This is a genomic window from Aeromicrobium sp. WCS2018Hpa-31 (assembly GCF_031843905.1).
Classification (GTDB): domain Bacteria; phylum Actinomycetota; class Actinomycetes; order Propionibacteriales; family Nocardioidaceae; genus Aeromicrobium.
In genome coordinates this window covers 111,728-338,613 of sequence record NZ_JAVTJF010000001.1, presented here as the reverse complement: position 1 = coordinate 338,613, position 226,886 = coordinate 111,728, and the positions used below count along the sequence as shown (strand labels likewise).

The window sequence follows — 226,886 nt, the reverse complement described above, 5'->3', positions numbered from 1 at the left end:
GGGTCATGGTGACCACGCGGCTCACGCCGGCCGTGGCCATCATGTCGGCCACCAGCTTGCCGCCGATGGAGATGCGCGACGCGTCCTTCTTGTCCGACCGCGCGTAGGCGTAGTGCGGCACCACCACGGTGATCGAGGCCGCCGACGCGCCGCGCGCCGCGTCGACCATGAGCAGCAGCTCCATGAGGTGGTCCTGCGTCGGCGGCACCAGCGGCTGGACGATGTAGACGTCGCGCTGGCGGCAGTTGGCGTGCAGCTGCGACTGCAGGCAGTCGTTGCTGAAGCGCACGGTCTCCGACGGGGAGAGGGTGGTGCCGAGCTCGTTGCAGATGGCCTCGGCGAGGGAGCGGTGGGCGCTTCCGGAGAAGACCACGATGTCGCGCACACCGTGAGGCTAGCGGAGGCAGCGGCGACCCGGAACCGTCACCGGCGCCGACCCCGCCGACCAGCCCCTTCGACCGGTCTGGGGGCTCAGGCCCAGAGCTGGCCGTCGAGGGCGTCCTCGGCCTCGTCGAGCGTGCCCTCGTAGGCGCCGGTCGACAGGTACTTCCAGCCGCCGTCGCAGACGATGAAGACGATGTCGGCGCGCTCGCCGGCCTTCTGGCTCTTGGTCGCCTGGGCCAGTGCGGCGTGCAGGATCGCGCCGGTGGAGATGCCGGCGAAGATGCCTTCGGCCTCGAGGAGCTCGCGCACGCGGCGCACCGCGTCACGCGGGCCGACGCTGAACCGGGCGTCGATCAGCGACGCGTCGTAGAGCTCGGGCACGAAGCCCTCGTCGAGGTTGCGCAGTCCGTAGACGAGCTCGCCGTAGCGCGGCTCGGCGGCGACGATGCGCACGTCGGGCTTGGCCTCGCGGAAGAACCGCCCGGTGCCCATGAGCGTGCCGGTTGTGCCCAGCCCGGCCACGAAGTGGGTGACCTCGGGCAGGTCGGCGAGGATCTCCGGGCCCGTGCCTCGGTAGTGCGCCTCGGCGTTGGCGGGGTTGCCGTACTGGTAGAGCATCACCCAGTCCGGGTGCTCCTCGGAGATGCCCTTCGCGACGCGCACGGCCTCGTTGGAGCCGCCAGCGGCGGGCGACGGGATGATCTCGGCGCCCCACATGCGCAGCAGCTGGCGGCGCTCCTCGGAGGTGTTCTCGGGCATGACGCAGACCATCCGGTAGCCGCGCAGCTTGGCGACCATGGCCATGGAGATGCCCGTGTTGCCGCTGGTGGGCTCGAGGATCGTGCAGCCGGGCGTGAGTCGACCGTCGGCCTCGGCGGCCTCGATCATGGCCAGCGCCGCGCGGTCCTTGATGGACCCGGTCGGGTTCTGGTCCTCCAGCTTGGCCCAGAGGCGCACGTCGTCGCTCGGCGACAGCGCGGGCAGGCCGACGAGCGGGGTGCCCCCGACCGTCTGCGCCAGGCTCTCGAAACGGGTCACTGGGCCCTGGCGGGGGTGCCGGGGCCCCACGATCGGCTGGGGCGGCGATCAGGCACTGCGCCGCCGGCGACGGCGGGCAGGATGACGACCGTGTCGCCGTCGGAGAGCGCCGTCTCGAGGCCACCGGTGAACCGGATGTCCTCGTCGTTGACGTACACGTTCACGAAGCGCCGGACGGCCACGCCCTGGTCGCCCTCCTCGACGAGGCGGTCCTTGATGCCGGCGTGGGCCGACTCCAGGTTCTCGACGAGCTCGGCCACGGTGGCGCCCTTGCTCTCGACGGCGCGCTCGCCGTCGGTGTACGTGCGCAGGATGGTCGGGATGCGGACCTCGATGGCCATCGGTGCCGTCACTCTCTTCCGGTTCTCGGGGGATGTGTTCGGGGGTTCAGTCGTCGTAACGCTCGACGACGCGGACTTCTTCCTCCGTGACCTCGCCGTCGACGATGCGGTAGGAGCGGAAGTCGACCGCCGTCCCCTCGACGTCGGCGCCGTCACGGGTGGAGACGAGCACGTAGTGGGCGCCGGGCTCGGAGGCGAGGTTCACGTCGGTGCGTGACGGGTAGGCCTCGGTGGCGGTGTGCGAGTGGTAGATCACGACGGGCTCCTCGTCGCGGTCGTCCATGTCGCGGTAGAGGCGCAGCAGGTCGGTCGAGTCGAACTCGTAGAACGTGGGCGACATCGCCGCGTTCACCATGGGCACGAGCCGGGCGGGACGGTCGGAGTCGATCGGACCCGCCACGACCCCGCACGCCTCGTCGGGGTGGTCCCGGCGGGCGTGGGCGATGATCGCGTCGTGGGTCGCGCGGTCGATGGTGAGCACGGCCGCGAGTCTATCGACGCCTGCCGCGGGCGCAGGGCGACGCCTGAGCGCTGAGACGGACGTGCATCCACCCGGTACGATTTTGGTATGCCAAAGTCTCGCGCCCAGGGGGCTCTCGCCGTCGACGACGCCACCGAGCGGCTGCGCGCCCTGGTGGTCTCCGGCGAGATCGCTCCGGGCGAGCGTCTCGTGGAGCGTCACCTCGCCGATCGTCTCGGGCTGTCGCGAATCCCCGTGCGCGAGGCGTTGCAGACCCTGGTCGCCGAGGGCTTCGCCGTCGAGCGGCGCACCGGCGGAGTGGCCGTGCGCGAGCACAGGGCCGACGACGTCGCCGAGCTGCTCGAGATCGCGCACGCGCTCGACGCCGTGGCCTGCCGACGGATGCTGGTCGCGCGCACGGACGTCGCGGAGCTGCGCGAGGTGCTGGACCGCGGGGCACGGGCCCTGGCCGACGACCGGCACGACGACGCCGTCGAGATGAATGCCAGGTTCCACGACGTGCTGACGGACCTGGCACCGGCGCCGATGGTGCGCGAGACGACGCGTCCCCTCCGCCAGGTGCTGGGGTGGCTCCTGCGCAGGCACGCCGACCCCGGGCTCATCCACGCCCAGCACGTCTCGCTCGTCGACGCCCTGGAGTCCGGTGACGGCGCACGGCTGGAGCAGGCGCTCGGCGCCCATGCCCGCACGAGCCTCGAGGCCCTGGAGGGGACCCGATGACCTCGCTCGTACCGTCCCCGGTGCTCGCTCTCGCCCTCGCGACCGGGCTCGTGCTGGCGGCCTGCACCGCAGGCGACGCTCCCGAGCCCGAGCGGACGACGGCTGCCGACAGCCCGGGCCCGAGCGCGACCTCGACGCCGTCACCGACGCCGACGCCCACGACGCCGCCCACCCGGGCCGAGCAGGAACGCCTCGACGAACGGCTCCTCGATGCCGCTGCACGTGGTGACGCCCGCGAGACCGCGACGGCCCTGGCGCGCGGGGCACGGATCGAGGCCCGTGACGGGCGCGACCGCACGCCGCTGCTGCTCGCCGCCGCGGCGGACCACCTCGACGTCGCGCGCCTGCTCGTGCGCCTCGGCGCCGACCCGAACGCCGTGGACGACCGGTCCGACACGCCCTGGCTCGTCACCGGCGTCACCGGCAGCGTCCCGATGGGCCGCCTCCTGCTCGCCGCCGGGGCCGACCTGACGCTGCGCAACCGGTTCGGTGGCCTCTCCCCCATCCCCGCGAGCGAGCGCGGCCACCTGGAGTACGTGCGCTGGGTCGTGTCGACCGACGTCGACCTCGACCACGTCAACGACCTGGGGTGGACGGCACTGCTGGAGGCCGTGGTGCTCGGCGACGGCGGCCGACGGCACCGCGACCTGGTGCAGGCGCTGCTCGACGCCGGGGCGGACCCGACGATCACCGACCAGCAGGGGCGGACAGCGCTCCAGCTGGCCCGCCAGCGCGGGCACACGGCGATGGCCGCGGTGCTCGAGGGAGCCGACCGCTGACCCTCCGGGCGCCTACCCGGTGGGGCTCGAGGTGATGGGGCGCGAGGTGACGCGACGGGCGCGCAGCAGGAGCGCGAGCAGGACGAGCGCGGCCAGGACCGAGGCCGCCACGGCACCGAGCGACGCGAGGTAGGCGATGTCGGTGTCGAAGGCGATCCCCTGACGAACCCGTGGCACCGCGCTGGTCCGGATCCCGTACGACGTCGCGAGCTCCTGCAGCAGCCACAGACCGAGCGCGCTCAGCACGAGCGGGACGACGGCGAGCGCGAGGTCGGCGCCGCCGGGTCTGCGCGCGGGTCGGGCCCAGGCCCGGCTCAGCCAGACGAGGTAGCCGATGGCCAGCACCTGCGCGACGAGCGTCGCCAGGAACGGTTCGGGCGTGCGCCACGTGCTCGCCACGCCCCACACCACGGTGGCGACCGGGCACACCAGGAAGAGCGACAGCCCGAGGACCTGGTGCGCCCGGCCGTCCGTGGCACCGAGGCGGCGCGGCCCTTCCGGGTACACGGTCCCGGAACCGGTCACGTGAGGGCCCCGACGAGGGTCTCCTGGACGTAGCCGAGCCAGTCGTACACGTCGGACATCGCCTGGACCGCCGGGTCGTCGCTCTCGGCGACCAAGAGGGCGTCGTCGTCGGAGTCGATGCCGAGCCGCACGGCGATCGAGAGCCTGATGTCGGTGAGCGTCCGCAGCCAGGCCTGGACCTCGGCGTCGTCGAGCTCGACCTCGACGACGACCTCGGGGCCGTCGTCCTCGTCCAGCCCCATACCACCGGAGACGAGGGACGCGATGACTCGTTCGGCGTTCTCGACCTTGGCGCTCGTGAGGGACCGCTCGGTGAAGCGGCGGAACTCGGCGGAGTCCTCGGCGTCGTCGCCGTAGGCGTCGGGCAGGAGGCGGCGCAGCACCGGGTCCTCCGGCGGCAGGGAGGGACCGCCCATGCCCAGCTGCGCGGCGAGCGGGTCGGGGTCGGACTCCGGCGTGCCGTTGCGGTCACGGAGCAGCTCGACGACCTGACCGGCCAGGTTGGCCAGGACGTGCGCCTCCTCGGGCTCGAACGTCGCGACGACCCCGCCGCGTCGGCGGCGCTTGAACGGGCGCATCAGATCGTGTCCGACGTCTGCAGCGTGGCCCACAGGCCGTACTCGTGCATGGCCTGCACGTGGCGCTCCATCTGCTCACGGCTCCCGCTCGACACGACCGCGCGACCCTCGTGGTGCACGGCCAGCATCAGCTCGGTCGCCTTCTCGTCGGAGTAGCCGAAGTAGGCGCGGAACACGTAGGCCACGTACGACATGAGGTTCACGGGGTCGTTCCACACGATCGTGACCCACGGGTCCTCCAGCGCGAGGCGGAGGTCGGAGGCGGGCTCGTCGAGCTCGACCGGGGCCGGAGTGGTCACCTCTCCATTGTGACGCAGCGCCGCACGCGTGCGAAACCGGACGGACCTAGGCTGTGGCCGTGACCACGGCACTGCTGACCGACCACTACGAGCTGACGATGCTGCAGGCGGCCCTCGCCGACGGGACCGCGCACCGCAGGTCCGTCTTCGAGCTCTTCGCCCGGCGACTCCCCACCGGACGCCGCTACGGCGTGGTCGCCGGCACGGGTCGCCTGCTCGACGCCCTCGAGTCGTTCCGCTTCGACGCCGACGCGATCGCCTGGCTGCGGGAGCGTCGGGTCGTCGACGAGGCGACGTGCGACTGGCTGGCCGACTACCGCTTCACCGGTGACGTGTGGGGCTACGCCGAGGGCGACCTGTACTTCCCCGCCTCGCCCGTCCTCGTCGTGGAGGGCACCTTCGCCGAGGCCGTGGTCCTGGAGACGCTGTTCCTGTCGATCCTCAACCACGACTCGGCGATCGCGTCGGCCGCGGCACGCATGGTCGGCGCCGCGGGCGGTCGCCCGTGCATCGAGATGGGCTCGCGACGGACCCACGAGTGGTCGGCGGTCGCGGCGGCGCGTGCCGCCTACGTGGCGGGATTCGCCACCACGTCGAACCTGGAGGCGGGCCGGACGCACGGCATCCCCACGGCCGGCACGAGCGCGCACTCGTTCACCCTGCTCCACGACAGCGAGCGCGACGCGTTCACCGCGCAGGTGGAGTCGCTCGGCTCCGCGACCACCCTGCTGGTCGACACCTACGACATCGCCGAGGCGGTCCGCACCGGCGTCGAGGTGGCGGGACCGTCGCTCGGTGCCGTCCGGATCGACTCCGGCGACCTGCCCTCGCTCGCCCACCAGGTCCGCGAGCAGCTCGACTCGCTCGGGGCCACCGAGACGCGGATCGTGGTCACGAGCGACCTCGACGAGCACGCGATCGCCACCCTGGCGGCCGCCCCCGTCGACGGCTACGGCGTCGGCACGTCGCTGGTCACGGGGTCCGGCGCTCCCACGTCGGGGTTCGTCTACAAGCTCGTCGCGCGCGAGGACGACGCCGGGACGATGCAGCCGGTGGCCAAGAAGAGCGTCGACAAGGCCAGCGTCGGCGGACGCAAGTGGGCGCTGCGCAGGCTCTCGTCCTCCGGGACCGCCCAGGCCGAGGTCGTGGGCATCGGCACTCCCCCGGTCGACGACGGCGACGACCGCGCGCTCCTGGTGCCGTTCGTCGAGGGGGGTCGGCGCGTGCACCACGACACGCTGGACGACGCTCGTGCACGTCACGTGTCGGCGATCGCCGAGCTGCCCTCCGCGGCGCGCAAGCTCTCGCGGGGTGAGCCCGTGATCGAGACCGTCCTCGAGCACTGAGTCCTGGCGGCACCACGGGCCGTCGCACGACGACCGGGACCACCGCCCGACGCCGTGCTCCCCGCAGCTCGTCCCGCCTGCGACCTACCCTGGACCGAAGCCGAACCGAGGAGGACCCGTGCCCGACCAGACGACCGCACTCGTGGTGGTGGACGTGCAGAACGACTTCTGCGAGGGCGGGTCGCTCGCGGTGGCCGGCGGGGCCGACGTCGCGCGTCGGGTCGCCGACCTGGTGGCCGAGGGACGGTACGCGACGGTCGTCGCCACGCGCGACCACCACATCGATCCCGGGGCGCACTTCTCCGACACCCCGGACTTCGTGGACTCCTGGCCACGGCACTGCGTGGTCGGGACGTCCGGCGCAGAGCTGCACGCGCCACTGACGACCGACCTGTTCGACGCCGTCTTCCTCAAGGGCGAGTACGAGGCGGCCTACTCCGGCTTCGAGGGCGCCACGGAGGCGGGTGACTCCATGACCGCGTGGCTGCGCCAGCGCGGCATCACGACGCTCGACGTCGTGGGCATCGCGACCGACCACTGCGTGCGCGCGACCGCACTCGACGGCGTGCGCGAGGGCTTCACGGTGCACGTCGTCGAAGGGCTGACCGCGGCGGTGAGCCCGGCCGGCCTCCCGGCGCTGCGTCAGGAGCTGGCGGAGGCGGGCGTCCGCGTCACGGAGCGCTGACCGCGGAGGCGGTCGACGCGTTCTGCGGCTGGTCCGGGGCGGGCGGCAGCACGAACAGCAGCGCGCCCAGGGCGACCACCGGGATCGAGGCGAGGACGTCGCGACGGGTCAGTGTGTGCTTCATGGCGCCAGCCTGACCGGCACATCTGAACGCGCGGCGTCAGCGCGGTGAACGCGCGCCGCACACCCTCAGAGCAGCTCCTTCGCGAGCAGCTCGAGGGTCTCGTCACGCGCCGGCGAGGTGCGCGGGTCGGTGCCCAGGCGGGCCGACCCGACCGGGTGCAGCATGACCTCGTCGACGTCGAACCGGTCGGCCAGCTCGCGCACCTGCGCGGCGGCACCCGCCGGGTCGCCGACGACCGAGCGGGCGGACCCCGCGTCGACCATGGCCTGCTGCTGCGACGGCAGGTCCGTGGCGAGCGCGGTCTCGACCAGGTCGAGTGCCGTCAGGGGCTGGCCGGTGCGCAGCCGTGCCATGTTCTGCAGGTTCGGCAGGGCCTGGGCGTGGGCCTCGGCCTCGGTGGCGGCGACCGAGGCGTTGACCGTGAGGAAGGTGGTGGGCCGGTCCGCCAGGTCCGAGGGACGGAAGTTCGCGCGGTAGTGGGCGAGCGCCTCCTCCGTGCCGTGACCGGAGAAGTGGTGGGCGAACACGTAGGGCAGACCCTTCGCAGCCGCGAGCTGCGCCGAGTACATCGACGAGCCCAGCAGCCACAGGCGCGCCGTGGAGGCGGCGACGGGCGTGGCCTTGAGGATGTACTCACGCTGCGGGATCGGCACGCGGACACCGCGACCGTCCATCAGCGCGGTGACGTCGTCGAGGTACTGCGGGAAGTTCTCGACGTCGGTGTCGTCGCGCCCGGCGGCACCCCGCAGGGCCCACGACGTGACGGGGTCCGATCCCGGGGCGCGACCGATGCCCAGGTCGATGCGGCCCGGGTAGGCGGCCTCGAGCAGCGCGAACTGCTCGGCCACGGCCAGCGGCGCGTGGTTCGGCAGCATCACCCCGCCGGATCCGACCCGGATCCGGTCGGTGGCCGACGCGAGGATGCCGATCAGCACCGGAGGGCTGGTGGCGGCGACCGCGGCCATGTTGTGGTGCTCGGCCACCCAGTAGCGCTCGAACCCGAGCCGGTCGGCGGTCTGGGCGAGCTGCACGGAGGCCGCGACGGCGTCGGACGTCGTCTGGTCGGTGCGGACGGGGACGAGGTCGAGGACGGACAAGCGCATACGGGGGTCAACGCCGCACGGCGCCGAAGACTTCCCTCGCCGGCCGGGCACCCCCGAGACGGGGCCCGGACGGGTCCAGCACGACGGGCCTCAGACCACCTTCTTCAGCGTGCCGCTCGGGGTGAAGGTGGCGGTGCGCTTCCTGGTGGTACCCGCCGAGGTCTTCGTGCAGTAGCCGAAGCTGGTCCCGAGCCGGCTGTGCGGCTGACCCACCTTCCTGAGGACGCTCTCGACGGACGAGCCCGTCCTCAGCCGCGTGACGACCGCGTCGCTCGGGCGGGCCGCGCGGTCGCGGCAGCCGTCGTTGGCGACGCCCTCGGCGCGCTCCCACGTCTGCAGGTACGCCTCGGCGCCTCGGGCCATGTCGTCGACGATGGCCTGCCCGCCCTGCTTGCGCAGGTCCTCGATCCAGTCGGGGTACAGCCCGTAGTGGGCCACGCCGTCGGTGTTGATGTCGTACACGCGGGTGCCGCTCACGTTCTTGTCGATCGTCACCCCGCCCAGCCCCTTGAACGGGTAGGTGACCTTGTCGGGGACGTCGGCGCCACGCGGGTCGCCCTGGGCACCGAGACCGTTGGTGTCGGCGCCGAACCCGAACCCGAAGTAGTAGCGCGGGTCGGCCCAGGCGAGGTGCTGGCGCCACTTCTCGACGAAGCCGTCGCTGTCGCCGGCGTAGGGGGTGATGACACCACCGGCCCGGTAGATGCGGGGGTAGGCGTCGGGAGTCGACCACGAGTGGCTCGACAGGACGCCCGGGTAGTCGATCCGCTCCACCAGGTCGAGGGAGGACTTCCGTGCCGCGACGCTCATGTGGTCCGGGTCGAACAGCATCTTCTTCTCGGCCATCCGCAGGATCGTGTGGTCACCGAGCGACGTGAGGCCGCGCGCGTTGCAGTGCGGACCCGAGGCGTACAGCGGGAGCTTGACCGGGATGTAGAGCTTCGCGATCGCGCCGAACAGCGCGTCCTGCTCGGGCACCAGCGTGGGCGCCGTGAGCTGGCTGCGGTCCTCGACCCCCTCCTGGCCGTTCTCGCACGTCCTCATGTCCCAGAAGGACCCGGTCTCCAGGAAGTTGGCGCCGTTGATGAGCGGCGCGATGCCACCGGTGTCGCCGGCCACTCCGGACAGGGCGTTGTCGAACTTGTTGACCAGCTCCATCTGGCGGACACCGAGGTCGTGCACCTCGTCGAGCTGACGGTCGATCTCCGCCTTCGTGCACTGCGGCTGGTCGAGCTTGGTGGAGCAGCCGAACAGCACGCTGGTCTCGATGCCCATGACGACGGCGAGCTTGCCGTCGTTGATGACCTTCCGCGCCTCGAACGGGTCGGTGACGATCCGGTACCAGCCCTTGCCCGGGCCGCCGTGCTGGGCGTCGACGTACCGCTCCAGGTTGCGCATCTGCTTGGCCTGCAGACGGATGCTGTCCATGTCGTCGCAGGAGTTCCGCTTGAGCGGGTAGACGGTGCACAGCTGGTTGTTCTCGACCAGGAGGTTCACGAACAGGCGTTGCCCGCCGCGCCACGACCGCTCCATCCACTTGTAGTAGGTGCCCTCGTGGGTCAGGGAGTCCGGCGCCGGCCAGTCCTTGAACGTCGGCCAGCCGACGGGGTCGTGGAAGCCGACGGGCGTGCCGCCCTTGCTCATGAGGTTCTCCAGCAGGGCACCCGCACCGTTGGCCAGCTGGTGGTCGAGGCAGTCGACGAGCGCGGCCTTGACGCCGTACGGGCTCCACGGGCGACCGCAGTGCACCTGCCCACCGAGGAACTCGAAGGCCATGCCGTGGGTGTGTGCGTCGAGGTAGCCGCGCACCTCCTGGAAGGGCGAGGCACCGCGGTGCGGCTCCCCCTTCACGTTCGTGGTGATCTCCGGCCAGGCCGCGCAGCCGGTCGTGAGCCTGAGGGCGAACGGCGTCGAGGCCCGCTCGGTGAGCCGTCCACGGGCGTCGGCACCGAGCACCTTCGCACCACGCGCGAACGTGAAGCCCTTCGCGGTGCGCTCGACCGTCCAGGTGGTCCTCGCCGACGCGGTGGAGGTACGGCCCACCACGCCCAGCAGCCCGACCGAGAGGAAGCTCTCGTCCTTCGCGAACAGCAGGTAGCTGCCGAGGTCGGTGGCCTGGAAGTGGAACGGCTCCGCGTCGGCGACGCTCGTCGCCGAGGTGGTCCAGCCGGCGCCGGAGCGGCGGACCCACCGGCCGTCGGGGCCCTGCAGCGCGTAGCAGCCGCCCGCCATGGCGTAGCGGTCCGCGGGGACCGACGTCCTCTTCGCCGGTGCCATCCCGGGAAGCAACGTCGGGTCCTTCTCGGCCCGTTGCGCCTCCACGGCCGAACGACCGGCGGCGGCCTGCGTGGCGCTCGTGCGAGCGGCGGTCCCGGCGGAGTCCGGTGTCCGTGACACGGCGTTCTTCGTGGCGGGATCGTTGTGCACGTGGTCGTGGCCGTCGTTCCCTGCGCCGCCCTGGAGGACGGAGACCGCAGCGGCGTCGCCCCCATCGAGGACCGTGCCGTCGAGGGCGGAGTCGGCGGCGGCGGTCGTCGCGTCCCCGTGGAACTGCTCGGTCCAGGTGACGTAGGCGGGCAGCATCGCCGCGGTCAGCGTCATGGTCACGACCACGACCGCGATGCCCCAGCGGTGCCGACGCCTGCGTGTCATGCCGGGTCCAACGACGAACCTACCCATGAGTCACACCTCGATCCGGTACGACCGTACCGGTTCTTCGGTGGTGCGACCAGACCCCGCCGTATGCGCCGTCAGGCCACGTCGGCCGGCATCGACGACGGGAACGTGCCGAGCCGCTCGACCATGAAGCCGCCGGGATAGCTGCGGATCCGGTGCGACCGGCGCGGGTCGTAGGGCCGGCGACGCGGTGGCAGCAGGCGCACGGCCCTCCCCCGCAGGCGCAGGGACCGTCGAGCGAGACCCTGCACCCAGCGCGGGGGGTCGGGGTAGTCGAACGCGCGCCTCAGCGGCGCGTCCAGGAGCGCCACGGCGAAGACCCGCATGACGCGCCGCAGCGGCCGGGGGTAGAAGTCGGCGAAGAGCGCCAACGTCGAGTCGGCGACGGCCCGGGCCCCCGGGTCGAAGGCGAAGTGCCTGGACTCGTACTCGTCCATGTGCCGCTCGAAGCCGGCGAGGTCCTCGGGCATCCCGGTGATCCCCATGAGACGTCCCAACCGGCGGTAGTACTGCACGGCCGCGACCTTCTCGGTCTCGGTCAGGGGGCGCCAGCCGAACTCCTCGATCCAGCGCACAGGGGCGACGACGAACGTGCAGAGCACGTACAGCATGTCGTCGTTGGCGATGTCGTAGCTGCCGTGCATCTGGTTCATCCGACGGATCGCCGCACGTCCCTGCGGATTCTCCAGACCGTCCTCGAGCACCGTCTCGAGCACGATCACCGTGTCGTCGTGGCGCTTCTGGGTGCGCTCGGTGAACTCCTCCGTGGCGCCGAGGAGCCGGCCGATGCTGGGGACGGCGTACGTGCGGAACAGCGCGAAGCTGAGCGCCTGCTGGATGTCCCAGGGGAACTCGTGGTGTCCCGTGATGCGCGAGATGTCCTCGTAGTCGGTCGTCGGGTCGAGCGACTCGATGCGCTCGACCCAGTGGTCGCGGGGCAGCAGGCCTGGGATCCGCATCGCTCGATCTCCGTCCGGCGGTCGGGGTGGGTCGCGTCACTCTTGTTGGCGCGGCGCCAACAATGCCACCGCTCGGGCGCGCCGTCAACGCCCGAGCACTCCGGCGGCCCGCCGTGGCAGGCTTCGTCGGGTGACGACGACTCCCGAGGGACCACGCTGGCAACGGCTCGGCGCCGACCAGCGACGGTCGGAGATCCTCGCCGCGGCCACCACCGCCTTCGCGGCACGGCCCTACCCCGACGTGTCCCTGGCGGGCATCGCGCGCGACGCGGGCGTGGCGCGGGGACTCATCAACCACTACTTCGGCACCAAGCGCGACCTCTACCTCGAGGTGGTGCGCGAGGCCGCCACGGTGCCGTCGGTGGCCGTGGAGTCCCTGCCCCGGGGCACCGTGCACGAGCGGATCGACGCCGCGGTGACCTGGTACGTCGACTCCCTCGAGGCGGCCGGCACCACCTGGATCGCTGCGGCCGACGCCCACGGCCTGGGCCGCGACCCCGCCCTGGAGCAGATCCTCGACGAGGCGGAGGGGGCCACCGTCGACCGCGTGCTCGAGGCGGTCGGACTCACCCCGGGCGGCGCACCCCAGGAGCTCCTGCGGGCCCTCGTCCGCACCTACGGGAACCTGGCGCGCTCGGCTGCGCGCGAGTGGCTCCTCCAGGGCACGCTCGACCGCGCACAGGTGCACGTGCTGCTCCGCGCCACGCTGGTGACGATCGTCGACGAGGTCGTGCCCACCGTGCTCGACGCCTGAGCGGCCGCACGCTGTCGGAGGTAGGGGACGCACCGATCCCGGCTCTGATGAGGTGCGAGACCTACCTGGGGTCCGTCGGTTCGGTGCCCTACCTACCTCTGACGTGTCGATCCCGGCCCGACGCGGGCGCGCTCAGAGCACGTCGCGCAGGAACGCCGACGTGGCCTGCACCGCGTCGGCGGCCGACGGACTCACGCCCGGGAGGCTGATGAAGCCGTGCAGCGCCTCGGGGAACTCCTGGAGCACCACGTGCACACCCTGCTCCCCCAGCTGGGCCGCGTAGCGGCGACCGTTGTCGGCCAGCGGGTCGTGCCCGGCCACCAGCACCAGCGTCGACGGCAGCCCTGCGTGCGACGCGGCGCGGATGGGTGACGCGCGCCAGTCCAGCGTGCCGTACTGGTCGCCGAGGTAGCGCCGCACGAAGCCCCGCATGTTCGACGAGGTCAGCACGGGCGCGTCGGCGAACTCGTCCTCGCTCGGCCACCGGTCGTACGCCTCCACCCCGGGGTAGACCAGCACCTCGGCGCGCAGACGCGGCGCGCCGGCGTCCCGGGCCATCAGCGCGACCGTCGCCGCGAGGCCGCCACCGGCGCTGTCGCCCATCACGGCCACCCGCTCGGGATCGACGTCGAGCTCCTCGGCGTGCTCGACGACCCACTGCAGCGCCGCCCACGCGTCGTCGACGCCGGCGGGGAACGGGTGCTCCGGCGCCAGCCGGTAGTCGAACGACAGCACCACGGCACCCGTCCGTGCCGCCACGCGGCTCGCGAACCAGGCCGACTGCTCGGGGTTGCCCTGCACCCAGCCACCGCCGTGCAGGTTGAGCACCACCGGCGGTGCGGTCGTGGCGGCCGGACCCCCGACGAGCCGGTGCTGCAGGAAGCGGCGCGGACGGCCGTCGACGTCGACCAGGTGCTCGGTCGTGCGCACCGCGGGGTCGGCGGTGCCGAAGAGCCAGCGCCCGACGGGCGAGCGCTGGAGCCTCAGCCGCTGCTCACGCCGCTGCGCGAAGTCGTCGACCTCCTCGATCGGGGTCGACGACAGACGTTCGAGGACGCCGAACACGCGGGTCACCAGAGGCAGGGTCATGGGGCCACGCTACGGCGCGCTCAGCCCGACGCCCGGAGAGCCCAGCTGCGCAGGAGGTCGACGCGCTGCTGCAGCTGCTCGACGGTGGCCAGCGCGGCGGCCGGCCCGCCGGCCTGCGACCTCAGCTGGGCATGGGTGACGCCGTGGGGCTGCCCGGTGCGCCGGTGCCAGGCACCGACCAGGCCGTTCAGCTCGCGCCGGAGCTCGCTGCGCTTCTCGTGGGCGACGTCGGCGGCGGTGCGCGACGCCGCTGCCCGCGGGGCCGACGCGTGCTTGGACCGCTTCGCGCGCAGCAGCTCGGCGACCTGGTCGGCCTCCAGCAGACCGGGGATGCCGAGGAAGTCGAGGTCGTCGTCGTCGAGGGAGTCCGAGACGGCACCGGCGTACTCGCCGCCGTCGAAGAGCACGCGGTCGAAGTCGGCCTCGCTGCCGAGCGCCTGGTAGGTCCCCTGCTCCAGCTCGGCCGACGCCGACTCCCCTGCCTGGGCGCGGGCCAGCATCTCGGCCTCGGCGGCGAAGAGATCACCCTCGTCCTTGACCGGACGGCCGACCACGTGGTCGCGCTCGGCCTCGAGGTCGGCGGCCAGACCGAGCAGGCCGGCGACGCTCGGCAGGAAGATCGACGCCGTCTCGCCCCGGCGGCGTGCTCGCACGAAGCGTCCGACGGCCTGGGCGAAGTACAGGGGCGTGGCGACCGTGGTGGCGTACACGCCGACGGCCAGTCGGGGGATGTCGACACCCTCGCTGACCATGCGCACCGCGACCAGCCACGGCGACATCGACGCCGAGAACTCGGCGATCCGGGCGCTGGCGCCCGTCTCGTCCGAGAGCACCACGGTGGGGACCTCACCGGTGATGTCGGCCAGGAGCCTGGCGTACGCACGGGCCGAGTCCTGGTCCGTTGCGATCACGAGCCCACCGGCGTCGGCGATGTCGCGCCGGACCTCCATCAGCCGCCGGTGCGCGGCGCGCAGCACCGTGGGCATCCAGGAACCCTCCGGATCGAGGGCGGTGCGCAGGGCCTGGGCGGTCGCGTCCTTCGTGAGCGGCTCGCCCAGCCGTGCGGCGACCTCGTCGCCGGCGCGAGTGCGCCAGTGCATCTGCCCCGAGTAGGCCATGAACAGCACCGGCCGGACCACGCCGTCACGGAGCGCGCGACCGTACCCGTAGGCGTAGTCGGCCACGCTCTGCTTCGTGCCGTCGCGCTGCGGGGCGTAGGTGACGAACGGGATGGGGTTGTCGTCGGACCGGAACGGGGTCCCGGTGAGCGAGAGGCGCCGGGTGGCTCCCTCACAGGCCTCCTGCACCGCGTCGCCCCACGAGAGGGCGTCGGCGGCGTGGTGGACCTCGTCGAGGATGACGAGCGTCTTGCGGGCGTCGATGCGGACGCGGTGGCCGTTGGGGTTGACCGCGAGCCCGGCGTAGGTGACGCAGTACCCGTCGAACCCCGGCGGCATGGCACCGGCGAGCGCCGGCTCGAGGCGGATGCCGAGCCCCGACGCCGCCAGCGCCCACTGGGTCTTCAGGTGGTCGGTCGGGGTGACGACGACGATGCGCTCGACGACACCGCGGTGCATGAGGTCGGCCGCGATCGTGAGGGCGAACGTGGTCTTGCCGGCGCCCGGCGTGGCGACCGTGAGGAAGTCGCGCGGTTGCGTGCGCGTGTAGAGGTCGAACGCGTCACGCTGCCAGGCCCGGAGGCGCTGGCTAGGCATCGGAGCCGGAGTCGCCTTCGCCGCCGGGCTGCATGCCGTCCCAGATCTCCTTGCACTCCGGGCACACCGGGAAGCGCTGCGGGTCCCGGCTGGGGGTCCAGACCTTGCCGCACAGGGCGATGCAGGGGGTCCCCATGACCATGGCCTCGGTCAGCGTGTCCTTCGGGACGTAGTGGCTGAAGCGCTCGTGGTCACCGTCCTCGAGGCGCTCGTCGCCACGCTGGTCGGTGCGCTCGTCTTGGACCGTCTGGGTGCCGCTGCCGAAGAATCCCACGTCGCACATCGTAACGGCTCCGCCACGACGTCGAGGCCCCCCACGCGTCGGCGGTGGCCCCTGCGCCCGACCCCGCAGGTCAGTTGCTGGAGGGGTCCTCCGGGAACGTGGCCCAGAAGCGGACGTCGTCGTCCTGACGACGCAGCACCTCGCGCCAGAGCGTCTCGGGCACCGGCGAGAGCACGTCGTCGTCGCGCGCCTCGACCACGAGCCAGGAACCCTCGGCCGTCTCGTCCTCGACCTGGCCCGGCCCCCATCCCGCGTACCCGGCGAAGACCCGCAGCCCTCGCAGGCTGCCCTCCCGGGGCAACGGGCCGTCGAGGTCGACCAGACCGACCCGACCTGCCATGGGTCGCCACCCCTGCGGTGGCGTCGGCCCGACGTCGGCCACGGCTCGCACGCCGACCGCCAACGCCGAGTCAGTGGCCACGGGGCCACCCTCGAAGAGGCAGTCCGGAGCGTTCACGGCCCGCCCCCAGGCGGGTAGCACGTCCTCGACGTCGGCGTCGAGCGGATGGTTGAGGATCACGCCCAGCGCGCCGCCGTCGTCGTGGTCCAGCAGCAGCACGACGCTGCGCAGGAACGGACCCGACTCGATGGCCGGGGTGGCCACCAGCAGCTGACCGCGCAGCGACTCCATGCCTCTATGATGCCCGCATGCCTGCGCCGGAGGACGGAACTGGGCCCGCCGACGCCGACGGGTCGCCGCTGACGGCCGCCTCCGAGGCGCCCGGACCCGACGAGGAGTTCACGGTCGACGAGCTCGCGGCGCGCGCGAACATGACGGTCCGCAACGTGCGTGCCTACGCCGCTCGCGGGCTCATCGACCCGCCGCGCCTGGAGGGCCGCACCGGCTACTACCACCGCGGGCACCTGCAGCGCCTCCAGCTGGTGCGTGACCTGCTCGACCGCGGCTACACGCTGGCTGCCGTCGAGAAGGCGGTGCTCTCGAGCCCCGCGACGGCTACCGCCACCGCACTCGACCTGCTGCACCTGCTCGACGAGCCGTGGAGCGACGTCGAGCCCGAGCTCATGAGCCGCGACGCCCTCGCCGCACTGGCCCACGTCGACCGCGACGACGCACTCATCGACGCGCTCGTGGAGTTCGGCCTCGCCGCGTGGGTCGAGGACGACCACGAGTCGGTGCGCCTGATCCAGCCGGCCATCGTGCGCAACGGCGCCGCCGCCGTGGCCCTGGGGCTGCCGGCCAACGACATCATCGCGCTGTTCCCCCTGATGCAGAAGAACCTGCGCGCGATCGCCGACGCGTTCGTCTCGAACGCGGTCGCGGCGATCGCCCAGCCCTTCATCGACCACGGACTTCCGGCCGACGAGGCGCCGGAGGTGCTGGGCGCCATCGAGAAGCTGCTGCCGGTCGCCAGCCAGGTGACCTACGCGATGTTCCGCCACGCGCTGGCGGAGGCGATCGACGCGGAGATCGGCACCCAGCTCGACGAGGTCGGCCTGCGCGGCCGCGAGCGTCGCACCCGTCACTGACGTCGTCCACGACGGCGTCGGGCCGGGGGAATCACCCCGCCCGCGCTGGAGGGAGGGAACGCGCGGGCGAGGTGACGTGCGGGGGCCTGCTCAGGCCGCGAGGGCGTTGCGCAGGCGGGTGATGAAGGCGCTGGTGCGGTTCTCCGAGCCCCCGTGCAGCGGAGGCATCGACTCCACGCTGGGGTACTCGACCTGCTCACGGGCCCGCGAGACGAGGTGCTCGCCCTGGCCGACCAGGTCGGGGTGCCAGCTGGAGATGCCGGCCGAGACCGCGAGCAGCGCGCGCTCCTTGGCGAAGGCCTTGGCCAGCTCCGGCCGGTCACGGTGGGCGTCGAGCAGCGCACGCGCGCCGGGCATCTCGGCGGCGCAGGCCACCCAGGCCTCCACGGCCACGGTCGCCGGGGAGTCGCCCTCGAGGACCGTGCGGTCGAGCTCGCCGCTGAGGCGCTGGTACCAGGCCATCTGGACGTCGAAGAGCAGGGAGAGGTCGTCACCGAACGCGGCGCGCGCGTCGGGGACCGCGTCGAGCAGCTGGTCGGCGGTGTCGTGGCGCCGGCGATCGGCCAGGGCCAGGACCTCGCGGAGGGCGGACTTGCGACGGTTGTAGGCATCCCAGGTCATGGAGGTGCTCCTTTCGGGGGACCGTCGTGCGAGGGAACATACCCTCGGTACGTACTTTGAGTATGTTGTATCGGCGCAGGTCAGGCAATCCCAGCGGTTGTGAGGCTCACCACCCCCCGTGCGTAGGATGGAACGCATGAGCAGCCCCGCGAAGGTGCAGAAGAAGGTGCTCCGCGCCGCCCGGAGCACGACCCGCCGCACCGGCTACTCCTCGAGCACGAAGCGTGCGCTCCTCGACAACGCCACGCAGCTGTTCGCCGCCCACGGGTACGCCGGCACGTCGCTCGACGAGGTCGTCGCCGCGGCCCGCGTCACCAAGGGCGCTCTCTACCACCACTTCCCCAGCAAGCTCGCGCTCTTCGAGAGCGTCTTCGACCGGCTCCAGGAGTCGGCCACGCGCGCCATCGAGAAGCGCATCGACACCGTCGACGACCCGTGGGAGCGCGCCCAGATCGGGCTCGAGGGCTTCCTCGAGGTCTGCCGCGAGCCGCAGTTCCGCCGGATCTGCCTGCAGGAGGGCCCGGTCGCCCTGGGCCACGAGCGCTGGGTGGTCGCCGAGCGTGCCGCGTCGTTCGGCATCGTCAAGCGCACCGTCGACGCCCTCCTCGACGACCTCGGAGGCGCCGGCGAGCTGAGCGAGGCCTACGCCGCGATCTTCTTCGGCGCGATCCGGTCGAGCTCGGAGTACGTGGCCGACGCCGAGGACGCCGACCAGGCCGCGGCCGAGGTGCAGGCCTCCATCAGCGGGATCCTCGCGGGCATGCGGCTGCTGCCCTCGCTCGCCGACCCCCCGGCCTGACCAGCCCGAGGCTCCTCCCCCGGCCCGTCGACGGGCGCGGTGTCGGGCTCAGCCGACGTCGAGCGCGCCGTCGCCCTCGGGGACGAGCTCGATCCACGTCTTGCCGGGCGTGACCCGCACGGGCGTGCCGTCCTTCGCCTCGAAGGTGATCGTGGAGTCGTTGGACTTCTTCGTCCACGTGGTCTCGAGGGCACCGTCGGCCGTGAGCAGCACGGCGCGGCCCGAGCCCTTCATCTTCGTCTCGGGCACGGGGTTGCCGGCCGGGTCGGTGTAGCCGGCGTCGCCGACGTCGGCGAACATCACGACGAGCGTGTCGGCCTTGAACTCCTTGGCGGCGTGCCCGTTGGTGCGCACCCAGGTGTCACCGTCGCGCTTCCACTGCGTGGTCGAGAAGGGCGAGAAGCGCACCGACGCGGTGGAGGCGGGCGTGGGCTTCGGCGCTGCGGAGGCGGACGACTCGGGCGCGGCGGACTCCTCGGCTCCCTCGGACCCCTTCACCGGGGTCCAGGAGAGGTAGGGGCCGGGGATCGGGGCGACCTTGGCCGCCTTGTCGAGACGCTGCAGGTCGATCAGCCGGTTGTACGGCCGCACCTTGGCCGGGTCGCTGCTGAAGCCGGCAGCGCCCTCGTCCTCGGAGAAGACGGTGATGCCGGCCTTCTTGACCTTGCGGATCGTCCCGGAGGCACCACCGGAGGCCACGATCTGGCCGGCCACGGGAGCGGCGATGCCGATGTCGGTGGCGCGCATGGAGCGCACGTGCCCGACCTGGTCGGGCAGCTCGGAGTAGTAGAGGGCCGCGAGCCGCGTGAGTCCACCCTCCACGAGCTCCTCGACGACCAGGTCGGCCTTGTCCAGCGCCACCTGGGGTGCACCGTTGGCGGTGTTCTCGATCTTCACGACGAAGACCGGGTTGTCCGGCGGCCCGTCCGGCAGGGCCTCGCCGGTGACCGGCGAGACCTGGACGAGCTTCGCCCCGGCACCCTTGGAGGCCTCGGGCTCCGCCTTGGGCTCGGAGTCGGACGAGCAGGCGGCGAGCACGAGGCTCGCGGCGACGGCAGGGACCAGCACGGCGACACGACGCGACAGCATGCCGCCAGCATGCCGCACGCCGGACGCCCTCCGCGGGACCGGGGCCGCACGACGCGCAGGTGTCGGCGGTGACTGCCACGATGGACCGGTGTCCGACCCGTCGAGCGCCCCTCCCCCGGGGACCGATCCACTCAGCACGGTCGCGCCTGCCACGCGGGAGTGGTTCGAGGGCGCGTTCTCCGCCCCCACGCCGGCGCAGGCCGAGGCCTGGGCGGGCATCGCCGAGCGCAAGAACGTCCTCGTCGTGGCGCCCACGGGCTCGGGCAAGACCCTCGCGGCGTTCCTGTCCGCGATCGACCGGCTGCTGCACGAGCCGACGCCCGAGAAGGAGCGTCGGACCCGCGTCCTGTACATCTCGCCGCTCAAGGCGCTCGCGGTCGACGTCGAGCGCAACCTGCGCTCCCCCCTCGTCGGCATCACGCAGGTGGCGGCGCGCCGCGGCGACACGTTCTCCGACGTCCGCGTCGGCGTGCGCTCGGGCGACACGTCGGCACGTGACCGCCGCTCGCTGGTCACCAGTCCCCCCGACATCCTCATCACCACCCCCGAGTCGCTCTTCCTCATGCTCACGTCGGCGGCGCGCGAGACCCTGCGCGGCGTCGACACGGTGATCATCGACGAGATCCACGCCGTGGCGGGAACCAAGCGCGGCGCCCACCTGGCCCTGTCGCTGGAGCGGCTCGACGACCTGCTCGACGAGCCGGCCCGGCGGGTCGGGCTCAGCGCCACGGTCCGCCCGCACGACGAGGTCGCCCGGTTCCTCGGCGGGCGGGCGCCGGTGCACGTCGTGGCGCCACCGTCACCGTCGCGGCTCGAGCTCGACGTGGTGGTACCGCTCGACGACATGACCGAGCTGTCCCGTCCCCCGTCGACCGAGGCCGACGAGGTCGTGCGCGACGAGGGTTCCGGGGCACGCTCGATCAGCGACCCCCTGCAGGACGACAACGGCGGCAGCATCTGGCCGTTCATCGAGCACGACGTGGTCGAGCGCATCCTGTCGGTCCGCTCGACCATCGTGTTCTGCAACTCGCGTGGTCAGGCCGAGCGGCTCACCGCCCACCTCAACGAGCTGTGGTCCGACCGCGAGGCCAGGTCCGAGACCTCCGGCGGCAGCCGACTCCCGCCCGCCTCGGTCGGCGGGGTCAGCGGCACCACCTCGGGCCGCGGCAGCGTCGACTCCCGCGACCCCGACGACGTCGGCGCCCTGGCCCGCGCGCACCACGGCTCGGTCAGCAAGGAGCAGCGAGCGCTCATCGAGGACGACCTCAAGTCCGGTCGGCTGCGGTGCGTCGTGGCCACGTCGAGCCTCGAGCTGGGCATCGACATGGGCGCAGTCGACCTCGTCGTGCAGATGTCCACGCCGCCGTCGGTGGCCAGCGGGCTGCAGCGGGTCGGCCGCGCCGGCCACCAGGTGGGCGAGGTCTCCCGTGGCCTCGTCTACCCCACCACCCGGCACGACCTCGTGGGCGCGGCCGTCACGGCCGAGCGGATGCGCGAGGGTGCCATCGAACGGTTGTCGGTGCCCGCCAACCCGCTCGACGTGCTGGCCCAGCAGACCGTCGCCGCCTGCGCGCTCGAGCCGCTCGAGGTCGAGGCCTGGTTCGACGTCGTCCGTCGCTCGGCCCCGTTCGCCGCGCTACCCCGCTCGGCCTACGAGGCCACGCTCGACCTGCTCGCCGGTCGCTACCCCTCCGACCGCTTCGCCGAGCTCAGGCCTCGCGTCGTCTGGGACCGCGACGCCGGCACCATCACCGGCCGTCCCGGCGCCCAGCGCCTCGCCGTCACGAGCGGCGGGACCATCCCCGACCGCGGCCTGTTCGCCGTGGTGCTGGCCGACGGCATCGACGAGGGGCCGTCGAAGCGGGTCGGCGAGCTCGACGAGGAGATGGTCTACGAGTCACGCGTCGGCGACGTGTTCGCCCTCGGCGCCACGAGCTGGCGCATCCAGGAGATCACCCACGACCGGGTGATCGTGACCCCGGCGTTCGGGGAGCCGGCTCGGCTCCCCTTCTGGCGCGGCGACGCCGCCGGGAGGCCGGCCGAGCTGGGCGAGGCCATCGGCGCCTTCGTGCGTCGGGTCAGCGAGGGCACGGCTCCCGAGCACCTCGACGAGCGGGCCCGGTTCAACCTGATGGCCTTCCTCGACGAGCAGCGCGAGGCCATGCCCACGCTGCCCACCGACCGCACACTCGTGGTCGAGCGCTTCCACGACGAGCTCGGCGACTGGCGGGTGGTGCTCCACTCGCCGTACGGACGACGGGTGCACGCACCGTGGGCGCTCGTGGTCGCCGCGCGGGTGCTCGACCGCTACGGCGTCGACGGCTCGGTGGTCGCCACCGACGACGGGATCGTGGCGCGCATCCCCGACACCTCCTCCCCGTGGGCGCCCGACGACGACGCGTCCGGCCCCGGCGGGGGTTCCGGGCCGTGGGCGGAGAACGGCACCGGCGGTGCGGACGTCCCTGGAGCCGACCTCTTCGTCCTCGACGTCGACGACCTCGAGCGCGTGGTCACGGCCGAGGTGGGTGGTTCCGCGCTGTTCGCGTCGCGGTTCCGCGAGTGCGCGGCGCGCGCCCTGCTGCTGCCTCGACGCAACCCCGGCGCACGCGCCCCGCTCTGGCAGCAGCGCCAGCGCGCTGCCCAGCTGCTCGACGTCGCGCGTGAGCACCCGGACTTCCCGATCCTGCTCGAGACCGCCCGCGAGTGCCTGCAGGACGTCTACGACCTGCCTGCCCTGACCACGCTCGCCGAGCGGGTCGCGCAGCAGGAGGTGCGGATCGTGGAGGTCGAGACCTCGACCGCCTCCCCGTTCGCCCGCACGCTGCTGTTCGGCTACGTGGCCACGTTCCTGTACGAGGGCGACACACCCCTCGCGGAGCGGCGAGCAGCCGCGCTCTCGCTCGACCCCACGCTGCTGTCGGAGCTGCTGGGCCGCGCCGAGCTCCGCGAGCTGCTCGACCCCGAGGTGCTCGAGCGCACCGAGGCCGAGCTGCAGCGGCTCGCCGACGACCGCCGCCTCAAGGGCACCGAGGGTGCTGCCGACCTGCTGCGCCTGCTGGGGCCGCTCACCACGGCGGAGGTCGACGCCCGCCTGGTCGACGACGCGGTCCCCGCGCTCAAGGAGCTCCAGGACGCCCGGCGCGTGGTGGAGCTGCCGGTGGCGGGCGAGCCACGCTGGGTCGTGGTCGAGGACGCCGGCCGTCTGCGCGACGCGCTGGGCGTGGTGGTGCCGCTCGGCATCCCCGACGCGCTCCTGCAGCAGGTGGCCGACCCACTGGGTGACCTCGTCTCGCGGTACGCCCGCACCCACGGTCCGTTCACGGCCGAGGAGGTCGCCGCGCGCTTCGGGCTCGGCCGTGCCGTGGTGCTCGACGTCCTCACGCGGCTCACCCGCGACGACCGGCTGGTGGAGGGCGAGTTCCGTCCCGGCGCGTCGGGCACCGAGCACGTCGACGTCGAGGTGCTGCGTCGCCTGCGCAGCCGGTCGCTCGCCGCTGCCCGCCAGCAGATCGAGCCGGTCGAGCCCCGCACGTTCGCCCGCTTCCTCCCGTCGTGGCAGGAGGTCGGTGGGTCGCTGCGCGGGCTCGACGGCGTGCTCACCGTCGTCGACCAGCTCGCCGGCGTGCCGCTGCCCGCGTCGGCCTGGGAGTCGCTCGTGCTCCCCAGCCGGGTGCGCGACTACTCCCCCGCCCAGCTCGACGAGCTGCTCGGGGCGGGCGAGGTCGTGTGGACCGGCGCCGGCACGCTCGCAGGGAGCGACGGCTGGGTGCAGCTGCACCCTGCCGACCTCGTGCTCCCGGCCCGCCGTGACCCGGTCGAGCCCGACGCGCTCGGCCTGCGTCTGCTGGAGCTCCTCGACGACGGCGGCGCGTACCTCTTCCGCCAGCTCACGCAGGCGCTGGCCGCCGACGAGAAGCCCCCGGGTGACGACGCCGTCGTCGAGGCGCTGTGGCAGCTCGTCTGGTCCGGTCGGGTCGCGGGCGACTCCTACGCGCCGGTGCGTGCGCGCCTCGGCGGCCGCGGCGCGCACCGCTCAGGTGGCGGCTCCACCCCGCGGGCCCGGGTCAGGGCACGTCGCGGCATGGCGGCCTCGCCCCGGGCCGCACGCCTCGGCCCGCCGATCGCCTCGGGCCGATGGTTCGCGGTCGAGCGGCCGGGCGACGACCCCCAGCAGCAGGCGGCGCTGCAGGTCGCGCGCACCGAGGCGCTCGTGGCTCGGCACGGCGTGGTCACGCGCGGAGCCGTCGTGGCGGAGCAGACGCCCGGTGGGTTCGCCGGGGCCTACCGCGTGCTGCGCGAGCTGGAGCAGAACGGCTCGGTGCTGCGCGGCTACTACATCGACTCCCTCGGCGCGGCGCAGTTCGCGTCGGTGGCGACCGTCGACCGGATGCGCACGTTCGAGCGTCCCGACGACGAGCGTGCCGACGTCGACGCGGTGGTGCTGGCCGCCACCGACCCGGCCCAGCCGTTCGGGGCCGCCCTGCCGTGGCCTGCCATCGCCGACCCCGCCGACGACCTGAAGCACCGCCCCGCCCGCAAGGCCGGCGCGCTGGTCGCGCTGCACGACGGCCGTGCGGTGCTGTACGTCGAGCGCGGCGGGCGCTCGTGCCTCGCGTTCACCGACGACGCCGACGTGCTCGCCCTCGCCGCCCACGCCCTCGCGGCTCTCGGCCGGTCCGGCCGCATTCCCCGCCTCACCGTGGAGTCGGTCAACGGCCGCCCGTCCGGCTCCAGCCCCACCGGCGAGGCGCTGCTGGCCGCAGGCTTCGAGCGCCACCCCAAGGGCCTGCGACTCGACCTGCGCCGCGGCAGCGACACCGCCCGCCGGACGCCGCCGACCGGACGGTCCAGCCATGCCTGAAGGGGATACCGTCTGGCGCACCGCGCACCATCTGCGCGAGGTGCTGGAGGGTCGCGAGCTGGTGCGCTCCGACGTGCGGGTGCCGCAGTGGGCCACGCTCGACCTGTCGGGTCGCACGGTCGACGAGGTGCTGAGCCGTGGCAAGCACCTGCTGATCCGCGTGGGTGACGCGTCGATCCACTCGCACCTGAAGATGGAGGGCGCCTGGCACGTGCTGCGGCGGGGCAGCCGATGGCGGCGTCCGGCGCACACGGCCCGGATCGTGCTCGAGACCGAGCAGCACCAGGCCATCGGCTTCTCGCTCGGGCTGCTCGAGATCCTCCGGCGCGAGCACGACGACGACGCGCTCGCCTACCTCGGCCCCGACCTGCTCGGTCCCGACTGGGACCTCGCCGAGGCCACGCGGCGCGTGTCGGCCGATCCCGAGCGCCCGATCTTCGTGGCGCTGCTCGACCAGCGGAACCTGGCCGGCCTGGGCAACGAGTACGTCAACGAGCTGCTCTTCCTGTCCGGACTCCTGCCCACGCGACCGGTGGGCGAGGTCCCGGACGTCGCGCGGGTGATCGACCGCGGGCACCGGCTGCTCGACGTCAACAAGGCGCGGGTGGAGCGCACGTTCACCGGGAGCACCCGGCACGGCGAGGATCGCTGGGTCTACCGCCGCGAGCACGCCCGGTGCCGCCGGTGCGGCACGCCGCTGCACCACGGCGAGCTGGGCGACGAGCCCGGCCGTGAGCGGATCACGTTCTGGTGCCCGCACTGCCAGACGTGAACCGACCGGCCGCTTCCAGGAGGAGCAGGGGGGGGGAGGCGGCGGACCGCAGGACCAGCTGGTCGAGGCGCACGCGCCCACCCTCGTGGCGGTCGTCGTCAGGAGGCCTGGGCCGACTGCCGCGAGGTCTCGTCGAGCCTCGTCCAGACCATCGCCTCGTCGAGGTCGGTGCGACGGTTGTCCCAGGCGTCGAGGAACCAGTTCTGGCGCACGGTCCAGGGCTTCTCGCGACCCTGCTGCGGGAGCACGCCCGCAGCCCGCTGGACGTAGCCGGACTGCAGGTCGAGGGCCGGAGCGGTCTCCCCCTTCGCGCCCTGCGGGTCGGGCGTGCCCGCCGCGTAGCCGTGGCTGCGCATGTGCTCGACCAGCCGTGCGACGTACTGCCACGACAGGTCGGCGCGCAGGGTCCAGGAGGCGTTCGTGTAGCCGATGCACCAGGCGAGGTTCGGGACGCCGCTGATCATCAGACCCTTGTAGACGAACCGCTCGTTCGGGTCGACCTTCTCGCCGTCGACGTCGATCGCGACCTTGCCGAGCGCCACGACCTTGAGCCCGGTGGCGGTCACCACGACGTCGGCATCGAGGTGCTGCCCGGACGTGAGCCGGATGCCGGTCTCGTCGAACCCGTCGATGTGGTCGGTGACGATCGAGGCCTTGCCGCGCCGCAACGTGCGCCAGAGGTCGCCGTTCGGCACCACGCAGAGTCGCTGGTCCCACGGGTCGTAGCGCGGGGTCAGGTGCTTGGGGTCGAAGCCGTCGGGGGCGGACCGTCCGGCACGCGTGAGCAGGATCTTCTTGGCCGCGCTCGGGAAGCGGCGGCAGAACTCGTAGAAGCCGATGGCCACCGTGGCGTTCTTGACGCGGGTGACCCGGTGGGCCAGGCCTGCCGGCAGGACCTTCCGCAGCCCGGCCGAGACGGCGTCCTCACCGGGCAGGGACGTGATGTAGGTGGGCGAGCGCTGCAGCATCGTCACGTGCTCGGCCTCCTCGGCCATCGACGGCAGCAGCGTGATGGCCGTGGCGCCGGAGCCGATGACGACGACCTTCTTGCCCCGGTAGTCGAGGTCCTCGGGCCAGAACTGCGGATGCACGACGGTCCCGGCGAAGTCCTCGAGGCCGGGGAAGTCCGGGGTGTAGGCCTCGTCGTAGTCGTAGTAGCCGCTGCACATGAACAGGAACGAGCAGGTCTGCTCGACGAGCTCGCCGTCGACCTCGCTGGTGAGCGTCCACCGAGCGTCCGCGGACGACCAGCTGGCTGCGACGACGCGGTGGCCGTACCGGATTCGCTGCGCGATGCCGCGCTCGTCGGCGGTGCTGCGGATGTACTCGCGGATGTCGCCGCCGTCAGCGATGGACTTGCGGTCCGTCCACGGACGGAACGGGTAGCTCAGGGTGTACATGTCGGAGTCCGACCGCACTCCCGGGTAGCGGAACAGGTCCCACGTGCCACCCATGGCGTGGCGGGCCTCGAGGATCGTGAAGCTGCTGCCCGGGCTCATGGTGCTCAGGCGGTGGGCGGCGCCGATGCCGGACAGCCCCGCACCCACGATGACGACGTCGACGTGCTCCATGTCCACACCTCTCAGATACTGACGGTATCCGAAACCGTACGGCGAGCATGCCGCCGCGTCAAGGAGTCACGACGACGTCACCCGCCTCGCGACCATCGGTCGCCTACGATCGAGGCGTGAGCAACGTGCTGGAGACCGAACGCGACGAGGACCTCGACGCCCTCGAGGTCCGCGACCCCCGATGGATGATGCTGGTCGGCGGTGCCGTGGGCCTCGCGGCCGCGATCATCCTGACCATCGACAAGGTGAAGTTCCTGACCGCCGAGGCGGCCGGCGAGAGCACGGCGCTGAACTGCGACCTCAACGCCTTCGTCAGCTGCGGTGGCGTCATCAACACCGACCAGGCGTCGGCGTTCGGGTTTCCCAACCCGATCATCGGCATCGTCGGGTTCACGGTCGTGCTCACCCTCGGCGTGCTGCTCGCATCCGGGGTGCGACTGCCGGGCTGGGTCTGGGGCGGCCTGCAGGTCGGCGTCCTGTTCGGCATCGGGTTCGTCACGTGGCTGCAGTACCAGAGCATCTACGAGATCCAGAAGCTGTGCCCCTGGTGCATGGTCGTCTGGACGATGATGATCCCGCTGTTCGTGCTCGTCACCGCCCGCAACCTTCGCGCGTTCGCGCCCAGCTCGGCCGTGACCCGGTTCCTCAGCAACTGGACGCTGCTCGTGGTCGTGCTCTGGTACGTCGCCGTCATCGCGGCCATCTGGTTCCAGTTCGGCGAGAACCTCTGGGCCTGAGCCCCGCCGCCTGAGTCCCGGGCGACCTACCGTGCGGCGTCGCCGGCCAGCTCGTCGAGCACCTCGGCCAGGCGGACGTCGCGTCCACTGACGCCGCTGACGTCGTGGCTGCTGAGTCGCACCTCGACGCGGTCGTACACGTTGGTCCACTCGGGGTGGTGGTCCATCTCGTCGATGCGCGGTGCAGCAGCGGCCATGAAGGCGATCGCGGCCGCGAAGCCGTCGAAGGTGTAGGTGCGCGTCAGGCCCGACACGTCGCCGGACCAGCCGGGCAGGTGCTCGAGGGCCTGGGTCACGCGTGCGGGGTCGAACGGCTCGTCCATGCCCCGACCGTACGCGTCAGGCCGCGACGGCGCGAGCCCGTCGGGTGATCGCGTCCACCAGCACCTGCGGCTCGTGGTCGGGGATCCAGTGGCTGACCCCCTCCAGGACGACGAGCTCGTACGGCGCGTCCACGTGCTGGGGCGTGAGATCGACCCCCTTGCGGCCGAGGGCCACGTCGCCCGTGCTCCAGACCATGGTCGTGGGCACCCGCACCCTCCCCTGCACCGAGCTCATCGAGAACGGGAGGCCGCGGTAGTAGCCGAGGCCACCGGCGAGGGCACCGCCGTCGATCATCTCGGCCTGGAACCGCTCACGGAGCCCACGGTCCATGCCCGCGTGGGCGAGAGCGCGCTCCCGGACCCCCTTCGCCCGCGTGAGCACCAGCTCGGGCACGACCGGCAGCTGGAAGAAGCCCATGTACCAGGACTTCAGCAGCTGCGTGCTGCGCAGCATCGACGCCATGAAGGCGGCCGGGTGCGGGACCGAGACCGCCGTCCAGGACTGCAGGAGCTCGGGTCGGGAGGCAGCGACGTACCAGCCGATGGCCGAACCCCAGTCGTGGCCCACGAGGTGCACGGGCTTGCCGACGATCTCGAGGAGCGCGGCCACGTCGGCGGCGATGAGGTCACCGGCATAGGCCTTGCGGCCACGGGGACGGGCACCCGGGGAGTAGCCGCGCAGGTCGGGGGCGATGGTGCGGTACCCCTCCGCGTGCAGGAGCTCGCTCACCCGCTCCCACGAGGTCGCCTTCTGCGGGAACCCGTGCAGCAGCACCACCGGGTCTCCCCCGATCGGCCCGGTGTCGGTGACGTCGAACGTCAGACCGTCGTGGGAGTACGTGTGGATGCGTCGCGCAGGAGACATGCCGCGAGCATACCGACGGTACGCGTCAGCGCCAGTGCCTCGCGGTCCACGATCGTGGACGCCCAGCCTCCGCAGACCCCGACCACAGGTTCACCACAGGGTGGGCAGCCACCGTGGACGAGGTCCGTCACACCACCAGGAGGAGACCCATGAACAGCTCGACCGCAGCACGCATCGGCATCGCCGGGATCGTCGCCGGAGCCGGACTGGCCGCCGGCGGCATCACCGTCGCGTCCGCCGAGGACACCGCCGGGAGCACCGCGAGCTCCAGCGCCCACCCGGGCGGTCATCGCGGCGGACCCGGCGTCCTCGCCGAGACGCTCGCCGAGGAGCTCGACCTGGAGCAGTCCGACGTCGAGGACGCGCTCGCCGCCGTCCGCGAGGACCTGCGCCCCGACGCGCCCGCCGAGGGCGAGAAGCCGACCCCGCCCTCCGACGCGGAGCGAGCCGACCGCCAGGCCGCCCTCGCCAAGGCTCTCGCGAAGGAGCTCGACGTCTCCGAGGCGAAGGTCGAGTCCGCGCTCGCCGTCGCCGAGAAGAAGGCCGAGAGCAACCGCGAGGAGCGTCAGGCCGAGAGCCGCACCGCCCTCGTCGAGCGCCTCGACGCCGCCGTCGAGGACGGAACGCTCACCGAGGCCGACAAGACGTCGGTGCTCAAGGCGTACGACGCCGAGCTGCTGGGCGGTGGGCCGGGGCTGGGTGGGCCGGGTGGGCGTGGTGGGCCGAAGGCCGACGCCGCGTCCTGACGGTCCGGCCCGTCGCCGGCCCTCGCGCGATGGTCTTCCGAGTCGGGACGGTCACGCTGTGCGCGGCCTGGCATGGACGGGTGGGGAGCTGCCGGGATCCCTCCGCAGGGCGCCTTCGGCGCGAGGGGGTGGGGCCCACTCGATTCACGGTGCCTGATTCACGATCGACGAAGACCCCCACGACACGACGAAGACCCCCACCCGAGCGTGTCGGGTGGGGGTCTTCGTCGATCGTGGAGCTGCCGGGAATCGAACCCGGGTCCTTTGGCGCTGAGTCAGGTCTTCTCCGGGTGCAGTGCGTCATGTCGCTTTTCTCAGCCCTGGTGCTCGGACGAACACGTCACCAACAGGCTCAGTCACGAAAAAGTCCCGATCGCGTCACGTGACGCTACGCGATCAGCAAGTCCCCTAGATGAGACAGACGATCCGGGACGGGGACGCTCCCGGGTCTGCCCTTCACCAGTCGCTGTCAGGCAGCGAGGGCGAAGTCAGTGCGCTTGGAATCGGCACTTGTGGTTTGCGACGAACGTTAAAGAGATGACGTCGCGTTCTCTACCCGCTTCTCCTGAGTCGAACGACCAAAGTCGAAACCGATCAGCCCCTCTTGAGTTGTCAACCGACACCCACCTTCACAGGCACGGTGTCTCCATCACTGTACAACCGCGCGACGACACCGCGCATTCCTCGCGCCACCGAACCCCACCATCGGTGGATGCGCAACGTCAGCAGGACTCCTGCGGTTGCGCATCCACCGATGCGGGCGGTGCCGGGCCCTACGGCCGGATCGGCTCTAGCCGAAGACGGACTGCGCCCACTCCGGGTGGTCGATGAACGGGTTGCGGTTGCCCTGGTAGCGGGTGTCGATGAGGTCGTTGCGCCGCTGCTCCGCCGCCGACGGCGGGTCCTGCGCGTGCCACTGCAGCAGCACCGAGATCCGACCGAGGTAGGGCGTCGTGCCGTTGACCTGGTTGTTGGCCTCCAGGTCGGCGAACCCGTCACCACCCTCGTAGCGCACCGCCATGTACATGACCATGCGCGCCACGTCGCCCTTCACCGCGGCCGGCGGCTCGAACGAGTCACCGTCGGTCAGGCACGACGAGCAGCCGCTCACCGACGACCCGCCCGCGTCGAAGTCCTTGTTGCCGCGGGTGCCGTTCACCTGCACGTCCTCAGGACGCAGGTGGTGCAGGTCGGTGCCGGGGCCGGTCGACGTCCCGAAGTCCCCGTGCGACTGCGGCCAGACGTGCTCGCGGTTCCAGTCACCGACGTTGCCGCCGTTCGCGGACTTCGAGCGCGAGACCTGCGAGTAGAAGAGCTTCACGTTGCTGCTGTTGGCGGGGTCCTGGTCGGTGACCTTCAGGGCCTCCCAGACGACCGAGTACGAGATCCGCGTCTGCACCGAGATGATGTCGTGCAGCTCGTCCTTCAGCGCCGCGCCGCTGAGGCCCTGAGCACTGTCGTAGTAGCCGGGCTCCGGTGCGGCGTCGGCCGCCCGCGGCAGCACGGCGAGGACGAGCGTGATGATGATGGCCAGGCCGGCGTGTCGGGGCGTGCGTCGGCTCGTGGCCGCGCACCCCCGCCCGGCTCCCCCGAGTCGAGTCATGGGCACCACCCCACACCATCGGGTCGTCCGTGACCAGACCGGCGACCGGACGTTCACCTGATCGTCACGCTCGGCGGGCGGCTACACGGAGGTCGGGGCGCGGTCCGGGTCGGCCGAGCGTCCGTGCACCAGGGCAGCGGCGCAGCCCGCAGCCACCACGAGGAGCCCGACGCAGATCCACGTGCCGACGCGGAAGCCCGGCCCGAAGACGTCGGGCGAGGCGAAGTCCGGTCCCGCGATGCCCGCGAGCGGCGGGATCGCGGCCACCGCGAGGAGGCCTGCCGTCCGCGAGACCGCGTTGTTGATGCCCGAGGCGATGCCGGCCTGGTCGTCCGGTGCGGCAGCGAGCACCGCCGTGGTGAGCGGCGCCACCAGCAGGGTGAGGCCGAGCCCCATGAGCACCGCTCCGGGGAGCACGTCGAGCCAGAAGCTCGCGTCGGCACCGATGCGCAGGTACAGCAGCAGGCCCGCCGCCGACAGCAGCGGCCCCACGGTCATCGGGACACGGGGTCCGATGCGCTGGCCCAGGGCACCCGCCCGCGAGGAGAACAGCAGCATGAGCACGGTCAGGGGCAGCGTCGCGAGGCCCGCCTCGAGCGGGGAGTACCCGGCCACGTACTGCAGCTGCAGCACCAGCAGGAACATGGAGCCGCTGAGCGCGCCGTAGATGGCGAAGGTGCAGATGTTCGCCGCCGTGAACACGCGGTCGGCGAACAAGGACAGCGGCACCAGCGCGTGCGGAGCGCGCCACTGGTGCACCACGAAGGCGACCAGCAGGGCCAGGCCCGCGAGGCTCGGGACCCACTCCTGCTGGACCAGTCCGTAGGTCAGGAAGGCCAGGGTGCCGACCGTCAGCAGCGAGCCCTCGACGTCGAGTCGCTCCTGCGCACCCGTCGACTCCGGGACGTGCCGCCACGTGACCCAGACGACCGCAGCGGCCAGGGGCAGGTTGATCCAGAAGACCGATCGCCAGCCCACGGCGTCGACGAGCGTGCCGCCGACGAGCGGACCGAGCGCCGTCGTGACGCCGGCCAGGCCCGACCAGAGGCCGATGGCGCGGCCCCGGTCGTCGGGGTGGATCGATGCCGAGATGATCGCGAGGCTGCCCGGCGTCAGCAGGGCCCCGCCGACCCCCTGCAGCCCACGAGCCGCCACGAGCACCTCGATCGTCGGCGCGAGCGCGCAGGCCAAGGACGCCACGGCGAACCACACGACGCCGACGAGGAAGACCCGACGTCGGCCCCACCGGTCGCCGAGCGAGCCACCGACGAGGATGAGGGCGGCCAGCGTGAGCGTGTAGGCGTTGACCGTCCACTGCAGGCCCGCCACGCCCGCGTCGAGGTCCCCGTCGATGGCGGGCAGGGCCAGGTTGACGATGGATCCGTCGAGGAACGCCATGCCCGTGCCGAGGACCATCGCCGCGACGAGCCACCGTCCCGCGGCGGAGTCGAGCCTCACGCCGTGTAGCCGAACAGGTCGGCGCCGTTGTGCCAGAGCACACGACGCAACCAGTCCTCGCCGAGGTCGAGTCGCTGGAGCACCTCGACCTGGTGGGCGTAGGGGTACGGGATGTTCGGGAAGTCGGTGCCCAGCAGGATCCGGTCACCCAGGTCCGCGAGCCTGGGCGCGATGTCGACCGGTGGCGGGCCGTCCCAGAAGTCCACGAGCGCCATCGTCACGTCGAGGCGGACGTCGGGGTGGGCGTCGGCGAGGTCGAGGAACGCCGCGTACTCGGGCATGCCGAGGTGCGCCACGATGATCCGCAGGCCCGGGAAGCGCTCCAGCACCCGGGCCAGACCGTCGGGCCCGGTGTGGGTGCCCGGGGCGGGTCCGGAACCGGCGTGCAGCACCACGGGGGTGCCGCTCTCGGCGAGCGTGCCCCACACGGGGTCGAGGAGCGGGTCGTCGGCGGCGAAGTCGCCGACCTGCAGGTGAGCCTTGAAGACCTCGACCCCACCCTCGACGAGCCCCGGCACGTAGGACGCCGCCTCGACCTCGGGGTAGAAGGTGGCCGAGCGCAACGCCTCGGGCACACGGTCGGCGAAGCCCAGCGTCCACTCGTTCATGAAGGTCGCGACCCCGGGCCGGTGCGCGTACGACAGGGCGGAGAAGTGCTTGACGCCCATCGCGCGCAGCTGCTCGACGCGTTCCTCGTCGCTCCCCCGGTACGCGATCGGCCACGCACGACCGAGCATGGGGCCCGCGGCGTCGAAGTAGGCCCACACCTTGGCGAGCACCTTCGGGTGCATGAAGTGCACGTGCACGTCGAACAGGCCCGGCAGCCCGAGGTCGTCGGCCAACCCCGGGAGGTCGGCGTCGGACAGCGTCACTACCGGATGCCCTTGATCTTGCGTCCGATCTCGCGCTGGGCGTCGGCCTTGGCCTGCCGCTCGGCGATCGCGTGCCGCTTGTCGTACTGCTTCTTGCCTCGCGCCAGGGCGATCTCGACCTTCGCGCGGCCGTCGAGGAAGTACAGGGCGAGAGGCACGATCGTCAGGCCCTTGGCCTGGATGCGCTGCTCGATCTTGTCGATCTCCTGGCGGTTGAGCAGCATCTTGCGGCGACGCCGGGTCTCGTGGTTGGTCCACGTGCCCTGGCTGTACTCCGGGATGTGGACCTGGATCAGCCACGCCTCGCCGTTCGCGATCTCGCCGAAGCCGTCGACCAGGGACGCGCGACCGGCACGCAACGACTTCACCTCGGTCCCCGTGAGGACCAGTCCGGCCTCGTAGGTGTCCTCGATGTGGTAGTCGTGGCGCGCCTTCTTGTTCTGCGCGATGAGCTTGCGCCCGGTCTCCTTGGCCACCGACCCATCCTAGGGGGTCGGACCCGACGTCCTCGTCAGAGCCAGCTCATCGGGTTGGTCGTGCCGCCGTTCGCCAGCACCATGAAGTGCAGGTGGCACCCCGTGGAGTAGCCGGTGCTGCCGACGTAGCCGATGACCTCGCCACGCGAGACCTTCGCGCCGCTGCCGCGGGCGAACCGCGACATGTGGTTGTAGGTCGTCACGATGCTCTTGCCGCGCTTGACGCCGTTGGCGAGGATCACGCGGTTGCCGTACCCGGCGTTGTAGTACTGCTGGATGATCGTGCCGCTCGCGGCCGCGCGGATCGGCGTGCCGCAGCCGACGCCGAAGTCGGTGCCGTCGTGCAGCTTGTACACGCCCGTGATCGGGTGGCGACGCATGCCGTAGGGCGAGGTGACCGGCCCGCTCACGGGGTAGGAGAGCGCACCGCCCTTGTCGCCCCCGGAGACGCCTCCACTGGTGCCGCCGCCCTTGCCGCCCTTGTTGGCCTTCTCGAGCTCGCGCCGGGCGAGCTCCTCCAGCTGGGACTGCAGACGGTTGCGCTCGGCCTCGTACGCGGCCAGGAGCTTGGCGTCCTCGGCCCGTGCGGCCTTCGCGGCGGTGCTGGCACTCGCGCGGGCGTCGACGAGCTCGCCGACCTCGGCGGCCTGCGCCTCGGCGGCCGCCTCCAGCTCGGTCATCTTCTGCAGGTTGGCGGCGGCGGCCTTGCGGGCCACGGCCACCTGGTCGCGCAGCTCCTCGACCTTGTCGCGGTTGAGTCGCAGCATCACCTTGGCGGCCGCGAGCTTCTGCATGCGCGAGACCTGCGCGTCGCCCACGGAGGCGTTGAGGCTCATCCGGTCGGTGAACGTGGTGGGGCTCTCGCCGCCCAGCAGCTCGCCGAAGGCGCGCATGCCGCGGTCGCCGTCCTGCACGGTCTCCACGGTGAAGGCGGCGACGGACTCCTCGGACTTCTTGAGCCGCTTCTCGCCCTTCTTCAGGGCGGCGACGGCCTTGTCGAGCGCCGCCTCGCTGCGGTCGAGCTCGGCCTGCATCCGCGTGTCCTCGGCCTGCGAGACCGCCAGCTGACCGCGGGTCTCACCGAGCGTGGCGCGTGCCGAGGTCAGCTTCGACTGCGCCGCCTCGAGAGCGGCGGCGGCCTTGTTGTAGGCCGCGCTGGAGGAGTCGAGGGCCTTCTGGGCGCCGTCGATCTTGCCGCTGACGCCCTTCTTCTGCCGCTCGAGGTCGTCCTTCTTGTCGGCCAGGACGGGGTTCGTGAAGCCGACGACGATCAGGCTCGCCGCCAGGGCCGCGACCACTGCGCGGACGAGGTGGCGGCGGGGGGCATGACGACGGGCCGCGGGTCGAGGATCGCGGGACGTGGGCACAGACATGGGACCTCGGCGTTGGGGAAGGAATGGTGCGAGGCAGGCCGCCGGCCATCTCTCGATGAGGCGGATGGTGCGGTTGTTACTGGTGTGACTCTAAGCCATGGTGCTCAGACGTCAAGATACTTCCGCGTCATCACGAGGGTCGGGACCAGCGCGAGCAGCAGGGCCAGGACCGTCGTGTAGCCCATGACGGCGGCGGCCTCCTGCCATCGGATCCAGGTCGTCAGCTCGCCCAGCGTGGTGCGCAGGTAGCCGTAGACGACGAACCACATGAAGGCGGCCAGCCCGGCGGCCGCCAGGGCCGCCGACAGCACCGCGGCCAGCATCGACTCCAGCACGAACGGCAGCTGGATGTGCCAGCTGGACGCTCCGACCAGGCGCATGATGCCGATCTCGCGGCGTCGCGCATAGGCGGTCATGCGGATGGTGTTGGAGACCTGGAGGATGGCCGCGACGATGAGCAGGAGCGACGTGGCGAGGGCGGCCCAGCGCATCTTGTCGAGGATCTCGAACAGCGGCCCGAGCAGCTTCTTGAGCGACTGCACGTTGCCGACGCCGTCCATGCCCGAGACCTGGCTGACGAGGCCGTCGAACTCCTGCGGGTCGTTGAGCGTGACGAAGTAGGACTCCGGGAAGTCGGCCGGCTCGACCGTCTCGAGCTGGGCCTTGCCGCTGTCGGTCTGGCCGAGCAGCTCACGTGCCTTGTCGTAGTTCTCCTGCGGGGAGCGCACGTCGTAGGACTTGACCTCGGGGTTCGTGGAGAGCGCCTCCTGGACCGCCGCGGTCTGCTCGTCGGTGGCCGCCCCGCCCACGCACGTCGGCGCGGTGGAGTTGTCGGTGCACAGGTTGACCTGCACCTGCAGCTTGTCGCCGTAGAACTGCTCGGTGCGGTCGGCCTGGCTCTGCAGCAGCAGGCCGAGGGCGGCCAGCAGCAGCGAGACGGTCATGGTGACGATCAACGAGATCGTCATGGACGTGTTGCGGGACAGGCTCGCGCGGAGCTCGCTCATGATGGTGCGCACGGTGATCGCCTCAGGACTGGTAGCCGTAGATGCCGCGGGCCTCGTCGCGCACGACGCGCCCCTCGTCGAGCTCGATGACGCGCTTGCGCATCTGGTCGACGATCGAGGAGTCGTGGGTGGCCATGACGACAGTGGTGTCGGTGCGGTTGATGCGGTCGAGCAGCTTCATGATGCCGACGCTGGTGGTGGGGTCGAGGTTGCCGGTGGGCTCGTCGGCGATGAGGATCATCGGCCGGTTCACGAACGCCCGGGCGATGGCCACGCGCTGCTGCTCACCACCGGAGAGCTCGTCGGGCATGCGGTGCCCCTTGCCCTCCAGGCCGACCATCTCCAGGGTCTCGGGCACGAGCGTGTCGATCTCGGAGCGGTGCTTGCCGATGACCTGCAGCGCGAAGGCCACGTTCTCGTGGACCGTCTTGTTCGGCAGGAGGCGGAAGTCCTGGAACACGGTGCCGACCTGACGGCGCAGCTTGGGCACCTTCCAGCTGGAGAGCTTGTTGATCTCCTTGCCCGCCACGTGCACCCGGCCGGTGGTGGGCCGGGCCTCGCGGAGGACGAGCCGCAGGAAGGTGGACTTGCCCGACCCCGAGGACCCGACGAGGAAGACGAACTCCCCCTTCTCGATCTCCAGGTCGACGGCGTCCAGGGCAGGACGCTTCTGGCCCGGGTAGGTCTTGGTGACCTTGTCGAAGCGAATCACCCGTCGAGTCTAGGCAGGTCGATCCACGTCACCCTGCAGACTCGCCCGCCGTGGGTACGGTGAGCAGATGCCGCTCCGACTGCCTGACCCGCGCCGCCTGCCCGAGCTGGTCGACACGGCGACGTCGGCGCTGCCACGCGCACTCGGCCTGCTCGACGCGGCCGAGGACCTGGTGCGGCGGGCCCATCGCCTGGTCGACGACATCGACGCCACCCGGGCCGCGGCGGACGCCGTGGTGGTGCGGACCGCCGGCACGGTGGCCAGCGTGCAGCCGACACTGGACCGCGCCCAGGCCATGGTCGAGACGTTCGGGCCTGTGCTCGACGACCTCGCGCCGATCGCGAAGAACCTGATGCCCACGCTGCAGCGGATCTCCGAGACCACGTCGCCCGAGGAGATCGAGGCGCTGGTCGGGCTCATCGACCACCTGCCGATGCTCGTCGACAAGCTCGAGGCCGACATCGTGCCGATCCTCGAGGACATGCGGAACGTGGGGCCCGACATCCACGCCCTGCTGGACACCGCCACCGACCTGGCGGCGATGCTCGAGAAGGTGCCGGGGCTCAACCGTCGTCGCCGCGACGTCGACTAGGCAGGGCGCGCGGCGAGGACGGCCGAGGGTCCCGACGGGATCGCTCAGGCCGTGCGCTGGGACGCGCCCTGCGCGACGAAGGCGTCTACGGCGGCCGGCGACAGCACCTCGTCGATCACCATGGCGCCGGCACCGATGACGCCCCCGAGGCTGCCGACGGTGGTGGCGACGATGCGCAGGTGGTTGGTGGCGAGCGGGAGCGACCGCTCGTAGACGACCTCGCGGACGCCGGCGAGCAGGTACTCCCCCGCCTCCGACAGCTTGCCGCCGATGACGATCACCGACGGGTTGAGCAGGTTGACGCAGGTGGCCAGCACCTCGCCGAGGCTGCGGCCGGCGTCGCGCACGGCGTTGAGCGCCACGACGTCGCCGCGGTTGACCGCGTCGACGATGTCCTGGGACGTCTCGACGGACAGACCCTGCTCCCGCAGACGTGCCGCCACGGCGGGCCCGGCGGCCACGGCCTCGAGGCAGCCGGTGTTGCCGCAGCGGCAGTGAGCGTCGGCCGCGTCGGAGACCCGCACGTGCCCGAGGTCGCCCGCCGACCCGAGGGCGCCGCGCAGCAGCTGGCCGTCGGACACGATGCCCGCCCCGATGCCGGTGGCGACCTTGACGAGCAGCAGGTGCTCGCCGCGGTGGCCGCGCACGTGCTCGCCGAGCGCCATCAGGTTCACGTCGTTGTCCACGAGGACCGGACCGGAGAACGTGCGGCCGAGGTGTCCGGGGACGTCGAAGTCGTGCCAGCCGGGCATGATCGGCGGACTCACCGGTCGACCGACGGCGTGCTCGACCGGACCGGGCAGACCGATCCCCACGCCGGCGACGTCGGACACCGGGCGTCCGCGGTCGGCGAGCAGCTCGAGCCCGATCGAGGTGACCCGGTCCAGCACGACGGTGGGGCCGTCCGCGACGTCGCACGGAACCGTCCGCTCGACGAGGACCTCGCCGGCGAGGTCGAGCAGGGCGACGCTCGCGTGCGAGGCACCCAGGTCGACCGCCAGGACGACGCGCGCCTCGCCGTGGAAGCGGAACCGGGTGGGCGGCCGACCGCCGGTGGAGACGGTCTCGCCGGTCGGGCGCAGGAGCCCGACGGCCAGCATCGCGTCGACCCGCGCCGTGACGGGGGCCCGCCCCAGCGCCGACCGCTGGCTGAGCTCGGCTCGCGTCCAGGCCTGCCCGTCGCGCAGGTGCTGGAAGAGATCGCCGACGCCGACCAGCGTGGTCGGCAGCGACGACGACGTCATGACCATGAGTCTCCCACACCCCTTCTGTCGGTCCGGATCAGCAGATAAGTCGAACACAATCAGACTTTTGCTTGACGAGCAACAAAAGAGGTGACTAGGGTCACAGCCATGCCCACCCCCCAGGCACCGCCCCTGCTCGAGATGCGCGGGATCGTCAAGGAGTTCCCCGGAGTCCGGGCGCTCGACGGCGTCGACCTCGTCGTGCGCGCCGGTGAGGTGCACTGCCTCCTGGGCCAGAACGGTGCGGGCAAGTCGACGCTCATCAAGGTGCTCGCCGGGGCGCACGGCGTGGACGCCGGCACCATCACCTGGCGCGGCGAGGACGTGACGTTCGCGGGCCCGCAGGCCGCGCTCGACACCGGCATCGCCACCATCTACCAGGAGCTCGACCTCGTCGACGGCCTGAGCGTCGCCGACAACATCTTCCTCGGCCACGAGATGTCCCGCGGCGGCGTCACCCGCACCGTCGAGGCGAACCGGGCCGCCCGCGCCCTTCTCGAGCGCCTCGGCCACGCGGAGATCCGACCCGGTCGCGAGGTGGGCAGCCTCTCGGCGGCCGGCAAGCAGATCGTCTCCATGGCCCGTGCGCTCTCGCGCGACGCCCAGGTCATCGTCATGGACGAGCCGTCCGCCGTGCTCGACCCCGACGAGGTCGACGGCCTCTTCCGCGTCGTCGAGGACCTGCGCGCAGCCGGGACGGCCATCATCTACATCTCCCACCGCCTCGAGGAGATCCGGCGCATCGGCGACCGGCTCACCGTCCTCAAGGACGGGCGCACCGTGGCCGGTGACCTGTCGGCGAAGGACACGCCCACGTCCGAGCTCATCACCCTCATGACCGGCCGCGAGGTCTCCTCCGTCTTCCCCGAGCGCCCCGTCGTCACCGGCACCGAGCCGCTGCTGCGCGTCGAGGGGCTCACCCGCACGGGCGAGTTCGAGGACGTCAGCTTCGACGTGCGGCCCGGCGAGGTCGTCGGGATCGCCGGCCTGGTCGGCGCGGGTCGCAGCGAGATCCTCGAGACCGTCTTCGGTGCCCGACGCGCCCACCGCGGCACCGTGACCGTCGACGGCACCGACCTGCGGAACGGCTCCGTGCCGGCGGCGGTCCGCGCCGGCATCGGCCTGTGCCCCGAGGAGCGCAAGTCGCAGGGTCTGGTGCTCGACGACCTCGTCTACCGCAACGTCTCGCTCGCGAGCCTCGGTCGCTTCGCGCGGCTCGGCGTCAGCACCGAGGGCGAGGAGCTCGCCGCGGCCCACGCCGCCACGCGCTCGGTCGACGTCCGACCCGACGCCCCCACCCGTGTCGTGCGAACGCTGTCGGGTGGGAACCAGCAGAAGGTCGTCCTGGCGCGCTGGCTGCTGCGCGGCTGCAAGGTGCTGCTGCTCGACGAGCCCACCCGCGGCGTCGACGTCGGCGCGCGGGCCGAGATCTACGCGCTCGTGCGCACCCTCGCCGACGAGGGTGTCGCCGTCGTCGTGGTCTCGAGCGACCTCGACGAGGTGATCGGTCTGTCGCACCGCGTGCTCGTCGTGGCCGACGGCCGCGTCGTCCACCACTCCCCCGCCGACGCGATCGACGCGTCCGGCGTCCTCGAACGCATCCTCGCCGTGCACGAGCACGGTGCGGACCATCCGACCACGACCGACCAGAGAGGCGACGTCGCGTGACCGTCACCCCCGATCCCTCAGGCAGCACCGCCCACGACAGCGGCAAGGACCCGGCCCTCTCGGTCCCGGCCCCCTCCCGCCGGTCGATGTCCGCGGGCTCCGGCCTCGGCCGCAACCTCGGCCTCGTCGTCGCGCTCCTGCTGCTGTGCATCATCGGCGTCGCGACGTCGGGCGAGCGCTTCGCGAGCGTCGACAACATGCTCACCGTGCTGCGCGCCGCGTCCGTCATCGGCGTCGTCTCCATCGGGATGACGTTCGTCATCACCGGCGGCGGCATCGACCTCTCCGTGGGCGCGATCGTGGCGCTCTCCTCGGTGTGGGCCACCACCACCGGCACGCAGGCCATGGCCGACGACATCGGCTGGGTCGCGATGGTCTTCGCCGCCGTGGTGGTGGGTGCCGCCTGCGGCGCGGTCAACGGGCTGCTGGTCGCGTACGGCCGCATCGTGCCCTTCATCGCCACCCTGGCGATGCTCGCCGCGGCCCGGGGCCTCGCGGAGATCATCTCCGACCGCAAGACCCAGATCATCCGGAACCAGGGCTTCACCGACCTCTTCGGCTCCGAGCCGCTCGGCATCCCCTTCATCGTCGTGATCTTCGTCGTCGTGGCGGCAGGCGGCTGGTTCCTGCTGAACCGCACGACCTTCGGCCGACGGACCTTCGCGGTCGGCGGCAACCCCGAGGCAGCGCGCCTGGCCGGCATCAAGGTCCAGCGCCACACCGTGTACCTCTACGCCCTGCTCGGCACCACGTGCGGCATCGCCGCCGTGATGCTCATGTCGCGCACCACCACCGGCACGTCGACGCACGGCCAGCTCTACGAGCTCGACGCCATCGCCGCCGTCGTGATCGGCGGCACGCTGCTCAGCGGCGGCCGCGGGACCGTGACCGGGACGCTCTTCGGCGTCCTGATCTTCACCGTCCTCACCAATGTCTTCACGCTCAACAACCTGTCGATCTCGGCCCAGGCCGTCGCCAAGGGCGTGATCATCGTGATCGCTGTGCTCCTGCAGCAGCGGATCGCGAACCGCACCACCACATAACCCCCACCCAGGAGTGTCATGACCACGATCCGCCCCCGCCGCCGCACGGTCGCCGCCTTCGGCGCCCTCGCTGCCGCCACGCTCGTCCTCGGCGCCTGCACCAACAGCTCCGACGACTCCGGCTCCACCGGAGCCAGCAAGAGCAACACCGACAACGACAAGTCCGGTGACACCGTCACCATCGGCTTCTCCGCCCCTGCGGCCGACCACGGCTGGATGGGTGCGATCACGAGCTCGGCGAAGGCCCAGGCCGAGCAGTACGACGACGTCGACCTGAAGGTCGCCGAGGGCACGAACGAGGTCGGCCTGCAGATCTCGCAGGTGGAGACCTTCATCAACGACAAGGTCGACGCGATCGTGCTGCTGCCGTTCGACGGCGCCGCCATGACGCCGGTCGCGCTCAAGGCGATGGAGGCCGGCATCCCGGTCATCAACGTCGACCGCGAGTTCGACTCCCCCTTCGCCGCCCGCACCACGGTGCTCGGCGACAACTACGGCATGGGCGTCTCGGCCGGCACCTACGTGTGCGAGCAGGCCGCGGGCGACGAGGACAAGGTCGTCGCGGAGATCGCGGGCATCGACTCCCTGCCCCTGACGCAGGAGCGCTCGAAGGGCTTCTCCGACGCCCTGAAGAAGTGCGGTCTCGAGGTCGAGAACCGCGTCGCCGCCGAGTTCACGGTCGAGTCCGGCGAGCGCGTGGCCTCGAACCTGCTCCAGGCCGCTCCGAAGATCGACTACCTCTGGAACCACGACGACGACCAGGGTGTCGGCGTGCTCGCCGCGATCAAGAACGCCAACCGCGACGAGTTCGTCATGATCGGTGGCGCCGGCTCGGCCAACGTCATGCGCGACATCAAGTCCGACGACACGGTGCTCAAGGCGACGGTCATCTACCCGTCGACGCAGGCCGCCGACGGCATCAAGCTGGCGCGTCTGATCGCGCAGGGCAAGTCGATGTCCGACCTCGCCGAGGTGGAGGTGCCCCGCAAGGTGCAGCTGGCTGCTCCGGTCGTCACGAAGGACAACGTGGACGAGTACATGGACTCCGCCTTCGAGTCCTGAGCCCCACCACCCGGGCCCGCCCGCACCGACTCCATGCGGTGCGGGCGGGCCCCCTTCACGACGAGGACACACATGAGCGAGACGACGAACGGGCCCACGAACGAGCTGGGTGTCGCGATGGTGGGGTACGCCTTCATGGGCGCCGCGCACTCGCAGGCCTGGCGCACCGCACCGGCCTTCTTCGACCTCCCCCGACGACCCCGCCTGGCCGCGATCTGCGGACGTGACGCCGACGCCGCGGGCGCCGTGGCCGATCGGTTCGGCTGGGAGTCCGTGGAGACCGACTGGCGTCGGCTCCTGGAGCGCGACGACATCGATGTCATCGACATCTGCACGCCGGGCGACACTCACGCGGAGATCGCGATCGCCGCCCTCGAGGCCGGCAAGCACGTCCTGTGCGAGAAGCCGCTGGCCAACACCGTCGAGGAGGCCGAGGCGATGGCCGAGGCCGCAGCGGCCGCGTCGGCCCGGGGTGTGCGCGCCATGGTGGGCTTCACCTACCGCAGGGTCCCCGCGGTCTCGCTGGCGCAGCGCATCGTGGCGTCGGGACGCCTCGGCACCATCCGGCACGTGCGTGGCCAGTACCTCCAGGACTGGCTGGTCGACGAGGACGCCCCGATGAGCTGGCGTCTGGACAAGAGCAAGGCCGGGTCGGGCGCGCTGGGCGACATCGGCGCCCACGTCATCGACATGGCCCAGTTCGTGACCGGCAGCGCCATCACGACCGTCAGCGGCCTGATGGAGACCTTCGTGACGAGCCGTCCGGTCGCGGGCGAGCGCGCGACGCTCGGGGGCACCGGTGGTTCGGGCGAGCGGGCCGACGTGACCGTCGACGACGCCGCCGCGTTCACCGCCCGCTTCGACGACGGCGCCCTCGGCGTGTTCGAGGCGACCCGGTTCGCCACGGGTCGCAAGAACGCCCTGCGTCTGGAGGTCAACGGCTCGCTCGGGTCGATCGCCTTCGACTTCGAGGACATGAACGTCCTCGAGCTGCACGACGCGACGCTGCCCGCCGAGGAGGCCGGGTTCCGCCGCATCCTCGTCACCGAGGCCGACCACCCCTACGTCGCCGCCTGGTGGCCTCCGGGCCACGGACTCGGCTACGAGCACGGCTTCACCCACCAGGTCGTCGACCTGGTGCACCACATCGCCGAGGGCACCGACCCGACCCCGTCGTTCGCCGACGGGCTCACCGTGCAGCGGGTGCTCGCGGCCGTCGAGGCCAGCAGCGACGCCGCCGGCACCATCCAGAAGACGGGAGCATGACGATGGCACGACCGATCACGCTGTTCACCGGCCAGTGGGCCGACCTGCCCTTCGAGCAGGTGGCCGAGCTGGCCGCCGGCTGGGGCTACGACGGTCTGGAGATCGCCTGCTGGGGCGACCACCTCGACCCCTGGGCCGCCGTGGAGGACCCGGACTACATCGCGACGCGCAAGGAGATCCTCGACCGCCACGGTCTGCAGGTCTTCGCGATCTCCAACCACCTCAAGGGCCAGGCGGTCTGCGACGACCCGATCGACCAGCGCCACCAGGACATCGTCGGCTCACGCGTGTGGGGCGACGGAGACCCCGAGGGCGTCCGTCAGCGCGCCGCCGAGGAGATGAAGAACACCGCCCGCGCAGCCCGCATGCTCGGCGTCGACACGGTGGTCGGCTTCACCGGCTCGTCGATCTGGAAGTACGTGGCCATGTTCCCGCCGGCCACGCAGGCCATGGTCGACGCGGGCTACCAGGACTTCGCCGACCGCTGGAACCCCATCCTCGACGTGTTCGACGAGGAGGGCGTGCGCTTCGCCCACGAGGTGCACCCCAGCGAGATCGCCTACGACTACTGGACCACGCAGCGCGCGCTCGAGGCCGTCGGCCACCGGCCGGCGTTCGGGCTCAACTGGGACCCGTCGCACTTCGTGTGGCAGGACCTCGACCCGCTCGGCTTCCTGTGGGACTTCCGCGAGCGGATCTACCACGTGGACTGCAAGGACGCGAAGAAGCAGGTGGGCAACGGACGCAACGGCATCCTCGGCTCCCACCTGCCGTGGGCCGACCCGCGACGCGGCTGGGACTTCGTGTCCACCGGTCGCGGTGACGTGCCGTGGGAGGCGTGCTTCCGCATGCTGAACACCATCGGCTACGACGGTCCGGTGTCGGTGGAGTGGGAGGACGCCGGCATGGACCGTCTGCTCGGCGCACCGGAGGCGCTGGAGTACGTGCGCCGCAACCTGTTCGACGCGCCGGACGCGGCGTTCGACGCGGCGTTCAGCTCCGGCGACTGACCGCACGATCACCCGCCCACCGATCTCGGGGGACTCGACCCTGTCACCGCACGGTGGCAGGGTCGAGTCATGCCCGACCTCATCGGAAGCGACCCCGTCAAGAGCGACACCCTCAGGACCGACACCGTCAAGGACGACCTGCACCGCTACCTCCACGGGGCGCGCGACGCCCTGCGCTTCAAGATCGACGGGCTCGGCGAGCTCGACGCCCGCCGCAGCCTCACCCCCACCGGGCTCAGCCTGCTCGGTCTCGTGCACCACACGGCGGTCTGCGCCGCCGAGTACTTCGGCGTGGTCTTCGACCGGCCCTTCCCCGAGCCGACGCCCGACGTCGACGCCGACCCGCACGCCGACTTCGTGGTCCCGTCCGAGGTCTCGCTGGAGGACGCACTGGCCTACGTCGACCGTGCGTGGGCGCACGCCGACGCCACGATCGAGGCGGTCGCGCTCGACGCCGAGGGCACTGTGCCCTGGTGGACCGGTCCGCGAGCCCGGGTCACGCTGCACCAGGCCATGGTGCACATGATCGCCGAGGCCCACCGCCACGCCGGGCACGCCGACGTGCTGCGCGAGGGTCTCGACGGCACCGCGGGCCTGCGCCCGGACTCCACCAACCTGCCCGACGGCACGGACTGGCCCGAGCACGTGGCACGGGTCGACCGCGTGGCCCACGAGGCAGCGGCCCGTGCCGTCGGACCCACGGCCTGAGGCGTCGCTCAGGCCCAGGCGCCGAGCTTCTCGGGGTTGACCGTGATCCACACGTCGTGGATCACCTCGCGCACGTCGAAGGCGACCACACCGGCGACTTCGGACCCTCGTCGGACCAGGACACCGGTGCGGCCCTCGACACCGACCGGCTCGAAGGTGAGGTCGGCGTCCTTCGCCGCCAGGCCGAGCAGGAAGCGGGCCACGTGGTCGGGGCCGCGCACCACGTTGCGCGCGGCCCGCACGATGCCGCCTCCGTCCGACGCCAGCGAGACGTCGGGGTCGAGAAACGGCAGCAGCTGGGCGATGTCACCGGTGGCGCAGGCCGCGAGGAAGGACCGCACCACCGCGTCGTGGTCCCGCGCGGCGGCCTCGCGCCGACGTCGCTCGCGCAGGTCGGCACGAGCCGCCGAGGCCAGCTTGCGACAGGCCTGCGGTGAGCGGCCCACCACCGCCGCGACCTCGTCGAACGGCAGCCCGAAGACGTCGTGCAGCACGAACGAGACTCGCTCGGCCGGGGTCAACGACTCCAGCAGCACCATGACCGCCGACGTCACCTGGTCGTCCAGCGTCACCCGGTCGGCGGGGTCGCTCAGCGCATCGAGGTCGGGCAGCGGCTCGGGCAGCCACGGACCGACGTACCGCTCCCGACGAGCCCTCGCGGAGCCGAGCTGGTCCAGGCAGACACGGCTCACCACCGTGGTGAGCCACGCGCCCGGACGTCGGACGGCGGCGCGCTCGGCGTCGTCGAGCCGGTACCAGCGTGCATAGGCCTCCTGCACGGCGTCCTCGGCGTCCGCCCGCGTGCCCAGCAGTCGGAAGGCGGTGGCCAGGAGCCGCTCACGCTCCTCGAGCGCCGGACCCAGGGACGGTTCACTCATCAAGTCATCATCGCTGGTCATCGGACGGCGTCCGGAGTGATGCTCGACAGCCAGGTCTCGAAGCTGGTCGTGCCGTGGTCGGCGCCGTCGCGCGTGAGCAGCGAACCGTTGCGCATGCCACGACCGAGCGGACCGGGCAGCGGCAGGGCGAGGACGGGCCGGCGGTCACCGGCCCGTCGCGCGTACGCCCGCACCATGTCGACCATGCGGCGGACGTCGGGGCCGCCCAGGTCGGTGGCCCGTCCGACCGGCTCGCCGGCGGCGAGGGTGACGAGACGCTCGGCCACCTCGCGAGCCGCGACGGGCTCGCTGCGCATGACCGGGACGAGCACCAGGGGTCCGACGGTGACCTGCCCGTGCAGCTGCTGGGCGAACTCGTGGAACTGGGTCGCGCGCAGGATCGTCCAGCGCACGGCACCGGACTCGACGAGCTGCTCCTGGTGAACCTTGCCGACGTAGTAGCCGCCTGCGGCCCGGTCGCTGCCCACGATGCCGAGCATCACGTGGTGCGCCACGCCCGCGCGCTCCCCTGCTGCGAGGAGGTTCCGGGTCACGGCGTCGAAGAAGGCGCGCGACTCGTGTGCGTCCTGGGTGGCGGTCGAGGTCACGTCGACCACGGCGTCGACGCCGGCGAGCGCGGACTCGAGTCCGTCACCCGTGGTCAGGTCGACCCCCGTCGCGCGAGCCAGGACCACGACCTCGTGTCCCCGTTCGCGCGCGACGTCGACGACGTGCCTCCCGACCATGCCGGTTCCTCCGGCGACGGCGATCTTCATGGTGCCTTCCTTCCTGTCGGCCGCGCGGGCACGACCAAGGGTGCGGCGAGCACCACGGTGGCGCTCAGTGCGACGACCTGGCCGACGACGTCCCGGACGGTGAAGCCGTCCAGGTGCGCCAGGTGGTAGGTCAGGTGCGGGATCGAGAACACGAGCCACGCCACGCCGATCACGCGACCACCGTCGGCTCGGTGGCTCGCGGCGGCCACCACGCTCGCGACGGCCATGCCGACGTAGAGCGTGCCGACGTCGCGGACCAGGTGCTCGTTGTAGGGGCCGTCCACCGCGACCCACACCGAGCCGAGGCCTGGGAACGTGTCGTAGAAGGAGCGCGGCGCAGCGGCCGCCCACAGCCCGACGTAGAGCCCGATGACCGCGGTCACCAGCAGGATCGATCGTCGTGTCCTCGTGTTCACACCTCTACGACGACACAGCCCGCCCAGGTGTGAGGTCGGGCCCGACGTCCCCGCAGGCATAGGTATGCCTTACCTTTGTCGCGTGCTCCACCCCTCGACCCTGCAGCTCCGCGGCACCGGCATCGTGGCCGGCTACCGCCGCGCGACGGTCGTCCACGACGTCGACGTCGCGCTGCACGCGGGCCGGGTCACGGCGCTGATCGGACCGAACGGCTCGGGCAAGTCGACCCTGCTGCGGTCGCTGGCCCACCTGCACGAGCCGGAGTCCGGTCGGGTGGAGCTGGGCGACGGCACCGCCGTGGGTGACCTGGCCGGGCGCGACCTGGCCACGCGGCTCACCCTGCTCTCGCAGTCGCGGAGCGTGCCCGGCGGCGTGTCGGTCCGCGAGGTCGTGGAGTACGGCCGTCACCCGCACCGCGGCCGCTGGGGCGGTGGCGACCCCGACGGCGCCGTCGTCGTCGACCGCGTGATGGGGATGTGCGGCGTCACCGAGCTGGCCGACCGCCCCGTCGACACCCTGTCGGGCGGGCAGCTGCAGCGCGTCTGGCTGGCCAGCTGCCTGGCCCAGGACACGGCCGTGCTCCTGCTCGACGAGCCCACCACGTTCCTGGACCTGCGCTACCAGGTGGAGCTGCTCGACACGGTCCGCGACCTCGCCGACCACCACGACATCGCGATCGGCATCGTCCTGCACGACCTCGACCAGGCCGCCGCGATCGCCGACGACGTCGTTCTGCTCGTCGACGGCCGCGTGGACGCGGCCGGTCCTCCGGCCGACGTCCTCACCTCGGCGCGGCTGAGCGCCGCCTACGGCATCCAGGTCGACGTCCACGTCGACCCCTCCACCGGCCACGTCCGCACCCGCGCCGTGGCCCGTCACCACACCCGTCCGACCCCCCTTCAGGAGAACCCGTGACGCCCATCCGCCTGCCGCTCGTGGCAGCCACCGCCCTGCTCGCCACCGTGCTCGCCGCCTGCGGCACCACCGAGGACGCCTCCGACGGCTCCTCGGAGTCCAGCGGGGAGAAGATCACCCTCACCGACTCGCGCGGCAAGGAGATCACCCTCGACGGACCCGCCACCCGCGTGGCCGCCACGGAGTGGAACGCGGCCGAGTACCTCGTGTCGCTCGGCGTCCAGCCGGTCGGCGTGTCCGACGTCAAGGGCTTCGCCACCTGGGACAGCGCGGTGGAGCTCGGCGACGACGTGACCGACCTCGGCACGCGTGGCGAGCCGAGCCTGGACACGCTGGCCTCGCTCGACCTCGACGCGCTCGTCGTCACCGACACCCTCGCCGGCGACGCCGTGGAGCAGATCGAGAAGACCATCCCCGTGATCGTCCTGCCCGGCGGCAAGGCCGGCGAGCAGATCGACCAGATGTTCGCCAACCTCGACCTGGTGGCCAAGGCCACCGGCACCGAGGACGAGGCGAAGGACCTGAAGGCCGAGTTCGACGAGAAGCTGGCCGACACCAAGAAGGCCGTCGCCGACTCCGACGCCGCCGGCGCCACGGTGGCGTTCAGCGACGCCTACGACACCGGCGACGCCGTCTCCGTCCGGCCCTACACGGCCACGTCGCAGCTCGGCACGATCCTGGACGAGCTCGGCTTCGAGAACGCGTGGGACGCCATCGACGGCCTCGAGCCCGACCCTGCCTACGGTCTGGCCCAGACCGACGTGGAGGGCCTGACCAAGCTGCCCGACGACACGCAGTACTGGTACATCGCCAACGACGCCGAGACCGACCCGTACGCGGACACGCTGAAGGACAACACCGTCTGGACGTCGCTGCCGTTCGTGGAGAGCGGCGACGTGGTGCGGTTCCCCGACAAGATCTGGATGTTCGGTGGTCCGAAGTCGATGATCCAGTTCCTGGACGCCGTCGCGGACCAGGTCTCCTGAGCGACTGACGACCTGGACCCCGAGGCCACGACCGCATGACCCTCACGGCCGAGCGCCCCGACGTCGAGGAGCACACCTCCCCGACGCCGGTCGGCGCGCCCATGTCGGTGTGGCGGGTCGCGGTCGTGGCCCTCGGGCTGCTGATCGCCATCGCCGCGGTGTCGGCGGTGCACGTGGTGCAGGGCACCGCCGACGTCGGCGCACCTGAGCTGTGGGGCTGGCTCACCGGGACCGGGTCGGGACAGGCGACCGCGGTCGTCGTCGAGTCCCGCCTGCCGCGCCTGGCCGCGGGCGTGGTCGTGGGCCTGTCCCTCGGCGTGGCCGGCGCCGTGATGCAGTCGGTGGCGCGCAACATGCTGGCCTCCCCCGACACGCTCGCGGTGAACTCCGGAGCGTTCCTCGCCGTCACCGTCGGCGCGACGGTCGGCGTGCCGTCGGTGATCGCCGGTGACCTCGTGCTCGCGTTCGGCGGCGGCCTGCTCGCGGCTCTCGTCGTCTTCGCGCTGGCGGGCACCGAGTACGGCACCGTCCGGTTGGTGCTCGCGGGCACCGTGATCTCGCTGGGGTTCATGGCGATCTCGACGATGCTGATCATCCTCGACCCGCAGGGCGCCATCGGCCTGCAGGCGTGGCAGGCGGGGACGCTCAGCCAGAACGGCTTCGGCACGCTGCGCCTGATGGCCCCGCTCATGGTCGTGGTCGTGGTCGTGACGCTGCTGCACGCGCGACGCCTCGACCTGCTCACCCTCGGCGACGACGAGGCCCGGTCGCTGGGCGTGCCGGTGCGCCGGACCCAGCTGACGGTGATCGTCCTGGCCGTCCTGCTGTCGGCGGTCTCCGTGACCGTGGCCGGGCCCATCGGCTTCATCGGTCTCGTCGCCCCCGCCCTTGTCCGACTGGGCACGTCGCGGGTCAAGGGCCTGCACCGTCACCGTGCGCTCGTGCCGCTGTCGGGCCTGGCCGGCGTGGCGGTGGTGCTGCTCGCCGACGTGACCGTGCGGGCGGTCATGGGCTCCCAACGGGCGGTGCAGGTGCCGACCGGGGTGGCCACCACGATCCTCGGCGCGGTGGTGCTGGTCGGCTTCGCGATGCGACTGCGCGCATCACGGCTGGACGAGGCGGGCAACGCGCTCGACGTGCGCGGACTGGGGGTGCGTCGCCCCGGCCTGCTGATCGGCGTGCTGGTGGTCCTGCTGGCGGCCGTCGCGGGCGCGTCGATGCTGGTGGGCGACCGGATGTTCCTGGTCGGCGACCTGCTCAACTGGCTCGCCGGCCGCGGTGGCCCGATCACGTCGAGCGTCATGGACGCCCGGGCGCCGCGGATCGTCGCGGCCGTGCTCGCCGGGGTCGCCCTGGCCGTGTCAGGCGCACTGATCCAGGGCGTGACGCGCAACCCCCTCGCGGACCCGACCCTGCTCGGCGTGTCCGGAGGCGCGTCGGTCGGGGCCGTCGTCGTGGTCACCGCGGTGCCGACCGCGAGCTTCTGGGCGATCTCCGGGGCCAGCACGGCCGGGGCGCTGCTGGCCGCGACGCTCGTGTTCGGCCTCGCCGCGCGCAGCGGCTTCGCCACCGACCGGCTCGTGCTGCTGGGCGTGGGCGTGGCCTACGGCGCCACGGCCACCGTGACCGTGCTGATCGTGGCCACCGACCCGTTCAACGCGGCCAAGGCACTCACCTGGCTGTCGGGGTCGACCTACGGTCGCGCCTACGAGCACCTGACGCCGCTCGTGGTCGCGTGCCTCGTCCTGCTGCCGATCGCCTTCGCGGCGTCACGTCGTCTCGACCTGCTGTCGGTCGACGAGGACACACCGCGCGTGGTCGGCGTGGACCCCGCCCGTTCGCGCCTGCTGCTGCTCGGAAGCGGCACGCTGCTCACGGCGGCGGCGGTCTCGGTCATCGGCGTCGTGGGCTTCGTGGGGCTCGTGGCGCCGCACGCCGCACGCGCGCTGGTGGGGCGGCGTCACCGTCTCGTGATCCCGGTGGCTGCCTTGCTGGGTGCGATCGTGCTGAGCCTGTCGGACCTGCTCGGCCGCACGGTCGTGGCGCCGACACAGCTGTCGGCCAGCCTGCTGACCGCGGCCATCGGCACGCCGTACTTCCTGTACCTGCTGCACCGGTCACGGCGCACCTAGGACGTCAGGCGTTCGCCGTCTCCTGGTTCTTGCGCCAGCGGATGCCGGCCTCGATGAAGTCGTCGATCTCGCCGTCGAGCACCGACTGGGTGTTGCCGGTCTCGTGCTCGGTGCGCAGGTCCTTGACCATCTGGTACGGGTTCAGCACGTAGTTGCGCATCTGGTCGCCCCAGGAGGCCTGCACGTCGCCGCGCAGCTCGTCGAGGTGGGCACGCTCCTCGGCCTTCTTGAGCGCGAGCAGCTTGGCCTTGAGGATCACCATGGCGCTGGCCTTGTTCTGCAGCTGGCTCTTCTCGTTCTGGCAGCTGACCACCACGCCGGTGGGGATGTGGGTGAGGCGGACCGCCGAGTCGGTGGTGTTGACCGACTGGCCGCCGGGCCCGGACGAGCGGTACACGTCGACGCGGATCTCCTCGTCGGGGATGTCGATCTCGTCGGTCTGCTCCAGCACGGGCACGACCTCGATGGCCGCGAACGAGGTCTGGCGTCGGCCCTGGTTGTCGAAGGGCGAGATGCGCACGAGCCGGTGGGTGCCGGACTCGACCGACAGCGTGCCGTAGGCGTAGGGCGCCTTGATCGCGAAGGTCGTCGACTTGATGCCCGCCTCCTCCGCGTAGGAGGTGTCGTAGATCTGGACGGGGTAGTCGTGCCGCTCGGCCCAGCGCACGTACATGCGCTGGAGCATGAGGGCGAAGTCGGCGGCGTCGACGCCACCCGCGCCGGAGCGGATGGTCACCAGGGCCTCGCGCTCGTCGTACTCGCCCGACAGCAGCGTGCGGACCTCGAGCGACTCCACGAGGGCACGCAGGCGGGTCAGCTCGGTCTCGGCCTCGGCGAGGGAGTCGGCGTCACCCTCCTCCTGGGAGAGCTCGACCAGCACCTCGAGGTCGTCGAGACGGCTGCGCAGCTCGACGATGCGCTCCATCTGCGACTGCAGCACGGAGAGGCGACCGGTGACGCGCTGGGCGTTCGCCTGGTCGTCCCAGAGGTCGGGTGCGCCGACCTCCTCCTGCAGCTCGTCGATCTCGGTCTGCATCGCGTCGAGGTCGAGGACCTTCTCGATGGAGGTCAGGGTCGCACTGAGCTCCTTGATCTGCTCTGCGAAGTCGGTGGCCACCTGTCGAGGTTACCGGCCCTGTGGTGGGATCGAGACCATGGCGTGCCTGTTCTGCGCGATCGTCGCCGGTGACGAGCCGGCCCACGTGGTGCTCGAGGACGAGCACGTGCTGGGCTTCCTCGACGTGCGCCCCGTCTTCAAGGGCCACACGCTGCTCGTGCCGCGCACGCACGTGGACACGTTGCTCGAGCTCCCGGACGAGCTCACGGTGCCGCTGTTCTCCGCGGCCCGTCGCACTGCTGCGGCGATGACGTCGGCCCTGGGCGCGCAGGGCACGTTCGTGGCGATGAACAACGTGGTGTCGCAGAGCGTTCCCCACCTGCACGTGCACGTGGTCCCCCGCACCAAGGGCGACGGCCTGCGCGGCTTCTTCTGGCCCCGCACGAAGTACGAGGAAGGCGAGGCGGCGGCCTACGCCGAGCGGCTGCGTCAGGTTCTGGTCGCCTGAGCGTCACCCGGAGAGGGTTGCGCCATGCCGGTTCCTCGGGTTGGCATGGAGGGCATGAACACATCGGGGAACAGCACCAGACCGTCCGTCCTCCGCCGCCTCGCGGTGCTCCTGACCGGCACGATGCTCGGTCTCGGCGCCGTGGTCGGCCTCTCCACGTCGGCCTCGGCGGTGACGCAGGCCCAGGCCGAGTCGGCGTTCAGAGCGACCGGCATCACGTGGTCGTCGTCGGGCGGATGCACCGACCGGACCAACCCCACGTGCACGTCGTTCGACGGGCTGCGCCAGACCAGCGTGGACGGCGCCCGCACGTTGAAGTCCGCCAGTGGCTGTGCACTCAACATCACGGGTGGAACCGAGACCGGTCACGCGGGCGGCACCTACAGCCACGCGAACGGCTACAAGCTGGACTTCAGCCTCTCCAGCTGCCTGACGTCGTACGTGACGAACACGTTCACGTACGTCGGCACCCGCAGCGACGGAGCGCGGCTCTACCGGTCGGGATCCGGCAACGAGTACGCCCAGGAGGGCAGCCACTGGGACGTCACCTTCCACACCTGCGGCGGCTGCTGACCCGGAGCCGCCCACGACCTGCTCGAACGGAGACGGCGCCCCACCCGGTGAGGGTGGGGCGCCGTCGTGCTGCTGGCTGGGTCAGGACAGCTTCTTCTGGCGGTAGAAGTCGTACTGGTCCGAGCCGATGCCGTACGACAGCTTGCGGTAGGTGGTGCCGTAGGTGCCGCGCTGCTCGACGGCCCAGTACTGGGTCTTGGCCGAGTTGGCCCACTTCTCGAACAGGACCACGTGGCGCGAGGTGCTCGTGCCGTTGGGGTCGATGATCGTGTCGCCCTTCCTGAGGTTGTTCTTGCTGGTGAACCTCGTGCTGACGCTGGAGTCGGCCAGACCGACCGTGTTGAGGCCGGGCTTGCCGTACGCGTAGGCCATGCTCACGAAGCCGGAGCAGTCCTGGCGGTAGCCGTCCTTCCAGTTCGAGACCTGGCTGTACGGGACGGGCTTGCCGTTGTTGGCCGTCAGCCACCTCTTGGCGCGCGTGATGACCGTGGCGCCGCTGATCGTGGCCTGGGTCTGGACGGTGTCGTCGCTGACGGCGGTGACGTTGCTGCCGCTCGTCTCGCCCTGGGTCGGCGCGAGCGAGGCACCGGCGACCGACGTCCCGGCGAGCGGGGCGACGAGTGCGGCTCCGGCGACGGTGAGGGCGAGCTTCCTGCTGATGCGGTTCATGAATCCCCCCGAGGGATCTCGCCGGGCCTGTCCCGGCTCTCGTCGTCGACGCTACGAGCGGGTGCTGCGAATTCGCTGCGAAGGCCCTCGGGGTTCCGCGGTCGCTCAGTCGGCCTCGGGGTCGAACCCGGCGACGGCCACGCGGGTGGCGTCGGCGATGAGGTCGTCGTCGTACTCGGCGTCCTGCTCGGTCTTCGACGACATGATGACGAGCACGATCGGGTCGCCGTCGGCGCGGCGCAGCACGGCGATGTCGTTGCGGGTGCCGTAGGCGGCGGCCCCGGTCTTGTCGGCGACCTCCCAGTTGTCGGGGACGCCCGAGCGGATGAGGTCGTCGCCGGTGGTGTTGCGGACCATCAGGTCGGTGAGCATGGCGCGCGCGTAGCCGTTGTTCACGGCGTCGCCGTCGGCCGGGAGCAGCGTGAACGCGCGCAGGGTGGTGGCGAGCGCCTCGGGCGTGGTGGTGTCGCGGTCGTCGCCGGGGACGGCCTCGTTCAGCTCGGGCTCGATGCGCGACACGATCGTCGTCTCGTCGCCGATCTCGCGCAGCACGCCCTGCAGCTCCTCGGGTCCTCCGAGCAGGTCGAACAGCAGGTTGCCGGCGGTGTTGTCGCTGTACCGCACGGCGGCGTCGGCGAGCTCACGGACCGTCAGGTCGGTCTCACCCTCCTCGACGGCCTTCTCGAGCTCGGGCGAGTTCTCGACGAGGTCCTCCTCGCCCAGCTCGACCGTCTGGTCCAGCACGGAGCGCGGCTTCTCGTGCAGCAGTGCCCCGACGGCGAGCGCCTTGATGGTCGACGCGTACGCGAACCGCTCGTCGGCCCGGTGCTCGACGACCTGTCCGGTGCCGGTGTCGATGGCGTAGACGCCGAGGCGCGCGTCGTACTCCTCCTCCAGGTCGGCGAAGTCGGCCGAGAAGGTGGGCGATGCGGTGGCCGTCGGCTCCTCGCCGCCGTCCGGGGTGTCGTCCCCGCCGGTGCACCCGGCGAGCACGAGAGCGGCGGCGATCACGGGCAGCAGCAGACGACGCATGCCCCTATTCGACCAGATCGTCCCGAACGCCCCTCCGTGACCCACATCCGTTTCGGACAGTTGAGGGGCGGTCAGGCCGGCCGGTACGACCCGGAAGTGTCCAAGACGGGCCCGGGACGGACCACTGCTCTACGGCCGGCGCAGCTGCGACGACGCCTCCGCCGAGACGCGGGTGCGGTCGGGCCAGCCGGGCGGGGTGAAGGGCAGCTCGACGTCACGCTCGAGACGGACGCTCACCATGTCACCCCGGACCGCGACGTCGACACCGGCGACGTCCTCGCCCGCGAGATAGCCGGCCACCAGCTGTCGCGACGCGGCGGGATCGAGCTCGATCGTCCGGTCGGCGTAGAAGGCGCCCTCGTCGAGACCGTCGGCCGCGGCCAGCGCAGCCCCGTCGGTCAGGTGGGCTAGCTCCTGACGCTGCAGGTACGCCGACGAGGCGTTCACCACGACCACGAGGAGCAACCCGATCACCACCAGGAAGCCGATCGTCATGACCGTCACGCTCCCCCGCTCGCCGCGAACCACCCGGCGCGTCATCGGCCCTCCCGGAACGAGCCGAACGGCTCGGTGTGGTCGGAGTCGACGGCGATGCCGCCGATCCGCTCCCCCAGCGCCGACGGGGTGAGCGGCAGCGGCTGGACGGTGCGCACCGACACCCGCACCGAGGACCCGGGCTGCAGGCACGCGTCCGGCGTCGGGAGGCAGGTGACCACCACGTCGGCGTCGACCCGTTGATCGGAGAGCGCCACCGCTGCGGCCCTGCGCGCCCGTTCCGCGGCCGTGGCGGTGTCGGGCGCCTGCACGTAGGCACGCGCCGCGGCCTTGCTGGCCGACGAGACCCCGTAGGCGGCGCGCTGGGCGTCGAAGACCGCGATCATCGTGTACACGAACGGCACGAGCAGGAGCACCGTCAGCCAGACGAACTCCACCGGGGCCGAGCCGCGCTCGCACCTCACGGCTCCTCCTGCAGGAGCGCGCGGCCGCGGACGTCGAGGGAGACGCTCGGCCCGAGGACCCCCAGCGCCGGCACCTCGGCACGAACCCGCACGACGAGCGCCGGCGCGCCGTCCACCGACGTCTGCGATGCCGTCACCGACCTCGCGAACCGCTCGGACAGGCTGCCCGAGATCATCCGGCGAGTCCGCGCCACCGCCTCGCCGCTCGAGGCGCCGAGCGGGGCACCGGCTCGTGCGCCGTCGGACGCGGCGGCGGTCAGGGTGTTGCGCACGTGCAGCACGAGGCCCAGCTGCATGATGCCGAGCACGAGCGGGACGAGCACCACCACGACGAGCACGTAGTCGACGACGGCCGACCCGCGCTCCTGGTGTGCTCGACGCTCGCGGCGGCGGGTCAGACGCTCTTGCGGCGGAACTCCGGCTGGGCGATCGGCTTGTCGGCACCGTGCGACTTCTCGCTGCCGTCGTGCTCGGCGGTCTCGGCCGACGCGTGGTGCTTGTTGGCCTTCTTGTCGAGGGCCTCGCGCATCTTGGCCTTCAGGTCGTCGTTCGCCACGGTGCCTCCTTGGGTTCCGGCCACCGTACCCCCACGGGACCCCGAACGGTGGCAGCATGCGAGCGCTGACTCTCGCGAGAGACGTGATCCGCACCGGACCTCAGCGCACCGAGTCGAGCGCGTCCCTGAGCATCGAGCTCAGCTCCGGGCCGGCGATCGCCGCCAGGAGCGCGACGAGACCGGCGGACATGACCGTGATCATGACCCACCCGGGCACGTCACCCCGTTCGTCGTGCGGGGGGTGCTGCAGTCGTTCGAGGACTCTTCTGTTCAGTCGTGACATGACGCTCCTTCAGCTGGAGAGGCGGAGGCCGACGAGGCCCGGGTAGAAGGCGAAGACGACGGTGACCGGCAGCACGAGGAAGACGACGGGGACCATCATCAGGATCTCCTTGCGGCCGCCGGCCTCCATCAGGTCGCGACGGGCGGTCTCGCGCACGTCGGCAGCCTGGGCGTGCAGCACGTCGACGAGCGGGGTGCCGCGGTCGACCGCGACGGCGAGCCCCTCGGCGAACCGGGCGATGCTCGCGACGCCCGTCCGGGCCGCGAGGGCGTCGAACGCCGCGGGAACGGTCCGCCCGGTCCGTACGTCGGCCAGGACGGTGCCGAGCTCGTCGGCCAGACCACCCCGCAGGACCTGGAGCACCCGTTCCAGCCCGGCCACCGGACTCTCCCCCGCAGCGACCGCCAGGGCGAGGAGGTCGGCCACGACGGGGAACTCCTCGGCCAGCCGGACCTCATGACGCTTGACCTGCGACGAGAGATAGGTGTCCCGCCCGAGGACGCCTGCGACGAAGCCGGTGACGCACACGACCATCAGGACCAGGGGCGACCCGCCGTAGGTGGTCCACACGACCGTGGAGATCACCGACGCCACACCGAACCCGAGAGCACCCCAGACGAGCTGCTGGATGCGGAGCTCCTCGACGCCGTAGGGCGACCCGAGTCGGGTCAGTCGTCGTTCGACGCTCGAGGCTCCACCGGTCACCCGGCCGACCACGTCACCGACCGAGCGCAGGAGCGGCCCGTAGACGGCACCGACGGTGCTGGTCGAGCGGGCCGACGTCGGCAGGACGTCGCCGAGGTAGGGGTCGATCCGCATCATCGGGGTGGGGTGCCGGACGCGCCGCCAGGACGTGAGCACCAGGAGCAGACCGCTGGCGAGGACGGCACCGAGGACCGCTCCGACGACGGGGCTCACGCGAGGACCCGCCGCTCCTGCGGAAGCCGACCGATCCACAGCATCAGCCGGAAGGCGACCACGCACACGACCGCGCCCACGGTCAGGACCACGGCCCCGGTGGTGGTGGCGTACCTGGCGACCACGTCTGGCTGCAGGCTGAGCGCCGCGAGGACCACCCACGGAGCACCGACGGCCAGCCGTGCGGCGTTCACGGTCCAGGACTGGCGCGCCTCGAGCTCACCGCGGGTCCGGGCCTCCTCGCGCAGGAAACCGGAGAGGGCGCGAAGCATGCGCCCCAGGTCTCCTCCGCCGACGTCGCGCGCGAGTCGCAGCGCCTCGACCACGCGATCGCCGGTCGGGTCGGCGAGGCGCACCTTCAGGCGGTCGAGGGCCGCGTCGAACCGCCCGGTGGACTGGTAGTCGCGCCCGAACCGCACGAAGGGCTCCCGCAGTCCCTCCGGACCCCGCTCCCCCAGCTGCACCACGGCCTCGGGGAGCGAGAGTCCGGCGCGCACCGCGGAGGCGAGGTTGTCGACGGCGTCGGGCCACAGGTCGGCGTGCTCCCGTGCGCGCCGACGCGCACGCCCCCGCAACGTCGCGACGGGGAGCAGCGCCGCCAGCGCCCCGAAGACGAGACCGACGACCAGGACCCGCGACACGACGGTCATCACGAGACCGGCCACGAGGAAGGACCCGCCGCACAGCCCGAACAGGCCCGCCGGCGTCACCTCGGAGAGCCCGGCGGCGTCGAGCAGCTCGCGCAGCGAGCGGGTCGACCGACCCCGACGTCGCGGGTGCGGGTCAGCCAGCGCCCACAGCACGAGCACGAGGCCCAGCCCCAGGACCAGTCCGATCAGCGCGCCCATCCGGAGTCCTCCTCGGGCACCAGGACGTCGTCGAGATCGATGCCGACGCGTTCGAATGCGTCGCGCCGAGCCGGTCGGCCGTGGCCGCGCCTCAGCGTGCCTCCTTCGCGCTTGAAGACCGTCTCGGTCTCGATGAGACCGTTCTCGACCCTCCCGGTGACCGCTGCGACCTCCTGCACGGCTCGCCTGCCCGCGTGGTCGATGGAGGTGTGGACGACGAGGTCGACGGAGGTCGCGACGGTCGGCACCACGAAGTCGCTCGTGATGTTCGCTCCGGCGAGCAGCGGGAGCGTGCAGAGCTTGGTGAGCGCCTGGCGGGCCGAGCTCGCGTGCACGCTGGCCATCCCCGGGAGACCGGCATTGAGGGCGAGCAGCATGTCGAGACACTCGGCGGAGCGGACCTCGCCCACCACGATGCGACTCGGGCGCATGCGAAGCGCCTCCTTGACCAGCATCCGCAGGTCCACCTCGCCGGTCCCCTCGAGGCCGGCCTGGCGCGACTGGAGCGCGACCCAGTCGGGGTGGCGTCCGCACTGGAGCTCGAAGACCTCCTCGACCGTCAGCAGACGTTGCGACCCGGGGATCGCGGCTGCCAGGCAGTTCAGGAGGGTCGTCTTCCCCGCCTGCGTCCCCCCGGACACCACGACGTTCAACCCCGCCACGACGCTTGCTCGCAGGAACCGTGCGGCCGTGGCGTCGATGGTCCCGAGGGTCACGAGGTCGTCCAGCGAGTGGGCCCGCGCGACGAACTTGCGGATGTTGACCGCACTGAACCCGCGCGAGATGCCCTCCAGGACCACGTGCAGGCGGTGACCTCCGGGCAGCATCGCGTCGACGAACGGCTGCGACACGTCGAGCCTGCGGCCGGACGACGACAGCATCCGCTCGACCAGCTCGCGCACCTGCGCAGCCGTGAGGATCACCGACGTCAGCTCGTGCTTGCCGTCACGCGCGACGAACACCCGGTCCGGCTCGTTGATCCACACCTCCTCGACCGTCGGGTCGTCGAGGAACGGCTGCAGCGGCCCGAACCCGGCCACGTCGGCGACGATGCCGCCCACGATCCGGTCGGGTTCGTCGAGGGAGCGCACCGCACCCGTCAGTGACCGCTTCTCGTGCTCGGCCACCACGTCGATCGCGAGCTGACGCACCGCGTCGGCCTCGACCTGGGGATCGATGCGACGGCGGCGCACCTGCTCGCGGACCTCGTCCGCGAGCGTCGTCTGAACTGGATCCACCTCGACCCTTCCCCCGAAAAGCCCTGCAGTGCAGGAGAGTCTCCCAAAGAAGGCCCCATCCGTGAAGGCCCTCGTACGCAGGGTGTGGACGGACGTCCGGACTCGCGTCGGCAGGCGCCGGTCACGCACCCCGCTCCACGGGATCAGGTGCGATCCTGGTGCCTCGACGTCATCGGGGAATGAATGAGCACGGAGACCACCGGCCGGCTGGAGCCACCAGCCGCTTCGCCATGGGCCCCGGAGTGGTGGGAGCTGTTGCGTGAGCGACGCACCACGTGGGCCCAGCGGCACACGGCGCTGTTGAAGCGGCTGCTGATCGCCCGCCTTGCCCTGTTGGCGGTCGCGCTCGTGTGGCTGATCGTGGCGTGGCTGTTCGTCGACGCGGTCAAACCAGCCCTTCTGTCGGTCTGGTTCGGTGCCGTGTGGATCTGCGTGCTGTGGTTCCTGCTGCTGCGCACCAAGACCCTGACCTTCGCGGGCTACCTGCGCTTGTTCGTGCTGTGTGTCGCCTGGGCGATCGTCATCGGAGTCGTCCTGCGCAGCGCTGCGATCGCCGCATCACCGCTGGCCCAGGAGGGTGGCTTCGCCACTCGGACCGCTCTCGCCTCGGTCGGCGAGGAAGCGCTCAAGCTCTTTCCGCTCCTGGCGATCGCGCTCGCGGCACCGGGTCGCGTCCGGCGCTTCGCCGTCGCGGACTGGGCACTCCTGGGACTGGCCTCCGGTGCCGGATTCCTGGCCGCCGAGGAGATCCTGCGACGACTCAACGTCTACGCACCGCAGGTGAGCATCTTCGGCGAGCGCTACAACCTCGACGGCGCCGTCCAGTTCGGGCTCCTCGGGCTCGACGACTCCGGCGTCACCCGGCTCACCTGGTGGCCCGGCCACCACGTCGTGACCATGCTCGTCGCACTCTCCGTCGGCCTGGGCATCGCTCTCTGGCGCGCCTCCCGGGGCCGCGACCTGCTGTGGCGGGCCGCCGCCGGCACCGGTGCGGCCGTGCTCGTGACCGGAGTCTTCTGGTCAGCCGTGACCACGCACGCCTACTACAACCTCGGCACCGGGACGAGCCCGAACACCCTGCCCGCACCTCTACGCTGGTGGCACGCGGTGACCCCGGACGAGTTCGGTGCCACGTGGATGCTCGTCCTGGCCGTCCTCGTCATCCTCCTCGTGGACGGGACGCGGCTCCGCCGATGGGGCGGCTGGCAGGTTCCGGTGGAAGCCCCGGCGTGGGCCGCGCACCTCGACGCCCGGCTCGCCGACACAACGCCTCCCCAGGGCACCCGTCCCGTCCTCACCTGGGGCTGGGTGGGAGCAACCGATGCAGCGCGGTCGCTGCTGTTCGTGGTCGCCGACACCGTCCGCGGGATCGGACTCTTCCTTGCCACTGGAGCACGCCAGGAAGGTGAGCCGTGGTGGGCCGGCCCTCGCCGCGCCCAAGCCTCCGTCGTCATGAACCGCCAGTCCCGCGAGCTGACGCTCCACCTCGACGCCCCGCCCGCCCGACCATGGGTGCTGCGCGGCATCGCCGTCGCTGTGTGCGCCGTCCTGCTGTGGATGACGTTCACCGTCGCCCCCGACTGGGTGCGTCATCTCGACGGCACCTCCTGGGCGGAACGGATGGACGAATCGTGGCTCGCCCAGCTGTTCGACGGCCTGGACCGGTGGTGGAACGACCTCTCCGGCTTCGAGAAGACCCTTGGGATCGGCGCCATTGTCGTCCTATCCGGCGGGGCGCTCGCCATCGCCGGGGCAGGAGCCGGCAGCATCGTCCTTGGTTCTGCTGCCTGGGGCAGCGGTGCGTTCTCCGTTGCGGACAACGCCGACCACCTCTCTGACTTCGCCCGCGACCCCGTCGGCGCAGTCCGCGACTATTGGTCGAACGCGACACCAGGCTCTCTTGCGCTCGACGTGGGGGTCTTGGCCTTCACGGCATGGGCGCCGTCGAAACTCGCTGCACCGGTGCGAGGAACGATCGACGGCTTCGTGAAGGATCAACGAGACTGGGTATCGCGACGACTTCGCCGCGATCTCGATGAGCCCGAAGCACCCACCCCCGCCCGTGCACCCCGGAGAGACCCGGGGGCTTGGACCACGACCAACGAGCACATGTCGGAACGCTCAGCGAAATACCAGCAGCAGGTAACAGGGGCACCCCGAGGGTCGGTCTACAGGGTCGAGAACGTCGATTTCGACGGCTTCGAGGACGGAGTTCTGATCGAGGCCAAGGGGCCCGGCCTCAAGGGGTTCGTGAAGGAGGGATCTTTCCGGGAGTGGTTCCGTGGTGCTGACCGCTTCACGGACCAGGCGTTGAGACAGAAGCGCGTTGCGGGTGATACGCCGATTCGCTGGGATGTGGCCGAGCCGGAAGTGTTCGAGGCTCTACAGGACATGTTCTTCGAAGAAGGGATCGTCGGAATCACGGTCCGGCACGTTCCGGCATCATGAGGAGGGTTATGGAGAAGTCATACATCGGTTGCTACTGGGGCGACCGCCAAGAGTCGGCGACCGAGGCCGCGAGTCGTCTGCAAGCGACGCTCGACGGGATCCGCGATGTCAGCCCGGCGCTCACTGATTGGTTCGAGAAGGGCGACAGCGCACAGTCAAGAGCGCTCGTACCGACAGATGTTGAGGGTCTGACACGACTCGTCGAGCAGGGCGCCCATCGGACGGACTTCGGCGGCGAGGTCATGAACGACCTCGGCTTCCGGGTCGGTCTGTGGAATGGGCAGAGCGAGGAGAGCGCATCGAGCCTCACAACGACGGTCGGCCTGCACGCTGGCGATCCGGACCTCTCCAACCACGTCCTTCTCAGGCTTCCGGGTGGGCAGGGTTTCTCGGCGACCCTGATCGACCGCCTCGTTGAGATCTGGGAGCCCGACTGGGCCACATGGACCACCCGAAGCCTCCGACGCGCCCAGGGGCAGGCCTTCCGGGAGTCGGTCGGATGGATCACCTACTTCCGTAGCGCTGACCTCGCAGAACCACCCGCTGGAGTCGTGGCGCGACCTATGGCCGGAGGCACAACCATCACGTTCGACAAGCCGTTCGCCGACGTCACCCCCGAGGATGCTGTTCAGGTTCAGACCTGGCTGAACGCGCAGGGTGTGCTTCGGCCCCTGTGACACGCCCGCACCCTCCGGAAGTCTCGGGCGGACGTGGCATCGGGGCGACCAAGGCGTGCGGCCAGTAGTTCACCGAGCCCGGTCCGCCACACTGGCGGGGATGCTGTCATGAAGTTGCCCACGTGAGGACACACAGATGACGATCGAGTTCACCCGTACCGGCACACCACTCGCTGAGGTCCGCTTGACCAAGGTCGCCGGCTCTGCTCTGCCGACCGACTACCGGCGGTTCATGCTCACCCAGAACGGCGGGATCCTCAGTGAGAGCGCACACCTGCCCGACGACGACTCGGGAGCAAGCGTCCGCGCCTTCCTCAGCATCGACGCCGATGACGACAGCTACGACCTCGCCGACGCTCTGCGTACCTACGACGGCCGCTACCCCCAGGGCCTTCTCCCCATCGCTATCGACGCCTCCAGCAACCTGATTCTGCTGGACGTCGGCTACCAGCAATCGGGCTCGGTGTGGTTCTGGGACCACGAGGGCGAAGCCGACGAGGACGAACCCCCGCGCACCGACAACATCGTCAAGGTCGCCGACACCTTCACAGCCTTCCTCCGCGACCTCACCACAGGGTTCACCCCGGAGGAAGAGGCTCTCATCGCTGAGATGGTCGCCGGTGGCACGGCACGGAAGGGCCCGTACGTGCCGCCCGGCGGGTTCACCTTCGGCGGAAAGACATAGGCCAGGTCGAGCCTCCGCCTCACGCCGCACCGACAGTCCGCTTCGCGGGCGCCACGCTGGCGGGGTTCCTGTCATGAAGCTGCCGACGTGAGGACTCTGGCCAGTTCATCAGCTCTCGCACGGACTGATTCCCGAGGCGCGGTCAGTCCAAGCCATAGAAATGGAACTGTCCACGATCCACCTACTGCCCCGAAGTCCAAGAGGTCCTTCCAAGGACTAGCGGCGAAAGACCCGGGTCGCCTACTCTGTGTGGTGTCGGCCACGCGGAAATGGTCCCGAAGAACTAGGGACCATCGCCTCGTGACCTGACAGCATCTTCATGGGAGTGGGGAGAAGTGGTTTCATCATGACGATCACACATGTGGCCGAGCGCCCGTCGAGCGACGACGCGTTCTCGCGTCACGCCTGCGTGCTCGAGCTGGTCGTCGGCGCCGCGCTCATCCCGGCGCGCGACGGACTGACCCCCGTCCTCGAGCTCGTCGCCACCGCGGCCCGCGAGGACAGCCTCACCCCCGAGACCGCCTTCGACCTGGGCCAGCAGCTGCGCCTCGTCACCGGCGACGAGCCGACCGACGACGACCTCGAGGGCCACCTGCTGCTGCGCGCGCTGCTCTCGGAGCTCATCGAGTACGCGAGCCTCGTCGAGGGCGTGCACGTCGACGACCTCGAGCCGCTCGTCGACCACCTCATCGCCGTCGGCGACCTCGCCGAGGCGCGCCGCACCACGCACCTCGCCGAGATCGCGCGTGCTCGCGTGCGCGCCCTCGAGGCCCCCGTGGCCGCCGACCTCGGCGCCGCCTGAGAGCAGCACGGAACCACCAGCACCCTCCGCCCACACCCGGGGCCGGAGGGTGTTTCCGTCGCGGCACGCCGAGCGTTCGCCTCGCGGACCCGGCCACACCGCCGGTCCAGCGCTCACAGGAACGTCACAGCTGACTCACGGACAGCCCGGCCACACTGGAGACATGAACGCCTCCCTCACGCGCGCCGACGGCAGCCGGCTGCGGGTCCTCGTGGTCGACGACGAGCCCAACATCGCCGAGCTGCTCATGATGGCCCTGCGCTACGAGGGCTGGGAGGTGCGCACCGCGGGCACGGGCCGCACGGCCGTGAATGCCGCGCGTGAGTTCGGACCCGACGTGGTCGTCCTCGACTGGATGCTCCCCGACTTCGACGGCCTCGAGGTGCTCCGACGCATCCGCCAGCGCGACGAGCACGTGCCCGTCCTCTTCCTCACCGCGCGCGACGCCGTGGAGGATCGCGTGGCCGGGCTGACCGCCGGCGGCGACGACTACGTGACCAAGCCGTTCAGCCTCGAGGAGGTCGTGGCCCGCGTGCGCGCGCTCGTGCGGCGCACCGGCGCACGCGAGGCCCGTGCCGAGCACGTGGTGGTCGTCGGCGACCTGGTCCTCGACGAGGACAGCCGCGACGTGACCCGGGCCGACACCGCGATCGAGCTCACCGCCACCGAGTTCGAGCTGCTGCGCTTCCTCATGCGCAACCCGCGCCGCGTGCTCAGCAAGGCGCAGATCCTCGACCGGGTGTGGAACTACGACTTCGGCGGACAGGCCAACGTCGTCGAGCTCTACATCTCCTACCTGCGCAAGAAGATCGACGCCGGTCGCGAGCCCATGATCCACACCAAGCGCGGGGCCGGGTACGTGCTCAAGCCGGTCGAGCCCGCGTGAGCGAGAACGTGCGAGTGTGGCGATGAGCCTGACCCGACGACTCGTCCTCACCGTCGTGGCGCTCGTCGTCGCCGTCAGCCTGCTCGTGGCCGGCGCGGCGACCCTGGTCATGCGCGCCTACCTGACCGACCGTCTGGACGCCGAGCTGGCGCAGTCCACCGAACGCGCCCGGGTCCAGGCCGGCGGGAACCCGGTCGGCGACGGGCCCGGCGGTCCGTTCGATTCGCGCCCCCGGCCCAGCGCCCTGTGCGGCGAGCCCCCGCGGCCGTCCCTCGGTCAGTCCGCCCGCAGCCTCACCGCCGTCTACACCGACGACTGCCGAGCCGGTGTGCAGATCACCGAGAGCGCGGGGCTGCGTCCGCTCTCCAGCTCCGCCCTCGACGAGCTGGCCGACGTCGACCCCGACGACGAGCCCCTCACCGTCGACCTACCGGGCCTCGGCTCCGTGCGCGTGGCTGCCACCACCACCGCCGACGGCACCGTCGTCGTCCAGGGCCTGCCGACCGGCGACCTCGACGAGACGCTCACCCGCCTGCTCTGGTGGGAGGCGCTGCTGACCGTGCTCGGCGCGGCTGCGGCCGGGCTCGTGGGCGGCGTCCTCGTGCGCCGCCAGCTCCGCCCCCTGCGCGAGGTCGCGGCCACCGCCCACGAGGTGACCACCCTCCCGCTCGACAGCGGCGAGGTGGGCCGCACCGTCCGTGTGCCCGAGAAGCTGACCGACCCCGGCAACGAGGTGGGCCAGGTCGGCGAGGCCCTCAACCGGCTGCTCACGCACGTGGAGCAGGCCCTCGACGCCCGGCACGAGAGCGAGCAGCAGGTCCGCCAGTTCCTCGCCGACGCCTCCCACGAGCTGAGGACGCCCCTGTCGACGATCCGCGGCTACGCCGAGCTGGGCCGGCGCACCGGGACCGACCAGCTGACCAAGGTGGAGTCCGAGGCCGCGCGCATGTCGACCCTCGTCGACGACATGCTGCTGCTCGCGCGGCTCGACTCCGGCCGCCCCCTGGAGCGCGAGCCCGTCGACCTGAGCCTCCTGCTCGCCGAGTCCGTGAGCGACGCCCGCGTGGTCGACGGTGGGCACACCTGGCGCCTCGAGCTCCCCGACGAGCCGATCGAGGTGCCCGGCGACGCCCTGCGCCTGCACCAGGCCGTCACCAACCTGCTCCGCAACGCCTCCCGGCACACCCCACCCGGCACCGTGGTCACGGCACGGCTCCGCCTCCCCGACGCGGACCACGCCGTCGTCGAGGTGCACGACGACGGGCCCGGCATCGGGCCCGACCTGCTGCCCGTGGTGTTCAAGCGCTTCACCCGCGGCGACTCCTCGCGCACCCGCGAGTCCGGTGGCGCCGGGCTGGGCACGTCCCTCGTCGCGGCCATCGCCGAGGCCCACGGAGGCACGGTCGCCGTCACCAGCGAGCCCGGCAGCACCACCTTCGGCATCACGCTCCCCCGGACCTGACGGCCCGCCGACACCTCACAGCAGCGGCACAGTCCGCCGAGGGCGCCACCCCAGGAGCGCCGTCGAGCATCGGCGACATGGACCAGACCGCCACGATGCCCGACACCCACCAGACCCGCAGCACCCCCGACGCCAACCCCCTCGACGCCGGCTCCTCCGACGGGCCGGCCTCGAGGGCGCCGGGGATCCTCGCCCGAGCGTGGCGGGGCGATCCCGCCGACCACCCCGCGGCCCGACCGGCGCTGGTGCTGCTGCTCGTCGGCACCGCGGCGCTCTACCTCTGGGGCCTCGGCTCGTCCGGATGGGCCAACTCCTTCTACTCGGCCGCCGCGCAGGCCGGGTCGGACTCGTGGAAGGCGATGTTCTTCGGCGCGTCCGACGCCGCCGGGTCCATCACCGTCGACAAGACCCCCCTGTCCATCTGGGTGATGGCCCTCTCGGTCCGGCTGTTCGGACTGTCCTCCTGGAGCATCCTGGTGCCGCAGGCCCTCATGGGGGTGGCCACCGTCGCGCTGCTGCACACGACGGTGCGCCGCACGACGGGCAACGCGTGGGCCGGGCTCGGTGCCGGGCTCGTGCTCGCCCTCACCCCGGTCGCCGTCCTGATGTTCCGGTTCAACAACCCCGACGCCCTCCTGGTGCTGCTCCTCGTCGGCGCGACGGCGGCGACCCTCCGTGCGCTCGAGGACCCCCGCCGTGCCGCGCGATGGCTGGCTCTCGGCGGGGCGCTCGTGGGCCTCGGCTTCCTGACCAAGATGCTCCAGGCGTTCCTCGTCCTCCCGGCGCTCGCCGGTGTCTACCTGCTGGCCGCCTCCGTCCCCCTGGCCCGCCGCCTGGTGCACCTGGTCGTCGCCTTCGCGGCCATGGTCGTGGCCGGCGGCTGGTGGGTCCTCGTGGTCGAGCTCTGGCCCGCCTCGAGCCGCCCCTGGATCGGCGGCTCGCAGGACAACTCGATCCTCGAGCTGACCCTCGGCTACAACGGTCTGGGTCGATTGAACGGCAACGAGGTGGGGTCCGTCGGCGGCGGCGGGATGCCCGGTGGCGGCGGCGGAGGTGGCTGGGGCGAGACCGGGCTGCTGCGCCTGTTCTCGAGCGAGATCGGCGGTCAGGTCGCGTGGCTGCTGCCGGCGGCGCTGCTCCTTCTGGTCGCGGCCCTCTGGCTCACCCTCCGCTCCGGTGAGGACCGTCGCACCCGTCCCGTCACGGCCGGGCTCGTCGTGTGGGGTCTCTGGCTCCTGGTCACGGGCCTGACGTTCAGCCTGATGGCCGGCATCTTCCACGCGTACTACACGGTGGCGCTCGCCCCGGCGATCGCCGCGATCCTGGGGATCGGCGGCCACGTGCTCTGGCAGCACCGACACACCGTGACCGCGGCCGTCACCGCCGTGGCCGTGCTGCTGTCCACCGCCGCGACGGCGACGGTCCTGCTCGGACGCTCCGACGGCTTCCTGCCCTGGCTCACGCCGCTCGTGGTCACGCTGGCCGGCCTCAGCGCGATCACGGTCGCGCTGCTGAGGTTCCTCCCCGCACGACTGCGTCGACGTGCCGGGCTCGCCGTCGCTCTCGCGAGCCTCGTCGCCCTGCTGGCCGGGCCCACCGCCTACGCCGTCGACACCGCCGGCAGCGCCCACACCGGGTCGATCCCGTCCGCCGGTCCCAGCACGGGCCGCGGAGGGTTCGGCGCCGGCCCGGGAGGGGGACGCGGGCCCGGCGGTGGTCAGCCGCCGCAGCTGCAGGACGGCCGGACCGGCCAGGGACAGCCGCCCCAGGGCGCGGGACCGCAGGGGGCTCCGGGTGGGACCGGCACGGCCCCGGGTGACGGGAACCAGGGCGGACCAGGAACCGGTGGACTGCTCGACGGCTCCTCGTCGTCGGAGGCCATCGACGCCCTCCTCACCCAGGACGCGGGGTCGTACACCTGGGTGGCCGCGGCGATCGGCTCGAACAGCGCCTCGGGCTACCAGCTCTCCACCGAGGAGCCGGTGATGGCGATCGGCGGGTTCAACGGCTCCGACCCCTCCCCCACCCTGGCGCAGTTCCAGCAGCTCGTCGCCGACGGCGAGGTCCACTGGTTCATCGGCGGAGGCGGAGCAGGTGGACGCGGGGCAGGTGGACGCGGCGGTCCCGGCGCGAGCGGCGGCACGAGCACCCAGATTCAGGAGTGGGTCGAGGAGACCTTCACCGCGACCACGGTCGACGGCACCACCCTCTACGACCTGTCCGGTGGCATCGCATGAGCGCGGCGCACCTCGCGGCCACCGCCGACGCTGCGGGCTCGACCGTCCGCCGCACCGGGACGATCGACGTCGTCGTTCCCGTCCACAACGAGGAGCGAGCCCTGGTCGCGTCGGTCCTGACCGTCCTCGACCACCTGGCCACCCTGCCGTTCCCGTCTCGCGTCACGATCGCCGACAACGCCAGCACCGACCGCACCGCCGAGCTCGCCGACACGCTCGCCGCGCAGCACGCGAGCGTCCGGGTGGTGAGGCTGGGCGAGAAGGGGCGGGGCCGCGCGCTCAAGGCCGCCTGGTCGACCTCCGACGCCGACGTCCTCGTGTACATGGACGTCGACCTCTCGACCGACCTCAACGCCCTCCTGCCGCTCGTCGCACCCCTGCTGACCGGACACTCCGACCTCGCGATCGGGTCGCGACTGGCCCGCAGCGCCAGGACGACCCGCGGCCCCCGGCGCGAGATCATCTCGCGCGGCTACAACTACCTCCTGCGGGGCACCATGCGCGCCCGCTTCAGCGACGCCCAGTGCGGCTTCAAGGCGATCCGACGCGACGTGGCCGAGCGCCTGCTGCCGCTCGTCCACGACGACGCCTGGTTCTTCGACACCGAGCTGCTCGTCGTGGCCGAGCGGGCCGGGCTGCGCATCCACGAGGTGCCGGTCGACTGGGTCGACGACCCCGACAGCAGCGTCGACGTGGTCCGCACCGCGCTCGACGACCTCCGTGGAATGGCTCGCCTGGGCCTGGCCCTGGTGCGGGGACAGGTGCCGGTGGCTCGGCTCGGCGAGGAGCTCGGTCGCGCCACGCGGCGCAGCGCCGGCGGTGGGGCGTCGGCCCAGCTGGTCGTGTTCGCCCTCGTGGGGGTGCTCTCGACGGTCGCGTACGCCGCGCTGTTCCTGCTGCTCAGGTCACCCCTCGGCGCCCAGGGGGCGAACATGGCGGCGCTGCTGGTCACCGCCGTCGCGAACACGGCCGCCAACCGACGCTTCACGTTCGGGGTGCGTGGTCGCGACGGGGCCGCCGTCCACCACCTGCAGGGGCTGGCGGTGCTCGCAGGTGGGGTCCTCGCGACGAGCGGCGCCCTCTGGACGCTCCACCACCTGGCCGGGACCGAGCACCGGGCGCTGGAGGTCGCGGTGCTCACCGCAGCCAACCTCGCGGTCACCGTCGCCCGGTTCGTCCTGATGCGGACCTGGATCTTCCGCACCGACGACCGGCAACCGGGTTGAGGCGGGCGCGCCGGGCCCGGCTGTTGTCCCGCGACCGCCCATCGGCCAAGATCGACACGTGATGTCACCCTCCGTCAGACGTGCCCTGGCCGTGACCGCGACGCTGCTCGCCCTGGCGATGCTGGGTGCGGGGCCGGCGGCAGCCGAGGATCCGATCGACGTCACGGGGAACATCACCGACCGCGCCGACGCCCTCAACGGCGACACGGCCGAGGTCCAGACGGCGCTCGACGCCTACTACGAGCAGACCAATCGCCAGCTCTTCGTCGTCTACGTCAGCGACTTCGGCGGCCTCACGGGCTCGGAGTGGGCCGCGCAGACCGCCGAGCGCTCGGGCCTCGGCCGCGCCGACGTCCTCCTGGCGATCGCCCTCGACCAGCGCTCCTACGGCTACGACGCCGACGCCGAGGACTTCTCCGACGCCGACCTCGAGAAGGTCGACCGCGACTACATCCTTCCCGCGCTGCGCCAGGACGACTGGGCGGGTGCGGCCGTCGGGGCGGCCGAGGGGCTCACCGAGGTGAGCCAGGACTCAGGCATCCCCTGGGGCTGGATCGTCGGCGGCGTGGGCCTCGCCGCTGCTGGCGGTGGCTACGCCATCCACCGCTCCCGCCGCCGTTACGACCACACCCACCCGGTGGTGGACGAGCACGGCCGGCCGGTCGACCCCGCCAGCATCCTCACCGACGAGGAGCTCGAGGCGGCGGCGGCCAAGGCGCTCGTCGACGTCGACGACGCCCTCCAGTCCTCGGCCCAGGAGCTCGGCTTCGCCGAGGCGCAGTTCGGCACGACCGCCACCGCCGAGTTCCGCGCGGTGATCGAGGACGGCCGCACCCGCGTCCGCGAGGCCTTCACCCTGCGTCAACGACTCGACGACGCCGAGCCCGAGTCGGACGCCGAGCGCCGCACGCTCCACTCCCGGATCCTGCAGATCTGCGACGAGGTCGACGACGCCCTCGACGCCCAGGTGGAGCGCTTCGACGCCGTCCGCGACCTGCAGACGCGCGCTCCGGAGGCCGTGGCGGCGCTCCAGCCGGTCCTCGCCGCCACCGTCGAGCGGCTGCCCGCCTCCCGCGCCACGCTCGAGTCCCTGCAGTCCACGCACTCCGGCAGCGCGCTGGCCGCCGTGGCCGACAACGTCGTGCGGGCCGAGTCCCTGACGACCAAGGCCGCCGAGCAGGTCACCCTCGCCCAGGGCGCCCTCACGAGTGGTGACGCCGCGACCGCGGCCCTGCACCTGCGCACGGCCGAGGACGCCACCGCCCAGGCCACCGCCCTGCTCGACGCCATCGACACGGCCCGGACCGACCTCGAGACGATCCGCGACGACGCCGACGACCTGCTGGGACAGGTCGTGGCCACCGTCTCGGCGGTCACCACCTACGTCGAGACGCACCGCGGTGCGGTCGGCAGCACCGCCCGCACCCGGCTCTCCGAGGCTGCGCGCCTGCTCGACGAGGGACGGCTCGCCCTGACGGGCGACCCTGCCGGCGCCACCCGCACCCTCGAGCGTGCCGCGGCCCTCGTCAAGGAGGCCCAGTCGACGGCCGAGGCCGACGTGGCGGCGTGGCGATCAACCTCCGACCGCGACGACCTCTCCCTCGGCGGCATCCTCGGAGGGGGCGGCGGTGGTGGCGGCGGCCTGCCCCGACTGCCCGGTGGGTTCGGCGGCAGCTCCAGCCGGAGCCGCCGCACCTCCCGCAGCAGCAGCTCCCGACGGAGCAGCTCGCGGAGCAGCTCACGGCGCAGCAGCAGCCGACGCAGCGGCGGCGGACGTTCGCGGCGCAGCGGCGGCGGACGCTTCTGACATCCTGACCACCCACCCCGACACCAGCATCCCCAGTCCAAGCACCCAGCACCCAGCACGCCGACCGGAAGAGAGAGCACCATGGCACAGAAGCAGTCCATCCTCGGACGCATCGCCCAGCTGACCCGCGCGAACGTCAACTCGATGCTGGACAAGGCCGAGGACCCCGAGAAGATGCTCGACCAGCTGGTCCGCGACTTCACCAACAGCATCGCCGAGGCCGAGGAGGCCGTGGCGCAGACCATCGGCAACCTGCGGCTCGCCGAGGCCGACCACCGTGAGGACGTCGCGGCCGCCAAGGAGTGGGGCGGAAAGGCGATCGCCGCCTCCCAGAAGGCCGACGCCCTGCGCACCGCCGGCCAGACGGGCGAGGCCGACCGCTTCGACCAGCTCGCGAAGGTGGCGCTCGGCAAGCAGATCGGCTTCGAGAACGAGGCGAAGGCCGCCGCGCCCTCCATCGCGTCGCAGAACGAGACCGTCGAGAAGCTCAAGACCGGGCTCATCACCATGCGCTCGCGTCTCGACGACCTGAAGACCCGCCGCGACCAGCTCGTGGCCCGTCAGAAGACGGCCGACGCGCAGTCGCAGGTGCAGCAGGCCGTCTCGTCCATCAACGTGCTCGACCCCACGAGCGAGCTCTCGCGCTTCGAGGAGAAGGTGCGCCGCGAGGAGGCACGGGTCGCCGGCCAGGCCGAGCTGGCCTCCTCCAGCCTGGACTCGCAGTTCGAGGAGCTCGAGGCCGACTCGACCGCCCTCGAGATCGAGGCGCGGCTGTCCGAGCTCAAGGGCCAGCTCGGGGCTGCCCCGGCCGGTCAGGTCGAGGCCGGCCAGGACGCCCCCGAACAGACCAAGCCCTGATCCGAGACCTGCGAGGATGACGCCATGAAGTTCAACGAGACCTACTCCTACGGCGATGCCGACGTCGAGGCCGTGTTCGGCCTCATCTCCAGCCAGGAGTTCCGCACCGAGTCCGGTGAGGAGTCCGGCGCGAGCGACATCGACGTCGACGTCGACGAGTCCGGTGGCGGCGTCACGATCACGATTGTGCGCACCCAGCCGGCCGAGATGCCCGACTTCGTCAAGAAGCTCACCGGCGACACCGTCAAGGTCAAGCAGACCGAGAAGTGGAGCGCTCCTGCCGCCGACGGCAGCCGCCGTGCCGACGTGAAGGTCAGCATCATCGGCCAGCCCGCGGAGATGCTCGGCACCGCAGTGCTCGAGTCCACGGGCGGTGGCACCGAGTTCACGGTCAACGGTGACGTCACGGTCAAGATCCCGTTCATCGGCAAGAAGATCGAGCCCGAGGTGGCCAAGGCCATCCGCGGCTCGCTGAAGCACGAGGTCGAGCTGGGCATGACCCGTCTCTGACCCCGCACCAAGCGAAGGGCCCCGACCGTCGGTCGGGGCCCTTCGTCGTGCCGCGTCGTGTCGTCCTGGCCCGGAGACGTGGGGCGTGGTCAGCCGAGCAGGGAGAGCACGGCCTCGATCTCCTGCGGCGCGTACCAGGCCAGCTGACCGCTGCCGTCGGCGTCCACGTGGAGCGCCTCGACGTCCGCCGCGGTGACGTCGGCCAGGGCCGTCGCGCCACCGGTGTCCGTCGCCTCGACGTCGGCGACGACCACGACGGGGCCGTCCTCGGCCGCCGCCACGAGCGCCTCGTACTCGTGCTGCTCGTCCTCGGACTCCGCGGCCACCACCTCACCGCCGAGCGCGCCACCGTCGCGCAGCCGACGCAGGCCGTCGGCGTCGACGCCCACCCAGACCCGCACGTCAGACCCGTCGCGGCTTCTGGCGGCCGCGCGGGGCCCGCCCGCGCCGGGGTCCGACGGTCTCGACGAGCTCCTCGAGCGCCTCGCTGATGCACTGCCCCAGCACGTCGACGTCGGGCACGGCCTCACGGTCGGCGACGATGCCGAAGAACACGCGACCGTGGTACGACGTGACCGCGATCGACACGGCTCGATGGTCGATGAGCGGGATCGCCTGGTAGACCTCGGCCAGCTGCTCGCCGGCCATGTACACCGGCTCCTGGGGGCCGGGGACGTTCGTGATCGTGATCTGGTGCCCACGGGACGTCTCGGCGGCCGCGACGCGCGCGCCCACGGCGTGGAAGGTCGACGTCGCGAACCCGGGCAGGCTCGCCAGCTGGTTGGCCGCCACCGCCGAGCCCGTCTCGCGGTGGTCCTTGAGGGCGTACGACACCTGGTGCAGGCGGACCACCGGGTTGGACTCGCCGACCGGCAGCGAGAGCAGGTGCCCACGCACCTTGGACCCGAGCGACGTCGGCAGGCCGTCGTCGGCCACCACCGACATCGGCACCATGGCCCGGAAGCTGGTCTTGGCGGTGACCGGCTCGGCGCGGGTGAGCATCCACCCACGGATGCCACCCGTGATGGCCGCGAGGATGACGTCGTTCACGGTGCCGCCGTGCTGGTCGCGGACCCGGCGGTAGTCGTCCAGACAGGTGGAGAGCGTGGTGAACCGGCGGTGGCGGGACAGCTGCGCCGACAGCACGCCGCGCGTGGCGACCGGTCCGCCGCCCACGACCGGGAGGTGCCGCGCCACGCGACCGACGTTGAGCTCCGCGATCCGCAGCGCCTCACCCGGATGACGCACGTTCCGCTCCAGCGTGGCCGAGACGGCGCCGAGCGGCCCGGGCGCGGGGCGCGGGTTCCAGTCCTCGTGAGGGATCTCGCGCACCCGGTCGGTCTCCTCGAGCAGCACCTGGGCGAGGTCGATCGTCTCCGAGCCGTCGACGAGCGCCTGGTGGGCCTTGAACAGCAGCGCCACGCTGCCGTCCTCGAGGCCCTCGATGAGGTAGAGCTCCCACAGCGGACGGTCGAGGTCCAGCCTGCGGGCCACGAGCCGGCCGACCAGCTCGTGCAGCGCGTCGCGGGTCCCCGGACGTGGCAGCGCCGACCGCCGCACGTGAAGGGAGATGTCGAAGCCCTCGTCGTCGACCCACAGCGGGGTCCCGAGCGCCCCGGGCACCTTGCGCGGCACCTGGCGGTACCGCGGCACGATGTCGAGCCGCTCGTTGATGACACCGATCAGCCGGTCGTAGGTCAACGCCCCGCCGGGCTCGAGGATCGCGAGCGACGCCACCTGGCGCGGGACGTCGGGACTGTCCTGGTTCAGGAACATCGCGTCCAGCGGACTCAGTCGCTGCATCTCACTCCTCACGGATCGCGACGAACCTACCACCGCCGTCACGGCGACACAGCGGCGTGCGTCACCCCCAGCACGTGCTGCGCGAGGTCGGAGACCGCGGCCACGAACGGCGAGCCGGCGGCCACCTCCCGCGCGGTGGCACCCCGGAGCGCGGCGGTGTCGAGGGTGGGGCCGTCCTGCGGCAGCAGGGCCACGGGCCGGACGCCGGCCAGCCGGTGCACGGTGGAGGCCAGCTCCTCGGCACCCCAGCCGATGCCGGCCCGCACCTGGTTGAGCACGACGATCGGGCGCACGACACCGAGGTCGTCGAGGTCGTGCAGTCCCCTCACCAGGCGCGTCAGGCCCACCGGGTCGGCCCGACCCACGGCGACGACGACGTCGGCGAGCTCGAGCAGGGCCGCCGTGGCCTGGTTGCGGCCGGCCCCGGCGACCCCCTCCCCCGGCTCGAGGCAGAAGCCCACGTCGGCCACCACGACGTCGGTGGTGTCACGCAGCCGTTCGACCACGCGCTCGAGGGCGGCGCGTCTGACGTGGATCCACATGTCGGGCCTCGGGAGACCGGTGAGCACCGAGAGCGATGGACGCAGGGCCTGGAGGTGCTCGCCCAGGTCCACGTCCCGGCCCTGGTTGGCCACGCGGCACGCGGCCATGAGGCCGGAGACCTCGTCGAGCAGTCCCAGCTGCTGTGCCTGGGCACCGCCGTAGGTGTCGGCGTCGACGAGCACGCACCGGGCGTCGTCGCGGCCCAGCTCGTCGGCGAGCGCCAGGGCGACCGAGCTGCGCCCCGGCGCGCCCGCGGGCCCCCACACCACGACCAGCGTGCCGCGTCGCCGCGAGGTGCTGCCGTCCGCGACGTCCGGAGGCCCGCCGTGCTCGACCGACGCAGGACCGGGTGGGAGGCCCGCGGCCGTGGCGGTCGCGGACACCTCGACGGCACGGACGGCGTCGAGGACGGCCGAGCCCGGGCCCACCACGTCGATGCCCAGGGCCTCGGCGCGATCCGTCGGTCCGAGCCCGACCAGGGTGACCCCCGCCGCCTGCACCGCGCGGACCGCCTCGAGGTCGAGGCCGGGGACGGACAGGTCGACCGCGGCCACCGAGACCCCACCCGCCTGAGCCACCGCGATCAGCTCCGCGACGTCGACGCACCGTCGCACGAGCACGAGGTCGCGGGCCGACTCCAGCTCCCGCACGGCGTCGACCTCCCACCCCGCACCGGCAGCCGCGAGGACGACCCGACGGTGGGGCCTGCCGCTCATGAGCGACGCACGATCGTCACGTGGCGAGCGGTGAGGGCCGCGACGATCTCGCCGTCGAGGTCGAGCCCGGCCACGTCGACCAGCACGGTGCGCGTGCCGCCGGCGCCGACGACGGCACCGTTCCTGACCACGGGGACGTCGGTGAGTGCGAGCGCGGCCTCCCCCGCCTCGGCACCGTCCTCGGGCGACGGCCCGACCCACACGTCGACCCGGTCGCCGCTGCGCAGGTCGTCGGGCGCTGCGCCGAGCCGCACGGAGAGCGGCAGCTCGGTCGCACCGCCGGCGCCGTCGCGGGCCATCGCGGACCGCTCCACGAGCGCGCCGCCGCGTCCAGCGCGCGCCCACCTGAGGGACGCGAGGTCGGCAGGCAGCTCCTGGTCGGTGCGCAGGAAGGCGCCGGCGGCGCGCTCACCGAGACGCGCGCGCGACTCGACGAGGTCGGACCGCTCGACCGGGTCTCCGGCGGCGACGTCGCGACTCAACGCCCAGTAAGGCTCGGTGTCGTCGCCCGCCGCCACGACGTAGGCACCCAGCACGGTCGCGCCGAGCACAAGGAGCACGCCCAGCACCAGCCGAGGGTCGCTCCACGGCTGCTGACGCACGCGCGCCGCTCCGCCCGTCCGTCCGGTCGTCCCGCCGCTCGATCGTGGCCCCCGCCAGTTCGCCATGGGCATGTTTGTACTGGGCGACGGCGTGGGCGTCCAGCCCTCGCTGTGGAGAACGGTCCCCCGTCCGGTCGTCCACAGGTCGGACGGCCGCGACTCGACGTGACACCGCAGCGTGGAAAACTGGGACCCATGTCCGATGGGTCTCCCCGCTTCCTCACCCTGGCCGACGTCGGCGAGGTTCTGAACGTGACGGTTCGACAGGTCTACGCCCTCGTGCGATCCGGTGAGCTCAAGGGGATCCAGATCGGGGGCCGCAACCAGTGGCGGGTCGAGAAGGACCAGCTGGAGGACTACATCCAGCGCCAGTACGCCCGTGCCGAGCAGGCTGTCGCCGACCTCGGCGAGGGCGATCTGGCCGACGCCGAGCTGTCGAGCGGCGGCGACGCGACGGTCTGATCCCCCGTCCGTCGCCGGGCCGATCCGGTCTCAGCGCGGGACCGTGACGACTGCGAGCGCCTGCAGCGGCACCAGCAGGGTCCGTTCCGCGCTGCGGACCAGCACGCCCCCGTCGACCACCTGCTCCACTCGCGCACGCAGGCTGGAGCCGTCGACACGCACGAGCAGCACCTCGTCACCGTCGTCACGCATGCGGCGGAGCACGTGGCCCCACCCCAGTCGCGCGTCCACCGACGTGAGCGCCGGCGCGCGTCCGTCCGTGCGGACGCCCAGCACCGCAGCCAGCGCGACCACGTGCTCCAGCCCCCCGGCATCGAGGCGAAGGAGCCGCTCGTTGACCAGCCCCACGGTCCCGCCGAGCCGGCCCGCCCCGGCGACCTCGACCTCCACCTGACCGCCGAGCAGCTCGCGCCACGGCGTCCGTGACCACTCCTCGTCACGCAGCTCGGCCACCATCGCCTCGCGCTCGACCAACGCGTCGTCGTCCGCGGCGGCCTCGAGGTCGGCGAAGAGTCGGTCCCAGCGCATGGCAGCACCGTAGCGCGGGCACAGGCGTCCGACCCCTGTGCACGGGCCCTTGACGAAACGACACGATCAGACCTTCACTGTCATCAAACGTCGTCAAACGCAAGGAAACGACCGATGCGCCTGTCCCGGACCGGCTTCGCCACCTGGAGCCTCGCCCTCACCTCGCTCGTCCTGCGCCTGCCGCACGTCCCCACCACCCTCGACCAGCTCTCCTCGCCGTCGTTCCCCATGGCCCTGGGCGCACTCATCGAGCTGGCCCTGCTCGCCGTCGCGACGTGGACGTCGCTGGCCCTGGGCGCGTGCGCACTGGGCGGCGGCGCGGCCCGAGCCGCCGGACGCCTGGTCCCCCGCGCCCTGCGCGGCATCCTGCTCGCCGGGGTCGTCACCGGGTTCGGGATCAGCACCGCCCACGCCGGCGTCGACCATCCACGTCCGGATGGACAGACGACCGACCAGGGTGCCCTGCACCGGTCCGACACCGGGCACCGCACCACCGGTGTCGGACTCGACGGACTGTCGCTGCCCGACCGGCCGGTGCTCGTGGCCCCGGTCGAACCGTCGGCACCCCCGCCGCAGGAACGCGAGATCGTGCTCGTCGCCCCCGGCGACACCCTCTGGTCCATCGCGGCACGCTCGCTCGGGCCCTCGGCCCACGACGGCGAGATCGCCGACGCGGCGAGGCGGTGGTACCTCGAGAACCTCGAGGTCATCGGCTCCGACCCCGACCTCATCCGTCCCGGCCAGCGCCTGGTGGCCCCCGGAGGAGCAGCATGAGGGCCGCGACCGAGCTCCGGACCCCGGCGCGCTTCATCACCGACGAGGACGCGCTCCCCGCCCAGCTGCCCCTGCCACTGCCCGGTTCACCCTCGTCCGTGGTCCCCGTCCCACGGACCCGTGACGGGGAGGAGCTCGCACGCCAGCTGCGAGCGCCGATCGCCCGCTTCATGCAGGGGCTCACCGAGGTGCTCTGCGGGGGCCGACCGGCCCGTCAGCTGTCGGCCTGGATGACGCCCGACGCCCACGCGGCCCTCGTCACCGCGCTGGCGGACGAGCGCTCCGGACGACCCCGACGTCGCGACGAGCGCGCCGTCGGCGGACGCCTGGCGTCCGTCCACCTCAGCGTCGTGCACGCGGGCGCGGTCGAGGTCACCGGACGCATGGTGCACCGCGGGCGCTCGCACGCCGTCGCCCTGCGGCTGGAGCTCGTCACCTCGCCCCGCGGGCGTCAGGTGTGGACCTGCACCGCGCTCGTCTGGGCCTAGGACACGTCCTCGGCCCCACCAGCCCGCGACCGGACGAGTCCTCGCTCGCCGGGCCCTCGGACCCGGCGAGCCCGGCTCAGCGGTTGCGCTTGCGGGACTGGCGCTGCGCCTTGGTCTTCTGGCGTGCCTTGGACTTCTGCTTGGCCTGACGCTGCTTGTCGGCAGCGGGGTCCTCGTCGTCGGCGCGCACCTCGACGTCGCCGTCCTCGGACGGCGCCGAGTAGGAGAGCTTCTGCTCCGCCTTGGGCTCCAGCCCCTTGGCCTGGACGTGCGGGTGGTCGTGCGTCTCGTCGACGGCGCTCTCCTCCACCTGGACGTCGAGGTTGAACAGGAAGCCCACCGACTCCTCGGCGATGCTGTCCATCATGGCGCTGAACAGGTCGAAGCCCTCGCGCTGGTACTCCACGAGCGGGTCACGCTGCGAGTAGGCCCGCAGACCGATGCCCTCGCGCAGGTAGTCCATCTCGTACAGGTGCTCACGCCACTTGCGATCGAGCACGCTCAGCACCACGCGGCGCTCCAGCTCACGGGTGACCGGAGCCCCGAGCTCCTCCTCGCGGCGCGCGTAGGCGGCGAGCGCGTCCTCGGTCATGGTCTCGACCAGGCCCTCGCGGGAGAGGTGCTCGCGTCCGCCGGCCTCCTCCTCGATCTCCTCGACGGTGCGGGAGACCGGGTAGAGCGTGCCGAGGGCGGTCCACAGCTGCTCGAGGTCCCACTGCTCGGGGAAGCCCTCGGTGGCGCCGTTGACGTAGCCGGTGACCGTGTCGGTGATCATGGTCGTGACCTGGTCCTGCAGGTCGGCGCCCTCGAGCACCTTGCGGCGCTCGCCGTAGATGACCTCGCGCTGGCGGCTCATGACGTCGTCGTACTTGAGGATGTTCTTGCGCGTCTCGAAGTTCTGCGACTCGACCTGGCTCTGGGCCGAGGCGATCGCACCCGTGACGCGCTTGTTCTCGATGGGCACGTCGTCGGGGATCTTCATCGTCTGGAGCACCCAGTTGACCCAGTCGGCCTTGAACAGGCGCATCAGGTCGTCCTCGAGCGACAGGTAGAAGCGGGTCTCGCCCGGGTCGCCCTGACGGCCCGAACGTCCACGCAGCTGGTTGTCGATGCGGCGCGACTCGTGGCGCTCGGTGCCGATGACCGCGAGGCCGCCGGCGTCCGTGACGGCCTGCTTCTCCTCGGCGACCTGGGCCTCGATGCGCTCGAGCGTGGCCGGCCAGGCGGCGCTGTACTCCTCGGCGTTCTCGAGCGGGTCGAGACCCTGCTTGCGCAGGGCCGCGTCGGCCAGGAACTCGACGCTGCCGCCGAGCATGATGTCGGTACCTCGGCCGGCCATGTTGGTGGCGACGGTGACCGCACCACGGTGACCTGCGACGGCGACGATGGCCGCCTCGCGCTCGTGCTGCTTGGCGTTCAGGACCTCGTGCGGGATGCCGCGCTTGCGCAGCAGCTTGGAGAGTCGCTCGCTCTTCTCGACGCTCGTGGTGCCGACGAGGATCGGCTGCCCGGACGCGTGCCGCTCCGCGATGTCCTCCACCACGGCATCGAACTTGGCCGCCTCCGTGCGGTAGACGAGGTCGGGCTGGTCGGCGCGGGCCACCGGCTTGTTGGTGGGGATGGGCACCACGCCGAGCGAGTAGGTCTTGTCGAACTCGCTCGCCTCGGTCATGGCCGTGCCGGTCATGCCGCCGAGCTTGTCGTACAGACGGAAGTAGTTCTGCAGCGTGATGGTCGCCAGGGTCTGGTACTCCTCGCGGATCCGCACACCCTCCTTGGCCTCGATGGCCTGGTGCAGACCCTCGTTGTAGCGACGTCCGTCGAGGATGCGGCCGGTGTGCTCGTCCACGATGATCACGTTGCCGTCGAGGACCACGTAGTCCTTGTCGAGCCGGAACAGCTCCTTGGCCTTGATGGCGTTGTTGAGGAAGCTGATGAGCGGGGTGTTCACCGCGTCGTAGAGGTTGTCGATGCCGAGCTGGTCCTCGACGCGGTCGATGCCCTCCTCGGTGACCGAGACGGTGCGCTTCTTCTCGTCGACCTCGTAGTGCACGTCGATGGTCATCGCGCCCACGATGCGCGCGAACTCGCCGTACCACTTCACCTCGTCCTCGGTGGGGCCGGAGATGATGAGCGGCGTGCGGGCCTCGTCGATGAGGATCGAGTCGACCTCGTCGACGATGGCGAAGTTGTGGCCGCGCTGGACGCAGGCCGCGATGTCGTCGGCCATGTTGTCGCGCAGGTAGTCGAAGCCGAACTCGTTGTTGGTGCCGTAGGTGATGTCGCACGCGTAGGCGTCGCGGCGCTCCGGCGGGGTCATGCTCGGCAGGATCATGCCGACGCTGAGCCCGAGGTACGTGTAGACGCGACCCATCCACTCGGCGTGGTACCGCGCGAGGTAGTCGTTGACCGTGATGACGTGCACGCCCTTGCCCGTGAGGGCGTTGAGGTAGCTGGGAAGCGTCGCGACGAGGGTCTTGCCCTCACCGGTCTTCATCTCCGCGATGTTGCCGAGGTGCAGCGCGGCGCCGCCCTGGACCTGCACGTCGAAGTGCCGCTGCCCGAGCACCCGGCTCGCGGCCTCGCGCACCGTGGCGAACGCCTCGGGCATCAGGTCGTCGAGGGTCTCGCCGTTCTCGAGGCGCTCACGGAACTCGGCGGTCATGCCGCGCAGCTCGTCCTCGCTCATCTCGCGGAACTCGTCCTCGAGCGCGTTGACCTGCTTGGAGATCGCGGCGAGCTGTCGCAGGATCTTGCCTTCGCCTGCGCGGAGGATCTTGTCGATGACCTTGGGCACGGTGGACGCACTCCTGAGTTGGTAAGTCGGGCTTCTCGCAGTCTATGCCGAGCGGCCTGACGTCCGGGGTCGGGTCGTGGACCCCGTCTCCGGACCCCTACACCCGGTCGCGCAGCCCCTCGACGAGGTCGCCACGGTGGCCGATCTCGATCGCGGTGAGACCGAGCCATGCCGCCATGGTGCGCAGCTCCTCGGCGAGCTCGGCCGCGGTGTCGACCGGCGCACCGACCTCGGCCCAGGCGCCGTGCACGACGAGCGTGCCGCGCGACCGGTCCGCCTTGAGGTCGACGCGGGCGACCAGGTCGTCGCCGAGCAGGAAGGGCAGCACGTAGTACCCGAACTCGCGCTGGGCCTCGGGCACGTAGATCTCGATGCGGTAGCGGAAGCCGAACAGCCGCTCCGCACGCTCGCGCTCGAAGACGACCGGGTCGAACGGGCTGAGCAGGGCGCGTGCGCGCACCGCGCGCGGCCGGACGGCCTCGTGGTGCAACCAGGCCGGCCGGTCCCACCCACGGACCTGGACCGGCAGCAGGACGCCGGCGTCGGCCAGGTCCTCGATGGCGGCCCGCGTGGGCTCGGGCGCGGAGCGGAAGTAGTCGCGCAGGCACGGGGCGGTGGCGACCCCATGGGCTCGCGCCGCGTGCTCGACCATGACCCGGTGCGCCTCGGCCTCGTCGAGCGCGGGTCGCGCCAGCACCGCCGCGGGGATCACCCGCTCGGGCAGGTCGTACTGGCGCTCGAACTGCGCGGTGCGTCGCGCCGACGTGAGCTGCCCGGTGTGGAAGAGGTACTCGAGCGCGTTCTTCGTGGCCGACCAGTTCCAGCCCCAGTGGGACCGGTCCCGATCGGCCTCCTCACCGACGGCGGCGTCGACCTGGCGAGCGGTGCGCGGACCGTGCGTGGCCACGTGCTCCAGCACGGCGTCGACGAGGTCGGGCTGCTCCTGCGCCACCCGTTCGGGCCCGCCCCACAGACCGCGACGGCCCGCCATGCGGTGCTGCATGGCCGGCCACAGGTCGACGTCGACGAAGGTCGCGACGTGCGCCCAGTACTCGAACATCGCGCGCGGTGCGCGCCCTGCCGCACGATGGAAGACCTCGAGGTCGTACGGCCCGACGCGTGAGTACAGCGGCAGGTAGTGGGCCCGTTGCAGCACGTTCACCGAGTCGATCTGGAAGAAGCCCAGACGGCGCAGCGTCGAGACCAGGTGGCGCCGCTCGACCGCGTCGGGGCGGGGACGCGTGAAGCCCTGCGCCGCGAGGGCGATCCGGCGGGCCTGCAGGGTCGTGAGTCGTTCGGTCACACCGCCGATCCTGCCCTGCCGCACGGACGGAACCTGCAGGAGCCGTCACCGCGGATCGACCACGACCCCGGGAGCGCTCAGACCGAGTCGTCGAGCAGGTTGCTGCGCACCGCGTACATGGCTGCCTCCATGCGCGACTTCATCTGCAGCTTCTCGAGCATGTTGCGGATGTGGTTCTTGACCGTGTTCTCGCTGATGTAGAGCTCCTCGGCGATCTCACGGTTGCTCAGCCCCTTCGCGACCAGCCGCAGCACCTGCAGCTCGCGCTGGGTCAGCTGCGCCGTGGCCGGCGCCGGGCTGCGCGACATCTGCACGAACTCGTCGAGCAGCTTGGTGGCCATGCTGGGGCTGATCAGCGACTGGCCCGCCGCCACGAGCCGAACGGCCTCGGCGACCTGGTCGTAGGTCGAGCCGTCCTTGAGCAGGTACCCGGAGGCGCCGCTGCGGATCGACTCGTAGAGGTCGGACTCCTCGTCGCTGGCGGTCAGCATGATGATGCCGGTCGAGGGCGAGATGGCCTTGATCGCCTTGCAGACCTCGACCCCGGACCGACCCGGCATGCGGACGTCGAGCAGGACCACGTCGGCCGGGGTCTCCTCCACCGCCGCGATGGCCTGGTCGCCGTCGCCGACCTCGACGAGCTCGAGGTCGGCGTCGGCGCTCAGCACCATCGACACGCCACGACGGAACAGCTCCTGGTCGTCGACGAGCAGCACGCGGATACGAGGTGCCCGAGAAGTCACCTCCGCATCATGCCACGCAGCGCGCGTTCGCGTCAGGGGGCGATCCCGCCCTCGACCGTGCCCGACTCGTCGACGTCGAGGTGGATGACGCCGTAGTCGTAGCCCTTGCGCAGGTACACGACGCTCGGACGCATCGAGTCCTTCTCGAGGAACAGGTAGAAGTCGTGACCGACCAGCTCCATCTCGTAGAGCGCCTGCTCGAGGGTCATGGGGACGCCGCTGTGCGTCTTCTCGCGCACCACGAGCGGGCAGTCGCCCTGGACCTGCACCCCGGCGATCGTGGTGGTCTCCACGTCGGGGTCGTCCTGGCTGCCGTCGAGCAGGTCGGTCGAGAGGTCGGCCGGCATCTCCGCGATCGAGGTGGGTCGACGCTTGCCGTGGCTGATCCGGCGGCGATCGGTCGCCCGACGCAGCTGCGCCTCCAGCTTGTCGATCGCCGAGTCGAGCGCCGAGTGCTGGTCGGTGGAGCTCGCCTCGGCCCGGACCGCCGGCCCCCTGGAGCGCAGGGTCATCTCGACGCGCGCGGCGTGCTCGTGCTGACGAGGGTTCTTCTCGTGGGTGACCTCGACCTCGACGCGGTGGATCTTCTGGCGCTGGTCGTACTTCTCGATCCGGTGCAGCTTGTCCTGGACGTGCTCGCGGAATCGTTCGGAGATCTCGCTGTTCCGGCCGTTGACGACGATTTCCATGGAGGGCCTCCCTGCGCTCGGTCGTGCGTTTCACATATCAGTGACCGTAGACCGCCGGGGGCCCATATTCCAGAGGACGGCCGAGTTCGTCCCGAACGGCGGGTGTCCCCGCCCGCGACCCCGGCCCTCGCGGACGTCCTCCGTGGTCGATCCGGGCGCCGGACGTGCCGCCACGACGGCGGCACCGAGCACCCCGACGCCGTCGGAGACGAGCACGCGGACGGCCTCGGCCAGCGTGGCCCCCGTGGTGACGACGTCGTCGACGACCACCACGTCCGCACCACCGGGCAGGCGACGACGCGACCGTCGCAGCGCGCCGTCGAGGTTCCCCCGACGCTCCCGTGCGGCCAGGCCCACCTGGTCCCTCGGCTCCCGCTCGAAAGTCAGGGCGGGCACCACCGTCGACCGCAGCCCCACCGCCTCCAGGCGACGCGAGGCCTCCTGCACCGCGCTCGTCAGCAGGTCACCCCCGCGACGACGTCGGCCGCGTCGCGTGGTCGGCACCGGCACCAGGCAGACCGCGGGGCCCGGCTCGAGCGCGCACACGGACGCCGCGACGAGCGCACCGATCGTCGGGCCCAGCCGCGTGTGTCCACCCCGCTTCCAGGCCAGCATCACGTCACGCAGCACAGCGTCGTGCTCCCCGACCGCCACGACAGGGACCGGTCGTTCGGCGACCAGGCGCGGTCGCGGAGCGATCCTGCGCCGGCACGGTCCGCACAGGTCCACGGCCGGGCACCCGCAGCCTGCACAGGCAGCGCCGAGCAGCAGGTCGGCCGCGGCGAGCAGAGGGTCCACCCCACGAGCGTGGGCCGGCCAGGGACCTCGCACCAGGGGTGCCCCGCAGGGTGTGGACGAGGGGACCCCGACCCTTCGGCGGGATCAGACCCCTGGGGACAGCGTGCTCACCGCTCCGACGCCGAGCCGCGTCCAGGTGGCTCCGGGCCCGAGGTACCAGAGCCGGTCGCGCCGGTCGACGGCCCAGCGCTGCTCCCCCGCGACCACGAGGGTCCGAGCACCGACGTCGGGCAGCACCGGGGCTCCGCCGGCCCCGCCACCCTCCAGCTCCGTGCCGTCGGCCATGCCCTCGAAGACCTGCCGCCCCAGGTCGGTGTCAGCGAGGAACGCCAGACGCGCTCCGTCGACCCAGGCCACCGAGGCCGGCCGGCCGACGTCCCATCGCAGCGCGACGGACGCACCGAGTCCCACCACGCGGTCGTCGGCGGACCGCTCCACAGCCCCGATGCGGACCCGGCCGCCCCCGCCGGTACCGTCTTCCGCCCCCGGCCCGGAACCCCCGCCAGCGGTGGTGATGGCGTACCGCGACCCGTCGGGCGAGAGGGCGAACGACGTGACGTCCAGCGACGCGAGCGCCGCCGACGGGATCGATCGCGTGGCGTCCGGCTCGACGACCCGCACCCGCGACCCGCCGCCGGGGCGGTCGACGACGACGAGCACGTCGTCGGGGAGCCACCGGGCCGAGACGAGGTCCGTCACCGCGACCTCCACCCGGTCCTCGCCCGTCGTCCTGCGGACCACGAGCGCGTCGCCCGAGCGGGACAGCGTGGCCACCCGCGACGGCCCCACATCGATGGCGGCGGTCTCGTCCGGCTCGACGTCCCATGCCTCGGGCACCTGGCGGATCGTGGCACCCACGATCTCGACGACGCCGGCGTCCTCCCCGTCGAGCACGGCGAAGGGCCCCGACTCCACGGCGCGCGGCACGTACCGCCGCCACGACCCGACCGGCTGGACCCGCTGCCCCCGCGGTGTCAGCACGGTGGCGCCCGCCGAGACCCGCACACCGGTCACGTCGCGGACCTGGCTCAGCGTCCAGACCAGCTGTGCCGCCAGACGCCCCTGGTCGGCGACCGACAGCTGCGCGGCCTCCGGCCCCAGGTCCACCTCGGCGACGCCCTCGGCGTCCACCGGGACCGACGGGCGCAGGTCGCCCAGGCCGGGCACGTAGGTCCGGAGCTGGGCGGTGGGGTCGGACGGACCCCGCGCCAGCGACGTCACGAGCGACGTCGCGAGCTGCTCACCCGCCGGCAGGTGAACCACCGAGGGCGCCAGGCGCTCACCGGAGCGGTCGAAGAAGAACACCGGGAACGCCCGGTAGTAGTCGGTGTAGAACTTCTCGGTGACCAGCAGGCCCTCCGGCGGTGCCGAGATCCGCCACTCCCCGTCCACCTGCTGCAGGCCGAACGAGCGTCGTTCCCGGGTGGCGGCGGGCTCGACGCGACCGCGCGCGTCGAGGTCGAGCACCCCCCGTGCGGTCAGCTCCACCTGCACCCCGTCGTCGCGACGGTCCGCACGCACGGCGGACACCAGCGGGTCGCGGTAGACGTGCGTGGCGGCGGCCGGGTTCCAGCGCTCCGCCGCGCCCTGCGTGAGGTACTGCTCGGCCACACCGGTCGACGGCGGGAACGCGAGCATCGCGTCGAGGTAGCCGGAGACCACCTGCTGCGGCGTGGCGCCCGGGCTCGGCGGGGCCGGGGCGTAGCGCACCGTGCTCTGGCCGAGGTCGTCGTCCTCCCGGACCTGCTGCACGGTCCCGCCGGTCGGGATGCCCGAGCAGCCGGCCGCGACCACCAGGACGGCCGCCGCGGCGACCAGCCGCAGGCCCCTCATGCGAAGACCCTGCGGACCACGGGCAGCGGCGCGACGGAACGTCTGGCCGGGTCGACGACGCGTGGGAGGGTCAGCACGAACTCGCTGCCCTCGCCCGCCCTGCCCCACGCCTGGAGGGTGCCGCCGTGCAGCACGGCGTCCTCGCGCGAGATCGCCAGACCCAGGCCGGTGCCGCCCTGGGTGCGCGCCGGGTCGGCGCGCCAGAACCGGTCGAAGACCCGCAGGTTCTCGTCACCCTGCAGGCCCACGCCGAAGTCGCGGACCGCGAGGGAGACCGCGAACGCGTCCTGCGCGACCTCGATCTCGACGACGTCGGACCCGCTGTACTTCGCCGCGTTGGCCACGAGGTTGCGCACGATCCGGTCGATGCGGCGGATGTCGGCCTGCACCACCGCCGGACGATCTGCACCCACCGCACGGCCCACGATGCCGCCGCGCGACAGGATCGGGTCCTCGGCCGCGGCGCGGGCCACCCGCGCGAGGTCGACGTCGGCGAGCTCGAGCTGCGCCGCTCCCGCGTCGAACCGGCTGAGGTCGAGCAGGTTCGACAGCAGCTCCTCGAACCGGTCCAGCTCCCGCTTGAGGAGCTCGGTCGAGCGAGCCGTCTGGGGGTCGAAGCGACGCCGGGCGTCGAACAGCACCTCGCTCGCCATCTGCACCGTCGTGAGCGGGGTGCGCAGCTCGTGGGAGACGTCGGAGACGAACCGCTGCTGCAGACGCGAGAGGTCCTCGAGACGTCGGATCTGGCTCTGCAGGCTGGCGGCCATCTGGTTGAACGACGTGGACAGCCGGGCGATGTCGTCCTCGCCACTCACGTGCATGCGCTGCTCGAGGCTGCCGGCGGCGTACCGCTCCGCGATGCGTCGGGCCAGCCGGACGGGCGTGAGGACCTGGCGCGACACGATGAAGGCGACCCCGCCGACCATGAGCACCATGGCCAGGCCGCCGAGCAGCAGCGCGTTGCGCACGAGCGACAGCGTCTGCTGCTGCTCGGAGAGGGAGAACAGGTAGAAGAGGGCGTAGGTGTCGCCCGTCCCCGGCGACCGCAGCTGACTGCCGACCACCACGGCCGGGCTGGCGTCGGCACCCACGAGCGACAGCTCGGAGTAGCGCCAGAACACGCCCGGACCGTCCAGCACCTCCGCTCGCAGGTCCGTCGGCAGGGACCCCGGGGCGAGCTCGGCCGACGAGCGGACCGGGGGTGCCCCGCTGCCGGAGCCGAGCGGCCCCTCGAGCACGAGCTCGTAGGCACGGTTCTCGCTGTCGGTGTCGGTGACGGAGTCGACCAGCTGGGTCAGGGTGGGAGCCTGTGCCTGGGGCTGCGTCTCCACCGCCGCGTCGAGCTCGGCCTGGGCCTTCTCGAAACCCGTCCGGGCCTCGGCCACCGCGGTGTCGCTTCGGCTCTCGGTGAGACCGTCGGCGACCTGCTGCAGCAGGGCCCACCCCACGAGACCCACCACCAGCGCCACGAGCAGGACGGTGCTGGTCACCACCCGCGTCTGCAGCGAGCGACGCCAGAGCGAGGCGACCCGCCGGATCACGTGGCCCGCCGGCGCCGGGTGGCCGGAGCCGGCGACGTCGTCATGGCGCGATGGCCTGGTAGCCCACGCCGCGCACGGTGCGGATCACCTCGGGCGACTCGGCGTCGTCCTCGATCTTGGACCGCAGCCGGGTCATGTGGACGTTCACGAGCTTGGTGTCGCCCGGGTGGTGGTACCCCCACACGCGCTCGAGGAGCACCTCGCGGGTGAACACCTGCTCGGGGTTGCCCAGCAGGCACGCCAGCAGGTCGAACTCCAGCGGTGTCAGGTCGAGCGAACGACCCTTGCGGCTCACGGTGTGGGCCGCCGGGTCGAGCACGATGTCGCCGAACTCGAGCACCTCGCCCACCGCATCGGTGCGACGCAGGCGTGCCCGCACCCGCGCCACCAGCTCGGTGTTCTTGAACGGCTTGGTGATGTAGTCGTCCGCCCCGGCCTCGAGACCGCGCACCACGTCGGGGGTGTCGGACTTGGCCGTGAGCATGATGATCGGCACGGCCGAGCCGGCGCGGATCTGCCGACACACCTTCATGCCGTCCATGCCGGGCAGCATGAGGTCGAGCAGCACCACGTCGGGCTTGAACGCCCCGAAGGCCGTCATCACCTCGTCACCGGACCGGCAGACGAGGGTCGTGAGGCCCTCGGCCTCGAGCACGATGGTCAGCATCTCGGCGAGCGACGCGTCGTCGTCGACGACGAGCACCCGGTCGCGCTTGCTGCGCCGGTAGCTCATCGACGCTCGACCGCCGTGTGCCGGACCATCGTGCTCGCTCTCACCACCCTCAGTAGCGGTAGAGGTCCGACTTGTACGGCCCCGCCACGTCGACGCCGAGGTACGCGGCCTGCTCCTTCGTGAGCTCGGTGAGCTCGACGCCCAGGGCGTCGAGGTGCAGACGGGCGACCTCCTCGTCGAGGTGCTTGGGCAGCACGTGCACGCCCAGCTCGTACTGGTCGGCCTTCGTGAACAGCTCGACCTGCGCGAGCACCTGGTTGGTGAAGGAGTTGCTCATCACGAACGACGGGTGGCCGGTGGCGTTGCCGAGGTTCAGCAGGCGACCCTCCGAGAGCACGATGATCTTCTTGCCGTCGGGGAAGATCCACTGGTGGACCTGCGGCTTGATCTCGTCCTTGACGATGCCGGGGATCTTGGCCAGGCCCGCCATGTTGATCTCGTTGTCGAAGTGGCCGATGTTGCCGACGATGGCCTGGTTCTTCATCTTCTCGAAGTGCTCGACGGTGATGATGTCGAAGTTGCCCGTCGTGGTGATGAAGATGTCGGCCGTCTCGACGACGGACTCGAGGCGCTTGACCTCGTAGCCGTCCATCGCGGCCTGGAGGGCGCAGATCGGGTCGATCTCGGTGACGATGACGCGCGCACCCTGGCCGCGCAGGGACTCCGCCGAGCCCTTGCCGACGTCGCCGTAGCCGCACACGACGGCGACCTTGCCGCCGATCATCACGTCGGTGGCGCGGTTGATGCCGTCGATGAGCGAGTGGCGGCAGCCGTACTTGTTGTCGAACTTGCTCTTGGTGACCGAGTCGTTGACGTTGATCGCCGGGAAGAGCAGCGTGCCCTCGCGGAAGCGGTCGTAGAGACGCAGCACGCCGGTGGTGGTCTCCTCGGAGACGCCCTTGACCAGCGGAGCGCGGTTCGTCCAGCGCTTGGGGTCGTTCTCCAGCGAGCGGGCGAGGACGCGCAGCACCTCCTTGAACTCCTCGTTGTCGGTGGAATCCTGGGGCGGCACGGCGCCGACCTTCTCGTACTCGACGCCGAGGTGCAGCAGCATCGTGATGTCGCCACCGTCGTCGAGGAGCATGTTGGGTCCACCCACCTCGCCGTCGACGCCCGGGAAGTCGAAGACCTTCTCGGCCTCGTCCCAGTACTCGGCGAGGCTCTCGCCCTTCCAGGCGAAGACCGGGACGCCCTGCGGGTCGTCCGGCGTGCCGTGGGGGCCGACGACGACCGCAGCGGCCGCGTGGTCCTGGGTGGAGAAGATGTTGCAGGTGGCCCAGCGGATGTCGGCACCCAGGTCGGCGAGGGTCTCGATCAGCACGGCGGTCTGGACCGTCATGTGCAGCGAACCGGCGATGCGGGCGCCCGCGAGGGGCTTCTTGTCCCCGAAGCGCTCGCGCATGGCCATCAGGCCCGGCATCTCGTGCTCGGCGAGCTCGATCTCCTTGCGTCCGAACTCGGCGAGCGACAGGTCAGCGACGTTGAAATCCATGTCGCCCAGGATACCCGGCCCGCCCCTGGTCCGTGGGGGGAGTCAGGAGAGAGCGCGCGCTTCCTCGACCAGCATCACCGGGATGTCGTCACGGACGGGGTAGGCGAGGCTGCAGGCCTGGCACACCAGCTCCGACGCGTCGTGGTCGACGAACAGCGACGACCGGCACTGCGGGCAGACCAGGATCTCCAGGAGTGCGGGGTCGAGGATCATGCGTCCACTCTAGAGGGGTCAGGACCGGATCGCGGCGAGCACCTCGTCGCGCACCCGTCCCATGGTGGCCTCGTCGGCACCCTCGACGTTGAGCCGCAGCAGCGGCTCGGTGTTGGAGGCCCGCACGTTGAACCACCAGTCGGCGGCGGTGACCGTCAGGCCGTCGAGCCGGTCCCGCTCGTGGTCGGCGTAGGAGCGGACGAGTCGTTCGATCACGGCGTCTGCGTCGTCGACCCGACTGTTGATCTCGCCCGACGCGCTGTAGCGCGAGTACTCCGCCATGAGGGCGCTGACCGTGGAGTCGGTCTCGGCCAGGGCGGCCAGGACGTGCAGCGCCGCCAGCATCCCGGAGTCGGCGAGGTAGAACTCGCGGAAGTAGAAGTGCCCGGAGTGCTCGCCGCCGAAGACCGCTCCGGTGCGGGCCATCTCCGCCTTGATCAGCGAGTGGCCGACCGGCGTCCGGACGGGCACTCCCCCGCGCTCGGTGACGATCTCGGGGACGGCCCGCGAGCAGATGACGTTGTGCAGGATGGTGGCGCCGGGCTCGAGGAGCAGGTGGCGCGAGGCCACGAGCGCCGTGATGGCGGACGGCGCGACGACGTCGCCGTGCTCGTCGATCACGAAGCAGCGGTCGGCGTCCCCGTCGAACGCCAGGCCGAGGTCGGCCCCGTGCTCACGGACTGCGGCCTGCAGGTCCACCAGGGTGGTGTGGTCGAGCGGGTTGGCCTCGTGGTTCGGGAAGGTGCCGTCGAGCTCGAGGTACAGACCGATCAACTCGAGGTCGAGGCGGCCCAGCACGGCGGGGACCGTGTGCCCGGCCATGCCGTTGCCGGCATCGACCACGACCTTCAGCCGACGGCCCTCGACCGGCGCCAGGCGCAGCAGCGTGTCGGCGTAGGTGGTCAGGAACTCCAGCGACTCGACGGTGCCGACCGGTGCCGGCACCGCGGACTCCTCACGCTCGAGCAGCGGACCGGCTGCCTCGGCCATGGCCGCCAGGCCGGTGGACAGACCGATCGGCCGTGCGCCCGCGCGGCACAGCTTGAGGCCGTTGTCGGCCGCCGGGTTGTGGCTGGCGGTGACCATGACGCCCGGGACGTCGAGCACGCCGGACGCGCAGTAGAGCATGTCGGTGGAGGCGAGCCCGATGTCGACGACGTCGGCCCCGCGCGACCGGATCCCGTCGGCGACCGCTCGGACGACGTCGGGCGAGGAGGCCCGCATGTCGCGGCCGACCACGGCGCGTCCCCGGCCTCCTGAGATCCCCACCTCGTCGGCGAAGGCCTCGCCCAGCGCCCGCGCGATCGCGGTGTCGAGCTGGTCGGGGACCCGACCACGGACGTCGTAGGCCTTGACGACAGGGCGCAGCCGTGCGTGCATTCAGTCCTCGTTCGGTGGGGGGACCAGGGTCAGTCCCGGTGGTCCCGGTGCGGGACGCGGACGTCGGCGGCCCACCTCGCGCACCGCGTCGGCGAGCGCCAGGAGGTCGTCGTGGCTCGGGCGCACCGTGGACGGGTCGGGTGCGAGCCGCAGCACGCTCCAGCCGTTGGGCGCGGACAACCGGGCGGAGTGGGCCTCGCACAGGTCGTAGGTGTGCGGCTCGGCCGCCGTGGCCAGCGGGCCGAGCACCGCGGTCTGGTCGGCATAGACATAGGTCAGCGTCGCCACAGCCGGCTGGGAGCACGCGGACCGCGTGCAGCGTCGAACAGCACCCACTCGCCGAGCGTAGCCGTGTGATCGGCCTCCGGGCCGTTAGGCTCACGGTGTGGCGGGACGTCTGCAGCACCTCGGCGGGGCGGTGAGCGGACCCCGGCCCGGTCGGATGCGGGCCCGCCGACGCGCTGCGCGCGGGCCACTCGCCCTGCCCGGCCCGTTGTCACCGTCGAGCGTCCCGGCCCACCGGACGCCCCGCGAGGAGTTCGACCACCTGGTCGCCGGCGTGCTCGCGCCGCTCGAGAAGCACTTCGACGCCGAGCCCGACGAGGTCGAGGTCGTCGTCGAGGACGTGCCCCTGCTCCCGGCCGACTGGACCGACGAGGTGCCGCTGAGCAACGTGTCGCGACGCGGCGACGTGGCCCTCGTGGTGCTCTACCGCCGACCGCTCACCGACCGCTGCACGAGCCGGATCGAGCTCGAGGACCGGGTGTGGGACGTCGTCCTGCACCGTCTCGCCGAGGTCTGGCAGGTCTCCCCCGACGACCTCGACCCTCGCTGAGCCACGATCGGCACGGCCGGGTCGTGGGCCGGGCTCAGGGCGCCGGTCGGACCCGTGGTGCGAGGACGTCCGTCGGGGCAGCGATCAGCGCCAGGCTCGCTCGCCGGTCGCCGTCGCTGAACTGCGCCGCGCCCACCACGCCCCCGGTCGAGCGGACCACGAGTGACGTCGCGCCGTCGAGGTCGAGCTCGTCGTCGGGGTCCACCCCGATCGTGGTGCCCGCGGGGACCGCGACCTCGGCCCGCGACACCACCTCGAGGTCGGCGTCACGGGCCTCGAGGACGACCCGTCGGTCCACGTCGGCGCCGGGGGCGCTGAGCACGAGCTCGGGCACACCGAGGCCTCCCTTGACCGGCACGACCGCCGGGCCGGTCCACGGTCCTACGGCCTCCGTCGTCGCCGTGTCGTCGCCGGTCGGGGACACCGAGGCCGTCGCGACGACCGGGGTGTCGGCGACCAGGCGGAGGGCGACGCGCCCTGACCCGGCGCTGCGCGGGACGTCGACCGACACGACCCGCCCGGCCCCGACCTTCACCTCGCCGAGGCCCTCGGGGACGAACGCACCGTCCGATCCCAGCACCTCGACCGCGACGCGGGCCGTCGACCCCGACGGGTTGAGCACGTGGAGCGTGCGGCCGCGCTCCCCGGCCGGGAGCCCGGCCAGCACGAGGCGGCGCGCGGGCTCGGGTGTCGGGCTCACGAGCTCCGAGCCCTGCGAGGCGCCCGTGGACGTGTCGAGCACGGAGACCGCGACGGCACCTCGACGGCGGGCGACGTGCACCCCGAGGTCGGGCTCGCCCGCCGCGAGGTCGGCCAGGGGCACCGTGCGGGTGTCGCCCGGCTCGACGACCAGACCGTCTCCGCCCACCGCGTCGACGGGGCCGTCCGCCGACCACAGGGACACGTCGACGACGGCCGGGGTGTCGGCGAGGTTCGTCAGCACGAGGTCGCTCAGGTGGCGCTGGCCCGAGCCGAGCCCGGCGTACCAGGCGTCGTCGACGACACCCGGGCACCGGCCGACGACGAGACCCTCGCCCTGGTCCTCGTCGAGGGTCCCGGAGACGAAGCCGACCGCGCCGGACCCCGTGCCGCGCTGCGTGACGACGAGCGCGTCGGCGTCGTCGCCCAGCGCGTCGTCGAGCTCCGAGCGGACCCAGGTCCGCGGGTCGGCGGCACCGTCGACGGCGGCGCCACCGGGCAGCGCTCGTGCCGACGTCGAGGATCCGGCGTCTACCTGGCCCGTCGCGAGGTCGGGCGCCCCGGTGCAGGCGTAGGTGGTCTCGCGCGCGGGCACCGGGCGCGGCGCCTCGGTGGACCCGGGCGCGGCGGGCGCGAGCCCGGCCACGACGACCAGGCCCGCCGCGATCACCGGCAGCACGGCGAGGGCGAGCCCGCGACCTCCGCCGGGTGCGGGTCGAGATCGCGATCCACCGCGCACGCGCGTTCCTCCACTCATGCCCGGACCTCCACTCATGCCCGGACCTCCTCGGTGTCGTCCTCGAGGGTGCTCTCGCGGCGCCGGACCGGCGCGGTGAGCACGATGGCGAGGAGCCACAGCACCAGCTGAGCCCCGGCGACCCACGGCCGCCACGGCACCCCGTCGACGGCGGGCGGGTCGGCCGGCTCGACCATCGTCCAGACGCGCGACGTCGGCGCGTCGCTGCCCGAGGGCTCCAGCAGGGGCGCGGCGTCGAGGGCTCGGGCCACGTCGGCGTCCACGTCGGGGGCGTACACCGCGTCGATGCCCAGGGCGCCCAGCCGCCGGATCCCGTCGGCACCCGGCGCCGACAGCACCGACTCCACCGCGGCCGTGAGGTCCGCCGTGGAACGCTCGGACGGCCGCAGGCCCTCCTCGCCGATCACGGGCCCCTCGCCGCGGACGACCGAGACCTGGACCCCCTCGGCGGTCGAGCCGGAGACGACCAGCGTGTCACCGGGACGCTCCGTGAGGAAGGCCGGGACGCTGTCGGGACGAGCCCGGTCGATGGGGTCGGCGACACCGCGGGCCACCCACCAGGCCCCCGTGCCGACGGGCAGGACCAGCGCGACGAGCAGCACCGCGACTCCTGCGCTCCGGCCCCGGTCGGCCAGCAGGGTCGGCACGCCGATCAGCGCAGCCGTGCCGAGCGCCAGGACCACGGCCCCGACCGGGACACCGACCCACGGCTGCACCGCGACCGGGCTCCCCGGGACGGCACCGTCCACGACGACGCCGACGACCGCGACCGCCAGGGCCAGCAGTCCCAGCACCCAGCACACTCCGGCGACCGAGCGCGTGGCCCGCGGCAGGAGCGCCAGGACCGCCAGGACGACGAGCCCCGCCCCGAGCCAGAGGGGCGCCTGCTCCGGCGAGCCCGCCCGGCCGACGACGAGCCCGAGCGCGGTCCGCCACCCGGGCCCGGCGCCGGGCAGGAGCTCCCCGCTCTCCCACCACCACAGCATCGGGTGCAGCACACGAGTGAGCAGCCACGGGCCCACCAGGACCACGGCGACCGCCACGCCGATCAGCGCCGGCCGGACGAGCCTGCGGTCGACCAGCAGCAGGACCCCGAGACCGAGGACGGCCAGCAGGAGCACCACGGGGGCGAAGGCCGTGCCCACGGCCACCCAGATCCCCCACCGCAGGGCCGTCCGGCGCGGCGCCTCCCCGTGGTCGGCCAGCTGCAGCGTCGTGGTGACCACGATGGGCAGCACCACGAGCGCGACGACCGTCCCGAGCCGACCCTCGGAGACCGCTCCCGTGGCGACGACCGTCAGTGCGTAGCCGACCGCCCAGACGATCCGCAGCCTGCGGTGGTCGGTGAGGCGCCGACCCAGACGGTGAGCCGTGAGCCCGGCGAGGGGGACGGCCAGCAGCAGGAGCGGTCCGACGACGAGCCCCGGCGCGAACCACACGGGCGTGGAGGCGAGCGCCAGCAGCAGGACCGTCGTGGGCACCGGGTCGGTGCTGCCCAGGCCGACGTCGTGGCTGCGCTCGAACCAGATCCGCCACCACTCCCCCGCCGAGCCGGGGGTGGCACCGAGCGCCCCACCGGTGAGCGAGCTCCCCGCCGGCCCGACGAAGAGCCCCCGGGCGGCCATGAGCGAGAGGAGCACGAGCACCGACACCGTGACGAGCCAGGGCCTCCGCCTCCACAGCGACGGCCCGTCGTCGAGCGGCGCGTCGCCGACGCCCTCATCGGCCGTGGACCGGCGTCCCGTCGTCTCGACGGACTCGGGTCGCACGAGCGCCACGACCGCGTCGCGCGCGGCGTCGTACCCGTGCCGGTAGGGCAGCCAGAACGGCGCGAACAGGTGTCGGACCTCCCGGTCGTCGCGCCGGGCGGTGCCGATCCGGCTCCGCCGGGCGTCGCGCAGCCGCCCGGGGTGTCCGTAGACGGAGACCAGTGCCTGCAGCTCGTCGCCGGCCGCCTCGGGGTCGCGGGCGACGAGGAGACCCAGCGTGCGCAGGAGGGTCCCGGCCAGCAGCCGGAGGTACTGCCACCAGAACCGGCGACCGGACACGTTCGCGAGCTGCACGTGGAGCGCTGCCCGTCGCTGCTCCCAGGGCTCGACGTCGCCCGCCACCCGGCGGCGCGTCCCGCGACGCGAGGCCTCGGCGTGGAAGAGGACGGCCCGCGGGGCGATCCGGGTGCGGTACCCGGCCCGTGCCACGCGCCAGCCGAGGTCGACGTCGTCGAAGTACAGAGGGAGCTCGGCGTCGATCCCGCCCAGCTCGTCCCACACGTCGCGACGCACGAGCATGCCGGCCGTGTTGACCGCGAGCACGTCGCGCGGCCAGTCGTGCTGCCCGGCGTCGGGCTCCCCCGTCTCCAGCCCGGTCTCCCTGGCACCGGTGGACGTGACGGTCAGACCCACCTCGACGAGGCGCCGCAGGGACGGCCACTCCCGGATCTTGGGACCGACCACGGCGATGTCGTCCGCCGTGGTGGCCTCGTCGAGGAGGGCTGCCAGCGTGTCGGGACGCACCGCCGCGTCGTCGTGCAGGAGCCAGATCCAGTCCGTGCGCGGCATGGCCGAGACCGCCCGGTGGACGGCCTCGCCGAAGCCGGTCCCGGCCGGTGCATAGGTGATGCGGTCCGCACCGAACGAGGAGCGGACCAGGTCGGCCCCGTCGTCGGTGGAGCTGACGTCGACGACCCGCCACAGGGTCGGGTCGTGCTCGAGGGCGGCGAAGGAGGCCAGCACCTGCGGGAGCCACCGGGCTCCGTTGTGGGTGACGAGGACCGCCCCCACCGTCGGAGGCGACGATCGCCACGCGGGGACGACAGGTGCCTCGTCGTCGGTGCCGGGCTCGTCCATGCCCGCCAACCTAGCGGGGGGCGAAAGTGCGGCCGGGTGCGCCCGGACGCCGCCTCAGGCGCGCTTCTTGAGCTTGCGCCGCTCCCGCTCGGAGAGCCCGCCCCAGATGCCGAACCGCTCGTCGTGGGCCAAGGCGTACTCGAGGCACTCGCCCCGGACGTCGCAGGTGAGGCAGACCCGCTTGGCCTCCCGGGTCGAGCCGCCCTTCTCGGGGAAGAACGCCTCCGGGTCGGTCTGGGCACAGAGCGCACGCTCCTGCCACATGAGCTCCTCTTCGGGCGACAGTGGCAGACCCAGATCGAATGACATGTCCGTAATTACACGCCTGGCGCTGCCATACGTCAAGCGGAATTGCACGATCCGCGGAACCTCCGGCGTGTCGCGCCGCCTTCCAGGGGCCGCGTCACGCTCACCCGCCCCACCCGCCGGCGCTCGCACCTCGGCGGGAGGATGGACCCATGCCCACCCTCGCCGACCTCCTCCCCGCCGTCCGCGAACCCGGTCGACCGCTGCTCACCTGGGACGACCGCACGACCGGCGAGCGGGTGGAGCTGAGTGCCACGACCACCGCCAACTGGGTCGCGAAGACGGCGTCCCTGCTCGTCGACGAGCTCGACGCCGAGATCGGGACCCGCGTCCGGATCGGCCTGCCGAGCCACTGGCTGCGCTTCGTGTGGCTGCTCTCCTCCTGGACCGTGGGGGCGGTCGTCGTCGACCGCGACGCCGACATCGGGGTCAGCGGCCCCGACCTCGTCGGCGACGAGCCGGTGCGTCTGGCCGCGTCGCTGCGTCCGCTCGGTGGCCCCTTCGTCAGCCCGCCGGAGGGCTTCGTCGACCTCGCCAGCGTCGTCCCGGGGCAACCGGACGCGTTCACGCCCCTGGACGTCCCGGACGCCGGGTCGGCCGCCCTCGACCTGGCCGGCGCGGACCCGCTCGACCACGCCGGGCTCGTCGAGCTCGGGGCTCCCGACCCGCGGCGGGTGCTCGTGGAGCCCGGCGACCTCCGCCGGGACGCGCTGCTCCTGGTGGGCGCCCTGCGCGGCGGCGGATCTCTCGTGGTCGTGGCGGGTGCCGACGCCGAGCAGCTGACGCGAGTCGCGGAGCAGGAACGGGCACACGTCGTCCACTGAGCCATCCTCTACACTTTCGACGGCTGCATCCCCTTCCCCGCCCGCCGCCACGACGACAGAAAGGCCCTCGGACCGCATGAGTCGTCAGAGCGCGAACGTCGTGCAGACCGGGGGCCGTCACGGTCTCAGCAAGGTCGGTGGCCGTCCGCCGCTTCCCCGATACCTGGCCGACGTCTTCCGCCGGCGCGAGTTCATCTACTCGCTGGCCCGCTACCGGCTCGAGGCGGAGAACGGCCGCAACCGTCTCGGCATGGGATGGGTGGTCCTCAAGCCCCTCCTCAACGCCGCCGTGTACGGCCTGGTGTTCGGCTTCCTGCTGCAGACCAGCCGGGGTGTCGAGGACTTCGTCGCCTTCCTGGTCATCGGGGTGCTCATGTTCGAGTACTTCTCGACCTGCTTCACCACGGGCGCGAAGTCGATCACCTCCAACGCAGCACTCGTGCAGAGCCTCAGCTTCCCCCGGATGTCGTTGCCCCTGGCACTGGTGGTGCAGCGCTTCATGCAGTACGTCCCCATGGTCGTGATCATGGCGATCGTCGCCGTGGTGTTCGGGAACGTCCCCGACGCGCAGTGGCTGCTCCTCCTCCCGCTCGTGCTGCTCTTCACGGTGTTCAACACGGGCCTCACGCTCATCACGGCACGCCTCACGGTCCACTTCCGTGACCTGACGCAGCTGCTGCCGTTCATCTCGCGGTTCTTCTTCTACACCTCGGGCATCTTCTACAGCATCGACCAGCGCTTCGACGAGGGCTCGATCTTCCGCGCCGTCGCCGACGCCCAGCCGATCCACGAGTTCCTCTCGCTCGGCCGGGCCGTACTGCTGGACGGACCCGAGTACGCCATGCCCTGGCACTTCTGGGGCTATGCATCCGCCTGGTCGGTCGCCGTGCTGGTGTTCGGCACGGTCTTCTTCTGGGCAGCCGAGGAGCGCTATGGCCGAACAGACTGACGGCAGCGTGCCCGCCGCGAACGTGGGCCAGCCGACCGGATCCCCCGCTCGACGCCCCGTCGTCGAGGTGGTCGACGTGCACGTCGAGTACAAGGTGCTGGCCACCGGCAAGCGGGCCACGGCCGCCGACTCCGGCCGCAAGCTGATGCAGCGCTCGCGCGGCACCCGCACCGTGCACGCCCTCAAGGGGGTCTCGTTCACGGCCTACGAGAACGACAGCATCGGCGTCATCGGCTCCAACGGCTCGGGCAAGTCGACGCTCATGCGCGCGATCGTGGGCCTGACCCCCACCTCCAAGGGCGCGATCTACGCGTCGTCACGGCCGAGCATGCTGGGCGTCGGCGCCGCGCTCATCAAGGACCTCTCGGGCGAGCGGAACGTGATCCTGGGCGGACTGGCGCTCGGTCTGTCCCGCGACGAGATCGAGGCGAAGTACGACGAGATCGTCGAGTTCTCCGGCATCCGCGACTTCATCGACCTGCCGATGCGCACCTACTCCTCCGGCATGACCGCGCGCCTGAAGTTCGCGATCGCCACGGCGCGGGACCACGAGATCCTCATCGTCGACGAGGCGCTCGCCGTCGGCGACAAGGGCTTCCGCGACCGCAGCGAGGCCCGCATCCGCGAGATCCGCGACAACGCCGGCACCGTGTTCCTGGTCAGCCACTCGATGCGCTCGATCCGCGACACCTGCAACCGGGTGATCTGGATCAACAAGGGCGTCCTGATGATGGACGGACCGCCCGACGAGGTCATCCCCGCCTACGAGAAGTCCAAGTAGCCGCGCCCTCCGATCACGGCATGGCCTCGATGGCGGCGACCGCCCGGGCCCCGCTTCCCTGGTCGCCGGCATGGGCGAAGAAGCGGTCCACCGCGGCGTCGGCTGCGGGGTCACGACGCCCGGCGTCCAGCCGCTCCACCACCGCTGCGACGGCGGCGTCGACGTCGCGCACGACGGTGGCGATGCCGATCTCGTCGACCTCGAACGCGTGTGGGCGACCGGCCTGCTCGAACGCGGGGTCGACGTGGGCCGCCACCACCGGCAGGCCGAGGAGGGCCGCGTCGAACAACGTCGAGGAGTAGTCGGTGAGGAAGACGGAGGCGCGGCGCAGCACCGCACCGAACTCCTCACGGTCCTGGTCGACCAGTCGCACGTCCGACCGGGCGTCCACCAGGTCGGCGAGCAGACCCCGCGCCTCGTAGTGCGGCAGGACCTCCAGCACGGCGCCGTGACGCTCGAGCGCAGCGGCCAGCGCGGGGTGCTCGACGACCCCACGGACGAGCTGCGCGTACCCGGACTCCTCGACGCCCTCGACGGGGCCACCGCCGCCCTCACGGTAGGAGGGCACGACCAGGTCGGCCCGCCACGTCGGCGCGAAGAGGACCCGAGGGCCCCCGGCAGCAGGCTCGCGGACGAGCAGGTCGTGGCGAGGCAGCCCGGTGAGCACCGCACGGTCGCCGTACCCGAGCCGTCCGGCGATCCAGTCACGCTCGGCCGCTGCGGACGTGAGCACGAGGTCGTACCCGGCGACCAGCCGTCCGATGACCGGCGCCAGGTCGCGGTAGACGACGCCGTGCTGGAGGAACACCCGGCGGGTGCCGACCCGGGGCCGGACGTGGCGCACGTAGTCGTCACGCCCCCACGCCTCCGGGATGCCGTAGACGTCGGGGTCGAAGGCGTTGACGAGGTGGCTCGCGTGCCACAGCAGCAGCCGGTGCCGCCACGACCCGTGGGCCACCACGCGACCGAGCGGACGCATCCGGTCCCAGCCCGGAGTGCCCCGCTCGACGACGTAGTAGGCCCGCAGGTCGCGCCGGTGCCGGCGCAGGTGCGCGAAGAGCGCCGCGCCGTTGTCCTGCGCGGTGTCACGTCGCTCCCCCACCAGCCAGAGCGGGCGGCGGTGCATCCACCCGGTCAGGGCACGGACGACCCGCCAGCCCCACAGCGGCTCGCGCCGGCGCACCGCACGCAGGTCGGAGCGGCGCCTCAGCCGCGCCGCCGCACGATCCCCGCCGTCGAGCAGCTCGACCACGACCGCGTCGCCGTCGGCGCGCACGTCGAGGGCGACGTCGCCGTGGGACCCGAGGGCGGCGTTCCTGAACAGGGCCCGTGTCGGGCGGAGACGCAGCGCCGAGCCGCCGGCGGACAGCTCGGGGCGGACGACGCCCCGCGGCCACGCGTCGAGGGGCACCTCGGCGACCAGTGCGGACCAGGGGCCGTACCGGACGCGGCGGTCCGGCCGTTCCACCCATCGCGCCCCGACCCGGACGTCGCCGAGCCGCAGCTCTGCGTCCAGGCCTGGCCGCTCGTCGACTCGTGTGTCCGGCACCCGCAGGTGGGCGTGCAGCGTGACCGTGCCCGCGTCGGCGTCCACGTCGATCGCGTCGACGAAGCCCTTCGCGCCCTCCAGGTCGGCGGCACTCAGCACGCGGCGTCCAGGTCCTCGACGTTGTTCGCCGCGGCCTGGCTCGGGTCCTCCGAGGGATCGGTGGAGGGCGTCTGCGTCGGGTCGCTCGGGTCCGGTGTCGCGGACGACTCGGGCTCGGCCGACGTCTCGCCCTTGTTGGCGTCGCCACCGTGCGTCTCGATGATGGCCTGCTTGATCATGTCCTGGATGAGCGGGTAGTCCGGGGTCACCGTGGAGACGACCGGCGGGACGAGCGAGACCGTCCGGATCTTCGTGCTGCGGGCCTTCAGGGCCATGTCGGCGAACTCGCCGAGCGCCTCCGAGGGCATGTTCGTCGACAGGAGCTCCGCGCCCGACTTGGCGATGTCGGTGGCGTTGAGGAGCACCTTCTGCGGACTCATCTGGTCGAGCATCGCGACCATGAGGCACTTCTGGCGTCCCATGCGCGTGTAGTCGTCGGACTGGATCCGGCTGCGGGCGTACCAGAGCGCCTGGTTGCCGTCGAGGTTCTGGCGTCCGGGCTCGATGTACGTCTGCTTGTAGGCGTCCTCCTTGCCGAACATCGCGAGCCGTGTCTTGACGTCCATCTCGACGCCGCCGACCGCGTCGACCAGGGAGCGGAAGCCCTTGAGGTTGATCATCACGTAGTAGTTGATGGAGAGGTCGGTGACGCCCTCGACGGCGTCGATGGTCGCCTCGAGCCCGGGGTCGGCGGCACCGGGGTAGAGGTCGTCCCGGTTCTCGGCCGCCGTGTGCACGGCGTTGAGCAGGCACTCGGAGCCGCAGTTGTAGCCGAACGGGTACAGCTGGTGCATCGGCGACGACTCGCGGAACGGCACGTTCTGCAGGTTGCGCGGCAGCGAGACCAGGACCGTCCTGCCGCTCGAGGCGTCGATGCTGGCCACCGTCATGGAGTCGGGCCGGATGCCGGTGCGGTCCTTGCCGGAGTCCGAGCCGATGAGCAGGATGTTGTAGCGACCGGCCAGCGGCGGGCTGGTGGTCTCGGCCGAGAACACCTCCTTCACGGCGTCACGGCTCGCCGTGCTCACGCGCGAGGCGTAGACCGCCGAGCCGAGCACGCCGACGACCAGGGCGGTGTTGAGCACCACCACGAGGCCGGCCCGCGCGGGCGTGAGGCGCAGCGGACGCGCGAGGCGCCAGGCGTCGATGAAGAGGGCGGCCCAGGCCACCGCGAGCACGCCGACGCCGATGCGGAAGACCTGGAGCACGTCGGGGTCGGTGACCAGCCCGATGATGCCGGCGCGGTCACCTCGGTAGGTCCACACGAGGTAGGCCAGCCCGGCGAGCAGCAGCACGTACACCGTGAGAGCGATGCGACCGACCCAGCGGTTGCCGACGGCCAGCTGCGCCGACCCTGGTGCCACGGCCGACATGAGACACAGGCGGAGGGCGCGACGGAACCGCAACCGGGGTGTCAGGTCGTCGACGTCGGGTCCACGGCTGAGCACCTTCGCGCGACGACGTGTCATGGTTCCTCGGTCTCGGAGTGCTGGCGACGCACCATTATCGCTCACCGCGCCAAGCCCTCTCGTCCACGACCCGTGAGCACCGCGTGATCAGCAGGACGAGTCGAGGTCGTCGCTCTGGTTCGCCTTGGTCGGATCCTTCGCGTCGCCCGCCGACGAGGGCACCGACAGGGACGCGGCGAGGATGCCGTCCTTCGCCTGCTTCTTGCCCTCGGCCTTGTCGATCGCCTTGGAGATGAGCGAGCGCACCTTGTCGTAGTCGGGGTTGCCGGTGAAGATCACCGGAGGCACGAGCGAGACCGACGAGATGGGCTGCGCCTTGGCCTTCAGCGCGAGGTCCATGAACACGTTGAGGTCACGGGCCGGGATGTCGGTGTCGAGCAGCGTCTTGCTCGAGTCGGCGATCTTCTCCACGTTCATGAGGACCTTCTTGGGGCTGAGCTCGCGCAGCATCGCCGTCATGACGCACTTCTGGCGGCCCATGCGCGAGAAGTCGTTGTTGAGCACGCGGCTGCGGGAGTACCAGAGCGCCTGGTCACCCGTGAGCTTCTGGCGTCCGGGCTCGATGTACCCACGGATCGGCGAGCCGATGCCACCGATCGCCGTGCGCTCCTGGACGTCGATGCTGACACCGCCCACGGCGTCGATCAGGTCGGAGAAGCCCGCCATGTTCACGAGGGCGTAGTAGTTGAGGTCGAGCCCGGTGATGGCCTCGACGGCGTCGATCGTCGCCTGGATGCCGGGAGTGCGGTGCCCGACCTTCTTCACGCCCATCTGGGCCGCGTTGTCGTTGGCCCACGTGTTGACCGCGTTGAGGTAGCAGCCGTCGCAGTCGAACGTGGACGGGAACTCCTTCTTCATGAACGAGTCGGAGGGGAACGGCACGTCCTCGAGGTTGCGCGGCAGACCGATGATCACGGTGCGACCCGTCTCGGCGTCGATGCTGGCGACGTTGATCGAGTCCGGTCGCATGCCCGAGCGGTCCTTGCCGGAGTCGGTGCCCATGAGGAGGACGTTGTAGCGACCGTCGGCCGGCTTCGACGTCGTCGAGGCCGCGAACACGGTGTCGAGCACACCGGTCTGGACGCTCACGAGGTGCGCGGCGAAGAACATGGCGCCGGCGGTCACGAAGCACAGCGCTCCGTTGAGGCCGGCGACCCAGAAGCGGTGCCGGCGGGCGAGGCGCAGCGGCTGGCCGAGGCGCCAGGCGTCGACGATGAGGACCATCCAGAAGAGGGCGCCGCCCATGAGGGCGTACCGCACGGGGGTGAGGATCCGCCCGTCGGTGAAGAGCATGAACAGGCCGGACCGTGAGGTCAGGGCGAGCACGAGCATGAGGGCACCGACCGCGAGGCAGCCGAGCCAGATGCGCAGGGCGATGCGGCCGATGCGCTTGTTGCCGGTGACGATCTGGGCCGAGCCGGGCATGACCAGCGTCATGAGGGTCAGCGTGAGGGCGCGGCGCAGCTGGATGCGCTCGGAGGCCGCGTGTGCCGCCGCCGGGCCCGTCGAGGGCGGGTGGGGCGAGGTACGGGTGTTCTCGTGCATGTCGTCCTCAGAGGTCGCTGCCGGGGGAAGAGCAGGGCGAGCAGGTCGCGTCGATCGTCACACAAACTCTCTACCCGAGGTCGAGGGCGCGCCGGGACGAGCAGGTTTCTGCGGGGCGCCACCGCGCAGAAGCACCGCCGACGGGTACCGCTCGGATAGGTTCGGACCCATGCCAGAGCAACGCCCAGAGGACAGCTACGGATGGTTGTACGGCTCGGGCGACGACCGCGACGCCGACCGCGACGCCGATCGCGACCGGACCCGGCAGCAGCCGCAGCAGAGCGTGCGCCGAGACGAGCTGCCGCCTCCGAACCTGCCCCCGCCCGGGTCGAGCCGCCGACCCGCGGCGGAGCCGCCGCGCAGGAAGCGCGGCCGACGCGGGCCCGGGCGCGTCGTGGCTCTCCTGCTGCTGGCCTGGCTCGCCTTCCTGGTCGGCACGCCTCTCTACGCCTACTCGACCGCCTCGAAGATCCCGTTCCAGCCCGAGGCCGAGGGTCCGGGCGACCAGCCCGGCACCACCTTCCTCATCGTCGGCTCGGACAGCCGGGCCGGACTCAGCAAGGAGGAGCAGTCCGAGCTGAGCACGGGCGGGGACGGCGGAGGTCGAGGACGCACCGACACGATCATGCTGCTGCACACCGGCGCCGGTCCGTCGATGCTCATGTCGATCCCGCGTGACTCGATCGTCGACGTGCCTGGCTACGGGTCAACCAAGATCAACGCGGCCTACGCCTACGGAGGCGCTCAGCTGCTGACCCAGACCGTGGAGCAGAACACCGGCATCACGGTCGACGACTACGTGGAGATCGGCTTCGGCGGGCTCGTGAAGGTGGTCGACGCCCTGGGTGGCGTCGAGATCTGCCCGAAGGAGGACATCAAGGACAAGGACTCCGGGCTCGACGTGAAGGCCGGGTGCCAGGAGGCCGACGGTGCGACGGCGCTGGCGTACTCGCGCAACCGCCACAGCTACGCCACGCAGGACATCCAGCGCGTGCAGAGCCAGCGCGAGGTGATCAGCGGCATCGCGAAGAAGGCGGCGTCGCCGTGGACGATCGTGAACCCGGTCCGCTACTGGGGCGTCAACACCGGCGCGGCCAGCGCGGTGCAGATCGGCGAGGGCACGAACCCCTACGACCTGGTCAAGTTCGCCCTGGGTCTGCGCTCGGCCATGGGGTCGGACGGTCTGAGCTGCACCGTCCCCCTGGCCGACTTCTCGGTCCGCTGGGACGCCGAGCGCAGCCAGCAGATGTTCGACCTCGTCAAGGCCGACCGCACCGGGAGCATCGGCGACCTGTGCACGGCCGACGGCCTGCCCAAGGACTGAGCGGCTGAGCCGCCGGCCACCGGGCCGGTCGGCGCGGATCTCAGCGCGGGCAGGTCAGCGCGGTCGGGTCAACGCGGAGCGTTGAACTGCAGGTCCTGGTAGTCCGGGTGGCGCCCGATCCAGGCGAGCACGAACGGGCACGTGACGAGGGCCTTCGCCCCGCGGGCCCGGGTGTCGTCGAGGATGCCCCGGGCCAGGAGGGAGCCGATGCCACGGCCCTCGTTCTCGCGCGGCACCTCGGTGTGGGTGATGACGACCAGCTCGTCGGTGCGCTGGTACTCCACGAAGCCGAGGAGCTCGTCGCCGAGGCGCGCCTCGAACCGGTTCTTGCCGGGCTGGTCCTCGACGGTCAGTTCTGCCATGGGACATCCTCTCGGTCGTGCGCCGCACCAGTGCCGCACGACAGGATCCTGTCACGTCACGGAAGGACCCCAGCCGGTCCGGGTGGTGCGGGTGGGTCGGCGGGGCGGTGGTCGGTTCCCGCTCGCTGCTGCGCTGCCGTGGCTGCGAGGCTGGGTGGTCTCCGAGAGGGCCTCGACCGGAGCAGCGGGTCTCGGCGCGGCCGGGTCTGCGGGGCGCGGCTCAGCGATTCGCTTGCTGCTGCGCTGCCGCGAGTGCGAGTCGGGTCGGTCTCCGAAAGGGCCTCGACCGGAGCGGGGGTCCCGTCCCGACTGGGTCTGCGGGGCGCGGCTGGGCCTTCTCCTGGTGCTGCGTCGTTGTGGCTCCACGTCGGGGCGGTCTCCGAAAGGGCCTCGACCGGAGCGGGGGTCTCGGGTCGGTTGGGTCTGCGGGGCGCGGCCACGATTCTCCATCTGCGCGTGATCCACGCACGATTCGTCCTTCGCGTGGACCGTGCCTCGCGAAGGAAGGATCGTGGCGACGAAAAGGGGCCCCATAGGGGCAGTGATTCTCCCTTCTCGTGGACCGTCCCACCCAAAGGAAGAATCCCCGCCCACCCGGCGCACGAGTCGCCCCCGGCGGACGCAAGATTCTGCCTTCGCGTGCAGAAACCCGAACGATGCTGCGTTCACGACGGAATCCCGTAGCAAACGCAGCATCCTTCGACCCCTCACGCACGAACGCAGAACCTTGCGTCACCCCCAGCCACGCCCCGAGAGCCCAACCGACCCCGGACCCATCCGCCGGTCGAGGCCCTTTCGGAGATCGACCCGCCTCGCAGCCACAGCGACGCAGCCGCAGGTCGAGACCCACCCCGAGCGACCGCAGCCGCAGGTCCAGACCCACCCCGAGCGACGCAGCCGCAAGGCACGATCCAGCCGGAGCAACGCAGCCGCAGGTCGAAGCCCGCCCCGACCAACGCAGCAGCAGGTCGAAGCCCGCCCCGACCAACGCAGCAGCAGGTCGACGCCCACCTCGACCGACGCAGCAGCAGGTCGACGCCCACCTCGACCGACGCAGCCGCAGGCCGAAGCCCACCCCGACCGACGCAGCCGCAGGCGAACGCCCGACCGCGACGCAGCGGCCGAGTGGAACCGCCTCATCAGCGGTCGCTGATCGCGCCCACCGTCCGGTAGGTCCGGTCGTGGTAGACCAAGGGCTCACCCACGGGACCCAGCTGCACGTCACGGACCTCGGCGACCACGACGACGGACTCCCCCACCGGCACCCGCGCGAGGGGCACGCACCGCAGCGACGCGGCCGCCTCGGGAAGCGTGGTGCCGACGTCGTCGGACGCCCAGCCCTGCTCGGGGACGAAGCGCGCGCCGGCCGACCGGCCGTAGGCGTCGGCCAGGTCGGCGAGCCCCGAGGGGAGCAGGTGGACGTCGAGCTCAGCCGCCTCGGCGATCGCGCTGCCGGACGTGCTGGACGTCAGGACCGAGAACGAGAGCGCCGGTGGGTGGGTGGACACCGAGGCCACGCTGGAGGCGGTGAGTCCGACCGGGCCGTCCGGACCCATCGCCGTGATGATCGCGACCCCGCTGGCGTGGCGTCGGAACGCCGCCTTCAAGAGCTCGGCCACACCGGCGGAACCGCGTGTCGAGATCGCGTCGGCCCCGGTCTCCACGTCCGTGCGCGTGCCCATGCCGTCTCCCTTCGTCGTCCACGCGAGCCTAGAACCTCAAGTCCACTCGAGGTCAAGCGCTCCGCTCAGAGGTCCGACTGGATCCCCGCGAGCAGCTGACGAGCCATGACGATCCGCTGGACCTGGTTCGTGCCCTCGTAGATCTGGGTGATCTTGACCAGCAGGAGCCGATGACGCCCCTGACCAGCGAATATACCGGACGGGTGTCACAGGCGCGTCACAGAAGTCGTGCCATCACCTGCCTGCGAGTGCTGCAACCTGCGCCGCGAACTTCGCCGAGAAGCGCCGCCGTACGGCGCGGGTGCGGATCACCACGAAACACGCGACGACGGCACCGATGGTCGTGAGCACTCCGACCTCTTCGCTTGAAACACTCGACTCGTTGCCCTGCGCCGCCCGCGCGAGGGCTGCACCAGCAGCTGCCAAGAAGAGGACTGGGATCACGAGCCGTACGAACTCGAACGCCCCCCGTATCAGCCGAGACACCTTGAGGGTGTGAGCGGACCAGGCTGTGGCGAAGGCCCAGACGCCAAGCACGACCCCACCCCAGCCACCCCCCAACGAGCGCGCGAACGCTTCAACATCCTCGACGCTCCATCCAAGGGCCGCGCCAAGACCGAGGCCCAAGGTGAGGATGACGCTGAGCGTGACGTCCGACCATGGTCGTTGGTCGACGCGCGCCATCTCTCCGGTGGCTACGACGTCAGGTCCGCGGTGCGTCATCGGATCGCTCGAATTGCTGGAGCGCACATGGTGGCGGTCTTCCTTCTGGTCGGAACCGTGTTGCCTGTCAGGCCGCAGATACTACGTCCGGAGGCTCTCTTCATGTCCCTGCCCGCCACCGCAACCTTGTGGGTTCTGTACTGGACTCCATTTACAGCATGGTCGCTCACTGCCACGTACCTCATCGTTCGAGCGCAGCGAGACATGAAAGCGATGGATTGGCCTCGGCCAAAGCGGTACAGAGAGACGGCGCTGCTGTGGTCGGCAGCCCTCGTCAACTGCGTGCTGCTCGCGAAGGGTGCGCACTTCTTCACCACGCACGGACTCTGATCACGAGCGTTGCCCCGTCGCGGCGTCATATCGTTTGACATTGGAGAGCGAGGACGATGATCAAGCCAGCGCCTGCCAGCGCGCCGTAGACGGGCGCGATGGCCCATGAGCGCCACACTTCCCAGTCCGGCCAGTAGTCACGGTTCTTGTTGTCGCTGGATGCGAGCTCGGGCACGAGTGCGAACGGCTTGATCGGTTTGCCCGTGATGACTTTGTCGTAGAGGCGTCTGAAGCCCTTCTCTTGCTTGAGGTAGTTCGCATCCAAGAGTGCGAAGATCGCGACGGCCCCAATGCCGAGAACGGCGAGCCACTCATTCGACTTCAAGACGGCGGCACCGTAGGCGGCGGTCACGATCGGCAGCAGCCACGTCTTGGTCTGCGCTGAGGCCTGAGCCATGCGGGTCACGATGGCCTGGATGAACGCTAGGTGCTGGCGCCGGTCCTCGCCCGTCACCGTCCGCAGGGTCCCGGTGCCGAGGGCCTTGCGGACCGCCTGGATTGACGCTTCTTCCTGCGCGGGTGTCCCCCATGCGGACTTGGGCCAGGCCAGGTCCATGGCGTCGGTGGTGTACCGCGGCAGGACGTGAATGTGGACGTGGTCGACGCTTTGGGTGGCTGCGGTCCCGTTGGACTGGATGATGTTCAGACCGTCGGGTTGGTGCGCTGAGCGGACCGCCTTGGACACGATGAGGACCGTTTCGGCGAGCGCCTGTGCTGCTGTCGTTTCGAGGGACCAGATGTCACCGACATGGCCTTTGGGGATGACGAGCAGGTGGCCGTTGGTTGCGGGGTCCTTGGGTGAGATGACGAAGGTGGTGTCGTCCTCGTATAGAACCGTCGCGGGTTGTCCTTCGAGGATGTCGCAGAAGACGCACGCACGCCCGATGTTCATCGTGAACTGACTGCGCCCCGCCCTGCCCAGGACGGCAGGTCGCGCGTGAGGTTGGCGTAAGTCGCGCGCGAGTCGATCCGACCGCTGCTGTCTCGTGCCGTCGGGTCGAATACGGGAATGGCGGTGTTGGTGAACGGCGTAGCGCCTGCGCGGCTGGTCGAGCCCAGCGAGGACAGCCCGTGGATCTTCACCCCCAGGATCGGGATCCGTTCGTTCCAGGCCTTCTCGATCTCGTAGGTGACCCAATCCCTCGACGCGGTTGAGGTTCCGATGAGAACAATGACGGCTTCCTTGCCGTCCATCTGCTCGTCGATCCAGGCCTCGATGGCTTTGGGTCCCCGCTGTCTAACCGCTTCCCACTTCTGTCCTTCGAGCAGAACCTGTCCCTTCAGTGCACCGATGTTGCGCACCAGTTGGACTCGGTGGACGTCGTTGCTGAAGTCGAAGCTGTAGAAGACTGACTTGGTCATGTTCTCTCCTCTAGGGTCTGTGACCGGCCATCGAACGCACCGAAGACCAGCGCGCTTGACTGTTGGACTTGCTGACGATGTGGACGTGTCCCCCGAGTGCGTGCCGCTCGACGACGGGATAGAGACCGAGGTATTCCTGGCCGTCCCAGATGTCGTTCGGACGTTTAGTCAGCGGCATGACAGCGACACGTCCTGCCTTGCGTCCGTCGAAGTAGCCGAGTTCCCACGGCATCCAGACTGACTTGCTGGACGTCTCGGACGTGGCGAAGATCAGCGCCCGGCACCGATGCATTCGCTGACGAAGGCGTTCAGCTGTCGTCGCGGTGACATGCTGACGCTCCAGCAACGGATCGTCACGCCAGTCGACATACACCGAGACGCCCTGGCTCTCGATGATGCGGATCACGCCATGCAAGACCCTTCGGTCAGCGAAGCTGTGACTCAGGAAGACGTCGTACTCGCGCCCGATATCCGAATGCTTCAGCAGTGACTCCTCCACACTGAAGGACTCGGTACGAGAAAGCCTGACGCTGACGTCGCGAGCATCATCGACGGTGTAGAACACAGAACTCCCCAGGTCGCGACAGCGGCAGGACGTCCCGTTCCTCACCGCTCGAAGGTTCCGATCACCGACCAGGGACAAGTTTTTGCGCACCACCCCCTGCTCCACACGAATTGCCGATGCGGCCAGGGCGAGTCTCATCGGCGTGAAAGAAGCGCGACTCTCGAACTGGCGGCGTCCCACGACGACTTAGCGGATGTTCATTCCTCGAAAATGTTGTGTAGGGGTCTACACCACGTGTCGTTTCCATCATACACTTTTGCGGTGTCCACCGACCCCTCTCTGCGCGCGCATCGATGCCTGATTGCCTCCGCGCACGAAAGGCACCCAACTCGCCAGCGCGGCCTGGTGTGCACCATTGCGTCCCAACGGCAGCACGGCACCGGTGCAGTCATGGACATCGCACCCCACACCGCCGCGTGCCGGCCGTTCCTTGACCCCGAAGCAGTCGCCGCTCTCCTTGGTGTCAGCCGACGTCATCTTGACGTCGTGCGCGCCAAGGACCCCAGCTTTCCGCTGCCTCGCGAGGTCGGCAGTCTGCCGCGGTGGACCTATGAGTCCCTGCAGGCGTGGGTAGCCGGCCCGTCGTCTGAGCAGCTGTTCGATCCCACTCCAGCTGCGACGCCGTCTGAGCCGGTTCGCCAGCCTCGCAAGCGAGGAGCGGGCCGTGTCCACTGATGTCAGCGAGAACGTTTCCGTGAAGCGTGTGGTGCGTCGCGACAAGGATCCGGTCCGAGTGAGCTCGGACGGGCGAGTCAGCTACTACACCGGTGGTGCCGTGGGGGTGGGTGAGCGCAAGCAGAAGCGTTGCGGTTCCCGCGCTGCGGCGGAGGTTGAGGCTGAGCGTCTGCGAGCGAAGTTCGCCAAGATGCATGGTGCGCAGCCCGGGGTGTTCTGCACGTTGGATCAGGCGTTCCAGGCGATGGTGATCGCTCGGCGCCGGGAGGGCGATACCTCGACGATCGACCAGTACCGCTCGAACTGGAATTGCTGGGTGCCGGTGTCGATCGGTTCGACGCTGTGTGCTGATGTTTCCATCCAGCAGTGGGCTGCCATCTTCGATCATGCCGTCGCCAAGGGTGCGTCAGTGTCCACAGTGCGCAACGTGGCACGCACGCTGAACGCATTCATGTCGTGGGCCGATGATCGCGGCTACTTCTTGGAGGCGGAGGCATTCGGCGAACCGCGTCGCCGTCAACGCATCGTGAAGAACGCGAAGAAGGCGTGCCCTCCCCCGAAGACCTCTAGTGATCACATCAGCATGGATCTGTGCCCGACGACGTCGGACGTGCGACGGTTCGCAAGGGCGTTCGAGGAGCAGTATCCGGGGTACGGGTCGCGCCTGGTGATGCTGGCTTTCGGTTCGGGCCTGCGCATCAACGAGTTGTTGGCGTTGCGGCACGACAGCATCGACCTGGAGACCGGCGAGATCGACGTCTTGGTTCAGCTTGATCGGTCGCGGCCGTGGCCAGCGACGAAGTTGCCGAAGAACAAGCGGACGAGGACTGCGGTGATGTGGTCCGCTGTGCGGGATGTTGCTGCCTCGCTCGTCGAGGACAGTCTGGCGTTGCCGGCCGACGATCCGCATCACGGTTGGTTGTTCCCGCGGCATCGTTCGGTGACCGCGTGGGCGACGCAGTGTGGGCGCTTGGCGACGGCCGCTGCAACAGAGTGCGAATGGGAGTGGACGTTTCACTGGTTGCGGCACGCGTACGCGTCGTACTCGTTGGCGCCGACGTCGTCCAACGGTTTCGGCCTTTCGCCCAAGTCGGTCTCGAAGTGGTTGGGTCACAAGCGTCCGTCGATCACGCTCGACATGTATGTGGCACGTCAGGCCGGCGACGTCGAGCACTCGCGACTGCAGACGCAGATCTTGCCGGCTGACTCGGCGGCCTAGCTCTCAACGCTGACCCTGTGGCAGGGCGGGATCTGTCCGTTCATGTCGGCGAGCGCTCGTATCGTGAAGTCCCAGCATCAGTCGACGGAAGGTGGCACTCCGTGTACTCAGCCCCGCAAGGGCCTGACCCGACGCCCGAGCAGGTGCGCGAGCTCGACGACACCTACTTGACGTCGGACCCGTATGGCTACTTCGTCTCTCGTGCGGCGATGCTCCACGGGTGGGCACGACAGGACGCCCCAGACGATGCCATCGGTGACGGCACCTTTGGCGGTCGACCGGACCTCGCGGGCCTCATTTCCGCCATCATGCGAGATACCGATACAGAAGACGTGCCACCGACCCGGGTGGTGTCATCGCAGGTCGCTCTCGATGCTTTCGCGCTGCGGCATCACGTGGCGGAGGCTCTCGTTCGCCTGTTCGTCACGGTCGCACACCGAGACATCGACGGGGCGACTGAGCCCAGGAGCCTGTGGGTGGCCGCGACAGACGATGACCTGCAGTCCATCGGTTCGCTGCTCGACGCGGCCTTCGACGTCAACGACAAGGTCTCCGACGACTTCCTCGCTCGCATGGTCCTGCCCGTCAACTTCGTCGTCGACGAGGAGTCTCATCCCGCGGCGGCCGCGTTCGTGAGAATGTGCGCCGAATGGATCGAGCATGCCGTTCGCCTGCTCGCGCCGGCCGAGTTCAACCTCACGACGGCGCACAACAAGATCAAGCACGGGTTGGTCGTCCGAGCGCGCTCAGACCTCCGGACTTCGCTGTCGCTCATCGAGATGAGCGACAACGGCGACCTACCTCTCTCGACGGTTCGCGGGGACAAATTCGCGGACTTGACGAAGCTGCCGGTCATCGAGGTGCTGGCTCGGCCACGACTGAAGGGGCGTTCACGCAAGGAACGGCAGGGGCTCGAGGTCACCCAGATCGAACTCGACTATCGAGCAATCCTGGCCGAGGTAATCGTGCTCGCTCACGTGTACGCCGCCATCTTTCACCACGCCGCGATTGTGCACTTCGCTGACCATGCCACCCCGAGAGATGTGAGTATCGCGCCGCATCCTGGAATGGTCGGCGAGGTGCCCCCGGTCGGGTTCACTGGACCACCGGTCGGCATCCGGGTCTCGGTCACGACTCCGGACGACGGAGGCGCCGCGCGGCCTTCGATGTTCGCCCTTCCAGACGGAACCTTGGTGCCCTTCACTATCACCGGGCCACGACGCAGGGGCCGCATCGTTGACGACACCCCGGAGCGAGACGACTCAGGCGACGCGCAGACGACGTAGCGGTCGACCGCGAAGCCAGGACGCCGCATGGTGAACCTAGGAGTCGAACGGCCAGGCCTGGGGTGCTGCTCCGAGCAGCATCCCTGATGGGACGCCCTCAGGCCCTCGGTGACGATGGCCGGCACGTCCAGGCCTTGAGTGGTCATCCATCTCTGCAAGCGGTGCAGTGCGTCGAGGGCCAGATCGACGGAGCTGGTCGGTTGTCGGCATCGATAGCTGTGACCCACACGCGTGTGACTGTCACCGGATCGTTGTGGTCACCCTTCTCTGTCCACATCGTCGGGTCCAGCAGGCTGACTTCAACAGAAGGCCGTCCTCGCGGTCTCAGTGACAGCGCCAACTAGGGGCGCATCCTTCATCAACAGACAGGCCATCCGTGATGGTGAGGCTTGTCCTGTCGGCGGTGTCCCGCACAGTGCTTACTGAATAGACGTGATAGAATCCTATTCAGGAGGCAGAGATGGACTGGTTTCAGGAGACGACCGAGGAGGAATCGCCGTTCGATCGCGTGGCGATCGGGCAGCGGGTCCGCGCTGAGCGCACGCGGCTCGGTTTCAAGCAGGTGCCGTTCGCGGAGTCGGTAGGCATGTCCCAGGCCAGCTACTCCCGCCTCGAGAACGGGCAACTGCCGCTGGCTGCCATCACGTCGGAGGTACTCAGCAGCCTTTCGTACGCCCTGGGCAAGACGATGGGGTACCTGCTCGAGGGTTCCCCGGTCCGCGACCGGGTGCGTTTGGCTGCTCGCGGCGACGACGGCGGCGATGTCGCCTCGCGCGCCGACCGCGTCCTGAGCCTGCTCGAGGTCGATGACGACCTGGACGATGCCGGGCTCGCCAGCGTTCCGGTCGAGCAGGCCTGGACCGACGTCGCCCACTCAGCTCTGACGAGCGGCCGGGCGTCGAAGGCTCAGGGAGTCAACCTCGCGCTCCACCTGCGCAACGAACTCGGCCTTGGCTCCGACCCCCTCCCCGGGCTGCACGACGTCGTGGAGGAGCGGCTCGGTATCGACCTGGCGGTTGTCCCCCTCACGGGAGGACTCTCGGCGGTCGCCGCATTCGATGACGAGCGACACGTGGTCGTCGCTGGCGTGAACATCTCCGAGCCGTACGCGCGCCAGCGCTTCAGCCTGGCTCACGAGGTCGCACACATCCTGTTCGGCGACAGCCACAGCGAGACTGCCGACCGCGACATCTACGAGATGCGCGCGGACAAGTTCGCCCAGACCCTCCTCATCCCAGGCGACGGCATCAAGAACTGGATTGCCGCAGCGGGCCTCCCCACGGGCAGGGGACCCCTGGACTACACCGCCGCATGCCTTCTGGCAGAGGCCTACGGCGTCTCACCCAAAACCGCATGGATAGCCCTCGGCGATCTGGGACTCAAGCCGACGGCCGACGCCCCGACCGCCCGTGCCGCCGCCATCGAGACCAGCCACCTCACCGAGCACATCCAACGCGAGAAGGCCGCCAAGGTCGAGCGCATCCCCGCGCGCATCGAGGCTCGCGTCCTGGCTGCCTTGCGCGCCGGTCTCATCAACGCGGCGGCAGCTGCCGCCGCACTCGGTCAGGACCCGAGCGACCTGCGCCCCGACGAGGTCGATACCGAACTCGCGCCCGCGTGACCACAGCCCCGCCGGCGGACGTCACCATCCTCGACACCGTCTGCGTGCTCAACTTCGCCGCGGCCAAGGAGTTGAAGATCCTCCTGAACGCGTTGAAAGCGGCGAACTGCGAACTGTTCGTGCCACAGGAGGTCTACAACGAGGCCGTCAACAAGGCGAGGGCGAACGGCTGGGACGTCAGCCAGATGACCGCCATCGTGAAGACAGAAGGACCCATCAAGCTCCTCCAACTCATCGGACCCTTGTCGTCGGCTATCAGGACGCTCGACATGCTTCGCCGGCGGTACCCCCTGGGCAGTGGGCTCGCTGGCGGCGGCCACCCTGATCAGCACCTCGGCGAGTACGCCGTCATGACGCACGGCATCGGCGCACGCGATCAAGGTCGAGAGGTGCGACTGGGGATCGACGACCGGGATGCCAGGGAGACAGCCGAGGCCCTCAACTTCGAGTGCTTCACCATCGAGGACGCGCTGCTGATGGCAGTCGCGCACGGCCTGCTCGACACCAACGGAGTCAAGAAGACGTACGAGCGGCTGCGCCCGTTCGGTGCCTTGCCGCACTGGGACGTCAGCGACGTGAAGTCCGGGCTCGCGGCAGCGAAGAAGGAAGCGAGAGCCCGCAAAGAGACGGCCGAAGCCGCTGGAAGCAACGACAAGTAGCGGCCGGGCGGCTTCTGCTGGTCGCGCTGGGAACCGCATGACGCTCGAGTCACGGTTGATCCGTCCGAGCTCGCGCGTCGAACGATTGGCCGCCGCCGAGCGCGTGCCGGCTGGCGCCTGTCGGGCTCCTCCGGTTCCTCACCCAGGCTACGGAATCTGCCTAGACGGATTCGACCGCTACGTCGAGGCCGTCGGAAATCTGGACACCCGTGGTCAATCGTTGCCGTCTGGCTGGACCAGCACCGCGGTCCGTGGGTCCACGTCCGATGCGCAGGCGAGCGTCGGCAGGTCCGCCCCCTCTAGGCCAGCGAACTCGAGCGCAGCACGACCCGTCAGGTGCGCAGCCTCGATTGAGTGTCCGTTCGCCACAGTTGCGTAGAAGCGCGCTGCGTAGTTGATCGCGTCCGCGTCGTCGATCTCGTCAGCCATACCGATGGCGAATGGAACCACGCCTTCGACGAGCGCGTCGATCTGGGAGGCGGAGTTGCAGGAGTTGAGCAGCACGAGAAGTGGCGGTTCGTCCGTCGCTTGGAGGGCGTTCACGAATGCTGTCGCTGTGATGATGACGCCCTCGTGTGGTTCGTCCTTCTCGTCTTCGAACTCGATGAGGTCGTGGTCGCTATGACCGGAGAAGTGGATGACGTGGGGGCGGGACTGGGTGAGGCCGTCGAGCAGGTCTTCGGTGGTTGCCGCCGGCCTGACGTCGAGGCGGATGGAGTCGCGGTGAAGCGCGGACTCCACCGCAGCTCGGATGCGCTTCTGTTCACGACCCACGCGCAGGTCGCCATCCGCTGAGGCGCCGAGCATGAGGACACGCAGCGGTTCGGGTTTGGGCGCGCGCAGTTGCCGCATCTCGTGGCGGACGCTGCTGACGTCGGTTTCAGCGCGCGCGAGGCGCTGCTCCATGGTGCGGCGTTCGGCGGCCCGTTGACGGTCGGCGGCCTGCTGGGCTCGTTGCCGCTTCTTCTCGGCATCGAGAGCTTCGGCCTGTTCGGCTTTGGCGAGCTTGCTGGCGAGGGTGTGCTCTTCCTTCGCGTAATTGGAGGCGCGGGTCTGCCAGGCGTTGGCGTCCTTCCCGGCGGAGGCAGCTTCGCGGTCGCGCCTTTCAGCTTCGTTCAGCTTCGACTTCGTCGTCGACGCCGACTTGGACCTCGCGGCTGCCTCTCGAGCTTTCGAAGCGTCGGTGCGCTTCTTGGACTCCTTGTTTCGGTAGTCGCCGGCCTTCCTTTCCGCATCGGTGCGTTGGCGCCGCTTCTGCTCGAGCTGGCGCCGGATCTGGTTTGCACTCATACCCACGTCCCTTTCGATGATGCCGACTCGCACGTTCAACGCTAGGGCAGGGCACCGACGTCGGCCGCCAGCGCACAAGCGCTCGTGCAGCTGGACCGTCGCCGTGACTGATGAAGCCGCGATCGGTGACCCTTGCCCACTTCGCCAGCCGTCCGCCGCCTGCGCACGACGTGCCCGTCGCCGGCTCAGCGGCGCCGACGCCACTCCCCTAACGTCCACGATCTGCGACACCGCCGCCTGCGGACAGCAGCACACTGCGACCTCGGCACGCACCCAGTCAGCCGACGCTAGACCCACGCCTCAGACGAGATTCCGGCCAACAACAGGATCGCACCGACGAGGATGTGAATGAGCACCCACATTGCACAGATCAGTCGCCTGGACACCGGAGACCATCGCAGTGCATCGCTGTGAGCGCCGACCAAAGCGCACACGTCCGGCGCGGATGCTGGCACGCCGATGCCAGCGAAGATGAGTGCGATTGCTGCGACCGTCGACATGCAGGAACCTTCCGTTGAACCGTGGGACTCTGACCGTGAGCCCCGACGCCCGCGCGGCAATGAATCACCAAAGCATTCGAACGAGTTCAAGGGAGATCTCATGGGTGAGTTGGCTGAGTCCGGCAACCGGAAGAAGACTCTCGAGGTGCGTCTCGCGGAGAAGGCAGACAAGAACGAGCACTGGGGCGACGGCCGACTGTTCCTCATCGCCCTCGGAGGTCTGGCAGCTGGCGTCTTGCTCAGACTTGTCAAGCCAGAGTTCACTGCGTGGAGCTCGGTCACCGATACGCTCACGTCACGGCCAGGTGGGGCAACCGTGACCTTGGTGGTGGCGGTGCTCTAGGCCATCGACAAGTGGTCGAGCGAGCTCGTCGGGCCCGACTCGCAAGCGTTCAGGGTTCTCAGCCGCGCGTTTAAGCTTGCGACCCCAATGGTGGCCGCTGGTGCTGCTATCGCTGCACTCGTGACCTACTACAACGACGCCGGTAAGAACCTTGGCTTGACCGGTTCCGTGGTCGGCGGTCTAGCCGTTGTCGTGGCCGTCGCATGGCTCATCCGTCGCCGCCCGAAGCCGGGCCATCGAGCCGACTAGTTGACCCACCCGGGTTCCCGCCTGCTGACCGTCAGTCCCGGCCAGTCCTGTTCACTACGGGGAGGAACGCAAAGGGCTGGCGCAGTTCGTCGGTCGGCACTGCCTCCCCCTCCAGCAACCGATCGAGAACGTCTGCGAGCGCCGGGCACGCAAAGTGCGGCGACGGGTTGAAATCACTCATGTCGTGGGACCGTCCCTGGTCTACGTCTGGTCGCAAACCTTCCGAACTCCTTCGGCCTGGAGTTCGTGACAACAGCGTGCCTCCCATGATCGATCCGGCTCTTTGACTCGCTTCAGTTGCGACCGTTGAGGCCCTGCGAGGTGATGGTTGGCAGCCCAGTCTCGCTTCCGGACTGTGGAATCCAGTGTCGCGAAACCCGAAGAAGGTTGGCCGGCACTCAAAGTTCGGGTCGCTCAACTGAGAGTGGCGAGCAGACTTGTGCGCGCGTCGTTTAGAAACGACACTAAGCGCATGAGCGCCGTTCGTCTCTCCCTCATCGAGACCGATCCGGTTGTCGTTGAGCACGTCTCCAGAGCCTGGATGGTTCTGGCCACCTCGGGCTCGGCGCACCCCGACGCTCAAGGCGGGCGCGGGACGAACGCTCACAGCGAGCAGCAAGGAAGACACACCCATGAGCACCAACGTCACGACCAACCAGAGCAAGAAGAAGAGCAAGAAGAAGGGCAAGAAGAAGCGTCGCGCGCTGGAGAACGCGAAGCGGTCATCCGAGGTCGAGATGACCGAGATCGAGCAGCTGACGGCGCAGGCGCTGGCGAAGCTCAGCCGTCGTAAGCGCCGGAAGCGGTCGAAGTCTCAGGTGGAGTCCATGCTCCGTCCGCTGGGCTTCATCGTGTCGCGTGAGTCCGATGAGCACGACCGAGAGATGTTCAACTCGATGCGTGAGCTGACGTATCAGAACCTGCGTGACATCCCGGCGGTGGAGGCGGTGCGTCGGGAGGGGATGACGCCGATGCGTGGCGGGTCGTTCTTTGTGGACTGGGAGGTCGACGGGCAAGTTCAGCGTCGCGAGGTGTTGGTGACGGAGCTGCGGTTGGGCATGACGCGGGCGCGCCTTTTCTACTTCGAGGGGTACTGGCACTTGTGGAGCATGGCGTCGGCGGCGAAGACGTCGGAGGACGGTTTCAACGAGTTCACGACGATGCTCATCGATGAGATCGAGGAGCTGCGTCCGCGGGTTCTCTACGCGGCGAACTTGTCGCGTCTGATCCGTTCTCAGTTCGAGGAGAAGCGTCTGTCGTTGGGTCTGTGTGACAACGTTGACAAGATCGTCGCGAAGGACATGACGATCCGCCTGACGGGTCCGGACTCAGCCTTCGGATTCATGCAGCTGACCATGATGGGCTTCTGCGCGGCTACCGAGCGTGACGCGATCGTGCAGCGACTTCTCGCCGGCAAGATCGCGAAGTGGCGTCGGAACGAGTGGCCGTTCGGATCTGCGGTGATCCCGTTCGGGTACCGATTCGACAAGGAACTGTCGACGCTCGTTCCGATGCCAGAGCTGCGTCCGCAGGTCGCAGAGATGCTCCTCGTGCTCGCATCCGACGTGCCCGTCTCGGAGAAGGCTCGTCGTCTCGACGAGATCGGTGTCCCCACGCTGCGCTCGTCACGCAAGACCGGAGACACTCGCTTCTCCACCCGGTCCAACATCGAGTCCGCAGTCCGTTCCTTGTACGCATGGATTCCCGTCTGGGTCTCCGGTGAGTTCCTCTTCCGCTACCAGAACCCACTCGACGACCTCGAGGAGCTGTCCGGCCTGCCCGTCGTCCGCTACCCAGCCAAGAAGGGCGGTGACGACAGCAGCGATCCCGGCGAGCTCCAGATGCTGTACCGCGTCGGGGTACCCGATGGCGGGTGGGCAGACCCCAGCATCCTCGCCGCGGTCACCCACAAAGCCACCCACCTGGCCGGCATCCACCCTGACAAGCCGCGCCCAGTCGCGGACGCCTCGCTCGTGGAGTCCGAAGCGAAGGCGATCCACCAGCAGGTCCTGCCGCCGGAGTTCACCCGAGGAACGAACCTCGCAAACCGATCCCGCCGCAACCGGGCCCGCGCCCGCCGCCTCATCAGCCCCTTCACCGGCCGCCACTGGATCCGTGACGACCACTTCTACGAGATGCGGTCCACGAACGACGGCTACACGGTCACCCGATGGCCCCTGGACTCGCTCGACCCGGCCATCGACATCGAGTACGCCGACTACCTCGCGAACCGCAAGGAGGAGAGCTGATGGGCAGGACGTCACGTCTGATGACGTCGAACATCAACGACGACTCCCCCGACCGCCAAATCGTCGCGCACATGAACTCCCGCGACGTGACCAAGGAGATGGTCGCGGCCATCAAGGACGCCATCCGCGACGGGGTGCCCGTTCGCGAACTCCCTGACGCGACCATGTTCCATCAGCGCGGCACCTACTTGTCGACCGACGCGCGCGAGCAGCAGGCTCACGAGACACGCACCGCGATTGCGGACGCCAAAGCGGACGCCGCAGCGGCCGCTGACCTCGCCATCGCCGCGAAGAAGAGAAGAGACGAGGACGGCGCCGCACGCTTCCTCAAGAAGGTGAGCAAGGCGGACGCACGAGCTCGACAGCTGAAAGCCGTCCTCGACGACCTGGAGACGTCGACGGCGCCAGCCGAACGCCATCCCGAAGCGTTCGACGTTGATGCCGAAGTGTGGGTGCCAGCGTTGAACCGCATCCGGTCCGGCGGCAAGTTCACCCAGACTGAACGCAATGCGCTTGACGTGATCATGCCGAACCTGTCCTTCCACTACCGCGACGGCCGATGGCACGGCGAAGCGACGCTGCGCATCACGACCAGTCGTGGAGTCGCTGAACTCGGACCCATTCGCTGGACGTGCGCCAACGGAGTACGCACCCCGACCTCCGCGGTCGAACGGCCCGCGCCCGGAAGAAGCCGGGACCAGCGGGGCCTCCGTGAAATCCGCGTCAAGCTCCTATCCACAGGACGCGTCAACGATGCCGCAGCACTCATCCTCGTCCAGGCCCCCTTCACCGAACTGCGATCCGTCGCACTCCACGCCTTCGCCGGAGAAGACTTCCCCGACTGGGTCGGACCAAAGTGGCGCGAGCCTGAGTTCATCGACTGGATTGCCAAGACCTACGCAGCAAAAGACTTCGTCGGAATGCACGGCCAGTACGGCAAATCGTCGCCAACACGACAGTTCGCCGCCACATTCGTCGCCAAGAACGGGACGTCCTCGCCCGTCGACATCCTCGCGGCCATGGGGGCACCAGGACGCGACCACACGGAGTTCGGTCGAGTTCGCTGGGACGACAGCAACAGGCCCTTCCAACCGCCGCTCATCCTTGAGAACCCAGGACGTCCCATCGCCGAACAGCGCTACCGCTCTGTGCTGTGCGAGTGCGGCGCGCCGGCCTCTCGCGTCATCCGCGTCCCCGAGATTCCCAGGTCACTGCTGTGCCACTGCGGACTCATGCCGGACAGTGAGTCCTTCGGCGCGTCCAAGACGCTGCGATTCCCTGACGAGTACGGGTCGTTGGAAATCAGCACCGAATACTGCCTCGCCGAACTCGAACGACGCCACGACCCGTTCAAACAACTCGGACCGGTCGCCGACTTGTGCCTGCGAAGCTCGTCGAAACCCCGGACGGCTACCCCCAAGCGGAACTTCAGCGAGCCGTGGAGCGCAAAAGCATCCACAGCGCCCTTCGAACCCTGGAGGGACGTGGGCTCGCTCGCTCAGAGAGCGCTGGCAACCAGCGCATCTGGTACCCCACCGCATTGGGAAGAGAAGCGGCCGCCAAGCATCCGCCGCGCCTCTCCATTCACACGGCATGAGAACGGCCTACGACAACCCGTGCCACTCGAGTACGCCAGTGCCCGAAGCGGGCTATGACAACAAAGTCGCACGGCAACGGTGATTGAGGCGCTCCAAGGGGGAAAATTGAAGGGAAGCCACGTGAAACCAGGACTCAACGAAACCGAAGGAGCATCGGGGTCGTGTACGAATCGACGTCGTCCATCGAGACGGAACTTGGCACCTCAGGAGCGCTGGCCGCTCACTGTCCTCGCACGACACGAAGGACGAGGCTATTGCCGAAGGTGTGAGGGTCGCCAGGAACAACGAACCAAGCCAACTCATCATCCATCTGGCCGACGGAACGTTCGAAGAAGAACGCACCTACGGCGAGGACCCGTACCCGCCGGCGGGGTGACGGTCACCCGGTCGAGCGCCGGCTCGGCGGATGCGTACGTGCACCGCGAAGACAGTCACGCAAACCCGCCCCCCGGAGCCACCCCATGAAACCTCACAAGGAACGTCGCCCACGACGCCGCTCCAAGCCAGATGTCGAGGACCCTCGGCGACGAGAACGCGAACTCAAGGCTGCGCTCGTCCGCGTTCCCGGCGAAGCTCGTGCGCTCTTCGACAAGTACATGGGAGGCGGGGATCCGACCGCACTCCCTGGCTATGAGTTCGTGCTCGCCTACCTCGCCGCCTGGACGGTCCACATCGAGCAGGGCATCCGCGCCGTCGAACTCCTCCACCGAAAAGGCTTCCCGGCCCACGCAGCCCCCTTGCGACGCAGCCTCCTCGAGCACGCCATCACATGCTTCACCGTCGCGAGCAACCCGGCAACGTTCGACGTGCTCCTTCGCGAACACCAGACGAACGCTGACAAGTATCTGAAGGCGGCCCGCAAGGTCGGCATCAACGAGGACGAATCAACGATCCTCGAAATCCTCGACTGGGAGATCGACGAGTCAACCAAGTCGCTGAACTACCTGGCGGCCGTACGCGCAAAGTTCGAAGCTTTCGACATCGGCGGCCCGCGCCTCTACCTCTGCTGGCTCGAGGAGACAGCGCTCTCCCACGCCAACCTGCATACCGCCGACATGTTCCTACGCCCGACCGACGACGACGACTACCCCACCCTCGTTGAGGAGCCGTACTTCGTCGCCGAACCGTGGCAGATCGCGTCGGTCTGCGCTGACTCTCTCCTCCTGGCCCTCCAGAGCTTGTCTTCCATCACCGAGGGCGACCCTCTGGCTCCTGACATCGAAGCTCTGCACGAGCGACGGAACTCGATGCTCACTGAGCTCGGCTCACTCCTCAACAGCAGCACGTAGCCGGTCGACGCAGAGTTGCCACCTGTCGATTGAGCAGAGGGAGGAAGTGGTCTAGGGCCGCGGCAACAGCGTGCTTAGTGCGGAGAGGTCACAGGCGGGAAACTGGACTACGGCACAGAGTCCGCTGCCGGGTGTGCCTGCTAGCGCTGCGGCGCTAGGAATTACCTCGTACCGCCAGGCTCGTGACCCCCTCATGCGCGGAATGTCTTTACCGAGAATGTGGTCGCTCAACTCGCCCGCCTGGGCACGCGACGCAAGGTGGCTGACCATTTCGAAGAATCGTTCCAGGTCTGTGGGCGACTCGAACAGTATGTAGGCGTGCTCGCGCTCGAAGCCCTCGCACGACGCGAGTGTCGAGATACCCCATGCGTGGCACCACCGGATCACAGGCGCAATCCCCTGATCGACGAGGCAGCGACCGAGGTCGACCTGTGTGTGCCAGGTCGACTCATCGAGGTCCGGTGACTCGCGCATGCCGTTAGGGTCGGAACGCACTCGGTTCGTGGAAACTTCGAGGAGGACTCATGGCGTGGTGGCCTATCGACACAGGTGAAGCGCGAGGAGCTCTATGCGACAAATGCAAGAGCGGGATCGGTTTGTCTCGCGATGATGAAGGGAAGGTCTACTGCAGCACGCACCGCCATCTGCACTCTTAGTCGTCGCTGCGGCCCCGTTCCAGTCTTGGAAAGGCGCGTAGTGGGCGCAGCTACGTCGAGGTCGCTTGGCGCGGCCCGGCCGCCCTGCTGCCGGACGAAGGAGCCGCACTTGGCCAAAACGCTCCACCCGGCGGACGGCGCGCTCGCTCGGACTCTAGGCAGCCTGCTTTCTAGTCGTCAGCGAGAAAGGACCCGATCGCTTCCTCGATCGCCTCGCGCTTGCCGCGGTCCCCCGTTTAGACCGGTGGCAACGGGTAGGCCTCCCGAACGGCGCCCATCGCTGCGATGAACGGCTGACTCCCGACGACCGCATCGAGTGCCGACTCACCGACTCCGGCATGAACGAGCAGCCGCAGGACGGTCAACCAGTAGACCGACGACACCATCGGTTCTGCCAAAGCCACCCGCTTGAGGGGCCTGCCCTTGTTGTGTGCGGCGTCGTCGCGGAGGTTCACGATGTCCGTTGCCCACCGGTCAAGGTCGGGAACGAGACTGGTGAAGCGTGGCCCGACCGCCGCAGCGGACTCGAGCAGCATCTTCCTGGCCGGCTCCCGCTGTCGACCGGTCAACTCGCGGTGAAGTCCGTCAGCGGCTGACACCAAGCGGATGATGGCGTCTTCAAACGCGACGCCCCGTTCAAACCTCATCGACGCCACTCGCCGAACGACGTGGCCGAGGTCCAAACGAAGGTTGAGAAGACGGCGGACACCATCGGCACCCAGGTCGTCGAAGGTCATAACACGGTCGATGAATACAGGCCGTCGGGTCTTGCGCGCTCGCGGCCACACGCCATGGAATTCAGTGGTGCCGAACCGCGCGTTGTTGGACTCCTCGGCCGTGAGCTGAAAAGGTCCTACGATCCTGCAGTCGCGGTGGACCGCGATAGCCACCCAGTCCCTGACCCACGTGAACGCCTCGAGGACGTCATCGAGGCTCCCTGGCTCGGAGAGGATGATGCGGCAGTAGTGCTTCGACGTCACGGACTCCCGGCCCGACGACCAGGTTCCGGCGTACCCGGGCAAGTGAATGAGCTCGACCGTCATCTCATCGGCCTCTACCTGGCGCTTCTCGAGTTGTCTGACCTGGACCTGCTCGGCCCAGTCGTCATCGTCCGTTGGGCTGTTGAACGAGAAGGGCATGCGGCCGTCGAACTCGGACAGTCCAGTGAAAGTCATGAACGCACCCGTGAACTTCGCGTCCGCTGCAGGAGCCTCCCCTCGGGGAGCCATAATCGCCATGTTGACCAGCAGCGTGATGTGCCTCTCCCACTTGCCGTCGCCGGTGTCGTACGTCGTCTGGGCGACCTCGAAGCACTCGAGGAGCACGCACGACCGACCGCCAACATCGCCGACGACCCTTTCGTACCTGGTCTGGCGGTCATGATTCACAAACGTGCCATGAAGGGCAAGCCGCCCTCCCTTCTTGGGGTCGAAGGTGAGGTGTCCAGGCACCTTGGCCTCCGGAGACGATTCCAGCCAGAACATCCCACGCACGTCGACACCCTTGTTCATCTGACGATGATGCCCACCCTCGGCCAACGCTCAGCCAACCGGTCACCATGGCTCCTAGGGTCGACACGTGCCTCAGAGCCGCGACTACGCCAACATCACCGGCTTACAGCGGGCACCCCGAGTTGCGATGTGCATCTACGACGAGCACTGCACGACCCATCCAATGTCCGCGCTACACGTCCATGACCAGCTGTGGGGTGAGGCCGGAAGCACCGTCATCGCCGTGAAGGGCGGCGCGCTGCATCCGGCCGTCGCACGAGCGCTGAAGGCGTACGACTCTCACCGGAAGAGGTCAAGAACCCCATGTAGGTCTATTGCCTCTGAGCAAGACAAGTCGGAACCCCGCCGGGCACGCAAGCACGCTTCGCGCGGCCCACGCCGCGAGCACGAGACCTCGCACTTCCGGATCCGTCCGACAATCGTGCGTGGTCTCCGACTGGGTGGCGGTTCGCGGGCTCGCAGCATCGCATCTTGATAAGCGCTGCCCGCGAGATCCGGCATCAGCTTAGAAAGTCGCCCAGTCCGCACCTCGTGGCGCGGAGCGGCTCGTACGCGACGGTCGGTGTCATGGCCTCACCTACAGACACGGATCGTCGCGCAGCCAAGCCTCAGCTTTTCGCTTGCCCCGAACTAAGCAGATCTTCTTGCACGCACGACTGGGGGCGATAGCGGAGGGCCGGAGCCCGTCATCACGGAGATGGAGGTGACGTTTCGACCCGCGCGACGTCCCACTTAGAACGGCCGGTTGCTTAGCGTCTGCAGATCGGCCCTGCATAAACCTACGATTCCTGAATGGCCTCCCGCCCCCCGTTTACTTGCCCGTTCTGCGGAGAACCCGGATCGAGGACCCGCGAGCACGTCTGGGCGCAGTGGATGCGGCAGTCGCCCGGCGCGAGACGCTTGCTCGCCGGGGCGACGGGCAAACGAACGGCACACCCCCTCGAGGACTTCATCTTCGACGATGACGGTCGCCTCAGTTCGGTCACCAGCGGCACAGCAGCGGTGGCCGAACTGCTTCCACATGTGTGGATCCCAGTCTGCGGAGACTGCAACGGGGGCTGGATGAGTCAGCTTGAGGACCAGGTCCGGACACTACTGAGATCCTGGACGCTCACTCGATGGCCAATCCAGCTCACCGCCAGCGCGCAGACCATGCTTTCCGCATGGGCCACGAAGTCCTGGATGGCCTACGCCCTCATCAGAGGACGTGACGAAGGTCCATTCACTTCGGGTGAACGCCGGGCGATGGCTGACGGCGCTGCGCCCCTCTCTCGCTCCGGGATCTGGCTCGTTCATTCCGACGCTCCGACTGCGCACGTCGGCATGAGCCTGTTCCCGATGCTGATGGCCAGCGAGCACGAGGTTCACCAGGTCGCAACGATGAACAGCAACGCTGGCTTCGGTCACATCTCTTACGACGGCCTCGTCTTCTTCCTCGCCCTCGCCCGTGACGGGGACAACGCCTTTCTCGAGTACATCGAATCGCAGATCGATGAGATCGGCCCCGTCAAACGCATCTGGCCACCGTCGGGGGAGCAGCACTTCCCGGGCGCCCAAGCACCTCCTCACGTCATCTCCGACCTCCTCGCCTTATCTGATGCGCACCAGCGCGTACACGCACTGCCGACGGTCGGCCTCACACTCACCGAGATGAAAGAAGCCCAACGGGCACAATCCCTCGGTGCCACGCCTCTTCAAATTCGCGCCATCTGGCAGCCAGAGAGCCTCGCGCAGTTTGAACGGAAGCGACTCGAGGACGACCCGGACGGCTACGGGCGCACTTGGGAGCCCTACAAGACCCTGGGCGGGATCGAGTGGCACGGCGGGCGGTTCGACGAAGCGATCGAACTCTACGAGCAGGCGCGGACCAACGGCGCGACCACTCAAGACATCGGCTCCCAGATGTGCGACGCACTGCTGTATGCCGGTAGGTACGAAGACGCGCAGGCCGTCGCCGATGAAGTGGGCCACCAGGGACCGAACGAATGGCGGGACGTATTCCGCTCAGCCATTCTGTTCGAGCTCGTCGACGAGCTCGGACTCCGACTCCAGAAGCGTCAACTGCGAACTGCTGGCGGGATCATCAAGGTCGACGAGGCCAGCATCCGAGCCGCATACGACTACCTTCGCACCACCGATGCACTCGACATGCCGTCCTGGGCGGCCATCGCCCAAGACGATCCGGCGGGAGCGCGCATCTCTCGCATCATGGCTAGCGCCTACCTCGGCGAAGCCGAAGATGCCTGGTTCCTCCTCAGCGCCGCGACATACCACTGGCCGAACGACGAACCCCTCAAGCAGCCAGTACTCGAGGCGCTCGCGGCACAGCCACCGAAGACTCACGCCTTCATCCACGACATCCTCGCCGAAGACGGGGCCCCCGAAGCGACCCAGCTCCTCGCCTACCTCGATGCGAATGTCCTGACGACTGGATAGCCACGAATCCTACCGACTGAGGTCGGGACCGTATGTAGATCCTCATCCCTGAACCGAGACGGTCCGCGGTCGAGTCCCGAGCACGATGCCGCACCGCGAACATCCCAACGCTAATGACTTGAAGGGGCTTCGCTCTCACTGCAGCTCACGCAGTGCATCAGCTTCTTGCACTGGGGGTCCCTCCCTGGGCCAAGCGCCGACGCGGCCCGGTCCTGCGAGCGCCGTGGCGTCGAGCAGTCGAAGGGGCGATTGGCCAACGTTATGAAGCAGTCTTGAAGAGTTCGTCCGGTGATCCCTCTGACTCCTCCGTGCACCACTCCAAATGCCAGTAATGGGCGGAGGTCTCGAGAGTCGTGAGGCGCCCTGTGGACGTCTCCACCTCTATGTGTCCGTCGACCTTTCCACTCTCGGTGCTCACCAGATCGAGACGTTCGACTCGCTCGTTCAGAGATGAGGGCGGACCCTTGAGCCGCCAGTCGTCTCCAGGGCGACCCCATATGGGTGCGTACTGGGGTCGGAGCATTCGTTCGGCTAGATGAAAACCTGGCCCGTGGCGCACGGCAGCTTGCTCCAGAACCTTCGAGCCGCTGAGCGTCAAGGAACCAGTCTGCGAGTCCACAAAGCTGATCCCGTCGGACCGCTCGGTGCGCCAGTTCAGCCGGCGGTACCCCCAGAACATGTGAGTCCAATCCTCGTCGCCGCCGGCCCGGGTCTCACGGATCTCGCCATGCGCGTAGAGAAAGTCAGCCCCGAGCATCCGACCAATCAGCACTTCGATATCCACGATGGCCTCTCTAGCCGAGAAACTTGCAACTGGTGCCCTTGTAGCACGTTGCGCGATCGGACTGCGCCTTCGGCGAACCCGGATACTTCTCACCATTGACGATGAGGGACGTATTGTGCACCTCCCAAAACACCTTCGCCTTGGAGATGTACGGGAGCACGTTGTAGCCGTCGCCGTACCGAGATTCGGTGTCCTTGCACTGATACGTAGCGGTGCTACAGCCGTGCACATCAGGATAGTTGAAGACCGTGTAGTCCTGACCCTTCGAGATATCTCGCCGAATCCTCGTCTTCCACGTCAACCTGATTTTGCGAGTGGCGTCGGCTGTCATCCAGACGTTGGCGCTGTGGTTATGAAGACCGATATTCAAGGTCATCTTCACGCTGCCCGCGAGGTTCGTCCCCTGCCCGAAGAACCACGTCGTCGACTTCTTGGCGTGATAGCTATCGATCACCTGGAAGGTGGAGAACTCCTCAGCGTCGGATCCAGTGCTCGTCTCCACATCCTCACCGTCGGGTCCTTCCGAATAGACAGTCCCTCCAATGCAGGACCACTCGCCACTGATGTTCTCCGTAGCGAACTCTGCGCACGAGTCTTCTGGAGGCGTGCTCGGATTCACCAGCACGTCGAATGACCCCGTCCACGGCACGGACGACACCCTCTGCCCATCGTCCGACCACACCTGATACGTGTACGAGCCTGGAGCCAGGCCGGCGACCTGGCGCACCGCGGGAGCGCCAACGGCGACCGTGGGCGTGTAGCCGTCATACACCGTCGTCGAACCATTCTTCACAACGATTCGAGCTCGCAGATCAGTCGTGTTGCTCGATGTCATCGAGACCTCAAACGTGGCCGAGGATCCGTCCGTCGTGACCGTCCTCGATGCGAAGTTGGGCGACGTGTCGACAGTAAACGGCAGCCAATCAGACCAAGCGCCACTCACGTTCTGTGAATCGACGGCCTTGGCCCTGACCCAATAGGAGCCGCCATCGTTCAATGCTCCAGATGGTGTACACGTCGCGCTCGCCCCTGAATCGACCAGGGTGCTCGTGCAGGCAGACTTCAACGTTCCAGAAGTGCCGGCACTCGACGAGTGCGTTTCGATGATGTACCTGACCTGCGAGGTCCCCGAGCTCTGAGCCATCGTGGACCACGTCGGCGTAGTGGAGGTCACGAACACGTCTTCGCCATCCATCGACCGCGAAGATCCACTAGCTGGCGTGTCGGCTTTCTCAGGGCTGCCATCCCAAACGAACGTCTTGACAGCGGAACCGGGAGAGCTTTGCGCCCCGTCGTTCGCCCACGCCTGCAATGTGTAGGTGCCATAGGGAAGTGATGAGATCGACTTCGTAATCTCCGAACCCGCCGGCACGAAGTTGCTCGTATAACCGTCATAGACGGTAGTTCCACCTCGCTTCAGTAGAAAACGAGCACGGAGATTCGTTCCTTCTGCGCCAGACACGATCGCCGAGACCTCAGCCAACCCACCCTTGAACGAGCCCTCGACCTCATCCTCCGCCGGCATATCCGGTGCTGGGTTGCTGTAGGTGAACTTCAGAAAGGGCACCTTCGACTGAGAGGAACAGGCGGACGTCATATCGCTGCTGGGCTCCTCGGAGCAGAAACGGCGCTCAAATGAGACGTCGCTGGCGTTCGCAGTCGGCACGTTCAGCTGGACACCGACGTTCTCGTAGCCTCCACCCGAAGGCCCCTTCGACCATGCCTGAGCAAGCTTCAGAACGTTCGCAGACACATAACCCGAGCCGTCTGTGCAAGTCGGACCGCGGCTCTCAGAGAGAAGAGCGGAGTCACCCGTGTCCGTGTTGACGGCTGGCCTGTTGGAATCGACCGTCGCAGACTCGGTGAAACCCGCAACCAGCGGATGGATGTTGACGCTCCTGGCGGCACAGGACCCGCCGAAATACTGGTAGAAGTTCATCGATGCCGCAGTGATGGTCTTCCCGGCCATCACAGTGTTCTCCCACTGCACGAACGACCTCGCTGGACTTGCGTTTGCGTTCCCAGCCTGTCGGCCCACCATCAGATACGGGAGATTGCCGGCCGGGGTGGTCTCGCCCGACCGCGTGAAAGTGTCACGCAGCTGGTTCACGGCGTTGATGTCGGGGTCGATGATCACCGGGTACTTCGTCGTCGGGTCGGAGAGATAGCCCTTGGGCGCTGACAGCGTCAACTCTTGGGTGCCCGACTCATCGCCCTCGATCGCGGTTTCAAGCGTCGCCTGTAAGGGGACTACCTTCAGCGGATCGCCGGCCTTGTCCTTGCGGGCGTCCCACGCGACGAGGGCGGACGTGGAGCCGACCTGATCCTTGTCCTCATCGAGGACTTTCAACCCACCGCCGGAGGCCTTCGCGATAGAGAGTTCCTCGGTCGCAAGGCCGAACTTGAAGACTGGGTCATCGTCGGCTGGCGGCTCGTTCAAGCGAAGGTGCGCGGCAACTCCACGCCCCGAGGCTGTGACAACCAGATCCGAAGTCGGCGAGACAGCATATGTCGCCACGCTTCCCGCGACCTTGGGTTTGGGGAGTTCCTCCGACCATGAGAGCGCAATGCTGCGCCCACTCTCAAACTCAACCTTCGCGGCTTCACGAGAGCCGCCACCACTGACAGTCACCTGCGCCGGCGAAGCCTTCGGACGCAGATCACCGTCGCCCGCGGCCCGCAACGTCGAGTCAACCTCAACCCACTTTCCGTCCTCTAGAACACGAACGGGCGCTCCGAACTCCGTGGCAGTAAACGTGCCGTCCGGATTAGCAACAACCGAGAGGGTCTCAGTCCGTTGAGACAGGTCCTCGACTGGCTTTCCACTGGACTGCGCCTCCCTGACTGCCGCCGCGGTCGAAGAAGCATCGCGGCTCCCCGCGTTGGTGCCATCAACCGAGATCAACCCGGCCTGCGGCGATGTCATCAGGGCATCGGCTCTTGCGGGGAGGGCCGCGATCGAGGGCGCTAAGGACGCGGCGAGGCCGATTGCGAGGACGAGAGGCACGGCGGGGCGTGCGAGACGAGCGACGGCGTGGGGGGTGCGCTGCACGTTGACTCCAGGGGGATAAGCGGGGGCAACTGGCTCATCGCCAAGGAAGACCGCAGATCACAGCCCGCCACAACTTTCCTCCTCGGAAGCGGAAACGCAGAAGCGGTCAAGCGGACGCCTGGTGTGCCGTTTGGGGCCGGCCCGGACGGGACCGCCCTATCGCTCCCGGCCCGGCTGGATCACGCCGGTTCACGTGATCGGGCTACAGAGGTGACTGGCAACGGCGCTCGCGCGACGAGCGGGCATGCGAATCCACATCTCTGTCCCTGTCCGCTTGCTCGCCACGGCCTTCACCGTGGTGGTCACCTTCTTCACGTTCATGCCCGCGCCTGCCGGGGCCGCGATCGCACCGGTCGAGGCGAAATCCGACTGTGGCAGTGGCTACTTCTGCGTCTGGTCGAGCACGAATTACTCCGGCACTATCCAACGCTTCTCGGCCACCAACTCCTACCGAGACATCACGCTCAACTCGACGCGCTCGTACTACAACAACCGCTCCTACCGCACGTGGCTGCACTCGAACTCTGATGGCGGCGGCTCGACCCAGTGCATCAACCCGAGGTCATCTCGCTCAAGCACGAGCGGCTGGCAGACCTACGCTCAGGCCGCCTACCTAGCCACCATCGTCAACTGCTGATCCAAGGTTTGAGGAGGCGCGCAAGCGCCTCCTCAAACTGGGGCCAACGCGATGCAGTCAACCTGACCCTATTGCGCCGCGAGCGAGGTAATGTGCGCGACGTGACCGAAGAGGAATTCGGGGACCTCTACGCAGCTCTGCAAACCGTCGTCTACCGGTATGCGGCACGTCGGGTAGGGCCCGAACGGGCGAAGGACATCACGTCCGACACATTTGCGCTCGCCTGGGAGAAGCGCCACGAGTACCCAGCCGACAACAGTGCCTGGCCAGCGTGGACCGTCGGCATCGCCCGCAACAAGGTCCTCCAGGAGATCCAGAAGCGGGAGCGGAAGCACCATGACCACCGCTTCGTCGACGACTGGCTCCAACCCTCGGCCGAACCGTCCGTCGAGGACTTCTCCCGGGGCGTTCTCGAGTCCGACCAAGCCCGGCGAATCTTCGCCGCCCTCACACCCGCCGAACAGGACCTTTTCGGCATCGCCTTCATCCGAGACCTCACACCCAGCGACGGAGCGGCAGTCCTAGGCATCAGCACCAGTGCCTACACGACGCGGGTCGGACGACTCCGCCAGAGACTGCGCGCCCTTGACATCGGCGTCAACAAACCAGCAATCACCCAGAGGTCCAAGACCCGATGAACAAGAGCGAGAACGTGGACCCGCAGGCACACATCGACGCCTTCCGTGAACAAGCACGCGCTCTCGGCTTCAATGACGCCGAGGAGCTTCCCGTCGAGTTGGAATCCGCAGACGACTTCATTGCTCGAATGAAGGCGCGCGAGGAACCGGCCCCAGCGCTCACGGTCTTGCGGCGCTCGAGGCGACGGACCATCACCACCGCCCTGGTCGCTGCCGCAGCCGCCGCCGTCGCCATCGCTGTCGTCTTCAGGCCCGCATCCTCCCCCGTCGTCGCGGATACCCCCCCGTTGCTCGATTACGAGTTCGCAGCAGCGGTGCGCGTTGCCTACGCGCCCGGCGAACCAGCCGAACCGGCGCTGTCGCTCCTCTCGCAGGCTGCCGAAGAGGCAACCGCGCCATCGGGCACCGGTCCAGTCCAGCACCACGTCAGCGACAACTGGTTCTCCGACCAAGACGATTCGGGCAACTCCGTCATCACTCCGCGAGTCACTCAAACGTGGCTCGAGCCGGACGGGAGCCTCTTGACGACCGACACCGTAGGACGCCAGTTGACGTCCGACGGACGCGGCATCCCCACTGACGCGCCAACATATTCGACGTCGCCGTCTACTGACCAGCTCCCTGCCGGCACGGTTGACGCCGCGTTCGTCGAGCGTCTCTCGACGGAGCCAGACGCACTGAAGTCCCAACTACTGTCGCGCGCCGACTGTCCAGACAGCGCGCGTCCGAGCGCTCAACGCTCACTGTGTCTGTATGACGAGCTTCGCGTTCTCTTCTCGACCTATGTCGTTCCCCCGGACGTGGCCGGTGCCGCGTGGGAAGCTCTCCGCGGCGAGGTCGGGTTTACCACCCTTGGGTCTGTGGAGGACCGGGCTGGACGCAACGGTGTCGCGATCTCTCTCGTCTCCGACGTGCGACCCGAGTACAGGTTCATTCTGATCGGCAGCCCCGAGACTGGGCAGCTCCTCGGAACAGAGGAGATCTTGATCAAGCCGGACCCGAACTTGGATGTCGAAGCGCCGTCAGTCATCTCGTTCACTGCCATCACCACGGCTACCAGAGTTGAGAAGGCACCCACCTCTCCATGAGGCTCCCGACTCGTCACTGAGCGTGATTCGACCTCCTCTGACGTGAGAAGAATGCATGCTGCGACTTCTCAAACGACGCACGGCTCTGCCGCGGACATGGAGCAGCACTAAACGACCCCTTGAGCCCGCTGAAGAGCTCGCAGCATTGAGAGCGACCATCGTTCTCAACGTGGGCGACACTCCACCGCCCACCCAGGAGTCGTTGGAGTCGGCGGAAACCTTCATCGCTCGCATGCAGCGAAACAGTCGACCGCAGCTAGGGCCAGGCGGCACCCAAAGCAGACCACCAGCGACCCAACTACCGGATCAGCGCGTGGAGCGCAGCTGATATGTCGACCACCAAGAATGTCAGCAGACCCGCCTGCCAAACCAGGTAGGTCGACGCGCGCCTCCAAACCGAAGACCGGGGCGACGAATCGTCCTGACCCGCACCATCCACCCATCCGCGCTCCGCAATTCTCAACAATCCAAGGTCGACCTCCAGCTGGGTCATCTTCTGACGATCGAGACTGAAGTTGAATCGCCGCGCAGCCATCAACTGCATCGACATCGCCGCGACCAAGACACCTAGAACGGCGACGAGAACGGCGACCCACCGCTTGGTGTCAGGGTCGAAAGCAGTCGCCAGCAGGAAGCTCTGAGCGGCCAGCGCCAGCGCCGGCATCTGCCACATTTGCGCGTGCTCAGCCAGCGACCGCTGCAACAACACGTCGTACGCGAACAGCAGGTTCGCCCGTTCTCGGTCTTCATCCATGACCGAGACATACCGTCCTCCGCCGCCTTTTCCAACCCGTAGTCAAATCTCGGCTGCGGTCATGGGTACGCCAGCGATGGCCACATCGGTCCGAAAGCCCCCCGGCGAGGCTCTGTCGTCTCGATTAACAGCTACGAGCGAGTTCTCACAGTCGTTGCCGCCCGATGTCTCATCGTTGTGAACCGGCTCGTCACGACGCCCGCCTTGAACGGCTGACCGACGACGTACAAGCCGCCCTCTAGGAAGCCATCGCGGTCGCACGCTGCCGCTCGTTCACCGCAGGTCGAGACTCCCTCGGCCGACCTAACCGTCGACGCCAACTCGGAGGGACCGACCTGGCGGTCCTGAACGCCACCGACAGGGCTCCACAACACGGTCCGAACCAAACGCGACCGACACGTTGGTCACCGCCGACGACCGACACGGGGAAGTCAACGACGCCTTCCGGCTGACCGGCCATGCCGACCCGGCCGGTATCACCGCCATCGGGATGACGACCTGGAGACGCCGCGGCCCCACGCGATATGAAGTCTCCGCCGTGCGCGGACTCGCGAGACAACTAATCAAGCACCCGAAACAATCTAAGACATCGAACTACGCGCCCTCAACGTGCCCCACTGACCGCGCTCAAGGCGCCCGCGCCGCCCGCAGCACGCCCCCTCCCCCAAACCTCGCTGCGCCTCCGACCGTGTAGAGGTCTACACGCTGTGTGCTGGTCGCATGCCTACTCGTCGTCATCGCCGCACCGGCGCACGCGACGGACACATCTCTGCACAACTTCAGCGAGCACTGCTGAAGGAGGTCCATGCGCTCAGTGCGGTTGTTGACCCTGCGGACCGGGTGCGTGCAGTGAATGACTTCTTCGCACAACTGGATGCGGAGATGGAGCCGTTCGCCGAGGTACGCCTTGAGGCTGTCGCTGAGCTTCGCGCTCTGGGGTTGTCGTACGACGCGGTGGCGGAGTCGACGGGAATGTCGAAGGCCCGTGCGGCGCAGTTGTCGAGGATGGCGAGGGGCGTGGGTGGTCGTCGTGACGGCGCCGGTTAGCTGGACACACGCCCGTGCCAGCCGAGAAGAGCTCCGGCTCTTCTCGCGAGGCCGGTCCGCGATTCGCCTAGCTTTCGCCTAGTTGATGTAGTCCCGAAGCCGGCCTATCCTGATGGCGTCGGACCTCTTTCCCACGGCTTCAGAGTTAGAGCATCGTCGCGGCCCTCGGGGACAGACTTGCCTAAGAAAGGGTGAAGGTCTGCTCGATGGACAGGTCGGATGAAATCATTTGGGCGTCGTTCAGTTCTGATAAGTGGGAAGCTGCATCCCGGGGGCTCACCAGGACGAGATGGCTCGCTTGGTGCACTGGAGCATTGGTTTTCGCTACGGCATCAGGTGCAATCAGGGTCTACGTTCACTCCCCTTCGCAGATTCATCTGCACGCCATGGCGCTAATCTGTGCCGTTTATCTGGCGTGGCTGATGGAACTACTCCTGCGGCGAAAAGCCACAAAGTCACTAGACCTGAGAGGGCGCTCTCCTCGACTTTCCGCGAGCAACATCGCGTGCTTGGTCCGTAAGGGACGGGTCGTATCCAATCGGATTCTCTACCGCGCTACATCAATCGCTGACAGGTCTGATGTATCAGTCGTGATGAAGTCGCTCGACCATCCGGATCTGAACCGGGCCGGGCCGGCAGTCTGGAATGCCCTGAGTTAGCTCACCTTCCCGAGCGGCGTTGGAGAATCAGGAGCGTAGCGCCCACCTGCAAGACAAGGCCGGCTAAGGCCATCGCCCGTATCCCACTCGCGACGGTCGGGAGCATAGCAACGATAATCAGCGCGACCCCCACGAGCGACGAAGCTGTTAGCGCCAGCGCCAGTTTGGGCTTCACGATTGTCCATCCCTTACTGCGTTGTACCCAAAGTTCGTACTCACGAGCCCGACGGTGCATCCCACTGTAGCGCCGAGAGTCCCGCCCGGAGCTGAACCCACGCCAGCGAATGCGCCGCCTAGAAGCGCTCCTTGGACGCCCAGGAAAAGTGCACCTTCCGCACATCCTCCAAGGAGCAGCGTGAGTTTTGCTCCAGCCGAGTTCACGAACGCCTTTGCTTTGGATGGGAAGACCGCGATCTCAGCGATGCGACGAGAGATCTCAAAGAGACTTTCACCCGTTTCGTCTGCGTAATTGACTGGATCACCACCTGCGTAGTTGTAGGAACTCGTTGTGCGGGGGTCGCCCATGTTGCCGGTCAACGCGTCCAGCTGAGTGAACATGCCGTTCGTGTTGTAGAACCGTGCGCCGAGCTTGTAGTGGCCCGGGTTCCCACTGCTGGTGGTCTCCTGCCACGACGACAGGTACCGGAACGGGTTGAAGTCGCCCAACCCGACTGTGGTCGTCTTCCCATACGGGGAGTACTCATACGCCGCGGCGAGGTATCCGAAGGGGTCCGTCGCTCCAGCGACGTTGCCGTTCGGCTCAACCAAGTAGTACAGCGACGTACCGCTCGAGGGCCGGAACGTCATCAGGTTCCCGGCCGGGTCACGCGACAGGAACACCGTCTGCGAACCCGTCTCGTCACCCGTCTTGTCACCCGTCTCCCGAGCGGCCGCGACGTCTCAGGAACATGATCGAACTGACCATGAAGTAGGCGGCCAGCAGGAGGCTGCCCACACCGAGAAGACCATCACCGCTGGAAAGTTCAGATTCCAGGATCAGGAACACCGAATAGGCCAACAGCAGAAAGCCGAAGGCGAGATTCAGCCACGGCCGCAGATTCATCGTTGACTCACTTCCACGCATTTTCCCAGACCATAGCTAGCAATTGCGTAGCCTGCGGCAGTGACGTACCCGGACGCGCCGCTGGTAGGGGCCGTCGTGAGAGTGCCGCCAACCGTGATGGCCGCGCCGAGTGCTCCGAGGACGCAGTCTGAGCCCGGATTGAATGCGAAGGAAAGCCCCCTGTAGCCGCACGGACCCAACTGATCTCCCCCGTAGGACCCCGTCGGGTTGCTGTTGTATTGCATACAGTATCCGCTGGGATCGGCTTGGTTCACTGGATCAGCGCCAGCGTAGTTGTACGACGTCATCGTGCGTGGGTCACCGAGGCTGCCGGTCAACGCGTCGGGCTGGGTGAACATGCCGTTGGTGTTGTAGAACCTTGCGCCCAACTTGTAATGACCCGGAGCACCACCACTGGTGGTCTCCTGCCACGGCGACAGGTACCGGAACGGGCTGAAGTCACCCAACCCGACTGTGGTCGTCTTCCCATACGGGGAGTACTCATACGCGGCCGCGAGGTACCCGAACGGGTCCGTCGGACCAGCGACGTTCCATCCGTTTCGACGAAGAGGGGAAGTAATGCCCAATAGGCGCCACCCCGGCCTACTTGCGCCATCTCCGCACTACCGCTGCGATGATTAGCGCCACCAGGACGGCAACGACCACGGGCAGCGGCCAACTCGAGCCGTCGCCGCCACCTGAGAACCAAGAGACCTCGTGGGGCATGTCAAAAACACCTTCCAGAATTGCGACGCCAATCCATTTAATAACGTCGCGGAACGTTTATGAAAGTGAGTATCAGTCCAGCCAGGAATCCGATACCGCCGATAGCGATGATGACCTCCCCATTCGAAACGAAGAAGCCAGCTATGAAGAGCGCTGCTCCCAGGACGAGGGAGACGATCGCGAAAAACAACGGGATCGCGACGCTACCTCTTCTCTTGTCAGACATAGTCCTCAGTCTCCTGCCCCGGAATCCCGGACGGCGTTCGACACGCCTTCCCCAATCTTGCCGCTGACGTAGCCGCACGCAACCAGACCCACCCCAGAAGTGCCGATGGCAGCTGTACAAGCACCCGCAGCTACAGACCCGGCCAGCGCTCCCGCGCCGAGAGCCAACACCTCGTTCACGTCACCATCGAGAGCTGCCTTCGTCCCTTCGTAAAGTGTCGTAGCGTTTCCAACCACTCCCTTCGCGAAGGCGAACCCCTTCAGCGAAGCATCCAAGTCGCCGAAGAAAGACTGACCGGTTGGGTCGGCCTGGTTGATGGGGTCGCCGCCTGCGTAGTTGTATGACGTCATCGTGCGCGGGTCGCCCAGGCCGCCAGTCAAAGCGTCCGGCTGTGTGAACATGCCGTTGGTGTTGTAGAACCGTGCCCCGAGCTTGTAGTGACCCGGGTTCCCGCTGCTGGTGGTCTCCTGCCACGACGACAAGTACCGGAACGGGTTGAAGTCACCCAACCCGACTGTGGTCGTCTTCCCGTACGGCGAGTACTCATACGCGGCCGCAAGGTATCCGAACGGGTCGGTCGCTCCGGCCACGTTGCCGTTCGGCTCAACCAAGTAGTACAGCGATGTGCCGGTCGAGGGCCGGTAGGTCATCAGGTTCCCGACCGGGTCACGCGACAGGAACACCGTCTGCGAGCCCGTCTTGTAGGCGGTCACACCGAGAGGCCCGTTGATGACCCGGGTGCCGGCGGTGCTGGTGCGCAGGTCGTTGCCCTGGTCGAGGTAGTCCTGCGCGAGCCCGTCGATGTTCGCGACCTGGTTGCGGTTGTTGTACGTCACCGCCGTGGAGGACAGGCCCTGGTTGTTGCCGTCAGGGTCCCGCACGTAGGCGGTCGACCCGGACGGGCCCGTCGCGCATGAACGTGACAGCTTCTGCGCATCCGTACCGGCCGAGGACCCGCTCCAGCAGCGTTCCCCGGCGCGGTTGTAGCCGTAGTGGGTCGTGGTCGACCCGGCCTTCTCCGACAGGATGTTGCCGACCTTGTCGTAGGTGTACTCATAGTCGGTGCCGGCAGTGTCGTCAGCCTTGGCCAGACGCTGCTCGGCGTACGTGTAGGACCGGGTCCCGGCCGTCAGCCCGGGGGCACTCGTGGTGACCTTGCGTGACTGCATCTGCGGGACGTCCACCTCCCCGAACGGGGCCGGAAGGTTGATCGTGTAGTCGTAATCCCACGTCGATGCCGTCGTGCCGTCGGTGGTCTTCCACTTCATCTGCTTGGGTCGCCCGTTGCGGGCGTAGTCGTAGGTGACGGTGGTGCCCGGGTAGCCGGTCTGTGGCTCGTAGGCGGTTTCGGTGGTCCTGCCGTCCTTGTCGGTCTTGAACCGGATGGTGCCGAAGCTGTTGATCATCTGGTCCGGGCGGCCGGCGGCGTCGTAGGAGTAGAAGGTGATGTCCTGACCTGAGACACCGTCGACAGTCTGGCCGTAGCCAATCATGTTCCCGGCAGCGTCGTAGCTCATGCCGACCACGTCGAAAGTCAGAGTTCCGGCGGGGGTGGAGATCTGCGTCTGACGGCCGATCCGGTCATAGGCGAAGTAGGTGGACTTGGCGTCCTCGATCCGCTGGCTGAGGCGACCGTTCTGGTCGTAGTTGTAGCGGATGCAGTTCACGTCCAGCGTCAGCGGGCAGGTGATCATGTTGTAGCCGGGGAGATTGACCCCGGTGGTGCGGTCGTTCTTGTCGTACACGTACCCGGTGGTGTTGCCCCGGGCATCGGTCATGGTCTTGACCCGGCCGGCGCCGTCGTAGGTGTAGCTCGTGCACAGGCGACGGGCACTGCCCGTCGAGCAGTCACCTCCGGGCTTGCGGACGGTCTTGACCTGCCACTGGGTACCGGCGACCGTGCCCGGTCCCGGCTCGTAGTAGGTGTAGATGGTCTTGTCGTCGTCGGCGGGGCTGGAACCGGAGTTCGCGTCCCACGACTTCGCCAGCGTGCCATTGTCGTTGTAGTCGCGCTCGAACTTGCGACCCGACGGGGTCGAGGAACAGCTGCCGGAACTGTTCGCGGTCGCGCCCGAGAAGGTCGATGTGGTGCGGCCCTTGCTGTCGTAGCCGTAGTAGTTGCAGTTGCTATCCCCGCCCTTGACCGACAGCGGCAGGTACGCGCCACCGGGCAGGCTCGAGCTGTCGTTGTACGTCATCGAGGACGACGACGCCGTGTTGGAGCCGGCGTTCTTCGGCTCGGTGATCGACGACAGCTGGTCGTCAATGTTGTTGTTGTAGGTCGCAACGGTGGACCCGCCGGCGACGCCCTGGCCGGTGGCGTTCGTGCCGTTGACGGGCTGGTTGTCGGCGTTGAAGTCCTGGCTCTTGGCGTTGCCGAGGGCGTCGTAGACCCACGTCTTCGCATTCGACGCAGCGTTGTTGCGCTTCTCGTAGCAATAGGTTGTCTTCTTGTCCCGTGGGTCGGTCACCACGGTCGAGACCTCGCCCTTGCCATCGCAGTCGGCGCCGATGCTCGTGCTGTAGGCCCACGAGTAGGTCAGGAGCCCGTTCTCGGTGTCGTCGAGGCGATAGCCGACCGTGCCGATCTGGCTGGTTCCGTCCTTATAGGTGAACTCCGTCGTCGGGGCAGTCGACGCCGCTCCCCCGACTGCCGGAGTGGGCTGGGTGATCTTCGACAACCGGGTGGCGCCCGCTGCTGTCGTGTACTGGTAGCTGGTGGCGCGGCCCTCCGCGTCGGTGCTGGAAGTGAGGTTCCCGCTCGTGTAGCCGTAATTCCACTCCCGCACGCCGACCTCGGCGACGTTCGCCGTGGCGATCTTGGTGATCACAGCGCCCGTGTAGGTCGGGGTGTAGATGCGGCCTGAAGAGTCCTTGAACGTGGCGATCTTCGGCTTGGTGCCGGCCGTGCCGGAGTAGGCGACCTCGATCTTGTTGTCCGAGCGGTCCTCGAGCGCGGTCATGAACGCATCACCGTCGCTGTTGGCCTGGCCGAAGGTGTACTTGGACTGGGACTTGCGGAACGTGAGAGTGAAGTCGCCGTCGGACTCCTGCTCCAGCTCAGCCCCCACACCCCCCAGTGGTGCGGAGAACTTCCGATAGTCAGCGGACCCCGAGTCCGACGACTTGCGCACGAACGACCCAAGGACCGTGCCGCCTGGGCTGTGGAAGTCGTACCGGTAGGCCGACATCTTCTCCAACCACACGTCCGGGCCCATCGACAGACTCCACCGCGGCCCCAGCGGTCCGCTCTCCTCACCCTGGGAGTTGTACGTGCGGTCCAGAGTGAAGTCCAAGCCGATTCCGTTGACGTTGACATCGCCGGAGCGGACGAACAGGTTGCCGTTGCGGTTGTTGACGCTCAAGCTCATCCGGTCGTTCAGGTCGCGGTCGGTGGTGGAGTACCACGACTGCTGACCGAGCTCCGGCGTGAATGTGACCGACAGGATCGGCGTCCGGTCGGCGCTGTTGCAGATCGGCGAGGCCGACGACCAGTTCAGCGAGCAGAACCGCTTGAACTGCGCAGCCGACGTCGCATTCGGCGCCTGCATGAAAAATGCCTGACGGTTCAGGTAGACGTCCCGCGAAGCCGCAGGCCCGGAGTGAGAGCCCACATGTCGACCGGCCCACCCATTCACCAGCGGGGTCACGTTCGCCTCAACCAACCCGGCGGCGCACCCGGAAGCGCCCTTGTTGCCGGTCAGGGTCGACAACCAGCGCGCGTCGTTCGAGCGGGTTGGCAAGTTGTTCCACGTCAAGCTCGCCTCGTCACCACCGGTCATCGGCCGGAAGTCCGTCGGCTGGGCGGTGCACGACGCTGCGTGAAACTGCCACATCTTCAGTCTCGCTGAAGTGACGTTGGCGCCGAGGAAAGCGTTGTAGGAGAAGGACATGTAGCCCTCGTGCTGCTTGCCCGCGTCGTAGCCGACGTTGATGAACGTCTCGACACCGAAGTTGGTGTCCGCGTCAGCACCACTCGCGAAGAACGAGTCACCCTGCCGGTCCACCGGGGAGATGTCCGGGTCAACCGTCACCGGATACTGGGTGGCCTCGTCGGTCAGGAAGTCCATCGAGGGGCGAAGCGTCAGCTTCCACCCGTTGGCCGTTTCATCCAGGTCGGCTGCGACCGGACGCAGATGCTCAGGGAAGCCGTACTCGTCGACCCTGGAGTCCCACATGCGCAACGGCGCGGACTCAGCCACCACCGTGCCCTTGTCATCACTGAGCTGCAGGACGTCATCGTCCAGCTTCGGGGTGAGACCCTCCACGTCGAGGGTGAACACGTACTCCGGAGCGGTCGTTGGCTCTTCGTCCAACACGACATGGGTGGCGAAACCGCGAGCAGTCACAGCGGCGCGAACCGTCGGATCTCCCGTCGACTCGACCACCGGGTCCGCCGCCGGGCCGGCCTGCTCGTCTCCGCCCGTTGGGTCAGACTCCTCGGCCGTCGCCGGTGGCGTCTGCGGCGACTGTGCCGGCTCGACGACGTCGTAAGTGGCGACACCCCCGTCGACAGTCGGCTTGGTGGTCTCGGCGTCGAACGTAAGCGCGACCGACCGCCCCTTGCCCAGGTCCAGACGTGCGAGGTCGCCTGCTCCATCCGCGGAGAACGACACGTCTTCGCTGCCAACGGCTGGCTCGAGCCGCCCCCCGGTCGGCTCGAGCGTCGGATCGAGCGGCACCACGTCACCGTCAGCGTTCGTGCCGCGGACTGGCGCCTGCGCGGTCTCGCTGGTCACCGTGCCGTCGGAGTTCGCGATGACCTGTTCGGTCTCGGTCGTCAGCGACTCCACCACGACCGGCTTGTCGGACTTCTCGGCTCGGGCGAGTGCCTTGGCGATGTCCGATGCACCCCCGGTCGACGTGTTCTTGTTCTTCGACGACTTCGGCATCTCGACCGAACGCAACTCCGGCTGACGTTCTGGGTCGAACTCCGCCGCCTGCGCTGGCACACCGACGAGGACTGAAACGCCGACAGTTGCGGCGACCATCGAGACGAACCGTGCTCCACCGCGCATCGCGGACTCCTTCAACCGGAGGCACGCTGCATCGAGTGCCTTGAGGTGTTGTCACGCATCACCGCACCGGATCACCAAGTTGCTCACAACTTTCTCACCGGCCACCAGCGAAGGCGTCGTCGACACCTGGCGTGCCGCCGGACGCGCTGCCGACGTTCGATGCGGGCCTGCTCGACGGATTCAATGCGCCCACTCCTGGCGCACAGCTTCTCGACGCGAGCGCCAACGTCTCGTTGGACGACAGGGTTCGCTCTCCTTGCCTGGACCTTGGCAACAGGCCGGGACCCTGGGACTCTGAGTCCATGCCCAAACTCCCCCAGCCGCTCGTGGAGGTGGCCTGGAGACACACCGGTGAAGTCGGCAAAATTCACTACCGCGCATACCGGCCCGACGGAACCCGTCGCCACCTCATCGCTCGCGACGGCGAAGCGCTCTACGAGCTGCTCGAGCAACACCTTCTCGCCCTCGGGTACACCGGTCCGGGCCAGACGGAAGGTGCACACTGATGGCGGACCGACCCTGCGCGCACCGCTGGAGTCGACGCTTGGTCACCTCCGGTTGCCTGCCCCTGTCCTCCGCGTGACACACGCGTGACAGGCCGCGAGGTGCCAATGACCGAGCCGACGCCGCTCTACCGGTGGCAGAGTGCGGAGGTCCGCACCGACGAAGCGTGCCGCGCTGCCGACCTCGCCAGCATTCTTGCCGACCTTCAGCTGGTGGCGCGCTGGTGTGCGCTGCACGAGTCTGCCGAGTTCGACGACGACGTCCACGCCGCGCTGTGGGAAGCAGCGGTCGTGGCGTACGGACGTTCGTTCACTGCCGGTCGTGACTCCAAGGGACGTTCCGGCCGCCGTCGCCGCATCGACGACACGGACCTTGCCGTCCTGACCGACGTGCAACGGGCCACCCACGTGGCAGTTCGCGCCGAACGCAACCGCCACATCGCACATCGCGACGACCGCCTCGGTGAAATCAACCAGGTCATCCGGATGAGCGGCGAAGGCGACGCGGCCGGAGTCAGGGCTGTCGGGTTGACGACGTGGCGGAGACGCGGCCCCACCGCGTATGACGTCGCTGCCTTGCAAGCGCTCGCTGAACGACTCATCGAGCATCTTGAACCCATCCTCGTGGCTGAGCTCGACGCTCTCAACGTCACCCGGTAGGTGCCTTTACCGCTCCGCGCCGCGACGGTCACGACGCCACACGTCCCCACATCGTGAGCCCTTGGAAACAAGTTCAATGAACTGGCTGCGCAACAACCTCGCCTCACGTACTTTCGTGCCCCATGAGCAGTGAGACCAGCCAGCCGAAGATCGGCTTCTTCAACGGCAAGAAGCTCGCCGAGAAGTTCGCCGACGACAACCTCACGCTGCAGGCTGAGAACGAGCGACTGCAGCACGAAAACGGACAGCTGCGTACGGACCTGGACTCAGCACAGGTGGTCCTCGAGCAGTTCGGCATCGAGGACGTGCCTGAACGGCAGCGCCGTATAGCTTCGCTCATCGCCGACATCTCCGCCGGCGAAGAGGAGCTCCGTCGCCTTCACGTCGACACGCAGAAGGTGTCCGCAGGTTTGGTCGAGGTACGCCAGTCCGCCGAGATGCAGAGCCTGGGCCTGTTCGACTACGAGCATCCCGCGGAGACGTCAGCCGAGCTGGCCGACGAACTGTCACGTCTCCGAGCCGAGATCAAGACGCTCAACAAGGTTGGAGAAGCGATCTCGGCGACGTCGAACTTCACGTTCAACAACTCCCAGGCCCAGGGCAGAAAGATGGTCAAGGACTACTCCCGCCTGATGTTGCGCGCCTACAACGCCGAGGTGGAGAACTGCGTCAAGACAGTCCGTGCGGGCAACCTGCACACCGCGCAGGCTCGTCTTCAGAAGGCTGTCGACCAGATCGCTAAGACCGGCGCGATGCTCGACATCAAGGTCACCGCCCGGTTCCACCGGTTGCGGCTCAAGGAGCTTGAGCTCGCTGCCCGCCATCTCGAGAGGGTGAAGGAGGAGAAGGATGCCGAGCGTGCTCACAAGGCCGAACTGCGCGAGCAACGCAAAGCCGAACAGGAACTGCAGCGCGAACACGACCGGCTAGAGAAGGAGAAGTCGCACTACCTCAACTCGCTCGCAGCGTTGGAAGCCAAGGGCGACACCGCCGGGGCCGAACGTCTGCGTACGGAGCTTCTGGACGTGGAACGGGCACTCGAAGACGTCGACTACCGGGCCGCGAACATCCGTGCCGGCTACGTTTACGTCATCTCCAACCTTGGAGCGTTCGGCGAGAACATGGTCAAGATCGGCATGACGCGCCGCCTCGAACCGATGGACCGCATCCGTGAACTCAGTGATGCGTCAGTGCCGTTCCATTTTGACGTCCACGCACTCTTCTTCTCCAAGGACGCCGTCGGCATCGAAACGATGCTTCATCAGACGTTCGCTCCCCAACGCGTGAACAAGGTGAATCTGCGGCGCGAGTTCTTCAACACCACCCCTGAAGCCGTCCTCGATGTCCTCAAGACACACAGCGTCGAGGTTCTGGAGTTCGACGCCGCCCAGAAAGCGGACGAGTACCGGACGAGCTGGCCCGAACTCGCAGCACTCACCTGACCCGTTTGCGCTGCCGGGGCCTCAGACTTCGCTGACTCCGCCAGGTCACGACGGCTGGGTCGCCCATTTGCCGGAGGTTGCCCGCCCGCCAAAGGATGGAGTACCTCGACGCAGCCGGAGGACGCGACACCGTACGGGACATGACAACGTCCTACACCGTGAGCGTGACTGCCATCGGCCCGGCCAACGACGTCTCCTGGCTCCACCTTCGCTTCCTCGCCGCTTCTGACGGGACGCGGCTCAACGCGTCAGCCCTGGCCCCTCAAGCGCCCACACGCTGGTCACACACCGAAGCCCGCAACGCCGCCTTCGTTCTAGGCCACAGTCCTGACGACATCGAGGCGAACCCCAACGAGGCCGAGCGCGCCTGGGAACGTTTCGAGTCCGAGTTCGTCCGCCTCTGGGACGCCTACCTCGAGCTCTTCCACACCCCGGACGGGCCCGGGTTCAAGGCCAGCTTCATCGCATCGGACCGGCCCCCAGCAGAGATCATCAGGACACTGTCCGCGGCGTACCCAACACTGACACTGACGTTCGTCTACGCAGCCAACGCGTTCCCTGGCGCCGGTTATGGGCTCTGCCGCGCGGGCCGCTGGCTGAGCGGCGAACAACTGGGACCGGAGCGTTGGGACCTCAACGAATTCGTCGATCCGCCTATCGCCACCATCCCCACCGGCCCACCCGGAACGCAGTCCACCGCCATAGGAGCGTCGCCCTCACCGGGCGACTCGCAGCCGATGACCGGCTCCACGGTTGCCGGGTCGCGCTGAACTACCTCGCGGGCAGCGGCGACTGTCCTTCCGACCAGCCCAGGTGAACGAGGGCCTGTCGCTCTCGTCACCTGACGCTCCTGCTTGTCAGAGCGCCATACCCATTCGCGTATGCATGGCGAGAGCTTCGCGACTCTCGTTCAGTGCGGCGCGAGCGGCAGCAATCCCCGCTTCATCGACGGCCCGACGTCCGGTAGCGGCGATCTTCATCGAGTTCACGAGACGACTGCGGGGCACGGTTCGATGAGCAGTGACGACAGCCATCGCGTCCACAACCACCGCTTCGGCTAGTTCGATTGTTCGCGCGTCGGCCACCAGTTGCAGGTCGACAGCAGCCGTCTGCAACTCGCCGGCCGAGTGTCGCAACCGGTCGAAGAGCTGAAGAAAGTCCATGGGTGTGACGGCGCCAGTAATGCGCAGGACCAAACCTGCCAACGAGCCGGCATTTGCCGAGATGAGCACGATGTCATGCATCAGCAGATCGATCGTCTGGGACTCGACGAGCAAGACACTAGTCGCCCGCTTGACCTCATGGTTGGTCGCGGCCTTGGCATCGGCGCGACGCTTCGACCATTGCGCGACCATGGTGCCGGTCGCACCCGCCAACCCTCCGAGGAACGCGGCAACGCAAGCACCCCACACTTCGACAGGCATGCATGGATCGTAGGCGCCGAACGGGCGAAGTCCCGTCGACTGAGCGCCCCGACCACCTCGAGGCCCCGGATCCCCCGCCGATATATAGAAGCGCGGGGTCGACGCCTACCGGCGCAATCTTGCGCCCACCGCTGACCGATAGCGATGGCGAACCCGGGAAGTCGCAGCTCGCTCTATGCGGTCAGCCACCCAGCGCACAGCGATGTCACTTGCTGGCCCACCACCTTCTGTGGTGGGCAACGCGACCTGCACAGTGTAGAGGTCTACACTAAACGTAGAGTTGGACACTCTCCGACCCGCTCGCCCGCGTCGCGCCAATTCGTCGGTGCACGCAACTCGCGAACGCCAACCTCGGCCCCGTCGCAGCGTGACAGCAGGAAGGTTCACCAGATGGCGACACCGGAACACCATGAGGTTGAGTGCGGTCGCGTCCTGGCGGGCGCAGAGAAGTACGACAACGTCTCACCTGAAATCCAACGTCTCGTCCGCGGTCATTGGGATGAACTCGTGAGGGCGCGACTCGACCAGCTTGACCTCGCTTCGGAGTTCGCGAGAGCCGGACGGACCTGGTCAGAGTTGGACGACGACGGGCAGGTCGTCACCCGACCGTAGACCTGGGGCGAACGTCGACCCTAATGACCAGTGAGGGGCGTCACTGCGCACCTCATTGCATCCCCGTTCTTGCTGCCGAACGTTCAGTCTCAGCCAGGCAGAGCGTCCACCAACCACCGACACCCCAGGGCACCACCGAGTCACGGACCAGGGCCCGACAGGCCGACGCTCGCCAACCAGAGACCACCCGGGCCCGCGCCGTCCCGCCTCGGTCCGACGACATGGTGGCCGTCCGGTTCCCGGCAGGCCTCGCCCGGCCCACCGTCGTGACACCACAGGCGGGTCTCGACCTGCGGACAGCACCCGGAAGGTCACCGCGGCCGGCACCTACCGTCCCCGCGCATTGTCGTGTAGAAACGACACATGCGTCTTCCGAGCCCCTTATCTCCAGCCGCCCCAGCCGTCCCGGCCTACGGCTGGCACTGGCCCGACCTATGCCTCGCTGCCACACTCGCCGACCGGTCAAGCGACACGACACCTGACGCCACTCTCCTCATCCGCGCCGCGACCACAGTCGTCGAGATCGCCCGACTTCGGCTCCGCAACATCTCGCTCGCACGCACTGCGGCCGTCAACGACCTCCGCACTGCCGGCCACAGTCACGCCGCCATCGCCGCCGCCACAGACCTATCGAAAGCTCGCATCGCCCAGATTGCGGCCAGCCACACCCCGTCAACGACACGGCACGGGCTCACCGCCGACGCTACAGCTTCGCCGTACCGTGTAGACCTCTACACCTGATGCGAGGTCCTAATGGAACACGAAGCCTCCTCAACCACACCACCCGACGAACCCCGCCCCTTCGACCTCGACGTCTTCGAACAGCTCACCCACTGGACCACCCGCGACGGCACCACCCTCACCATTGCCGAACTCGACGAACCCTCACGCGCCAACCTCGCCGCCTGGCTCATGGCCAACGCCCGCCACTTCTACCTCCAGGCACTCCCCCTCACCATCACCCGCACCATCCACGCCGACGACGCCATCCCCGACATGGTCTTCCAACGCCCCGACGAATGGCTACGCGACACCCCCCTCTACCAAGTCCTCACCCACACCACCGTCGCCGACCTGTACGGGCCGTTCTGCAGCGCCGACCGCGCCATCGCCAAGCTCGGCCTCAACAACCTCGACGAACTCAAAGACCTCGCCACAGCCGGCGAACTTCTCCTCCTCCCCACCGCCGACGACAACACACACATCTGCCCCATCTGGCAGTTCACCAACAACGCCGACGGCACACACTGGGGAACCAGACACGCCGCCCGAGCCATGCTCATCCACATGCGCGACCTCGACCCCTGGGGCACCATCGCTCTGCTCTGCGCCCCAGCACCAGAGCTCGACGATCAAACCCCACGCGACCTCATGCGCACCAACCCGCCACCCATCGCTGCCCTCGAGTCGCTCGCACGCCGCTTTGTTCACGAGATGCGCGCCTGAACGCCGTGCCGCATCCCCTCCCCGAGACGCTCGCTGCCGGCTTGATTGATGTCGGCTCTCGGCCCCCCGGCGAACATGTCGCCCCCCTCTGGTTGTGTAGAGGTCTACATGCGGGTTGGCGAACGTCGACCCCGACGGTGAGTCGATAGGGTGCAGCTGTGCGCAGATCGTTCGGGTCCAAAGCTCCACGGGAGTGGATCGTCGACGGCACCTGGCCCACTGGCCGTTTCGATCCCGAAGCGCCCGACGCAGTCGCTCACGCAGTCGCTGTAGCCGTGGCGCTGGAGTCCGCGCTGGCTGGCCGCAACAAGTCAGAGGTCGCCGAGGCGGCCGACATCCGACGCAGCACCCTGTACGACCTGCTGGCCGGCAACACGTGGGCAGACATGGCCACCCTCGCCAAGCTCGAAGCATGCCTGCGGACCGGTCTGTGGCCAAGGGAGCCGGCGCCTCAACTTCGACGCGCTGACAACTGACCCGACGCGACTTCCAGCTCACCGGCCCCATCCAGTGGCGTACTTCATGGCTGCGGCACCGAGTCGAGTGGCGGTCGAACTGGCGAGGCCGGGAACACCCGAGGCAACGAGCATTGGCGGATCTTCTCTGTGATCCGACGCCGTCAGATGCGAGAGAACGTCGTGGGCCGCCTCCCATACCGCACTGACCTCGACACCAACGGGGACCTCCCTGGATCGGACAACACGCAGCCGCATCTTCAACGACGCACACTGGCGCAACATGAGTCATGCAGCGGCCACCCACATCACTGCGAGCATCAGTCCAATTGGCCCCCACGACGGGAAACGACTCACAACGCCGCCGCCATCGACGGGACCACGAGGGGAGGCCGCACCTACTGTGACGACTCGTTCCCACCCTGGATCAACGATGGGCCGATCGGCGGGCGCCTGGTCAAGCGCCGGTGCTCAGACCGAGGCTGAACGCCAGCCAACTCACAGCAGCGAGCGAAAGTGCGCCTAGGGCGGGAAGTAATGCAGTCCGCCTGACCTGCGCATCGTTGCTGCCCAGACGTCGCCAACCGAACTCCAGAGCCGGACCGACAGACCACGTCGAGAACCACGCGACGAAGAACGTGGCTACGAGAACGAATGAGTGAGAGGTGCCCATGGAGCCCACCGTCCCCAACCACCCGGAAACGTCAACTGACCCAAGCAAACCTGCGGACATCGGTCCCACCGCACCACCATCGGGACGACGCGCCGAGCCCGATGAACTGCCCCTCGTCGACTTCGTCAAACGAGGTCCGCGCCCACAGCACAGCTGGCTCCAAAGCGAAGACCGGTGGCTCAGCGCGGACCTGCGATACCTGCGAGTCTTCACCGAGGCTGCGAACACGCACTCAGCCCACGCGAAGCAGGACTGGCAGATCTTCTGCGTACTCGTATCGGGCTTGTACATCTTCTTCGGATTGCTGGTCGTCGGACTCGACGTCACCTCCACCGCGACCTCGATCGCGATCGCGATCATTGCGGCCCTGACGATCTCAATCTTGGTGTTCCGACTGTTCGCCGTCCGCACGTCACAACGTTGGCAACGGGACGCTGTCATGTGGCGGGCCGCACGCGACGGCAACGAACGCAACTTCGACTGAATGAGAACGAGGCCGAAGACAGCATTTCCCGCTACTGGGGCCTGCGGAAAACGCTGGAATAACAGCAAGTTTGGTTCATGGTGCTAGTCTCACAATCGGCTCCGCCGACGAAGCCCTCCGGGTTGTGAGATCTAGCACCCATGAAGCACGTGCCTGTCCATCCCACCAACTAGGTGCATTGCGACGGCCCCACTCCGGATCCCCGACTTCCATCGGGGCTCCCGACGGTGCGTCGACGACGCTGCTTGCGTCCAGAGTTCCCATGACGCACTATGGAAACTACTGTTTCCGCTATCGACCTTAGTGGCAAGCACTCTTTCCATAGGAGCAGATCATGGCTGGCCCTCACGTTCCTGTCCGCGTACGCCAAAGCGCCCGCGAACTGGGCCAACACGTCACCACCTGGCGCAAGCTTCAAAACCTCACCGCCGCACAACTGAGTGAACGAGCCGGCATCTCCCGCCCCACACTTCGCAAGCTCGAGAACGGTGACTCCAGCGTCGGCCTCGACACATTCCTGGTTGTGCTCCGCGCGCTCGGCCAACTAGACCGCCTCGTCGACAGCATCGACCCGTACGAGACCGACCTCGGTCGAGCCCGCTCCGAACAACAGCTACCCGAACGAGTGCGATAGATGGCCGCACAACCAGCCACCACCCGCATCCGCGTCTTCGTCGACATTGACGAAACCCCCGTCCCCGTCGGCATCGCCTACGCCAGCCAACGTGGCGACCACACCACAGTCACCTTTGCGTACGACGACACGTACCAGGCCGACGGGCGCGCTTACTCCATAAGTCCCGACCTTCCCTTGAGGCAAAGTCAGCACGTCACCGACGGACTTCCCAAAGCATTCGGCGACAGCGCACCCGACCGATGGGGACGCAACCTCATCAGGAAGCGCCACCAAGCACTCCACCGCTCCAGCGGCACTGCACGCACCGTCGGCGAAGTCGATTACCTTCTGGGCGTCAGCGACGCCACCCGCCAAGGCGCACTACGCTACACCCTGGACGACAATGGCCCTTTCCAGGCCGACGACATCGCCACCGGCGGCGTCCCCAAAATCGTCGCACTGCCGGAACTACTCGCCGCCGCCGACAAGGTAGCCCGCGATCCCGACGCGATGACCGCCATCAAGATCCTCCTCGACGCCGGCACCGGCACCCTCGGCGGCGCACGACCCAAAGCATCGGTGCGCGACAACGAACAACTCCTGATCGCCAAGTTCCCCCACCACAGCGATGACTGGGACGTCATGGCCTGGGAGAAAACCACACTCGACTTAGCCGCCGCCGCTGGAATCAACACGCCACCTAGCCGACTGGCCCTCATCGAAAACCAGCACGTACTTCTCCTCGACCGCTTCGACCGCCAACACGCCGCAACCACGGCAAACCTTGGCGGTCGACGTCTCCCCTACATCAGCGCCATGACCCTCATCGGAGCCGACGACGGCACCAAGTCCGACTACCTCGAACTCGCCGAAGCCCTCACCCTCCACGGCGCCGCAGTCAACAAAGACCTCGCTCAACTATGGCGGCGCATCGCGTTCTCCCTCATCGTCAACAACACCGACGACCACATGCGCAACCACGGTTTCCTCCACACCTATGGAGGCTGGACCCTATCCCCGGCCTTCGACATCAACCCCGAACCGGACATCAACCGACACCGGGCCTCCACCATCGGTTTCACAGACCAACCCGCTGGAACCAAAGCCGCCCTCATGGACAACGCAGCCGAGTTCAGACTCAAGAGCTCCGCCGCCGCGTCCATCTGGGACGAAGTGCTCGAAGCGACCGCGAACTGGCGAGACGTCGCAACCTCACACGGAATACCCGAGCGCGAACTCACCATGTTCGCTCCCGCTTTGGATCGATACCGGTAGCGACGCCCATGCTCGACCACATCGACGTCCACCGGGTTGCCGCCGACGAAGGCGCATGACGGCCTTCATCTTCCACGTCGATCGCCTCTCACGAAAGGGCTACGAACTCGCTCCTGAGGCTGCGGCTCCCCGCCGCCCTCAGCTTTCGCGCGCGGCCGCATCGGCGGGCGAGATAGGAAGACTCGCGTTCCGCAGCAGCGCCGTTCCCGCAGCGAGGGCCGCATGGATCGATTCCGCCCGCACGGGGACGCTGTGCTCACCTCGACGGCGAATAATGCTGATGAAGGCGCCCTCAACCTTGCCAGCGACAACGGCACCGTGGACAAGGAAAGGTTTGCTCTCCACGGGTTGAGCCGGGATACGCAGCACAGTGATGTACCCGGCACCCCGAGTCGTCTCCACCAGAGTGTTGTGAACTTCGAGACCTTCGACTGGTGGAAAGACTCGACGGTCGATGACCTTGTGGACGGTGGAAGTTGGAGCCGGAGCCCCCAGGAGTCGCAGTCCCGTGATGACGTCCTCACCCTTCACACGCTTCGTGGTCATGCCGATGACGATGAGCCCGTCCCGGTCGCCATTGCAGAAGCGGGCGACGTCTTGAGCGAGCTCGATCTCGCCAACCACGTCCCCGACCGGGTGAAGTTCACTCTTGGCTTCGAGCCAATCGGACTCGACCATGCCGATGAGCATGTCGGCACGCCCGGCCACGACGAGATCGAAGGCGGAGCTGGCGTCGTAGTCACCGTCGTTGAGTTGGTTGACGATCCGACAAACAGTGTCGGAGATTACGACGACGTCGGCGATCCTGGCGCCTCTTCGCGGAGTGCTGACGCGAACGGTGACGAGCCCTTGAGAACCAGCACCAGTGACGACCGCCGCGACGACGCGACTACCGAAACGCGCAAGGGGACCATCAAGCACCACCTTGAAGTCCTCGTTCTCGAACCTAAGCCCGTTCAGTCCCACTTGGATGTCGGCGACGACACCATGCTCCGAATCCCAACCGAGGCTGAACGGTTCCGGGATGGAGTAATCGACATCGAAGTCGTCAACGGGCACGTCGGCGACGCGAAAGTCACCGACGACACTAGTCATCCCCCAGTCGTCAACTTGACTAGAAACCGCGCTGTCACCTGCCTCTGCACGGAGAGCTCGCGCCAAAGACGCCAACGACCCATCAGCAACCGCCTCGAGGGGCGCAATCCAGCAGAACCCGTCCTGAGTTTCGATGTCGAAACCGTTCAAACGCAGAGCGTCATCGCGCGCATAGAACTTGAACTCGCTCGACACCATGCGACCCATGCAACCTCATGAACGGCCGTGCTGCGACTAGTCGACATCGCGAGCCTCAAGCACCCCGGCCGGAGTCACCGCTTCGGCAACGCCTTCCACACGAGGACGTAGACGAGCAGACCGGCCACCACAGCAACCCCGGCAACACCCTTGAGGTACGTCGACAAAGAAGCCGCCGTAAAGGCGGTATTCACAGTCACGGCAATCGCTGTGCCCGTTGCGAACATCGGCACTGCAAGCTTCAAGCGCGGGCGGATCATGCGCAGCATCTGGGTGCCAGCATCGTCCGACAAGACCGTCTCCCACTTATCCAACGCCGCATAGGAAGCGAAAATGAGACCGACCACAGCGGCAACAAGCTGCGCCCTCCCCGCGTCGGATTGTCCCGGGACCCCCACCATCAACCCTGCTCCGGCGCCCAGCATCACGGACAGCAGAGCGGTTGTTCTCAGCCACGTGAGCACCTCCGCTCCCCCTCCGTCACCATCCGACACCGCAGCACTCATCGCTACACCCCATCCGACGCTGCAGAAGGTTGCGCACCAGCGCTCTCCTCGCACCATCCTTCAGAACAAGAACACGATGGAGGCCCCATGCACGAAGTATTCGCACCCCTCGCGAACGGGCTGTACGTGCTTGCCGTCATCGCCGCATCCTTCGGTTCAGCTGTGGCCTCTTTAGGCAGCGCATTCTGGTTCAGCGACCAGCTGCGCGTCCGCAACGTTGCCAGACCTGCCAGACGAGTCGTCTTCGTCTTAGCCTTCGTCGGCGCGGCAACAGTCAGCCTGAGCATCATGATCTTCATGGTTCACCTCGCCAATCGTCCGCCGTTCTGACCGTACCCACGATTGAAGGCCCGCGTGCGCAGGCGGCTAGACCGCAACGGTTCGTGAACAGGCTGCCGCCAGATCCTGCTAGCCCTCGTCAAGCGACCTGTGCAGTGAGCGCCCCTGTTCCACGAGCCTGTCCAAAAAATCGAGGTGGGTCTCGTCGTCGCCCTCACGAAGGAGGCGCACGACAAGGTCGGCCAACAACGCGAGCGGGAAAGGTTGCCCTTCGGCGACGATGCATCGAAAGACCCGATCAACGACGTGCGAGGCGGCTGGCGGCAGCTGGCCCGGCCAACGTCCCAGCAGTCTGACCATCTCGTCCGCGGACCCCCGAAAGACCTCGTCCGGGGCAGAGCTCACCAGCTCGATGACCCCCTCGCTGGGTGCTGTGCCCTCGTGAGTACTGAGAACGGAACGCGTGACAACTTCGCGAACCTGCGGGTCGTCATCTTCAACTACCTGCGCGGCCTTGCCGAGGTCGTCGGCGGCGTGAGCGGCCCAAAGGCGAGCAACGCCAACCCGCGCGTTTGGGGTCAGTAGCGCGTACTGCTGCGGCAGCGAGAGGGGCAGCCTGTCCCAATGCACCAGATGAGCCCAAATTTCCCCAGCGTTCTGGGCCACCTGGTCCAGCTCCGATGAAAGCGCTCGATCGATGATGGGCAGCACGCTCGCCAAGTTTCTGCCGGCCGCATACCGGATGAGGTCGAAGCCTCCGCTACTGCCTAACGGCTCGAGGCCCTGGGTGAACATCGCGACCGTCAGTTCTACGGCCCGGCCCGGATCCAGGTGGCTGATCGCGCCGACGGCGCTGCAGGTCGCAATCCGCACCGCTGGAACCGGATCCGTTGCCAGCGCCTGAACGGTGCTATCTGTGTGGCGCCAATCCGATGGGGCAGCCCAAAGATGGCGAGCCAGTGCGTGCGCCGCTGCTCCACGGGTGCAGTTCAGTCCGAAGTTCACGGCGTCGTCGATGTCCCCCGCGCCCTCGACCTGCACGCTCGGATAGTCATCGAGCTCCGGATCGGGGTGGGTCGCGCCCATCTCGGCGACCGCGACGAGGTTCGGCGGGTACGGTGCCTCAAACTTCTCAACTGCCCACATCAGTGAGGTCGATATATTGGCGGGTACTCGTTCGAGCATGTCGAGCGCAAGGACCGCCCAGTCGTGCGCAGGCATGCGGCCTGCGAGCGACTCAAGGAGTACCACCGCATACAACGGCGAAACATCGGTCGGCAAGGCGCGAAGCAAGCGCGCGAATCGGTCTGAATCGACCTCGACCCGTGTCCGAAGCTGCTGACATAGTCGGTTCGACATGTCTCGCCTCGTCTCATAGACATCGTCGCGCGGTGCAGGATAGTGCCGCATCGCCGAGATCCAGTGCCGATCGGCCATCTTCTCTGCGGAGTGCGCAGAGAACAACGAGCCAGTGAGTTCCGAATTCGCGCTTCTGTCTGCCGTCATCTCGAGGTCGAACTTTCGCGACAGTTCCTCTCGCCGCAAGCGACTTCGCCGCGGCAGCACATCGGGGTCAAAGGCTGACAACAGTTCCCACTCGGCCCGTCCGCGTCGTTTCCATCCACGGGGCGATCGCTCCGTGGCGGGTGTTTCGGCGTGAACTAGTACCAGGAACGCCGCCAGAACCTGCTCGGAGACGGTGTACTGGTGCCGGGAAATGATGTCCCGGGCGATGCGGTAGGGGTTCGACTGCCAACCGAGACCGAGATCGTTCAGACCAACAAGCCACCGGAACGCGCGGTCTGCGTCTGTTTGCGCGAGCATGACCCGACTGAGCAAGTACGTCAGCGCTTCGGTCCTCGGCGGTTCGAGTTGAGCGACCACGGCGTCGACATCACCCGGGTCCCAGTGGACTTCATCGATGGCGACGGTGAGAGCTTCGAAGAGCTCGCGGACGAAATCGACCATGACCGGCCGCCGGCGCTGCCGCCACGCGCACAGCCGCAACCGTCCCTCCTCCTCAGACCGGGCGGTCGCAGCTGACGTAGAGACGATGAACGGCGAGACCGCCGCGAGGAACCCGGCCGGGTCGTGCTCTGCCAGGGTCCTCAGAGTCTGCCTGCCGTGCGTGCTAGCGCTGACGTTCAGGGCTTCGACGGGGTCGCTCACACCATGCTGCTCGCACAGGACCTGGACACGATTCAGCAAGGCTCGCAGCCACCGCAACTGAGAGGCCGGCTCCAGGTCCTCGGCGATGACGAACCACACGGCCTCGTCCAACTCGGCGCGCTCTCGGACTAAATCCAGTTCTCCGGCGTCCAGCAGCTCGATGGCGAAGGACAAGTTCGCACTGACTGCCCCTCGTTCGATCACGTCATGCGCCCAGACCTTGGATCCATCGCGACCCACGAGCGGGCGCAGCAAGGTCGCGACCTCTGTTGGACGCTCCACGATGCATGCCGCAACCGCGGCCGCCACCGACGTCCTGACGTCGGTCTCAAGGAGACGAGCAACGTCGCCACGACGAAGGGCGACATCCAGCCACAGCGGTTGCGACAACAACCACCGCACCTGCTCGCCGATATAGGTCTTCTCCTCGGCGAGATCAGCGAGCAGCTGCCACCCGCCCGTCGACGGCGTCGCCGACCACAGAACCTGAGCGACAACTTGTTTGAGATGTGACCGGACGTCGGGGGAGACCAACATCTGATGGGCGACGATGAAGCCCCGGTATGGGGCTCGGTCGAGGAGATAGTCCAGCACTTGTCGGACCTGGGATCGTCGAAAGAGCGATTGGGATGTGCTGCTGACGTATCTGGTCAGGTCCGACGAGCTCTCCACGAAGGAGCGGGCGAAGACGAAGTCAAAGTATCGCTCGTGGAAGAACCCGACCCGTCCGCCATCTGCCGTCAGCAAGCCTGCTGAGACCAGCGCGGAGACTTCCGGCTGAAGGTCTGCCACCTCGATTTCGGAAAGGCTGAGTTGCTCGCCGTCGCTAAGTCGTTGGGCCAGGGTTCCCAGCACGCTCATCCATCCGGCGGTGGCACTGGCGGAACCCGCCTTCTGGCGACAATGACCCTCCTTGGCTAGGAAGAGACGAGCGGTGGTGAGCCGCTGGGAAGACCCCTGAACCGAGGCTCGAACTTCAACCAGCAGCCCCAGCTCGAGCGGATTGCGGATGAGTTCGATGGCGGCGGGCGCGAGCAGAGTTCGGTCGATACCCGCGGCAACGAGGGCCCTCTCAACTTCTTCAACGGTGAGCTTGGATACCTCGACCTGCCGGCTGTCTTCTCGCTCAGTGATGGCTCGGAGGCGCTGATCGTGCGCCAAGTCGACCGATCTGACGGCCAGCAGGACGCGCATGGTCGGCCACGCATGCATCATGGAGAGCACCTGCTCGACCGCCCGGTACGTCTCCGGCATGCGCCCTGAGAACGTGCTCACCGCATCCAGCTGGTCGACGACCAGCAACGAAGGCTCCTGGCCGCACAGATCGCCGAGCAGGGTCGCCGGCGAGCCAGCCAACCCGCTGGCCTCACCGAGCGCGTCAGCGGTGTGCACTGTGCCCGGCAATGCATCGAGACGGATGACCACCTTGCGCCAATCGGATAGGCGCGGATGAGTGAGCACCTGCTCGACGACGCTCGTCTTGCCCGAACCCGGAGCGCCATGCAAAACGACCAACTTCGCGGGGCCGACGAGGTGGTCGACGACCTCGGTCGTCGATGCCCGTGGCAGCGGCTCCCGTCCGCGACGAGCGTGATGGACTCGCTGAGTGAACGAGTCGACCGTGTCGGACAGTGACGCGGCTGTCTGCGGGTCTCCTAGTCGAGGGCGCACAACAAGGTTGAGCGACTCGAGGCCTTTGCGTACATCGTCGGCGTACAGCGTCTTTCCGAGCTGGCTGAGCAGCCAGCCGTGGATGGCGTGCATCGTGGCTTCGGGTCGTCCGTTGACCACCGCCTGGTCGATCCGCGAGATGGCGAGCTCGCGCAGCCCGTCGTGGGTGTGATGGGAGAACGTGAACCGCGCGAGAAGTTCCACGGCCTCCTCGGGCGAGCGCCCCAGCGAGCCCGCGAATGAAGCCAGGTCGTCCTCGAACTTCTCAGGTGGTTCGAACGGTTCACGCCGCGCCGAAGCCATTGCGTGTGTGGTCACAAGGAGTCTTTGGGTCACGCCACTCATCGGCACAGCGGCAACCAGATGAACCGAGTCACCGTTGAGGAGGTGGCGGTCGGCCTTCGCGACGACCTTCGCCAAGAGATGAGGTGTCCACGAGGTGAATGAGGTGCCGCTTTTGGCCTGATCCCACCGCAGCGTGCCGTCACTTCGGACCCTGAACTCGACCCCTTGCCCGTCCGGTCCGATTGGCTCGGGACGGATTGAGTCGGCCCGGCCGCCGAGCACATCGAGCAGAACGCAGATCGTCCACCACGACTCGTACCTGTTGCCCACCTTGTCTGCCCAGCCGCCAGCAAAAGTCACACGCGTCCTCCTCCCAGGATCGTCCGGACGCGACCGAGCCTACGGAATAAGGGCGCTCTCCTATCGCAGCGAATCCCCGACCCGGCCAGAAGGCCGAAGGGGCGGACAAAGTCAAACGACGAGGTGCCCGATGCGGTGGTGCAAGCAGCCGGGTATTCCACTCACCGGCGTGATCGAGAGTGTCCTGCGGCGACGTACTGAGAGACGGACCCATCCGACACGCCGTAGATATCTCGGGTGCCCGCGTAGCGCGACGCCAACGCGCGACCATAGACCCGGATTGAGGAGGTCCTGTTCGGTGGACGACGAGCAAGCCCTGCAGCCCGGGTGCGTCTGGTGGGTCGACTCCTCTGTGCTGTCACGCACCGACAAGAAGCCCGAGCGGCCAGTCATCATCGTTCAAGGTCCACGCCAAGGAGTTGCCATCGTCATCGTCTACGGCCGCACCTCCGACCTCGGGGTCGAAGGTGTCTACACGCCAGCCGGCACCCTTCCCGACCTCACAAAGCCGGGAGTCTTCGCGCCCCGCCATCAGCAGCACATCCACGTCGCGGACCTTCGCGCCCCCGCCTGTCGGTTCGCCGGCGTCCTACCCGAGCCGTACCGCACCCAGGTGCTCTCGCTGTGGATGGAACTGTGATGAGCGCCTACTCAGAACTCATCAACGAGGGAATCGTCGGCCCGAGCACCCTCGCCATGCTCATGAGCGTAGGCCGCCAGCTCGTAGAGAGCCGAAACTACCCCGACCCGGACGAAAAGGGTCACTGGACCGACAACGACGTTGCCGAACTCGTGCACGACATGGTCGCCGCTGAGTCCCAAACCGTCTCCTTCGTTGACGACATGCTGGCGTCCTCGGTAGACGAGGACTCTCTCCGCAGAGTCGTTGCCCACCGTGTCGCCATCGCCTTCGCCGAACGCGCGCGCGCGACCGACGCAGGACACCTGTCAGGTCGCATCATGAAGCTGCTCAAGGACCCCGACAACCCATTCGTCGACATCGGAGCCGGATGGTGGTCAGACACTCCAAACAGGGAGGCCGACCTCACGACCAGTTCCCGAGATGACCTTCTGCGAGCCGCGTACGCCGTTCCTCACGTGCGCTTCACCCGGTGGAACCTCGACTCAGAACGGCGCGCACCATTCGCACCGAAGGATGACTTGGAGCGGCTCGTGACCGCCATCATCGACGCCGCCGGGGGACGCGTCCACAAGAACGAATTGATCGCAGTACTCAAGTTGTACTTCGGACTGCGACCCGAAACAGTCGACATCGACGACGATTCGCACGTCTTTGACCTTCCCGCGACCGACCCGGACGCGTCGGCCTCATCCGACGCGCAAAGGTGGGCGGACTTCATCTGGACTCAGCTCGAACCCGACGCTCGACGAGTCCTGCCATACCTCGAAGACTCAGCCACTGACATCGCCACTGCCACTGGTCTCGGACGAACTCGCGCGAACAACATGCGCCGAGAAGTGCGAACCGTTCTGACACGCGCACTCGGTCTCGAGACACCACAGTCGGTCAGTCGCGAAATCGCCGCACACGCAATCCATTTGCTTCAAGAGCGCGCAACCGATGCCGAGAACCGAAGGGGTGGAGCATGATGGTTCGAACGATCCGGCACTTTGGAACGACAGGGACGAGTATGACCTCGTCCGATACAGGGTGCTTCCCTATCCCATCCGCTAGCGAACCGACGCGGGGACTGCGAGCGCATGCCTGACCAGCCTTCAGCCACCGACAAGCTCGCCGCACTGCTGGCCGCTCAACCGCAATCAGTTATCGCGAAGGCGATGCGGCACACCACAACCACGCCGGAGCAGGTACAGCCGGAACCCGGCCAGGTCTGGAGGGTTCGTTGGAATGACGACGTCGCACTCGTCGTCATCACCAAATCGACCGAGACGTACCTCCTTGTCATGCCAATCGACGTGACCCCCCGAAACGCTGACGAGACAGGAATCGTTCTCCCCGGATCCAAAGCCGGCTTCACCGGGGACGTCAACGTTCTCGCGATGCTGGAGACAGGCGTCGGCATCTGGACCCTCGAAGTGTTCATCGGCGCGCTCCTCGATGAAGCCGAGGTCGCCCTCCTGCGCAGATGGATGAAGGGTCTGGCCACCGACTTGCCCCAAGGGTGGCGCGTGGGGTTGCCGACCCCGCATGACGCGGACCCCCGACGCCAGCGGACGCGTGTCCTTGGCGAACAAATCAACTCGATCGGCTCCGCGGACTGGCTCTCAGAGGAATGGACACGCGACCCCGCCGCAAGGACCCCCGGTCCACCCGCGAAGCTCGGAGTAGCTGACCTAGAGGCCTTTCACCGTGCGCTCAACAGCTCCCCACAAAGAGCCGCCGCCATCGCACGAGGCGACTCATCCCCCGAGCCTGCCGAGAGAGAGCGACTCCTCGAGGCGGGGCTGACACCGGTGACACGGATGCCAGACCTCGCCGTCATCCACTACCTCGACACCCCCATCGCCAAGCGGGTGGTCGTAGAACTCGCTCGCTGCGAGCATCTCGACGAAGGTCAGCTCCGCCGCGATATCGCGGCCAAGTATCAACCGATCGCAGCTCGAGCCCCGCGCCAGCAAGCATCCGACCTTCCCCAGTCGGTTCTGCTGGTCCAAGACGAACTACTCCGTCGTCTCAGCGCCCACCAGAGCGCCCACTGATGGCCGAAGTGCCGGCCTGGCTGAGTACCACGTTCGACCGCAGAGCAGTGGCGCGCCAAGCAGAACGCCTCGTCCAGGCGCTCCATGCTCGCCGGCCAAACCTTCTCGAGACACTTCGACGTGACCCGCTCGAAGCACTCCGGAACTTCACGGAGGTGCAGTTCGAGCTGAACGAGCATTCCAACAGCGGCGGATGCAGCGTGCTCGGTCGCTACGATCCGAGCACCGAACCACCGACCATCAGCGTCACCCGGACAAGCCAAGGTCAGACCTGGTTCTCCGCACTACACGAACTGGGACATCACGAGCAGCAAGGCGACTTCGGCTGGCTCTCCGCAATGAGCGACTTGCCGCCCCGCGAACAGAGGTCCCTCGAAGAGCAGGTCTGCGAGGCGTTCGCCGCGGAAGTTCTCCTCGGCTCTGATGTCGTCCACGCCACCATCGGCGACGGCATCAGCACAGCGCGATCCATTGAGACACTCCGCCACGCGACAGGTGCCAGCCGCGCTGCGTGTGCCGTCAGAGTGATCCAACTCCTCCGCGCGGACGGGGCCGTCATGGTGACCGACCTCAAGGGCGAGGTGCTGTTCGCCACCGGTTCAGGAGACGTGATCGCACCGCGACGCGGCACAGTCCAACCCCCCGACTCGGTCGTCGCCAGGGCGGCATCGGCCGGCACCTCCTCTTCTCGCGACGCCGCAATCATGTACGGAACAGGGCGGCAACGTCACGGTTTCGCTGCCGACGCGGTCCGCGACGGTCAGTACGTCTACGCGGTCTTCACGAGCGGACGGCCGGGATGGGCCACCGGCGCGTACATCCCCCGAGCCCTCCATTGGGACCGCGCAGAGCATTACTGCCCCTGTGGCGAGGTGTTCACGCCCGGGACCGGAAACCACTGTCATCACTGCGCCCGCGCAGATCGCTGCCCCGAGTGCAATCGCTGCATCTGCGAACCCGCTCCGGCGCGAGAGAGGACGTGCACCAGCTGCTTTCTGAGCTTGTCGCTAGCCCGTTTTGACGGCGACAGCCCCACCTGTCGCGACTGCTAGCGAGTCTGGTCAGGCGCGCTCGATGCTGTGATGACAAATCGGCTGGAACGGGATGGCGAACACGTCCTCCGCGACCGGGTGATAGCGCCGCCGGTGGCCGTCGTAGACGGCCTGCGTGTCTACGACCTGGCCCTCGTACGCTCCGCACTGGTCCGGTCTTCCCTGGGCATCAGCGGCTCGGTAGACGCGCACCTGCTGGACTCCTTCGGCGAGCAACAGCGCCGATAGGCCCCGCACGTTCCAGGTGTTGAACTCCGACGTGGCCATCGTCTCGGCCGCCGCGGCGAGGTTCACTGCGCGCAGCCCGGACTTCGTCCTCGCCGACAGTTCTTCGGCCACGATGAGACCGGTCGTCGATGAGGATCTGACGGAGCCGGGTCTCGCGTGGTCGGTGATGGTTTCGCGCATCAGTTCGGGCCAACGACGGCGCCCTTCGGCGTTCAGCCGCACCGGCTGGAAGGGAGCGCGCGACGCCTGCTCGGCATCGAACTCAGCGATCATGCTTGCGCGGGCCCCGCCGGTCAACTCCGTGAAGTTCATCATGGACGTTTCCTTGACGCGTGGAGTAGGGAACGCTCGGGGCCGCAGCTGGTGCTGCGGCCCCGCGTGGGTCACTTCTTCTTGGACTTCCTGGCCTGCGCGAGGGCAGAGCCGGCGGCCGTCTTCGAGGCCTTCCCGGTTCGCTTGTCGCGCAGCACCTTCGAGGACGCCCTCGCTGCCGCGGGGCTGGTTTCCTTGCGGTTCGGCATGGTTGCTCCTGTCGTGTCGGCTGCTGCTACTTCTGCTTGTCGCTCCATCCGCAACATTCGTGCGCGGGTGCTGCCGAGACCTCGAACTTTCGGGCTGACGGGTGATCTTCAACGGTCGGCCGAGACAAGCAGCTGTGACTGCCTCCTCGACGAGCCCTAACCTCCTGGGCATGACCCCGCGGCTCGGGGCAAGCTTGTTCGGCGCATCAGTACTTGTCGCCGGCGCGCTGCTCGTGCTGCGGCCTCCGCAGAGACGCATCGCGGCGCCATCGTGCGAGCACGCCCCACTCGGGTGCACAGTCACCGTCGATGAGGTCAGCACGGCCCTACCCCTCGCGCTCCTCGCCGTCGGGACACTTCTGCTGCTGATGGCCATCACCGGCAGGATGTGGATCGTCACCTTCGGGGACCACGGCGTCAGGCCCGAACCACAGGTCGCGCCCTCAACCGCGGGAGAAGTCGAAAGCAAAGCCTCGAGCACCGAGACAGCGAGCCCGTCACACCCGTCCGCGTCGACCGAGAACTCCACCGGTCCTGACGCGAGCACCACGGCAAGCCTCGAAGCATTCACCGCCCTCTATCAGCAGGACGTCGAAGTTGCCGATGCCCTCGAGGAAGCCTGGCGCGAGTGGTACGGGATCTCCGTCGCAGACCGAGTCATCGACTCACGCCGAGCCACCGGAAAAGGGAACCACTCCTGGTACGTGAAAGCTCTCGACGGCGATGACACGGCACGGTGGACACGAATTTCGCGCGGAGGACGCAGCGGCGGTATCACGACCAGCCGACAATGAGCCGCATCCGCCCTCCACCGGCGGACCCGAACGGCGCCGATCCGAAACACGGTCATCGACACACCACAGCCGAGCCTGCGTTTCTCAGGCGCCCCCGCCCAACCCTCCACGCCACCGCTCGACGTTCCGCTTCCCACCAGCAGGCCGCAGGCCGCACACGACGCCAGCGGCCAAGGCCGCACGATGCCGGCCGATGGAGCGACAAGGGGAACGAGAGCAGCCGACCACCGCATCGGCCACTACAACCAAGGAGTTCCCCATGGCACGCGCACGATACGACGTCGTCTACAAGGCCAGCACCTGGCGGGTCGCGCACCGAGGCCAGACGCTGTCGACCCACGCACTCAAGGACCCCGCAATCACAGCCGGCGTCCGCGCAGCAACCAACAACCATCCCAGCCAGCTGATCGTCCACCGCATGGACGGAACGATCGAGGACGAGCGCACCTACGGAAACGACCCCTTCCCTCCCCGCGGCTGACTACCTCGCCGGCCGGCTACCTCGCGGACGCGACGCACCCGCGGGCGCTGCAGGTGCCCGGCCGCAAACCCACGCACCAGGACACGGCGCGTCAACCTACGCCACACAACTCCTCAAACAAGCACCACGAACCGCGAAGGGACTCATACCATGCACGAGGTCGACTACCTATGGGTGGGCGAGAAGTCCAACACCGGTGACGCCATCGCGATGCGCTTCACCCGACCTGACACCGGAACCGACGCAGTGGTCGTCATCGACGGAGGCTTCAAAGAGACCGGCGACCGTATCGCCGACCTCATCGAAGAGTTCTACGACACCACCACCATCGACCTCGCCATCTGCACACACCCCGACGACGACCACATCATGGGCCTCTTCACGCTCCTGGAGCGCGCCACTGTCACCACGCTGCTCCTCCACCGCCCCCGCGACTTCGGCTTCGGTCCCAGCGACAACGTCAAGTCCGAGACGGTCGAAGACCTCATCGCCCTCGCGGAACGACGCGGAACGCACGTCGAAGCAGGCCAGTTTGCCGGAACACGACTCTTCGGTGGCGCCCTCACCATCGCCGGCCCCACCCGCGACTACTACGCCGAAACACTCGCCGAACAGCGCGCCCTGACCGGCTCCGTCCTGTCCAAGATCGCCCACACCGCCAGCACGACATTCGCGCGCGTACGACAGCTGATCAGGGACCCCGGCGAAACGATGACCGGAGACAACGGAGGAACCACCCCCCGCAACAACTCCAGCATCATCGTCAACTTCCTCGTCGGCGACAAGCGCGCACTCTTCACCGGCGATGCCGGCACTCCAGCACTCACCCACGCCGCGAACACCCTCGACCTCCTAGGACTGTCCGCCGCTCCACTCGACCTCTTCGACATTCCTCACCACGGCTCACGGCACAACCTCACGCCCGAGCTGCTCGACCGCCTCCTCGGCCCACAGACCGACAGCACGAGAGGTTTCGCCATCGCCAGCGTCGGGAAGCAAGCTCATGACCACCCGCGACCCGAAGTTGCCAACGCCATCAGGAGACGCGGCTACCCCGTCGTCTGCACACGCGGCATCAACCTCCGATGGTCCTCTCCCGACGCCCCTTCGCGAGCGTCGTATTCCAGCCCCGCCGAACCACTCGGATGGCTCGAGGAAACCACGTGAGCAGATCATCACCACAAGCAGACCCAACCATCACCTTCCACGCCGCAATGACGGTCGATGACCTTCGCCCCTCAACGGTCAGGTGGTAGACGATGGCCAGCACGTACGACCTCAAAGCACGCGCGACGCCCGGGCTCCTCGCCATCGCACCGATCTCCGTCGCCCTCCTCTCACTCGGCCTCATCCAGTCCTCCGCACTCACCGCAGCCAGCGCGCTCGCGACCATCGTCGGCGGAACGTACGTCATCTCAGTCCTCGTCGGCGCCATCGGACGCGGAGCCCAGGTGACCCTCTGGACCGAGTGGGACGGTCCCAGCACCACCCGCATGCTTCGACTACGCGATCGGGCCACCAACCCCCTGCAGCAGAGAAAATGGCGCACGGATATCACAGCTCTCACCGGCGTCGACCTGTTCGACGAAGCCGAAGAACGTCGCCAGCCCAGCGCAGCCGACCAGGCCATCGAGACGGCCGTCGCTTCATGCCGATACCTGGGCCACGGCGGTCCTCGTGGCATAGCAGCCGTCCAAGCCGAGAACACTCAGTACGGGTTCGAACGGAACCTGTACGCGCTGAGATGGATCGGACGCGGGCTCGCTCTCCTCGCAGCAGTCGGGACGGCTCTATCCCACGCCCTCCTCAACGCCACACCCACACCAGCGTTCCTAACCAGCCTTGCTCCCACCGTGCCGTGCCTGCTCTTCTGGGCGCTCGCCCCATCCGAGAAGAGAACACGACAGGCCGCCGACCGCTACGCCGTACAACTGTTCAACGCGGTTAGCGTCGCGGCACACACCCCCTCCTGAAGATGCGACGCAAAGAAGACTGTGCCGCCTACCGGTTGCAAGGACACCGGCATCCTCGTGAGCTCAGGCGGCAACGCAGAGGAGACGCTTGTCGGAGAACTCGTCCATGCCCAGCAGTCCGAGCTCACGGCCGAACCCCGAGCCCCTCCCTCCGCTACGGCCACCACAACCTCCAAGACGACCTGCGCTTCGGATTCGGCACCCCCGAAGCCGTAGGCATCACAAGCCGCGAGTTCCTCCAGATCCTCCGCGGGCTTGGCGGACTGAACCTCATCGGCGCCGACGTCGTCGAGGTCCCACCCGCCTTCGACCACGCCCAGCTCACCGGCGTGGCCGCCCCCACGTCGCCTACGACCTCATCTCCCTACTCGCATTGCGGCGCCCGCCCCTCGACCTCGGCGAGGGCCCTGAGGTGTCGGGCGTGCGCGAGCGGCCGCGACCTCCGGTGCACGGGGCGTGCTGGACAGACCAGGGTGCCGCGTGCTCGCTACTCCCTCGATCACTCAAGGCTCAGGAGCCCACCGGCCTCGCATCTTGAGCGCTCGCGCACGCCTCTACATTCAGGGCTCTGCGCGCCCATCACAACGCCGACGCAACACCACGTCAAGTGAGCGTCACGAGACTCCTGGGCGCCATCCTCTCGTTCCGTTCGACGGACGACGCCAACCACCGGCGCGCACGTCCATGCGGCCGAGAGAACACTCATCAGACCACATATTGGTGAGAGACTGACACGTGCTTCAGGCCGTCACTGCTCGGCATCCGGAGTGGGCCACGTGAGCCACCCGCTCTCTGCGCAGGGCGCAATGACGCACTTCCGTCAGGTCGACGTTCCTGCGGTCCAGCATCCCAAACAACGCACCGGACGGCGTGAGAACTCGTCGCCTCACGCCATCGAGCCGCATCGCAATCGTCAACGAGATTGGGTCGTCGTAGCCGACGAACTGCGGACAAGTCGCTCGAAGTCGGCGATGACAGTCCTACCGGCCGGGGTACCGCGACGCGGCCCCGCGGCGCGCTGAAGCATCGAGCTCGAGACCACCCAAGCGCCAGCCACCGTCATGTATCGCCGCGCGCCGCGCTCCTTGCGAAGTTCACCGCGAGCCGTTGAGGCGGACCCACCTCGTCCATGGCCGCCTCGAACACGGGCACCGGAACCGTGTCGGCCCAGGCGTTCATGGCATCCAGAACAGTCCTGAGTTCAACGCCCACAGGCGTCAACTCGTACACCACCCGAGGCGGAATTTCCCCGTAGGCCGTCCTGGTCACCAACCCGTACGACTCGAAACGTCGCAGACGGCTGGTCAGTGTGTGCGCACTGATGCCAGGCAGAGCCTGCATCAGCTCAGTGAAGCGCAGCGGTCCGCGCAAGAGCTCGCGTACGACGAGGGTGGCCCAAGGTCCATCCAGCAGCATCAAGAACCTCGAGACTCCGCATTCAGGCACGAGGCCACATCCCTTTTCCATAGATCCGACCCTATTCCATTAGTGCAGTTGACTTCACTGATGCAGTGTATGCACTAATGGCCCCATGACATACATCGTGCACGGCGCTTCCGGCGCCCAAGGATCCCCCGTCCTCGCCGCTCTCCGAGCTGCTGGGCACCACGCGACCGCGGCAGTCCGCGACCCCGCCTCCGTCCGTGGCCCGGCCGTCGCCGCCGACTATTCGTCCATCGATTCGCTCATCAGCGCCTACCAGGGAGCGTCCGGGGTCTTTGTCCATCTCCCCGTCGGAGCCCCTGAGTACCAATGGTCCGTTGCCACGAACGTCGCGCTCGCGCTCGACCGCGCGGACGTGCCCCGAGTCGTCATGTCCACCAGCGGATATCCACTCGCCCCCGGAACCGGCCCAGCCGCGCTTCTCGACGCGCTCGGTGCTTCGGGCCGGTCGTTCGCGGCCCTTGATCCCAAGCTCTTCCTCGAGAATCTCCTACTCCCCGGCGTCCTCGACACCGTCCGCCTCGAAGGGGTGCTGCGATACCCGCTGCGCGCGGACTACAACCTGTCCTGGGTCTCGCACCTGGACGTCGCCGACGCCGCTGTCCGGCTGCTGCTTGACCATGACGTCACTGGGCGCGTGTCAATTGGGGCACTGCCTCCACTGGTGGGCTCGGAACTGGCCGCGGGGTTTGCCAACCACTTCGGGACGTCCATGTCCTTCGAGGCGCAAGATCCCGAGGACTTCGGTCGGGGAATCATCCCTCTGTTCGGCGAACAGGCCGCTCGACCGGTCATCGACGCGTACATCTGGCGCCAGAGCCAAGAATCCGAGGTGATCGATGAAGAGGTCTCGGCGCAGCGACTCCTCGCCCTCACCCCTCGTCCCGTTTCTCGCTGGCTTGCCGAGCTTGGAGTCTGACAATTGCGACCATTCACCCGAGCATGGGTGCGGCTCGTCGCGACATGACCGCCGTTGGGGGCATCTCTTCGCTAATGGCGTAGTCCTTGGATGCCATGGGGACGACATCCCCATGGCATCCAAGGACTGAAGCGACGGCCATGAATCTTCTGGACACGGCTGTTCGCGGGCAACTCCGAGACAGCCACATTCGAGGGAGGGACCTCGAACGTGGCTGCCGCTCGAGGATCACACGAGGTCAGCGACTGGGCCGACGCGTCGAATGATGTTTTCCATGGCCGGTTCCGCCCACGAACGCGTGGCGTCCATGGCGGCCTTCACTGCCGGATCAGACAATCTCTCCCGCAGTCCACGCGCAGGGTTGAGGCGCGTCCGTCCCGACCAAGCGCGAATTTCCGGCACTTCACCACGGCGCCTTGCACTGATGATCTGATCGCGAGTGAAAGAGAGCAAATCATCCACGTGACCGGTGTAGACCACCGGAAGAGCGAGTCGTTCCTTCACGTCGTCATCATCGTCGATGAGGGCCTCAACAACGGCGAGGGTGGCGGCGCTCCAGCACGCGAATCCTGGCGTGACGTACTGAAGCGTGATCTGGTCCTTCTCGAACACTCGTCGCCTCTCGAGCGTTCGAAGACCCGTTGCTGTGCAGTCCACAACGACGTGGCCGGCCGCGAGGTCGAGGCTGCCCTCGACCATGTCGAGGCCGTCGGCGCGGACCCGGGTGACTCGCCCGGAGCGGACGATGTTGGCAATGTTCCGCAAGCCCTCGATCTCCTGCTCGCTGATCGTGGCGCCGCGGAAGGCTGTTGGCGCGACGTCGCGGTCGATTCGCAGGAAGACCCCCATCTCTTCGAGCTTGAGCGCCATCTCCGCTCCCGACTTCGAGACCGCTGCGGCCTCCAACCACGCCGCTCCGAACCTCGCGCGTGCTTCCACAAGATCGAGGCACTGCGTCCAGGAACGGTTGATCGACCACACGTCGCGCGACCTGACCCAGGTGATCGAGTCCTGGGCAACACCGTTCTCGAGTAGCCACGTACACGTATCCATCGCCGTCTTGCCAGCGCCGAGCACCACGTAGCCCGACGGCCTCGAGCGAAGCTTTACGAGATCGTTCGGCGGGATGACCACCGCCCCGGGATCGATGTCGAACGCGGGCGTGTGGGTGGACGGGATGGCGGGCTCGATGTATGCGGCGTCGACGACCTTGCGGCGGACGATGATCTCGACTTGCTCGCCGTTCACGACCGACGACACGACGTGCCTTCCGTCCTCGTCCCTCCGGTACTCGCTCATCGGCAAGTAGCGGACCTGTCCTGAGGGCAACAGGCCGCGCTCCATCACCTCGGAGAAATAGCTGCAGATCTCGTGGGCCGAAGACAACTCGTACATGCCGGCGTTATTGCCGCGTGTGTCGATCCGGTCACCGCCGAGGTCCGTCGATGAGACCCCGTAGCAGGCGGCAGGTTGGTGAAGGCGAACGAACGGGTAGGCGTCGTGCCAGTGCCCGCCCGGACGATGCCTGCGATCAACCATGATGACGTCGGCCGAAGAGTGTTCGATGAGGGCATCGACGAAGGCCATGCCGGACGCGCCTGCGCCGACCACGAGATAATCCGTCTCAAGCTTCATGGGTGTTCCTTTCCTGCTCGAAGGAGACCGCGGCCGACAGAAGTCCCGCAGCGGCAGAATCAAAGCCCCAAGTCACGACCGATGAGCTCCTTCATGATCTCGTTCGACCCTGCCCAGATACGGGTCACACGGGCATCGCGCCACGCGCGGGCCACCCGATACTCGTTCATGAACCCGTAGCCGCCATACAGCTGCACACAGTGGTCGAGCACCTCGGACTGCGTCTGCGAGGTCCACCACTTCGCCTTGGCCGCATCGATCGCAGACAGCTCCCCTCGAGAGTGTGCAAGCACGCACTGGTCAACGAAGGCCTGCGCCACGTCCACCTGAGTGAACATCTGCGCCAGCAGGAACTTGTTGTGCTGGAACGAACCGATGGATTGACCAAAGGCCTGGCGTTCCTTGGTGTAGTCGAGCGTCTCGAGCAGGATCTGCTTGGCGTGCGCCAGGTTGCCCACCGCCGACCCGAGGCGCTCCTGAGGCAGGTGCTGCATCATGTGGATGAAGCCGCCGTCGACCTCACCGATGACCTCGGCGTCAGTAAGACGGACGTTCTCGAAGAACAATTCGGCTGTGTCCGACTCGACCTGGCCGACCTTGTCCAGCTTTCGACCTCGCGAGAATCCTTCGACACCCGCCTCGACGGCGAACAGCGTGATGCCTCGAGCCTTCTTCTCCGGAGAGGTGCGGGCTGCGACTACGACGAGGTCCGCTGAGTAGCCGTTGGTGATGAATGTCTTCGATCCGTTGAGCAACCAGCCATCACTGTCGCGGACGGCCGTAGTCTTCAGTGCAGCCAGGTCGGATCCCCCACTGGGCTCAGTCATGCCGATCGCGCACCAGATCTCACCCGAGGCGACCCCAGGGAGCCATCGCTGCTTCTGCGTGTCGGTCAGCAGGGCCATCAAGTACGGCGCGACCGTGTCGGCGTGGATGCCCCAGCAACTATGCAGCGCCGCATTCAGCGCGGCGAACTCCTCGCCGACAATTGCCGTGAACCGGTAATCGTTCGCTTCCGCGCCACCGAACTCCTCGGGCACGAGCAGGCCCAGCAGGCCCTGCGCTCCGGCTTCCAACCACAACTCACGCGGGAACGCATGCGCTTCGATGTACTGATCGATGTTGGGGACCACCGAACGCTCCAGGAACCCACGCACCGACTTCCGGAAGTCCTCGTGGTCTTCGTTGTAGATGTCCCGCTTCATGTCGCCGGCCTTCCTCGCTGTATCGGACATGCTGCCCTGCAACGCCCGAAGCCGGTCGTCACCAGATGATGGTCACGCGAATCGGAGGGACGCTCCACAGGGAAAGAGTGAATCTCGAGGCGGTCCGCTCTCAATAACGCCAAACCAGACGCAACCGCAGTGGTGCCTCCATCCACTATTAGTACCACAAAAAAGGAGTGCACTCCGATCGAAGTGCACTCAGCCTCCGACGTGTCTCCCGCAGGCTTCCCGACGAGACGGCACCACACCACTTAGGCCAGACCGTTCATGTGGAACCATGACGATCAAGCCAACCCTGCAGATGGTCCTCATGAGCTACGTTTCCGCATCCGTACGTCGACAGCAGATCGTGGAGGCGGCGCGCCGCGTCATGGCACGCGATGGCGTCGCCGACGCCTCGCTACGTTCCGTCGCCGCAGAGGCCGGCGTGCCTCTCGGCACGATGCAACACGTCTTCAAGTCCAAACGTCAGTTGCTCCAGGCCGTCATCGACGACGTGAATGCCGAGATCGCCGACATCCTCGGGCGATCGCCGCAAACCGACGGCGGCCTTGCCCAGGTCATTGGTCGCAACCTTCGGACCTTCTGGGCAGACCTCGTCCAAGGCCATTCGTCCCTGCAACTCATGCAGTACGAACTGACCGCTTACGCACTGCGCTCGGCCGACTCCGAACGACTGGCCGGCTGGCAGTACCGCCAGTACGCCGACGGTGTCGCCGCCTGGTGCAAGCAGGCCGCTGCCAGGGCAGGCGAGTCCACTGGGGTTCAGTTCGACCAGCTGGCACGCATCATCGTCGCCGGGCTGGACGGGTTGATCCTGCAGCACCTATGCGATCCGGACGACACACGTTCGGCACGCGATCTGGAGACTTTCATCGAGATGGTCATTGCCCTCGCCCAAGTGGGCCCGGTTGCGCGAACGAGCGAAGCGGACCGCGCCCACTGACGTTGCATCCCTTGCTTCTGGACCGAAATATCCCTAGCATCCAAAGTCAGTCATACGACTGACTTGGCGCGAGATTGGACATGAAAATGAGCGATACGGGCACGGACGTGGACGTGGATGTGGTGGTCGTCGGGGCAGGCCTGGCTGGTCTCGCGGCCGCTCGTAAGCTCGTTGCGGCCGGCAAGAGCGTTGCGGTGCTAGAGGCCCGCGACCGGGTCGCCGGTCGCAACAAGGGCGGCATCTTGTCGAACGGCGTAGCCGTGGAGCTAGGTGGGCAATGGATCGGCCAGAGCCAGGACGTCGCCAAGGCGCTGATCGCCGACCTCGGTCTCGAGCTGTTCGACACCTACGACGCAGGTGACTCCGCGCTGTTCATCGATGGGGAGCTGCGCCGCTTCAACACGGCCGGATCCTGGGGGCTTCCCCCTGAGTCCGCCGCTGAAGTCAACCGCTTGTTCACGAGCATCGAGGATCTCGCCCAGACCGTGTCGATCGGCGCCGCGTGGGAGACCCCCGATGCACGCGACCTTGACCGCCAGACACTCGACGACTGGGTGCGTGAGAACACCCACGATCCAATCGCGCGGCGGTACATCGCGATGATGGTTCCTGCGGTGTTTTCGGCAGAGACTCCCGAACTGTCGCTCCTGCACTTCCTCTTCTACGTCAAGTCCGGCACCAGTTGGGAAGTCCTCATCAGCACGACGGGTGGGGCGCAGGAGCAGAGGGTCAAGGGCGGCACCCACCGCATCTCCGAACGGATGGCCGAGGAACTCGGAGACCGAGTACGCCTCGAGACGGTAGTGCGAACCATCCGACAGTACGAGAGCTCCGTGACCGTCGACTACGAAGGCGGATCTGTCACCGGGCGGCGCGTAGTCGTTGCACTGCCTCCGATGCTGGCTGGCCGCCTTCGCTACGCGCCGGCACTCCCCGTCGCCCGCGATGCCCTCACACAACAGATGCCGGCTGGATCGGTCATCAAGTTCCAGGTCGGCTACGAGACCCCATTCTGGCGAGAAGACGGTCTCAGCGGTCAGGTTCAGAGCCTCGACCACGCCTTCAACGTCGTGTTCGACAACAGCCCCGAGGACGCGGCGTGCGGGGTCATCGTCGGCTTCATCGAAGGCGACTTCGCCCGCAAGGCCGAAGGTCTCGACGCTCAGGGACGGCGCGACCTGGTCGTGAGTGCACTCGTCGACTTCTTTGGTCCGAAGGCCGCCGACCCCTTCGACGTCGTCGAGCAGGACTGGAACGCCGAGGAATTCACGCGCGGATGCTACGGCGGACGACTGGCCGCAGGCGCATGGACTTCCTACGGCCATGCACTGGCAACTCCAGTCGGACGGATCCACTGGGCCGGCGCCGAGACCGCCACGGTCTGGAACGGGTACATGGACGGCGCGATCTCCTCGGGATACCGCGCCGCCGCCGAGGTTCTCGGCGCCAGTGCCTGAAGGTTCGCACCGAGATGACATGGGAACGGGCGACTGAACCTCGATCCGCCGCAGCCAGCACGTTTCAGGTCGCGGAGGCCACGATCGCGTCGTTGCGAACAGCTCTGCATGAAGGGGTCGTCTCGAGCGAGCAGCTCGTCCTGGCCTATCTCCGCCGCATCGAAGCGTTCGATGCACGGGGACCTCGCCTCGGCGCTCTTCCGGTTCGGAACCCGCACGCTTTGTCAGAGGCGCGCGCGTCGGACGCACGGCGAGCCAGAGGGGAGGTTCGAGGTCCTCTTGACGGCATTCCGTACACCGCGAAGGACAGCTACATGATTCGCGGGCTACCCGTTTCCGCCGGCTCCCCGGCGTTCGAACACCTGGTAGCGACGTCAGACGCGTTCGTCATCGAGCGCCTGAGGGCAGCCGGCGCAATCGCCTTGGGCCTCACCACCATGCCGCCGATGGCGGCCGGCGGCATGCAGCGCGGCCTCCACGGCCGCGCCTCGAGCCCGTACAACCCCGAATACCTGCCCGCCGCCTACGGGTCCGGCTCGTCGAACGGGTCCGGGGTAGCCACCGCGGCGAGCTACGCAGCCTTCGGCCTCGGCGAGGAGACATGGTCCAGCGGTCGCTCGCCAGCTTCGAACAATGCGCTGTGCGCCTACACCCCCTCCTGGGGACTGATCTCCGTTCGTGGGAACTGGCCGTTGACCCCGACGATGGACGTGATCGTCCCGCACACGCGGACCATGGGCGACCTGCTCGAGGTACTCGACGTCATCGTCGCCGACGACCATGTGACTCGTGGCGACTTCTGGCGGACGCAACCTTGGATCGAGGTGCCGCGCGCGTCGGACGTCAGGCCGAGGTCGTACCTGGACCTGATGGTGCGCGAACGATCGATCGCCGAGCACCGGTTGGACGGCGCCCGCCTCGGGGTGCCGCGCATGTACATCAACGCCGATCCGCAGGCCGGTGCGGGCGCTGCGACCGGCGTGGGCGGTTCCACGGGCCTCCCCATCGAGACCCGAGCATCCGTCCTCGCTCTCTGGGGGCAGGCTCGCGCTGACCTCGAAGAAGCGGGCGCAACCGTGTTCGAGGTAGAGCTTCCTGTGGTGAGCAGGTACGAGGGAGATCGCGACGGGGTGCCGCCCCTCACTGAGCGGGGGCTCGTCTCAGCGGAGTACCTGCATGCCGAAAGAATGGTGCTTGGAGCGTGGGCGTGGGACGAGTTCCTTCGTCTCAACAACGACCCGTTCATCCGAAGTCTCGCCGACGTCGACCCTGACCTGGTCTTCCCGTCAGACCCAGACGTGCTGCCTGGCCGATACACCGGCTTCGAGAGCGTTGCCGCAGACTTGGCCGCCGCGCGCGATGAACTTGCCTCACGTGGATTGCGGGATATCCGTCCCCTCGAGGATGGTCTCCACGGCTTGATTGAGACACGACGCATCGACCTCGAGGACTGGATGGACACGCTCGAACTCGACGCCATCGTCTTTCCCGCCGTAGCCGACGTCGGCGCCGTGACGATGGACGTCGACGTCGCTGCGGCGGACCGCGGTTGGCGCAACGGCGTCTGGGTGGCGAACGGCAACGTGGTCATCCGCCATCTCGGGATCCCGACGGTGACCGTACCGATGGGAACCATGAGTGACATCGCTATGCCCGTCGGTCTTACCTTCGCAGGTCGCGCCTACGACGACACGGCACTACTTGGCCTGGCAGCAGCCTTCGAAGCGACCGGGACTCGAAGGACAATGCCACCCCTTGCGCCCGCCCTCTGAGTCCTCGTTCCCAGCCGGCGTGTCCTCGTACTGACGAGCGGCACGCCCTCGCCTAGCGTCGCGCAACTCACTCTTCCAGAACAGCACGGCCCCCAGATCCACCCGGGACCTGAGGACCGCGCTGTTGGTTCGATGCTCAGCCGACGTGTCCGGGCTGCTCGGCAGCTGGCCGTCCCCCGCGCACCCTGTGCAGGATCGCTCCCAGGACAAAGACCGCGGGCATGGCACCGATCATCAGTGCATTCGGGCCGAAGTCCGTGTAGCCACTGATCAGGCTGAAGTTGTTGGCCATCAGATAGAGGGCGATGGCCAGCCCGATGAAGCCCAGCAGTGGCGCGATCAGGACGCGGACCACGTGGTGGCCTCGGCGATCGCGTCGGAAGAACATCACGACCGAGATCGCGCAGAGAGCCTGTGCACCAACCACACCGATGACCCCCGAGGCGTACAGCCACGTGCCCAGCTCGAGGTACGGATCCAAGCCCAGGACCATCGCAAGAACGACGACCACGACAGTGATGGCGCTGAGCACGATGCTAGCGATGTGGGGGGACTTCATTCGAGGGTGAGTGGCCGCGAGGCCGTGCGGCAGCATGCCACCGCGCCCCAGGGAGAACATGTAGCGCGTGCACGCGTTGTGGAACGCGATGACCGTAGCGAGGAAGCTGGTGACAATGAGCAGTCGCAGCGCGGTGACGAGCGCCTCACCGACGTACGTGTCCGCTTGCGCAAAGACCATGTCCAAGAACCCGTCACCCTGAGCCTGCTTGAGTGCACCGTCGACACCGAATCCGTAGATGACGACCCAGAAGCTGAATGCATAGAAGATGGCCAGGAAACCGACCGCGATGTACGTCGCACGCGGAATGGTGCGGTCCGGCCGGCTCGCCTCCTCAGAATAGATGGCTGTCCCCTCGACACCGATGTAGGCACCGAACGCAAGCAGGAACAGCGAACCGGAGCCGCTCGCGAAGAAGACGTTGTCAGGAGAAAGAGGGGCAGCGCTGGGGCTGTCGGGTCCACCTTGGATCAACACTGCTGCGATGAGCACGAGGACTACGGCGACCTCAAGAGTCACGAGAACCATGAGCACCTTGGCGCCCACGTCGACTTGGCAGTACCCGACGAGTGCCACGATCGAAGCCGCCACCAGCGAGCAGACCTGCCATGACACGTCAAGGTCGAAGACAGCAGCCAGGGAGCCTTGGGCAAAGACCCCGATGTACCCGATGAAGCCGATGACGCAGACGCCGTAGGCAGCCATCGTCATCATTGCCGCGCCAGCGCCAGCTGTTCCTCCTAGGCCGCGCGTGACGTAGGCGTAGAAGGCGCCTGCTTCGGTCACGTGCCTAGACATTGCAGTGAAGCCCGCCGCGAACAGAAGTAGGACGACTCCCGTCGCGAGCATGACGCCGGGGGCACCGATTCCGCCGACGCGCAAGGAGAACGGCCCCGTGCTCAGGACGATGGTGAGCGGGGACGCTGCAGCAATGACGAAGAAGACGATCTGCGCCGTTCCAAGAGAGCCGCCGGCAAGGCGACCGTCCCCCGCAGCTGGACCGTGCTTCGCGACGGCAGCTTCGTGTGGTGTGGATGTCATGATGCTCCTCGGGTCGGGTCTGCGGCGCCCTGTGGCACCGGCCACATCGACGACTGCCTGATGATCCGCCCAGGTACGACGCTGGCTCTACAGGATTTCCGCAAGGTTCGACGCACCTTGTTGTCGAAATCGCCAGATCCGGCCCGGAAGGCCTGTGGGTCCCGTCCGCTGCGGTCGCCCTACCTAAACTTCTTCCATCACCCACCCAAGCAGGAGATGCGATCGATGCCTTCACGCCCTTCGGACGAGCTCGGCATGCGCGAGCGAAAGAAAAGGGAGTCGATGACGCGACTCCGAACCGCTGCAAGGGAACTCATGTGGGATCAGGGGTACGAGGCGGTCACCACCCGGGCCATTGCAGCGCGGGCCGACATGGGAGAGGCGACCCTCTTCCGATACGTACCGTCCAAGCTCGACCTCTTTCTGTCCATCTACGGCGATGAGTTCGAGCAGGTCGTGATCCGCTGCGTCCAAGCCCATGCCGCAGACAACGAGATGCCCCAGGAACCCACCACCCGAAGCCACCGGGATCGGATCCTCGGCTGCTACGACGAACTTGCAGCCCTCTACACCCGCTTTCCCGAGCTAGCTTTCACCTTCGTCAAGGAATCCTTCGGCTCTTCTGCCGGTATCGGCCGCAGCGGGCTCGCGTATGCCGATCGATGGTTTGCGCTCGTTGAGGCAATCCTTGAGGATGCGCGGGCAGCAGGCGCTACCGGGGTCGCGCTCGATGACATTCCGGTAATCGCCCAGAACTGCCATGCGGTGTACGTCCACGAGGTTCTGCGTTCACAGGCTCGCGAGCTGCCCTCCGCCGAACTGCCCTTGCGCCTCCGCAGGAGGCTCGAACTGACCCTCCGCCCTCTTGAAGCCCATTGAAATTTGCGCCGACCGTTCGCCGGGGGGTCCCGCCTGCTCACGGCACAGGATCATGGGGCGCTTCCCTCGAAACACTCCTCCGTGCAACAATGCGAGTTCACTTCGAACGGAGTGCTCTCTCAGTTAGTGATCAGGAGTGGATATGGCCAAGCGGATTGGGCTCAACGCCTTCAACATGACAGCAGCCGGGCACCAGAGCTCAGGTCTCTGGCGACACCCGGAGAGCCAGGCTCACCGCTATAAGGACCTGGATCACTGGCTGGACCTCGCCAAGACGCTCGAACGTGGTCGGTTCGACGCGCTCTTCCTGGCCGACGTGCTGGGCCCCTACGACGTGTACGGAGGCTCGGTCGATACATCGTTGCGGAACGGCATGCAGATCCCGGCAAACGACCCGTTCCAGTACGTCTCAGCGATGGCCTCGGTCACCTCCAACCTCGGGTTCGCTCTCACCGGATCGGCGACGTTCGAGCACCCGTACCCGTTCGCCCGCCGCATGAGCACACTGGACCACCTGACCAAGGGGCGTGTCGGTTGGAACGTGGTCACGTCCTACCTGGCAAGCGCGTCACGGAACTTCGGCACGGCGCCTCTGGCACACGACGACCGGTACGAACTCGCCGAGGAGTTCATGAGGGTCGTGTACAAGCTGTGGGAGCTGTCTTGGGATGACGACGCCGTCCAGCTGGACCGTGAGCGCGGCGTATACGTCGACCCGGCCAAGGTTCGCCCGATCCGGCATCACGGCCGATTCTTCGACGTCGATGGCTTCAACATGGCTGAGCCATCCCCGCAGCGCACACCCACGATCTTTCAAGCCGGCGCCTCCTCACGCGGACGCCAGTTCGCAGCCGAGCACGGCGAGGGCCTCTTCGTCAATGTCCTCAACTCGAACCTGAGCAAGATCATCACGGACGACATCCGCACCCAGGCCGAGGCTGCCGGCCGCCAGCGAGACGACGTCAAGATCTTTACCATCCTGACGGCCGTCGTCGCCGACTCCGACGCCGAGGCCGAGCGCCGGTACAAGGAGTATCAGGAGTACGCATCCCCGGAAGGCGCCATGGCACTTTTCGGCGGGTTCTCGGGTATCGATCTGTCCGAGCTCGATCCAAACTCGCCTCTCGAAGCGTCGGAGACCAACGCCATCCAGACGGTGCTCAACCTGTTCACCAAGCTCGATCCCTCGCGTCGCTGGACCCCGGCGGACATCGCGAACCACATGAGCATCGGCGGCATCGAGCCTGTGCTCGTGGGAAGTCCCGAGACGGTCGCCGACGAGATCGAACGATGGATCGACGAGGGTGACCTCGACGGCATCAACCTGTCCTACGCGGTCACTCCTTATGACATCGAGTCGTTCGTGGACACGGTGGTGCCGGAGCTGCAGAAGCGCGGACGCGTATGGAACGACTACGAAGGCTCGACGCTGCGCGAATACGTCGCCGGCCCCGGCAACACCCGGCTGTCATCGACGCACCCGGGGTCACGCGTGGCGCTGCTCGAGTCCTGAGCGGGCTAACAGATGGGCGGTCGACGTCACCCCTGGTGGTGGACGTCGACCGCCCTCACCGCGCCCAGCAGACCGCGCACAGCCCGGACCGCGCGCACCGGACTGTCTTCGACGGCAGCCGCGAGCGAGCTGGCGCGTGGTGGCCGTTCTCCAGTCCCTGCACAGAACATGGGCCTGTGTCGCGCTTCAAGGCCCAAAAGCTCACGAGTGCAAAGGCGACGAGTCAGTGCGCGCGATCGGCGGGGCAACGGCGACCGGTTCGAAGTGCGGCTCATGATGGTTTCGCGCGGCAGGGGTGTCCAGCACGTCGCGCACACGTTCCTCGAGCGCACTGCGGTCGATCCGATCACCGTGGGCTAGCACCGACTCCACGGCATTGACCCAGTGCTCGAAGTACGACCACGAGCGTCTCTGGGACGCTTCGCTGTTCTCCCACTCTCCGATCGACGCAATGAGGGCCGTCTGAAATCGCGCCCACGGATACTGGCCTGACTTGTGGGCTGCGACAGCGAGAGCGAACGCACGCAGTTGCCAAGGCTCGTCGAAGGCCATGTCATCGGCGCCGAGAGGAAGTCTCTCGACGAGGTCGACGATCTCGTCCTGTGGTTCCGCAGAATCCGGCCGCACCGTTCGATCAGTCACGACACCGCCTCCACTGCTCCCACGCCGATCATGGAGTCGCGGTTCACGAGTGCCGCCAGACGCTCCTCTTGCCACCCGTCGGTACCTTCTGGCCGCTGCGGCAACACCCAGTATCGGATCTCGGAACTGGAGTCCCAGATGCGAATCTCCTTGGAATCGTCGACGAGGTAGCCGAACTCCTCAGCCAATACGGTGCGAGGCTCACGGATCATCCGCGCCCTGTACTCAGGATTCTTGTACCAGTTCGGAGGCGGCCCCAGGACAGGCCACGGGTAGCAGGAGCACAAGGTGCACACAATGGCGTGGTGCACCTCGTCCGTGTCCTCAAGCACGACCATGTGCTCCCCCTGACCACCTCCGATGCCCAGCTCACGGCACGCTGCGGATGCATCGTCGAGCAGCCGAGCCTTGAACTCAGGATCGGTCCAGGCCTTCGCGACCACCTTCGCACCGAGTTGAGGGCCCACCTGGTTCTCGTAGATCTCGGCATAGTGGTCGATCATGTCGCTCGTCACGAGTCCCTGCTCGATCATCATCGACTCAAGTGCCTTGACCCGTGCCGCGATCTGCTCGGGCGTGCGACTCTCATTGCTCATGGTGCTGCTCCTTCGTGGTGGCCAACTGACTCCAGGTACGGGTCCCAGGCGTCGAACGTCGAGGTGGTGCGCGGCTGGGCGTGGTCTCGTCCCCACAGCTCGGCCCCGTCGAATTCCACTGTGTAGAGGTGCTGGGGGTCCTCCCCGAGCTCGTTGCCCGAACTGTCCGGATAGACGAATGACCCTCGGTGGGCGACGATTGTGCCGACTTTGCCACGCACGTACCGGGCAAGTCGTGTGTGCCCTCGGGGCGCCATGCTGCGCATCCGCACGACGTCGCCCACGTCGAAGCGCTGTGGTGCGTCCGTCGGACGGTCCGCCGGGGCGCCACCCATGACCACGGCGTCGACGAATTCGATGAGAGCCGGGGCGCTCTCATGCTTCGGCAGTGGCCGGTCGGGGTCGCGCAGGTACTCCTGCGTCCGTCGGTCGAGCTCCTCAGGATCGATATGTCCCTTGCTGATGCCGTGATGCTCCAACGTCATCAGCCAGTGTTCGTAGTACGACGAAGAGAGGTAGTGGACTGGGTCCATCAGCTCGATGCCGTGACGGAAAGCGTCGATTCCGAACCAGCCTCCGACGAACCCCCCCAGCTGCAGACCGAACGTCACGCGCTCCCACTCAGAATGGAACGGAGGCTCGGAGGGCGTTGGATCGACGGAACCGAACCCGTCGGTACCACCGAGGTCGAAAACACCATTCACGTCGTCTCCTGTGTGACGGGGGGACGAGGTGAGTCCCCGAGCTGATCTTCCACGGCTTGCGCCACGCGCAGCACGGTCGCGTCGTCGAACTGCCGGCCTACGATCATCATCCCTGCCGGCAGTCCGTCGACCAGCCCAACAGGAACCGAGCACGCGGGATGTCCGGTGATGTTGAAAGCGGAAGTATTGAGGAGCGGATCCGATCCGAGCGCCAGCACTTCAAGGACCGACGCGTCAGCGCTCGGCAAGGGCGTGGCCGTCGTTGGCACTGTTGGCATGACGAGTACGTCGAAACGGGAGAGCGCCTCGTCGTAGGCAGCGGCCAAGGATCGCTCGAGATTCCGAGCCATGGCGTAGTGGCGACCATGGCCGGTGTCGCGGGCGTACCGGCCGGCGAGCATTGTCATGATGACCGATGCCGGGAATGCGTCCGGGGACCGGCGCCACTGCCTGCCGTAGAAGTCGATCAAGTCCTCGTCGTAGTGCCCCTTCCAGCTCGACCCAAAGGCATTACCCTCGACGAGCTGAGCGACTCCTCCCTCGTAGGCGATCACGGCGAAGAGTGCTGGTGCACGCAGGTGCCAGGGAACCGAAACGTCCCCCACGACGAGACCGGCGGCTTCCAGGCGATGAGCGGCTGTCCGCACTGCCTCGTCGACCGCCGCGTCGCTACCAGGCCGCCCGAATCCTTCGAGTAGGACACCGACCCGCAAGCCGTGGCTACCCCGACCGAGCTCGGCGGCGAAGTCAACGGACGTCATGTCTCGCGGCTGCCGTGGGTCCAGGCCGTCCGGTCCGGCCAGTACGGTCAGCATCCGTGCTGCGTCGAGCACGCTTCGCGCAGTGGGTCCAAGATGGTCGATGGACTGCTCGACTGGCATGGCACCCGTGTAGGGAACAAGACCCCACGTGGGCTTGTGTCCTACCAGCCCGAGCCAGGATGCAGGCACCCTGATCGAACCACCTTGGTCGCCAGAAATCGCGAGATCGACCTCCCCAGTGGCAACGAGGACACCCGAGCCACTCGATGAACCTCCTGACGATCGTGACACGTCCCACGGGTTGTGCACCGGGGCAGGTTTGCTCGTGTGCGACCCCCCCGACATGCATAGGTCTTCGCACACGGACTTGCCGGCGATCACTGCGCCCGCTTGGAGCAGCCGCGTGACGACCGTCGCGTCGCGCGAGGGGGTGAAGCCTTCCAGCGTGAGGGATCCATTCATCATCGGCACGCCGGCGACACTCGTGTTGTCCTTCACTGCGACGCGCATTCCCGAGAGAGGACCGTCTGTGCGCTCCTGAATTTCCGTGCGGACATACCAGGCGCCGAAGGGATCGTCGTCAACAGTCGGACGATTCCACGCACGCTCCGGAACAGGAGCCGAGATCTCGGCGTGCGCCTCTTCCACTACATCCCACGCCTCGAGAGCCACGTGCGAGGCGGCAAGATACTGCTCCATGTCGGTAGCTGCGACGCTCAGACCAAATCGGGTGGCTATGGCATCGAGCTCGGGAATGTTGGGACGACGGATCGACATGGAGCTCACTTCGTTGAAGGGGTGAGAGAGGGAGTACCGAGGGCCGGCGACCAGCCGGCCCTCGGTACCTGATCCTCAGGCGCTGGCGGAGCGGGACGGCACGCGCTCGACATTTGACAAGGCGTCTGTGACAGCAGCTTCCTGATGTGGCAACAGGCCGTGCCCGAGGTCGATCCCGTTGTAGTACTGGAACGGATCCACAACATCGGTCGGCGTCTCCGACAGCTCCTCCAGGACGGCTAGGCCGTAGTAGGGCACAGTCCAGCGGGAATAGCCACCTTCATGCATGAAGACGATCTTCCCATCGCACAGCTCATCGGCCAGGGCCATGAGCTTGCGGGTAAGGCGCCGATAGTCGTGCGAGGTGAGCATCATGCGACCCATCGGGTCCATGTGACCTGCATCGAACCCACACGGGACGACGATGACGTCGGGGCTGAATCGGCGGATGGCTGGGATGACGACACGATCGAAGGCGTCATCGTAGGCCTCTGTCCCGCAACCCGGCGGCAGAGGGATGTTGAGATTCGTGCCCTCCGCGCCGGCCCCGCCGACCTGATCGACGAACCCGTCGTCCTGCGGGTAGAGGCGGTCCTGGTGGATGGAGATCGTAAGCGCGCGAGGGTCGTCGTAGAGCGCCGCCTGGGTGCCATTGCCGTGGTGAACGTCCCAGTCCACCAGCGCGACACGCTCGCCGCCGCATCGCTCGAGGATGTGCTTGGTGGCGATAGCCGCATTCGACAGGATGCAGAATCCCTTCGATTCATTGGGTTCCGCGTGATGCCCGGCGGGCCGCAACAGGGCGTATGCGTTGTCAACCTCGCCGTTCATGACAGCCTCTGCGGCCGCGATTGCACCCCCTGCGGCCAGGGCCGCGATCGCGAAAGCACCGCGGGGAACCGGCGCCGAGTCTCCGACCTCGCCTCCCATCGGCAAAGCGGAAAGCCTCTTCACCTCGTCGAGGAACGCTACGGGGTGCACACGCCCGAGCTCATCGTCGGTCGCTGGTCGCGCGGGGACGGTGGTCAGCGTGTCCAGAAGACCACTCACGTCGACCAGGTTGCGGAACCTGCGGACCACCTCGAGATCGTAGACATGACGATCTGGCTGGATGGAGAAGCCGTCGGGGTGGACCAGCCCGGCGTCCTGTCCCAGGTCGAACCAGGCGAACTTCTCGTGCCACACAAATCCAGTACGTCTCGTCATGGTGCTCCGCGTCCTCTAGATGGTCTTGACCAAGGGCCCAAAGGTGACATCGGTCACCTGGCGTCCCCATGATTTCCCGTGCACGCGGGTGCCGATACAGACAATCTCAAGACATCTGCCTCGGTGCTTCGCGCTAACCCCAAAGAAGAGCCGCAGCAGGCTTCCTCGCAATTGCCACGCCTGAAGCTCACGCAGCCACGGACTACGGACTTCCCAAAACCGTTCGGGAAAGTCCTCGGCTTTCCCAACGACGGGGGAACGACGCTGTGGCCAAACTCACGGCAACCCCCCACCTGTGAGTCCTGACTCATGTCCGAGGAGACCAATGATGGCAACACGAATCGACGACACAATCGGCAACCGACGCCGCACCAACCCACGACCGTCGACCGGCCGGCGCATCAGCACCGTGATCGCAGGCGCGGGACTTCTCCTCGTCGCTGCATGCGGAGGATCCGGTGACGGTGGTGGTGGTGCCTCCGAGACATCCGCCTCGGTCGTCGAGGAGGCGAAGGCCGCGGTGGCGAAGAACCGCGAAGGCACTGACCGCGCCCTGCCCAGCAGCGCGCCGACACCGGAAGCAGGCAAGAATGTCTGGCTGATCTCCTGCACGCAGGCTGGCGAGGGGTGCTCCGCGCCGGCCGCTGGTGCGGAGGAGGCTGCCAAGACGATCGGCTGGGACCTGACGGTCTTCGACGGCAAGGGACGTCCCGACGTCTACGCCAACGGCATCCGTTCGGCGATCGCCGACGGCGCGGACGGCATCATCCTCGACGTCATCGACTGCGTTGCAGTCAAGAGCGCCCTCCAGGATGCACGCAAGGCCGGCGTAAAGACTTTCGCTTTCTACGCCTTCGACTGTGACGACCCAATCCTGAAGGACCAGGGCGAACCCCTCTTCGACGCGGAGCTCAACTTCGGCGACGACATGGCCTACTACGACTACGTCGAGAAGGTCCAGTCTCAGAGCGTTGCCGACTACGTCATCGCAAAGACCGAGGGCAAGGCGAAGATCATCGAGTTCACCGAGGATGACCTCGTGGTCGCGCAGCACTTGAACAAGGGGTTCGAGGAGGGACTCAAGAAGTGCGGTGGCTGCGAGATCGTCAAGAAGGTGCCGTTCAACCTCGACGACTTCGTCACAGGCAAGCTCGGCGGCAAGGCGGAGGCGGCGCTCACTCAGCATCCGGACGCGAATGTCTTGTACTCGCCCTACGACAGCGCCTTGACCGTCGGCATCGCTCAGGCCGTGGTGGCGTCGGGGCGCAACGACGACGTGCTCGTGACGGGCAACGAGGGACTCACGCCGAACATCGGCTTCGTCAAGGGGAACAAGGGACAGGACTTCATCACCGGACTCCCTGCACGCTGGGTCGGCTGGGCAGCGATCGACAGCATGAATCGGCTGCTGCAAGGCGAGGATCAGGTGGACCAGGGCATGGGCTTCCAGACCATCGATGCCGAAGGCCCCTTCCCGAAGCAGACGACCTTCTACGACGGCAACATCGACAAGGACGGCAACCCCAAGCAGGACTACGTGGCGAACTTCAAGAAGATCTGGAAGGTGTCTTGATCGATCCCGCCGGTGGTGCGCAGGACGTCGTCCTGCGCACCACCGGGCTCAGCAAGACGTTCGCCGGGACCACCGTCCTGAAGGATGCCCGCCTCGAGGTGCGACGCGGGGAAATCCACGCACTTCTCGGGGGCAACGGCTCGGGCAAGTCGACGCTGATCAAGGTCTTGGCCGGGGTCTACAGCGCCGACGCCGGCGGCCGGATCGACGTCCAGGACGTCTCGGCGCCAGCCGAGGAATGGTCTCCGTCGCTTGCTCGGTCCGCCGGTCTTCACGTCGTGCATCAAGACCCAGCCGTCTTCGGCCCACTCACCGTGGCAGAGAACCTGGCTATCGGACGAGGCTTCGCCCGAGGGAAAGCTGGACGGATCGACTGGAAAGCGACTCGCCGCCGGGCAGCCCAGGTTCTCGATCGCTTCTCGATCGACGTCTCCCCCACGATGCTCGTCGCGGACCTTCGACCCGCCGACCGCACGATGCTGTCCATCGCACGCGCCCTGCAGGATCAGGAGGGCGCGCACGACGGGGTACTCGTCCTCGACGAGCCCACGGCCTCATTGCCTGCCGAAGAGGTTCACCGTCTTCTCGCTGCGCTGCGCGTGTACGCCGCGGCCGGTCAGACCATCCTCTACGTCAGCCACCGCCTGCCCGAGATTCTCGAGCTGGCTGATCGAGTCACCGTCCTGCGCGACGGTGCGCAGGTGGCCACCCGAGACGTCACTGGCCTGGACGAGCGCACCCTGGTCGAGCTGATAGCTGGGCGTGACCTCGAGCGCATCTTTCCCGATCGTCCCAAGTCGATCGCCGCAGACACCGTGTTGTCCGTGCGGGGACTCGTCGCAGGTCCCTTGCGTGGCGTGGATCTGGACCTCAACCGCGGCGAAGTGCTCGGCATTGCGGGTCTGCTCGGTTCGGGCCGCACCACGCTGCTCCGAGCGCTGTTCGGCGACCGGGCGGTCGACTCCGGTGAGATCACACTTTCCGGCCGACCATTTTCCCCTCGCAGCCCGTCGGTCGCAATGCGCGCTGGCATGGCGTTGGTACCAGAGGACCGCGGCAGCGAAGGGCTCTTCGGTTCGTTGTCGGTGCGCGAGAACCTCTCGGCCGCTGAGGTGCCCCGCTACTGGTCGGGCGGGCGGCTCCAACATCGGCGCGAGCGCGAGGAGGCCACCGCCCTGGTCAAAGGATTTGACGTTCGCCCTGCGTCCGATTGCTCGGTGGCTGGCACTCTCTCGGGTGGAAACCAGCAAAAAGTGGTCATGGCTCGATGGCTGCGTCGCGATCCTGTCGTGCTGCTGCTGGACGAGCCGACCCAGGGTGTGGACGTGCGTGCCCGGTCGGAGATCTACGAGCACGTCCGTCGTGCCATCAAGCAAGGCACGTCCGTCCTCCTCGTCACATCCGACTTCGAAGAGCTGGCCCATCTCTCCGACCGCGTCGTAGTGCTGCGGGAGGGTCGCGTCGCCGCCGAAGTCACAGGCGTCGAGCGCGATCCCCAACGACTGACCGAGCTTTCCTACCTATCCGAGGAGCCCACCTGATGAGCGCTGCCACCGACATTGAGCCCACCAACACGACCCCCGACCCCACGTCTCGCAAGCGCAGGTCGAACCCTTCGGCCCTGGTCGAGAAGTACGCCCTCGCCGCGATGTTCATCCTCCTCTGCGTGATCTTCTCCACCCTGGGATCGACAGCGGGGACATTTCCGACCTCGGCGAACTTGAAGAACGTGCTGGGCAGTGAATCGGTCATCGCGATCGCCGCGCTTGCCTCGATCCTCCCGCTCACCTGCGGCCAGTTCGACCTCTCGGTGGGGGCCACGATCGGTCTCTCGTCGATCGTGAGCGCCAGTGCCGTTGCGAGCCATGACCTGCCAGTTGTCGTCGCCGTGCTCGCCGGCATCTTCGCGGGAGCCGTAGTGGGCACCTTCAACGGATGGCTCGTCGCGTATCGGGGAGTCAACGCCCTGATCGCCACACTCGGTACATCTACCCTGGTGGCCGGCCTGATCAGCTTGTACACCGACAACCAGATCATCAGCGTCGGCATTCCGGAGAGCCTTACCGCGCTCGGCACCGGCGACCTGTTCGGCGTGCCACGGCCGTTGTACGCCACAGTCGCAGTGGCCCTCTTCGTCTACTACCTGCTGCGACACACCCCGTATGGGCGATACCTGTCGTCTGTGGGTGCGAGCCAGCCGGCTGCCCGCTTGGTCGGGCTCGACGTGCCACGCATGATCCTGTCGAGCTTTGTGCTGTCCGGTGCCCTCGCAGGTGTCGCTGGCATCCTTCTCCTGGCTCGCGCGGGCACTGCCAACCCCCAAGTCGGCCCCGGTTTCACCCTCGCCGCCCTCTCCGCAGCATTCCTGGGTGCCACGGCGATCCGGCCAGGAACGTTCAACGTCCCGGGAACGCTGCTCGGAGTGCTCTTCGTAGCCATCAGTGTCAACGGCCTGGTGCTCGCCGGCGCGGCGGACTGGGTGGAACCGACATTCAACGGAGCTGCTCTGCTGGTCGCGGTCACCCTCTCGACGGCGATTGCGCGACGCCGGTCCGGACAGACCTGAGTCGGGCTGCACGATGCCACGAGCGGGACCCCCAGCCTAGCGCTGGGGGTCCCGCTCGTTCATGGCCTGCGCGTTGCGCTGCCGACCGGAGGATCGGCGCGCTCCAGACCTAGCCTCTCGCTTCGAGCTGATGCCGGACCAACCGTCCGGTCGACTTCACCGACTCGGGATCGATCTCACGCTTCAGGATCTTGCCTGTAGCGCCCTTGGGCAGGGCGTCGCTCACCTGGTAGACCCTAGGCACCTTGTAGGCGGAAAGCCGTTGCTGCAGCCACAACCGCATCTCGCTCGGCTCGACCGAGTGCCCAGGTTTGAACACGAGGACCGCGGCGACCTCCTCCCCCAGGCGATCGTCGGGAATTCCGATGACCGCGCACTCCAGCACCGCCGGGTGCGAGTAGATGACTTCCTCAACTTCTGAGGGGTAGACGTTGTACCCACCGCGGATGATGAGTTCCTTCAGACGCCCGACGATCCACAGGTCTCCGTCGTCGTCCATCCGTCCAACGTCACCTGTGCGGAACCAACGGCCGCTTCTCACGGACTCGTTGGCCTCGGGCCGGTTCCAGTATTCCCGCATGACCCCGCGGCCATCGATGGCCACCTCGCCGACCTCGCCCACCGGGAGCACTTTGCCCTCTGGATCGAGGATGGCCAGCGTGGTACCAGGGACGGCGCGTCCGACGCTGCCCTCCTTCAGTTCGTGCTGCTCCGACCCACATGTCGCCGCTCCGGACGTCTCGGTGAGGCCATAGCCGTCGACGATATGGGCGCCGAACCGCTCACGGAACGCCAGCTTCACAGCTACCGGCAACGGCGCACCGCCGGACAGGCAGATCCTCAGTCCGGCCAGGTCGTCGCGGGTGAGCGGAGTCTGGGCGTGCAACATCTCGTTCCACATCGTTGGCACGCCCGCAACCTCCGTGAGGCCGTGCTCGACGACGGTCTCCAGCATCGCAACCGCATCGAACCGTCGCAGTAGCGAGAGCGATCCACCTACGTGGTGAATGGCAGCCATGACCGGCACCTGGCCGTACACGTGGAAGAGCGGAAGAGCCGTGCCCAAGCGGTCCTCGGGGCCGCTGCCCTGGACCGTCGACAAAGCCTCAGCAGAATCTAACAAGTTGCCGTGAGTGAGGACGGCACCTTTGGGACGGCCTGTTGTTCCGGACGTGTACAGAAGAGCCGCCGCATCGTCCCGCTCGACCTCCACGAAGTCCGTCATGGACACGGCGCCATCAAGGCCCTCGATGGAGCCGGGACCGACCATCCAGGCCGTTCGACCCGTATTCGCCGCCGCCGCCCCGAGCGGGTCACAAGAGTCCTCGAAACCGATGGCGAGGACGCAGTCGGCATCGGTCAAGAAGTACTCGAGCTCCGGCGTCGTGCTGAGTGTGTTGACGGTGACGGCGGTGGCGCCCAGCGACAGCACTCCGTAGTAGGTGAAGACGAACTCGGCACTTGTGGGCAGCACCAGAAGCACCGTGTCACCCCGGCCCACTCCACGTCGTCGCAGCTCGCCAGCCGAGTGTTGCACCATTGCACGCACCTGTGCGTACGTCCACGAGCCGGTCCCCTCGCGGAGGGCGACCTGGTCGGGCCGCTCGTCGGCGTGGCGCCAGATGTTTCGAACTGCATTCGTCATGGGATTCCTCGTACCTGGGGCGGCGAAGATCCGAGTCCGAACATCCGCTGCGCCGGCACAGGGACGACGTCCCGCCTCGACGGAGAGTGGTTGGGTGTTCGTGGCGCTGGACCTGCACCGAGAATGGTCAGCGAACAGTACGGATGAGCTTCTTGTTGACGAACTCATCGATGCCCAGCGATCCGAGCTCGCGTCCGTAGCCGGACCTCTTCACGCCACCGAACGGCAGCTCGGCACCCGTGGCGTAGACCCCGTTGATGATCACCATGCCGGCATCGATCCGCTCGGCAACCCGCCGCGCCTGCGCGGGGTCCGTTGTAAAGATGTAGGAACCCAGGCCGTAGGGCGTGTCGTTGGCGACCGTCACGGCCTCCTCCTCGCTCGCTACCTTGAAGACCATGGCCACCGGCCCGAACAGCTCTTCCTGGGAGGCGGCGGATCCGGCTTCCACGCCGGTCAGGACGCCCGACGGATACCAAGCTCCTCGTCGACCCTCACCGATGTGGAGATCAGCGCCCTGCGAGACCGCGTCCTGCACCTGCTGCTCCAGACGTTCCGCTGCGGCCTCCGAGGACAGCGGCACCGCGGGGGCCTCGACCATGCGCGCGGTGTACTTCTCGATGAACTCGTCGTAGATGTCGGTGTGGACGATGATGCGCTTGCCGGCGTTGCATGCTTGACCTGCGTTGCCCGCGACGCGCGCCTGCGCTGCGTCCTCCACGGTTGTGTCCATGTCGTCGGTGCTGAGCACGATGACAGGGTCGGACCCGCCAAGCTCGAGCACGACCTTCTTGAGGTGGCGACCCGCGATCTCTGCGACCGCGGAACCTGCCCGCTCCGATCCTGTCAGCGAGACGCCCTGGACCCGCGGATCGGCAATGATCGTCGCGACCTGTTCATGAGTGGCGTACACGTTGACGTAGGCGCCCTCAGGGAATCCCGCGTCCCGGAAGAGTGTCTCCAGGAACGCACCCGACTCGGGGCACTGGGGGGCGTGCTTGAGAAGGATGGTGTTGCCAGCAGCCAGATGGGGCGCAGCGAAGCGAGCGACCTGGTAGACGGGGAAGTTCCAGGGCATGATTCCCAGCAGGACGCCGAGCGGCTCGCGACGAAGCAGCGCGGAGCCTTCTCCTCCCAGCAGCGGCAGTTCCTGGTCGGCCAGGAACGACGGAGCGTGATCGGCGTAGTAGGCGAAGATCGAGGCGCTGAAGTCGACCTCGAACAGCGCGGCTGCGACGTCCTTGCCCATCTCACGGTTGATGATGGCGGCGAACTGGTCGCGGCGCTCCACCAGCAGAGCCGACGCCGCGTGCAGCAGCCGGGCCCGCTCATCGATCGAGCCGTGCCGGCCCCAGGAGCGGAACGCGCCGTCCGCGGCTCCAATGGCGTGCACGATCTCTTCGTCGGTGTGCGTCGGATACGTCGCTACCAGCTCACCGTTGCTCGGGTCGACCACTTCGTATTGGACATCGCTCATGATCGCGCTCCTCCATGCTTCGTGCCGCCGTCGCCAGCGGACTCTTCGGGAACCAGGACGTACCGTCCTGGGGTTTTTCAGCCCATCGACTCAAGCCATGATTAGGTCGAACGTGAGATGGGCGACACAGTGTTGATTCAAACTTCAGAGACCCAGTTCTCGCTTTCCGCAACGACAGGTCCGCACGTCGAGTTCAGCGGTCTGCGATCGTCTGGGTCGCGGCAGCGGCTGTGGCGCAGAGTGCTTTGACACGCTCGCCCACCTCAGATGCCGTGACCCGCTCCCACCGTCCCCACATCGTGAGCATGTAGGCCACGGATCCAGTCGAGTCGAAGACCGGAGCGCTCAGCGAGCGGAGCTCCACGTCATGGGGATCGTCGAGTTGGTTGTAGCCGTCGAGAGCTGCGAAGAACGCGTCCCGCATCGAGGACTGCGGTACCTCCGGGTCACCCGCGTTGATCTGCGTGGCTACGAGTTCGAGATGAGCGCCCACCTGGTGCCCCAGAGCCACCGCGTAGCCACGCTCTCGTACAAGGTCCGGGACCTTGGAGAGTTCTGCCAGCTGCTGCTCATCCAGCGCGTCGGCGACTGAGCCGATCCAAGAATCTCGAAGCGCCGCGTCTCCCCAGGCTGCGAAGCAACTGCCGATGGGCGGCATGAAGGGCAAGCGCTGCCCTACGCGAGTTGGAGCGACAGCGATATCGGTACGACCCGCCGCGGCAGCGAGAACCATCTCGTCGTTCACTAGGACGATTGCCGTCACCTCGGTCTCGAACCGTTCAGCAAGAGCCTCCATGTGCGGACGGGCGAGATCGATCTCCGCCAGGTGCGAGAGCAGGTCCGTGTCACCCGAGGCGAGAGAGAGAGGAGAGAAGGATCCATACCCTCCGCGAAAGAACAGCAGCGGTTGATCAGGCGATCCGTGGTCGAGGTCGAGCACGCGCCCGACGACGATCTCGTGGTCGCCACCTGGGTGCACCTTCTCGGTGATGCAGTCGATCCAGACCACCGCGCCGTCGATGACCGGGTTGCCACGGGGCGACTCCCGCAGAGCGAAGCCAGCGAACTTGTCGCTCTTGCGCGTCGCGACTGCGCGGCAGAGGTCTTCCTGCCCAGCTCCCAACACATTGATGCAGAAGGAGTCGCCGCTTTCCCGAAGGGCCTTCCAAGAGGACGACGTCGAGCTCGGCAGGAAGGCGACGAGCGGTGGATCGAGCGACACGGACGTGAAGGATCCAACCGTCATCCCGATCGCGTCTCCGTGAGAGTCCTTCGCGGTGACGACGACGACACCCGTGGGGTACTGCCCCAACACCTCACGGAACCGGGTCGGATCGATGTCGGACACATCTGACGACATAGTGCTCCTTGCCGCACTCACTGATGCGAGTGCACTCTGTTTGAGAGCATACTTTCACGTTTTGCTCGTTTCGTCATCCCCCGGACGAACGGATCCGGCGACCCGGACCCAGCCCCCGCGGAAGCCCTAGCGGCGACCTGAGTCGGGCGTCTCCGCGCCGACAAGATGAACCGTGTTGCCGAAGACCTCTTCACCTCGCCCCATCTCGGCATGCGAACGGGGAATGTCCTCGAAGCCCAGAACTCGACCGAGCGCAGGGTCGATCTTCTCTGCGCGGACCAGGTCGTTGTACGCATGTGCCTGTGCGTCGTTCGTCCCGTGAGATCCCTGCAGTCTCTTCTGACGGGTCCAGTGGTAGCGCAGGTCGACCATGGCGTCGAAGCCCGTCGTGCCCGCGCAAATCACGACCATGCCGCCGGGCTGGCAGAGGAAGATGGAGGTCGGGATGGTGGCCGCGCCGGGGTGCTCGAACACGATCGCCGGCTCCTCTCTGCCCCCCGCGAGCGCCCAGAAGTCCTTGCCGAACTGTCTTGCGCCTGCGGTCCAGGCCTTCTGGCCCTCCTTGTCGTCGACCAATGGCGGGATACCCCAGTGGTCGTACCGCCGCCGGTCCAAGTAGCCGAGGGCTCCATATTTCATCGCGTACTCGCCGCGGTCCTCACCGGAGACGACGGCGATCGCTCGCCCCCCGGCAGCGTTGACCAGCTGGCTGGCTTGTGTGCCGAGCCCGCCCGACCCCCCCCCATACAAGGACGAGGTCACCTTCCTTGACGGTGTTCCCCTCCCAGCCCATCAGCATTCGGTACGCCGTCGTGCCAACCAGTGTCGGGGCTGCGGCCTCGGCCCACGAGAGATGATCGGCCTTCGGCATCAGCTGGTGTGCCTGGACGCGAGCGAACTGCCCGAAGGAGCCGTAGTTCGTGTCGTAGCCCCAGATGCGAGCGCTCGGTGCGATCATCTGATCCTTGCCGGACTCGATCCACGGATCGTCCGCGTCCCAGACTCCCGGGTGAACCACGACCTCGTCACCTACCGACCAGTCGTCCACTCCGTCGCCCACGGCATAGACGACACCGGACGCGTCGGAACCGCCGATATGGAAGTCCTCGGGCTCACCTCGGCGCTGACGCGTCGCGACCTGGTCCACCGGGTACCCGCGCGCCGCCCAGACGTTGTTGTAGTTCACCCCAGCAGCCATCACCGCCACGAGCACCTCTCCAGGGCCGATCCGTGGAGTGTTCACCACCTCCGGCACGAAGGCGGTGGCCGCGTCCCCATACCTGTCCTGCCGCACTACCTGGGCGTGCATCCTCGATGGCACCACCCCCAGTGGCGGAAGCGTCCCCACGTCAGCCATCGAGGTGCCGGGTGTACTCACTGCCGTGCGCTGTTCGTCCGCAACCATGCCGAACCCTTCTCGTCTGCACCTGCCCGGTGCGTCCTGGACTGTGACCGTCCGAGTCTCACGCCGGCGTCAACGCGCAAGCCACGGGCAGGACGAGGACTTTGACTGGCTTCTGTCTCGAATTCCCTGACGGGTGCGCAGCGACGCCCGGGCCCTCAGGCGGACGCTGAACTGCCGCGCTCCACGGCGACCATGGCCGCCGCACCGATGGCCGGTCCGATCGCGAGGACCACGAGGGCGAGCTGCCAGGAGAAGTGCTCGACGAGCTGAGGCACGACGGCCAAGGTCACCATCGTCGTGATGTAGCCGAGCGCCAGCTGCAACGAGATCGCACCGCCGACGTAGTCAGGATCGGCAGCCTCCGCGACCATGGCCGAGAATTGCGCTGAATCGGCTATGACCCAGAAGCCCCAGAACGCGCAGACGGCGATGACGAGGGTCAGAGGTGCCGTAGAGTAGATGGCTGCCAGCAGGAGGGCCGCGCCGCCGGAGCATACGAGGCTAACGAGAGCAGCGCGGGACCGTCCCCATCGATCCCCGATCACGCCACCGACCAGGCACCCGATCGCGCCGATGCCGATGCACCCGAACGCCATGAGGGCGCCGAAGCTCGCCGCGTCGGATCTCGACGACACAGATGGCAGCGCCACGATGAAGGCGCCCACACTGGCCCACATCGCGTAGAGCTCCCACATGTGGCCGACATAGCCGACATTTGCCAAGGCAACCTCGCGGGTGCGGATCGAACGCAACCCCCCACCCAGGCTGAACGGACGGCGCGGGAACGGGTAGGGACCTTGACCCCTAACGAGCAGGACAACAAGACCGCCGGCGACCGCCAACACGCTGGTGACCGCGATCACCAGCCTCCAGTCGAGTCCACCTGAGGCACTCACCAAATGCGGTAGCGCCGATCCGATCGTGAGGGCGCCGATCATGACCCCAAGAGCTTTGCCGCGTCCCTTCAGGAACCATGTGGAGACCTCTTTGACAGCCGGTGGGTAGACCGCCGCCAGGAAGACACCCGTCGCCACTCGAAGAGGGAGAGCAGACGAGAGCCCTTCACACAACAGCAACCCCGCGTTGCACAACCCGGCCCCGATGCCACCGATGCACATGAGCCGGCGAGCCGACACAGCATCGGCGATACCCGTCGCTGTCGAAAGCAACGCCCCCCCGACGAATCCCAGTTGAACTGCGATCGTCAGCATCGAGGTCCCAGCCGCACCCAGGGCCCAGTCGACGCGCAGTTGAGGTATGACGAAGGTGGCGGAGAACCATGCGCTCATTGACAGCAGCGTGCCGATCGCTATCACTGCGACCGCAAACACGGGGCTGCTGACTTCGGAGGTGTGCGCCGCAGCCTCCCCTCGCTGTTCTGTCATGGGTCGACGGTCCAAGAAGCGACTCGAGCTGCTACGACCTCGTCGAGTCGGTCCTGGAGTCCGTCGGGGCTGTCGGGGTATCTGGCGGGGCGCTTTCCAAGGAAGGCGTCGACACCTTCTGCGCCGTCGGGAAGCCCACGCACCACCTCGGCGAGCAACGGCTCAAGAGCGAGTCCAGGGTCGCGGCCGTGGGACATGGTCGCCCGCAGTCCGGTCTTGATGGCGCGGATCACCGCCGGCGACACTTCGGCGATCTGCTTCCCGAGGCGCACAGCTTCATCGACCGTGTCCTCCGGCGGACACACCGCAGTGACGAACTGCGCCGACAGCGCTTCATGGGCATCGATGGGCGTGGCTGTCGCCAGCATCTTGAAAGCGATCGGATAGCTCACGACGTCGAGCAGCCGACTGAGCTGACCCCCGACCGGGACGAGACCGATCCGCGCCCCCACCGCACAGAATCGCGCGTTGCTTCCTGCGACACGCAGGTCGCAGTTCAGAGCGAGGATGAAGCCCGCCGCGTACGCGTTGCCGTTGATTGCCCCGATGACCGGCGTCCCTAGAAGCGGAGGGATCGTGAAGGCGGCGTTCGCAGTGGGGTCTCCGGCAGTCTCCGGATTCTCGAGCACCTCGGCCAGGTCGTGACCCGAGGAGAAGGACCCCGTACCGGCGCCCGTGACCACGATGCAGCGCACCGAGGAATCAGCATCGGCTTCCTGCAGGAGTGTGAGCAGACGTGTCGTCATGAGGCCCGTGAAGGCGTTGCGCTTGGCACTGTTGTCGATGGTGAGGATCCGCACGGGACCGTCGGTGCGCGCATGGACGGTGGCGGCGGGTGCGTGTGCTGTCGCTGTCATGGGGTCACTCATCTCGCGTTTCGTGGCGCCAGTAGGGGCAGTGTGGGTGGACCTTGGCGCCGTTGCGTCGACAACTGCGTTCCGCAACGATGCATGACGCGATAGCATCACCCAGCGATCGTCGCTCTCGGCAGTGGCCGAGCTCTCGTCGAACTCCGAAGACTTTCACGACGACTTTCGCGATTTCCTCAACCTCATCGAGCCAGGACTGGAGACGCTCGTCGTGAGCGATGCCGCGCCGCACCGACGGACAGACCTGCAGCCCGTGAGCGCAGACGGCAGACGTCTGGTCGAGCGCCTGCTCCAGAGACGCCACGATCTCGCTGAGCTCATCGTGGCCGATGTTCGCGAGGGAATTGTGGACTATGGAGCGCTCGGCGAGCTGACGATGTCCAGAGACGTCCTCGAGACGGCTCTGCTCACGGTGACCGATCTTCTCGAGAGCTTGCTGGACGACGAACCTCCGGGGTCGCGGCAGTTGCGAAACATCGAACGCAGCGCATCGCGCAGAGTCCACCAGGACGTCAGCCTGACGGCACTGCTGCAGAGCTACCGCATCTGGGGCGCCCGGATCTGGCAGGCCGTCCTCGATGAAGCCGGGGACGAGCCCGCGATGCGTGATGCAGCCCTGGAGCTGGTGAGCCGAATATTCGCCTACGTCGACATGGTGTCGATCACACTCGCCCAGGTGTACACGGCAGAGTCAGCCGGTGTGCATCACGCTCGCGACGTCCTACGAAGCGACCTGCTGGAAAGCCTGCTTCTCGGCCAGGTGCTGTCCGACCGCGTGCGAGTTGAGATGGCGCGGCTCCACCTCTCGTCCGAGACCAAGGTCGCCGTTGTCGTGCTCAAGCCCGATTCCATCCCCGCTGAGCGTCTGCGAGCCGAGGCGAAGAACATCATCCACCTCCTTCGATCGCAGATGAGCAGGCATGCGAAGGTGTTGTTCGGGGTTCGCGATGGCGATGTGATCTGCCTGGTCCGCATTGCGAACGAGGCTGACCGAGACAGCCTGCACGCTGTTGCCGATGCCGTGGCGACCGAGCGAGGTGACTGCCGAGTTTCGGTCGGCCGTCCCCACACTGGCGTTGCGGGAATCCAGCGGTCGTTCCGCGAGGCTCAGGAGGCCGCCGCCGTCGTGACCTCAGCTCGCGCTCACCATGGTGCGGTCTTCTTCACCGACGTGATCCTTGATCGCATCCTGGTCCGCAGTGAGTACACCGAGGACCTCCTGAATGAGGCTCTTGGACCTCTCATTGCCTACGACGCCGAGCACAGAGCCGACCTTCTGGCGACGCTTCGTTCGTTCGTGGAGAACGACATGAACATGACACGGACTGCGAAGGACCTGCTCGTCAACCCCAATACCGTGGCCTACCGCATCAAGCGGATTGGGGCGCTGACGGGGCAGGATCCCACGAGTTCCTCCGGCATAGTCACTCTTGCCGTTGCCCTACGACTCATGGATGGCTGACAGACCTCCCCGTTCCGAAACGACAGTGCTGATTCTGAACTGTCTTCAACTGGATCTGCCGTGTTCGACTGAGAGCGATTCAGAAGCCGCGATTCGGAGACCAACATGAGCACCGTCGACTACGAGCAGATCTTCAACGCCATCCCGGCCAACTACTTGGTCTATGACTTGGACATGACCATCGTGGCGGTCACCGATGCCACACTGGGCGACTCCTTGAGTCGCGACGAGGTTATCGGTCGCTATCAGTTCGATGTGTTTCCTGACAATCCTGACGCGCCCGAGGGAGCCGGACGAGATGCCATGCAAGCAGCGTTCGAGCGAGTACTCGACGAACGAGTGGGGCACGAGATGCCAGTCACTCGCTACGACATCGCCGACGCCTCCGGCGCGTTCCAAGTGACCTACTTCAAGCCGGTCAACGAGCCGATCTTCAACGCCGACGGTCAGATCACGCACATCATTCACGGCGTGGTGGACGTGACCGCTTCCCACGCTGGTGATGCTGACTAGGCGACACGAGGGACGCAAGCCGGGGTGCCGTGAAGTCTCCGAAGTCTGTGCTGACTCGACTCGGCCGCAGTACCGTCGATCTCAACGACGGCATTGAACTCTTGGACTCCCTATGCATCTCGACTCACCCGGCGCCCACCACGATCTTCCAGCTAGCGCAGACTTCTGCGCTGTCTCGACCGCGACCCGCCTCCTCGGAGACCGCTGGTCGCTGCTTCTTGTCCGCGAGTTGTTTGTAGGCAACACGCGATTTACCGAGATCCAGGAGGCACTGCCCGGACTTTCCCGCGGCCTGCTCGCTTCTCGACTTGGTTATCTGACTCGTCTCGGCATCATCGAGCGGCGAGTGGCGGATCAAGCGGATCTCCGGGCAAAGCACACGTACGCGTTGACGGAGGCCGGGCGAGCGTTGGGTCCAGTACTCGCCGCTCTCGGCGACTGGGCGACCCATTGGCAATACCCACAGGGGACCGCAAGCGGCGCCGAACCAGCCATGGACCTCCAGCAACTGTGCGAAAGCCTCGAGCCAACCGCGTTGCCCAGCGAGCGCGTCCAAGTCCAATTCTTCCTGACAGACGCTGGTCCGGCATGGCTGCGATCTGATCGCACCGGCGTCCGGGCCTGCTACGGCGTCAATGCGAGTCCCTCCGAACTGGTGGTCAAGACATCGCTCGAGACTTTGCGTCAGTTGTATTGGGGTACCCGTACGTGTCGTGATGCCCTCCAGCATCGAGCGATCAGGTTTGAGGGTCTCCCGGCCCATGCCCGAGGGTTCACGGACTGGTTCCCCCATCGTCCAGCCGTGGTGGGAGCCCCGTCGGACAGCGATGACTTCGTGACGGATCCCGCGCCGGTTCAAAATCAGGACTATCAGGCATAGTCAAGCAGCGGACTATCGTCGCACATGACAACTTCGACCTCACCAGACGTTCCGATCACACTCATCGGTGGCCCAACCGTTCTCATCGAGTACGCCGGGCTGCGCATCCTCACTGATCCCACCTTCGATGAACCACGCACCTACGGTTCCGACGTCACCGGCTACGAGGGCTTCACTCTCGTCAAGACCCACCCGCCGGCGCTGTCAGTCGAAGCAGTTGGCCATGTTGACGTGGTCTTGGCCTCCCACGAGCATGTCGACAATCTCGATCTCACAGGTCGCGAGATGGCGGCGAGCGTCGAGCACGTGTTCACCACCACGCAGGTCGCGGGCATCCTGCCAGGAGCCCAGGCGCTGGTCGAGTGGGACGTCCGGACCGTGACGTCGAGCTCTGGTCGGGAGGTCGCGTTCACGGCTGTGCCCGCACACCACGGCCCTGAGGGCATCTGGCAGGCGATCGGACCCGTGCTCGGCTTCGTCATCGAGTGTCCCGGCGAGAAGACGCTGTACTTCTCCGGCGACAACTCCGACGTCGACGTCGTCCGTCACGTGGCAGAACGCTTCCCCAGCATCGAGATCGCCGTGCTGAATGTGGGTGGACCGAAGTTCGAGGAGATGCTCGGCGATCACTACATCACCTTCAGCGACGAGACGGCAACGGAAGCCGCGGAAGTGCTTGCGGGAGCCCAGATCATCCCAATTCACGCCGACTCCTGGCAGCACTTCACGCAGACGACGAGCAGCATGAAGGCCGTCGCCTCTGAGCACGGTTTCAGCGACCGGGTCATCGCCATGCATCCTGGCCAGACGGCGACTGCTTGACGCCGAAGAGCATGGCACCGTCTCAGCCACCCAGGACGAGACGGTGCCACGGCTCCGATCAGGACAGACGCTCGAGCACCATCGCCATCCCCTGGCCCCCGCCGACACACATCGTCTCAAGCCCATACTGCTTGTCGTGCCACTGCATCGAGTTGATCAGTGTGGTCGCGATGCGTGCTCCCGTGGCACCGAACGGGTGACCAACGGCGATGGCACCACCATTGACATTCAGCTTGTCCTCCTCGATGTCGAGCTCTCGTGCCGACGCGATCACCTGCGCGGCGAAGGCCTCGTTGATCTCCACGAGATCGATGTCGTTCATCGTCATGCCTGCTCGCTTCAGCGCCAGACGCGACGCGTCCACTGGACCGAGTCCCATGATTTCGGGAGAGAGCCCGGAGACGCCCGTGCTGACGATCCGGGCGATCGGGGTCAGCCCCAGAGCCTTGGCTTTCGTGTCCGACATGATGATCGTCACGGCAGCACCATCGTTGAGCGCACAGCAGTTTCCGGCGGTCACCGTGCCATCGGGACGGAATACCGGCCGGAGACCTTCGAGGGTCTCCGTGGTCACACCGCGTCGAGGTCCGTCGTCGCTGGCCACGACCGAGCCGTCTGCGAGCGTGACGGGCGTGATCTCGCGCGCCCAGAAGCCTGACTCGATGGCTTCGACCGCACGGTTCTGGCTGCGCGCGGCAAAAGCGTCCTGGTCCGCCCGGGAGACGTTCTTGAGTTGGGCGACATTCTCTGCTGTGAGTCCCATGGACATGTAGACGTCCGGGAGAAGTCCCTGCTCACGCGGCTCGCTCCATGTCGGCCCGCCGGCCGCAGCGCCTGCCGTTCGCGCCTGCGCGGTCGCCATCACGGGGTTCTCCGAGCCGGAGGGGCCGTCAGCCCAACCCGGCTGGTAGCGACTGATCGTCTCAACCCCGCCGGCAATGTAGACCTCGCCTTCTCCTGCCTTGATCGCGTGCAACGCCATGCGCATCGTCTGGACGCTGGCGGCGCAGTAGCGGTTGACCGTCACCCCGGCCAGGTGATCGAGCCCGGCGAGCACTCCAACCACGCGACCAATATTGAAGCCCGCCTCCCCCGAAGGCTGTCCGACGCCGAGCATCAGGTCCTCGATGTCGGTCGTCGTCAGCTCCGGCACCTTCTCGAGCGCGGCCTGGACCATCTGCACCGTCAGATCATCGGGGCGCACGTCCTTCAGAGACCCCTTGTGCGCACGACCGATCGGTGAGCGGGCAGTAGAGACGATGACGGCTTCTGGCATGGTGAACTCCTTGCAGGTTAGCGAGCGCTTAGTCACCCACTGTGAGGGCTGAATGGGTCCGCGTCAACCCTCAACATCCTTGGCGCCGGACTGGCACTTCAGTCGTAGCCATCGGACCCCACGCGGCGTTAGCATGAGGTCGCCCTCTCAAACGAAGCGCACTTTCAGTGCCGGACACGATAGGCAGTGCTCCATGCTCGTCTTGCCACCCACCTACGACGACGCTTGCGTTGTGCGCGTCGCCACCGAGTCAAGCGTCGGACCGCAGCAGACGGATGGGAACGCTCACATGAACGTGCGGCACATTTACGCACTCGGAGTCGCAGGTGCGGATGTCTTGTCCGAGCTGGCGGGAGTTGATGACCGGTACCGGGCCACCCGATCGATGGGAACCTTCGGGGCTGAGCATCACATCACCTACCTTGCAGAGATCCACGCCGGAGACGTGGTTGCGCCTCGACCGTTGTGGGTGGGGCGGTCGTCGCGCGCCGCGCACATGCTCGTACTCATCACCAATGAGTCGACTCGGATGTTGGCGGCCGTCCTCGAGCTCGTCATCGTTCACGTGGACCTCGGTACTCGGCGTCCCGCACCCTTTCCCGCGGACGTTGCTGCTTCGATCGACGCGGGCGTTGCCGGCACGGCGAGCCTCGGTTTCGATCTGCCGTTGTGTGGCTTCATGCAGGTCAGAGGCGGTCCGAGGGCAGCTGTCGGTGCTGGCGGAGTGTCTGAGCTCGGGTAGTCGAGGCAACGATGCATATTGCCGAGGGTTTCTTGCCTCCTGTGCAAGCGGCGGGCTGGACCGTTGTCGCGGCCCCGTTCGTAGTTCATGGTGCACGTACCGTGGTCCGTCGCGTCACGAATGACCCTGAGGCGAAGCTGCTGCTCGGCGCTGCAGGGGCTTTTACGTTCGTACTGTCGGCGATCAAGTTGCCGTCGGTGACTGGCAGCTCGAGCCATCCGACTGGCACTGGGTTAGGCGCGGTGCTGTTCAAGCCATCGGTGATGGCCTTCCTCGGGACTGTCGTGCTGTTATTCCAGGCTCTGCTGCTGGCTCACGGCGGCATTACGACCCTGGGAGCGAACGCGTTCTCCATGGCGGTCGTCGGCCCCTGGGTTGGCTATGCCGGTTATCGCCTGGCGAAGAGTTGCTTTGCGAGTCTGTCGGTTGCGATCTTCACTGCGATGTTTCTGGCCGATCTGTCGACCTATGTCACGACTGCTTTTCAGTTGTCCCTGGCCTTCCCGGACCCGGCGACCGGCGTCTCTGGCGCGCTGGGCAAGTTCCTTGGCGTCTTCGCTTTGACGCAGGTGCCGCTCGCCGTCATCGAGGGCCTGTTGGGAGTCCTCATGTTCCGCGTACTGACAGTCGTCGCCGCCCCAGAATTGACCCGGCTCGGCGTACTGTCCGAACCCTCGACTGAGGATGCGATTCCCGACCCGCAAGACGGCGAGTCGGTCTCGGACGACAGGAGAGACTGAGTGCGGCGCTTTCACTACATCAACGGAGCCATTGCCGTCGCCATCGTTCTCCTCGTGGTCGCAGCATTAGTGCTCGACGCGCGTCGGACCGGTCCAGAAGAACGGTTCGTGGGATCGGACTCGACCGCGACGACGCTCATCCAGACGGACAATCCTGGGTATGAGCAATGGTTCACGCCACTGTTCTCCCCGACGTCAGGCGAGGTCGAGTCCGGGCTGTTCGCACTACAGGCCGGTCTCGGCGGGCTTGCGCTCGGATACTGCCTCGGCGCACTGCGACGTCGACGTCGCGAGAGTTCTCCATCCGGCGCGAAAGAGGCGTGACCCGTGCCGAATCTGAGAATCGACGACGCCGCGTGGTCCAGCGCATGGCGCGATTTCGGGCTCAGCGGCAAAGTCTTGTTGAGCGGTGGGTTTCTCGGCATCGCGCTCATCCTGCCGGTTTGGCCCGCTTCGGTACTGGTGGCGCTCACCTCCGCCGCCCTCATACTCGGCCCCGCAGGTACCAGTCCGTCGACGACGCTGAGATCCCTTGTCATTCCGCTGAGCTTCATTGCCCTCGGGTCCCTACCCGTCGCGGTCAGCATCAGCATCGATCCGTCGTGGACTGTGCAGATTGATGCAGGGACCTTATCGCGAGCCGCCGAAACGGCTGGGCGCGCTACAGCGGGCACCATGGCCGTCCTACTGCTTGCACTCACCACTCCGATCACGGACCTGCTCGACGGTCTGCGGCGCGCTGGCGTCCCCACAGCGTGCGTGGAGGTTGCCTCGCTCACCTACCGGATGCTTTTCATGCTCATTGACTCCACCCGCACCATTCGACAGAGCCAGGCAGCGCGGCTGGGCGATGATTCTCTTGCGCGGTCCTTGCGCTCCAGTGGCTCCCTGGCAGCCACCGTCCTCACACGTTCGTGGGACCGAGCAAGCCGTCTCGAGCGCGGCCTGGTGAGCCGCGGCTACACCGGCGAGCTGCCCACCGCTCACGATCCACCCAGGACGAGCGTCTCGTTTGCCCTGTCCACGACCGCCGGGATCACCGGGATTGCCGCTGTCGCATTCTTCTTGGAATCCTGGTCGTGAGTCACCGAGCGCTCCAGGCCGTCGACGTCGAGGCTCACTACACTCGCGGGAATCCGGTGTTGCGAGGCGCTTCGCTGAATGTGCTGCCTGGCCGTCGGCTCGCCTTGCTGGGCGCCAATGGTTCGGGAAAGTCGACACTGCTTTCGTGCCTAGCCGGGAGTCATCGACCCCAGGCCGGGGAGGTGCGTCTTGACGACGTGCCGCTGCAATACACCCGCCGGGAACTTCGGCACCATCGTCAAGAAGTGCAGTTGGTACTCCAGGACCCAGACGATCAGTTGTTCTCGGCTGACGTGTCTCAGGATGTCTCCTTCGGCCCAATCAATCTTGGGCTTCCTGAATTTCAGGTTCGTGATCGAGTGGGCGAGGCTCTCGACCTACTGAACCTGGTCCATCTTCGGCGGACCCCCACTCACAGGTTGTCCTTCGGGGAGAAGAAGCGGGTCGCCCTTGCTGGGGCCATGGCGATGCGGCCGTGCGTCCTGCTGCTGGACGAGCCAACGGCAGGTCTTGACCCTTGGGGGGTCGAGGAAATGGTCACCGCGATGCAGCGCCTCGAGCAGGCGCAGACGACCATCGTGGTCGCGACTCATGACCTTGCCTTCGCACTGGAATGGGCTGACGACGTCGCCATCATGCGTGAGGGGACGGTCGTGACGGGTGAAGCAGTGCGGATGCTGGCCGATGAGAGCCTGCTGGACGCTGCTCGTCTGAGAGCACCGTGGCCGTTGCGACTCGCGGCCGAACTTGCGCACGATGGGCTGGTTCCGGCAGGGTCGCGCCCGCGTACCGTCGCAGAAGTCATGGACTTGCTACGCCAGCACCGTCTGACCCCGGAAGCGTCCGTCGATGTGCCGCGCCACATCCGGTCCACGGGGCCCTGATCAGTCGTCAGAAGTGACGGCGAATCGGCGTCGGTAGGACGTCGGAGTGGTGCCGTAGGCCTGGTTGAAGCTCTGCCGAAACGTGACGACGCTGCCGAAGCCACAGTGGCGCGCGACGGCCTCCACCGGCAGGCTCGAGCGTTCGAGCAGGCGACGAGACTCATCCAGGCGACGACCCAAGACCCACTTGGCCGGGCTCACTCCCGTGACCTCGGAGAAGCGACGTGAGAAGTTCCGTCGACTCATACGTGCACGGTCGGCCATCACCTCGACCGTGATCTCCTCATCAAGATGGGCGAGCACCCATTCGAAGGTCTTTCCTAGCTGTCCAACGCCGTCTTTCTCCGGCATCGGTCGGTCGATGTACTGGGCTTGTCCCCCATCACGGTGTGGAGCGACGACGAGATGTCGCGCGAGCGTCGCGGCAGCCTCAGCTCCCAATTCGCGGCGCACGATGTGCAAGCAGGCGTCGATCGCCGACGCTGTGCCGGCGGAGGTCAGAACGTCACCATGATCGAGGTAGATCGCGTTGGCGTCGACTTCCAGGTCGGGGTGGCGCGTCGCTAGGTGATCCGCAGCTCCCCAGTGGGTCACGGTGGCGCGTCCGTTGAGCACGCCGGTGTCGGCGAGGGGGAACGCACCGAGGCAAAGGCCTGCGAGGCGTGCTCCGCGGGCCTCCGCAGCGTCGATTTCGTTGGTGACAACATCATCGGCGGCGCGCAAGTCGCCATGCCATGAGGGGAAGACGAGAAGGTCGGCTTCGGCGGCGACCTCGGGGCCGCGAAGGTCGCCGATGGTGACTCCTTCAGCTGTGGTCACCTGCGCAGTACTACTCCACACTGTGACGTGCCACGACGGGTCCAGACCGAGGCGAGCAACCTCTGTGAACACGGTGGTGGGCACCGATAGGTGAAAGAGACTGATGCCGTCGAAAGCGTGAACTGCAATGCGCACAAGTGTCCTAGACTCATCGATAACTGGCATCTAAGCCACTCACCATACTGGCACCGGCAAGCGACGATGGTGGTCCGTTCCACTTCAAGGAGACACAGTGACTGCCAAGCGCCGCGCCCTCATCGTCGTCGATGTCCAGAATGAGTACTTCGAGGGCCTCCTGCAGGTCCAGTTCCCGCCGAGAGAGGAGACGCTCGCCAACGTCACCCGCGCACTCGACGTCGCCACCGAGCTCGAGATGCCGGTGGTGGTCCTGCAGCACGAGTTCCCCGAGGGGGCTCCGGTCTTCGGTGTCGGTTCGAGCAGCTGGGCCCTTCACCCTGAGATCGAGCGCCGCATGAAGCCTCAGTTCAAGCGTGCCTCGAAGCACTTCGGCAGTGCATTCTCCGGAGCTGGGGTCGCCGAATGGCTGGCTGAGCAGCAGGTCGACACGATCACGATCGTGGGCTACATGACGAACAACTGTGACATCGCTACCGCCGCTGATGCCGAGTCCCGCGGCATCGCGGCCGAGATCCTGTCCGACGCTTCGGGTGCCATTCACCTGTCGAACGAGGCTGGAAGCGTCTCAGCTGAGCAGGTGCACACGACGCTCATGGTGTTGCTGAACTCGAACTTCGCGTCGGTCAGCTCGACCGATGCGTGGATCGAAGCGGCCAAGACGGGCAGCGAGCTGCCCAAGAGCGACCTTGGAACCTCCGCCATGCAGGGTCGGGCACAGTTCGGAGGATGACTCCGGCCTGACGACGCGCACCGGAGCGCCTCTCGCCCAGGGGACGGGAGGCGCTTCGGCGCCAACGCGTTCGCACGTGACCGCCGCTTGACAGTTAGCGAGCGCTTAGTAATCATGAAACCCCGGAAGTTCGCCGTCGAGGAAGGAGTTCCAGATGGAGCCCAGCGGCATGAAGGTGTTCGAAGGCATCGACGATCTGATCTCGGCCGTGGGCGAACACCTTGGCTACTCGGAGTGGCACACGGTCACACAGGAGCAGATCAACCAGTTCGCGAAAGCCACGGGCGACAACCAGTGGATCCATATCGACCCCGAAGAGGCCGCGAAGGGCCCGTACGGGACGACGATCGCTCACGGCTACCTCACGCTGTCCCTCGTCCCGAAGTTCGTCTGGGAGATCTATGACGTCAAGGGCGTGAGCATGGGCGTCAACTACGGCAGTGACCGTCTGCGATTCCCTGCACCGCTTCCAGTGAATTCGTCCATCCGAGGGGGCGCCGAGTTGCTCTCGGTCCGGCGCACAGCTCATGGCTGCCACGTGACCACTCGCGTCACGGTGGAACGAGACACCGGCGGCAAGCCTGTGTGCGTCGTCGACACTCTCTCCTTGTTCATGACCTGAGTGGTCCTCTTTGCCGCCAGTCATTCGAGTGCCGACAAATCTCGAACTAGACTGAGACCGCCCGGGACCGACGACGAACAGTGACGGAGGGACGGCCTGTGCCGAGCGCGGACACGCCTTCGCGAACTGAGGCAACTCGAGCGAAACTGCTCGAGTCAGCCACCCGCGCTTTTGCCGAGCGCGGATTCCACGGGACGACGACGCGCGACATCACCAGCGCTGCGGGAACGAGTTCTGCGGCTTTGTACGTGCATCATCCGTCGAAGGAAGACCTGCTGTACCAGATTTCTCGCGCCGGCCACGAGGCAACGCTCGTGGCCATTCGGAGGGGGAAGGCCGCGTCAGCTGACGTTCGCGAACAACTGCGCATCGTGGTCGAGGATTTCGTCGTCGACCATGCCGAGAACCACACTCGCTCACGCATCGTGAACTTCGAACTTGCGGCCCTGGAGCCCGAGCACCGGGCCGAGGTGCTCGACCTGCGCCGTTCGATCGACGCCGAGATGATTGGTTTAATCGACGCGGGCATCGCAGCAGGCGCGTTCAATGTCACAGAGCCAAGAGTTGCTGCGTCGGTCATCCTTTCCAGCGGCATCGATGTCGCGCGCTGGTATTACGACGACTACCGACTGTCCCCGCGCCAGCTTGGCGCCGCTTACGCCGACGTGGCGCTCAGGATCGTTGGAGCGTAGCCGCGACGCCGCTGCGTCCGGCAACGGGCGCCGAACGTCCGAAGATCCGCCGCGCCAATCTTGAGGCTTCCGAACCCGCATCTAGACATACTCCCAGCGCATCCGTGCCGACGGCATCTCTGCGAAACCATCGCGTCCTCGCGCCTGAGGACGAACGCCGCCCCGTTGGTCGCGAGCGCCCTGACGCGTCGCGGCACCCTTGATGAGTGCCCAGTCGATACTGCGCGGATGTGCGAGACATCAGGCGCACAAGGCCGCGTTCTGACCGCATTTGACGACGGTTCAACGACGCTTGAACGCCGATACCGCCTCCATCGGGCGCACAGGCCTGCCTGCTCCTCCTTGCGTTAGCGCATCCGCCACTTTCGACCCCTCACAGCGCTACGTAGTGACTGCAGGGTGGGCCCGGCTGAGATCCCGACCCGGCGGAGCCGGTAGCAGGCTCGCATAACTGGAGCTCGTGCGACCGCCCAGGTCCGGCTGACGTTCACGCTCCTCCCCTGGTCGCGACTTCGCCGAGCGCGCCGCGCTCAGCGTCGCTGTGCAATAGTCGTTCCTGACCCCTCGACTGCCGCGATTCCATGACACTGCGAATGCCGCATCAGTCAGCGCCAGGGGCTGAAGAATGACCACCCCTGCGAGCCCCTCGCCGGCGCGGGTTCACGAAATAGAACGCCCCGCCGAGAGTGCGAGAGTCGGCCGCCGACGCGACTCCGGCGCAGAGACTCCAGGTGTCTCTGGCATTGCTTCGGACTCGAGTGCGTCCGACGCAGCAGAATCCGGATCCTCGAATGGACCCGGGTTCTGATACGTCTATTCTTTGGCACCATCCTGCTAAATGCCGAACAGGCCTTCTTCGGCGTAGGTGAGAACGCTTCTTCGAACCTGCTCGACCGCGCCCACGGCGTTCGGCCGCACAAGGACCTGCACCTCCACCGCGAAGCACCAGTTCAGTCCTGGCCGGCGGGAGTGATGAGGACTCAGCGAAAGAGACCTCGACGCGCCAGAGAATGGCAGGTGGTGTGCCGACCAGGTGCCGAACAAGAGGTGACAGGACAAGGCCTGCTTCTGCATGCGTCAGTAGTTGCGTCGGCCAGGGCTGAGCTTGAAGGTCTGCGAGTCGACAGGCGCGCAGCAACCGTCGGAACACACGTCGTCCGCGCAGCAGGCATCGGCGTGGTCATCGCGCCCCTTCGGAGCGCAGCAGCCCTCCCCCCGCCACGCTTGGAGTCCTTCGCGGACGGCGACGGCTGCGATGACGAGGCCAGCGATAGGGTCTGCCCACGCCCACCCGAGCGTCGCATTCAGGACGAGACCGATGAGCAGGACCGCGGACAAGTAGGTGCATAGCAGCGTCTGTGTGGAGTCGGCGACCACAGCGTTCGATCCGAGAACCTTGCCTGTACGACGCTGGGCCCACGACAGGAACGGCATGATGACCAGCGAGAGAACTGCGAGGACGATGCCAACGGTCGAGGGGTCCGGCTCGTGGCCAGCGATGAGCGCGCGGGTGGACTCGGCGGCGACGTAGGCGGCGAGGGCAAAGAACGAAAACGCCATGAGTCGAAGAGCTTGCCGCTCGCGAGACTCGGGCATGTGGTGACGGAACTGCCACAAGATGATGAGTCCGCTGGAGACCTCGACGGTCGAGTCGAGTCCGAACCCGACCAGGGCGACGGAACCAGCAGCCAGTCCTGCAGTGATGGCGATGACAGCCTCGAGGAGGTTGTATCCGACCGAGGCGCCAGCAAGAAGCTGTGCCCGCCGACCATACCGAGCGCGCTCCGCGGCCGTGAGGCGTCCGGAGTGGGCGAGACTACTCATGCCCGCTCCTCAGCGCCGTAGACCGGGCACAGCGCGACGGCGTCGCCGGTCAAGGTCAGCATCCGCTCCACGACCGCCAGGAACTCCACCGTCGCCTCGGGATGGGTGAGCGAGTACCACGAGGCTCGACCCTGGGCGCGAACCTTCACAAGACCGCAGTCAGAAAGACAGGCAAGGTGCCTGGAAACTGTCGACTGGGCAAGACCCAGGTGGCCGACGAGGTCGACGACGCGGTGCTCCCCGGAGAGCAAGTGCTGCACGATCGCCAGCCGTGTGCGGTCGGAGAAGCCGTTGAGCAAGCAGGCTGCGCCAGTCAGCGCGGCAAGTTCCACGCCGTAGATAGAAGCATCGCACTTGGCGAGTGTCATCGTCATAACCGGATGATGTCTGATCGTCCACCTCAACGCAACCGGATGCTGGCCCCTCCGACGCCTACCGGACTGCGGGACCGGTCTATTGGAGCCAACGCGCTTCTCTCCAGCGGCCTCGTCACCTACGCGGTTTCCCCGACTGACCCTGCTGTACCGGCTGAGGGCACCTCGTCTACGACGGCGCGTAGTACCGTGCTCGGGTGAGCGCCGACCGCCGTCTGACTTCGGGCACCGCCCGGGCCGCACGCGCTGCGTTCGTCGGCACGCTCACGACCACGCTCGGCGTCGGGGCCCACGCGGCCGCGGGCGGCATGGCGCCCAGCCTGCCGCTGCTGGGCGCGCTCGCGCTCGGCGTCGGCGCGCTGTCCTGGGTGCTGAGCGGTCAGCGCTGGACCCCGCGCACCCTCCTCGCCGCATTCCTCCTCACGCAGGGCGCCGTGCACGTGACGTCGATGGCCCAGCACCCCGCCATGGGTGGCGACGGCCTGGCGATGTTGCTGACGCACGGCCTCGCGGCCGCCCTCCTCGTGGTCACGGTCCCGCGGGCCGAGCGCACGCTGCTGTCGATCGTCGACCACCTCGCCCTGCGGGCGCTGCGGCTCGTGCGCGTCGTCGTGCGGCCCGCCCACGCGCGTCTGCTCGTCCTCTCCGCAACGCTGCCGCACGGAGTGCTGCGCACCGCGATCCCACTGGGAAGGGCTCCTCCGGCGTCGGCCTGACCACCGATCCACCTCCTTCCGGAAGAGACACTCATGCACCCGACCCCCTGGGGTCGCTCGGTGCTGCTGTGCCTGCTCGCCGCCGTCCTCGTGCTCACGCCCGCGGCCGTCTCGAGCGCGCACAGCGCACTGATCGGCTCCAACCCCCAGACCGGCTCGACCGTCGAGGCCCTGCCGGAGCAGCTGGAGCTGCGCTTCAACGAGTCCGTCAGCGACATCAGCCCCGCCATGGTGCTGCGTCGCGACGGCCAGAGCGTCGCCACGCTCGCGCCTCGGGTCGACGGCCCGCGGCTGCTGGCCGACGCACCCGCCGAGACCTTGCCCGACGGTCGCTACACGCTCGTGTGGCGAATCGTCTCGGCCGACGGGCACCCGCTCGACGGCGTCGTCTCGTTCACGCTCGGCGACGGCACGGCACCGGCCACGGCGGCCCCGACGCAGCGAGAGGCCACCGAGGTCTCGTCGACGTCGCGGACCGGCGCCCTGGCACTCGGCGGTCTCGCGGCCGTCGTGCTCGTCGCCGCCGTGATCACGCTCGTGCGTCGCTCCCGCACCCACACACCTCACGACAAGGACACCACCGCATGAACCGCACCACCCGATCCCTCAGGACCACCCTGCTCGTCGCCGTCTCCGTGCTCGGCCTCACCACCGCCTGCGGAGCCCAGGACGACGGCGCTGCCACGACGCAGGCGTCGACCGTCTCCGTGCAGGACCCCTGGGTCAAGGCGGCCGACTCGGGCATGACCGCCGCTTTCGGCACCCTGCGCAATGCCTCGGACGACGACGTCACGATCGTCTCGGCCACGGCCGAGGGCGTGACCGACCGCGTCGAGCTGCACGAGATGGGTACCGACGAGAACGGTCAGATGGTCATGCGCCAGAAGGAGGGCGGCATCGTCGTCCCCGCTGACGGCACGCAAGAGCTCTCGCCCGGCGGGGACCACATCATGCTGATGGAGCTGCCGAAGGCCATCGAGCCCGGCCAGGACGTGCGCATCACCGTGACGTTCTCCGACGACTCGACGATGTCGTTCACCGCACCGGCCCGCTCCTTCTCCGGCGCCGAGGAGGACTACGAGGGCGACGAGGGCATGGACATGGGCGACATGGACCACGGGGACTCCGACCACGGCGACCACGGCGACCATGGCTGAGCCCCACCGCGGACTCACGCGGCGGGCGCTGCTGGCCACCGGATCGGTGGGAGCGGCCGGGGTGGTCGTTGGCGCGGCCGGTGGCACCGCCCTCGGCCGCGACGCCTCGGCCGAGGACCCCGGGGCGCGAACCGTCGCGTTCCGGGGGGTCCACCAGGCCGGGGTCACCACGCCACCGCAGGACCACGGGGTCCTCGTGGCGTTCGACCTCGTCGACGGCGTCGATGCCGACGCGTTGCGCCGCCTCCTGACCATCTGGACCGACGACGTCGAGCGGCTCATGAGCGGTCGCCCCGGGCTCGCCGACACCGAGCCCGAGCTCTCCCTCCGCCCGAGCGGCCTGACGGTCACGCTGGCGGTCGGCGCGGGCGCGGTGGCAGCGGCCGGCGTCGAGGTGCCGAGCTGGCTGGGACCGCTCCCGGACTTCGAGATCGACCGGCTCGAGGACCGCTGGAACGGTGGCGACCTGCTGCTGCAGGTCTGCGGGGACGACGAGCTCGCCGTCTCCCACGCCGTCCGCCTGCTCACCAAGGAGGCACGGACGTTCGTGACGGTCCGCTGGGTGCAACGTGGCTTCCGCGGGCCCCTTCGCCAGGACCGGATGCCACGCAACCTCATGGGTCAGGTCGACGGCACCGCCAACCCCGGTCCCGCCGAGCACGACGCCCTCGTGTGGCGCGACGCCGACGACGGCGGCCCGGCCTGGCTCGTCGGGGGCACGACGATGGTGGTCCGGCGCATCTCCATGGATCTCGACACGTGGGACGAGATCGACCGACCTGCGCGGGAGCGCACCATCGGCCGGCGGCTCGACGACGGCCGCCCGCTGACCGGTGGGCGGCTCGAGGACGACCCGGACCTGTCCGCCGTCGACGAGAACGGCCTCGAGGTCATCGACCCGTTCGCGCACGTGCGACGGGCCCGCCCGAACGACCGGAAGCAGCGCATCCTGCGCCGTCCGTACAACTACGACGACCCTCCGCCGGCCGGTGCACTCACCGATGCCGGACTCGTCTTCGTGTCCTTCCAGGCCGACGTCGAGCGTCAGTTCCTGCCGATCCAGCGTCGGCTCGCCGAGCTCGACCTGCTCAACCAGTGGACGACACCGGTCGGCTCCGCGGTGTTCGCGGTGCTGCCCGGCGCCCGGCGCGGCGAGATCCTCGGCCAGCCCCTCCTCTCCTGACCTCCTCTCACACTCCTCACTTCTCGAAGGACACCCATGACCACCTCCACCGACGCACGTCCGGGAGCCTGGGCCCAGCTCAAGCCACTGGTGCTGCGCCTGCACTTCTACGCCGGCGTGTTCATCGCGCCGTTCATCCTCGTCGCCGCCGCGACCGGCCTCGTCTACACGGCTGCGCCGCAGATCGAGCGCGCCGTCTACGCCGACCAGCTCACCGTCGAGCCCGGCGTGGCCCAGCTGCCGCTCTCGGAGCAGTTCGCGGCCGCACGTGAGGCGCACCCAGACGGGGCTCTCGTCGAGGTGCGACCGCCGATCGCCGACGACAGCAGCACCCGCGTGGTGTTCACCGACGAGACGGTGCCGACGGACTACGACATGGCGGTCTTCGTCGACCCGTACACCGGCGAGGTGCTCGGGCAGGAGCGCACGTTCGGACAATGGCTCGGCGTCCGAGCCTGGATCGACGACCTCCACCGCAACCTCCACCTCGGTGCGGTGGGCCGCAACTACAGCGAGCTCGCAGCGAGCTGGCTGTGGGTGGTCGTCCTCGGCGGCCTCGCCCTGTGGTTCACGAAGCGGCGCAGCGACAGGCGTGCGCGGCGCCTGCTGCTGCCGGAGACGTCCGCCACCGGCCGCCGGCGCACCCTGTCGGTGCACGCCACCGTCGGCGTCTGGGTGGCGCTCGGCGCGCTCCTCCTCTCGGCCACCGGCCTGACCTGGTCCCGCTTCGCCGGCGAGAACATCGGCGAGGTTCGCACCGCGCTGTCGTGGACGGGCACCTCGTTGTCCACGTCGCTCGGTGGGCAGGACGCCGACGACGCCGGTGGGCACGGCGGCCACGGGGGGCACGGAGGTGGAGCGGCCGAGGCGGCCGACGACCTGGTGACGTCCGGCGTGGGCATCGACGGAGCCGTGGCCGCGGCGCGGGCCTCCGGTCTGCAGGACCCGCTGGTGGTGACTCCTCCGGCTGACGCCGAGACGGCGTGGGCGGTCTCGGAGAACAAGCGCAGCGCCCCGACCCGCTTCGACTCCGTCGCGGTCGACCCACAACCCACAGTTTCAGCGCCGACGTCCTTCACAACTGGCATGCATCCAGACGAGGTCACCACGTCCGGACATCGACGCCTCGTCCACCGTCGCGCGGTCGAGGCTGCGGGACCCCGAGGGCACCCGACCCTCCGATCGGCATCTAGCACCGAAATCTCGAAAACCTATACCGGTTGCAGATTTGGTTGCAAAGAATCTACAATCGATACAGGTTTGGGGAAATGACCGCGTAAACCTATATCGGTTTGAGAGGTTTGCCAGTGACGACACCGGCATCGGATGGGTATGTCTCCATTGGGGTCATCGCCAAAGACCTTGGCATCTCCGTCAGCCAAGTACGCCTCCTGGGCCTCGACGGAACACTGCCACCCGCCTTCGTGACTCCCGGTGGCCACCGCCGCTACGACCTTCATGCGACACGCGAAGCGTGGGAGAAAACTCGTCGTGCACCAGACGCCTCCTCCGCCGAACCGGTTCGCACGTCCCAGGTGGGGTCGAAGAGCGCGCTTCAACCGTCCGAAACCGCGCCCACGATCGAGCGCACCGATCCCATCGCAAATCTCGACGAGTCGGACGTGTGGCTCGCCCTCGCCCCCCAGCTGAGGCTCGAACCGCAAGCACGCTCCATCGCCCAGTACGCCTTCACAGAGATGCTGAACAACGCCATCGACCACTCGAGTGGAACGTTCGCGCACACACGTATCACCGACCAACCCCGAAATCTGATCATCGAGATCCAAGACGACGGCATCGGGATCTTCGAACACCTACGAGAGGCAAAGAACCTTCCCGATCGCTTCGCAGCCGTCGCAGAACTCACCAAAGGCAAGCAAACAACCGCACCAGAAGCACACACCGGCGAGGGCATCTTCTTCACATCCAAGGCCGTCAACGTCTTCAGAATCGAAGCCAACGAGATCGCCTGGACGGTCGACAACGACCGCGACGACCAAGGTGTCGGAACTGCCCCCCATCGTTCAGGGACTCTCGTGCGACTCACGATCGACAAAAGCACCACACTGTCCCTCGGCGACGTCTTCCGCGAGTACACCATCGACGACCAGTTCGCCCGCACGCGGCCCGTCATCAAGCTATTCACCATCGGAGTTGACTTCGTCAGCCGAAGCGAAGCCAAACGCCTCATGAACGGGCTCGAGAAGTTCACCGAAGTCGAGCTTGACTTCACCGACGTGGAGAGCGTCGGTCAAGGATTCGTCGACGAAGTGTTCCGCGTCTGGGCGAACGCTCACCCCAGCACACTCATCGAGCCCACCAACATGAACGCCGCCATCGACTTCATGGTTCGACGGGGACTACCGAAACGCTGAACGGTGCACACCGACACGCTGCACCCCGCACCTGACCGCGCGCGATGGCCTGTCACTCTCCAGTGCAGACGTCCCATCGTGGTTCACGACCGCAACAACTCGAGACGGGGCTGGCGCGAAGCGAGCAAACTCGCCGCGGTTGGCTCAGCTGCGTGGAGTCGGGCAGAACTGGTCGAGCGTTTCGGAATCCGCCTCCGGGTCGAGGTTCCACAACCTAGCCAACGGGAAAACGACGCCGAACTCAAGCACGAAGGAAACTCCCAGCATCGCTCCTGCGGTGACGGCTACCTCGCCCAAGCTCGGATCGTTGAAGATCACGAACGCAAGGATCACAAGCCATGACACAAGGAAGTTGAGGAAGATTCCCACTGCGACGACGCCAACGAGGGCGAACTGAAAGATGAGGAACAACAAGATGTTGGAGGGATCCCACCAGGGGCCACCCTCATTCTCGCCATCGCCTTCGTCATCATCTTCCTTCACGTCGTCTTTCTTCGGTGCGGAGATGTCGGCGGGGACCCTGCTCCGACGCCAGATCCAGTAGCTTGTGAGGATCGCAACCGTGCAGATCGTGGCGAGCTGGGTGCGCCGGGTTGACCACTCGCCGATGAACTGGGCCGAGAAGTAGAGTGCGGACGCTATCGGGACGACGACGCTGAGCACTTCGAGAAAGATCTTGCGGCGCGTCTGCCGTCGCACCTCGTTGGTCGTCATTGAATCTCCCGTCGCCTACGCCGCGAACCTACATCGATCCTCACGGCGTGCAGCCCGTCACCAGGTTCGGAATACCGAGGAAGCTGCCCACTTGGACCGAAGACCTCGCCAGCGTCACGTCACGTCACGTCACGTCACGTACAGCATCGAGGTCTCACTGTGCCCGCGAACACCCTTGAGGCATCAGCAAGACCATCGGCGCCTCCTGCCCAGCGCCCCCGAAGCCAGACAGCTTCGGGCAGACCCAGTCACGCTTGCGGCCGCGAGGTACCCCGGCACCGAGACGCGGCCGTGGTCGACATCGTGCCCCCTGTAGGGACACCCTCGACACTGCCCGCAACGAGGGTAGAAGCCCGTCACAGACGTGTCACAGTCGCTGTGCGCTTCCGTGCTATTCCGTGCTCTCCCGTGCTGATGCCCGGCACCCGCGACATCGAGGCAGAGGTCGCAAGCAACGCTCTAAGCGGCTGCCCTAGCGGCACGTTTGCGCAGGTCAGAGGGTCGACTGCACCCCGGCCAGCAGCTGGCGCGCCATCACGATCCGCTGGACCTGGTTCGTGCCCTCGTAGATCTGGGTGATCTTGGCGTCGCGCATCATCCGCTCCACCGGGTAGTCGCGGGTGTATCCGTACCCGCCCAGGAGCTGCACGGCATCGAGGGTGACCTGCATGGCGGTGTCGGAGGCGAAGGCCTTCGCCGCGGCGCCGAAGAACGTGAGGTCCTTGTCGCCGCGCTCGGACCGACCCGCTGCGGCATAGGTGAGCTGGCGCGCGGCCTCGATCTTCATGCCCATGTCGGCGATCATGAACTGCAGTCCCTGGAAGTCGCTGATCGGCTTGCCGAACTGCTGGCGCTCCTGGACGTAGCCGAGCGCGTAGTCGAGGGCGCCCTGCGCGACGCCGACCGCCTGCGCGGCGATCGTCACGCGGGTGTGGTCGAGCGTCTGCATGGCGAGGGCGAAGCCCTGGCCGACGTCGCCGATGATGCGGTCCTCGGGGATGCGGACGTCGTCGAGGTAGACCTCGCGCGTGGGCGAGCCCTTGATGCCCAGCTTCTTCTCGGGCGCTCCGAACGAGACGCCCTCGTCGGACTTCTCCACCACGAAGGCCGTGATGCCCTTGCTGCGCTTCTCGGGGTCGGCCTGCGCGAGGACGGTGTAGAACTCCGACTCCCCCGCGTTGCTGATCCAGCGCTTGGTGCCGTTGAGCACCCAGTGGTCGCCGTCGCGCACCGCGCGGGTCTTCTGGTTCGCGGCGTCGGACCCGGCGTCGGGCTCGGAGAGGCAGTAGCTGAAGCCCTCGCCGGCCGCGAGACGCGAGAGGTAGTCCTTCTTGATCCGCTCGTCGCCTCCGAGGATGACCGGGAGCGACCCGAGCTTGTTCACGGCCGGGATGAGCGACGCCGAGACGTCGACGCGGGCGATCTCCTCGATGACCAGCACCGTGGCCAGCGCGTCGGCACCGGCTCCGCCGTACTCCTCCGGAACGTGGGGGGCGTGGAAGTCGGCCGCCACGAGCGCCTCGTGGGCCTCGCGGGGGTACCGAGCCTCCTCGTCGACCTCGGCGGCGAAGGGCGCGACCTTGGCCTCGGCCACGGCCCGCACCGCCTCGCGGATGGCCTGGTGCTCCTCGGACAACACGAACATGTCGGACACGGTGCGGCTCCAGATGCTTGACGAGATCGAAATACTAGGACGACCTAGCAATAGTACGTCGCCCGCCCGCCACTGACACTGCCGGGACGCGTGGGATCGCCCACACTGTGAGGCGTGATCCAACGATTCGACGGCCACATCGTCGGCCTCGGCACCACCAGCGGCACCCGGGTCGTCGTGGGCATGTGGGACCGGAGCCCGTACGGCCGCTTCGCCGATGCGATGGTCGAGCGCCCCGACGGGCACCGCGTGCTGCTCGCCCCCGACGAGCGCATCGCCGACCTGGTCTCGACCACCTACACCTTCGACGACCTCCGGATCGTCCCCGTGGCGCTCGCCGGATGGGGCATCGACGCCGGCCCGCTGAGCGTCCGCTGGACTCCCGGGACGCGTGCGCCGATCGGCTGGCTGCTGCAGGCCGTCCCGACTCCCCTGGCGCACCGCGAGGTCTGGGCGCGCTTCTGCGACCCGATCGCACGACGCGTGATGCCGGGCGTGCGCACCCACGGCAGCGCCGGTCGGGGACGCACGGAGTGGTACGCCGCCTCCGACGCGTGGGGCGTGGAGTCCGCGTCCGTCGCGTGGGACGGCGAGGATCTCGGCCCGCTGGCGCCCGTGGACCCGCCCGTCCGGTTCGGCTTCGGCTCAGCGCCGCGGACCCCGACGCTCACCCGCGTCACGTCGTTCATCCGCGACCACTGAGCCACCGTCCGGCTGGACACGGCCTGGTGGACGACGGGGAGGACTAGCGTGGCCGCATGACCGAGATCCACGACGTCGACGAGCTCCGCGAGGTGCTCGGCACCCCCCTGCCCCGCACCGTCGCCAAGGACCGGGACCATCTGCACTCGCTCCACGTCGCGTGGCTCGATGCCTCCCCGCTCTGCCTGCTGTCGACGTCGGCAGCCGACGGCTCGTGCGACGTGTCACCCAAGGGCGACCCGGCCGGGTCGCTCGTGCACGTGGTGGACGAGCACACCATCGCCCTGGCCGAACGACCGGGAAACCGTCGCGCCGACGGCTACCTCAACGTGCTCACCAACCCCCACGTCGGCCTGCTGTTCATCGTGCCGGGCCGCGGCGACACGCTGCGCGTCAACGGACGGGCCCGGCTGCTGCGCACCGACGACGCTCCGCCGTCCTACCTCGAGCACCTCGAGGTCAAGGGACACCGACCGGTGCTGGTCTGCGAGGTCCAGGTCGAGCAGGTCTTCTTCCACTGCGCCAAGGCGTTCCTGAGGTCCGAGCTGTGGGAGCCGAGCACGTGGCGGCCGGACTCCGTGCCGTCACGGCCCGAGATCGCCCACGCCCTCGAGCGGTCCGACCAGACGCTCGAGGAGATCGCCGCCTACTACGGCGAGTCCTATCGGGCCGCCCTGTACTGACGGCCGCGGCGGCGGGTGGCCCCGACGCGAGGAACATCACACGCCTCCTGGGCAAGATCACACCGTTTCGAGTCGCGTTCACCGTCCCTCACGCGGGAGATTTGACGGTGCTGCAGACGTCGACCACGTCGTTGCCCCGGTGAGATCCAGGAGAGTCCGCGTTGAACACGCCCGCATCCCCCGTACGTCAGTCCGCCACACCCACGCGCATCACGACCGACGTGCTGCTCGTCGGCGCCGGCGTCATGAGCGCCACGCTCGGCTCGCTGCTGAAGACCCTGCAACCCGACTGGTCCGTCACGGTGCTGGAGCGCCTCGAGGCTCCCGCGCTGGAGAGCAGCGACCCCTGGAACAACGCCGGCACCGGCCACTCCGCGCTCTGCGAGCTCAACTACACGCCGCAGCAGCCCGACGGCAGCGTCGACGTGTCGAAGGCGATCACCGTCAACGAGCAGTTCCAGCTGTCGCGCCAGTTCTGGGCGCACGGTGTGGACAACGGCCTGCTCAAGGACCCGTCGACGTTCATCAACCCCGTGCCGCACGTGAGCTTCGTGCGCGGCGCGGAGAACGTGGAGTACCTGCGCAAGCGCCACGACACCCTCGCCGGCCACCCGCTCTTCGCCGGGCTCGACTTCATCCACGACCGTGACGAGTTCGCCCGGCGCCTGCCCCTCATGGCCGAGGGACGCGACGAGCGCGAGGACGTGGCCATCAGCTGGACCGACCACGGCACCGACGTGGACTTCGGCTCCCTGACCGCCCAGATGCTCGGCAACCTCACCGCCCAGGGCGCCGACGTGCGCTACGGCCACGAGGTCAAGAACCTCGGCCGCGACACCGACGGCACCTGGCGCGTCAAGGTCAAGGACCGGACCGAGGACCGCACGGTCACCATCTCCGCCAAGTTCGTGTTCGTGGGCGCAGGCGGTGGCGCGATCCAGCTGCTCCAGAAGTCCGGCATCGAGGAGATCAAGGGCTTCGCCGGGTTCCCCGTGAGCGGGCAGTTCATCCGCTGCCTCGACGACACGGTCACCGAGAAGCACGAGGCGAAGGTCTACGGCATGGCCGCCGTCGGGGCCCCGCCGATGTCGGTGCCGCACCTCGACACCCGCGTGATCGGCGGCAAGCGGTCGCTGCTGTTCGGCCCCTACGCCGGCTGGACGCCCAAGTTCCTCAAGGAGGGCTCGTTCACCGACCTGCCCCTCTCGATCCGCCCGCACAACCTCATGCCGATGGCCGCCATCGGCGTCACCTCGTGGGGGCTCATCAAGTACCTGGTCCTCGAGCTCGCCAAGACCCGCGGCCGCAAGGTCGAGGACCTGCGTGCCTTCGCCCCGCTCGCGGAGGAGGAGGACTGGGAGCTCATCACGGCCGGTCAGCGCGTGCAGGTGGTGCGCAAGAAGGGCCGCTTCGGCGGGTCCCTCGAGTTCGGCACCACCGTCGTGAACGCCGCCGACGGGTCCATCGCCGGCCTGCTGGGCGCCTCGCCGGGCGCCTCGACCGCGGTCTCCGCGATGCTCGACGTGCTGGAGCGCTGCTTCCCCGGGCAGATCGAGGGGTGGCGGCCGCAGCTCAAGGAGATCGTGCCGTCCTACGGCCTGTCGCTCGGCGAGAACCCGTCGCTGTACTCCGACCTCAAGGACTGGACGGACCGCACGCTCGGGCTCACCGGCACCACCGTCTGAGCCCCCCTCAGCGGTCGCGGATCGCCTCACCCTTGGCGCGGGCGGCGTCGGCCAGCTCGGCCTGGAAGTCCAGCATGCGCCCGGTGAGCACGTCGTCGCCGACGGCGAGGATGCGCACGGCGAGGAGTCCGGCGTTGCGGGCGTTGCCGATCGAGACCGTGGCCACGGGGACGCCCGCGGGCATCTGCACGATCGAGAGCAGCGAGTCCATGCCGTCGAGGTACTTCAGCGGCACCGGCACCCCGATGACGGGCAGGGGCGTGACCGCGGCCAGCATCCCGGGCAGGTGCGCCGCGCCGCCGGCCCCGGCGATGATCACCTCGATGCCGCGCGTGTGCGCGTCACGCCCGTAGGCGAGCATCTCGTCGGGCATCCGGTGGGCCGAGACGACGTCGGCCTCGTACGCCACCCCCAGCTCGGCGCACGCCTGCGCCGCTGCCTCCATGACCGGCCAGTCCGAGTCCGACCCCATGACGATGCCCACGCGGGGCGTTGCGCTCATGGCCGCGATCCTAGCGAGGTCCGGCGCCGCCCCTCCCCCCGAGCGGTGACGGCGGGTGGTGCGGGGAGGGCGACGTGGAGGACGTCGTCAGCCGTCCTGGAGGAGGGCGGCCGCGCGGCGGGCGTCGGCCAGCACCACGTCGAGGTCGTCGCCGACGACGGTCACGTGGCCGACCTTGCGCCCGGGCTTCACGGCCTTGCCGTACAGGTGCACCTTGGCGTGCGGCACGGCGGCCAGGACGACGGCCTCCTGCGCCTCGAGGTCCTGCACCGCGCCACCGATCACGTTGACCATGACCGACCAGGTGGCGCGCGGCGTCGCCGGGCCGAGGGGCAGGTCCAGGACGGCGCGCAGGTGGTTCTCGAACTGGCTCGTGGCGGCGCCGTCGATGCTCCAGTGACCGGTGTTGTGCGGGCGCATCGCCAGCTCGTTGACGAGCACGCGTCCGTCGCTGGTCTCGAACAGCTCGACGGCGAGCATGCCGGTGACCCCCAGCGCGGTGGCGACGCGCACCGCCACGTCGGTGGCCTCCTGCGCGAGGGCGGGGTCGAGGTCGGGGGCCGGCGCCACGACCTCCTTGCAGATGCCGTCGACCTGCGTCGACTGCACGACCGGGTAGGCGACGACCTCGCCGGAGGGGTTGCGGGCCACCTGGGCACTGAGCTCGCGACGGAAGTCCACCAGCTCCTCGGCGACGAGCTCCTGGCCGTCGGCAGCGGCCAGGACCTCGGCCGCCTCGTCCTCGGACCGGACCACCCAGACACCCTTGCCGTCGTAGCCGCCCCGGGTGGTCTTGAGCACCGCGGGGTAGCCGAAGTCCTCGAGCTCGGCGAGGGCCTCCTCCGCCTCGCTCGGCAGCAGGAGGAAGAGCGGGCACGGCAGTCCGAGCACGCTGAGGCGCACCCGCATCTCGCCCTTGTCCTGCGCGTACAGCAGGGCGTCGGGCCCGGGCCGAGGCACGTGTCCCTCTGCCTCGAGCGTGCGCAGGTGGGCCGGCGGCACGTGCTCGTGGTCGAACGTCACGACGGGCACGCCGTCGCACACGGCACGCAGGTCGGCGAGGTCGGTGTGGTCGCCCACCAGCTGGTCGGGCACCACCTGTGCGGCCGAGACGTCGGGGCCCTCGGCCAGCAGGCGGAGGCGTAGCCCGAGGGCCACGGCGGGCACCTGCATCATGCGGGCGAGCTGGCCGCCACCGACGACGGCCAGGTGCGGGGTCAGCGGCATGGCAGGAGCCTACTGACTCCTCGGCCGCCCTCCGACGTCCCCCGCTACCAGCGCCGCACCGTGCGCGGACGGAACGCCCGCCGACGGCTGATGGTGATGGGTGAGACGTTGCCGAAGCCACGCAGCGGGCGCGGGGGCAGCGCGCGCATCTCGAACTCGTCGTCGGTGAGGTGTCCGGCGGTCTCGTCGTCGACGAGCACCCGGTTGCTGCGGGCCACGTGCGAGAGGCGCGCGGCCAGGTTCACGGGCGGGCCGAAGACGTCGCCCAGCCTGCTGATGACCGAGCCGGTGGCCAGGCCGACCCGCACGTCGGGCAGGTCGTCGCGCGAGCCGATGTTGGCCACGAGCTCGAGCGCCGTGAGCGTGGCCTCACGCGGATCGGGGTTCACGAACAGCACGGCGTCGCCGAGGGCCTTGATGACACGGCCGTCACGCGACGTGACGACGTCGGTGCACCGGGTCTCGAAGTTCTCCACGAGCTCGCCGAGGCGGGCGTCGTCGAGCGTGTTGGTCATGGCGGTGAACCGCGACAGGTCGGCGA

Annotated in this window: 217 protein-coding genes and 1 other RNA gene (2 of these 218 running past the window's edge); 106 read left to right on the top strand and 112 right to left on the bottom strand. The window is 68.3% G+C overall.

Annotated features, from left to right (window positions below; genetic code table 11):
• The 4 genes from RQG84_RS01645 to RQG84_RS01630 all read right to left on the bottom strand — a co-directional run.
• Positions 1-385, bottom strand: the 5' portion of a protein-coding gene (locus RQG84_RS01645) for a ribose-phosphate pyrophosphokinase (protein WP_055968733.1). 593 nt of this gene lie to the left of the window's left edge; 385 of the gene's 978 nt are visible here — the first part of the coding sequence; the start codon lies at positions 383-385; the stop codon falls past the left edge of the window.
• An 86-nt stretch (positions 386-471) separates the two neighbouring features.
• Positions 472-1,422 (bottom strand): cysteine synthase, encoded by a 951-nt coding sequence (locus tag RQG84_RS01640; protein WP_311208568.1) that lies wholly within the window; start codon positions 1,420-1,422, stop codon positions 472-474.
• A complete protein-coding gene (locus RQG84_RS01635) occupies positions 1,419-1,763 on the bottom strand; it encodes a MoaD/ThiS family protein (protein ID WP_311208567.1) in 345 nt (114 codons plus the stop codon). Before RQG84_RS01635 ends, RQG84_RS01640 begins: the two co-directional genes overlap by 4 nt.
• 46 nt (positions 1,764-1,809) lie before the next feature.
• On the bottom strand, positions 1,810-2,244 hold the full coding sequence (locus tag RQG84_RS01630; protein ID WP_311208566.1) for a M67 family metallopeptidase: 435 nt from the start codon (positions 2,242-2,244) through the stop codon (positions 1,810-1,812).
• Positions 2,245-2,331: 87 nt separating this feature from the next.
• Between RQG84_RS01630 and RQG84_RS01625 the strand changes: the two genes are divergently transcribed.
• Together RQG84_RS01625 and RQG84_RS01620 are read left to right on the top strand one after the other, a co-directional pair.
• Positions 2,332-2,964 (top strand): GntR family transcriptional regulator, encoded by a 633-nt coding sequence (locus RQG84_RS01625; protein ID WP_311208565.1) that lies wholly within the window; start codon positions 2,332-2,334, stop codon positions 2,962-2,964.
• On the top strand, positions 2,961-3,743 hold the full coding sequence (locus RQG84_RS01620; RefSeq protein ID WP_311208564.1) for an ankyrin repeat domain-containing protein: 783 nt from the start codon (positions 2,961-2,963) through the stop codon (positions 3,741-3,743). The genes RQG84_RS01625 and RQG84_RS01620 overlap by 4 nt, the downstream gene beginning before the upstream one ends.
• A gap of 12 nt (positions 3,744-3,755) precedes the next feature.
• On the opposite strand, the gene RQG84_RS01615 is transcribed toward RQG84_RS01620, so the two are convergent.
• From RQG84_RS01615 to clpS, 3 genes are read right to left on the bottom strand one after another with little or no spacing between them, the layout of a single operon-like run.
• A complete protein-coding gene (locus RQG84_RS01615; protein WP_311208563.1) occupies positions 3,756-4,268 on the bottom strand; it encodes a hypothetical protein in 513 nt (170 codons plus the stop codon).
• Positions 4,265-4,846 carry a DUF2017 domain-containing protein gene (locus tag RQG84_RS01610; RefSeq protein ID WP_311208562.1) on the bottom strand — a complete coding sequence of 194 codons (582 nt, stop codon included), beginning with the start codon at positions 4,844-4,846 and terminating at the stop codon, positions 4,265-4,267. Before RQG84_RS01610 ends, RQG84_RS01615 begins: the two co-directional genes overlap by 4 nt.
• Positions 4,846-5,145, bottom strand: a complete 300-nt coding sequence (clpS, locus tag RQG84_RS01605; RefSeq protein WP_200914431.1) for an ATP-dependent Clp protease adapter ClpS — start codon at positions 5,143-5,145, stop codon at positions 4,846-4,848. Before clpS ends, RQG84_RS01610 begins: the two co-directional genes overlap by 1 nt.
• A gap of 59 nt (positions 5,146-5,204) precedes the next feature.
• Here clpS and RQG84_RS01600 point away from each other — a divergent pair, with 59 nt between their 5' ends.
• On the top strand, positions 5,205-6,491 hold the full coding sequence (locus tag RQG84_RS01600) for a nicotinate phosphoribosyltransferase (RefSeq protein ID WP_311208561.1): 1,287 nt from the start codon (positions 5,205-5,207) through the stop codon (positions 6,489-6,491).
• 118 nt (positions 6,492-6,609) lie between these two features.
• The gene (locus tag RQG84_RS01595) at positions 6,610-7,176 is read left to right on the top strand and encodes an isochorismatase family protein (protein ID WP_311208560.1); all 567 of its coding nucleotides are present in this window, start codon (positions 6,610-6,612) and stop codon (positions 7,174-7,176) included.
• Here RQG84_RS01595 and RQG84_RS01590 read toward each other — a convergent pair.
• The 4 genes from RQG84_RS01590 to RQG84_RS01575 form a co-directional block, all read right to left on the bottom strand.
• Complete coding sequence (locus RQG84_RS01590) at positions 7,163-7,300, bottom strand: hypothetical protein (RefSeq protein ID WP_311208559.1); 138 nt, start codon at positions 7,298-7,300, stop codon at positions 7,163-7,165. The two genes, RQG84_RS01595 and RQG84_RS01590, sit on opposite strands and share 14 nt — an antisense overlap.
• Before the next feature lie 65 nt (positions 7,301-7,365).
• Positions 7,366-8,403 carry an LLM class flavin-dependent oxidoreductase gene (locus RQG84_RS01585; RefSeq protein WP_311208558.1) on the bottom strand — a complete coding sequence of 346 codons (1,038 nt, stop codon included), beginning with the start codon at positions 8,401-8,403 and terminating at the stop codon, positions 7,366-7,368.
• 90 nt (positions 8,404-8,493) lie between these two features.
• Entirely contained in the window at positions 8,494-11,055 is a 2,562-nt protein-coding gene (locus RQG84_RS01580) for a hypothetical protein (RefSeq protein ID WP_311208557.1), read from the bottom strand.
• A 98-nt stretch (positions 11,056-11,153) separates the two neighbouring features.
• The gene (locus tag RQG84_RS01575; RefSeq protein WP_311208556.1) at positions 11,154-12,038 is read right to left on the bottom strand and encodes an oxygenase MpaB family protein; all 885 of its coding nucleotides are present in this window, start codon (positions 12,036-12,038) and stop codon (positions 11,154-11,156) included.
• A gap of 130 nt (positions 12,039-12,168) precedes the next feature.
• Between RQG84_RS01575 and RQG84_RS01570 the strand changes: the two genes are divergently transcribed.
• Positions 12,169-12,792: a TetR/AcrR family transcriptional regulator gene (locus RQG84_RS01570; protein ID WP_311208555.1), complete on the top strand. Its 624-nt coding sequence runs from the start codon at positions 12,169-12,171 to the stop codon at positions 12,790-12,792.
• A gap of 132 nt (positions 12,793-12,924) precedes the next feature.
• Here RQG84_RS01570 and RQG84_RS01565 read toward each other — a convergent pair whose 3' ends face one another.
• The 4 genes from RQG84_RS01565 to RQG84_RS01550 form a co-directional block, all read right to left on the bottom strand.
• Positions 12,925-13,881, bottom strand: a complete 957-nt coding sequence (locus RQG84_RS01565) for an alpha/beta hydrolase (RefSeq protein WP_056574313.1) — start codon at positions 13,879-13,881, stop codon at positions 12,925-12,927.
• Between the two features lie 20 nt (positions 13,882-13,901).
• Positions 13,902-15,596, bottom strand: coding sequence for a DEAD/DEAH box helicase (locus tag RQG84_RS01560; RefSeq protein ID WP_311208554.1), 1,695 nt, complete (start codon positions 15,594-15,596; stop codon positions 13,902-13,904).
• Entirely contained in the window at positions 15,589-15,870 is a 282-nt protein-coding gene (locus RQG84_RS01555) for a DUF3039 domain-containing protein (protein ID WP_235492853.1), read from the bottom strand. The genes RQG84_RS01560 and RQG84_RS01555 overlap by 8 nt, the downstream gene beginning before the upstream one ends.
• 79 nt (positions 15,871-15,949) lie before the next feature.
• Complete coding sequence (locus RQG84_RS01550; protein ID WP_311208553.1) at positions 15,950-16,510, bottom strand: YqgE/AlgH family protein; 561 nt, start codon at positions 16,508-16,510, stop codon at positions 15,950-15,952.
• Positions 16,511-16,527: 17 nt separating this feature from the next.
• On the opposite strand from RQG84_RS01550, the gene RQG84_RS01545 reads away from it, so the two are divergent.
• Positions 16,528-17,367: a MerR family transcriptional regulator gene (locus tag RQG84_RS01545; RefSeq protein WP_311208552.1), complete on the top strand. Its 840-nt coding sequence runs from the start codon at positions 16,528-16,530 to the stop codon at positions 17,365-17,367.
• A 90-nt stretch (positions 17,368-17,457) separates the two neighbouring features.
• Here RQG84_RS01545 and RQG84_RS01540 read toward each other — a convergent pair whose 3' ends face one another.
• Complete coding sequence (locus RQG84_RS01540; protein WP_311208551.1) at positions 17,458-17,988, bottom strand: hypothetical protein; 531 nt, start codon at positions 17,986-17,988, stop codon at positions 17,458-17,460.
• 136 nt (positions 17,989-18,124) lie between these two features.
• Here RQG84_RS01540 and RQG84_RS01535 point away from each other — a divergent pair, with 136 nt between their 5' ends.
• On the top strand, positions 18,125-18,787 hold the full coding sequence (locus tag RQG84_RS01535; RefSeq protein ID WP_055968778.1) for a TetR/AcrR family transcriptional regulator: 663 nt from the start codon (positions 18,125-18,127) through the stop codon (positions 18,785-18,787).
• Between the two features lie 48 nt (positions 18,788-18,835).
• Here the strand turns inward: RQG84_RS01535 and RQG84_RS01530 are convergent, their stop codons facing one another.
• Entirely contained in the window at positions 18,836-19,876 is a 1,041-nt protein-coding gene (locus RQG84_RS01530; protein WP_311208550.1) for a DUF3048 domain-containing protein, read from the bottom strand.
• Between the two features lie 88 nt (positions 19,877-19,964).
• Between RQG84_RS01530 and RQG84_RS01525 the strand changes: the two genes are divergently transcribed.
• Positions 19,965-24,737 (top strand): DEAD/DEAH box helicase, encoded by a 4,773-nt coding sequence (locus RQG84_RS01525; protein WP_311208549.1) that lies wholly within the window; start codon positions 19,965-19,967, stop codon positions 24,735-24,737.
• Positions 24,730-25,509 (top strand): DNA-formamidopyrimidine glycosylase family protein, encoded by a 780-nt coding sequence (locus RQG84_RS01520; RefSeq protein ID WP_311208548.1) that lies wholly within the window; start codon positions 24,730-24,732, stop codon positions 25,507-25,509. The genes RQG84_RS01525 and RQG84_RS01520 overlap by 8 nt, the downstream gene beginning before the upstream one ends.
• Before the next feature lie 98 nt (positions 25,510-25,607).
• Here RQG84_RS01520 and RQG84_RS01515 read toward each other — a convergent pair whose 3' ends face one another.
• Positions 25,608-27,080, bottom strand: coding sequence for an NAD(P)/FAD-dependent oxidoreductase (locus RQG84_RS01515; RefSeq protein ID WP_311208547.1), 1,473 nt, complete (start codon positions 27,078-27,080; stop codon positions 25,608-25,610).
• A 116-nt stretch (positions 27,081-27,196) separates the two neighbouring features.
• Between RQG84_RS01515 and RQG84_RS01510 the strand changes: the two genes are divergently transcribed.
• Positions 27,197-27,817, top strand: coding sequence for a vitamin K epoxide reductase family protein (locus RQG84_RS01510; protein WP_311208546.1), 621 nt, complete (start codon positions 27,197-27,199; stop codon positions 27,815-27,817).
• Between the two features lie 26 nt (positions 27,818-27,843).
• On the opposite strand, the gene RQG84_RS01505 is transcribed toward RQG84_RS01510, so the two are convergent.
• Positions 27,844-28,140 carry a 4a-hydroxytetrahydrobiopterin dehydratase gene (locus RQG84_RS01505; RefSeq protein ID WP_055968788.1) on the bottom strand — a complete coding sequence of 99 codons (297 nt, stop codon included), beginning with the start codon at positions 28,138-28,140 and terminating at the stop codon, positions 27,844-27,846.
• Positions 28,141-28,156: 16 nt separating this feature from the next.
• Positions 28,157-29,005: an alpha/beta fold hydrolase gene (locus RQG84_RS01500; RefSeq protein WP_311208545.1), complete on the bottom strand. Its 849-nt coding sequence runs from the start codon at positions 29,003-29,005 to the stop codon at positions 28,157-28,159.
• 149 nt (positions 29,006-29,154) lie between these two features.
• Here RQG84_RS01500 and RQG84_RS01495 point away from each other — a divergent pair, with 149 nt between their 5' ends.
• Entirely contained in the window at positions 29,155-29,751 is a 597-nt protein-coding gene (locus tag RQG84_RS01495) for a hypothetical protein (RefSeq protein WP_311208544.1), read from the top strand.
• 231 nt (positions 29,752-29,982) lie between these two features.
• Here the strand turns inward: RQG84_RS01495 and ssrA are convergent.
• From ssrA to ftsE, 8 genes are all read right to left on the bottom strand, one after another.
• Positions 29,983-30,353: a transfer-messenger RNA gene (gene ssrA / locus RQG84_RS01490) on the bottom strand.
• Positions 30,354-30,541: 188 nt separating this feature from the next.
• Positions 30,542-31,354 carry an endonuclease gene (locus RQG84_RS01485; RefSeq protein WP_311208543.1) on the bottom strand — a complete coding sequence of 271 codons (813 nt, stop codon included), beginning with the start codon at positions 31,352-31,354 and terminating at the stop codon, positions 30,542-30,544.
• An 81-nt stretch (positions 31,355-31,435) separates the two neighbouring features.
• Positions 31,436-32,812: an MFS transporter gene (locus RQG84_RS01480; RefSeq protein WP_311208542.1), complete on the bottom strand. Its 1,377-nt coding sequence runs from the start codon at positions 32,810-32,812 to the stop codon at positions 31,436-31,438.
• Positions 32,809-33,684: an amidohydrolase family protein gene (locus RQG84_RS01475; RefSeq protein ID WP_311208541.1), complete on the bottom strand. Its 876-nt coding sequence runs from the start codon at positions 33,682-33,684 to the stop codon at positions 32,809-32,811. Before RQG84_RS01475 ends, RQG84_RS01480 begins: the two co-directional genes overlap by 4 nt.
• On the bottom strand, positions 33,684-34,160 hold the full coding sequence (gene smpB, locus RQG84_RS01470; protein WP_055968797.1) for an SsrA-binding protein SmpB: 477 nt from the start codon (positions 34,158-34,160) through the stop codon (positions 33,684-33,686). The genes RQG84_RS01475 and smpB overlap by 1 nt, the downstream gene beginning before the upstream one ends.
• Positions 34,161-34,195: 35 nt before the next feature.
• Positions 34,196-35,533, bottom strand: a complete 1,338-nt coding sequence (locus RQG84_RS01465) for a peptidoglycan DD-metalloendopeptidase family protein (RefSeq protein ID WP_311208540.1) — start codon at positions 35,531-35,533, stop codon at positions 34,196-34,198.
• A 104-nt stretch (positions 35,534-35,637) separates the two neighbouring features.
• Entirely contained in the window at positions 35,638-36,540 is a 903-nt protein-coding gene (gene ftsX / locus RQG84_RS01460) for a permease-like cell division protein FtsX (protein ID WP_156364646.1), read from the bottom strand.
• A gap of 22 nt (positions 36,541-36,562) precedes the next feature.
• A complete protein-coding gene (gene ftsE, locus RQG84_RS01455) occupies positions 36,563-37,252 on the bottom strand; it encodes a cell division ATP-binding protein FtsE (RefSeq protein ID WP_056552262.1) in 690 nt (229 codons plus the stop codon).
• 67 nt (positions 37,253-37,319) lie between these two features.
• Between ftsE and RQG84_RS01450 the strand changes: the two genes are divergently transcribed.
• Positions 37,320-37,844, top strand: coding sequence for a hypothetical protein (locus RQG84_RS01450; protein ID WP_311208539.1), 525 nt, complete (start codon positions 37,320-37,322; stop codon positions 37,842-37,844).
• 44 nt (positions 37,845-37,888) lie between these two features.
• On the opposite strand, the gene RQG84_RS01445 is transcribed toward RQG84_RS01450, so the two are convergent.
• On the bottom strand, positions 37,889-39,088 hold the full coding sequence (locus RQG84_RS01445; protein WP_311208538.1) for an ROK family protein: 1,200 nt from the start codon (positions 39,086-39,088) through the stop codon (positions 37,889-37,891).
• Positions 39,089-39,196: 108 nt separating this feature from the next.
• Between RQG84_RS01445 and RQG84_RS01440 the strand changes: the two genes are divergently transcribed.
• From RQG84_RS01440 to RQG84_RS01415, 6 genes are all read left to right on the top strand, one after another.
• The gene (locus tag RQG84_RS01440; protein ID WP_311208537.1) at positions 39,197-40,756 is read left to right on the top strand and encodes a sugar ABC transporter ATP-binding protein; all 1,560 of its coding nucleotides are present in this window, start codon (positions 39,197-39,199) and stop codon (positions 40,754-40,756) included.
• Entirely contained in the window at positions 40,753-41,799 is a 1,047-nt protein-coding gene (locus tag RQG84_RS01435) for an ABC transporter permease (protein ID WP_311208536.1), read from the top strand. Before RQG84_RS01440 ends, RQG84_RS01435 begins: the two co-directional genes overlap by 4 nt.
• A gap of 18 nt (positions 41,800-41,817) precedes the next feature.
• A complete protein-coding gene (locus tag RQG84_RS01430; RefSeq protein WP_311208535.1) occupies positions 41,818-42,861 on the top strand; it encodes a substrate-binding domain-containing protein in 1,044 nt (347 codons plus the stop codon).
• A 72-nt stretch (positions 42,862-42,933) separates the two neighbouring features.
• Positions 42,934-44,127 (top strand): Gfo/Idh/MocA family oxidoreductase, encoded by a 1,194-nt coding sequence (locus RQG84_RS01425; RefSeq protein ID WP_311208534.1) that lies wholly within the window; start codon positions 42,934-42,936, stop codon positions 44,125-44,127.
• A gap of 2 nt (positions 44,128-44,129) precedes the next feature.
• Entirely contained in the window at positions 44,130-45,137 is a 1,008-nt protein-coding gene (locus RQG84_RS01420; RefSeq protein WP_311208533.1) for a sugar phosphate isomerase/epimerase, read from the top strand.
• A 69-nt stretch (positions 45,138-45,206) separates the two neighbouring features.
• Entirely contained in the window at positions 45,207-45,845 is a 639-nt protein-coding gene (locus tag RQG84_RS01415) for a DinB family protein (protein WP_311208532.1), read from the top strand.
• Between the two features lie 8 nt (positions 45,846-45,853).
• On the opposite strand, the gene sigJ is transcribed toward RQG84_RS01415, so the two are convergent.
• The 3 genes from sigJ to RQG84_RS01400 are packed head-to-tail and all read right to left on the bottom strand — an operon-like array spanning position 45,854 to position 47,882.
• Positions 45,854-46,723 (bottom strand): RNA polymerase sigma factor SigJ, encoded by an 870-nt coding sequence (sigJ, locus tag RQG84_RS01410; protein ID WP_311208531.1) that lies wholly within the window; start codon positions 46,721-46,723, stop codon positions 45,854-45,856.
• Positions 46,724-46,740: 17 nt separating this feature from the next.
• Positions 46,741-47,499 (bottom strand): NAD(P)H-binding protein, encoded by a 759-nt coding sequence (locus RQG84_RS01405; RefSeq protein ID WP_311208530.1) that lies wholly within the window; start codon positions 47,497-47,499, stop codon positions 46,741-46,743.
• On the bottom strand, positions 47,496-47,882 hold the full coding sequence (locus RQG84_RS01400; RefSeq protein WP_311208529.1) for a hypothetical protein: 387 nt from the start codon (positions 47,880-47,882) through the stop codon (positions 47,496-47,498). The genes RQG84_RS01405 and RQG84_RS01400 overlap by 4 nt, the downstream gene beginning before the upstream one ends.
• A gap of 115 nt (positions 47,883-47,997) precedes the next feature.
• Here RQG84_RS01400 and RQG84_RS01395 point away from each other — a divergent pair, with 115 nt between their 5' ends.
• The 3 genes from RQG84_RS01395 to RQG84_RS01385 are packed head-to-tail and all read left to right on the top strand — an operon-like array spanning position 47,998 to position 51,949.
• Positions 47,998-48,831: an ABC transporter ATP-binding protein gene (locus RQG84_RS01395; RefSeq protein WP_311208528.1), complete on the top strand. Its 834-nt coding sequence runs from the start codon at positions 47,998-48,000 to the stop codon at positions 48,829-48,831.
• On the top strand, positions 48,828-49,817 hold the full coding sequence (locus RQG84_RS01390) for an iron-siderophore ABC transporter substrate-binding protein (protein WP_311208527.1): 990 nt from the start codon (positions 48,828-48,830) through the stop codon (positions 49,815-49,817). Before RQG84_RS01395 ends, RQG84_RS01390 begins: the two co-directional genes overlap by 4 nt.
• A 35-nt stretch (positions 49,818-49,852) precedes the next feature.
• On the top strand, positions 49,853-51,949 hold the full coding sequence (locus tag RQG84_RS01385; RefSeq protein ID WP_311208526.1) for an iron ABC transporter permease: 2,097 nt from the start codon (positions 49,853-49,855) through the stop codon (positions 51,947-51,949).
• Between the two features lie 4 nt (positions 51,950-51,953).
• Here RQG84_RS01385 and prfB read toward each other — a convergent pair whose 3' ends face one another.
• Positions 51,954-53,066, bottom strand: coding sequence for a peptide chain release factor 2 (prfB, locus tag RQG84_RS01380; protein ID WP_056580690.1), 1,113 nt, complete (start codon positions 53,064-53,066; stop codon positions 51,954-51,956).
• Between the two features lie 37 nt (positions 53,067-53,103).
• On the opposite strand from prfB, the gene RQG84_RS01375 reads away from it, so the two are divergent.
• A complete protein-coding gene (locus RQG84_RS01375) occupies positions 53,104-53,514 on the top strand; it encodes an HIT family protein (RefSeq protein ID WP_311208525.1) in 411 nt (136 codons plus the stop codon).
• 54 nt (positions 53,515-53,568) lie between these two features.
• Positions 53,569-54,087, top strand: coding sequence for a hypothetical protein (locus RQG84_RS01370; RefSeq protein WP_311208524.1), 519 nt, complete (start codon positions 53,569-53,571; stop codon positions 54,085-54,087).
• An 81-nt stretch (positions 54,088-54,168) separates the two neighbouring features.
• Here RQG84_RS01370 and RQG84_RS01365 read toward each other — a convergent pair whose 3' ends face one another.
• From RQG84_RS01365 to RQG84_RS01320, 10 genes are all read right to left on the bottom strand, one after another.
• Positions 54,169-54,756: a hypothetical protein gene (locus tag RQG84_RS01365; RefSeq protein ID WP_311208523.1), complete on the bottom strand. Its 588-nt coding sequence runs from the start codon at positions 54,754-54,756 to the stop codon at positions 54,169-54,171.
• Positions 54,757-54,861: 105 nt separating this feature from the next.
• Positions 54,862-55,788: a class A beta-lactamase gene (gene bla, locus RQG84_RS01360; RefSeq protein ID WP_311208522.1), complete on the bottom strand. Its 927-nt coding sequence runs from the start codon at positions 55,786-55,788 to the stop codon at positions 54,862-54,864.
• A gap of 129 nt (positions 55,789-55,917) precedes the next feature.
• Positions 55,918-56,292 (bottom strand): pilus assembly protein TadG-related protein, encoded by a 375-nt coding sequence (locus tag RQG84_RS01355; protein ID WP_311208521.1) that lies wholly within the window; start codon positions 56,290-56,292, stop codon positions 55,918-55,920.
• Between the two features lie 32 nt (positions 56,293-56,324).
• Positions 56,325-56,747, bottom strand: coding sequence for a hypothetical protein (locus RQG84_RS01350; protein ID WP_311208520.1), 423 nt, complete (start codon positions 56,745-56,747; stop codon positions 56,325-56,327).
• Complete coding sequence (locus RQG84_RS01345; RefSeq protein WP_311208613.1) at positions 56,744-57,145, bottom strand: pilus assembly protein; 402 nt, start codon at positions 57,143-57,145, stop codon at positions 56,744-56,746. Before RQG84_RS01345 ends, RQG84_RS01350 begins: the two co-directional genes overlap by 4 nt.
• Positions 57,142-57,303 (bottom strand): DUF5302 domain-containing protein, encoded by a 162-nt coding sequence (locus tag RQG84_RS01340; protein ID WP_311208519.1) that lies wholly within the window; start codon positions 57,301-57,303, stop codon positions 57,142-57,144. Before RQG84_RS01340 ends, RQG84_RS01345 begins: the two co-directional genes overlap by 4 nt.
• 100 nt (positions 57,304-57,403) lie before the next feature.
• A complete protein-coding gene (locus RQG84_RS01335) occupies positions 57,404-57,586 on the bottom strand; it encodes a hypothetical protein (RefSeq protein ID WP_055968831.1) in 183 nt (60 codons plus the stop codon).
• Between the two features lie 9 nt (positions 57,587-57,595).
• A complete protein-coding gene (locus RQG84_RS01330; protein ID WP_311208518.1) occupies positions 57,596-58,504 on the bottom strand; it encodes a type II secretion system F family protein in 909 nt (302 codons plus the stop codon).
• Complete coding sequence (locus RQG84_RS01325) at positions 58,501-59,352, bottom strand: type II secretion system F family protein (protein WP_311208517.1); 852 nt, start codon at positions 59,350-59,352, stop codon at positions 58,501-58,503. The genes RQG84_RS01330 and RQG84_RS01325 overlap by 4 nt, the downstream gene beginning before the upstream one ends.
• On the bottom strand, positions 59,340-60,590 hold the full coding sequence (locus tag RQG84_RS01320; protein WP_311208516.1) for an ATPase, T2SS/T4P/T4SS family: 1,251 nt from the start codon (positions 60,588-60,590) through the stop codon (positions 59,340-59,342). The genes RQG84_RS01325 and RQG84_RS01320 overlap by 13 nt, the downstream gene beginning before the upstream one ends.
• Positions 60,591-60,773: 183 nt before the next feature.
• Here RQG84_RS01320 and RQG84_RS01315 point away from each other — a divergent pair, with 183 nt between their 5' ends.
• The 11 genes from RQG84_RS01315 (at position 60,774) to RQG84_RS01265 (ending at position 74,188) form a co-directional block, all read left to right on the top strand.
• A complete protein-coding gene (locus RQG84_RS01315; RefSeq protein ID WP_311208515.1) occupies positions 60,774-63,038 on the top strand; it encodes a Tox-REase-5 domain-containing protein in 2,265 nt (754 codons plus the stop codon).
• Positions 63,039-63,046: 8 nt separating this feature from the next.
• Positions 63,047-63,715, top strand: a complete 669-nt coding sequence (locus RQG84_RS01310; protein WP_311208514.1) for an Imm52 family immunity protein — start codon at positions 63,047-63,049, stop codon at positions 63,713-63,715.
• A 136-nt stretch (positions 63,716-63,851) separates the two neighbouring features.
• Complete coding sequence (locus tag RQG84_RS01305) at positions 63,852-64,400, top strand: SMI1/KNR4 family protein (protein WP_311208513.1); 549 nt, start codon at positions 63,852-63,854, stop codon at positions 64,398-64,400.
• A gap of 346 nt (positions 64,401-64,746) precedes the next feature.
• Positions 64,747-65,202 (top strand): hypothetical protein, encoded by a 456-nt coding sequence (locus RQG84_RS01300; protein ID WP_311208512.1) that lies wholly within the window; start codon positions 64,747-64,749, stop codon positions 65,200-65,202.
• 163 nt (positions 65,203-65,365) lie between these two features.
• Positions 65,366-66,088, top strand: coding sequence for a response regulator transcription factor (locus RQG84_RS01295; protein WP_311208511.1), 723 nt, complete (start codon positions 65,366-65,368; stop codon positions 66,086-66,088).
• A gap of 22 nt (positions 66,089-66,110) precedes the next feature.
• Positions 66,111-67,550, top strand: a complete 1,440-nt coding sequence (locus RQG84_RS01290; protein WP_311208510.1) for a HAMP domain-containing sensor histidine kinase — start codon at positions 66,111-66,113, stop codon at positions 67,548-67,550.
• 77 nt (positions 67,551-67,627) lie between these two features.
• The gene (locus RQG84_RS01285; protein ID WP_311208509.1) at positions 67,628-69,787 is read left to right on the top strand and encodes a glycosyltransferase family 39 protein; all 2,160 of its coding nucleotides are present in this window, start codon (positions 67,628-67,630) and stop codon (positions 69,785-69,787) included.
• Positions 69,784-71,013: a bifunctional glycosyltransferase family 2/GtrA family protein gene (locus RQG84_RS01280; protein WP_311208508.1), complete on the top strand. Its 1,230-nt coding sequence runs from the start codon at positions 69,784-69,786 to the stop codon at positions 71,011-71,013. The genes RQG84_RS01285 and RQG84_RS01280 overlap by 4 nt, the downstream gene beginning before the upstream one ends.
• A gap of 61 nt (positions 71,014-71,074) precedes the next feature.
• Positions 71,075-72,820, top strand: a complete 1,746-nt coding sequence (locus RQG84_RS01275; RefSeq protein WP_311208612.1) for a TPM domain-containing protein — start codon at positions 71,075-71,077, stop codon at positions 72,818-72,820.
• Between the two features lie 81 nt (positions 72,821-72,901).
• Complete coding sequence (locus RQG84_RS01270) at positions 72,902-73,678, top strand: PspA/IM30 family protein (RefSeq protein ID WP_311208507.1); 777 nt, start codon at positions 72,902-72,904, stop codon at positions 73,676-73,678.
• 24 nt (positions 73,679-73,702) lie between these two features.
• Positions 73,703-74,188: a DUF2505 domain-containing protein gene (locus tag RQG84_RS01265; protein ID WP_311208506.1), complete on the top strand. Its 486-nt coding sequence runs from the start codon at positions 73,703-73,705 to the stop codon at positions 74,186-74,188.
• A gap of 89 nt (positions 74,189-74,277) precedes the next feature.
• On the opposite strand, the gene RQG84_RS01260 is transcribed toward RQG84_RS01265, so the two are convergent.
• From RQG84_RS01260 to RQG84_RS01245, 4 genes are read right to left on the bottom strand one after another with little or no spacing between them, the layout of a single operon-like run.
• Positions 74,278-74,589: a hypothetical protein gene (locus RQG84_RS01260; protein WP_311208505.1), complete on the bottom strand. Its 312-nt coding sequence runs from the start codon at positions 74,587-74,589 to the stop codon at positions 74,278-74,280.
• 1 nt (position 74,590) lies between these two features.
• Positions 74,591-75,991 (bottom strand): wax ester/triacylglycerol synthase family O-acyltransferase, encoded by a 1,401-nt coding sequence (locus RQG84_RS01255; protein WP_311208504.1) that lies wholly within the window; start codon positions 75,989-75,991, stop codon positions 74,591-74,593.
• A 38-nt stretch (positions 75,992-76,029) separates the two neighbouring features.
• Complete coding sequence (locus RQG84_RS01250; protein ID WP_311208503.1) at positions 76,030-77,250, bottom strand: hypothetical protein; 1,221 nt, start codon at positions 77,248-77,250, stop codon at positions 76,030-76,032.
• Entirely contained in the window at positions 77,247-77,918 is a 672-nt protein-coding gene (locus RQG84_RS01245; protein WP_311208502.1) for a hypothetical protein, read from the bottom strand. Before RQG84_RS01245 ends, RQG84_RS01250 begins: the two co-directional genes overlap by 4 nt.
• Before the next feature lie 129 nt (positions 77,919-78,047).
• Between RQG84_RS01245 and RQG84_RS01240 the strand changes: the two genes are divergently transcribed.
• The gene (locus tag RQG84_RS01240; protein ID WP_311208501.1) at positions 78,048-78,314 is read left to right on the top strand and encodes a helix-turn-helix domain-containing protein; all 267 of its coding nucleotides are present in this window, start codon (positions 78,048-78,050) and stop codon (positions 78,312-78,314) included.
• 30 nt (positions 78,315-78,344) lie between these two features.
• On the opposite strand, the gene RQG84_RS01235 is transcribed toward RQG84_RS01240, so the two are convergent.
• Positions 78,345-78,842: a hypothetical protein gene (locus RQG84_RS01235; RefSeq protein WP_311208500.1), complete on the bottom strand. Its 498-nt coding sequence runs from the start codon at positions 78,840-78,842 to the stop codon at positions 78,345-78,347.
• A gap of 114 nt (positions 78,843-78,956) precedes the next feature.
• On the opposite strand from RQG84_RS01235, the gene RQG84_RS01230 reads away from it, so the two are divergent.
• Entirely contained in the window at positions 78,957-79,616 is a 660-nt protein-coding gene (locus tag RQG84_RS01230) for a LysM peptidoglycan-binding domain-containing protein (protein ID WP_311208499.1), read from the top strand.
• Entirely contained in the window at positions 79,613-80,104 is a 492-nt protein-coding gene (locus tag RQG84_RS01225) for an Rv3235 family protein (RefSeq protein ID WP_311208498.1), read from the top strand. Before RQG84_RS01230 ends, RQG84_RS01225 begins: the two co-directional genes overlap by 4 nt.
• Before the next feature lie 76 nt (positions 80,105-80,180).
• Here RQG84_RS01225 and secA read toward each other — a convergent pair whose 3' ends face one another.
• From secA to RQG84_RS01165, 12 genes are all read right to left on the bottom strand, one after another.
• A complete protein-coding gene (gene secA, locus RQG84_RS01220) occupies positions 80,181-82,889 on the bottom strand; it encodes a preprotein translocase subunit SecA (protein WP_311208611.1) in 2,709 nt (902 codons plus the stop codon).
• A gap of 109 nt (positions 82,890-82,998) precedes the next feature.
• Positions 82,999-84,204 carry a DNA glycosylase AlkZ-like family protein gene (locus tag RQG84_RS01215; protein WP_311208497.1) on the bottom strand — a complete coding sequence of 402 codons (1,206 nt, stop codon included), beginning with the start codon at positions 84,202-84,204 and terminating at the stop codon, positions 82,999-83,001.
• Positions 84,205-84,281: 77 nt separating this feature from the next.
• The gene (locus RQG84_RS01210) at positions 84,282-84,947 is read right to left on the bottom strand and encodes a response regulator transcription factor (RefSeq protein WP_235492860.1); all 666 of its coding nucleotides are present in this window, start codon (positions 84,945-84,947) and stop codon (positions 84,282-84,284) included.
• Positions 84,948-84,979: 32 nt separating this feature from the next.
• Positions 84,980-85,636 carry a ribosome hibernation-promoting factor, HPF/YfiA family gene (gene hpf, locus RQG84_RS01205; RefSeq protein WP_311208496.1) on the bottom strand — a complete coding sequence of 219 codons (657 nt, stop codon included), beginning with the start codon at positions 85,634-85,636 and terminating at the stop codon, positions 84,980-84,982.
• A 30-nt stretch (positions 85,637-85,666) separates the two neighbouring features.
• Positions 85,667-86,434 (bottom strand): phosphoribosyltransferase family protein, encoded by a 768-nt coding sequence (locus RQG84_RS01200; RefSeq protein ID WP_311208495.1) that lies wholly within the window; start codon positions 86,432-86,434, stop codon positions 85,667-85,669.
• A gap of 84 nt (positions 86,435-86,518) precedes the next feature.
• Positions 86,519-88,267, bottom strand: coding sequence for a GerMN domain-containing protein (locus RQG84_RS01195; protein ID WP_311208494.1), 1,749 nt, complete (start codon positions 88,265-88,267; stop codon positions 86,519-86,521).
• Entirely contained in the window at positions 88,264-89,808 is a 1,545-nt protein-coding gene (gene mtrB, locus RQG84_RS01190; RefSeq protein WP_311208493.1) for an MtrAB system histidine kinase MtrB, read from the bottom strand. The genes RQG84_RS01195 and mtrB overlap by 4 nt, the downstream gene beginning before the upstream one ends.
• 40 nt (positions 89,809-89,848) lie before the next feature.
• Positions 89,849-90,541, bottom strand: a complete 693-nt coding sequence (gene mtrA / locus RQG84_RS01185; protein WP_311208492.1) for an MtrAB system response regulator MtrA — start codon at positions 90,539-90,541, stop codon at positions 89,849-89,851.
• 49 nt (positions 90,542-90,590) lie between these two features.
• Positions 90,591-92,033 (bottom strand): adenosylhomocysteinase, encoded by a 1,443-nt coding sequence (gene ahcY / locus RQG84_RS01180; RefSeq protein ID WP_055968883.1) that lies wholly within the window; start codon positions 92,031-92,033, stop codon positions 90,591-90,593.
• 42 nt (positions 92,034-92,075) lie between these two features.
• On the bottom strand, positions 92,076-92,246 hold the full coding sequence (locus tag RQG84_RS01175; protein ID WP_082480477.1) for a Trm112 family protein: 171 nt from the start codon (positions 92,244-92,246) through the stop codon (positions 92,076-92,078).
• An 18-nt stretch (positions 92,247-92,264) separates the two neighbouring features.
• Positions 92,265-93,626, bottom strand: a complete 1,362-nt coding sequence (locus RQG84_RS01170) for a phosphomannomutase/phosphoglucomutase (RefSeq protein WP_311208491.1) — start codon at positions 93,624-93,626, stop codon at positions 92,265-92,267.
• A complete protein-coding gene (locus tag RQG84_RS01165) occupies positions 93,627-93,962 on the bottom strand; it encodes a DUF3499 domain-containing protein (RefSeq protein WP_055968889.1) in 336 nt (111 codons plus the stop codon). It lies immediately after the preceding gene.
• Between the two features lie 49 nt (positions 93,963-94,011).
• Here RQG84_RS01165 and RQG84_RS01160 point away from each other — a divergent pair, with 49 nt between their 5' ends.
• Positions 94,012-94,461, top strand: coding sequence for a metallopeptidase family protein (locus tag RQG84_RS01160; protein WP_311208490.1), 450 nt, complete (start codon positions 94,012-94,014; stop codon positions 94,459-94,461).
• 34 nt (positions 94,462-94,495) lie between these two features.
• Here the strand turns inward: RQG84_RS01160 and RQG84_RS01155 are convergent, their stop codons facing one another.
• From RQG84_RS01155 to RQG84_RS01145, 3 genes are read right to left on the bottom strand one after another with little or no spacing between them, the layout of a single operon-like run.
• Positions 94,496-95,917: a DUF5719 family protein gene (locus RQG84_RS01155; RefSeq protein WP_311208489.1), complete on the bottom strand. Its 1,422-nt coding sequence runs from the start codon at positions 95,915-95,917 to the stop codon at positions 94,496-94,498.
• Positions 95,918-95,931: 14 nt separating this feature from the next.
• Entirely contained in the window at positions 95,932-98,763 is a 2,832-nt protein-coding gene (locus tag RQG84_RS01150) for a glycosyltransferase family 2 protein (protein WP_311208488.1), read from the bottom strand.
• A gap of 54 nt (positions 98,764-98,817) precedes the next feature.
• Positions 98,818-99,072 (bottom strand): WhiB family transcriptional regulator, encoded by a 255-nt coding sequence (locus tag RQG84_RS01145; protein ID WP_055970219.1) that lies wholly within the window; start codon positions 99,070-99,072, stop codon positions 98,818-98,820.
• A 149-nt stretch (positions 99,073-99,221) separates the two neighbouring features.
• Between RQG84_RS01145 and RQG84_RS01140 the strand changes: the two genes are divergently transcribed.
• From RQG84_RS01140 to RQG84_RS01130, 3 genes are all read left to right on the top strand, one after another.
• Entirely contained in the window at positions 99,222-99,893 is a 672-nt protein-coding gene (locus RQG84_RS01140; RefSeq protein WP_311208487.1) for a TIGR03089 family protein, read from the top strand.
• Between the two features lie 76 nt (positions 99,894-99,969).
• Entirely contained in the window at positions 99,970-100,842 is an 873-nt protein-coding gene (locus RQG84_RS01135; RefSeq protein WP_311208486.1) for an ABC transporter permease, read from the top strand.
• Entirely contained in the window at positions 100,826-101,623 is a 798-nt protein-coding gene (locus RQG84_RS01130) for an ATP-binding cassette domain-containing protein (RefSeq protein ID WP_311208485.1), read from the top strand. The genes RQG84_RS01135 and RQG84_RS01130 overlap by 17 nt, the downstream gene beginning before the upstream one ends.
• 13 nt (positions 101,624-101,636) lie before the next feature.
• Here RQG84_RS01130 and RQG84_RS01125 read toward each other — a convergent pair whose 3' ends face one another.
• The 3 genes from RQG84_RS01125 to RQG84_RS01115 form a co-directional block, all read right to left on the bottom strand.
• On the bottom strand, positions 101,637-103,271 hold the full coding sequence (locus RQG84_RS01125; protein WP_311208484.1) for a CDP-glycerol glycerophosphotransferase family protein: 1,635 nt from the start codon (positions 103,269-103,271) through the stop codon (positions 101,637-101,639).
• Positions 103,265-104,740 (bottom strand): LCP family protein, encoded by a 1,476-nt coding sequence (locus tag RQG84_RS01120; RefSeq protein WP_311208483.1) that lies wholly within the window; start codon positions 104,738-104,740, stop codon positions 103,265-103,267. The genes RQG84_RS01125 and RQG84_RS01120 overlap by 7 nt, the downstream gene beginning before the upstream one ends.
• Before the next feature lie 87 nt (positions 104,741-104,827).
• Positions 104,828-106,285 carry an LCP family protein gene (locus RQG84_RS01115; RefSeq protein ID WP_311208482.1) on the bottom strand — a complete coding sequence of 486 codons (1,458 nt, stop codon included), beginning with the start codon at positions 106,283-106,285 and terminating at the stop codon, positions 104,828-104,830.
• Between the two features lie 169 nt (positions 106,286-106,454).
• Between RQG84_RS01115 and RQG84_RS01110 the strand changes: the two genes are divergently transcribed.
• Positions 106,455-107,609: an LCP family protein gene (locus RQG84_RS01110; protein WP_311208481.1), complete on the top strand. Its 1,155-nt coding sequence runs from the start codon at positions 106,455-106,457 to the stop codon at positions 107,607-107,609.
• 68 nt (positions 107,610-107,677) lie between these two features.
• Here the strand turns inward: RQG84_RS01110 and RQG84_RS01105 are convergent, their stop codons facing one another.
• The 3 genes from RQG84_RS01105 to RQG84_RS01095 all read right to left on the bottom strand — a co-directional run bounded on the left by RQG84_RS01105 (position 107,678) and on the right by RQG84_RS01095 (position 110,337).
• The gene (locus RQG84_RS01105) at positions 107,678-107,971 is read right to left on the bottom strand and encodes a GNAT family N-acetyltransferase (RefSeq protein WP_055968919.1); all 294 of its coding nucleotides are present in this window, start codon (positions 107,969-107,971) and stop codon (positions 107,678-107,680) included.
• A 1,139-nt stretch (positions 107,972-109,110) separates the two neighbouring features.
• Positions 109,111-109,653 (bottom strand): flavin reductase family protein, encoded by a 543-nt coding sequence (locus tag RQG84_RS01100; protein WP_311208480.1) that lies wholly within the window; start codon positions 109,651-109,653, stop codon positions 109,111-109,113.
• A gap of 234 nt (positions 109,654-109,887) precedes the next feature.
• Positions 109,888-110,337, bottom strand: a complete 450-nt coding sequence (locus RQG84_RS01095) for a hypothetical protein (protein ID WP_311208479.1) — start codon at positions 110,335-110,337, stop codon at positions 109,888-109,890.
• A gap of 141 nt (positions 110,338-110,478) precedes the next feature.
• Between RQG84_RS01095 and RQG84_RS01090 the strand changes: the two genes are divergently transcribed.
• Positions 110,479-110,706, top strand: a complete 228-nt coding sequence (locus tag RQG84_RS01090) for a hypothetical protein (RefSeq protein ID WP_311208478.1) — start codon at positions 110,479-110,481, stop codon at positions 110,704-110,706.
• Between the two features lie 25 nt (positions 110,707-110,731).
• On the opposite strand, the gene RQG84_RS01085 is transcribed toward RQG84_RS01090, so the two are convergent.
• The 3 genes from RQG84_RS01085 to RQG84_RS01075 are packed head-to-tail and all read right to left on the bottom strand — an operon-like array spanning position 110,732 to position 112,633.
• Positions 110,732-111,598 (bottom strand): HIT family protein, encoded by an 867-nt coding sequence (locus RQG84_RS01085; protein ID WP_311208477.1) that lies wholly within the window; start codon positions 111,596-111,598, stop codon positions 110,732-110,734.
• On the bottom strand, positions 111,595-112,068 hold the full coding sequence (locus RQG84_RS01080; RefSeq protein ID WP_311208476.1) for a TIR domain-containing protein: 474 nt from the start codon (positions 112,066-112,068) through the stop codon (positions 111,595-111,597). The genes RQG84_RS01085 and RQG84_RS01080 overlap by 4 nt, the downstream gene beginning before the upstream one ends.
• Before the next feature lie 10 nt (positions 112,069-112,078).
• On the bottom strand, positions 112,079-112,633 hold the full coding sequence (locus tag RQG84_RS01075) for a hypothetical protein (protein ID WP_311208475.1): 555 nt from the start codon (positions 112,631-112,633) through the stop codon (positions 112,079-112,081).
• 664 nt (positions 112,634-113,297) lie between these two features.
• On the opposite strand from RQG84_RS01075, the gene RQG84_RS01070 reads away from it, so the two are divergent.
• The 4 genes from RQG84_RS01070 (at position 113,298) to RQG84_RS01055 (ending at position 118,093) form a co-directional block, all read left to right on the top strand.
• A complete protein-coding gene (locus RQG84_RS01070) occupies positions 113,298-114,527 on the top strand; it encodes a tyrosine-type recombinase/integrase (protein ID WP_311208474.1) in 1,230 nt (409 codons plus the stop codon).
• Positions 114,528-114,670: 143 nt separating this feature from the next.
• Positions 114,671-115,813: a hypothetical protein gene (locus RQG84_RS01065; protein WP_311208473.1), complete on the top strand. Its 1,143-nt coding sequence runs from the start codon at positions 114,671-114,673 to the stop codon at positions 115,811-115,813.
• Between the two features lie 460 nt (positions 115,814-116,273).
• Complete coding sequence (locus tag RQG84_RS01060; RefSeq protein ID WP_311208472.1) at positions 116,274-117,434, top strand: XRE family transcriptional regulator; 1,161 nt, start codon at positions 116,274-116,276, stop codon at positions 117,432-117,434.
• The gene (locus tag RQG84_RS01055) at positions 117,431-118,093 is read left to right on the top strand and encodes a hypothetical protein (protein WP_311208471.1); all 663 of its coding nucleotides are present in this window, start codon (positions 117,431-117,433) and stop codon (positions 118,091-118,093) included. Before RQG84_RS01060 ends, RQG84_RS01055 begins: the two co-directional genes overlap by 4 nt.
• 213 nt (positions 118,094-118,306) lie before the next feature.
• Here RQG84_RS01055 and RQG84_RS01050 read toward each other — a convergent pair whose 3' ends face one another.
• A complete protein-coding gene (locus tag RQG84_RS01050; RefSeq protein WP_311208470.1) occupies positions 118,307-119,383 on the bottom strand; it encodes a hypothetical protein in 1,077 nt (358 codons plus the stop codon).
• A gap of 600 nt (positions 119,384-119,983) precedes the next feature.
• On the opposite strand from RQG84_RS01050, the gene RQG84_RS01045 reads away from it, so the two are divergent.
• The 5 genes from RQG84_RS01045 to RQG84_RS01030 all read left to right on the top strand — a co-directional run bounded on the left by RQG84_RS01045 (position 119,984) and on the right by RQG84_RS01030 (position 125,611).
• Complete coding sequence (locus tag RQG84_RS01045; RefSeq protein WP_311208469.1) at positions 119,984-120,226, top strand: hypothetical protein; 243 nt, start codon at positions 119,984-119,986, stop codon at positions 120,224-120,226.
• Between the two features lie 986 nt (positions 120,227-121,212).
• Positions 121,213-122,724 (top strand): hypothetical protein, encoded by a 1,512-nt coding sequence (locus RQG84_RS01040; protein WP_311208468.1) that lies wholly within the window; start codon positions 121,213-121,215, stop codon positions 122,722-122,724.
• A 20-nt stretch (positions 122,725-122,744) separates the two neighbouring features.
• The gene (locus RQG84_RS01035) at positions 122,745-124,379 is read left to right on the top strand and encodes a hypothetical protein (protein ID WP_311208467.1); all 1,635 of its coding nucleotides are present in this window, start codon (positions 122,745-122,747) and stop codon (positions 124,377-124,379) included.
• A 112-nt stretch (positions 124,380-124,491) separates the two neighbouring features.
• Positions 124,492-124,698 (top strand): DUF2188 domain-containing protein, encoded by a 207-nt coding sequence (locus tag RQG84_RS18085; protein ID WP_396135209.1) that lies wholly within the window; start codon positions 124,492-124,494, stop codon positions 124,696-124,698.
• An 85-nt stretch (positions 124,699-124,783) separates the two neighbouring features.
• Positions 124,784-125,611 carry a hypothetical protein gene (locus RQG84_RS01030; protein WP_311208466.1) on the top strand — a complete coding sequence of 276 codons (828 nt, stop codon included), beginning with the start codon at positions 124,784-124,786 and terminating at the stop codon, positions 125,609-125,611.
• An 892-nt stretch (positions 125,612-126,503) separates the two neighbouring features.
• Here the strand turns inward: RQG84_RS01030 and RQG84_RS01025 are convergent.
• Entirely contained in the window at positions 126,504-127,778 is a 1,275-nt protein-coding gene (locus RQG84_RS01025; RefSeq protein WP_311208465.1) for a hypothetical protein, read from the bottom strand.
• Positions 127,779-128,570: 792 nt separating this feature from the next.
• On the opposite strand from RQG84_RS01025, the gene RQG84_RS01020 reads away from it, so the two are divergent.
• Complete coding sequence (locus tag RQG84_RS01020; RefSeq protein WP_311208464.1) at positions 128,571-130,214, top strand: tetratricopeptide repeat protein; 1,644 nt, start codon at positions 128,571-128,573, stop codon at positions 130,212-130,214.
• Positions 130,215-130,473: 259 nt separating this feature from the next.
• Here the strand turns inward: RQG84_RS01020 and RQG84_RS01015 are convergent, their stop codons facing one another.
• Positions 130,474-130,998 carry a hypothetical protein gene (locus RQG84_RS01015; RefSeq protein WP_311208463.1) on the bottom strand — a complete coding sequence of 175 codons (525 nt, stop codon included), beginning with the start codon at positions 130,996-130,998 and terminating at the stop codon, positions 130,474-130,476.
• A 10-nt stretch (positions 130,999-131,008) separates the two neighbouring features.
• Positions 131,009-134,050 carry a hypothetical protein gene (locus RQG84_RS01010; protein WP_311208462.1) on the bottom strand — a complete coding sequence of 1,014 codons (3,042 nt, stop codon included), beginning with the start codon at positions 134,048-134,050 and terminating at the stop codon, positions 131,009-131,011.
• A 244-nt stretch (positions 134,051-134,294) separates the two neighbouring features.
• Between RQG84_RS01010 and RQG84_RS01005 the strand changes: the two genes are divergently transcribed.
• The 3 genes from RQG84_RS01005 (at position 134,295) to RQG84_RS00995 (ending at position 136,413) form a co-directional block, all read left to right on the top strand.
• On the top strand, positions 134,295-134,687 hold the full coding sequence (locus RQG84_RS01005) for a peptidase inhibitor family I36 protein (protein ID WP_311208461.1): 393 nt from the start codon (positions 134,295-134,297) through the stop codon (positions 134,685-134,687).
• A 101-nt stretch (positions 134,688-134,788) separates the two neighbouring features.
• The gene (locus tag RQG84_RS01000) at positions 134,789-135,325 is read left to right on the top strand and encodes an RNA polymerase sigma factor (protein WP_311208460.1); all 537 of its coding nucleotides are present in this window, start codon (positions 134,789-134,791) and stop codon (positions 135,323-135,325) included.
• A complete protein-coding gene (locus RQG84_RS00995) occupies positions 135,322-136,413 on the top strand; it encodes a CU044_5270 family protein (protein WP_311208459.1) in 1,092 nt (363 codons plus the stop codon). Before RQG84_RS01000 ends, RQG84_RS00995 begins: the two co-directional genes overlap by 4 nt.
• Before the next feature lie 298 nt (positions 136,414-136,711).
• Here RQG84_RS00995 and RQG84_RS00990 read toward each other — a convergent pair whose 3' ends face one another.
• Positions 136,712-137,167: a hypothetical protein gene (locus RQG84_RS00990; protein WP_311208458.1), complete on the bottom strand. Its 456-nt coding sequence runs from the start codon at positions 137,165-137,167 to the stop codon at positions 136,712-136,714.
• 720 nt (positions 137,168-137,887) lie between these two features.
• On the opposite strand from RQG84_RS00990, the gene RQG84_RS00985 reads away from it, so the two are divergent.
• Complete coding sequence (locus RQG84_RS00985) at positions 137,888-138,214, top strand: hypothetical protein (protein WP_311208457.1); 327 nt, start codon at positions 137,888-137,890, stop codon at positions 138,212-138,214.
• An 830-nt stretch (positions 138,215-139,044) separates the two neighbouring features.
• Here RQG84_RS00985 and RQG84_RS00980 read toward each other — a convergent pair.
• The 4 genes from RQG84_RS00980 to RQG84_RS00970 form a co-directional block, all read right to left on the bottom strand.
• Positions 139,045-139,713 (bottom strand): RHS repeat-associated core domain-containing protein, encoded by a 669-nt coding sequence (locus RQG84_RS00980; protein ID WP_311208456.1) that lies wholly within the window; start codon positions 139,711-139,713, stop codon positions 139,045-139,047.
• A gap of 31 nt (positions 139,714-139,744) precedes the next feature.
• Positions 139,745-139,936 carry a hypothetical protein gene (locus RQG84_RS00975; RefSeq protein WP_311208455.1) on the bottom strand — a complete coding sequence of 64 codons (192 nt, stop codon included), beginning with the start codon at positions 139,934-139,936 and terminating at the stop codon, positions 139,745-139,747.
• Positions 139,933-140,523 carry an RHS repeat-associated core domain-containing protein gene (locus tag RQG84_RS18080; RefSeq protein ID WP_396135198.1) on the bottom strand — a complete coding sequence of 197 codons (591 nt, stop codon included), beginning with the start codon at positions 140,521-140,523 and terminating at the stop codon, positions 139,933-139,935. Before RQG84_RS18080 ends, RQG84_RS00975 begins: the two co-directional genes overlap by 4 nt.
• Before the next feature lie 370 nt (positions 140,524-140,893).
• A complete protein-coding gene (locus RQG84_RS00970; protein WP_311208454.1) occupies positions 140,894-145,906 on the bottom strand; it encodes a DUF6531 domain-containing protein in 5,013 nt (1,670 codons plus the stop codon).
• A 302-nt stretch (positions 145,907-146,208) separates the two neighbouring features.
• On the opposite strand from RQG84_RS00970, the gene RQG84_RS00965 reads away from it, so the two are divergent.
• From RQG84_RS00965 to RQG84_RS00950, 4 genes are all read left to right on the top strand, one after another.
• Positions 146,209-146,412 carry a hypothetical protein gene (locus tag RQG84_RS00965; RefSeq protein ID WP_311208453.1) on the top strand — a complete coding sequence of 68 codons (204 nt, stop codon included), beginning with the start codon at positions 146,209-146,211 and terminating at the stop codon, positions 146,410-146,412.
• Positions 146,413-146,517: 105 nt separating this feature from the next.
• The gene (locus RQG84_RS00960; RefSeq protein WP_311208452.1) at positions 146,518-147,069 is read left to right on the top strand and encodes a hypothetical protein; all 552 of its coding nucleotides are present in this window, start codon (positions 146,518-146,520) and stop codon (positions 147,067-147,069) included.
• Between the two features lie 122 nt (positions 147,070-147,191).
• Entirely contained in the window at positions 147,192-148,511 is a 1,320-nt protein-coding gene (locus RQG84_RS00955; RefSeq protein WP_311208451.1) for a DUF4041 domain-containing protein, read from the top strand.
• Positions 148,512-148,651: 140 nt separating this feature from the next.
• A complete protein-coding gene (locus tag RQG84_RS00950) occupies positions 148,652-149,281 on the top strand; it encodes a hypothetical protein (protein ID WP_311208450.1) in 630 nt (209 codons plus the stop codon).
• Positions 149,282-149,368: 87 nt separating this feature from the next.
• Here the strand turns inward: RQG84_RS00950 and RQG84_RS00945 are convergent, their stop codons facing one another.
• Positions 149,369-149,935, bottom strand: a complete 567-nt coding sequence (locus RQG84_RS00945; protein WP_311208449.1) for a hypothetical protein — start codon at positions 149,933-149,935, stop codon at positions 149,369-149,371.
• A 1,365-nt stretch (positions 149,936-151,300) separates the two neighbouring features.
• Between RQG84_RS00945 and RQG84_RS00940 the strand changes: the two genes are divergently transcribed.
• The 5 genes from RQG84_RS00940 to RQG84_RS00920 all read left to right on the top strand — a co-directional run bounded on the left by RQG84_RS00940 (position 151,301) and on the right by RQG84_RS00920 (position 155,496).
• On the top strand, positions 151,301-151,993 hold the full coding sequence (locus RQG84_RS00940) for a hypothetical protein (protein WP_311208448.1): 693 nt from the start codon (positions 151,301-151,303) through the stop codon (positions 151,991-151,993).
• Between the two features lie 275 nt (positions 151,994-152,268).
• Positions 152,269-152,469 (top strand): helix-turn-helix domain-containing protein, encoded by a 201-nt coding sequence (locus RQG84_RS00935; RefSeq protein WP_311208447.1) that lies wholly within the window; start codon positions 152,269-152,271, stop codon positions 152,467-152,469.
• 650 nt (positions 152,470-153,119) lie between these two features.
• Positions 153,120-153,605 (top strand): hypothetical protein, encoded by a 486-nt coding sequence (locus RQG84_RS00930; RefSeq protein WP_311208446.1) that lies wholly within the window; start codon positions 153,120-153,122, stop codon positions 153,603-153,605.
• A gap of 334 nt (positions 153,606-153,939) precedes the next feature.
• Positions 153,940-154,239 (top strand): helix-turn-helix domain-containing protein, encoded by a 300-nt coding sequence (locus tag RQG84_RS00925; protein ID WP_311208445.1) that lies wholly within the window; start codon positions 153,940-153,942, stop codon positions 154,237-154,239.
• Positions 154,240-155,496 (top strand): type II toxin-antitoxin system HipA family toxin, encoded by a 1,257-nt coding sequence (locus RQG84_RS00920; protein WP_311208444.1) that lies wholly within the window; start codon positions 154,240-154,242, stop codon positions 155,494-155,496.
• 138 nt (positions 155,497-155,634) lie between these two features.
• Here RQG84_RS00920 and RQG84_RS00915 read toward each other — a convergent pair whose 3' ends face one another.
• Both RQG84_RS00915 and RQG84_RS00910 read right to left on the bottom strand, forming a co-directional pair.
• Complete coding sequence (locus RQG84_RS00915; protein ID WP_311208443.1) at positions 155,635-156,798, bottom strand: hypothetical protein; 1,164 nt, start codon at positions 156,796-156,798, stop codon at positions 155,635-155,637.
• Positions 156,799-156,863: 65 nt separating this feature from the next.
• On the bottom strand, positions 156,864-157,295 hold the full coding sequence (locus RQG84_RS00910; protein WP_311208442.1) for a hypothetical protein: 432 nt from the start codon (positions 157,293-157,295) through the stop codon (positions 156,864-156,866).
• 87 nt (positions 157,296-157,382) lie between these two features.
• Between RQG84_RS00910 and RQG84_RS00905 the strand changes: the two genes are divergently transcribed.
• Positions 157,383-157,625 carry a hypothetical protein gene (locus tag RQG84_RS00905; RefSeq protein ID WP_311208441.1) on the top strand — a complete coding sequence of 81 codons (243 nt, stop codon included), beginning with the start codon at positions 157,383-157,385 and terminating at the stop codon, positions 157,623-157,625.
• A gap of 78 nt (positions 157,626-157,703) precedes the next feature.
• On the opposite strand, the gene RQG84_RS00900 is transcribed toward RQG84_RS00905, so the two are convergent.
• Positions 157,704-162,059 carry a hypothetical protein gene (locus RQG84_RS00900; RefSeq protein WP_311208440.1) on the bottom strand — a complete coding sequence of 1,452 codons (4,356 nt, stop codon included), beginning with the start codon at positions 162,057-162,059 and terminating at the stop codon, positions 157,704-157,706.
• Between the two features lie 352 nt (positions 162,060-162,411).
• Here RQG84_RS00900 and RQG84_RS00895 point away from each other — a divergent pair, with 352 nt between their 5' ends.
• From RQG84_RS00895 to RQG84_RS00880, 4 genes are all read left to right on the top strand, one after another.
• A complete protein-coding gene (locus RQG84_RS00895) occupies positions 162,412-162,699 on the top strand; it encodes a hypothetical protein (protein ID WP_311208439.1) in 288 nt (95 codons plus the stop codon).
• Complete coding sequence (locus RQG84_RS00890; RefSeq protein WP_311208438.1) at positions 162,699-163,670, top strand: hypothetical protein; 972 nt, start codon at positions 162,699-162,701, stop codon at positions 163,668-163,670. The genes RQG84_RS00895 and RQG84_RS00890 overlap by 1 nt, the downstream gene beginning before the upstream one ends.
• A gap of 111 nt (positions 163,671-163,781) precedes the next feature.
• Positions 163,782-164,741 carry a hypothetical protein gene (locus RQG84_RS00885; protein WP_311208437.1) on the top strand — a complete coding sequence of 320 codons (960 nt, stop codon included), beginning with the start codon at positions 163,782-163,784 and terminating at the stop codon, positions 164,739-164,741.
• Positions 164,741-165,793, top strand: a complete 1,053-nt coding sequence (locus RQG84_RS00880; protein ID WP_311208436.1) for an ImmA/IrrE family metallo-endopeptidase — start codon at positions 164,741-164,743, stop codon at positions 165,791-165,793. The genes RQG84_RS00885 and RQG84_RS00880 overlap by 1 nt, the downstream gene beginning before the upstream one ends.
• Positions 165,794-165,802: 9 nt before the next feature.
• Here the strand turns inward: RQG84_RS00880 and RQG84_RS00875 are convergent, their stop codons facing one another.
• Complete coding sequence (locus RQG84_RS00875; RefSeq protein ID WP_311208435.1) at positions 165,803-166,336, bottom strand: hypothetical protein; 534 nt, start codon at positions 166,334-166,336, stop codon at positions 165,803-165,805.
• A gap of 68 nt (positions 166,337-166,404) precedes the next feature.
• Positions 166,405-166,542, bottom strand: a complete 138-nt coding sequence (locus tag RQG84_RS00870) for a hypothetical protein (protein WP_311208434.1) — start codon at positions 166,540-166,542, stop codon at positions 166,405-166,407.
• A gap of 170 nt (positions 166,543-166,712) precedes the next feature.
• Between RQG84_RS00870 and RQG84_RS00865 the strand changes: the two genes are divergently transcribed.
• The 5 genes from RQG84_RS00865 (at position 166,713) to RQG84_RS00845 (ending at position 170,401) form a co-directional block, all read left to right on the top strand.
• A complete protein-coding gene (locus tag RQG84_RS00865; protein WP_311208433.1) occupies positions 166,713-167,336 on the top strand; it encodes a hypothetical protein in 624 nt (207 codons plus the stop codon).
• A 259-nt stretch (positions 167,337-167,595) separates the two neighbouring features.
• A complete protein-coding gene (locus tag RQG84_RS00860; RefSeq protein ID WP_311208432.1) occupies positions 167,596-167,817 on the top strand; it encodes a DUF2188 domain-containing protein in 222 nt (73 codons plus the stop codon).
• A gap of 150 nt (positions 167,818-167,967) precedes the next feature.
• Positions 167,968-168,984: an MBL fold metallo-hydrolase gene (locus RQG84_RS00855; RefSeq protein ID WP_311208431.1), complete on the top strand. Its 1,017-nt coding sequence runs from the start codon at positions 167,968-167,970 to the stop codon at positions 168,982-168,984.
• 92 nt (positions 168,985-169,076) lie between these two features.
• A complete protein-coding gene (locus tag RQG84_RS00850; protein WP_311208430.1) occupies positions 169,077-169,790 on the top strand; it encodes a hypothetical protein in 714 nt (237 codons plus the stop codon).
• Between the two features lie 2 nt (positions 169,791-169,792).
• Positions 169,793-170,401 carry an arginase family protein gene (locus RQG84_RS00845; protein WP_311208429.1) on the top strand — a complete coding sequence of 203 codons (609 nt, stop codon included), beginning with the start codon at positions 169,793-169,795 and terminating at the stop codon, positions 170,399-170,401.
• A gap of 448 nt (positions 170,402-170,849) precedes the next feature.
• On the opposite strand, the gene RQG84_RS00840 is transcribed toward RQG84_RS00845, so the two are convergent.
• Positions 170,850-171,206: a helix-turn-helix domain-containing protein gene (locus RQG84_RS00840; protein ID WP_311208428.1), complete on the bottom strand. Its 357-nt coding sequence runs from the start codon at positions 171,204-171,206 to the stop codon at positions 170,850-170,852.
• A 115-nt stretch (positions 171,207-171,321) separates the two neighbouring features.
• Here RQG84_RS00840 and RQG84_RS00835 point away from each other — a divergent pair, with 115 nt between their 5' ends.
• Entirely contained in the window at positions 171,322-172,152 is an 831-nt protein-coding gene (locus RQG84_RS00835; RefSeq protein ID WP_311208427.1) for an NAD(P)H-binding protein, read from the top strand.
• 228 nt (positions 172,153-172,380) lie between these two features.
• Here RQG84_RS00835 and RQG84_RS00830 read toward each other — a convergent pair whose 3' ends face one another.
• Together RQG84_RS00830 and RQG84_RS00825 are read right to left on the bottom strand one after the other, a co-directional pair.
• A complete protein-coding gene (locus tag RQG84_RS00830; RefSeq protein WP_311208426.1) occupies positions 172,381-173,787 on the bottom strand; it encodes an NAD(P)-binding protein in 1,407 nt (468 codons plus the stop codon).
• 59 nt (positions 173,788-173,846) lie between these two features.
• A complete protein-coding gene (locus tag RQG84_RS00825; RefSeq protein ID WP_311208425.1) occupies positions 173,847-174,992 on the bottom strand; it encodes an acyl-CoA dehydrogenase family protein in 1,146 nt (381 codons plus the stop codon).
• A 298-nt stretch (positions 174,993-175,290) separates the two neighbouring features.
• Between RQG84_RS00825 and RQG84_RS00820 the strand changes: the two genes are divergently transcribed.
• The 3 genes from RQG84_RS00820 to RQG84_RS00810 all read left to right on the top strand — a co-directional run bounded on the left by RQG84_RS00820 (position 175,291) and on the right by RQG84_RS00810 (position 179,188).
• Positions 175,291-175,959 (top strand): TetR/AcrR family transcriptional regulator, encoded by a 669-nt coding sequence (locus tag RQG84_RS00820; protein ID WP_311208424.1) that lies wholly within the window; start codon positions 175,291-175,293, stop codon positions 175,957-175,959.
• An 86-nt stretch (positions 175,960-176,045) separates the two neighbouring features.
• On the top strand, positions 176,046-177,416 hold the full coding sequence (locus tag RQG84_RS00815) for an NAD(P)/FAD-dependent oxidoreductase (RefSeq protein ID WP_311208423.1): 1,371 nt from the start codon (positions 176,046-176,048) through the stop codon (positions 177,414-177,416).
• Positions 177,417-177,430: 14 nt separating this feature from the next.
• Positions 177,431-179,188 carry an amidase gene (locus tag RQG84_RS00810; RefSeq protein WP_311208422.1) on the top strand — a complete coding sequence of 586 codons (1,758 nt, stop codon included), beginning with the start codon at positions 177,431-177,433 and terminating at the stop codon, positions 179,186-179,188.
• 136 nt (positions 179,189-179,324) lie between these two features.
• Here RQG84_RS00810 and RQG84_RS00805 read toward each other — a convergent pair whose 3' ends face one another.
• Complete coding sequence (locus RQG84_RS00805) at positions 179,325-180,788, bottom strand: APC family permease (protein WP_311208421.1); 1,464 nt, start codon at positions 180,786-180,788, stop codon at positions 179,325-179,327.
• Positions 180,789-181,043: 255 nt separating this feature from the next.
• Between RQG84_RS00805 and RQG84_RS00800 the strand changes: the two genes are divergently transcribed.
• Together RQG84_RS00800 and RQG84_RS00795 are read left to right on the top strand one after the other, a co-directional pair.
• On the top strand, positions 181,044-181,667 hold the full coding sequence (locus tag RQG84_RS00800) for a helix-turn-helix domain-containing protein (protein ID WP_311208420.1): 624 nt from the start codon (positions 181,044-181,046) through the stop codon (positions 181,665-181,667).
• A gap of 142 nt (positions 181,668-181,809) precedes the next feature.
• Entirely contained in the window at positions 181,810-183,180 is a 1,371-nt protein-coding gene (locus tag RQG84_RS00795; protein WP_311208610.1) for an LLM class flavin-dependent oxidoreductase, read from the top strand.
• Positions 183,181-183,381: 201 nt separating this feature from the next.
• On the opposite strand, the gene RQG84_RS00790 is transcribed toward RQG84_RS00795, so the two are convergent.
• From RQG84_RS00790 to RQG84_RS00770, 5 genes are all read right to left on the bottom strand, one after another.
• Positions 183,382-183,822 carry a nitrile hydratase accessory protein gene (locus tag RQG84_RS00790; RefSeq protein ID WP_311208419.1) on the bottom strand — a complete coding sequence of 147 codons (441 nt, stop codon included), beginning with the start codon at positions 183,820-183,822 and terminating at the stop codon, positions 183,382-183,384.
• Entirely contained in the window at positions 183,819-184,418 is a 600-nt protein-coding gene (nthA, locus tag RQG84_RS00785; protein WP_311208418.1) for a nitrile hydratase subunit alpha, read from the bottom strand. Before nthA ends, RQG84_RS00790 begins: the two co-directional genes overlap by 4 nt.
• Positions 184,415-185,122 (bottom strand): nitrile hydratase subunit beta, encoded by a 708-nt coding sequence (gene nthB, locus RQG84_RS00780; RefSeq protein WP_311208417.1) that lies wholly within the window; start codon positions 185,120-185,122, stop codon positions 184,415-184,417. The genes nthA and nthB overlap by 4 nt, the downstream gene beginning before the upstream one ends.
• On the bottom strand, positions 185,119-186,660 hold the full coding sequence (locus tag RQG84_RS00775; RefSeq protein WP_311208416.1) for an amidase: 1,542 nt from the start codon (positions 186,658-186,660) through the stop codon (positions 185,119-185,121). Before RQG84_RS00775 ends, nthB begins: the two co-directional genes overlap by 4 nt.
• A gap of 75 nt (positions 186,661-186,735) precedes the next feature.
• Complete coding sequence (locus tag RQG84_RS00770; protein WP_311208415.1) at positions 186,736-187,845, bottom strand: class II histone deacetylase; 1,110 nt, start codon at positions 187,843-187,845, stop codon at positions 186,736-186,738.
• Between the two features lie 349 nt (positions 187,846-188,194).
• Here RQG84_RS00770 and RQG84_RS00765 point away from each other — a divergent pair, with 349 nt between their 5' ends.
• Genes RQG84_RS00765 through RQG84_RS00755 form a run of 3 tightly spaced genes read left to right on the top strand, consistent with a single transcriptional unit; the run spans position 188,195 to position 192,005 of the window.
• On the top strand, positions 188,195-189,439 hold the full coding sequence (locus tag RQG84_RS00765; RefSeq protein ID WP_311208414.1) for a substrate-binding domain-containing protein: 1,245 nt from the start codon (positions 188,195-188,197) through the stop codon (positions 189,437-189,439).
• Positions 189,436-190,980, top strand: a complete 1,545-nt coding sequence (locus tag RQG84_RS00760) for a sugar ABC transporter ATP-binding protein (RefSeq protein WP_311208413.1) — start codon at positions 189,436-189,438, stop codon at positions 190,978-190,980. The genes RQG84_RS00765 and RQG84_RS00760 overlap by 4 nt, the downstream gene beginning before the upstream one ends.
• The gene (locus RQG84_RS00755) at positions 190,980-192,005 is read left to right on the top strand and encodes an ABC transporter permease (protein WP_311208412.1); all 1,026 of its coding nucleotides are present in this window, start codon (positions 190,980-190,982) and stop codon (positions 192,003-192,005) included. Before RQG84_RS00760 ends, RQG84_RS00755 begins: the two co-directional genes overlap by 1 nt.
• A gap of 109 nt (positions 192,006-192,114) precedes the next feature.
• On the opposite strand, the gene RQG84_RS00750 is transcribed toward RQG84_RS00755, so the two are convergent.
• The 7 genes from RQG84_RS00750 to RQG84_RS00720 all read right to left on the bottom strand — a co-directional run bounded on the left by RQG84_RS00750 (position 192,115) and on the right by RQG84_RS00720 (position 200,134).
• Entirely contained in the window at positions 192,115-193,650 is a 1,536-nt protein-coding gene (locus tag RQG84_RS00750; protein WP_311208411.1) for an AMP-binding protein, read from the bottom strand.
• Positions 193,651-193,777: 127 nt separating this feature from the next.
• On the bottom strand, positions 193,778-195,127 hold the full coding sequence (locus RQG84_RS00745) for an NAD-dependent succinate-semialdehyde dehydrogenase (protein ID WP_311208410.1): 1,350 nt from the start codon (positions 195,125-195,127) through the stop codon (positions 193,778-193,780).
• Positions 195,128-195,320: 193 nt separating this feature from the next.
• Positions 195,321-196,475 (bottom strand): flavin reductase, encoded by a 1,155-nt coding sequence (locus tag RQG84_RS00740; RefSeq protein WP_311208409.1) that lies wholly within the window; start codon positions 196,473-196,475, stop codon positions 195,321-195,323.
• Positions 196,476-196,613: 138 nt separating this feature from the next.
• A complete protein-coding gene (locus RQG84_RS00735) occupies positions 196,614-197,249 on the bottom strand; it encodes a zinc-binding dehydrogenase (protein WP_311208408.1) in 636 nt (211 codons plus the stop codon).
• On the bottom strand, positions 197,146-197,892 hold the full coding sequence (locus tag RQG84_RS00730; protein ID WP_311208407.1) for an alcohol dehydrogenase catalytic domain-containing protein: 747 nt from the start codon (positions 197,890-197,892) through the stop codon (positions 197,146-197,148). The genes RQG84_RS00735 and RQG84_RS00730 overlap by 104 nt, the downstream gene beginning before the upstream one ends.
• A gap of 155 nt (positions 197,893-198,047) precedes the next feature.
• Entirely contained in the window at positions 198,048-199,277 is a 1,230-nt protein-coding gene (locus RQG84_RS00725) for an MFS transporter (RefSeq protein ID WP_311208406.1), read from the bottom strand.
• A complete protein-coding gene (locus RQG84_RS00720; RefSeq protein ID WP_311208405.1) occupies positions 199,274-200,134 on the bottom strand; it encodes an enoyl-CoA hydratase/isomerase family protein in 861 nt (286 codons plus the stop codon). The genes RQG84_RS00725 and RQG84_RS00720 overlap by 4 nt, the downstream gene beginning before the upstream one ends.
• Positions 200,135-200,267: 133 nt before the next feature.
• On the opposite strand from RQG84_RS00720, the gene RQG84_RS00715 reads away from it, so the two are divergent.
• The 4 genes from RQG84_RS00715 (at position 200,268) to RQG84_RS00700 (ending at position 203,823) form a co-directional block, all read left to right on the top strand.
• A complete protein-coding gene (locus tag RQG84_RS00715; protein WP_311208404.1) occupies positions 200,268-201,608 on the top strand; it encodes a helix-turn-helix domain-containing protein in 1,341 nt (446 codons plus the stop codon).
• A gap of 105 nt (positions 201,609-201,713) precedes the next feature.
• Positions 201,714-202,121 carry a PAS domain-containing protein gene (locus tag RQG84_RS00710; RefSeq protein WP_311208403.1) on the top strand — a complete coding sequence of 136 codons (408 nt, stop codon included), beginning with the start codon at positions 201,714-201,716 and terminating at the stop codon, positions 202,119-202,121.
• Positions 202,122-202,233: 112 nt separating this feature from the next.
• A complete protein-coding gene (locus RQG84_RS18075; RefSeq protein ID WP_396135195.1) occupies positions 202,234-203,001 on the top strand; it encodes a winged helix-turn-helix transcriptional regulator in 768 nt (255 codons plus the stop codon).
• A 24-nt stretch (positions 203,002-203,025) separates the two neighbouring features.
• Positions 203,026-203,823: an MBL fold metallo-hydrolase gene (locus RQG84_RS00700; RefSeq protein WP_311208401.1), complete on the top strand. Its 798-nt coding sequence runs from the start codon at positions 203,026-203,028 to the stop codon at positions 203,821-203,823.
• A 58-nt stretch (positions 203,824-203,881) separates the two neighbouring features.
• On the opposite strand, the gene RQG84_RS00695 is transcribed toward RQG84_RS00700, so the two are convergent.
• Complete coding sequence (locus RQG84_RS00695; RefSeq protein ID WP_311208400.1) at positions 203,882-205,099, bottom strand: acetyl-CoA C-acetyltransferase; 1,218 nt, start codon at positions 205,097-205,099, stop codon at positions 203,882-203,884.
• A gap of 193 nt (positions 205,100-205,292) precedes the next feature.
• On the opposite strand from RQG84_RS00695, the gene RQG84_RS00690 reads away from it, so the two are divergent.
• Genes RQG84_RS00690 through RQG84_RS00670 form a run of 5 tightly spaced genes read left to right on the top strand, consistent with a single transcriptional unit; the run spans position 205,293 to position 208,548 of the window.
• A complete protein-coding gene (locus RQG84_RS00690) occupies positions 205,293-205,841 on the top strand; it encodes a thioesterase family protein (RefSeq protein ID WP_311208399.1) in 549 nt (182 codons plus the stop codon).
• Between the two features lie 11 nt (positions 205,842-205,852).
• Positions 205,853-206,581, top strand: coding sequence for an energy-coupling factor ABC transporter permease (locus RQG84_RS00685; protein ID WP_311208398.1), 729 nt, complete (start codon positions 205,853-205,855; stop codon positions 206,579-206,581).
• Positions 206,582-206,905, top strand: coding sequence for an energy-coupling factor ABC transporter substrate-binding protein (locus tag RQG84_RS00680; RefSeq protein ID WP_311208397.1), 324 nt, complete (start codon positions 206,582-206,584; stop codon positions 206,903-206,905).
• Between the two features lie 3 nt (positions 206,906-206,908).
• The gene (gene cbiQ / locus RQG84_RS00675; RefSeq protein WP_311208396.1) at positions 206,909-207,664 is read left to right on the top strand and encodes a cobalt ECF transporter T component CbiQ; all 756 of its coding nucleotides are present in this window, start codon (positions 206,909-206,911) and stop codon (positions 207,662-207,664) included.
• Positions 207,661-208,548, top strand: coding sequence for an ABC transporter ATP-binding protein (locus RQG84_RS00670; protein ID WP_311208395.1), 888 nt, complete (start codon positions 207,661-207,663; stop codon positions 208,546-208,548). The genes cbiQ and RQG84_RS00670 overlap by 4 nt, the downstream gene beginning before the upstream one ends.
• Here RQG84_RS00670 and RQG84_RS00665 read toward each other — a convergent pair whose 3' ends face one another.
• Positions 208,549-209,502 carry a helix-turn-helix domain-containing protein gene (locus tag RQG84_RS00665; protein ID WP_311208394.1) on the bottom strand — a complete coding sequence of 318 codons (954 nt, stop codon included), beginning with the start codon at positions 209,500-209,502 and terminating at the stop codon, positions 208,549-208,551.
• A 97-nt stretch (positions 209,503-209,599) separates the two neighbouring features.
• On the opposite strand from RQG84_RS00665, the gene RQG84_RS00660 reads away from it, so the two are divergent.
• The 3 genes from RQG84_RS00660 (at position 209,600) to RQG84_RS00650 (ending at position 211,549) form a co-directional block, all read left to right on the top strand.
• A complete protein-coding gene (locus RQG84_RS00660; RefSeq protein ID WP_311208393.1) occupies positions 209,600-210,235 on the top strand; it encodes an isochorismatase family protein in 636 nt (211 codons plus the stop codon).
• 154 nt (positions 210,236-210,389) lie between these two features.
• The gene (locus RQG84_RS00655) at positions 210,390-210,857 is read left to right on the top strand and encodes a MaoC family dehydratase (RefSeq protein WP_311208392.1); all 468 of its coding nucleotides are present in this window, start codon (positions 210,390-210,392) and stop codon (positions 210,855-210,857) included.
• 98 nt (positions 210,858-210,955) lie between these two features.
• Positions 210,956-211,549, top strand: coding sequence for a TetR/AcrR family transcriptional regulator (locus tag RQG84_RS00650; protein WP_311208391.1), 594 nt, complete (start codon positions 210,956-210,958; stop codon positions 211,547-211,549).
• A 1,077-nt stretch (positions 211,550-212,626) separates the two neighbouring features.
• On the opposite strand, the gene RQG84_RS00645 is transcribed toward RQG84_RS00650, so the two are convergent.
• A complete protein-coding gene (locus tag RQG84_RS00645) occupies positions 212,627-213,373 on the bottom strand; it encodes a cation transporter (RefSeq protein ID WP_311208390.1) in 747 nt (248 codons plus the stop codon).
• On the bottom strand, positions 213,370-213,747 hold the full coding sequence (locus RQG84_RS00640) for an ArsR/SmtB family transcription factor (protein ID WP_396135194.1): 378 nt from the start codon (positions 213,745-213,747) through the stop codon (positions 213,370-213,372). Before RQG84_RS00640 ends, RQG84_RS00645 begins: the two co-directional genes overlap by 4 nt.
• A 197-nt stretch (positions 213,748-213,944) precedes the next feature.
• On the opposite strand from RQG84_RS00640, the gene RQG84_RS00635 reads away from it, so the two are divergent.
• From RQG84_RS00635 to RQG84_RS00610, 6 genes are read left to right on the top strand one after another with little or no spacing between them, the layout of a single operon-like run.
• A complete protein-coding gene (locus tag RQG84_RS00635; protein WP_311208389.1) occupies positions 213,945-214,463 on the top strand; it encodes a hypothetical protein in 519 nt (172 codons plus the stop codon).
• A 33-nt stretch (positions 214,464-214,496) separates the two neighbouring features.
• Positions 214,497-215,051: a copper resistance protein CopC gene (locus RQG84_RS00630; protein WP_311208388.1), complete on the top strand. Its 555-nt coding sequence runs from the start codon at positions 214,497-214,499 to the stop codon at positions 215,049-215,051.
• The gene (locus tag RQG84_RS00625; protein ID WP_311208387.1) at positions 215,048-215,620 is read left to right on the top strand and encodes a copper chaperone PCu(A)C; all 573 of its coding nucleotides are present in this window, start codon (positions 215,048-215,050) and stop codon (positions 215,618-215,620) included. The genes RQG84_RS00630 and RQG84_RS00625 overlap by 4 nt, the downstream gene beginning before the upstream one ends.
• A complete protein-coding gene (locus RQG84_RS00620; protein WP_311208386.1) occupies positions 215,613-216,803 on the top strand; it encodes a Dyp-type peroxidase in 1,191 nt (396 codons plus the stop codon). Before RQG84_RS00625 ends, RQG84_RS00620 begins: the two co-directional genes overlap by 8 nt.
• 36 nt (positions 216,804-216,839) lie before the next feature.
• Positions 216,840-218,075, top strand: coding sequence for a PepSY-associated TM helix domain-containing protein (locus RQG84_RS00615; RefSeq protein WP_311208385.1), 1,236 nt, complete (start codon positions 216,840-216,842; stop codon positions 218,073-218,075).
• A gap of 35 nt (positions 218,076-218,110) precedes the next feature.
• Positions 218,111-219,178, top strand: coding sequence for an STAS-like domain-containing protein (locus RQG84_RS00610; RefSeq protein ID WP_311208384.1), 1,068 nt, complete (start codon positions 218,111-218,113; stop codon positions 219,176-219,178).
• A gap of 144 nt (positions 219,179-219,322) precedes the next feature.
• On the opposite strand, the gene RQG84_RS00605 is transcribed toward RQG84_RS00610, so the two are convergent.
• Both RQG84_RS00605 and RQG84_RS00600 read right to left on the bottom strand, forming a co-directional pair.
• Positions 219,323-219,892 (bottom strand): hypothetical protein, encoded by a 570-nt coding sequence (locus RQG84_RS00605; protein ID WP_311208383.1) that lies wholly within the window; start codon positions 219,890-219,892, stop codon positions 219,323-219,325.
• 493 nt (positions 219,893-220,385) lie between these two features.
• Entirely contained in the window at positions 220,386-221,537 is a 1,152-nt protein-coding gene (locus RQG84_RS00600; protein ID WP_311208382.1) for an acyl-CoA dehydrogenase family protein, read from the bottom strand.
• 123 nt (positions 221,538-221,660) lie between these two features.
• On the opposite strand from RQG84_RS00600, the gene RQG84_RS00595 reads away from it, so the two are divergent.
• The 3 genes from RQG84_RS00595 to mqo all read left to right on the top strand — a co-directional run bounded on the left by RQG84_RS00595 (position 221,661) and on the right by mqo (position 224,616).
• Positions 221,661-222,248 carry a hypothetical protein gene (locus tag RQG84_RS00595; RefSeq protein WP_311208381.1) on the top strand — a complete coding sequence of 196 codons (588 nt, stop codon included), beginning with the start codon at positions 221,661-221,663 and terminating at the stop codon, positions 222,246-222,248.
• Positions 222,249-222,304: 56 nt separating this feature from the next.
• Positions 222,305-222,931, top strand: a complete 627-nt coding sequence (locus RQG84_RS00590; RefSeq protein WP_311208380.1) for an MSMEG_1061 family FMN-dependent PPOX-type flavoprotein — start codon at positions 222,305-222,307, stop codon at positions 222,929-222,931.
• A gap of 161 nt (positions 222,932-223,092) precedes the next feature.
• Complete coding sequence (mqo, locus tag RQG84_RS00585; RefSeq protein ID WP_235497451.1) at positions 223,093-224,616, top strand: malate dehydrogenase (quinone); 1,524 nt, start codon at positions 223,093-223,095, stop codon at positions 224,614-224,616.
• A gap of 7 nt (positions 224,617-224,623) precedes the next feature.
• Here the strand turns inward: mqo and purE are convergent, their stop codons facing one another.
• From purE to RQG84_RS00570, 3 genes are all read right to left on the bottom strand, one after another.
• Positions 224,624-225,118 carry a 5-(carboxyamino)imidazole ribonucleotide mutase gene (purE, locus tag RQG84_RS00580; RefSeq protein ID WP_055968927.1) on the bottom strand — a complete coding sequence of 165 codons (495 nt, stop codon included), beginning with the start codon at positions 225,116-225,118 and terminating at the stop codon, positions 224,624-224,626.
• Positions 225,119-225,205: 87 nt separating this feature from the next.
• Positions 225,206-226,345, bottom strand: a complete 1,140-nt coding sequence (locus RQG84_RS00575) for a 5-(carboxyamino)imidazole ribonucleotide synthase (RefSeq protein WP_311208379.1) — start codon at positions 226,343-226,345, stop codon at positions 225,206-225,208.
• A gap of 44 nt (positions 226,346-226,389) precedes the next feature.
• A protein-coding gene (locus tag RQG84_RS00570) for an adenylate/guanylate cyclase domain-containing protein (protein ID WP_055968930.1) crosses the window boundary here: on the bottom strand, positions 226,390-226,886 show its final stretch. 511 nt of this gene lie beyond the right edge of the window; only the last 497 of its 1,008 coding nucleotides appear in the window; the start codon falls outside the window, past its right edge — the gene reads right to left on this strand; its stop codon occupies positions 226,390-226,392.

What these genes read in the sequence shown, in the direction of transcription:
- RQG84_RS01635 (WP_311208567.1), bottom strand. Translation starts at nt 1,763, where the DNA reads ATGGCCATCGAGGTCCGCATCCCGACCATCCTGCGCACGTACACCGAC.
- RQG84_RS01625 (WP_311208565.1), top strand. Translation starts at nt 2,332, where the DNA reads ATGCCAAAGTCTCGCGCCCAGGGGGCTCTCGCCGTCGACGACGCCACC.
- RQG84_RS01620 (WP_311208564.1), top strand. Translation starts at nt 2,961, where the DNA reads ATGACCTCGCTCGTACCGTCCCCGGTGCTCGCTCTCGCCCTCGCGACC.
- RQG84_RS01610 (WP_311208562.1), bottom strand. Translation starts at nt 4,846, where the DNA reads ATGCGCCCGTTCAAGCGCCGCCGACGCGGCGGGGTCGTCGCGACGTTC.
- RQG84_RS01590 (WP_311208559.1), bottom strand. Translation starts at nt 7,300, where the DNA reads ATGAAGCACACACTGACCCGTCGCGACGTCCTCGCCTCGATCCCGGTG.
- RQG84_RS01585 (WP_311208558.1), bottom strand. Translation starts at nt 8,403, where the DNA reads ATGCGCTTGTCCGTCCTCGACCTCGTCCCCGTCCGCACCGACCAGACG.
- RQG84_RS01580 (WP_311208557.1), bottom strand. Translation starts at nt 11,055, where the DNA reads ATGACACGCAGGCGTCGGCACCGCTGGGGCATCGCGGTCGTGGTCGTG.
- RQG84_RS01575 (WP_311208556.1), bottom strand. Translation starts at nt 12,038, where the DNA reads ATGCGGATCCCAGGCCTGCTGCCCCGCGACCACTGGGTCGAGCGCATC.
- RQG84_RS01565 (WP_056574313.1), bottom strand. Translation starts at nt 13,881, where the DNA reads ATGACCCTGCCTCTGGTGACCCGCGTGTTCGGCGTCCTCGAACGTCTG.
- RQG84_RS01560 (WP_311208554.1), bottom strand. Translation starts at nt 15,596, where the DNA reads ATGCCTAGCCAGCGCCTCCGGGCCTGGCAGCGTGACGCGTTCGACCTC.
- RQG84_RS01550 (WP_311208553.1), bottom strand. Translation starts at nt 16,510, where the DNA reads ATGGAGTCGCTGCGCGGTCAGCTGCTGGTGGCCACCCCGGCCATCGAG.
- RQG84_RS01545 (WP_311208552.1), top strand. Translation starts at nt 16,528, where the DNA reads ATGCCTGCGCCGGAGGACGGAACTGGGCCCGCCGACGCCGACGGGTCG.
- RQG84_RS01540 (WP_311208551.1), bottom strand. Translation starts at nt 17,988, where the DNA reads ATGACCTGGGATGCCTACAACCGTCGCAAGTCCGCCCTCCGCGAGGTC.
- RQG84_RS01535 (WP_055968778.1), top strand. Translation starts at nt 18,125, where the DNA reads ATGAGCAGCCCCGCGAAGGTGCAGAAGAAGGTGCTCCGCGCCGCCCGG.
- RQG84_RS01530 (WP_311208550.1), bottom strand. Translation starts at nt 19,876, where the DNA reads ATGCTGTCGCGTCGTGTCGCCGTGCTGGTCCCTGCCGTCGCCGCGAGC.
- RQG84_RS01520 (WP_311208548.1), top strand. Translation starts at nt 24,730, where the DNA reads ATGCCTGAAGGGGATACCGTCTGGCGCACCGCGCACCATCTGCGCGAG.
- RQG84_RS01515 (WP_311208547.1), bottom strand. Translation starts at nt 27,080, where the DNA reads ATGGAGCACGTCGACGTCGTCATCGTGGGTGCGGGGCTGTCCGGCATC.
- RQG84_RS01505 (WP_055968788.1), bottom strand. Translation starts at nt 28,140, where the DNA reads ATGGACGAGCCGTTCGACCCCGCACGCGTGACCCAGGCCCTCGAGCAC.
- RQG84_RS01500 (WP_311208545.1), bottom strand. Translation starts at nt 29,005, where the DNA reads ATGTCTCCTGCGCGACGCATCCACACGTACTCCCACGACGGTCTGACG.
- RQG84_RS01495 (WP_311208544.1), top strand. Translation starts at nt 29,155, where the DNA reads ATGAACAGCTCGACCGCAGCACGCATCGGCATCGCCGGGATCGTCGCC.
- RQG84_RS01485 (WP_311208543.1), bottom strand. Translation starts at nt 31,354, where the DNA reads ATGACTCGACTCGGGGGAGCCGGGCGGGGGTGCGCGGCCACGAGCCGA.
- RQG84_RS01465 (WP_311208540.1), bottom strand. Translation starts at nt 35,533, where the DNA reads ATGTCTGTGCCCACGTCCCGCGATCCTCGACCCGCGGCCCGTCGTCAT.
- ftsX (WP_156364646.1), bottom strand. Translation starts at nt 36,540, where the DNA reads ATGAGCGAGCTCCGCGCGAGCCTGTCCCGCAACACGTCCATGACGATC.
- RQG84_RS01450 (WP_311208539.1), top strand. Translation starts at nt 37,320, where the DNA reads ATGCCGCTCCGACTGCCTGACCCGCGCCGCCTGCCCGAGCTGGTCGAC.
- RQG84_RS01445 (WP_311208538.1), bottom strand. Translation starts at nt 39,088, where the DNA reads ATGACGTCGTCGTCGCTGCCGACCACGCTGGTCGGCGTCGGCGATCTC.
- RQG84_RS01440 (WP_311208537.1), top strand. Translation starts at nt 39,197, where the DNA reads ATGCCCACCCCCCAGGCACCGCCCCTGCTCGAGATGCGCGGGATCGTC.
- RQG84_RS01430 (WP_311208535.1), top strand. Translation starts at nt 41,818, where the DNA reads ATGACCACGATCCGCCCCCGCCGCCGCACGGTCGCCGCCTTCGGCGCC.
- RQG84_RS01425 (WP_311208534.1), top strand. Translation starts at nt 42,934, where the DNA reads ATGAGCGAGACGACGAACGGGCCCACGAACGAGCTGGGTGTCGCGATG.
- RQG84_RS01420 (WP_311208533.1), top strand. Translation starts at nt 44,130, where the DNA reads ATGGCACGACCGATCACGCTGTTCACCGGCCAGTGGGCCGACCTGCCC.
- RQG84_RS01415 (WP_311208532.1), top strand. Translation starts at nt 45,207, where the DNA reads ATGCCCGACCTCATCGGAAGCGACCCCGTCAAGAGCGACACCCTCAGG.
- sigJ (WP_311208531.1), bottom strand. Translation starts at nt 46,723, where the DNA reads ATGAGTGAACCGTCCCTGGGTCCGGCGCTCGAGGAGCGTGAGCGGCTC.
- RQG84_RS01405 (WP_311208530.1), bottom strand. Translation starts at nt 47,499, where the DNA reads ATGAAGATCGCCGTCGCCGGAGGAACCGGCATGGTCGGGAGGCACGTC.
- RQG84_RS01385 (WP_311208526.1), top strand. Translation starts at nt 49,853, where the DNA reads ATGACCCTCACGGCCGAGCGCCCCGACGTCGAGGAGCACACCTCCCCG.
- RQG84_RS01375 (WP_311208525.1), top strand. Translation starts at nt 53,104, where the DNA reads ATGGCGTGCCTGTTCTGCGCGATCGTCGCCGGTGACGAGCCGGCCCAC.
- RQG84_RS01370 (WP_311208524.1), top strand. Translation starts at nt 53,569, where the DNA reads ATGAACACATCGGGGAACAGCACCAGACCGTCCGTCCTCCGCCGCCTC.
- RQG84_RS01365 (WP_311208523.1), bottom strand. Translation starts at nt 54,756, where the DNA reads ATGAACCGCATCAGCAGGAAGCTCGCCCTCACCGTCGCCGGAGCCGCA.
- bla (WP_311208522.1), bottom strand. Translation starts at nt 55,788, where the DNA reads ATGCGTCGTCTGCTGCTGCCCGTGATCGCCGCCGCTCTCGTGCTCGCC.
- RQG84_RS01335 (WP_055968831.1), bottom strand. Translation starts at nt 57,586, where the DNA reads ATGTCACGACTGAACAGAAGAGTCCTCGAACGACTGCAGCACCCCCCG.
- RQG84_RS01325 (WP_311208517.1), bottom strand. Translation starts at nt 59,352, where the DNA reads ATGGGCGCGCTGATCGGACTGGTCCTGGGGCTGGGCCTCGTGCTCGTG.
- RQG84_RS01315 (WP_311208515.1), top strand. Translation starts at nt 60,774, where the DNA reads ATGAGCACGGAGACCACCGGCCGGCTGGAGCCACCAGCCGCTTCGCCA.
- RQG84_RS01310 (WP_311208514.1), top strand. Translation starts at nt 63,047, where the DNA reads ATGGAGAAGTCATACATCGGTTGCTACTGGGGCGACCGCCAAGAGTCG.
- RQG84_RS01305 (WP_311208513.1), top strand. Translation starts at nt 63,852, where the DNA reads ATGACGATCGAGTTCACCCGTACCGGCACACCACTCGCTGAGGTCCGC.
- RQG84_RS01300 (WP_311208512.1), top strand. Translation starts at nt 64,747, where the DNA reads ATGACGATCACACATGTGGCCGAGCGCCCGTCGAGCGACGACGCGTTC.
- RQG84_RS01295 (WP_311208511.1), top strand. Translation starts at nt 65,366, where the DNA reads ATGAACGCCTCCCTCACGCGCGCCGACGGCAGCCGGCTGCGGGTCCTC.
- RQG84_RS01290 (WP_311208510.1), top strand. Translation starts at nt 66,111, where the DNA reads ATGAGCCTGACCCGACGACTCGTCCTCACCGTCGTGGCGCTCGTCGTC.
- RQG84_RS01285 (WP_311208509.1), top strand. Translation starts at nt 67,628, where the DNA reads ATGGACCAGACCGCCACGATGCCCGACACCCACCAGACCCGCAGCACC.
- RQG84_RS01280 (WP_311208508.1), top strand. Translation starts at nt 69,784, where the DNA reads ATGAGCGCGGCGCACCTCGCGGCCACCGCCGACGCTGCGGGCTCGACC.
- RQG84_RS01275 (WP_311208612.1), top strand. Translation starts at nt 71,075, where the DNA reads ATGTCACCCTCCGTCAGACGTGCCCTGGCCGTGACCGCGACGCTGCTC.
- RQG84_RS01270 (WP_311208507.1), top strand. Translation starts at nt 72,902, where the DNA reads ATGGCACAGAAGCAGTCCATCCTCGGACGCATCGCCCAGCTGACCCGC.
- RQG84_RS01265 (WP_311208506.1), top strand. Translation starts at nt 73,703, where the DNA reads ATGAAGTTCAACGAGACCTACTCCTACGGCGATGCCGACGTCGAGGCC.
- RQG84_RS01255 (WP_311208504.1), bottom strand. Translation starts at nt 75,991, where the DNA reads ATGCAGCGACTGAGTCCGCTGGACGCGATGTTCCTGAACCAGGACAGT.
- RQG84_RS01250 (WP_311208503.1), bottom strand. Translation starts at nt 77,250, where the DNA reads ATGAGCGGCAGGCCCCACCGTCGGGTCGTCCTCGCGGCTGCCGGTGCG.
- RQG84_RS01245 (WP_311208502.1), bottom strand. Translation starts at nt 77,918, where the DNA reads ATGGCGAACTGGCGGGGGCCACGATCGAGCGGCGGGACGACCGGACGG.
- RQG84_RS01240 (WP_311208501.1), top strand. Translation starts at nt 78,048, where the DNA reads ATGTCCGATGGGTCTCCCCGCTTCCTCACCCTGGCCGACGTCGGCGAG.
- RQG84_RS01235 (WP_311208500.1), bottom strand. Translation starts at nt 78,842, where the DNA reads ATGCGCTGGGACCGACTCTTCGCCGACCTCGAGGCCGCCGCGGACGAC.
- RQG84_RS01230 (WP_311208499.1), top strand. Translation starts at nt 78,957, where the DNA reads ATGCGCCTGTCCCGGACCGGCTTCGCCACCTGGAGCCTCGCCCTCACC.
- RQG84_RS01225 (WP_311208498.1), top strand. Translation starts at nt 79,613, where the DNA reads ATGAGGGCCGCGACCGAGCTCCGGACCCCGGCGCGCTTCATCACCGAC.
- hpf (WP_311208496.1), bottom strand. Translation starts at nt 85,636, where the DNA reads ATGGAAATCGTCGTCAACGGCCGGAACAGCGAGATCTCCGAACGATTC.
- RQG84_RS01195 (WP_311208494.1), bottom strand. Translation starts at nt 88,267, where the DNA reads ATGAGGGGCCTGCGGCTGGTCGCCGCGGCGGCCGTCCTGGTGGTCGCG.
- mtrA (WP_311208492.1), bottom strand. Translation starts at nt 90,541, where the DNA reads ATGAGCTACCGGCGCAGCAAGCGCGACCGGGTGCTCGTCGTCGACGAC.
- ahcY (WP_055968883.1), bottom strand. Translation starts at nt 92,033, where the DNA reads ATGGATTTCAACGTCGCTGACCTGTCGCTCGCCGAGTTCGGACGCAAG.
- RQG84_RS01175 (WP_082480477.1), bottom strand. Translation starts at nt 92,246, where the DNA reads ATGATCCTCGACCCCGCACTCCTGGAGATCCTGGTCTGCCCGCAGTGC.
- RQG84_RS01170 (WP_311208491.1), bottom strand. Translation starts at nt 93,626, where the DNA reads ATGCACGCACGGCTGCGCCCTGTCGTCAAGGCCTACGACGTCCGTGGT.
- RQG84_RS01155 (WP_311208489.1), bottom strand. Translation starts at nt 95,917, where the DNA reads ATGAGTGGAGGAACGCGCGTGCGCGGTGGATCGCGATCTCGACCCGCA.
- RQG84_RS01150 (WP_311208488.1), bottom strand. Translation starts at nt 98,763, where the DNA reads ATGGACGAGCCCGGCACCGACGACGAGGCACCTGTCGTCCCCGCGTGG.
- RQG84_RS01145 (WP_055970219.1), bottom strand. Translation starts at nt 99,072, where the DNA reads ATGTCATTCGATCTGGGTCTGCCACTGTCGCCCGAAGAGGAGCTCATG.
- RQG84_RS01140 (WP_311208487.1), top strand. Translation starts at nt 99,222, where the DNA reads ATGCCCACCCTCGCCGACCTCCTCCCCGCCGTCCGCGAACCCGGTCGA.
- RQG84_RS01135 (WP_311208486.1), top strand. Translation starts at nt 99,970, where the DNA reads ATGAGTCGTCAGAGCGCGAACGTCGTGCAGACCGGGGGCCGTCACGGT.
- RQG84_RS01130 (WP_311208485.1), top strand. Translation starts at nt 100,826, where the DNA reads ATGGCCGAACAGACTGACGGCAGCGTGCCCGCCGCGAACGTGGGCCAG.
- RQG84_RS01120 (WP_311208483.1), bottom strand. Translation starts at nt 104,740, where the DNA reads ATGACACGTCGTCGCGCGAAGGTGCTCAGCCGTGGACCCGACGTCGAC.
- RQG84_RS01115 (WP_311208482.1), bottom strand. Translation starts at nt 106,285, where the DNA reads ATGCACGAGAACACCCGTACCTCGCCCCACCCGCCCTCGACGGGCCCG.
- RQG84_RS01110 (WP_311208481.1), top strand. Translation starts at nt 106,455, where the DNA reads ATGCCAGAGCAACGCCCAGAGGACAGCTACGGATGGTTGTACGGCTCG.
- RQG84_RS01105 (WP_055968919.1), bottom strand. Translation starts at nt 107,971, where the DNA reads ATGGCAGAACTGACCGTCGAGGACCAGCCCGGCAAGAACCGGTTCGAG.
- RQG84_RS01100 (WP_311208480.1), bottom strand. Translation starts at nt 109,653, where the DNA reads ATGGGCACGCGCACGGACGTGGAGACCGGGGCCGACGCGATCTCGACA.
- RQG84_RS01095 (WP_311208479.1), bottom strand. Translation starts at nt 110,337, where the DNA reads ATGGCGCGCGTCGACCAACGACCATGGTCGGACGTCACGCTCAGCGTC.
- RQG84_RS01090 (WP_311208478.1), top strand. Translation starts at nt 110,479, where the DNA reads ATGTCCCTGCCCGCCACCGCAACCTTGTGGGTTCTGTACTGGACTCCA.
- RQG84_RS01085 (WP_311208477.1), bottom strand. Translation starts at nt 111,598, where the DNA reads ATGAACATCGGGCGTGCGTGCGTCTTCTGCGACATCCTCGAAGGACAA.
- RQG84_RS01080 (WP_311208476.1), bottom strand. Translation starts at nt 112,068, where the DNA reads ATGACCAAGTCAGTCTTCTACAGCTTCGACTTCAGCAACGACGTCCAC.
- RQG84_RS01060 (WP_311208472.1), top strand. Translation starts at nt 116,274, where the DNA reads ATGGACTGGTTTCAGGAGACGACCGAGGAGGAATCGCCGTTCGATCGC.
- RQG84_RS01050 (WP_311208470.1), bottom strand. Translation starts at nt 119,383, where the DNA reads ATGAGTGCAAACCAGATCCGGCGCCAGCTCGAGCAGAAGCGGCGCCAA.
- RQG84_RS01045 (WP_311208469.1), top strand. Translation starts at nt 119,984, where the DNA reads ATGGGTGAGTTGGCTGAGTCCGGCAACCGGAAGAAGACTCTCGAGGTG.
- RQG84_RS01040 (WP_311208468.1), top strand. Translation starts at nt 121,213, where the DNA reads ATGACCGAGATCGAGCAGCTGACGGCGCAGGCGCTGGCGAAGCTCAGC.
- RQG84_RS01035 (WP_311208467.1), top strand. Translation starts at nt 122,745, where the DNA reads ATGACGTCGAACATCAACGACGACTCCCCCGACCGCCAAATCGTCGCG.
- RQG84_RS01030 (WP_311208466.1), top strand. Translation starts at nt 124,784, where the DNA reads ATGAAACCTCACAAGGAACGTCGCCCACGACGCCGCTCCAAGCCAGAT.
- RQG84_RS01025 (WP_311208465.1), bottom strand. Translation starts at nt 127,778, where the DNA reads ATGAACAAGGGTGTCGACGTGCGTGGGATGTTCTGGCTGGAATCGTCT.
- RQG84_RS01020 (WP_311208464.1), top strand. Translation starts at nt 128,571, where the DNA reads ATGGCCTCCCGCCCCCCGTTTACTTGCCCGTTCTGCGGAGAACCCGGA.
- RQG84_RS01005 (WP_311208461.1), top strand. Translation starts at nt 134,295, where the DNA reads ATGCGAATCCACATCTCTGTCCCTGTCCGCTTGCTCGCCACGGCCTTC.
- RQG84_RS00995 (WP_311208459.1), top strand. Translation starts at nt 135,322, where the DNA reads ATGAACAAGAGCGAGAACGTGGACCCGCAGGCACACATCGACGCCTTC.
- RQG84_RS00990 (WP_311208458.1), bottom strand. Translation starts at nt 137,167, where the DNA reads ATGGATGAAGACCGAGAACGGGCGAACCTGCTGTTCGCGTACGACGTG.
- RQG84_RS00985 (WP_311208457.1), top strand. Translation starts at nt 137,888, where the DNA reads ATGCCTACTCGTCGTCATCGCCGCACCGGCGCACGCGACGGACACATC.
- RQG84_RS00975 (WP_311208455.1), bottom strand. Translation starts at nt 139,936, where the DNA reads ATGAATCTGCGGCCGTGGCTGAATCTCGCCTTCGGCTTTCTGCTGTTG.
- RQG84_RS00970 (WP_311208454.1), bottom strand. Translation starts at nt 145,906, where the DNA reads ATGCGCGGTGGAGCACGGTTCGTCTCGATGGTCGCCGCAACTGTCGGC.
- RQG84_RS00965 (WP_311208453.1), top strand. Translation starts at nt 146,209, where the DNA reads ATGCCCAAACTCCCCCAGCCGCTCGTGGAGGTGGCCTGGAGACACACC.
- RQG84_RS00960 (WP_311208452.1), top strand. Translation starts at nt 146,518, where the DNA reads ATGACCGAGCCGACGCCGCTCTACCGGTGGCAGAGTGCGGAGGTCCGC.
- RQG84_RS00955 (WP_311208451.1), top strand. Translation starts at nt 147,192, where the DNA reads ATGAGCAGTGAGACCAGCCAGCCGAAGATCGGCTTCTTCAACGGCAAG.
- RQG84_RS00950 (WP_311208450.1), top strand. Translation starts at nt 148,652, where the DNA reads ATGACAACGTCCTACACCGTGAGCGTGACTGCCATCGGCCCGGCCAAC.
- RQG84_RS00945 (WP_311208449.1), bottom strand. Translation starts at nt 149,935, where the DNA reads ATGCCTGTCGAAGTGTGGGGTGCTTGCGTTGCCGCGTTCCTCGGAGGG.
- RQG84_RS00940 (WP_311208448.1), top strand. Translation starts at nt 151,301, where the DNA reads ATGGAACACGAAGCCTCCTCAACCACACCACCCGACGAACCCCGCCCC.
- RQG84_RS00930 (WP_311208446.1), top strand. Translation starts at nt 153,120, where the DNA reads ATGGAGCCCACCGTCCCCAACCACCCGGAAACGTCAACTGACCCAAGC.
- RQG84_RS00925 (WP_311208445.1), top strand. Translation starts at nt 153,940, where the DNA reads ATGGCTGGCCCTCACGTTCCTGTCCGCGTACGCCAAAGCGCCCGCGAA.
- RQG84_RS00920 (WP_311208444.1), top strand. Translation starts at nt 154,240, where the DNA reads ATGGCCGCACAACCAGCCACCACCCGCATCCGCGTCTTCGTCGACATT.
- RQG84_RS00915 (WP_311208443.1), bottom strand. Translation starts at nt 156,798, where the DNA reads ATGGGTCGCATGGTGTCGAGCGAGTTCAAGTTCTATGCGCGCGATGAC.
- RQG84_RS00910 (WP_311208442.1), bottom strand. Translation starts at nt 157,295, where the DNA reads ATGAGTGCTGCGGTGTCGGATGGTGACGGAGGGGGAGCGGAGGTGCTC.
- RQG84_RS00905 (WP_311208441.1), top strand. Translation starts at nt 157,383, where the DNA reads ATGCACGAAGTATTCGCACCCCTCGCGAACGGGCTGTACGTGCTTGCC.
- RQG84_RS00890 (WP_311208438.1), top strand. Translation starts at nt 162,699, where the DNA reads ATGAGCGCCTACTCAGAACTCATCAACGAGGGAATCGTCGGCCCGAGC.
- RQG84_RS00885 (WP_311208437.1), top strand. Translation starts at nt 163,782, where the DNA reads ATGCCTGACCAGCCTTCAGCCACCGACAAGCTCGCCGCACTGCTGGCC.
- RQG84_RS00880 (WP_311208436.1), top strand. Translation starts at nt 164,741, where the DNA reads ATGGCCGAAGTGCCGGCCTGGCTGAGTACCACGTTCGACCGCAGAGCA.
- RQG84_RS00875 (WP_311208435.1), bottom strand. Translation starts at nt 166,336, where the DNA reads ATGATGAACTTCACGGAGTTGACCGGCGGGGCCCGCGCAAGCATGATC.
- RQG84_RS00870 (WP_311208434.1), bottom strand. Translation starts at nt 166,542, where the DNA reads ATGCCGAACCGCAAGGAAACCAGCCCCGCGGCAGCGAGGGCGTCCTCG.
- RQG84_RS00865 (WP_311208433.1), top strand. Translation starts at nt 166,713, where the DNA reads ATGACCCCGCGGCTCGGGGCAAGCTTGTTCGGCGCATCAGTACTTGTC.
- RQG84_RS00860 (WP_311208432.1), top strand. Translation starts at nt 167,596, where the DNA reads ATGGCACGCGCACGATACGACGTCGTCTACAAGGCCAGCACCTGGCGG.
- RQG84_RS00855 (WP_311208431.1), top strand. Translation starts at nt 167,968, where the DNA reads ATGCACGAGGTCGACTACCTATGGGTGGGCGAGAAGTCCAACACCGGT.
- RQG84_RS00850 (WP_311208430.1), top strand. Translation starts at nt 169,077, where the DNA reads ATGGCCAGCACGTACGACCTCAAAGCACGCGCGACGCCCGGGCTCCTC.
- RQG84_RS00845 (WP_311208429.1), top strand. Translation starts at nt 169,793, where the DNA reads ATGCGACGCAAAGAAGACTGTGCCGCCTACCGGTTGCAAGGACACCGG.
- RQG84_RS00840 (WP_311208428.1), bottom strand. Translation starts at nt 171,206, where the DNA reads ATGCTGCTGGATGGACCTTGGGCCACCCTCGTCGTACGCGAGCTCTTG.
- RQG84_RS00835 (WP_311208427.1), top strand. Translation starts at nt 171,322, where the DNA reads ATGACATACATCGTGCACGGCGCTTCCGGCGCCCAAGGATCCCCCGTC.
- RQG84_RS00830 (WP_311208426.1), bottom strand. Translation starts at nt 173,787, where the DNA reads ATGAAGCTTGAGACGGATTATCTCGTGGTCGGCGCAGGCGCGTCCGGC.
- RQG84_RS00825 (WP_311208425.1), bottom strand. Translation starts at nt 174,992, where the DNA reads ATGAAGCGGGACATCTACAACGAAGACCACGAGGACTTCCGGAAGTCG.
- RQG84_RS00820 (WP_311208424.1), top strand. Translation starts at nt 175,291, where the DNA reads ATGACGATCAAGCCAACCCTGCAGATGGTCCTCATGAGCTACGTTTCC.
- RQG84_RS00815 (WP_311208423.1), top strand. Translation starts at nt 176,046, where the DNA reads ATGAGCGATACGGGCACGGACGTGGACGTGGATGTGGTGGTCGTCGGG.
- RQG84_RS00810 (WP_311208422.1), top strand. Translation starts at nt 177,431, where the DNA reads ATGACATGGGAACGGGCGACTGAACCTCGATCCGCCGCAGCCAGCACG.
- RQG84_RS00805 (WP_311208421.1), bottom strand. Translation starts at nt 180,788, where the DNA reads ATGACATCCACACCACACGAAGCTGCCGTCGCGAAGCACGGTCCAGCT.
- RQG84_RS00800 (WP_311208420.1), top strand. Translation starts at nt 181,044, where the DNA reads ATGCGCGAGCGAAAGAAAAGGGAGTCGATGACGCGACTCCGAACCGCT.
- RQG84_RS00795 (WP_311208610.1), top strand. Translation starts at nt 181,810, where the DNA reads ATGGCCAAGCGGATTGGGCTCAACGCCTTCAACATGACAGCAGCCGGG.
- nthA (WP_311208418.1), bottom strand. Translation starts at nt 184,418, where the DNA reads ATGAGCAATGAGAGTCGCACGCCCGAGCAGATCGCGGCACGGGTCAAG.
- RQG84_RS00775 (WP_311208416.1), bottom strand. Translation starts at nt 186,660, where the DNA reads ATGTCGATCCGTCGTCCCAACATTCCCGAGCTCGATGCCATAGCCACC.
- RQG84_RS00765 (WP_311208414.1), top strand. Translation starts at nt 188,195, where the DNA reads ATGGCAACACGAATCGACGACACAATCGGCAACCGACGCCGCACCAAC.
- RQG84_RS00755 (WP_311208412.1), top strand. Translation starts at nt 190,980, where the DNA reads ATGAGCGCTGCCACCGACATTGAGCCCACCAACACGACCCCCGACCCC.
- RQG84_RS00750 (WP_311208411.1), bottom strand. Translation starts at nt 193,650, where the DNA reads ATGACGAATGCAGTTCGAAACATCTGGCGCCACGCCGACGAGCGGCCC.
- RQG84_RS00745 (WP_311208410.1), bottom strand. Translation starts at nt 195,127, where the DNA reads ATGAGCGATGTCCAATACGAAGTGGTCGACCCGAGCAACGGTGAGCTG.
- RQG84_RS00730 (WP_311208407.1), bottom strand. Translation starts at nt 197,892, where the DNA reads ATGGTTGCGGACGAACAGCGCACGGCAGTGAGTACACCCGGCACCTCG.
- RQG84_RS00725 (WP_311208406.1), bottom strand. Translation starts at nt 199,277, where the DNA reads ATGACAGAACAGCGAGGGGAGGCTGCGGCGCACACCTCCGAAGTCAGC.
- RQG84_RS00720 (WP_311208405.1), bottom strand. Translation starts at nt 200,134, where the DNA reads ATGACAGCGACAGCACACGCACCCGCCGCCACCGTCCATGCGCGCACC.
- RQG84_RS00710 (WP_311208403.1), top strand. Translation starts at nt 201,714, where the DNA reads ATGAGCACCGTCGACTACGAGCAGATCTTCAACGCCATCCCGGCCAAC.
- RQG84_RS18075 (WP_396135195.1), top strand. Translation starts at nt 202,234, where the DNA reads ATGCATCTCGACTCACCCGGCGCCCACCACGATCTTCCAGCTAGCGCA.
- RQG84_RS00700 (WP_311208401.1), top strand. Translation starts at nt 203,026, where the DNA reads ATGACAACTTCGACCTCACCAGACGTTCCGATCACACTCATCGGTGGC.
- RQG84_RS00695 (WP_311208400.1), bottom strand. Translation starts at nt 205,099, where the DNA reads ATGCCAGAAGCCGTCATCGTCTCTACTGCCCGCTCACCGATCGGTCGT.
- RQG84_RS00690 (WP_311208399.1), top strand. Translation starts at nt 205,293, where the DNA reads ATGCTCGTCTTGCCACCCACCTACGACGACGCTTGCGTTGTGCGCGTC.
- RQG84_RS00685 (WP_311208398.1), top strand. Translation starts at nt 205,853, where the DNA reads ATGCATATTGCCGAGGGTTTCTTGCCTCCTGTGCAAGCGGCGGGCTGG.
- RQG84_RS00655 (WP_311208392.1), top strand. Translation starts at nt 210,390, where the DNA reads ATGGAGCCCAGCGGCATGAAGGTGTTCGAAGGCATCGACGATCTGATC.
- RQG84_RS00645 (WP_311208390.1), bottom strand. Translation starts at nt 213,373, where the DNA reads ATGAGTAGTCTCGCCCACTCCGGACGCCTCACGGCCGCGGAGCGCGCT.
- RQG84_RS00640 (WP_396135194.1), bottom strand. Translation starts at nt 213,747, where the DNA reads ATGACGATGACACTCGCCAAGTGCGATGCTTCTATCTACGGCGTGGAA.
- RQG84_RS00630 (WP_311208388.1), top strand. Translation starts at nt 214,497, where the DNA reads ATGCACCCGACCCCCTGGGGTCGCTCGGTGCTGCTGTGCCTGCTCGCC.
- RQG84_RS00625 (WP_311208387.1), top strand. Translation starts at nt 215,048, where the DNA reads ATGAACCGCACCACCCGATCCCTCAGGACCACCCTGCTCGTCGCCGTC.
- RQG84_RS00620 (WP_311208386.1), top strand. Translation starts at nt 215,613, where the DNA reads ATGGCTGAGCCCCACCGCGGACTCACGCGGCGGGCGCTGCTGGCCACC.
- RQG84_RS00615 (WP_311208385.1), top strand. Translation starts at nt 216,840, where the DNA reads ATGACCACCTCCACCGACGCACGTCCGGGAGCCTGGGCCCAGCTCAAG.
- RQG84_RS00605 (WP_311208383.1), bottom strand. Translation starts at nt 219,892, where the DNA reads ATGACGACCAACGAGGTGCGACGGCAGACGCGCCGCAAGATCTTTCTC.
- RQG84_RS00600 (WP_311208382.1), bottom strand. Translation starts at nt 221,537, where the DNA reads ATGTTCGTGTTGTCCGAGGAGCACCAGGCCATCCGCGAGGCGGTGCGG.
- RQG84_RS00590 (WP_311208380.1), top strand. Translation starts at nt 222,305, where the DNA reads ATGACCGAGATCCACGACGTCGACGAGCTCCGCGAGGTGCTCGGCACC.
- purE (WP_055968927.1), bottom strand. Translation starts at nt 225,118, where the DNA reads ATGAGCGCAACGCCCCGCGTGGGCATCGTCATGGGGTCGGACTCGGAC.
- RQG84_RS00575 (WP_311208379.1), bottom strand. Translation starts at nt 226,345, where the DNA reads ATGCCGCTGACCCCGCACCTGGCCGTCGTCGGTGGCGGCCAGCTCGCC.